Annotated in this window: 211 protein-coding genes and 1 tRNA gene (2 of these 212 running past the window's edge); 118 read left to right on the plus strand and 94 right to left on the minus strand. The window is 69.3% G+C overall.

The window, feature by feature from the left end; genetic code table 11:
- On the plus strand, positions 1-269 hold the end of the coding sequence (gene dnaQ, locus LGR54_RS01880; RefSeq protein WP_230360278.1) for a DNA polymerase III subunit epsilon. The gene continues 451 nt to the left of window position 1, outside the view; only the last 269 of its 720 coding nucleotides appear in the window; its start codon lies off the left edge, out of view; its stop codon occupies positions 267-269.
- 34 nt (positions 270-303) lie between these two features.
- Here the strand turns inward: dnaQ and secB are convergent, their stop codons facing one another.
- On the minus strand, positions 304-768 hold the full coding sequence (secB, locus tag LGR54_RS01885) for a protein-export chaperone SecB (RefSeq protein WP_214007922.1): 465 nt from the start codon (positions 766-768) through the stop codon (positions 304-306).
- A gap of 396 nt (positions 769-1,164) precedes the next feature.
- Here secB and LGR54_RS01890 point away from each other — a divergent pair, with 396 nt between their 5' ends.
- Genes LGR54_RS01890 through LGR54_RS01905 form a run of 4 tightly spaced genes read left to right on the plus strand, consistent with a single transcriptional unit; the run spans position 1,165 to position 4,150 of the window.
- Positions 1,165-1,902 carry a Tim44/TimA family putative adaptor protein gene (locus LGR54_RS01890; protein WP_230360279.1) on the plus strand — a complete coding sequence of 246 codons (738 nt, stop codon included), beginning with the start codon at positions 1,165-1,167 and terminating at the stop codon, positions 1,900-1,902.
- Positions 1,903-1,914: 12 nt separating this feature from the next.
- On the plus strand, positions 1,915-3,174 hold the full coding sequence (locus LGR54_RS01895) for an MltA domain-containing protein (protein WP_230360280.1): 1,260 nt from the start codon (positions 1,915-1,917) through the stop codon (positions 3,172-3,174).
- Positions 3,171-3,788, plus strand: a complete 618-nt coding sequence (locus tag LGR54_RS01900; protein ID WP_230360281.1) for a Smr/MutS family protein — start codon at positions 3,171-3,173, stop codon at positions 3,786-3,788. The genes LGR54_RS01895 and LGR54_RS01900 overlap by 4 nt, the downstream gene beginning before the upstream one ends.
- The gene (locus LGR54_RS01905) at positions 3,785-4,150 is read left to right on the plus strand and encodes a helix-turn-helix domain-containing protein (RefSeq protein ID WP_230360282.1); all 366 of its coding nucleotides are present in this window, start codon (positions 3,785-3,787) and stop codon (positions 4,148-4,150) included. The genes LGR54_RS01900 and LGR54_RS01905 overlap by 4 nt, the downstream gene beginning before the upstream one ends.
- Before the next feature lie 29 nt (positions 4,151-4,179).
- Here LGR54_RS01905 and hslU read toward each other — a convergent pair whose 3' ends face one another.
- The 3 genes from hslU to LGR54_RS01920 form a co-directional block, all read right to left on the minus strand.
- On the minus strand, positions 4,180-5,490 hold the full coding sequence (hslU, locus tag LGR54_RS01910; RefSeq protein WP_230360283.1) for an ATP-dependent protease ATPase subunit HslU: 1,311 nt from the start codon (positions 5,488-5,490) through the stop codon (positions 4,180-4,182).
- Between the two features lie 96 nt (positions 5,491-5,586).
- On the minus strand, positions 5,587-6,159 hold the full coding sequence (gene hslV / locus LGR54_RS01915; RefSeq protein WP_230360284.1) for an ATP-dependent protease subunit HslV: 573 nt from the start codon (positions 6,157-6,159) through the stop codon (positions 5,587-5,589).
- Between the two features lie 60 nt (positions 6,160-6,219).
- Positions 6,220-7,419, minus strand: a complete 1,200-nt coding sequence (locus LGR54_RS01920; RefSeq protein WP_230360285.1) for an MFS transporter — start codon at positions 7,417-7,419, stop codon at positions 6,220-6,222.
- A gap of 206 nt (positions 7,420-7,625) precedes the next feature.
- On the opposite strand from LGR54_RS01920, the gene hisB reads away from it, so the two are divergent.
- The 9 genes from hisB to LGR54_RS01965 all read left to right on the plus strand — a co-directional run bounded on the left by hisB (position 7,626) and on the right by LGR54_RS01965 (position 13,915).
- Positions 7,626-8,219 (plus strand): imidazoleglycerol-phosphate dehydratase HisB, encoded by a 594-nt coding sequence (gene hisB, locus LGR54_RS01925; protein WP_230360286.1) that lies wholly within the window; start codon positions 7,626-7,628, stop codon positions 8,217-8,219.
- Between the two features lie 17 nt (positions 8,220-8,236).
- Positions 8,237-8,671, plus strand: coding sequence for a DUF2628 domain-containing protein (locus tag LGR54_RS01930; protein WP_230360287.1), 435 nt, complete (start codon positions 8,237-8,239; stop codon positions 8,669-8,671).
- A complete protein-coding gene (gene hisH, locus LGR54_RS01935) occupies positions 8,668-9,324 on the plus strand; it encodes an imidazole glycerol phosphate synthase subunit HisH (protein ID WP_230360288.1) in 657 nt (218 codons plus the stop codon). The genes LGR54_RS01930 and hisH overlap by 4 nt, the downstream gene beginning before the upstream one ends.
- Positions 9,321-10,055, plus strand: coding sequence for a 1-(5-phosphoribosyl)-5-[(5-phosphoribosylamino)methylideneamino]imidazole-4-carboxamide isomerase (gene hisA / locus LGR54_RS01940; RefSeq protein ID WP_230360289.1), 735 nt, complete (start codon positions 9,321-9,323; stop codon positions 10,053-10,055). The genes hisH and hisA overlap by 4 nt, the downstream gene beginning before the upstream one ends.
- Before the next feature lie 11 nt (positions 10,056-10,066).
- Positions 10,067-10,840 (plus strand): imidazole glycerol phosphate synthase subunit HisF, encoded by a 774-nt coding sequence (hisF, locus tag LGR54_RS01945; protein ID WP_230360774.1) that lies wholly within the window; start codon positions 10,067-10,069, stop codon positions 10,838-10,840.
- A 10-nt stretch (positions 10,841-10,850) separates the two neighbouring features.
- Positions 10,851-11,180 (plus strand): phosphoribosyl-ATP diphosphatase, encoded by a 330-nt coding sequence (locus tag LGR54_RS01950; RefSeq protein ID WP_230360290.1) that lies wholly within the window; start codon positions 10,851-10,853, stop codon positions 11,178-11,180.
- Between the two features lie 126 nt (positions 11,181-11,306).
- Positions 11,307-12,266 carry a type I pantothenate kinase gene (coaA, locus tag LGR54_RS01955; RefSeq protein WP_230360291.1) on the plus strand — a complete coding sequence of 320 codons (960 nt, stop codon included), beginning with the start codon at positions 11,307-11,309 and terminating at the stop codon, positions 12,264-12,266.
- Between the two features lie 7 nt (positions 12,267-12,273).
- Complete coding sequence (locus LGR54_RS01960; protein ID WP_230360292.1) at positions 12,274-12,933, plus strand: alpha-ketoglutarate-dependent dioxygenase AlkB; 660 nt, start codon at positions 12,274-12,276, stop codon at positions 12,931-12,933.
- Between the two features lie 40 nt (positions 12,934-12,973).
- Complete coding sequence (locus LGR54_RS01965) at positions 12,974-13,915, plus strand: hypothetical protein (protein WP_230360293.1); 942 nt, start codon at positions 12,974-12,976, stop codon at positions 13,913-13,915.
- 43 nt (positions 13,916-13,958) lie between these two features.
- Here the strand turns inward: LGR54_RS01965 and grpE are convergent, their stop codons facing one another.
- The gene (grpE, locus tag LGR54_RS01970) at positions 13,959-14,573 is read right to left on the minus strand and encodes a nucleotide exchange factor GrpE (RefSeq protein WP_230360294.1); all 615 of its coding nucleotides are present in this window, start codon (positions 14,571-14,573) and stop codon (positions 13,959-13,961) included.
- 80 nt (positions 14,574-14,653) lie between these two features.
- On the minus strand, positions 14,654-15,754 hold the full coding sequence (gene hrcA / locus LGR54_RS01975) for a heat-inducible transcriptional repressor HrcA (RefSeq protein ID WP_230360775.1): 1,101 nt from the start codon (positions 15,752-15,754) through the stop codon (positions 14,654-14,656).
- Between the two features lie 282 nt (positions 15,755-16,036).
- Between hrcA and rph the strand changes: the two genes are divergently transcribed.
- The 3 genes from rph to hemW are packed head-to-tail and all read left to right on the plus strand — an operon-like array spanning position 16,037 to position 18,584.
- Positions 16,037-16,750, plus strand: coding sequence for a ribonuclease PH (gene rph, locus LGR54_RS01980; protein WP_230360295.1), 714 nt, complete (start codon positions 16,037-16,039; stop codon positions 16,748-16,750).
- A 3-nt stretch (positions 16,751-16,753) separates the two neighbouring features.
- A complete protein-coding gene (gene rdgB / locus LGR54_RS01985; protein ID WP_230360296.1) occupies positions 16,754-17,413 on the plus strand; it encodes an RdgB/HAM1 family non-canonical purine NTP pyrophosphatase in 660 nt (219 codons plus the stop codon).
- A complete protein-coding gene (gene hemW / locus LGR54_RS01990) occupies positions 17,406-18,584 on the plus strand; it encodes a radical SAM family heme chaperone HemW (protein WP_230360297.1) in 1,179 nt (392 codons plus the stop codon). Before rdgB ends, hemW begins: the two co-directional genes overlap by 8 nt.
- 4 nt (positions 18,585-18,588) lie before the next feature.
- Here hemW and LGR54_RS01995 read toward each other — a convergent pair whose 3' ends face one another.
- Positions 18,589-19,809, minus strand: a complete 1,221-nt coding sequence (locus tag LGR54_RS01995) for a penicillin-binding protein activator (RefSeq protein ID WP_230360298.1) — start codon at positions 19,807-19,809, stop codon at positions 18,589-18,591.
- 167 nt (positions 19,810-19,976) lie between these two features.
- On the opposite strand from LGR54_RS01995, the gene rsmI reads away from it, so the two are divergent.
- The 3 genes from rsmI to gshB all read left to right on the plus strand — a co-directional run bounded on the left by rsmI (position 19,977) and on the right by gshB (position 22,296).
- Positions 19,977-20,882 (plus strand): 16S rRNA (cytidine(1402)-2'-O)-methyltransferase, encoded by a 906-nt coding sequence (gene rsmI, locus LGR54_RS02000; RefSeq protein ID WP_230360299.1) that lies wholly within the window; start codon positions 19,977-19,979, stop codon positions 20,880-20,882.
- On the plus strand, positions 20,879-21,241 hold the full coding sequence (locus LGR54_RS02005) for a YraN family protein (RefSeq protein WP_230360300.1): 363 nt from the start codon (positions 20,879-20,881) through the stop codon (positions 21,239-21,241). The genes rsmI and LGR54_RS02005 overlap by 4 nt, the downstream gene beginning before the upstream one ends.
- Before the next feature lie 113 nt (positions 21,242-21,354).
- Positions 21,355-22,296, plus strand: a complete 942-nt coding sequence (gene gshB / locus LGR54_RS02010; protein ID WP_230360301.1) for a glutathione synthase — start codon at positions 21,355-21,357, stop codon at positions 22,294-22,296.
- Positions 22,297-22,366: 70 nt separating this feature from the next.
- On the opposite strand, the gene LGR54_RS02015 is transcribed toward gshB, so the two are convergent.
- The 10 genes from LGR54_RS02015 to LGR54_RS02060 form a co-directional block, all read right to left on the minus strand.
- Positions 22,367-22,648 carry a DUF1150 domain-containing protein gene (locus tag LGR54_RS02015; RefSeq protein ID WP_230360302.1) on the minus strand — a complete coding sequence of 94 codons (282 nt, stop codon included), beginning with the start codon at positions 22,646-22,648 and terminating at the stop codon, positions 22,367-22,369.
- A gap of 45 nt (positions 22,649-22,693) precedes the next feature.
- Entirely contained in the window at positions 22,694-23,116 is a 423-nt protein-coding gene (locus LGR54_RS02020) for an Hsp20 family protein (protein WP_230360303.1), read from the minus strand.
- A 159-nt stretch (positions 23,117-23,275) separates the two neighbouring features.
- Complete coding sequence (locus tag LGR54_RS02025; protein ID WP_370638108.1) at positions 23,276-24,295, minus strand: GNAT family N-acetyltransferase; 1,020 nt, start codon at positions 24,293-24,295, stop codon at positions 23,276-23,278.
- Between the two features lie 182 nt (positions 24,296-24,477).
- Positions 24,478-25,197 carry an ABC transporter ATP-binding protein gene (locus tag LGR54_RS02030; protein WP_230360304.1) on the minus strand — a complete coding sequence of 240 codons (720 nt, stop codon included), beginning with the start codon at positions 25,195-25,197 and terminating at the stop codon, positions 24,478-24,480.
- The gene (locus tag LGR54_RS02035; protein ID WP_230360305.1) at positions 25,198-25,953 is read right to left on the minus strand and encodes an ABC transporter ATP-binding protein; all 756 of its coding nucleotides are present in this window, start codon (positions 25,951-25,953) and stop codon (positions 25,198-25,200) included.
- Positions 25,950-26,885, minus strand: a complete 936-nt coding sequence (locus LGR54_RS02040; protein WP_230360306.1) for a branched-chain amino acid ABC transporter permease — start codon at positions 26,883-26,885, stop codon at positions 25,950-25,952. Before LGR54_RS02040 ends, LGR54_RS02035 begins: the two co-directional genes overlap by 4 nt.
- Complete coding sequence (locus tag LGR54_RS02045) at positions 26,882-27,805, minus strand: branched-chain amino acid ABC transporter permease (RefSeq protein WP_230360307.1); 924 nt, start codon at positions 27,803-27,805, stop codon at positions 26,882-26,884. Before LGR54_RS02045 ends, LGR54_RS02040 begins: the two co-directional genes overlap by 4 nt.
- A 67-nt stretch (positions 27,806-27,872) precedes the next feature.
- Positions 27,873-29,039 (minus strand): ABC transporter substrate-binding protein, encoded by a 1,167-nt coding sequence (locus tag LGR54_RS02050; protein WP_370638109.1) that lies wholly within the window; start codon positions 29,037-29,039, stop codon positions 27,873-27,875.
- Positions 29,040-29,145: 106 nt separating this feature from the next.
- Positions 29,146-29,997 carry an alpha/beta hydrolase gene (locus LGR54_RS02055; protein WP_230360308.1) on the minus strand — a complete coding sequence of 284 codons (852 nt, stop codon included), beginning with the start codon at positions 29,995-29,997 and terminating at the stop codon, positions 29,146-29,148.
- 278 nt (positions 29,998-30,275) lie between these two features.
- Complete coding sequence (locus LGR54_RS02060; protein WP_230360309.1) at positions 30,276-31,808, minus strand: YifB family Mg chelatase-like AAA ATPase; 1,533 nt, start codon at positions 31,806-31,808, stop codon at positions 30,276-30,278.
- A gap of 246 nt (positions 31,809-32,054) precedes the next feature.
- Between LGR54_RS02060 and LGR54_RS02065 the strand changes: the two genes are divergently transcribed.
- The 6 genes from LGR54_RS02065 to LGR54_RS02090 all read left to right on the plus strand — a co-directional run bounded on the left by LGR54_RS02065 (position 32,055) and on the right by LGR54_RS02090 (position 40,173).
- The gene (locus LGR54_RS02065) at positions 32,055-32,528 is read left to right on the plus strand and encodes a formate dehydrogenase subunit gamma (protein ID WP_230360310.1); all 474 of its coding nucleotides are present in this window, start codon (positions 32,055-32,057) and stop codon (positions 32,526-32,528) included.
- The gene (locus LGR54_RS02070; protein WP_230360311.1) at positions 32,525-34,084 is read left to right on the plus strand and encodes an NADH-quinone oxidoreductase subunit NuoF; all 1,560 of its coding nucleotides are present in this window, start codon (positions 32,525-32,527) and stop codon (positions 34,082-34,084) included. Before LGR54_RS02065 ends, LGR54_RS02070 begins: the two co-directional genes overlap by 4 nt.
- 11 nt (positions 34,085-34,095) lie before the next feature.
- The gene (fdhF, locus tag LGR54_RS02075; protein ID WP_230360312.1) at positions 34,096-36,954 is read left to right on the plus strand and encodes a formate dehydrogenase subunit alpha; all 2,859 of its coding nucleotides are present in this window, start codon (positions 34,096-34,098) and stop codon (positions 36,952-36,954) included.
- A gap of 12 nt (positions 36,955-36,966) precedes the next feature.
- Positions 36,967-37,815, plus strand: coding sequence for a formate dehydrogenase accessory sulfurtransferase FdhD (fdhD, locus tag LGR54_RS02080; RefSeq protein ID WP_230360313.1), 849 nt, complete (start codon positions 36,967-36,969; stop codon positions 37,813-37,815).
- The gene (locus LGR54_RS02085; protein ID WP_230360314.1) at positions 37,805-38,089 is read left to right on the plus strand and encodes a formate dehydrogenase subunit delta; all 285 of its coding nucleotides are present in this window, start codon (positions 37,805-37,807) and stop codon (positions 38,087-38,089) included. Before fdhD ends, LGR54_RS02085 begins: the two co-directional genes overlap by 11 nt.
- Positions 38,090-38,334: 245 nt before the next feature.
- Positions 38,335-40,173: a monovalent cation:proton antiporter-2 (CPA2) family protein gene (locus LGR54_RS02090; protein ID WP_230360315.1), complete on the plus strand. Its 1,839-nt coding sequence runs from the start codon at positions 38,335-38,337 to the stop codon at positions 40,171-40,173.
- 66 nt (positions 40,174-40,239) lie between these two features.
- Here LGR54_RS02090 and LGR54_RS02095 read toward each other — a convergent pair whose 3' ends face one another.
- From LGR54_RS02095 to LGR54_RS02115, 5 genes are all read right to left on the minus strand, one after another.
- Positions 40,240-42,525, minus strand: a complete 2,286-nt coding sequence (locus LGR54_RS02095; protein ID WP_230360316.1) for a mechanosensitive ion channel family protein — start codon at positions 42,523-42,525, stop codon at positions 40,240-40,242.
- A gap of 256 nt (positions 42,526-42,781) precedes the next feature.
- Positions 42,782-44,944, minus strand: a complete 2,163-nt coding sequence (locus LGR54_RS02100; RefSeq protein ID WP_230360317.1) for a malate synthase G — start codon at positions 44,942-44,944, stop codon at positions 42,782-42,784.
- A 208-nt stretch (positions 44,945-45,152) separates the two neighbouring features.
- The gene (locus tag LGR54_RS02105; protein WP_230360318.1) at positions 45,153-47,105 is read right to left on the minus strand and encodes a MacB family efflux pump subunit; all 1,953 of its coding nucleotides are present in this window, start codon (positions 47,103-47,105) and stop codon (positions 45,153-45,155) included.
- Positions 47,106-47,107: 2 nt separating this feature from the next.
- Entirely contained in the window at positions 47,108-48,328 is a 1,221-nt protein-coding gene (locus LGR54_RS02110) for an efflux RND transporter periplasmic adaptor subunit (RefSeq protein ID WP_370638110.1), read from the minus strand.
- Positions 48,329-48,389: 61 nt separating this feature from the next.
- Positions 48,390-49,904 (minus strand): efflux transporter outer membrane subunit, encoded by a 1,515-nt coding sequence (locus tag LGR54_RS02115; protein WP_230360319.1) that lies wholly within the window; start codon positions 49,902-49,904, stop codon positions 48,390-48,392.
- Positions 49,905-50,145: 241 nt separating this feature from the next.
- Between LGR54_RS02115 and LGR54_RS02120 the strand changes: the two genes are divergently transcribed.
- On the plus strand, positions 50,146-50,787 hold the full coding sequence (locus LGR54_RS02120; protein ID WP_230360320.1) for a TetR/AcrR family transcriptional regulator: 642 nt from the start codon (positions 50,146-50,148) through the stop codon (positions 50,785-50,787).
- 36 nt (positions 50,788-50,823) lie between these two features.
- On the opposite strand, the gene LGR54_RS02125 is transcribed toward LGR54_RS02120, so the two are convergent.
- Positions 50,824-51,561 carry a GntR family transcriptional regulator gene (locus tag LGR54_RS02125; RefSeq protein ID WP_230360321.1) on the minus strand — a complete coding sequence of 246 codons (738 nt, stop codon included), beginning with the start codon at positions 51,559-51,561 and terminating at the stop codon, positions 50,824-50,826.
- A gap of 226 nt (positions 51,562-51,787) precedes the next feature.
- Here LGR54_RS02125 and LGR54_RS02130 point away from each other — a divergent pair, with 226 nt between their 5' ends.
- The gene (locus LGR54_RS02130; protein ID WP_230360322.1) at positions 51,788-53,038 is read left to right on the plus strand and encodes a D-amino acid dehydrogenase; all 1,251 of its coding nucleotides are present in this window, start codon (positions 51,788-51,790) and stop codon (positions 53,036-53,038) included.
- A 28-nt stretch (positions 53,039-53,066) separates the two neighbouring features.
- A complete protein-coding gene (locus tag LGR54_RS02135; protein ID WP_230360323.1) occupies positions 53,067-53,891 on the plus strand; it encodes an Asp/Glu racemase in 825 nt (274 codons plus the stop codon).
- Between the two features lie 124 nt (positions 53,892-54,015).
- Here LGR54_RS02135 and LGR54_RS02140 read toward each other — a convergent pair whose 3' ends face one another.
- The 15 genes from LGR54_RS02140 to LGR54_RS02210 form a co-directional block, all read right to left on the minus strand.
- A complete protein-coding gene (locus tag LGR54_RS02140) occupies positions 54,016-55,656 on the minus strand; it encodes an arylsulfatase (RefSeq protein ID WP_230360324.1) in 1,641 nt (546 codons plus the stop codon).
- Positions 55,657-55,732: 76 nt separating this feature from the next.
- Entirely contained in the window at positions 55,733-57,004 is a 1,272-nt protein-coding gene (locus LGR54_RS02145; protein WP_230360325.1) for a hypothetical protein, read from the minus strand.
- Positions 57,001-57,654 carry a tetratricopeptide repeat protein gene (locus LGR54_RS02150; protein ID WP_230360326.1) on the minus strand — a complete coding sequence of 218 codons (654 nt, stop codon included), beginning with the start codon at positions 57,652-57,654 and terminating at the stop codon, positions 57,001-57,003. Before LGR54_RS02150 ends, LGR54_RS02145 begins: the two co-directional genes overlap by 4 nt.
- Positions 57,651-58,559 (minus strand): VWA domain-containing protein, encoded by a 909-nt coding sequence (locus LGR54_RS02155; protein ID WP_230360327.1) that lies wholly within the window; start codon positions 58,557-58,559, stop codon positions 57,651-57,653. Before LGR54_RS02155 ends, LGR54_RS02150 begins: the two co-directional genes overlap by 4 nt.
- Positions 58,556-59,560, minus strand: coding sequence for a VWA domain-containing protein (locus tag LGR54_RS02160; protein ID WP_230360328.1), 1,005 nt, complete (start codon positions 59,558-59,560; stop codon positions 58,556-58,558). Before LGR54_RS02160 ends, LGR54_RS02155 begins: the two co-directional genes overlap by 4 nt.
- 2 nt (positions 59,561-59,562) lie before the next feature.
- A complete protein-coding gene (locus LGR54_RS02165) occupies positions 59,563-60,021 on the minus strand; it encodes a DUF4381 domain-containing protein (protein ID WP_230360329.1) in 459 nt (152 codons plus the stop codon).
- On the minus strand, positions 60,018-61,040 hold the full coding sequence (locus LGR54_RS02170; RefSeq protein WP_230360330.1) for a DUF58 domain-containing protein: 1,023 nt from the start codon (positions 61,038-61,040) through the stop codon (positions 60,018-60,020). Before LGR54_RS02170 ends, LGR54_RS02165 begins: the two co-directional genes overlap by 4 nt.
- Positions 61,041-61,050: 10 nt before the next feature.
- Positions 61,051-62,022, minus strand: coding sequence for a MoxR family ATPase (locus LGR54_RS02175; RefSeq protein WP_230360331.1), 972 nt, complete (start codon positions 62,020-62,022; stop codon positions 61,051-61,053).
- Position 62,023: 1 nt separating this feature from the next.
- A complete protein-coding gene (locus tag LGR54_RS02180; protein WP_230360779.1) occupies positions 62,024-63,046 on the minus strand; it encodes an HAD family phosphatase in 1,023 nt (340 codons plus the stop codon).
- A gap of 8 nt (positions 63,047-63,054) precedes the next feature.
- The gene (locus tag LGR54_RS02185) at positions 63,055-64,038 is read right to left on the minus strand and encodes a formylglycine-generating enzyme family protein (protein ID WP_230360332.1); all 984 of its coding nucleotides are present in this window, start codon (positions 64,036-64,038) and stop codon (positions 63,055-63,057) included.
- A 171-nt stretch (positions 64,039-64,209) separates the two neighbouring features.
- The gene (locus LGR54_RS02190) at positions 64,210-65,151 is read right to left on the minus strand and encodes an efflux RND transporter periplasmic adaptor subunit (protein WP_230360333.1); all 942 of its coding nucleotides are present in this window, start codon (positions 65,149-65,151) and stop codon (positions 64,210-64,212) included.
- Positions 65,148-65,399, minus strand: a complete 252-nt coding sequence (locus LGR54_RS02195; RefSeq protein ID WP_230360334.1) for a DUF3302 domain-containing protein — start codon at positions 65,397-65,399, stop codon at positions 65,148-65,150. Before LGR54_RS02195 ends, LGR54_RS02190 begins: the two co-directional genes overlap by 4 nt.
- Positions 65,400-65,762: 363 nt before the next feature.
- Positions 65,763-66,272, minus strand: a complete 510-nt coding sequence (locus LGR54_RS02200) for a DUF2380 domain-containing protein (RefSeq protein ID WP_230360335.1) — start codon at positions 66,270-66,272, stop codon at positions 65,763-65,765.
- 340 nt (positions 66,273-66,612) lie between these two features.
- Positions 66,613-66,688, minus strand: a tRNA-Ala gene (locus LGR54_RS02205).
- Between the two features lie 152 nt (positions 66,689-66,840).
- Entirely contained in the window at positions 66,841-67,242 is a 402-nt protein-coding gene (locus tag LGR54_RS02210; protein ID WP_230360780.1) for a TIGR02300 family protein, read from the minus strand.
- Between the two features lie 158 nt (positions 67,243-67,400).
- Here LGR54_RS02210 and aroA point away from each other — a divergent pair, with 158 nt between their 5' ends.
- From aroA to LGR54_RS02235, 5 genes are all read left to right on the plus strand, one after another.
- Complete coding sequence (aroA, locus tag LGR54_RS02215; protein ID WP_230360336.1) at positions 67,401-68,771, plus strand: 3-phosphoshikimate 1-carboxyvinyltransferase; 1,371 nt, start codon at positions 67,401-67,403, stop codon at positions 68,769-68,771.
- On the plus strand, positions 68,768-69,397 hold the full coding sequence (gene cmk, locus LGR54_RS02220) for a (d)CMP kinase (protein WP_230360337.1): 630 nt from the start codon (positions 68,768-68,770) through the stop codon (positions 69,395-69,397). The genes aroA and cmk overlap by 4 nt, the downstream gene beginning before the upstream one ends.
- Before the next feature lie 51 nt (positions 69,398-69,448).
- Positions 69,449-69,862, plus strand: coding sequence for a carboxymuconolactone decarboxylase family protein (locus tag LGR54_RS02225; RefSeq protein ID WP_230360338.1), 414 nt, complete (start codon positions 69,449-69,451; stop codon positions 69,860-69,862).
- Positions 69,859-70,650, plus strand: coding sequence for a precorrin-6A synthase (deacetylating) (cobF, locus tag LGR54_RS02230; RefSeq protein WP_230360339.1), 792 nt, complete (start codon positions 69,859-69,861; stop codon positions 70,648-70,650). The genes LGR54_RS02225 and cobF overlap by 4 nt, the downstream gene beginning before the upstream one ends.
- Before the next feature lie 235 nt (positions 70,651-70,885).
- Positions 70,886-71,104, plus strand: coding sequence for a hypothetical protein (locus LGR54_RS02235; protein ID WP_230360340.1), 219 nt, complete (start codon positions 70,886-70,888; stop codon positions 71,102-71,104).
- A 60-nt stretch (positions 71,105-71,164) separates the two neighbouring features.
- Here the strand turns inward: LGR54_RS02235 and LGR54_RS02240 are convergent, their stop codons facing one another.
- From LGR54_RS02240 to LGR54_RS02250, 3 genes are read right to left on the minus strand one after another with little or no spacing between them, the layout of a single operon-like run.
- On the minus strand, positions 71,165-71,779 hold the full coding sequence (locus LGR54_RS02240; RefSeq protein ID WP_230360341.1) for an MAE_28990/MAE_18760 family HEPN-like nuclease: 615 nt from the start codon (positions 71,777-71,779) through the stop codon (positions 71,165-71,167).
- Entirely contained in the window at positions 71,779-72,102 is a 324-nt protein-coding gene (locus LGR54_RS02245; protein WP_230360342.1) for a hypothetical protein, read from the minus strand. The genes LGR54_RS02240 and LGR54_RS02245 overlap by 1 nt, the downstream gene beginning before the upstream one ends.
- Positions 72,071-72,880 carry a DUF262 domain-containing protein gene (locus LGR54_RS02250; protein WP_230360343.1) on the minus strand — a complete coding sequence of 270 codons (810 nt, stop codon included), beginning with the start codon at positions 72,878-72,880 and terminating at the stop codon, positions 72,071-72,073. Before LGR54_RS02250 ends, LGR54_RS02245 begins: the two co-directional genes overlap by 32 nt.
- 433 nt (positions 72,881-73,313) lie before the next feature.
- On the opposite strand from LGR54_RS02250, the gene rpsA reads away from it, so the two are divergent.
- Positions 73,314-75,020 carry a 30S ribosomal protein S1 gene (rpsA, locus tag LGR54_RS02255; protein ID WP_230360344.1) on the plus strand — a complete coding sequence of 569 codons (1,707 nt, stop codon included), beginning with the start codon at positions 73,314-73,316 and terminating at the stop codon, positions 75,018-75,020.
- Between the two features lie 87 nt (positions 75,021-75,107).
- Here rpsA and LGR54_RS02260 read toward each other — a convergent pair whose 3' ends face one another.
- Together LGR54_RS02260 and LGR54_RS02265 are read right to left on the minus strand one after the other, a co-directional pair.
- Positions 75,108-75,380 carry a hypothetical protein gene (locus tag LGR54_RS02260; protein ID WP_230360345.1) on the minus strand — a complete coding sequence of 91 codons (273 nt, stop codon included), beginning with the start codon at positions 75,378-75,380 and terminating at the stop codon, positions 75,108-75,110.
- A gap of 65 nt (positions 75,381-75,445) precedes the next feature.
- Complete coding sequence (locus tag LGR54_RS02265) at positions 75,446-76,414, minus strand: DMT family transporter (RefSeq protein WP_230360346.1); 969 nt, start codon at positions 76,412-76,414, stop codon at positions 75,446-75,448.
- Between the two features lie 814 nt (positions 76,415-77,228).
- Between LGR54_RS02265 and LGR54_RS02270 the strand changes: the two genes are divergently transcribed.
- Positions 77,229-77,960, plus strand: coding sequence for a helix-turn-helix transcriptional regulator (locus tag LGR54_RS02270; RefSeq protein WP_230360347.1), 732 nt, complete (start codon positions 77,229-77,231; stop codon positions 77,958-77,960).
- A gap of 98 nt (positions 77,961-78,058) precedes the next feature.
- Here the strand turns inward: LGR54_RS02270 and LGR54_RS02275 are convergent, their stop codons facing one another.
- Both LGR54_RS02275 and LGR54_RS02280 read right to left on the minus strand, forming a co-directional pair.
- Positions 78,059-78,610 (minus strand): sugar O-acetyltransferase, encoded by a 552-nt coding sequence (locus LGR54_RS02275; protein WP_230360781.1) that lies wholly within the window; start codon positions 78,608-78,610, stop codon positions 78,059-78,061.
- A 188-nt stretch (positions 78,611-78,798) separates the two neighbouring features.
- Positions 78,799-79,443, minus strand: a complete 645-nt coding sequence (locus LGR54_RS02280; protein WP_230360348.1) for a glutathione S-transferase — start codon at positions 79,441-79,443, stop codon at positions 78,799-78,801.
- A gap of 453 nt (positions 79,444-79,896) precedes the next feature.
- On the opposite strand from LGR54_RS02280, the gene LGR54_RS02285 reads away from it, so the two are divergent.
- On the plus strand, positions 79,897-81,168 hold the full coding sequence (locus LGR54_RS02285) for a polyhydroxyalkanoate depolymerase (protein WP_230360349.1): 1,272 nt from the start codon (positions 79,897-79,899) through the stop codon (positions 81,166-81,168).
- A gap of 79 nt (positions 81,169-81,247) precedes the next feature.
- Positions 81,248-82,315 carry a bifunctional transcriptional activator/DNA repair enzyme AdaA gene (locus tag LGR54_RS02290; RefSeq protein WP_230360350.1) on the plus strand — a complete coding sequence of 356 codons (1,068 nt, stop codon included), beginning with the start codon at positions 81,248-81,250 and terminating at the stop codon, positions 82,313-82,315.
- Positions 82,316-82,734: 419 nt separating this feature from the next.
- On the opposite strand, the gene hemH is transcribed toward LGR54_RS02290, so the two are convergent.
- The 5 genes from hemH to LGR54_RS02315 form a co-directional block, all read right to left on the minus strand.
- A complete protein-coding gene (gene hemH, locus LGR54_RS02295) occupies positions 82,735-83,778 on the minus strand; it encodes a ferrochelatase (protein ID WP_230360351.1) in 1,044 nt (347 codons plus the stop codon).
- A 127-nt stretch (positions 83,779-83,905) separates the two neighbouring features.
- Positions 83,906-84,610 (minus strand): glutathione S-transferase N-terminal domain-containing protein, encoded by a 705-nt coding sequence (locus LGR54_RS02300; RefSeq protein WP_230360352.1) that lies wholly within the window; start codon positions 84,608-84,610, stop codon positions 83,906-83,908.
- 146 nt (positions 84,611-84,756) lie between these two features.
- Positions 84,757-86,184 carry a homospermidine synthase gene (locus LGR54_RS02305; RefSeq protein WP_230360353.1) on the minus strand — a complete coding sequence of 476 codons (1,428 nt, stop codon included), beginning with the start codon at positions 86,182-86,184 and terminating at the stop codon, positions 84,757-84,759.
- A gap of 337 nt (positions 86,185-86,521) precedes the next feature.
- Entirely contained in the window at positions 86,522-87,163 is a 642-nt protein-coding gene (locus LGR54_RS02310) for a GNAT family N-acetyltransferase (RefSeq protein WP_230360354.1), read from the minus strand.
- A gap of 225 nt (positions 87,164-87,388) precedes the next feature.
- Positions 87,389-88,519, minus strand: coding sequence for a type III PLP-dependent enzyme (locus LGR54_RS02315; protein ID WP_230360355.1), 1,131 nt, complete (start codon positions 88,517-88,519; stop codon positions 87,389-87,391).
- A gap of 636 nt (positions 88,520-89,155) precedes the next feature.
- Here LGR54_RS02315 and LGR54_RS02320 point away from each other — a divergent pair.
- Positions 89,156-89,566: an SRPBCC family protein gene (locus tag LGR54_RS02320; protein WP_230360356.1), complete on the plus strand. Its 411-nt coding sequence runs from the start codon at positions 89,156-89,158 to the stop codon at positions 89,564-89,566.
- Positions 89,567-89,607: 41 nt separating this feature from the next.
- Here the strand turns inward: LGR54_RS02320 and LGR54_RS02325 are convergent, their stop codons facing one another.
- Positions 89,608-89,847, minus strand: a complete 240-nt coding sequence (locus LGR54_RS02325) for a hypothetical protein (RefSeq protein ID WP_230360357.1) — start codon at positions 89,845-89,847, stop codon at positions 89,608-89,610.
- A gap of 121 nt (positions 89,848-89,968) precedes the next feature.
- Between LGR54_RS02325 and LGR54_RS02330 the strand changes: the two genes are divergently transcribed.
- From LGR54_RS02330 to LGR54_RS02360, 7 genes are all read left to right on the plus strand, one after another.
- A complete protein-coding gene (locus tag LGR54_RS02330; protein WP_230360358.1) occupies positions 89,969-91,591 on the plus strand; it encodes a gamma-glutamyltransferase family protein in 1,623 nt (540 codons plus the stop codon).
- Positions 91,592-91,710: 119 nt separating this feature from the next.
- Entirely contained in the window at positions 91,711-92,850 is a 1,140-nt protein-coding gene (locus tag LGR54_RS02335) for an alpha-D-ribose 1-methylphosphonate 5-triphosphate diphosphatase (protein WP_230360359.1), read from the plus strand.
- 43 nt (positions 92,851-92,893) lie between these two features.
- The gene (locus tag LGR54_RS02340; protein ID WP_230360360.1) at positions 92,894-93,697 is read left to right on the plus strand and encodes a DUF1045 domain-containing protein; all 804 of its coding nucleotides are present in this window, start codon (positions 92,894-92,896) and stop codon (positions 93,695-93,697) included.
- Between the two features lie 3 nt (positions 93,698-93,700).
- Complete coding sequence (locus tag LGR54_RS02345; protein ID WP_230360361.1) at positions 93,701-94,315, plus strand: DapH/DapD/GlmU-related protein; 615 nt, start codon at positions 93,701-93,703, stop codon at positions 94,313-94,315.
- Between the two features lie 98 nt (positions 94,316-94,413).
- Positions 94,414-95,391, plus strand: a complete 978-nt coding sequence (gene sppA / locus LGR54_RS02350) for a signal peptide peptidase SppA (protein WP_230360362.1) — start codon at positions 94,414-94,416, stop codon at positions 95,389-95,391.
- Positions 95,392-95,475: 84 nt separating this feature from the next.
- Entirely contained in the window at positions 95,476-95,769 is a 294-nt protein-coding gene (gene ihfB / locus LGR54_RS02355) for an integration host factor subunit beta (RefSeq protein WP_213353364.1), read from the plus strand.
- Between the two features lie 27 nt (positions 95,770-95,796).
- Positions 95,797-96,186, plus strand: a complete 390-nt coding sequence (locus LGR54_RS02360; RefSeq protein ID WP_230360363.1) for a LapA family protein — start codon at positions 95,797-95,799, stop codon at positions 96,184-96,186.
- Positions 96,187-96,698: 512 nt separating this feature from the next.
- On the opposite strand, the gene LGR54_RS02365 is transcribed toward LGR54_RS02360, so the two are convergent.
- Positions 96,699-97,115 (minus strand): Ohr family peroxiredoxin, encoded by a 417-nt coding sequence (locus tag LGR54_RS02365; RefSeq protein ID WP_230360364.1) that lies wholly within the window; start codon positions 97,113-97,115, stop codon positions 96,699-96,701.
- Between the two features lie 303 nt (positions 97,116-97,418).
- Here LGR54_RS02365 and LGR54_RS02370 point away from each other — a divergent pair, with 303 nt between their 5' ends.
- The 8 genes from LGR54_RS02370 to LGR54_RS02405 all read left to right on the plus strand — a co-directional run bounded on the left by LGR54_RS02370 (position 97,419) and on the right by LGR54_RS02405 (position 108,436).
- Positions 97,419-98,327: a TIGR01459 family HAD-type hydrolase gene (locus LGR54_RS02370; RefSeq protein ID WP_255607150.1), complete on the plus strand. Its 909-nt coding sequence runs from the start codon at positions 97,419-97,421 to the stop codon at positions 98,325-98,327.
- Between the two features lie 222 nt (positions 98,328-98,549).
- On the plus strand, positions 98,550-99,503 hold the full coding sequence (locus tag LGR54_RS02375; protein ID WP_230360366.1) for a bifunctional riboflavin kinase/FAD synthetase: 954 nt from the start codon (positions 98,550-98,552) through the stop codon (positions 99,501-99,503).
- Positions 99,504-99,602: 99 nt separating this feature from the next.
- Entirely contained in the window at positions 99,603-102,665 is a 3,063-nt protein-coding gene (ileS, locus tag LGR54_RS02380) for an isoleucine--tRNA ligase (protein ID WP_230360367.1), read from the plus strand.
- Positions 102,662-103,159, plus strand: a complete 498-nt coding sequence (lspA, locus tag LGR54_RS02385) for a signal peptidase II (protein WP_230360368.1) — start codon at positions 102,662-102,664, stop codon at positions 103,157-103,159. The genes ileS and lspA overlap by 4 nt, the downstream gene beginning before the upstream one ends.
- Positions 103,160-103,229: 70 nt before the next feature.
- The gene (locus LGR54_RS02390) at positions 103,230-103,934 is read left to right on the plus strand and encodes a hypothetical protein (protein ID WP_230360369.1); all 705 of its coding nucleotides are present in this window, start codon (positions 103,230-103,232) and stop codon (positions 103,932-103,934) included.
- A 339-nt stretch (positions 103,935-104,273) separates the two neighbouring features.
- The gene (locus tag LGR54_RS02395) at positions 104,274-105,638 is read left to right on the plus strand and encodes a pitrilysin family protein (protein ID WP_230360370.1); all 1,365 of its coding nucleotides are present in this window, start codon (positions 104,274-104,276) and stop codon (positions 105,636-105,638) included.
- Positions 105,639-105,742: 104 nt separating this feature from the next.
- On the plus strand, positions 105,743-107,089 hold the full coding sequence (locus LGR54_RS02400) for a pitrilysin family protein (RefSeq protein ID WP_230360782.1): 1,347 nt from the start codon (positions 105,743-105,745) through the stop codon (positions 107,087-107,089).
- A gap of 276 nt (positions 107,090-107,365) precedes the next feature.
- Positions 107,366-108,436: a hypothetical protein gene (locus tag LGR54_RS02405; protein ID WP_230360371.1), complete on the plus strand. Its 1,071-nt coding sequence runs from the start codon at positions 107,366-107,368 to the stop codon at positions 108,434-108,436.
- 102 nt (positions 108,437-108,538) lie between these two features.
- Here the strand turns inward: LGR54_RS02405 and LGR54_RS02410 are convergent, their stop codons facing one another.
- Positions 108,539-109,921 (minus strand): DUF3422 family protein, encoded by a 1,383-nt coding sequence (locus LGR54_RS02410; RefSeq protein ID WP_230360372.1) that lies wholly within the window; start codon positions 109,919-109,921, stop codon positions 108,539-108,541.
- Between the two features lie 251 nt (positions 109,922-110,172).
- Here LGR54_RS02410 and LGR54_RS02415 point away from each other — a divergent pair, with 251 nt between their 5' ends.
- Positions 110,173-110,928: a hypothetical protein gene (locus tag LGR54_RS02415; protein WP_230360373.1), complete on the plus strand. Its 756-nt coding sequence runs from the start codon at positions 110,173-110,175 to the stop codon at positions 110,926-110,928.
- Here the strand turns inward: LGR54_RS02415 and LGR54_RS02420 are convergent.
- Positions 110,921-111,328, minus strand: coding sequence for a hypothetical protein (locus LGR54_RS02420; RefSeq protein WP_230360374.1), 408 nt, complete (start codon positions 111,326-111,328; stop codon positions 110,921-110,923). The genes LGR54_RS02415 and LGR54_RS02420 overlap by 8 nt on opposite strands.
- A 215-nt stretch (positions 111,329-111,543) precedes the next feature.
- Between LGR54_RS02420 and LGR54_RS02425 the strand changes: the two genes are divergently transcribed.
- The 6 genes from LGR54_RS02425 (at position 111,544) to LGR54_RS02450 (ending at position 118,795) form a co-directional block, all read left to right on the plus strand.
- Positions 111,544-113,088 (plus strand): FAD-linked oxidase C-terminal domain-containing protein, encoded by a 1,545-nt coding sequence (locus LGR54_RS02425; protein ID WP_230360375.1) that lies wholly within the window; start codon positions 111,544-111,546, stop codon positions 113,086-113,088.
- A 15-nt stretch (positions 113,089-113,103) separates the two neighbouring features.
- Positions 113,104-114,519 (plus strand): 8-oxoguanine deaminase, encoded by a 1,416-nt coding sequence (locus tag LGR54_RS02430; RefSeq protein ID WP_230360376.1) that lies wholly within the window; start codon positions 113,104-113,106, stop codon positions 114,517-114,519.
- A 24-nt stretch (positions 114,520-114,543) separates the two neighbouring features.
- Positions 114,544-115,785 carry an FAD-binding protein gene (locus LGR54_RS02435; RefSeq protein ID WP_230360377.1) on the plus strand — a complete coding sequence of 414 codons (1,242 nt, stop codon included), beginning with the start codon at positions 114,544-114,546 and terminating at the stop codon, positions 115,783-115,785.
- A 5-nt stretch (positions 115,786-115,790) separates the two neighbouring features.
- Entirely contained in the window at positions 115,791-117,110 is a 1,320-nt protein-coding gene (gene glcF / locus LGR54_RS02440; protein ID WP_230360378.1) for a glycolate oxidase subunit GlcF, read from the plus strand.
- Positions 117,111-117,134: 24 nt separating this feature from the next.
- On the plus strand, positions 117,135-117,503 hold the full coding sequence (locus LGR54_RS02445; protein ID WP_230360379.1) for an antibiotic biosynthesis monooxygenase: 369 nt from the start codon (positions 117,135-117,137) through the stop codon (positions 117,501-117,503).
- 275 nt (positions 117,504-117,778) lie between these two features.
- A complete protein-coding gene (locus tag LGR54_RS02450; protein ID WP_230360380.1) occupies positions 117,779-118,795 on the plus strand; it encodes an asparaginase in 1,017 nt (338 codons plus the stop codon).
- Here the strand turns inward: LGR54_RS02450 and LGR54_RS02455 are convergent.
- The 9 genes from LGR54_RS02455 to rimP form a co-directional block, all read right to left on the minus strand.
- Entirely contained in the window at positions 118,722-119,288 is a 567-nt protein-coding gene (locus tag LGR54_RS02455) for a hypothetical protein (protein ID WP_230360381.1), read from the minus strand. The genes LGR54_RS02450 and LGR54_RS02455 overlap by 74 nt on opposite strands.
- A 128-nt stretch (positions 119,289-119,416) precedes the next feature.
- Entirely contained in the window at positions 119,417-121,570 is a 2,154-nt protein-coding gene (gene pnp / locus LGR54_RS02460; protein WP_230360382.1) for a polyribonucleotide nucleotidyltransferase, read from the minus strand.
- 330 nt (positions 121,571-121,900) lie between these two features.
- Complete coding sequence (gene rpsO, locus LGR54_RS02465) at positions 121,901-122,170, minus strand: 30S ribosomal protein S15 (RefSeq protein WP_214007837.1); 270 nt, start codon at positions 122,168-122,170, stop codon at positions 121,901-121,903.
- A 238-nt stretch (positions 122,171-122,408) separates the two neighbouring features.
- A complete protein-coding gene (gene truB, locus LGR54_RS02470) occupies positions 122,409-123,473 on the minus strand; it encodes a tRNA pseudouridine(55) synthase TruB (protein WP_230360383.1) in 1,065 nt (354 codons plus the stop codon).
- Positions 123,470-123,907, minus strand: coding sequence for a 30S ribosome-binding factor RbfA (gene rbfA / locus LGR54_RS02475; RefSeq protein ID WP_230360384.1), 438 nt, complete (start codon positions 123,905-123,907; stop codon positions 123,470-123,472). Before rbfA ends, truB begins: the two co-directional genes overlap by 4 nt.
- Before the next feature lie 151 nt (positions 123,908-124,058).
- On the minus strand, positions 124,059-126,929 hold the full coding sequence (infB, locus tag LGR54_RS02480; RefSeq protein ID WP_230360385.1) for a translation initiation factor IF-2: 2,871 nt from the start codon (positions 126,927-126,929) through the stop codon (positions 124,059-124,061).
- 65 nt (positions 126,930-126,994) lie between these two features.
- On the minus strand, positions 126,995-127,681 hold the full coding sequence (locus tag LGR54_RS02485) for an RNA-binding protein (protein WP_230360386.1): 687 nt from the start codon (positions 127,679-127,681) through the stop codon (positions 126,995-126,997).
- Between the two features lie 82 nt (positions 127,682-127,763).
- Positions 127,764-129,380, minus strand: a complete 1,617-nt coding sequence (gene nusA, locus LGR54_RS02490; RefSeq protein ID WP_230360387.1) for a transcription termination factor NusA — start codon at positions 129,378-129,380, stop codon at positions 127,764-127,766.
- Positions 129,380-130,225, minus strand: coding sequence for a ribosome maturation factor RimP (rimP, locus tag LGR54_RS02495; protein ID WP_230360388.1), 846 nt, complete (start codon positions 130,223-130,225; stop codon positions 129,380-129,382). The genes nusA and rimP overlap by 1 nt, the downstream gene beginning before the upstream one ends.
- A 234-nt stretch (positions 130,226-130,459) precedes the next feature.
- Here rimP and LGR54_RS02500 point away from each other — a divergent pair, with 234 nt between their 5' ends.
- Positions 130,460-131,365 carry a 4-(cytidine 5'-diphospho)-2-C-methyl-D-erythritol kinase gene (locus LGR54_RS02500; RefSeq protein ID WP_230360389.1) on the plus strand — a complete coding sequence of 302 codons (906 nt, stop codon included), beginning with the start codon at positions 130,460-130,462 and terminating at the stop codon, positions 131,363-131,365.
- A 24-nt stretch (positions 131,366-131,389) separates the two neighbouring features.
- On the plus strand, positions 131,390-131,713 hold the full coding sequence (locus tag LGR54_RS02505) for a YnfA family protein (RefSeq protein ID WP_230360390.1): 324 nt from the start codon (positions 131,390-131,392) through the stop codon (positions 131,711-131,713).
- A gap of 29 nt (positions 131,714-131,742) precedes the next feature.
- On the opposite strand, the gene LGR54_RS02510 is transcribed toward LGR54_RS02505, so the two are convergent.
- On the minus strand, positions 131,743-132,753 hold the full coding sequence (locus LGR54_RS02510; protein ID WP_230360391.1) for a polyprenyl synthetase family protein: 1,011 nt from the start codon (positions 132,751-132,753) through the stop codon (positions 131,743-131,745).
- Between the two features lie 162 nt (positions 132,754-132,915).
- On the opposite strand from LGR54_RS02510, the gene LGR54_RS02515 reads away from it, so the two are divergent.
- From LGR54_RS02515 to LGR54_RS02550, 8 genes are all read left to right on the plus strand, one after another.
- Positions 132,916-133,140, plus strand: coding sequence for a DUF2007 domain-containing protein (locus tag LGR54_RS02515; RefSeq protein ID WP_214008168.1), 225 nt, complete (start codon positions 132,916-132,918; stop codon positions 133,138-133,140).
- The gene (locus tag LGR54_RS02520) at positions 133,137-133,916 is read left to right on the plus strand and encodes a tRNA1(Val) (adenine(37)-N6)-methyltransferase (RefSeq protein ID WP_230360392.1); all 780 of its coding nucleotides are present in this window, start codon (positions 133,137-133,139) and stop codon (positions 133,914-133,916) included. Before LGR54_RS02515 ends, LGR54_RS02520 begins: the two co-directional genes overlap by 4 nt.
- 91 nt (positions 133,917-134,007) lie before the next feature.
- Positions 134,008-134,898 carry a S49 family peptidase gene (locus tag LGR54_RS02525; protein WP_230360393.1) on the plus strand — a complete coding sequence of 297 codons (891 nt, stop codon included), beginning with the start codon at positions 134,008-134,010 and terminating at the stop codon, positions 134,896-134,898.
- 16 nt (positions 134,899-134,914) lie between these two features.
- Entirely contained in the window at positions 134,915-135,106 is a 192-nt protein-coding gene (locus LGR54_RS02530) for a hypothetical protein (protein WP_230360394.1), read from the plus strand.
- 117 nt (positions 135,107-135,223) lie between these two features.
- Positions 135,224-136,426, plus strand: coding sequence for an efflux RND transporter periplasmic adaptor subunit (locus tag LGR54_RS02535; RefSeq protein ID WP_230360395.1), 1,203 nt, complete (start codon positions 135,224-135,226; stop codon positions 136,424-136,426).
- A 10-nt stretch (positions 136,427-136,436) separates the two neighbouring features.
- Positions 136,437-138,452, plus strand: a complete 2,016-nt coding sequence (locus tag LGR54_RS02540; protein ID WP_230360396.1) for a MacB family efflux pump subunit — start codon at positions 136,437-136,439, stop codon at positions 138,450-138,452.
- A gap of 161 nt (positions 138,453-138,613) precedes the next feature.
- Positions 138,614-139,879 (plus strand): phosphoribosylamine--glycine ligase, encoded by a 1,266-nt coding sequence (purD, locus tag LGR54_RS02545; protein ID WP_230360397.1) that lies wholly within the window; start codon positions 138,614-138,616, stop codon positions 139,877-139,879.
- 83 nt (positions 139,880-139,962) lie between these two features.
- Positions 139,963-140,868: a patatin-like phospholipase family protein gene (locus LGR54_RS02550; RefSeq protein WP_230360398.1), complete on the plus strand. Its 906-nt coding sequence runs from the start codon at positions 139,963-139,965 to the stop codon at positions 140,866-140,868.
- A gap of 15 nt (positions 140,869-140,883) precedes the next feature.
- Here LGR54_RS02550 and LGR54_RS02555 read toward each other — a convergent pair whose 3' ends face one another.
- Positions 140,884-141,312, minus strand: coding sequence for a nucleoside deaminase (locus tag LGR54_RS02555; protein ID WP_230360783.1), 429 nt, complete (start codon positions 141,310-141,312; stop codon positions 140,884-140,886).
- Positions 141,313-141,440: 128 nt separating this feature from the next.
- On the opposite strand from LGR54_RS02555, the gene LGR54_RS02560 reads away from it, so the two are divergent.
- Positions 141,441-143,816 (plus strand): pseudouridine synthase, encoded by a 2,376-nt coding sequence (locus tag LGR54_RS02560; protein WP_230360784.1) that lies wholly within the window; start codon positions 141,441-141,443, stop codon positions 143,814-143,816.
- Positions 143,817-143,833: 17 nt separating this feature from the next.
- On the plus strand, positions 143,834-144,403 hold the full coding sequence (gene rsmD, locus LGR54_RS02565; protein WP_230360399.1) for a 16S rRNA (guanine(966)-N(2))-methyltransferase RsmD: 570 nt from the start codon (positions 143,834-143,836) through the stop codon (positions 144,401-144,403).
- A gap of 12 nt (positions 144,404-144,415) precedes the next feature.
- Here rsmD and LGR54_RS02570 read toward each other — a convergent pair whose 3' ends face one another.
- The gene (locus tag LGR54_RS02570) at positions 144,416-145,198 is read right to left on the minus strand and encodes a carboxylesterase (RefSeq protein ID WP_230360400.1); all 783 of its coding nucleotides are present in this window, start codon (positions 145,196-145,198) and stop codon (positions 144,416-144,418) included.
- 303 nt (positions 145,199-145,501) lie between these two features.
- Between LGR54_RS02570 and infC the strand changes: the two genes are divergently transcribed.
- A complete protein-coding gene (gene infC / locus LGR54_RS02575) occupies positions 145,502-146,026 on the plus strand; it encodes a translation initiation factor IF-3 (protein WP_230360401.1) in 525 nt (174 codons plus the stop codon).
- A gap of 146 nt (positions 146,027-146,172) precedes the next feature.
- On the opposite strand, the gene LGR54_RS02580 is transcribed toward infC, so the two are convergent.
- The 5 genes from LGR54_RS02580 to LGR54_RS02600 form a co-directional block, all read right to left on the minus strand.
- Positions 146,173-147,525 carry a folylpolyglutamate synthase/dihydrofolate synthase family protein gene (locus LGR54_RS02580; RefSeq protein WP_230360402.1) on the minus strand — a complete coding sequence of 451 codons (1,353 nt, stop codon included), beginning with the start codon at positions 147,523-147,525 and terminating at the stop codon, positions 146,173-146,175.
- A gap of 16 nt (positions 147,526-147,541) precedes the next feature.
- Positions 147,542-148,477, minus strand: coding sequence for an acetyl-CoA carboxylase, carboxyltransferase subunit beta (accD, locus tag LGR54_RS02585; protein ID WP_230360403.1), 936 nt, complete (start codon positions 148,475-148,477; stop codon positions 147,542-147,544).
- Positions 148,478-148,610: 133 nt separating this feature from the next.
- Positions 148,611-149,450, minus strand: a complete 840-nt coding sequence (trpA, locus tag LGR54_RS02590; protein ID WP_230360404.1) for a tryptophan synthase subunit alpha — start codon at positions 149,448-149,450, stop codon at positions 148,611-148,613.
- A complete protein-coding gene (trpB, locus tag LGR54_RS02595; RefSeq protein WP_230360785.1) occupies positions 149,447-150,625 on the minus strand; it encodes a tryptophan synthase subunit beta in 1,179 nt (392 codons plus the stop codon). Before trpB ends, trpA begins: the two co-directional genes overlap by 4 nt.
- Before the next feature lie 50 nt (positions 150,626-150,675).
- A complete protein-coding gene (locus tag LGR54_RS02600) occupies positions 150,676-151,458 on the minus strand; it encodes a phosphoribosylanthranilate isomerase (protein WP_230360405.1) in 783 nt (260 codons plus the stop codon).
- A 225-nt stretch (positions 151,459-151,683) separates the two neighbouring features.
- Here LGR54_RS02600 and cysP point away from each other — a divergent pair, with 225 nt between their 5' ends.
- The 3 genes from cysP to cysW all read left to right on the plus strand — a co-directional run bounded on the left by cysP (position 151,684) and on the right by cysW (position 154,616).
- A complete protein-coding gene (cysP, locus tag LGR54_RS02605) occupies positions 151,684-152,703 on the plus strand; it encodes a thiosulfate ABC transporter substrate-binding protein CysP (protein ID WP_230360406.1) in 1,020 nt (339 codons plus the stop codon).
- 210 nt (positions 152,704-152,913) lie between these two features.
- Complete coding sequence (cysT, locus tag LGR54_RS02610; RefSeq protein WP_230360407.1) at positions 152,914-153,735, plus strand: sulfate ABC transporter permease subunit CysT; 822 nt, start codon at positions 152,914-152,916, stop codon at positions 153,733-153,735.
- A 2-nt stretch (positions 153,736-153,737) separates the two neighbouring features.
- A complete protein-coding gene (cysW, locus tag LGR54_RS02615) occupies positions 153,738-154,616 on the plus strand; it encodes a sulfate ABC transporter permease subunit CysW (protein WP_230360408.1) in 879 nt (292 codons plus the stop codon).
- A 167-nt stretch (positions 154,617-154,783) separates the two neighbouring features.
- Here the strand turns inward: cysW and polA are convergent, their stop codons facing one another.
- Positions 154,784-157,732 (minus strand): DNA polymerase I, encoded by a 2,949-nt coding sequence (gene polA / locus LGR54_RS02620; RefSeq protein ID WP_230360409.1) that lies wholly within the window; start codon positions 157,730-157,732, stop codon positions 154,784-154,786.
- Between the two features lie 103 nt (positions 157,733-157,835).
- Here polA and truA point away from each other — a divergent pair, with 103 nt between their 5' ends.
- Entirely contained in the window at positions 157,836-158,585 is a 750-nt protein-coding gene (truA, locus tag LGR54_RS02625; RefSeq protein ID WP_230360410.1) for a tRNA pseudouridine(38-40) synthase TruA, read from the plus strand.
- 19 nt (positions 158,586-158,604) lie between these two features.
- On the opposite strand, the gene LGR54_RS02630 is transcribed toward truA, so the two are convergent.
- Entirely contained in the window at positions 158,605-159,939 is a 1,335-nt protein-coding gene (locus LGR54_RS02630; protein WP_230360411.1) for a dihydroorotase, read from the minus strand.
- Positions 159,940-160,065: 126 nt separating this feature from the next.
- Complete coding sequence (locus tag LGR54_RS02635) at positions 160,066-161,118, minus strand: sensor histidine kinase (RefSeq protein ID WP_230360412.1); 1,053 nt, start codon at positions 161,116-161,118, stop codon at positions 160,066-160,068.
- A gap of 265 nt (positions 161,119-161,383) precedes the next feature.
- Here LGR54_RS02635 and LGR54_RS02640 point away from each other — a divergent pair, with 265 nt between their 5' ends.
- The 6 genes from LGR54_RS02640 to LGR54_RS02665 all read left to right on the plus strand — a co-directional run bounded on the left by LGR54_RS02640 (position 161,384) and on the right by LGR54_RS02665 (position 165,379).
- Positions 161,384-162,172, plus strand: coding sequence for a Crp/Fnr family transcriptional regulator (locus tag LGR54_RS02640; protein ID WP_230360413.1), 789 nt, complete (start codon positions 161,384-161,386; stop codon positions 162,170-162,172).
- A gap of 117 nt (positions 162,173-162,289) precedes the next feature.
- Positions 162,290-163,135: a folate-binding protein YgfZ gene (locus LGR54_RS02645; protein WP_230360414.1), complete on the plus strand. Its 846-nt coding sequence runs from the start codon at positions 162,290-162,292 to the stop codon at positions 163,133-163,135.
- Positions 163,135-163,770, plus strand: a complete 636-nt coding sequence (locus tag LGR54_RS02650) for a DNA-3-methyladenine glycosylase I (RefSeq protein ID WP_230360415.1) — start codon at positions 163,135-163,137, stop codon at positions 163,768-163,770. The genes LGR54_RS02645 and LGR54_RS02650 overlap by 1 nt, the downstream gene beginning before the upstream one ends.
- A 32-nt stretch (positions 163,771-163,802) precedes the next feature.
- Positions 163,803-164,393 (plus strand): YfbR-like 5'-deoxynucleotidase, encoded by a 591-nt coding sequence (locus tag LGR54_RS02655; RefSeq protein ID WP_230360786.1) that lies wholly within the window; start codon positions 163,803-163,805, stop codon positions 164,391-164,393.
- Position 164,394: 1 nt separating this feature from the next.
- A complete protein-coding gene (locus tag LGR54_RS02660) occupies positions 164,395-164,898 on the plus strand; it encodes a tyrosine phosphatase family protein (RefSeq protein WP_230360416.1) in 504 nt (167 codons plus the stop codon).
- A gap of 208 nt (positions 164,899-165,106) precedes the next feature.
- Positions 165,107-165,379: a hypothetical protein gene (locus tag LGR54_RS02665; RefSeq protein WP_213366745.1), complete on the plus strand. Its 273-nt coding sequence runs from the start codon at positions 165,107-165,109 to the stop codon at positions 165,377-165,379.
- Between the two features lie 6 nt (positions 165,380-165,385).
- Here LGR54_RS02665 and LGR54_RS02670 read toward each other — a convergent pair whose 3' ends face one another.
- The 10 genes from LGR54_RS02670 to LGR54_RS02720 all read right to left on the minus strand — a co-directional run bounded on the left by LGR54_RS02670 (position 165,386) and on the right by LGR54_RS02720 (position 174,466).
- Positions 165,386-165,895 (minus strand): GNAT family N-acetyltransferase, encoded by a 510-nt coding sequence (locus LGR54_RS02670; RefSeq protein WP_230360417.1) that lies wholly within the window; start codon positions 165,893-165,895, stop codon positions 165,386-165,388.
- A gap of 168 nt (positions 165,896-166,063) precedes the next feature.
- On the minus strand, positions 166,064-166,303 hold the full coding sequence (rpsU, locus tag LGR54_RS02675; RefSeq protein WP_230360418.1) for a 30S ribosomal protein S21: 240 nt from the start codon (positions 166,301-166,303) through the stop codon (positions 166,064-166,066).
- A 200-nt stretch (positions 166,304-166,503) separates the two neighbouring features.
- Positions 166,504-167,127 (minus strand): DUF1330 domain-containing protein, encoded by a 624-nt coding sequence (locus LGR54_RS25935; protein ID WP_370638111.1) that lies wholly within the window; start codon positions 167,125-167,127, stop codon positions 166,504-166,506.
- A gap of 37 nt (positions 167,128-167,164) precedes the next feature.
- Positions 167,165-167,887 (minus strand): orotidine-5'-phosphate decarboxylase, encoded by a 723-nt coding sequence (pyrF, locus tag LGR54_RS02690; RefSeq protein WP_230360419.1) that lies wholly within the window; start codon positions 167,885-167,887, stop codon positions 167,165-167,167.
- A 68-nt stretch (positions 167,888-167,955) separates the two neighbouring features.
- A complete protein-coding gene (locus tag LGR54_RS02695) occupies positions 167,956-168,552 on the minus strand; it encodes an NADPH-dependent FMN reductase (RefSeq protein ID WP_230360420.1) in 597 nt (198 codons plus the stop codon).
- A gap of 114 nt (positions 168,553-168,666) precedes the next feature.
- Entirely contained in the window at positions 168,667-169,266 is a 600-nt protein-coding gene (locus LGR54_RS02700; RefSeq protein WP_214007799.1) for a class I SAM-dependent methyltransferase, read from the minus strand.
- A 165-nt stretch (positions 169,267-169,431) separates the two neighbouring features.
- Positions 169,432-170,574 carry a molecular chaperone DnaJ gene (gene dnaJ / locus LGR54_RS02705; RefSeq protein ID WP_230360421.1) on the minus strand — a complete coding sequence of 381 codons (1,143 nt, stop codon included), beginning with the start codon at positions 170,572-170,574 and terminating at the stop codon, positions 169,432-169,434.
- 242 nt (positions 170,575-170,816) lie between these two features.
- Positions 170,817-172,715, minus strand: coding sequence for a molecular chaperone DnaK (gene dnaK / locus LGR54_RS02710; RefSeq protein WP_230360422.1), 1,899 nt, complete (start codon positions 172,713-172,715; stop codon positions 170,817-170,819).
- A 291-nt stretch (positions 172,716-173,006) separates the two neighbouring features.
- On the minus strand, positions 173,007-173,936 hold the full coding sequence (locus tag LGR54_RS02715) for a sugar phosphate isomerase/epimerase (protein ID WP_230360423.1): 930 nt from the start codon (positions 173,934-173,936) through the stop codon (positions 173,007-173,009).
- A gap of 146 nt (positions 173,937-174,082) precedes the next feature.
- The gene (locus tag LGR54_RS02720) at positions 174,083-174,466 is read right to left on the minus strand and encodes a VOC family protein (protein ID WP_230360424.1); all 384 of its coding nucleotides are present in this window, start codon (positions 174,464-174,466) and stop codon (positions 174,083-174,085) included.
- A 218-nt stretch (positions 174,467-174,684) separates the two neighbouring features.
- Here LGR54_RS02720 and LGR54_RS02725 point away from each other — a divergent pair, with 218 nt between their 5' ends.
- Genes LGR54_RS02725 through LGR54_RS02735 form a run of 3 tightly spaced genes read left to right on the plus strand, consistent with a single transcriptional unit; the run spans position 174,685 to position 177,409 of the window.
- Positions 174,685-175,374 carry a glutathione S-transferase family protein gene (locus tag LGR54_RS02725; protein ID WP_230360425.1) on the plus strand — a complete coding sequence of 230 codons (690 nt, stop codon included), beginning with the start codon at positions 174,685-174,687 and terminating at the stop codon, positions 175,372-175,374.
- The gene (gene queG, locus LGR54_RS02730; protein WP_370638134.1) at positions 175,350-176,552 is read left to right on the plus strand and encodes a tRNA epoxyqueuosine(34) reductase QueG; all 1,203 of its coding nucleotides are present in this window, start codon (positions 175,350-175,352) and stop codon (positions 176,550-176,552) included. The genes LGR54_RS02725 and queG overlap by 25 nt, the downstream gene beginning before the upstream one ends.
- Positions 176,549-177,409, plus strand: a complete 861-nt coding sequence (locus LGR54_RS02735) for an NAD-dependent epimerase/dehydratase family protein (protein ID WP_230360426.1) — start codon at positions 176,549-176,551, stop codon at positions 177,407-177,409. Before queG ends, LGR54_RS02735 begins: the two co-directional genes overlap by 4 nt.
- 3 nt (positions 177,410-177,412) lie before the next feature.
- On the opposite strand, the gene LGR54_RS02740 is transcribed toward LGR54_RS02735, so the two are convergent.
- Entirely contained in the window at positions 177,413-178,051 is a 639-nt protein-coding gene (locus tag LGR54_RS02740) for a TetR/AcrR family transcriptional regulator (protein ID WP_230360427.1), read from the minus strand.
- A 625-nt stretch (positions 178,052-178,676) separates the two neighbouring features.
- On the opposite strand from LGR54_RS02740, the gene LGR54_RS02745 reads away from it, so the two are divergent.
- Positions 178,677-180,530, plus strand: coding sequence for a KUP/HAK/KT family potassium transporter (locus LGR54_RS02745; protein ID WP_230360428.1), 1,854 nt, complete (start codon positions 178,677-178,679; stop codon positions 180,528-180,530).
- Positions 180,531-180,749: 219 nt separating this feature from the next.
- Complete coding sequence (locus tag LGR54_RS02750; RefSeq protein ID WP_230360429.1) at positions 180,750-181,883, plus strand: UPF0104 family protein; 1,134 nt, start codon at positions 180,750-180,752, stop codon at positions 181,881-181,883.
- A gap of 54 nt (positions 181,884-181,937) precedes the next feature.
- Here the strand turns inward: LGR54_RS02750 and LGR54_RS02755 are convergent, their stop codons facing one another.
- Both LGR54_RS02755 and ppk2 read right to left on the minus strand, forming a co-directional pair.
- Positions 181,938-182,588, minus strand: a complete 651-nt coding sequence (locus LGR54_RS02755; protein ID WP_230360430.1) for a hypothetical protein — start codon at positions 182,586-182,588, stop codon at positions 181,938-181,940.
- A gap of 332 nt (positions 182,589-182,920) precedes the next feature.
- The gene (gene ppk2, locus LGR54_RS02760; RefSeq protein ID WP_230360431.1) at positions 182,921-184,024 is read right to left on the minus strand and encodes a polyphosphate kinase 2; all 1,104 of its coding nucleotides are present in this window, start codon (positions 184,022-184,024) and stop codon (positions 182,921-182,923) included.
- Positions 184,025-184,169: 145 nt separating this feature from the next.
- Between ppk2 and LGR54_RS02765 the strand changes: the two genes are divergently transcribed.
- From LGR54_RS02765 to phoB, 7 genes are all read left to right on the plus strand, one after another.
- Positions 184,170-185,495: an ATP-binding protein gene (locus LGR54_RS02765; RefSeq protein ID WP_230360432.1), complete on the plus strand. Its 1,326-nt coding sequence runs from the start codon at positions 184,170-184,172 to the stop codon at positions 185,493-185,495.
- A gap of 144 nt (positions 185,496-185,639) precedes the next feature.
- Positions 185,640-186,683, plus strand: coding sequence for a phosphate ABC transporter substrate-binding protein PstS (gene pstS, locus LGR54_RS02770; protein ID WP_230360433.1), 1,044 nt, complete (start codon positions 185,640-185,642; stop codon positions 186,681-186,683).
- 204 nt (positions 186,684-186,887) lie between these two features.
- On the plus strand, positions 186,888-187,865 hold the full coding sequence (pstC, locus tag LGR54_RS02775) for a phosphate ABC transporter permease subunit PstC (RefSeq protein WP_230360434.1): 978 nt from the start codon (positions 186,888-186,890) through the stop codon (positions 187,863-187,865).
- 14 nt (positions 187,866-187,879) lie between these two features.
- Positions 187,880-188,713 (plus strand): phosphate ABC transporter permease PstA, encoded by an 834-nt coding sequence (gene pstA, locus LGR54_RS02780; RefSeq protein ID WP_230360435.1) that lies wholly within the window; start codon positions 187,880-187,882, stop codon positions 188,711-188,713.
- Positions 188,714-188,720: 7 nt separating this feature from the next.
- Positions 188,721-189,542 carry a phosphate ABC transporter ATP-binding protein PstB gene (gene pstB / locus LGR54_RS02785; protein ID WP_214007784.1) on the plus strand — a complete coding sequence of 274 codons (822 nt, stop codon included), beginning with the start codon at positions 188,721-188,723 and terminating at the stop codon, positions 189,540-189,542.
- 26 nt (positions 189,543-189,568) lie between these two features.
- Positions 189,569-190,285, plus strand: coding sequence for a phosphate signaling complex protein PhoU (phoU, locus tag LGR54_RS02790; RefSeq protein WP_230360436.1), 717 nt, complete (start codon positions 189,569-189,571; stop codon positions 190,283-190,285).
- A gap of 32 nt (positions 190,286-190,317) precedes the next feature.
- On the plus strand, positions 190,318-191,019 hold the full coding sequence (gene phoB, locus LGR54_RS02795; RefSeq protein WP_214007782.1) for a phosphate regulon transcriptional regulator PhoB: 702 nt from the start codon (positions 190,318-190,320) through the stop codon (positions 191,017-191,019).
- A 73-nt stretch (positions 191,020-191,092) separates the two neighbouring features.
- Here phoB and LGR54_RS02800 read toward each other — a convergent pair whose 3' ends face one another.
- Entirely contained in the window at positions 191,093-192,217 is a 1,125-nt protein-coding gene (locus tag LGR54_RS02800; protein ID WP_370638112.1) for a linear amide C-N hydrolase, read from the minus strand.
- Positions 192,218-192,496: 279 nt separating this feature from the next.
- On the opposite strand from LGR54_RS02800, the gene nthA reads away from it, so the two are divergent.
- From nthA to LGR54_RS02815, 4 genes are read left to right on the plus strand one after another with little or no spacing between them, the layout of a single operon-like run.
- On the plus strand, positions 192,497-193,210 hold the full coding sequence (gene nthA, locus LGR54_RS02805) for a nitrile hydratase subunit alpha (RefSeq protein ID WP_230360437.1): 714 nt from the start codon (positions 192,497-192,499) through the stop codon (positions 193,208-193,210).
- Positions 193,210-193,548 carry an SH3-like domain-containing protein gene (locus tag LGR54_RS25670; protein ID WP_255607163.1) on the plus strand — a complete coding sequence of 113 codons (339 nt, stop codon included), beginning with the start codon at positions 193,210-193,212 and terminating at the stop codon, positions 193,546-193,548. The genes nthA and LGR54_RS25670 overlap by 1 nt, the downstream gene beginning before the upstream one ends.
- Complete coding sequence (locus LGR54_RS25675; protein WP_255607164.1) at positions 193,548-193,913, plus strand: SH3-like domain-containing protein; 366 nt, start codon at positions 193,548-193,550, stop codon at positions 193,911-193,913. Before LGR54_RS25670 ends, LGR54_RS25675 begins: the two co-directional genes overlap by 1 nt.
- Positions 193,910-194,248: a nitrile hydratase accessory protein gene (locus LGR54_RS02815; protein ID WP_230360438.1), complete on the plus strand. Its 339-nt coding sequence runs from the start codon at positions 193,910-193,912 to the stop codon at positions 194,246-194,248. Before LGR54_RS25675 ends, LGR54_RS02815 begins: the two co-directional genes overlap by 4 nt.
- A gap of 273 nt (positions 194,249-194,521) precedes the next feature.
- On the opposite strand, the gene LGR54_RS02820 is transcribed toward LGR54_RS02815, so the two are convergent.
- A complete protein-coding gene (locus LGR54_RS02820) occupies positions 194,522-195,286 on the minus strand; it encodes an SDR family oxidoreductase (RefSeq protein ID WP_230360439.1) in 765 nt (254 codons plus the stop codon).
- Positions 195,287-195,424: 138 nt separating this feature from the next.
- Here LGR54_RS02820 and LGR54_RS02825 point away from each other — a divergent pair, with 138 nt between their 5' ends.
- The 3 genes from LGR54_RS02825 (at position 195,425) to LGR54_RS02835 (ending at position 198,053) form a co-directional block, all read left to right on the plus strand.
- Positions 195,425-196,321, plus strand: coding sequence for a LysR family transcriptional regulator (locus LGR54_RS02825; RefSeq protein ID WP_230360440.1), 897 nt, complete (start codon positions 195,425-195,427; stop codon positions 196,319-196,321).
- A gap of 120 nt (positions 196,322-196,441) precedes the next feature.
- Complete coding sequence (locus LGR54_RS02830; protein ID WP_230360441.1) at positions 196,442-197,395, plus strand: helix-turn-helix domain-containing protein; 954 nt, start codon at positions 196,442-196,444, stop codon at positions 197,393-197,395.
- Between the two features lie 124 nt (positions 197,396-197,519).
- Positions 197,520-198,053, plus strand: coding sequence for a hypothetical protein (locus tag LGR54_RS02835; protein WP_230360442.1), 534 nt, complete (start codon positions 197,520-197,522; stop codon positions 198,051-198,053).
- 413 nt (positions 198,054-198,466) lie between these two features.
- Here LGR54_RS02835 and LGR54_RS02840 read toward each other — a convergent pair whose 3' ends face one another.
- On the minus strand, positions 198,467-199,846 hold the full coding sequence (locus tag LGR54_RS02840) for a polyhydroxyalkanoate depolymerase (RefSeq protein WP_370638113.1): 1,380 nt from the start codon (positions 199,844-199,846) through the stop codon (positions 198,467-198,469).
- Between the two features lie 251 nt (positions 199,847-200,097).
- On the opposite strand from LGR54_RS02840, the gene LGR54_RS02845 reads away from it, so the two are divergent.
- Positions 200,098-201,459 (plus strand): ActS/PrrB/RegB family redox-sensitive histidine kinase, encoded by a 1,362-nt coding sequence (locus LGR54_RS02845; RefSeq protein ID WP_230360443.1) that lies wholly within the window; start codon positions 200,098-200,100, stop codon positions 201,457-201,459.
- A 129-nt stretch (positions 201,460-201,588) separates the two neighbouring features.
- A complete protein-coding gene (locus LGR54_RS02850; RefSeq protein ID WP_214007770.1) occupies positions 201,589-202,137 on the plus strand; it encodes an ActR/PrrA/RegA family redox response regulator transcription factor in 549 nt (182 codons plus the stop codon).
- A gap of 115 nt (positions 202,138-202,252) precedes the next feature.
- Here the strand turns inward: LGR54_RS02850 and LGR54_RS02855 are convergent, their stop codons facing one another.
- From LGR54_RS02855 to LGR54_RS02865, 3 genes are all read right to left on the minus strand, one after another.
- Positions 202,253-203,002 (minus strand): bifunctional 2-polyprenyl-6-hydroxyphenol methylase/3-demethylubiquinol 3-O-methyltransferase UbiG, encoded by a 750-nt coding sequence (locus tag LGR54_RS02855; protein WP_230360444.1) that lies wholly within the window; start codon positions 203,000-203,002, stop codon positions 202,253-202,255.
- A gap of 348 nt (positions 203,003-203,350) precedes the next feature.
- The gene (locus LGR54_RS02860; RefSeq protein WP_230360445.1) at positions 203,351-204,172 is read right to left on the minus strand and encodes a class I SAM-dependent methyltransferase; all 822 of its coding nucleotides are present in this window, start codon (positions 204,170-204,172) and stop codon (positions 203,351-203,353) included.
- Positions 204,173-204,279: 107 nt separating this feature from the next.
- Positions 204,280-205,281 carry an adenosine kinase gene (locus LGR54_RS02865; protein WP_230360446.1) on the minus strand — a complete coding sequence of 334 codons (1,002 nt, stop codon included), beginning with the start codon at positions 205,279-205,281 and terminating at the stop codon, positions 204,280-204,282.
- A 595-nt stretch (positions 205,282-205,876) separates the two neighbouring features.
- Between LGR54_RS02865 and murJ the strand changes: the two genes are divergently transcribed.
- On the plus strand, positions 205,877-207,508 hold the full coding sequence (murJ, locus tag LGR54_RS02870) for a murein biosynthesis integral membrane protein MurJ (RefSeq protein ID WP_230360447.1): 1,632 nt from the start codon (positions 205,877-205,879) through the stop codon (positions 207,506-207,508).
- Between the two features lie 160 nt (positions 207,509-207,668).
- Positions 207,669-208,724: a tryptophan--tRNA ligase gene (gene trpS, locus LGR54_RS02875; RefSeq protein ID WP_230360448.1), complete on the plus strand. Its 1,056-nt coding sequence runs from the start codon at positions 207,669-207,671 to the stop codon at positions 208,722-208,724.
- Positions 208,725-208,834: 110 nt separating this feature from the next.
- Here the strand turns inward: trpS and LGR54_RS02880 are convergent, their stop codons facing one another.
- Positions 208,835-209,437, minus strand: a complete 603-nt coding sequence (locus LGR54_RS02880; RefSeq protein ID WP_230360449.1) for a GNAT family N-acetyltransferase — start codon at positions 209,435-209,437, stop codon at positions 208,835-208,837.
- Between the two features lie 145 nt (positions 209,438-209,582).
- Here LGR54_RS02880 and ytfQ point away from each other — a divergent pair, with 145 nt between their 5' ends.
- From ytfQ to LGR54_RS02935, 11 genes are all read left to right on the plus strand, one after another.
- Positions 209,583-210,560: a galactofuranose ABC transporter, galactofuranose-binding protein YtfQ gene (ytfQ, locus tag LGR54_RS02885; protein WP_214007764.1), complete on the plus strand. Its 978-nt coding sequence runs from the start codon at positions 209,583-209,585 to the stop codon at positions 210,558-210,560.
- Between the two features lie 615 nt (positions 210,561-211,175).
- Positions 211,176-212,747, plus strand: coding sequence for a sugar ABC transporter ATP-binding protein (locus LGR54_RS02890; RefSeq protein ID WP_230360450.1), 1,572 nt, complete (start codon positions 211,176-211,178; stop codon positions 212,745-212,747).
- A gap of 11 nt (positions 212,748-212,758) precedes the next feature.
- The gene (locus tag LGR54_RS02895) at positions 212,759-213,742 is read left to right on the plus strand and encodes an ABC transporter permease (RefSeq protein ID WP_230360451.1); all 984 of its coding nucleotides are present in this window, start codon (positions 212,759-212,761) and stop codon (positions 213,740-213,742) included.
- On the plus strand, positions 213,739-214,731 hold the full coding sequence (gene yjfF / locus LGR54_RS02900; protein ID WP_230360452.1) for a galactofuranose ABC transporter, permease protein YjfF: 993 nt from the start codon (positions 213,739-213,741) through the stop codon (positions 214,729-214,731). Before LGR54_RS02895 ends, yjfF begins: the two co-directional genes overlap by 4 nt.
- Positions 214,728-215,450 (plus strand): FadR/GntR family transcriptional regulator, encoded by a 723-nt coding sequence (locus LGR54_RS02905; protein WP_230360453.1) that lies wholly within the window; start codon positions 214,728-214,730, stop codon positions 215,448-215,450. Before yjfF ends, LGR54_RS02905 begins: the two co-directional genes overlap by 4 nt.
- 12 nt (positions 215,451-215,462) lie before the next feature.
- Entirely contained in the window at positions 215,463-217,202 is a 1,740-nt protein-coding gene (locus LGR54_RS02910) for an IlvD/Edd family dehydratase (protein WP_230360454.1), read from the plus strand.
- Positions 217,203-217,249: 47 nt separating this feature from the next.
- Positions 217,250-218,182 (plus strand): dihydrodipicolinate synthase family protein, encoded by a 933-nt coding sequence (locus LGR54_RS02915; protein ID WP_230360455.1) that lies wholly within the window; start codon positions 217,250-217,252, stop codon positions 218,180-218,182.
- 2 nt (positions 218,183-218,184) lie between these two features.
- Positions 218,185-219,792: an aldehyde dehydrogenase (NADP(+)) gene (locus LGR54_RS02920; RefSeq protein WP_230360456.1), complete on the plus strand. Its 1,608-nt coding sequence runs from the start codon at positions 218,185-218,187 to the stop codon at positions 219,790-219,792.
- 82 nt (positions 219,793-219,874) lie between these two features.
- Entirely contained in the window at positions 219,875-220,795 is a 921-nt protein-coding gene (locus LGR54_RS02925; RefSeq protein WP_230360457.1) for a Gfo/Idh/MocA family protein, read from the plus strand.
- A gap of 10 nt (positions 220,796-220,805) precedes the next feature.
- The gene (locus LGR54_RS02930) at positions 220,806-222,611 is read left to right on the plus strand and encodes an IlvD/Edd family dehydratase (protein WP_230360458.1); all 1,806 of its coding nucleotides are present in this window, start codon (positions 220,806-220,808) and stop codon (positions 222,609-222,611) included.
- A protein-coding gene (locus LGR54_RS02935) for an SMP-30/gluconolactonase/LRE family protein (RefSeq protein ID WP_230360459.1) crosses the window boundary here: on the plus strand, positions 222,598-223,286 show its 5' portion. It continues 235 nt past the right edge of the window; 689 of the gene's 924 nt are visible here — the first part of the coding sequence; the start codon lies at positions 222,598-222,600; the stop codon falls past the right edge of the window. The genes LGR54_RS02930 and LGR54_RS02935 overlap by 14 nt, the downstream gene beginning before the upstream one ends.

Here is a 223,286-nt window from a genome sequence, read left to right on the forward strand (position 1 = left end):
GCGCGCTGCTCGATTCCGAGTTGCTGGCGGATGTCTATGCCGAGCTGGCCGGCGGGCGCCAGACGGCGCTGGGCCTCACCGTGGCCGAGACGAACACGGAAACGACGGCGGAAGGGCTGGAACCCGCCGTGCTCTCCCGGCCGGCGCCCCTGGCACCGCGCCTGTCGGAGGCGGAAATCGCCGCCCATGCGGCATTCGTGCGCACGCTTGGCGATGCAGCGATCTGGACCGACTACGTTGCCGCGCCGCAAGCGGACCAGCCGGGCTGATCCGCTGCCGCAAGGCGGCGACGCGACGGGTTCGTCAGGAGGCGAGCACGTTGCTCGGCGGGGTCTTGGCCATGCGCTGACGATAGAGCGTCACGAAGTCGACCGGATCGATCATCAGCGGCGGGAAGCCGCCATTGCGCACGGTGTCGGCGACGATCTGGCGCGCGAACGGGAACAGCATGCGCGGGCATTCGATCATGACGAAGGGATGCACGGTCTCCTGCGCCACGTTCTGGGCGCGGAACACGCCGGCATAGAGCAGCTCCAGCGCGAACAGCGTCTTGTTCTGGATCTCGGCCTTCACCTCGATCTTCAGCTCGACCTCGTACTCGCCCTCGCGGACGGGACGGGCGTTCACGCCGATCTGAATGCCGATCTGCGGCTGGCCCTGCGGCGCCAGCGATTCGGGCGCGCCGGGATTCTCGAAGGAGAGATCCTTGATGTACTGGGTCAGCACATGCAGCGTCGGCATGGCGGGGGTCGCGTCGTTCTCGGCCATTATAATCTCCGTGCGCCACCGTCCGGCGGCGCCTCGCGTCGGCGGGATGCGCTGCGGCGTCGGCATTCTGGCCGGCGGCAGGGCTTGAAAGGCGAGAGTGGCTAACACGGTTGCCCCCCGCTCACAAGGCGGGTCCGCGAAGCGGCCCGGAGCCCGCCGCCGCCGGCGCGGCTTTGCCGCATGGAACGGTCGTGCTCTACTCATTCATCGAATTGTCGGATAAGGACGAACCGGCAAGACGGTGTCGTTGGGTCAACCCGTGATGCGGGGAGACTGGCGAAATCGCCAGAACGACGTAAATAGCATGGAAGGCGTCTTCCCGGATTGGACCGGGCGGCGGCGTGACACACCCCTCGCTTCCGGCCGCCGGAGGCGACGACAACGGCGAAAAGCGAAGTGTTCGATATTTATACGATCATATTCCTGGCGCTGGCCGTGTTCATTTTCATCCGGCTGCGCAGCGTGCTCGGTCAGCGGACCGGCCGCGAGCGCCCTCCTTATGATCCCTATTCGCGGCGCGACGCCGCCAAGGCGCCGGCCGGCAATGAATCTGGCGCCGACAAGATCATCAATTTTCCGGATCGCAATGGCGAGCAGGCCGCCCCTCCCGCTCCGGTAGAGCCTGTCGACGAAACCGAGCCGGCGCCGCAGCGCTGGGCGGGGGTCGCCGAGATCGGCTCGGCGGTGGCCAACGGCCTCGATGCCATCGCCGCCCAGGATCGCGGCTTCGACGCCAAGCACTTCGTCACCGGTGCCCGCACCGCCTATGAGATGATCGTCGTCGCCTTCGCCGAGGGCGACCGCGCCTCGCTGAAGGACCTGCTGGCCCGCGACGTGTTCGAGGGCTTCGCCGCCGCCATCGCCGAGCGCGAGACGCGCGGCGAGAAGATGGAAACCCGCTTCGTCGGCATCGAGAAGGCGGATGTCACCGAAGCGTCGGTGAAGGGACGCACGGCGCAGATCACCGTGCGCTTCCTGTCGCAGCTGATCTCGGTGACGCGCGACCGCAACGGCCAGGTGGTCGACGGCGATCCGGAACTGGTGGCTGACGTCACCGATGTGTGGACCTTCTCCCGCGATCTCGGCGCCCGCGATCCCAACTGGAAGCTCGTCGCGACCGAGGCGGCTTCCTGATACGCTAGCCGGGTGCTAGCGCTCGCCCCCTTCCTGCGGTCCCTGCTCGCGGCCGGACTGGTTCTCGTTTCGCCGGTGGTGCAGGCCAGGACCGCGCCGCCTCCGGCGCCGCCGCTCTTTGCCGATGCGGCGGTCGAGCCGCTGGCATTTGCCGATCTGCCCGGCTGGAAGCAGGACGATCCGCGCGCGGCGCTCGCCGCCTTCCGCCGCAGCTGCGGCAAGATCCGCGCCGGCTCCGACCTCGTCGATCCCCCGCGCCCGGTCTTTACCGCGCTGAAACATACCTGCCGACAGGCGGCGCGCCTGCCGGCGCGGCCGAGCGAGGCGAGGGCACGCGCCTTCTTCGAGCGGGAGTTCCGGCCGCTGCGCGTCACCCCGCTTACCAGCGATCGGGGTTTCCTCACCGGCTATTACGAACCGGAGGTCGCCGGCTCGCGAACCCGCACCGACGACTATGCGACGCCGCTCTACCGCCGTCCGCCCGACCTCATTCTGGAAATTCCCTCGCAGGACGGCGTGCCAGCCAATCGCGGCAAGGCGTTTCGCGAGGAGAACGGCGTTCGCGTGCCCTATTACGACCGCGCGGCCATCGAGGACGGCGCGCTGGCCGGCAAGGGGCTGGAGGTCGCCTTCATCCGCGATCCCGCCGATGCCTTCTTCGCCGCGATCCAGGGCTCGGTACGGGTCCGGCTGCCGGACGGACGGCTGCTGCGGCTGAACTATGACGGCCATAACGGCCAGCCCTACACGCCGGTCGGCCGCATTCTGGTGGAGAAAGGCATCGTCCCGCGGGAAAAGATGTCGATGGACGTTATTCGCGCCTATATCGCCGCGCATCCCGAGGAGGGAAAGGCGCTGATGCGCGAGAACCATTCCTATGTCTTCTTCCGCATCGCCGACCAATTGTCGGACAGCGACGGCGCCGTCGGCGCGCAGGGGCTGCCGCTGGTGGCGGAGCGCTCCATCGCCGTCGACAAGCGCATCCATGTCTACGGGACGCCGATCTTCCTCGATGCCGAGCTGCCGCTGGGCGCGGACGGCGCGTCGCAGCCGTTCCGCCGGCTGACCATCGCGCAGGACACCGGCTCGGCGATCGTCGGGCCGGCGCGCGCCGACATCTTCTTCGGCGCCGGCACGGATGTCGGTTCGATCGCCGGTCGCATCAAGGATCCCGGCAACTTCGCCGTGCTGGTTCCCCGCGCGGTCGATCCGTTCCGACCGCATCCGGCGCCGCGCCCGCCCCGCCGCCCGCCGGGGATCGCCGGGCAATGAGCGGCAAGGACGACCAGCCTCCCCGCCCCTCCCGCCGTCGGCGGGGATTGGCGGCCGAGGACCGGGCACTGTGGGAGCACGTCACCCGCTCGGTGAAGCGGCTGCGCCCGGAGCCGCCGGCGATGCCGCGACCCGAGCCGGGCTTCGCCGAGCTGATCGCCGAAGAGACGGTGCCGAAGGAAAAACCTGTCGCGACGGCGCCGCCTAAGCCCGTATCGCCACCGCGCCCGCCGGCTCCCCCGCCGCTGGCGCCGCTGGAGCCGAAGCTGCGGCGGCGGCTGACGCGCGGCGCCGAGGTGGATGCCCGCCTCGACCTGCACGGCCTGACGCAGGCGGCGGCGCATCACCGGCTCGGCGCCTTTCTGCGCTCGGCGCAGGGACAGGGCCTTGCGGTGGTGCTGGTGATCACCGGCAAGGGAGGTGGCCCGGCCGGCGGCAGGGTGTCGCTGTTCGGCGAAGGCGAGCGCGGCGTGCTGCGCCGGCTGGTGCCGCAATGGCTGGCCGAGCCGGCGTTGCGCCATATCGTCATCGGCTTCGAGACCGCCAGTCGCGGCCATGGCGGCGAGGGCGCGCTCTATGTGCGCCTGCGGCGGGTGCGGGAGGTGCCGCGATGACCCCTTTCGGCCGGCGCATGCGCGAGATGCGGGCGGAGCGCGGCGTGACGCTCAGCCAGATGGCGGAGCAGATCGGCGTTTCCGCCGCCTATCTCTCGGCGCTGGAACACGGCAAGCGCGGCCAGCCGACCTGGCTGATGCTCCAGCGCATCATGGCCTATTTCAACGTCATCTGGGACGAGGCGGAAGCGCTGCGCATGCTGGCCGACATGTCGGATCCGCGGGTGGTGGTCGACACCGCCGGCCTGTCGCCGGAGGCGACCGAGCTCGCCAATGTGCTGGCGCGAGAGATCGCCACCCTGCCGCAGGAGGCGGTCGCCGAGCTGCTCGGCCGGCTCAAGATCCTGAGCCGGCCGGGCTAAGTCTTCACGGATTCACGTGAAACAGCGGCCTACAGGATGAACCGGCTGAGATCGGTGTTGCTGGCGAGGTCGGCGACGCGCTCGCGCACATAGCCGCCATCGACCGTCACGGTTTCGCCCGCCCGGTCCGGCGCGGTGAAGGACAGATCGTCCAGCACCCGCTCGATCACCGTCTGCAGGCGGCGGGCGCCGATATTCTCCACCGTGGCGTTCACCTCCACCGCGAGGTCGGCAATGGCTTCCACCGCGTCTTCGGTGATGTCCAGCGTCACCCCTTCGGTGCCCATCAGCGCCACCGACTGCTTGACGAGGCTGGCCTCGGTCTCGGTGAGGATGCGCTTGAAGTCCTCGCGCGACAGCGGCTCCAGCTCGACGCGGATCGGCAGGCGGCCCTGCAACTCCGGCAAGAGGTCGGAGGGCTTGGAGACGTGGAACGCGCCCGAGGCGATGAACAGGATGTGGTCGGTCTTCAGCGGCCCGTGCTTGGTCGAGACGGTGGTGCCCTCGATCAGCGGCAGCAGGTCGCGCTGCACGCCCTCGCGCGAGACGTCGGCGCCGCCGCGCCGCTCGGAACCGGCGATCTTGTCGATTTCGTCGAGGAAGACGATGCCGTTTTCCTCCACCGAGCGGATCGCTTCCTGCACGATGGCATCCTGGTCGATCAGCTTGTCCGCCTCTTCCGACAGCAGCAGCGGATGCGCGTCCTTCACGGTGACGCGGCGGGGCTTGGAGCGGCCGCCAAATGCCTTGCCCAGCATGTCGCCGATCGAGATGGCGCCCATCTGCGCGCCCGGCATGCCGGGGATCTCGAACATCGGCATGCCCTGCCCGCCGCCGGACGCCACCTCGACCTCGATCTCCTTGTCGTCGAGCAGCCCGTCGCGCAGCTTCTTGCGGAAGCTCTCGCGGGTGCCGGGCGAGGCGGTCGACCCGACCAGCGCGTCGAGCACCCGCTCCTCGGCGGCGAGATGCGCCTTGGCCTCGACTTCCTTGCGCTTGGCGTCGCGCACCAGGCCGATGCCGATCTCCAGGAGGTCGCGGGCGATCTGCTCGACATCCCGGCCGACATAGCCGACCTCGGTGAACTTGGTCGCCTCGACCTTGAGGAACGGCGCCCCGGCCAGCTTGGCGAGGCGGCGGGAGATCTCGGTCTTGCCGACGCCGGTCGGGCCGATCATCAGGATGTTCTTCGGCAGGACCTCCTCGCGCAACTGGCCCTGCAGCTGCTGGCGCCGCCAGCGGTTGCGCAGCGCGATGGCGACCGCCCGCTTGGCCTTGTGCTGGCCGACGATGTAGCGGTCGAGTTCCGAGACGATTTCGCGGGGCGAGAAATTGTTCATCAGTTCAAGGTCCTCTCGGCGGTCCGTCTCGTCGCGAGCGCGTCGCCGAACGGTGTTGGGCGGATGTCGATGGCGCAGGCTCCGGCCGGGCCGGGCTCACGCGACATCCAGCGTCTCGATGGTGAGGTTGCCGTTGGTGTAGATGCAGATGTCGGCGGCGATCTCCAGGCTCTTGCGCACGATCGCTTCCGGGGCCTGGCCGCTGTCGGCCAGCGCGCGGGCGGCCGCCAGGGCATAGTTGCCGCCCGAACCGATGGCGGCGATGCCGTGCTGCGGCTCCAGCACGTCGCCGGTGCCGGTCAGCACCAGGGTGATCTTGGCGTCGGCGACGATCATCATCGCCTCCAGCCGGCGCAGATAGCGGTCGGTGCGCCAGTCCTTGGCGAGCTCGACGGCGGCGCGCTGCAACTGCCCGGGATATTGCTCGAGCTTGGCCTCGAGCCGCTCGAACAGGGTGAAGGCGTCGGCGGTGGCGCCGGCGAAGCCGCCGATCACGTCGCCCTTGCCGAGCCGGCGCACCTTGCGGGCGTTCGACTTCATCACCGTCGCCCCAAGCGTCACCTGCCCGTCACCGCCGATGGCGACGCGCGTGCCGTCGCGCACCGAGACGATGGTGGTGCCGTAGATGGTGTCGGGGGCGTGCTGGGTGGGAAAACCGCTGCTGTGCATGAAGAACTCCGGGACAGAGCCCTTACTTAGTCGCCCGGTGCTGTTCCGCAACATCCGGATTCAGCCGACGGCGCGCATGCGCCAGGCCGGGACAAGGCCGCCAAGCACGATCAGCCCGCCGAGCAGCAGGAAGACATCGCTGGAGAACAGGGTGAGCAGGCTGGTGAGCAGGCCGGCGACGAACACCGACAGCGCCACCCCGGCATTGGCGACGCCGAGCGCCCAGCCGCGCTCGCTCTCGTCCACCGAGGAGGAGATGGCGGCCAGCAGCGTGATGAAGGCGAAGATGTTGCTGAAGGTCGACAGGAAGGCGAGCGCCACCTGCCCGGCGGCCGGGATCGGCAAGGCGCTCGCGGCGACGAACAGGCCGCACAAGGCGAGGCCGATCAGCGTCACCGGCTTGTCGCTGGCAAAGCGGGCGCGCAGCGCCTTGAAGCCCCAGGCGGAGGAAATGGCGCAGCCGATGCCCATCACCATGGAGAACAGGCCCAGCCCGGCGGTCGAGAAGCCGTAGGAGGTCTGCATCTCCACCAGAATGAAGGTGTAGTAGATCAGGAAGCCGAGCTGGAACAGCAGGAAGGACGCACCGGGCAGCAGGATCGCCGGGCGGTCGCGGATGCGGGCCAGCAGAAGGAAGGGCTGCTTCCAGTCCAGTTTCAAGTCGCGCCGTGCGGCGTCGCTGGCGAAATGCGCCCGGCGCAACATCGCCAGCGTGACGAGGCAGAGCACGAGCGCCAGGCCGAGCGGCAGCCGGAAGTCCCAATGGCCGAGCACACCGCCGATCGCCGGACCGGCGACCATGCCGAGCGTGTTGACCAGTACCACCTGCGCCATGGCGGCGCTGCGCTGGTCTTCCGGCGCCGCATCGACCACCGAGGCCTGGGCGATCGGCGCGGTGCCGGCCATCAGGCCGCAGGCCAGCCGGCCGAGGAAGAACAGCCAGAGATGCCCGATCTCCAGCGCCGCCCACATCAGCGCGTAGCCGCCCGCGAGCCCGCCCATGCAGAGCATCAGCGTGCGCCGGCGGCCGAGCGCGTCGGATAGGTCGCCGAGCAGCGAGGCGCCGAAGAACATGCCGATCGGAAACAACGCGAAGGCGAGCGATAGCAGGGCGTCGCGGGTCGCCGGCGCATAGGCTTGCGCCACCCAGCCGCTGCCGAACAGCGCGACGATCAGCGGGTACATCAACCCGAAGGAGAAGATGTCGATGAAGACGGCGAGGAACAGCGGGGCGCGGGCCCGCAGCGCGGCGAGGTCCATGGGAGGGGTCCGTTCGGTCGGTCCGGTGGCGGCTGGGAGATGATGGCGGCAAAGCGCGAGGCTGCCCAGCGTCGCCCGCAGGAAGTCTCATGCCGGAGATCTCTGCCGGAAACCTCCCGTCCCGTCCCTCGACGGTAGCGGGCGGCTTTGTGTGGCGCCCGGCTGGCAATGCTGCTAAGACGCCGGCTCTTTCGGGGAGCCCGATCATGCGTACGGCGTCCATCACCCGCGCCACCAAGGAAACCGATATCCGCCTCGCCGTGAACCTCGACGGGACCGGCAAGGCGACGATTGCGACCGGCGTGGGCTTTTTCGACCACATGCTGGACCTGCTCGCCCGCCATTCGCGGATCGACATGGACATCGCGGCGAAGGGCGATCTGCATATCGACTTCCACCACACGGTCGAGGATGTCGGCATCGCGCTCGGCCAGGCGGTGCGCCAGGCGCTGGGCGACATGCGCGGCATCACCCGCTATGCCAGCCTGCATTTGCCGATGGACGAGACGCTGACCCGCGTCGCGCTCGACATTTCCGGCCGGCCGTTCCTGGTGTTCCGTACCGACTTCGCGGTGGCGAAGATCGGCGAGTTCGACACCGAGCTGGTGCGCGAGTTCTTCCAGGCCTTCGCCATCAATGCCGGCGTTACCCTGCATGTGGAGACGCTGTACGGCACCAATGCGCACCACATCGCCGAGAGCTGCTTCAAGGGGCTGGCGCGGGCGCTGGGGGCGGCGGTGGCCATCGATCCGGCGGCGGCGGGCGAGGTTCCGTCCACCAAGGGCAGCCTCGGCGGCTGAGCCCGGGAGGACCGACAATGGCGGTATGGACGGTGTTCGAGCCCGAAGACGGGCTTCCCGGTGAGGAAGGCTGGAGCGAGCAGGTCGTGCTGGTGCGCGAGGCCTTCGCCTGGCGGGCGTTGTTCTTCGCCCCTTTGGTGCTGCTGGCGAACCGCCTGTGGCTGGCTTTCGCCGTTTATACGGCGGTCGAGGCCGCGTTGGTGGCGGCCTATGTCAATGTCGAGCTCGGCGACAGCTTTCTCCTGGTGCTGCTGGTGCCGAACCTGTTCGTGGCGCTGGAATTGCCGACGCTGCGCCGCCGCAAGCTCGCTTGGCTCGGTTATGAGGAAGCCGGCGTGGTGAGCGCCGATTTTGCCGAGGCTGCCGAGCGGCGCTTCTTCGAGGCGCGGCTCGGCAGCGGCGCCGTGCCGGGCCCGGTGCTCGGCCTGTTTCCGGAGGCGGGGACCCGATGAACGAGACGGTTGTGCTGATCGATTATGGGTCCGGCAATCTGCATTCGGCCGGCAAGGCGCTGGAGCGCGCCGCCCGCGAGGGTGGCTCCGGTGCGCGGGTGGTGGTGACCAGCGATCCCGAGACGGTGCGCCGGGCCGACCGCATCGTGCTGCCCGGCGTCGGTGCCTATGCCGATTGTCGTCGCGGTCTCGATGCCGTGGACGGCATGGTGGACGCGCTGAACGAGGCGGTGATCGAGAAGGGCCGGCCCTTCCTCGGCATCTGCGTCGGCCTGCAGCTGATGGCCGAGCGCGGCCTGGAGCATGGCGAGACGGCCGGCCTCGGCTGGATCGCCGGCGATGTGGTGAAGATCGCCCCGGACGATCCGTCGCTGAAGATCCCGCATATGGGCTGGAATTCGCTGAACATCCGGCGCCCGCATCCGCTGCTCGCCGGCATCCCCACCGGCGCGGATGGGCTCGACGCCTATTTCGTGCATTCCTATCACCTCGCCGCCGCGCGGGACGAGCAATTGGTGGCGACCGCCGATTATGGCGGCAAGGTCACCGCCGTCGTTGCCCGCGACAACCTCGCCGGCACCCAGTTCCATCCCGAGAAGAGCCAGCGCCTTGGCCTCGCCCTTCTCGCCAATTTCCTGACGTGGACGCCGTGATCCTTTTTCCCGCCATCGATCTCAAGGAAGGCAAGTGCGTGCGCCTGCAACAGGGCGACATGGCACGCGCCACCGTGTTCAACCACGATCCGGCCCAGCAGGCGGCCGAGTTCGAGGCGCAGGGCTTCCGCTATCTGCACATCGTCGATCTCGACGGTGCCTTCGCCGGCAAGCCGGTAAATGCCGGCGCGGTGGAGCGCATCCTCGAGGCCGTCACCATGCCGGTGCAACTCGGCGGGGGCATTCGCGACCTCGCCGGCGTCGAGGCGTGGCTGGAGAAGGGCGTTACCCGCGTCATCCTCGGCACTGCGGCGGTGCGCGACCCGGCCTTTGTGAAGGACGCGGCCCGCCGCTTCCCCAGCCGCGTCGCCGTCGGGCTCGACGCCAAGGACGGCCGCGTGGCGGTGGAGGGCTGGGCGGAGACCTCCGATCTCGGCGCGCTGGAACTGGCTGAGCGTTTCGAGGATGCCGGCGTCGCCGCCATCATCTACACCGACATTGCCCGCGACGGCCTGCTGAAGGGCCTCAACCTCGACGCCACCATCGCGCTGGCCGACGCCATCGCCATCCCGGTGATCGCCTCCGGCGGCCTTGCCTCCATCGACGACGTGAAGGCGCTGCTGGAGCCGCGGGCGAAAAAGCTTGAAGGCGCCATCACCGGCCGGGCGCTCTATGACGGAAGGCTGGATCCGCGCGCGGCGCTGGCGCTGGTCGCGGGGGTATCGGCATGAGCGAGGATTCGATGCTCAAGGTTCGCGTCATCCCCTGCCTCGACGTCAAGGACGGGCGCGTGGTCAAGGGCGTGAAGTTCGTCGACCTGCGCGATGCCGGCGATCCGGTGGAGGCGGCCAAGGCCTATGACGCCGCCGGCGCCGACGAGCTGTGTTTCCTCGACATCACCGCCAGCGTCGAGGCGCGCAGCACGCTGATCGACGTGGTCAGCCGCACCGCCGAGCAGTGCTTCATGCCGCTTACCGTCGGCGGCGGGGTGCGCACGGTAGAGGATATCCGCGCGCTGCTGAATGCCGGCGCCGACAAGGTGTCGATCAACACCGCGGCGGTGAACCGGCGGGAATTCGTGCGCGAGGCGGCGGAGAAGTTCGGCGAGCAGTGCATCGTCGTCGCCATCGACGCCAAGAAGGTGTCGCAGCCCGGTGAAGCCGACCGCTGGGAGATCTTCACCCATGGCGGGCGCAACCGCACCGGCATCGATGCGGTGGAGTATGCCCGCGAGGTGGTGGCACTGGGGGCCGGCGAGATCCTGCTCACCTCGATGGACCGCGACGGCACCGGCGAAGGCTTCGACCTCGCCCTCACCCGCGCCATTTCCGATGCCGTTTCGGTGCCGGTGATCGCCTCCGGCGGTGTCGGCACGCTCGATCACCTGGTGGACGGCATCCGCGACGGCCGGGCGAGCGCGGTGCTGGCCGCCTCGATCTTCCATTTCGGCACCTTTACCATCGGTGCCGCCAAGGATCGGCTGGCGCAGGCCGGCCTGCCGGTGCGGCGCGGCTGAGGAGGCCGGTATGAGCGACACACGCGTGACACTCGACGATCTCGCCGGCATTGTCGCCGAGCGGGCGGCCGGCGGCGGCCCGCCGTCCTATACGCGCTCGCTGATCGAGAAGGGCGTCGCCAAATGCGCCCAGAAGCTCGGCGAGGAAGCGGTCGAGACCGCTCTCGCGGCGGTATCGGCTGATACCAAAGCCGTCGTTTCGGAGAGTGCGGACCTTCTCTACCATCTCATGGTGCTGCTCCACGCGCGGGGCATTGCCCTCGAGGACATCTATGCGGAGCTTGGTCGTCGTACCGCCCGTTCGGGCATCGAGGAAAAGGCGTCGCGTCCCGCCGGTTGAGCGCTCCCGCCAGTCGGGAGGTCGCCCATATCGGGTGCGGCGTGAATGTGGTATACGGTCGACCAACGCCCGGCGCAGCCAAGTCCGGGCGATGACGGCGTATGCCGCTCCGAGGAAGCCCAGCCGATGGACATGAAGCTCGACAGCAAGGGGCTTTCGCCCTTCCGCAATTTCTCGCGTGCCGAATGGGCCGCGCTGCGTGCCGACACGCCGCAGCCGCTGACGCCCGAGGAGATCGCCCGGTTGCAGGGCCTCAACGACCGGCTGTCGCTGGCCGAGATCGAGGAGATCTACCTGCCGCTGTCGCGGCTCCTGTCCATCTATGTCGGGGCGACGCAGAAGCTGTTCCGCTCCATGCAGAAGTTCCTCGGCCCCGAAGAGGCGGGGAAGATGCCCTACATCATCGGCGTCGCCGGCTCGGTGGCGGTGGGCAAGTCGACCACCTCGCGCGTGCTGCAGGCGCTGCTCGGCCGCTGGGCAAACACGCCCAAGGTGGCGCTGGTGACCACCGATGGCTTCCTCCTGCCCAATGCGGTGCTGGAGCGGGAAGGGCTGATGCAGAAGAAGGGCTTTCCGGAAAGCTACGACCTGCCGGCGCTGCTGCACTTCCTCACCGATATCAAGGCGGGCCGGCACCCGGTGGTGGCGCCGATCTACAGCCACTTCAATTATGACGTGACGCCGAATGAGCGCGTCGAGGTCGACCAGCCGGACATCCTCATCGTCGAGGGACTGAACGTGCTGCAGACCAGCCGCCCGCCCAAGGACGGCAAGGGCATCCCCTTTGTCTCCGATTTCTTCGACTTCAAGATCTATATCGACGCCGACGAGGCCATTCTCGAGCGCTGGTATGTCGAGCGCTTCATGCGGCTGCGGGAGACCGCCTTCCGCGACCCCGCCGCCTATTTCCACCGCTATGCCGGCATTTCCGGCAGCGAGGCCGACCAGACCGCCCGGGCCATCTGGCGCTCGATCAATCAGGTGAACCTGCAGGAGAACATCCTGCCCACGCGCCAGCGCGCCGACCTCATCCTGCGCAAGGGCGGCGACCACGAGGTGGAGGCGGTGGCGCTGCGCAAGCTGTGAGCGTGCCATGACCCTCGCATCGATCCCCGCCCCGCTCGAACTCGCGCCCGGCTGCCTGTGGTGGCAGGGCTATCTCGACCGGCCCGCGCAGGAGGCACTGGTCGCCGACATCCGCGAGGTGCTGGCCACGGCGCCGCTGTTTACCCCGCGCATGCCGCGCACCGGCAAACCCTTCTCTGTGCGGATGTCGAATTGCGGGCCGCTCGGCTGGGTGTCGGACGAGAACGGCTATCGCTACCAGCCGCAGCATCCGGTAACGGGCGCCCCCTGGCCGCCCTTCCCCGCCGCGCTGCGCCGAGCCTGGGACGAGCTGGGCGGCACCGACCTCGCCCCCGAGGCCTGCCTGATCAACTGGTACGGACCGGAGGCCCGCATGGGCCTGCATCAGGACCGGGACGAGCAGGAATTCGCCGCGCCGGTGCTCTCGCTGTCGCTCGGCGATACCGCGATCTTCCGCGTCGGCGGCACCGAGCGGCGCGGCGGCACCCGCTCCATCCGTCTCGCTTCCGGTGACGCCCTGCTGCTTTCCGGGCCGAGCCGGCTGGCCTTTCACGGCATAGATCGTATTCTGGCCGGCACGTCGACGCTGCTCAGCCAGCCCGGCCGCATCAATCTGACGTTACGCCGCGTGCATCCCGCTCGCAGGGAGCCGGATACGGCGTTATGAGCGGAAACAACCGAATCGCTTTCCCATGGAAGGACATGCCATGCGCCGCCTCGTCCGCGCCGCCGTTCTGATTGCCGCGCTGGCCGGCTCGACCCTCGCGGCAGCGGCGGAGCCGGTGTTCCCGAATGGGGGCTCTGTCGGCCTGGAGCCGCCGGACGGCATGACGCCGATTGCCGGCGTCGCCGGTTTCGAGGACCGCGCCGCCAAGGCGGCCATCGTGGTGGTGGAAGTGCCGCATGGCGACTTCGATTCCATCGTGAAGACCTTCAACCGCGAGACGCTGCAGAAGCAGGGCGTGACCATCGAGACGCAACGCGAGATCGCGCTTCCCGATGGCGGGCGCGGGCTGATGCTTTACGGCTACCAGAGCGTCGGCGCCGTGGCGGTGAAGAAATGGATCATGCTGGCCGGCGGCAAGGACCAGACCGCCCTGGTGACGGCACAGCTGCCCGAGGAATCGGCCAGCCGCTATCCCGACACGGCCATCGAGGCGGCGCTGGCCACCGTGGTATTCCGTGCGCCGCCGACCCAGGAAGAGATGCTGGCGCGCCTGCCCTTCACCTTCCAGTCGCTGGAAGGCTACAGGGTATTGCGGGTGCTCGGCACCTCGGCGGTACTGCTGGTGAAGGGCGAGGCGGCGGCTCCCGAAGAAGGCCGGCCGATCTTCATCGCCGGCATGGTGCCGGGCGAAATCGGGGAAAACGAACGCGAAAGCCTCGCCAAGCGGGCCATTGCGTCGGTGCCGGGCGTGCGCGACCTGCGCGTCGAGCGCGGCGGCCCGCTGCGCATTGGCGGCCAGCAGGGCATCGAGATCGTTGCCAATGCGGTGGACCAGCAGACCGGCAAGCCGATGAAGGTGGTGCAGTGGCTGCGTTTCGGCCGCGCCAACTACATCCGCATGGTCGGCGTGCTGCCGGCCGACGATTTCACCCGTGATTTCGACAACCTGCGGGCGCTGCGCGACGGGCTGGAGCCGCGCTGAGGCGCGGCCCCGCAACCCGGCCTCATGGCCGGGTCATGCTGGATCAGCTCTGGCTGCTCTGGGTTTCGGCCGGCGCCGCCTTGGGGCCGCCCTTGGAGACGCCCACCAGCGCCGGGCGCAGCACGCGACCGCCGATCGTGTAGCCGGGCTGGATCACCTGCACCACGGTGCCCGACGGCACCTCGGCATTCGGGACCTCGAACATCGCCTGATGCAGATTGGGGTCGAACTTCGCCCCCTCTGCCTCGATGCGGGCGACACCATGCTTGGACAGCGTCTGGTTGAGGCTGCGCGCGGTCAGTTCGATACCGTCCAGTACCGTCTTCAGCGTGCCTTCGGCGGTGGCGCGGGCGTCGTCGTCGATGACGCCGAGCGCGCGCTCGAAATCGTCGGACAGCGACAGCACGTCGCGGGCGAAGCCGGTGATCCCATAGACCTTGGCATCGGCGACCTCGCGCTCGGCGCGGCGGCGCACATTGTCCGCCTCGGCGAAGGCGCGCAGGAACTTGTCCTTCAGCGCGGCGATCTCCGCCTCGTAGCGCTCGCGCTCGGCGGCGAAGCCGTCCTCGCCATTTTCAGTCGCGCCGACGGTCTCTTCGCTCGGCGTACCGGCGACCTCGTCGGAAGCGTCCGCCGGCTTGCGGTTATCTTCGGTCATGACTGCCTCGTCGGGGGAAAAGGATAGCGGGCGCTGCACGCCCGATTTGACCCGCCATATCGGGTCGTGGCCTGAAAAAATCAAGCCGCATCGAAGCCGGGCCGCCCCAGGACCCGGCTGACGACCCCGGCGGTGAAGTCCACCATCGGCACGATGCGGGCATAATTCAGCCGCGTCGGCCCGATGACGCCGAGCACCCCCACCACCCGGCCCTGCCCGTCGCGATAGGGCGCGACGATGGTGGAGGAGCCCGACAGCGAGAACAGCTTGTTCTCCGAGCCGATGAAGATGCGCAGCCCCTGCGCGTCCTCGGCCCGCCCCAGAAGGTCGACCACTTCCTGCTTGGCTTCGAGATCGTCGAACAGCAGGCGCACCCGTTCGAGATCCTCGATGGCCTTGAGGTCCTGCAACAGCTTGGTCTGGCCGCGCACGATCAGCCGCCGCTCGGCCTTGTCGCCGCCCGACCAGGAGGCGAGGCCGGCGGCGACGATACGCGCCGTCACCTCGTCGAGTTCGGCGCGGCGGGCGGCCAGCGTGCGCTCGACCTCGGTGCGCAGCTCCAGGAGCGTGCGCCCGCGGGTGCGGGCGTTGAGGAAGTTGGTGGCCTCGACCAAAGCGGAGGCGGGCAGGCCGGCCGGCAGCGGCACCAACCGGTTCTCCACCTCGCCATCTTCCGAGACCAGGATCAGCAGCGCCCGCGCCGGGTCGAGCGGCACGAACTCCATGTGCTTCAGCCGGGCGTCGCTTTTGGTGGTGGTGACGACACCGGCGCCGCGCGACAGGCCGGAGAGCAGGTTGGAGGCTTCCGCCAGCACGCCCTCGACGGTCTGGGCCCGCGCGGCTGCCTTCACCTGTGCCTCGATGGAGTTGCGTTCATCCTCGGAGACGTCGCCGATCTCCAGCATGGAATCGACGAAGAAGCGCAGCCCGCGCTCGGTCGGCAGCCGGCCGGCGCTGGTGTGCGGAGCGAAGATGAGGCCGGCGGCCTCGAGATCGGCCATCACGTTGCGCACCGAGGCCGGCGACAGCGTCATGGGAATGAGCCGGGAAATATTGCGCGACCCGGCCGGCTCGCCGGTGGCGAGATAGGTCTCGACGATCTGGCGGAAAATCTCGCGCGAGCGCTCGTCGAGCTTGGCGAGGGAGGGGGAGGTGGAGGCCAGGATCGGATCGAGAGGCATGGCTGCGCCGGAATCGCCATCGGAACGTTTCATGTGAAACATATAATCGGCATTCGCGGGGGCGCCTTCAAGCATTGCTTGCCGGCATCGTCTTCCCGGCGCCAGTCGCGTCGCGGCGTTATGCGCTTGCGGTCGCACGGGACTGCCCCTTACAAGGAGCGCCCGAAAGCCGTTGCCATTCCGCCTGTCGAGGGATGCGAACGGGATCGGCAATGATCACTCGCTTTTCTTCGCCCGCGCCGGTGTCGCCTCGCCCGGCAACCGCCTCATGGAGACTTCAGCATGCGTCCCTCACGCCGCGCCCCCGACGAGATGCGGGCCGTCAGCTTCGAGCGCGGCGTGCTGCGCCACGCCGAAGGCTCCTGCCTGGTGAAGTTCGGCGAGACCCATGTGCTGGTGGCGGCGACGCTGGAAGAGCGGCTGCCGCCGTGGCTGAAGGGACAGGGCCGCGGCTGGGTCACCGCCGAATACGGCATGCTGCCGCGCGCCACCCATGAGCGCACCCGCCGCGAGGTAACGGCCGGCAAGCCCACGGGCCGCACCATGGAGATCCAGCGGCTGATCGGGCGCTCGCTGCGCACTATTGTGGATCTCGAAAAGCTCGGCGAGCGGCAGATCACTGTCGATTGCGACGTGATCCAGGCCGATGGCGGCACCCGCACCGCCTCGATCACCGGCGCCTGGATCGCGCTGCATGACTGCCTGAGCTGGATGAAGACGCGCGGCATGCTTTCGACCATCCCGCTGCGGGATCACGTTGCTGCGGTGTCCTGCGGTATCATCGACGGCGAGCCGCGCCTCGATCTCGACTATGCCGAGGATTCCGACGCCGGCACCGACTGCAATTTCGTGATGACCGGCTCCGGCGGCTTCGTCGAGATCCAGGGCACGGCGGAGAAGACGCCGTTCACCGAGGACGAGTTCAACGCCATGCTCGGCCTCGCCCGCAAGGGTGTTTCCCGGCTGGTCGACCTGCAGAAGCTGGCGGTGGCCTGAGCCATGGACGAGGATCGCCACGAACATCGCCGCCTCGTCGGCCGGGTGGTGATCGCCACCCACAACCCCGGCAAGCTCATCGAGATGCGCGGGCTGATGGAACCTTACGGCGTCGAGCTGGTCTCGGCCGGCGATCTCGGCCTGCCCGAGCCGGAGGAGACCGGGCTGACCTTCGAGGAGAACGCCCGGATCAAGGCGCGTGCCGCCTGCGAGGCGACCGGCCTGCCGGCATTTGCCGACGATTCCGGCCTGTGCGTCGAGGCGCTGGGCGGAGCGCCGGGCCTCTATACCGCCCGCTGGGCCGGCCCCGGCCGTGACTGGGGGCACGCCATGGCCAGGGTGGAGGAGGAACTGCGCAAGGTCGACGCGATCGACCCGGCCCAGCGCCGTGCCTATTTCATCTCGGCGCTGTGCGTTGCCTGGCCGGATGGCCATGTCGAGGATTTCGAGGGCGTGGTCTCCGGCGAGATGATCTGGCCGCCGCGCGGCGACAGCGGACACGGCTACGATCCGATGTTCCTGCCGGACGGTTCCGCCCGCACCTTCGGCGAGATGAACGGCGAGGAAAAGCACGCCATGCCGCCGCTCGGCCGCGGCGGGTCGCACCGCGCCCGCGCCTTCATCAAGCTGGCGGAAGCCTGCTTCGGAGCCCGGTTTGACTGACCGGGCCGATAGGGCGCCGCCGCCGGTGGATCCCGGATTCGGCGTCTACGTGCATTGGCCGTTCTGCAAGGCCAAATGCCCCTATTGCGACTTCAACTCGCATGTGCGCCATGCGCCGCCGGACGAGGCGCGCTTCCTCGCTGCCTTTCGCGCCGAGATCGCCCATATGCGCGCGCGCACCGGCCAGCGGCGGACGCAGAGCGTGTTTTTCGGCGGCGGCACACCGTCGCTGATGGCGCCGGCGACGGTGGAAGGCATCCTGAACGCCATTGACGACGCCTGGCCGCTCGATGCCCGGGCCGAGGTGACGCTGGAGGCCAACCCGACCAGCGTCGAGGCCGAACGGTTTCGCGGCTACCGCGCCGCCGGCATCAACCGCGTCTCGCTCGGCGTGCAGGCGCTGGACGACGCCTCGCTGCGGGCGCTCGGGCGCATGCACAGCGCCGCCGAGGCGCTGGCGGCGGTGGCCATCGCCCGCTCGGCCTTCGAGCGCTCCTCCTTCGATCTCATCTATGCCCGGCCGGACCAGCGGCCGGAGGACTGGGCACGCGAATTGAAGCGCGCCATCGCCGAGGGCTGCGAGCACCTCTCGCTCTATCAGCTCACCATCGAGGACGGCACGCCGTTCGCGGCGCTTTATCGCGCCGGCAAGCTGAAGACGCCGGATCCGGAGGTCGCGCGCGCGCTGTGGGACGTGACGCAGGAGACCACATCGGCCGCCGGTCTGCCGGCCTATGAGATTTCCAACCACGCCCGTCCCGGCGCCGAGAGCCGGCACAACCTGCTCTATTGGCGCTATGGCGAATATGCCGGCATCGGTCCCGGCGCGCATGGCCGGCTCGACACGCCGGAGGGCCGGCGCGCCACCTCCACCGAGCGCGGGCCGGAGGCGTGGCTGAGCCGGGTCGAGGCGGACGGGCACGGTCTGGTGGTCGATGATGGCCTGAGCCGCCCGGAGCAGGCCGACGAATATCTCATCATGGGGCTGCGCCTTGCCGAGGGTATCGACCGTCACCGCTTCGTCGCGTTGTCCGGCCGCGATTTCGATGCGGGGCGGGTAGCGGCGCTGATCGGCGAGGGCATGCTCGAAGAGCACGCCGATGGTCGGCTGCGGGTGACGCCACAGGGTTTCCCGGTGCTCGACGCCATCGTCGCCGATCTGGCGGCCTAGGCGATCAGATACCCTGTTCGGCAAAGCTGCGCGGCGCCGGGCTGGCGATCTGGGTGCCGCCGCTGGCGATGCGCATGACCGCGAGGCCGCGCTGGTTGGTACCGTCGGCGCGGAATCGGAACACGCCGTCAATGCCGCTGAAGCCCGACGGGTTCTGGATCGCGGTGTCGTTCAGCCCCACCTCGCCGCCGGTATTGACCAGCGCCGCCATCAGCGAGACCGCGTCATGCGCCAACGTGGCGGTGCGCACCGGCTTCTGGCCGAAACGGGCTTCGTATCGCTGTGCGAAGGTGCGGAAGCCGGCCGGATCCGGGGCGGCGAAGATGCCGCCCTGCAACTGTGGCACGTTGAACAGGGCCGAATTGTCCCACAGGCCGGTGCCGATCAGCTGCTTGCCGGCCAGATTGACGCCCGCGCCGGACAGCCCCTGCAGGAGCTGTGGCACGGCGTCGCCGGAATCCGGCAGGAACAGCGCATCCGCCTGCATGGCGGAGGGTGCGAGACGACGGATGGCTTCGGCAGACTGGCCGGGTGCGTAACGTTCGAGCCCCACCACCCGGCCGCCGGCCGCCGGCACCGCCTCGCGGAAGGCGGCCTCGACCACCGAGCCATAGGCGTTGTCCGGCAGCAGCGCCGCATAGGCGCGCCGGCCGCTCGTCGAGGCGTAGCGCACCGCCCGCACCACGTCGGTCTGCGGCAGGAAGGAGAGGAGATAGACGCCGCGCGTCGCCACATTGGTGTCGGTGGAAAAGCCGACCAGCGGGACATTGCGGGTGCGGGTCACCTGCCCGGCGGAAGCGACGGTATGGGCGAAAAGCGGCCCGATGACCGCCCTCGCCCCCTCGTCGAGCGCCTGCTGCGCCGCCGTCTGCGCGCCGGGGCCGGTGCCGCCGTCATCCTTGACGACGAGCTGGATGTTGGCGCCGGTGAACTCGGCGATCGCCATGTCGGCGGCGTTCTTCAAAGATTGGGCGGCGATGCCGGCATTGCCGCTCGCGCCGAGCGGCAGGATGAGGCCGATGCGCACCGAGCCGGCGCCGAGCGTGTTGGCCGGCTGTGCGGGAACGGCGGGAGCCGGCGGCAGGGCAGCCTGCGGCGGCGGCGAGTCCGGCATCGAGCCGCAGGCAGCGAGCGTCGCGCCGCCGGCCATGAGCAGGAAGCCGCGACGGCTGTGGCGGAGGGCGGCGCGGGCGCCGGTCTGCACCTTCGTATCTGGCTCGGTCATTGCCTCGTCGGGTGGCTGAGCGGGCATATGTAACTCTTGTAGGATGCCGGGCGGCCGCCTGTCACGCCGCGTGGGCCGAGAAACGGCGCAAAAAGCCCGACATATCCCCTCTCGTGAAGCCCTGCGGGCATGACGGCACCGCTCTCGCCTTCTAGAATGGCGACACGATGACCCAGCCGCCCGCCGATGCCCCCCGATCCTTCCGCCTGGTCGGCCAGAACGTGCCGGCGCCCCGCCTCGAAGCGGGGCTGCATGTGGTGGCCACCCCGATAGGCAATCTCGGCGACGTCACCGTGCGGGCGCTGGAGACGCTGGCCGGCGCCGATCTCGTTGCCTGCGAGGACACGCGGGTGACGCGACGCCTGCTTGATCGTTACGGCATCGAAACGCCGCTGGTCGCCTATCACGATCACAATGCCGCCAGCATGCGGCCGCGCCTGCTGGCGCGGCTGGAAGCGGGGGCGGCGGTGGCACTGGTGTCGGATGCCGGCACGCCGCTGGTCTCCGATCCCGGCTACAAGCTGGTGGAAGCGGCGATCGAGGCGGGGTTCCGCATCATCCCGCTACCGGGTGCCTCGGCCAGCCTCGCGGCGCTGGTGGCGGCAGGCCTGCCGACCGATCGCTTCCTGTTCGACGGCTTCCTGCCGCAGAAGGGCGGAGCCCGCCGCACGCGCATCGCCGAGCTGTCGGTGATCCCCGCGACGCTGGTGCTGTATGAGAGCGGGCCGCGCCTGCCGGAGAGCCTCGCCGATCTCGCCGCCGGGCTGGGGGAGCGGCGGGCCGCGGTGTGTCGCGAGCTCACCAAGACCTTCGAGGAGGTGCGGCGCGGCTCCCTCCCGGAGCTGGCCGCGCATTATGCCGAGGCCGGTCCGCCGCGTGGCGAGATCGTGCTGGTGATCGGTCCGCCGGGGGCGAGCGAGGCGAGCGACGCCGATATCGATGTCGCGCTGCGCCGGGCGCTGGCCAGCCTCTCGCTGAAGGACGCCGCCGCCACGGTGGCCGCGGCCACCGGTCGCCCACGCCGCGACGTCTATGCGCGGGCACTGGCGCTGCAGGCGGAAGCGGACGAATGACCGCGCCGAAGCCGACGGCGTTCTCGCGCGGCCTTGCTGCCGAGGAGACCGCCGCCCGGCTGCTGGAGAAGCAGGGCTTCGCCATTCTGGCGCGGCGCGCGCGCACGCCGCGTGGCGAGATCGACCTGATCGCCCGCCGCGAGGATCTGCTGCTGTTCGTGGAAGTGAAGGCGCGTTCGGGCCTGCGGGCGGCCGCCGAATCGGTGCTGCTCCGCCAGCGCCGGCGCATCGCCGCGGCGGCGGAAATCTGGCTCGCCGCGCATCCCGAGCTGGCCGGCCTCGACATGCGGCTCGACGTGGTGCTGCTGGCGCCGGGGCGTGCGCCGGTGCATCTGCCGGGCGCCTTCGAGGCGGAGTGAACCTCCTGCGCCAGGCCTGGCGTTACGGATGCGTGGCGCCGGCCGGCGCGAGGCGGTAAACAGGGGGCGAATGCCGCTTGTGCGGCCCCTCCTCCCTTGGGACGTCAGCATCCATGAGCCTCAACGTCGCCGTCCAGATGGACCCGATCGACCGCATCAACATTGCCGGCGATTCGACCTTCGCCCTCATGCTCGAAGCCCAGGCGCGCGGGCACTCCCTGAGCTATTACACGCCCGATACCCTCGCCATGCGCGACGGCGAGGTGTTCGCCACCGTGCAGCCGGTCGAGGTGCGCGACGTCAAGGGCGACCATTTCACCCTCGGCGACAAGCAGCGGCTGCGGGTCGATAGCTTCGACGCCATCCTGATGCGCCAGGATCCGCCCTTCGACATGCACTACGTCACCGCCACCCACCTGCTTGAGCGGGTGCATCCGAAGACGCTGGTGGTGAACGATCCCGCCCATGTGCGCAATGCGCCGGAGAAGATCTTCGTCACCGAGTTCCCCGAGCTGATGCCGCCGACGCTGATCACCCGCGACATCGAGGAGATCAAGGCGTTCCGCGACGAGTTCGGCGACATCGTGGTGAAGCCGCTCTACGGCAATGGCGGCGCGGCGGTGTTCCGCCTCACCCGCGACGACCTGAATTTCGGCTCGCTCTACGATCTGTTCGCCACCACCTTCCGCGAGCCCTGGGTGGTGCAGCGCTTCATTCCCGAGGTCACGCAGGGCGACAAGCGCATCATCCTGGTGGATGGCGTGTTCGCTGGCGCGGTCAACCGTGTGCCAAGCGCCGGCGACCTGCGCTCCAACATGGTGCGCGGCGGCGCGGCGAAGGAAACCGACCTCACGCCGCGCGAAAGGGAGATCTGCGAGGCGCTCGGCCCGTCGCTGAAGGCGAGGGGACTGCTGTTCACCGGCATCGACGTGATCGACGGCAATCTCACCGAGATCAACGTCACCTCGCCGACCGGCATCCGCGCCATCCGCCGGCTGGGCGGCCCGGATATCGCGGCGCTGATCTGGGACGCGATCGAGGCGAAGCGGAGCTGACAAGCAAAAGGCGCCGTCCGGCCCGGACGGCGCCCTGCGCATTCAGTGGCCTCGAAATGGCCTTGCCGGCTCAGTGCACGCTGACCGTGACCAGCTCGTTCTCCATCGCCGAGGCGATAGCCGCCTCGCGGCTGTCGGTGAGCATCATCGGCGTGCCGTCGGCGGCATGCAGCGTGAACAGCTTGAGCCCCGGCTCCAGCCGCGCCTGCGGGAACATGCGGGCAGCGTCCGCCGAATCGATCGGGCGCACATAGGCGATATGGCCGCCACCGAGACTGGCGAAGGCTTCCGGCGTCAGGGCGTCGGGCGCGCCGCCGGTGGCGGCGGTATCGAGGGTGAATTCATTGGTCATGGTCCGCGACTCCTTGTCCTAGCTGTCGAGACCGGCTCTGGGCACTCACTCGTCGGCTGATATAGCGATACGCCTGACCACCCGTTCCGGTTCCGGCCGGATGAGATCAACCGACAAAAGACCGTTCTTCAGTTCGGCGCCGATGACATGCATGCCCTCGGCCAGCACGAAGGTGCGCTGGAACTGGCGGGCAGCGATGCCCCGGTGAAGAAAGGTCCGCTGCGGCTCCTCGGCCTGACGGCCGCGGATGACGAGCTCTTTCTCCTCGAGCGTCACATCCAGCTGGTCGCGGGGGAAGCCGGCGACCGCCAGCGTGATGCGCAGCCGTTCCGGTTGGCCGGGTACGGCGATGCGTTCGACATTGTAGGGCGGGTAGCCGTCCGAGCCCTTTGCGACCCGATCCAGCGCCCGCTCCACCTCATCGAACCCGAGCAGGAAGGGGCTCGACAGCGTGGGAATGCGCGACATGCTCCCAAAGTCCTTGTCCGAAGCGACTTTGCAGTGTGGGACCCCCGAGGGGCATCCCGTTGCATCGAGATATGGGCAGGAGCGTACCGGCGCGCAAGATGCCGCCCGGCCGGGATGTTGGCCGGCATCGCGATGGAGGAGTGAGGGCGCTCGGCAGGCTTAGGCGGCGTGGCGCTCGCCATTCATGCCGAAATGGCAGAGATAGCGCGGATCGATGCGCTCGATCGGCAGCACGATCAGCACGTCGGTGGTGCCGAACTGATGGTCGATCACCGCGTCCTGGCCGATCTGGGCGCCGAGGCGCAGATAGCCCTTGATCAGCGGCGGCAGCTCGTTGAGCGCCCTCTTGGCGTCAAGAGCGTCCTTGGCCACGCCGTCCATGCCGGCGGCGCGGCCGGGCAGGGCGCGGGCGCGCCATTCCGGATCGGACGGGGCGAAATGATGCAGGAAGGCCAGCGGGCGCTCCAGCGCCAGCGGGTCGGTGCCCTCCAGGCTGGCGCAGCCGAACATCACGTCGATGCCGTGCTGGCGCACATAGGCCCAGATGCCGTGCCAGAGCAGCTCGACCGTGCGCTTGGTGCGGTAGGAGCTGAGCACGCAGGAACGACCGAGCTCCAGGAAGCGGTGGTGCGGATGGCGGGCGAGCAGGGGAGCGATGTCGAACTCGCCGGCGGTGTAGAAGCCGCCATGGCGGTTGGCGATCTCCTGCCGCAGCAGGCGGTAGGTGCCGACCACCGCCGGCACCCGGCGGCCGCGCACCAGCCGGCAGGCGTCATGGTCGAGCACCAGCAAATGGTCGCAAATGGCGTCGAAGCCGTCGAAGTCCCGCCGCGCCAGCCGGGCGGCGGCGCTGGGCAGCGCCGACATCTCCTCGTAGAACACCTGGTAGCGCAGCCGTTGCGCCCGGCGGACGTCGGCGGCGGTACGGGCGAGGCGCACCTCCAGCGAGCCGATGCGGCCGAGGCTCTCCGGCCCCGGGGCGGGGCGGGTCTCGCGGTGGCGCAGGCCGGAATAGGAGCGCAGCGCCGGCATCAGCCGTGAGGGCGCCAGCGGGCCGGCCAGGCGGCGCATCGGTTCGGCGATGTGGGGAGCCAGCGAGGAAGGCAAGACCAGACGCAGCGCCGAAGCGAAGGGATTCGGCGTCGTAACGGCCGCATCGTCGGCAAAGTAACGCGTCATGGCGTGCCCCTGAAACTGTCGCGCATCATAGTTTCAAGCGACGACAGAATCACGTTTTTCCAACGGCGATGTGACAGATAAGGCAGTGGCATGCATCGCTGGCTTCGACACATGCGATGAATGCTCCGCCGCCCGGCGGCTACCGTCGTTCCCGCAAGTAACCCTGCCGATGATTAGCCGGCTCATACATGCAGGAACCGATCCTTGAGGCCGGGGTCGGCGCGAAAGGCGGCGGTGTCGCCGCTCCAGGCGACGCGGCCCTTCTCCAGTATGACGTGCCGGTCGGCGATCCGTGCCAGCGCGTCGGCATGCTTGTCGATGACCAGAATGGCGAGGCCGGCCTGCTTGAGCCGTTCGAGGCAGGCCCAGATCTCGGTGCGAATCAGCGGGGCCAGCCCCTCGGTCGCCTCGTCGAGGATCACCAGCCGGGGATTGGTCATCAGCGCCCGGCCGATGGCGAGCATCTGCTGCTCGCCACCGGAGAGCTGGCTGCCGAGGTGGCGCTGGCGTTCGGCGAGGCGGGGCAGCAATTCATAGATCGCAGCCAGCGTCCATTCCGGTGCCTTCGGCCGGCCGTCGCGTCCCGTCGCGGCAGGGCGGGCGGTGGCGATCAGGTTTTCGCGCACGCTCAAGGTCGGAAAGACACGCCGGCCTTCCGGCACCAGGCCGATGCCGGCATTGGCGATCCGGTAGGGTGGCAGGCCGAGGATCGGGCGCCCGGCGAAGGAGATGGCGCCGCCACTGGCCGGCAGCAGGCCCATGACGGTCTTCACCGTCGTGCTCTTGCCCATGCCGTTGCGCCCCATCAGCGCCACCGCCTCGCCGGCGCCGACGCTGAGCGAGACGCCGAACAGCACCTGGTTGCCACCATAGCCGGCCGTGACGTCGGAGAGCTCGAGCATCTACACCTCCTCGCCGAGATAGGCGGCGCGTACGGCGGCGTCGGCGCGGATGGCATCCGGCGGGCCGGAGGCGATGATCCGGCCTTCGACCAGCACGCTGATGCGGTCGGCGAGCGCGAAGACGGCATGCATGTCGTGCTCGACTAGCAGGATCGCCGCCTGCCCGGCGAGCCGGCGCAGCACCGCGATCATCGCCTGCGTCTCCGCCTTGCCAAGCCCGGCCATCGGCTCGTCCAGCACCATCAACTTCGGGCGCGCGACCAGCGCCATGGCGAGCTCCAGCTGGCGCTTCTCGCCATGGCTGAGCCGGCCGGCGGGAATATCGGCCCGCTCCGCCAGGCCGGTTTCCGCGAGTGCGGCGATGGCGGCGGCGTTCAGGCCCGCGTCGCGGCTGGCGGGGGCGAGGAAGCGGAAGCTCGACCCCTCCAGCGCCTGGGCGCATAGCGCGACATTCTCCAGCGCGCTGAAGCCGCCGATCAGCCGGGTGATCTGGAACGAGCGGGCGAGGCCGCGATGCACGCGCCGGTGCGGCCTCTCCACGGTGACGTCGGCGCCGTCGAGGAGGATGCGGCCGGAATCGCTCGGGATCTCGCCGGCGATCTGGCCGATCAGCGTGGTCTTGCCGGCGCCGTTGGGCCCGATCAGCGCGTGGGTTTCGCCCGGCGCGACATCGAGCCAGACATCGTCGCTCACCCTGAGCCGGCCATAGTGCTTCACCAGCCCCTGGAGCTGCAGGATCGGGCGCGGGGCGGTCATCGCGTTCCCCTGCCGAGCAGGCGGGCGAGTCCGTCGCGTCCCGCCAGTGCCGCCAGCACCAGCAGCGGGCCGAAGATCAGCCGCCAGTGCTCGGTGAACTCCGCCAGCCATTCCTCGAGCAGCACCACGCCGGCGGCGCCGAGCACCGCGCCGTGCAGCGAGCCGGTGCCGCCCAGCACCACCATGACGATGAACTCGCCCGAGCGCTGCCACGACAGATAGGCCGGGCTGACGAACTCGGTGAACTCGGCATAGAGCCCGCCGGCGAGCCCGGCTATGCCACCGGCGATGACGAAGGCGACCAGCCGGTAGGCTGTGATCGGGAAGCCGGCGGCGATCACCCGCCGCTCGTCCTCGCCGCCGGCCCGCAGCACCCGGCCGAAGCGCGAGGCGACGATGGCGCGGCCACCGAGATAGACGAGCGCCAGCAGCGCCAGCACCACATAATGGAAGCTCAGCGGCGATCCGAACGGATCGGTGCCGAGGAAGGTGGCGCGCGCCGGCAGGCTCAGCCCGTCGTCGCCGCCATAGGCCGAGAGGCTGGTGGCGGTGAAGAACAGCATCTGTCCGAAGGCCAGCGTGATCATGATGAAATACACGCCGCGGGTGCGCAGCGAGACCGCGCCGATCGGCAGCGCCAGCGCCGCACCGGCGAGGATGGCGGCGCCGATCAGCAGCGGCGCGCTGGTAAAGCCGTGCGTCGACAGGATCCCGACCGCATAGGCGCCGGCGCCGAAGAAGGCGGCATGGCCGAAGCTGACCAGCCGTCCATAGCCGAGGATCAGGTCGAGCCCGATCGCCGCGATGGCGAGGCACATGATGCGGATGGCGAGGTTCACCGTATAGACGTCGCCGCCGGTGACGACCGGCACCAGGGCGAAGCCGGCGCCGAGGAGCAGCGGAAGCAGGGAGCGCCGGGCGGATATGCTCATCCCGCGCTCGCCGGGAACAGGCCGCGCGGGCGCACCGCCAGCACCAGCGCCATCAGCACATAGACCAGCATGGAGGCGAGCGCCGGGCCGGCCTGGGCGGCAGCGGAGGAATCCATCACCAGCCGCATCAGGCTGGTGGAGAAGGAGCGCCCGAGCGTGTCCACCAGCCCGACCAGCAGCGCTGCGACGAAGGCGCCGCGCACCGAGCCGATGCCGCCGATCACCACCACCACGAAGGCGAGGATGAGGATGTTGTCGCCCATGCCTGGCTCCACCGAGAGGATCGGCGCCGCCAGCGCGCCGGCAAAGCCGGCCAGCATGGCGCCGAAGCCGAACACCAGGGTGAACAGCCGGCCGACATTCACCCCGAGCGCCGACACCATCGCCGCGTCGCTCGCCCCGGCGCGCACGCGCATGCCGATGCGGGTGTGGGTGACCAGCACATAGAGCAGCAGCGCCACCCCGAGCCCGGCACCGATCAGCACCAGCCGGTAGAGCGGGTAGAGCAGGCCGGGCATCAGCCGCACCGCGCCGGACAACGCCTCGGGAATGTCGACATGCAGCGGCGCCGAGCCCCACAGGGCGCGCACCGCCTCGTTGAGGAACAGGATGATGCCGAAGGTCGCCAGCACCTGGTCGAGATGGTCGCGCCCATAGAGATGGCGCAGCACCAGCCGCTCCAGCACCACGCCGCACAGCAGAGCGGCGGCGAGCGTCAGCGCCAGCCCGAGCGCGAAGCTGCCGGTGGCGGCGGCGAAGGCGGCGAGGAAATAGGCGCCCAGCATGTACTGCACGCCATGGGCGAGGTTGATGAAGTCCATCACCCCGAACACCAGTGTCAGCCCGGCGGCGATCAGGAACAGCAGCACGCCGAGCTGCAGCCCGTTCAGCGTCTGGATGAGGAGGAGCGTGGTGCTCATGTCCGTGCCCGGCCTTGCCCCTGGCTTCCGCGCGCGCCGCCTATCGGCGCGCCCGATCGGACCCGCATCACTTCATCGGGCACTTGGCGGCGTAGACGTCGCCATATTGCTTGAACACCGTCTCGGCGATCTCGGTCTCGAACTTGCCGTCCGGCCGCTTGGCGACCTTGACGAGATAGAAGTCCTGGATCGGGAACTGGTTGGTGTTGAAGGAAAAGGCGCCGCGCACCGACTTGAAGTCCGCCTTCTTCAGCGCCGCTCGCACCGCGTCCTTGTCGTCGAGCTTGCCGCCGAGGCTCTTCACCGCCGCGTCGATCATCAGCGCCGCGTCATAGGCCTGCGCCGCGTAGAGCGCCGGCACATAGCCATATTCCTTCTCGAAGGCGGCGACGAAGGCCTTGTTCTCCGGCGTGTCGAGATTGGGAGCCCAGGCGGCGCCGGAATACAGGCCGAGCGCGGCGTCCTGCGTCGCCGGCAGCGTCGTCTCGTCGACGGTGAAGGCGGAGAGGAAGGGCACGGTATCGGCGAGGCCGGCCTGCCGGTACTGCTTGACGAGGTTCACGCCCATGCCGCCCGGCATGAAGGTGAACACCGCGTCCGGTTCGGCGGCGGCGATGCGGGCGAGCTCGGCGGAAAAGTCGAGCTGGCCGAGCTGGGTGTAGATCTCCTCGGCGACCTCGCCCTTGTAGTGGCGCTTGAACCCGGCGAGCGAATCCTTGCCCGCCTGATAGTTCGGCGCCATCAGCACCACCTTCTTGTAGCCCTTGTCCTGGGCGTATTTGCCGAGAACCTCGTGGTTCTGGTCGTTCTGGTAGGAGGCGGAGAACACATACGGGCTGCACCCCTCGCCGGCGAGGGTGGACGGGCCGGCATTGGCGCTGATCAGGAAGGTCTTGGATTCCGCCAGCGGCTTGGCGACGGCGTTCATCACATTGGAGAACACCACGCCGACCACGAAGTCGACCTTGTCGCGGTCCACCAGCGCCTTGGCCTTGGTGACGGCGACGTCCGGCTTCAGCTCGTCGTCGACCACGATCACCTCGGCGGTCTCGCCGCCGAGCTTGCCGCCGCGCTGCTTCACCGCCAGCAGGAAGCCGTCGCGCAGATGCTGGCCGAGGGCGGCCGAGGGGCCGGAGAGGGTGGAGATCAGCCCGATCTTCAGCTCATCGGCGGCGGCAAGGCCCGGCAGGGCCAGAATGGTGGCGAGCGCCGCAGCGCCGATCGTCCGCTTCACGTCGAAGTCTCCCCGGTTCACCCAAAGTCATCCCGCCTGCTTTCTGGCATGGGGAAGGCCGGCGCAACAATACCCCGCGAGGCCGCCGAACTCCGTCATGCCCCCATCATGCCGGCCCGGCGTCGAGAAGTGCGCGTGCGGCCTCGTGCAGCGCCATGCCCGGTGTGGCAAGAGCGTCGAGAATGTCGAAATGGTTGGCGTCGGGCACGGTGATCAGGACAGGGTCCAGCGCGCGCCAGCCTTCCGCCATCGCCGCGCTCTGCTGCCGGAACCCCTCGGTTTCCGCCCCACCCACCGCCAGCGCGATCTGGGCCGGGAAACGCGCCGGCGTCCGGTGCAGGCTGAGCCGCGCCGCCTCTTCCGGGGTGAGCTGCAGATCGGCGTTGATGCTGGTGGCGAGCAGCGGGACGAGGTCGAACACGCCGGAAACCGGCAGCACCCCGTGGAAGGGAGCGGCCGGCAGGCCCTGTGCGGTCCAGTCGACACCCAGAAGGTCGGCGGCGAGATAGCCGCCGGCCGAATGGCCGGAGACGACGATGCGCGCCCGCTCGGCAGGTGAAAGCAGCGCACGGTAAAGATGCGTGAAGGCCGCGCGGATGGCGGGGGCGATGGCGGCAAAAGGTGTCTGCGGGCACAGCGGGTAGCTGGGCAGCGCTACCGAATAGCCGGCGTCGAGGAAGGGCTCGGCGATCCAGGAGAACTCGTCCTTCGAGCGCGCCCGCCAGAAACCGCCGTGGATGAAGAGAAAGGTCCCGCGTGGGGCGGTGGCCCGGAACAGATCGAGCCGGGCGCGCGGGTGCGTGCCATAGGCGAGGTCGGCAAGCGGCGGATGCCGCCGCCGGGCCGCCTCCGCCCGCGATGGCCAGGCGCCGGTGGTGATCGGCATGCCCGGCACGGTGAGCGCCAGATTGTACTGGAGCTCCTGGGTCTCATCGAGGGCCGCAGCCGGCGGGTTCATGCATGCGTCCTTCAGGTCGTGGGGCCGCACGTCCCGGGCCGTGGCCGGAACATGCGAAGGCCGGTTATGGACGAAGCCATGGGCCGCCGCGCTTGGTGCAAGTGGATGTGACCTTATAGACGGGTGCTTCGCTGGATAAAGCGCCGGGCGCTGCCAGCCCGAGGGGTTCTCGCGTGTTCATCGGCGGGCTCGCGCGGGCGTGCGAATCCCGACCCCTACCATCGTGCCGATGATGGACGCCGCCACGCGTCCGTGATGGGGCGATCATTCGCTGTCGATCACGCCGCCGCCGTCGTCCGGTCGGCGCCGACCCGGTAGGCCAGTGCTTCAGCGATATGGGCGCGGGAAACCGTTTCGGCACCGGAAAGGTCGGCGAGGGTGCGCGCCACCCGCAGCACCCGGTGATAGCCGCGCGCCGACAGCCGCATGATGCGGGCGGCATCCGCCAACAGCGCCGCGCCGCCGGCATCGGGGGAGGCGATTTCTTCCAGGATCGGGCCGGCCGCCTGCGCGTTGGTGGTGAGGTCCGGCCGGCCGAGGGCGGCGAAGCGCTCGGCCTGCAGGTCGCGGGCCGCCGCCACCCGCCGGGCGACGCTGGCGCTGGATTCCGCCGGTGCCGGCCGCACCAGGTCGACGGCGGAAAGCGCGGGCACGTCGAGATGCAGGTCGATGCGGTCGAGGAACGGGCCGGAAAGCCGCGCCTGGTAGTCGGCGGCGCAGCGCGGCCCACGCCGGCAGCTGAAGCCCGGCTCGCCGGCCCGGCCGCAGCGGCAGGGGTTCATTGCCGCCACCAATTGGAACCGGGCGGGATAGGTGACGCGGTGATTGGCGCGGGCGATGAAGGCGTCGCCGGTCTCCAGTGGCTGGCGCAGCGCGTCGAGCACCGAGGGCTGGAATTCCGGCAACTCGTCGAGGAACAGCACGCCATTATGGGCGAGCGACACCTCGCCGGGCCGGGCGCGGTTGCCGCCGCCCACCATCGCCGCCATGGAGGCGGAATGGTGCGGGGCACGGAACGGCCGGCGGTCGGTCAGCGCCCCCGATTGCAGCGTGCCGGCCACCGAGGCGATCATCGAGACTTCCAGCAGTTCCGCTGGCGCCAGCGGCGGCAGGATCGAGGGCAGCCGCTGCGCCAGCATCGACTTGCCGGCGCCGGGCGGCCCGCAGAACAGCAGATTGTGACTGCCGGCAGCGGCGACCTCCAGAGCCCGGCGGGCGGTTTCCTGCCCGCGCACTTCGCGCAGGTCCGGCAGGGCCGCATGGGCGGTGTCGAGCCGCGGCTCGGGGCGAGCAAGCCGTTGCCGGCCGGTGAGATGGCTGACCAGCTGAATGAGGGAAGCGGGGGCCAGTACCGGCATGTCGGGGCTCGCCCAGGCCGCTTCCTGGCCGCATTCGGCCGGGCAGATCAGCCCGTGGTCGCGGGCATTGGCGCCGATCGCCGCCGGCAGCACCCCGGCCACCGCGGCGATGCGCCCGTCCAGCGCCAGCTCGCCGACCACGGTGAAGCCTTCCAGCGCTTCGGCGGGCACCGCGCCGATCGCCGCCATCAGGCCGAGCGCGATCGGCAGGTCGTAATGGCTGCCTTCCTTCGGCAGGTCGGCGGGGGCGAGGTTGACGGTGATGCGCTTGGGCGGCAGGGCGAGGCCGGAGGCGATCAGCGCCGCGCGCACCCGCTCCTTTGCCTCGGTCACCGCCTTGTCGGCGAGGCCGACGAGGTTGAAGGCCGGCAGGCCTGGGCTCACCTGAACTTGTACGTCGACGGGGCGCGCCTCGATGCCCTCGAACGCCACCGTCGCCACCCGCTGGACCATGCCGCCCCCGATCGCGTCCCCGCGCGGTGCCGGCGTCCGGCCGGCTCCTGATACCTCACTGTAGGGTACGCAGAGACAGCGTCAAGAACATTTAGGGAACGCTCAGGCAGAGCCGGCGGCTTCCTCTGCGGCTCGACGCTCGTTCGATAGAACCTTTCTATCAAGGGACGAAACACTGGAATTGATTTCGGTCAAGTCCGGCACCATGTTCTCCATTGGAAAACTTTAAAAGAAGGTCCGGGAGAAATGCCGCACTACGAGCCCTGGAGCGAGGAGCGGGCGCACGCCATCATCGGCGAGTTCGTTCATCTCGAAGGCCCGCTGATGCCGATGCTCCACGCGGTGCAGGAAACCTTCGGCCATGTGCCGGACGCCGTCGTGCCGATGCTCGCCGAGAAGCTGAACGTGTCGCGCGCGGAAATACATGGCGTCGTGACCTTCTATCACGATTTCCGGCACGAGCCCGCCGGCCAGCACGTTCTGAAGCTGTGCCGCGCCGAGGCCTGCCAGGCCGCCGGCGGCGACGCGCTCGCCGCCCATGCCGAGCACAAGCTCGGCTGCAAGCTCGGCGAGACCACGGCCGACGGCCGGGTGACGGTCGAGCCGATCTATTGCCTCGGCCTGTGCGCCACCGCGCCCTCGGCCATGCTCGACGGCCGCATCGTCGCCCGTCTCAACGAGCGTCGCCTCGACGCGCTGATCTCGGAGGCGCAGTCGTGAGCATCCGCATCTACGTTCCCAAGGACGCCTGCGCCATCGCCTGCGGCGCCGACGAGGTGGTCGGGGCCATCCAGGCCGCGGCGCTGGCCCGCAAGCAGACGGTGGAGATCGTCCGCACCGGCTCGCGCGGCATGCTGTGGCTGGAGCCGCTGGTCGAGGTCGCGACGCCGGAAGGCCGCATCGCCTACGGCCCGGTGGAAGAGACCGACGTCGAGGGCCTGTTCGAGGCCGGCTTCCTCACCGGTGCCGCGCATGCGCTGCGCATCGGCAAGCCGGAAGAACACCCCTTCATGGCCAAGCAGACGCGGCTGACCTTCGCCCGCTGCGGCATCATCGATCCCGCCTCCTACACGGACTATGTCGCGCATGGCGGCTATCGCGGCCTTGAGCGTGCGCTGGCGCTCGGCCCGGCGGAAATCATCGAGGAAGTCAAGAAGTCCGGCCTGCGCGGCCGCGGCGGCGCCGGCTTCCCCACCGCCATCAAGTGGAAGACCGTGGCGGATGCCAAGGCCGACCGCAAATACATCGTCTGCAATGCCGACGAGGGCGATTCGGGCACCTTCGCCGATCGCATGATCATGGAAGGCGACCCCTTCCAGCTGATCGAGGGCATGACCATCGCCGGCCTGGCGGTGGGCGCCACCAAGGGCTTCGTCTACACCCGCTCGGAATATCCGCACGCCATCTGGGCGATGGAGAAGGCGATCGAGGCGGCGCGTGCGCATGGCATGCTCGGCGTCAACATCGCCGGCTCGCAGCACAGCTTCGACATGGAAGTGCGCATGGGCGCCGGCGCCTATGTCTGCGGCGAGGAAACCGCGCTGCTCGACAGCCTCGAGGGCGGTCGCGGCACGGTGCGCGCCAAGCCGCCGCTGCCGGCCCATAAGGGCCTGTTCCAGAAGCCGACGGTGATCAACAACGTTCTGTCGCTGGTGGCGGTGCCGCACATCCTCGCCGACGGCGCGCAGAAATACATGGATTTCGGCATGGGTCGCTCGCGCGGCACCATGCCGATCCAGATCGCCGGCAATGTGAAGTTCGGCGGCCTGTTCGAGACCGCCTTCGGCATCACGCTGGGCGAGCTCATCAACGACATCGGCGGCGGCACCGCCTCCGGGCGCCCGGTCAAGGCGGCGCAGGTCGGCGGCCCGCTCGGCGCCTATGTGCCGACCTGGCAGTTCGACCTGCCCTTCGACTATGAGGCCTTCGCGGCCAAGGACGCGCTGATCGGCCATGGCGGCATCGTCGTGTTCGACGAGGCGGCCGACATGGTGAAGATGGCGCGCTTCGCCATGGAGTTCTGCTCTGTGGAGAGCTGCGGCAAGTGCACGCCCTGCCGCATCGGCTCCACCCGCGGCGTCGAGGTGATCGACCGCATCGTCGCCGGCGAGCGCGTCGAGAAAAATCTCGAGGTGCTGAAGGACCTCTGCCAGACCATGAAGCTCGGCTCGCTCTGCGCGCTCGGTGGCTTCACGCCCTATCCGGTGCTTAGCGCCCTCACCCATTTCCCCGAAGAATTTGGCGACACGCCCCGTCGCCTCGAAGCCGCCGAGTGAGGAGGACACGCATGTCTCTCGTCCATGAGATCGACTACGGTACCCCCGCCCCCAAGACCGACAAGATGGTGACGCTCACCATCGACGGCGTCGAGGTCACGGTCGCGGAAGGCACGTCCATCATGCGCGCGGCGATGGAGATGGGGACGCAGATCCCCAAGCTCTGCGCCACCGACATGCTGGACGCCTTCGGCTCCTGCCGCCTTTGCCTGATCGAGATCGAGGGCCGCAACGGCACCCCGGCCTCCTGCACCACGCCGGTGGCGCCGGGCATCAAGGTGCACACCCAGACGCCCCGCCTCGCGCAGCTGCGCAAGGGCGTGATGGAGCTCTACATCTCCGACCATCCGCTGGACTGCCTCACCTGCGCCGCCAATGGCGATTGCGAGCTGCAGGACATGGCCGGCGCGGTCGGCCTGCGCGAGGTGCGCTACGGCATGGAGGGCGCGAACCACTTCGCCCCCACTTCCGAGCTCGTCATGCCCAAGGACGAGTCGAACCCCTATTTCACCTATGACCCGGCCAAGTGCATCGTCTGCAATCGCTGCGTGCGCGCCTGCGAAGAGGTGCAGGGCACCTTCGCGCTGACGATTTCCGGCCGCGGCTTCGACTCGCGCGTCTCGCCCGGCCAGTCGGAAGCCTTCCTCACCTCGGAATGCGTGTCCTGCGGCGCCTGCGTGCAGGCGTGCCCGACCGCCACACTCTCCGAGAAGCGGCTGATCGAGATCGGCACCCCCGAGCATTCGGTGGTCACCACCTGCGCCTATTGCGGCGTCGGCTGCACCTTCAAGGCCGAGATGCGCGGCCAGGAAGTGGTGCGCATGGTGCCGTGGAAGGAAGGCAAGGCCAATCGCGGCCATAGCTGCGTCAAGGGCCGCTTCGCCTGGGGCTACGCGATGCACAAGGATCGCGTGCTCAACCCGATGATCCGCGCCAAGGTCACCGACCCGTGGCGGGAAGTGTCGTGGGAAGAGGCGATCACCCATACCGCCAATGAGCTGAAGCGCATCCAGGAGACTTATGGTCGCCGTTCGGTGGGTGGGATCACCTCCTCGCGCTGCACCAACGAGGAAGCCTACCTCGTCCAGAAGATCATCCGCGCCGGCTTCGGCACCAACAATGTCGATACCTGCGCCCGCGTCTGCCATTCGCCGACCGGCTACGGCCTCAACCAGGCCTTCGGTACCTCGGCGGGCACGCAGGACTTCGATTCGGTCGAGGACAGCGACGTCATCCTGGTGATCGGCGCCAACCCGACCGACGGCCACCCGGTGTTCGGCTCGCGCATGAAGAAGCGCCTGCGCGATGGCGCCAAGCTGATCGTCGTCGATCCCCGCCGCATCGACCTGGTGCGTTCGCCGCACATCAAGGCGGACTTCCACCTGCCGCTGCAGCCCGGCACCAATGTCGCCATCGTCACCTCGCTGGCGCACGTCATCGTCACCGAGGGCCTGATCGACGAGCCCTTCGTGCGCGAGCGTTGCGACTGGGACGAGTTCCAGGACTGGGCGGAGTTCGTCTCCGACGAGCGCCACTCGCCGGAAGCGGTGTCGAAGCTCACCGGCGTGCCGGCCGAGTTGATCCGCGGCGCCGCCCGCCTCTATGCCACCGGCGGCAATGCGGCGATCTATTACGGCCTCGGCGTCACCGAGCACTCGCAGGGCTCGACCACGGTGATGGCGATCGCCAACCTCGCCATGGCGACCGGCAATATCGGCCGTCGCGGCGTCGGCGTGAACCCGCTGCGCGGCCAGAACAACGTGCAGGGCTCCTGCGACATGGGCTCGTTCCCGCACGAGCTGCCCGGCTACCGCCATATCTCCGACGACGCCACCCGCGCGACGTTCGAAGCCATGTGGGGCCGTCCGCTCGACGCCGAGCCCGGCCTGCGCATCCCCAACATGCTGGACGCCGCCGTCGAGGGCACCTTCAAGGCGATCTACATCCAGGGCGAGGACATCCTGCAGTCCGATCCCGACACCAAGCATGTCGCCGCCGGCCTTGCGGCGATGGAGCTGGTGGTGGTGCAGGACCTGTTCCTGAACGAGACCGCCAACTACGCCCATGTCTTCCTGCCGGGCTGCACCTTCCTCGAGAAGGACGGCACCTTCACCAATGCCGAGCGCCGCATCCAGCTGGTGCGCAAGGTGATGGCGCCGAAGAACGGCTATGGCGACTGGGAAGTGACGCAGATGCTGGCCCGTGCCATTGGCATGGACTGGAACTACACCCACCCCTCGCAGATCATGGACGAGATCGCCGCGCTCACCCCGACCTTCGCCGGCGTGTCGTTCAAGCGCCTCGACGAGCTCGGTTCGGTGCAGTGGCCCTGCAACGACGCCAATCCCGAAGGTGTGCCGATCATGCACATCGAGACCTTCGCGCGCGGCAAGGGCAAGTTCGTCGTCACCGAATACGTGCCGACCGACGAGCGCTCCGGCGCCCGTTTCCCGCTGCTGCTCACCACCGGCCGTATCCTCAGCCACTACAATGTCGGCGCGCAGACCCGCCGCACCGACAATGTCGCCTGGCACCCGGAGGACCTGTTGGAGATCCATCCCCACGACGCCGAGCAGCGCGGCGTGCGCGACGGCGACTGGGTGCGCATCGACAGCCGCGCCGGCTCCACCACGCTGCGCGCGGAGATCACCGACCGCGTGGCGCCGGGCGTCGTCTACACCACCTTCCACCACCCGACGACCCAGGCCAACGTCGTCACCACCGACTTCTCGGACTGGGCGACCAACTGCCCCGAGTTCAAGGTGACGGCGGTGCAGGTCGCGCGCTCCAACGGGCCGTCGCAGTGGCAGGAAGACTATGACGCCTTCGCCCGCCAGAGCCGCCGTATCGCCGTTGAAGCGGCGGAGTGATAGCATCGGGCGATGATCGAGCCGGTTGTCCGCGTTTCCCGTCTGGCCTGCACGCCCCAGGGCGTGCGGGAAGGCGAGCGCGCGATCCCCGAGGAGACGCCGGTCGCCATCGTCCATAACGGCTCCACCTATGCCGTGATGATGGCGACGCCGGCCGATCTCGAGGATTTCGGCATCGGCTTCAGCCTCACCGAGGGCGTGATCGGCGCCCGTTCGGACATCGAGGATCTGGAGCTTCTCGAGTTCGACGAGGGCGTCGAGATCCGCTTGTGGATCAATGCCGAGCGCGCCGGCCAAATGGTGGCGCGCCGGCGGCAGATCGCCGGGCCGACCGGCTGCGGCCTGTGCGGGGTGGAGAGCCTCGAACTGGCGGTGAAGCCGGCACGGTCGGTCGGCGAGGGGCGGGTGTTCTCCCCCGCCGACATCGCCCGCGCCATAGCCTCACTCGCCCCGGCGCAGCATCTCAACCACGCAACCCGCGCGGTGCATGCCGCCGGCTTCTGGGAGCCGGAGGCCGGGCTGGTGGCGGTGCGCGAGGATGTCGGACGCCACAACGCGCTCGACAAGCTGGTCGGTCATCTGGTGCGGCAGGACCGGCAGGCGACCGGTAATTCTGCGGCCGATGGCATCGTGCTGCTGACCAGCCGGGTGTCGATCGAGATGGTCCAGAAGACCGCCATGCTCGGCGCCTCGGTGCTGGTGGCGGTCTCCGCGCCCACGGCCTTGGCGGTTCGTACCGCCGAGGCGGCGGGCATCACCCTCGCGGCGATCGCGCGGGACGATGGATTTGAAGTCTTTACCCATCCGCAGCGCATCGCGACCGGCGGACCCAACACGGAGACCGTTCCCCATGTCGCATGATTCGCACGACAGCCTGCCGCGGCTGATCTACATGGCGAACCAGATCGGTGCCTTCTTCGCCACCCAGAAGCACGACCGGGCGGTGGTCGGCATCGCCAAGCACGTCAAGGATTTCTGGGAGCCGCGCATGCGGGCCAAGATCGAGGACCACATCGCCGAAGGCGGCGAGGGGCTGACGCCGCTGGTCGTCGAATCGCTGAAGACGCTGCCGCCGGTCAAGCGCACCGATATTCCGGTGGCCCGTGCCGCCGATGGCCTGCCCGCCCATCACTGAGGCCGTCGCCGCGTCATTGCCGAGAGCCTGCCCGCGCCCGCATGGTACGCTCATGCGGGCGTTTCCGTGTCGTTTTTCCGGGCGATTCGGCTAGACGTCTTCTGTCCCACCGCGAAAGGTGATCCGATGGCGGCGGCGCCTTTCGGCCGCGTCGCGACCATCGTTCCGCCATGGCCGAAGAGCATCGGAACAGCGGGGGCACGAGACCGGGCGCAGCGGCCGGTGGCGTAGGGGAGAGAGCGGGAATGCACGGGGACGGGTACGGGCTGCTGATCTCGGCGCTGGTCTTCCTGGTGGCGCTGGTGGTGGCGGTCCCCCTTGCCCGACGGCTCGGCCTCTCGCCCATCGTCGGCTATCTGGTCGCCGGCATCGCCATCGGGCCTTCCGGGCTCGGCGCCATCCGCGACCCCGAGCGCATCATTACCGTCGCCGAGATCGGCGTGGTGCTGCTGCTGTTCGTCATCGGGCTGGAGCTCAAGCTGTCGCGGCTGCTGGCGCTGCGGCGGGCGATCTTCGGCATCGGCGCGGCGCAGCTGCTGTTCACCGGCGGCTGCGTCGCCGTGCTGGCGCATTATGCCGGCAAGGATTTCGACTGGCGCGCCAGTGCCATCGCCGGCCTGGCCCTCGCCCTCTCCGCCACCTCCATCGCCCTGCAATTGCTGGAGGAGAAGAACGGCCTCGCCCAGCCCTATGGCCAGCGCGCCTTCGCGGTGCTGTTGTTCCAGGACATGGCGGTCGTGCCGCTGCTCGCCTTCATGCCGCTGATGGTGCCGGGCACGCATGAGGGCCAGTCGATCCTCGATTCACTGCGCGATGTCGGCATCGTGCTGGGGGCGGTGGCGGTGGTGATCGGCACCGGGCGCTATCTGCTGCCGCATCTGTTCGAGGTGCTCGCCCGCAGCAATGCCCGCGAGGTGATGACCGGCGCGGCGCTGCTGGTGGTGCTCGGCGCCGGCGCGCTGATGGCGGCGGTCGGCATGTCGATGGCGATGGGCGCCTTCCTCGCCGGGGTCATGCTGTCGGAATCGAGCTTCCGCCATGAGCTGGAGGCCAATGTCGACGCGTTTCGCGGCCTGCTGATCGCGCTGTTCTTCATGAGCATCGGCATGTCGATGAATCTCGACATGGTGCTGGCCAATGCGCCGCTGCTGATCCTGGGCACGCTGCTGGTCACGCTGGTGAAGGCGGTGTCGGTCTGGGCGGTGTTCCATCTGTCCGAGGGGTCGGAGGCGGATTCGGTGCGTGCCGCCTCGGTGCTCACATCGGCGGGCGAGTTCTCCTTCGTGCTGTTCCCGCTCGGCCTCAGCCTCGGCCTGCTCACCTCGGTGCAGGCGGATCTTCTCTCGGCCTGCGCGGCGATGACCATGATGCTCGGCCCCCCGGTGGCGATGGTCGGCGAGCGCATCGCCCGCCGGCTGGAGAGCCGCGACACCACCGTGCCGAAGCCGGACGATTTCTCCGACGCCCACGGCTCGGTACTGGTGGTCGGCTTCGGCCGCTTCGGGCAGATCGTCTCACAGTGCCTGCTGACCCAGGGGCTGGAGGTGACGATCATCGACAACGATGTCGAGATGATCCAGAGCGCCGGCCGCTTCGGCTTCCGCATCTACTACGGCGACGGCACCCGGCTGGACGTGCTGCGCGCGGCGGGTGCGGAGCGGGTGCGGGTGGTGGCGGTGTGCGTCGATCGGCGCGAGACCGCCGACCGCATCGTCGAGATACTCAAGGCCAATGTGCCGCATGTCCGGCTGCATGTGCGGGCCTATGACCGCACCCACAGCCTCTCGCTGCAGGCGAAGGGGGTCGATTACGAGATCCGCGAGACCTTCGAATCGGCGCTGACCTTCGGCAATGCGACGCTGCGGGCGAACGGCGTGGCCGTCGACGCCGCCCGCAACATCATCTCCGAGGTGCGCGAACTCGACCGCCAGCGTCTCCAGCGCCAGATGGAGGAGGGCGTCGATTACGGGCCCGGCCGCATGGCCGCCGAGCCGGAGCCGCTGGTGCCGCCGGAGCGCGAGGCGCATCCGCTCAACCCCGAGGCGGAAGACGCGCTGCGCCACGAGACGGAGTTCTCCGGCTAGGGCGGGCTGGCAGCGTCCCGGCGGGATCGACCGGCGCACGGCGCGGCATAGGCTGGCGGGATCGCCTCAGCCGGTGGCGACTTCGGCCGCTATTTTCTCCGCGAGATCGTTGGCCACCTTGCGGCTCGCCGCGGCGCCGGCCGCCGGATCGCCGCTGGTCATGGACTGCACCGAAACGGTGTTGTTGGCGAATTCGATGCCCTGCTGCGGCAGGATGCGGATCATCCGCTTCACCGCCTCGCGCTGGATCACCGTCGGGCGGGTCGGCTTCACGGTGAATTTGAACCGCACGATCAGCGCATTGTCGGCGATATCGGCGACGCCCTGCATCTTCAGCGGCATCAGGAAGTCCTCCTTGTATTCGGGGTCTTCCAGCAGCTCGATGCCGATCTTCTTCACCGTCTTGCGCAGCTTCTCGATATCGGTGTCGCGGGTGAAGCGCAGGTTGAACTTCAGCGTCGACCAGTCGCGGCTGAAATTGGTGATCTGGCCGAGCTGGCCGAAGGGGATGGTGTGCACCATGCCGTTCTGGTGGCGCAGCTTCAGTGAGCGCAGGGTGAAGCCCTCGACCGTTCCCTTGGCCTTGCCGCAATCGATGTACTCGCCGACCCGGAAGGCGTCGTCGACGAGGTAGAACACGCCGGAGACGATGTCCTTCACCAGCGTCTGGCTGCCGAAGGAGATGGCGAGGCCGACGATGGAGGCGCCGGCGATCAGCGGCGTGATGTTGATGCCGAGCTGCGACAGCACGGTCAGCGCGGCCATGACGACGATGGCGAGCAGCAGGGTGACCCGCAGGAGCGGCATCAGCGTGCTCATGCGCGAGGCGGTGGTCGGCGCGACGGCGTCCTCGGAATCCTGGTGGCCGGGCATCCCTGAGGCGGCGGGGGCGGCATGGAGCTTGGTGAAGTATTCCACCACCTGCCAGGCACAATAGGCGCCGAGCAGGATGGCGCCGGCCGGCAGGGCGGCGGCCGCCAATGCATTGTAGCCGCTCATGTCCATCATGCCGACGCCGTGCACCGCCCAGATGCGGAACAGCAGCGACAGCGCCGCCAGCAGGATCGCCACCCGCACGCAGCGCATCAGCGCCTCGATCGCCCGTTCCCGCTTCGGGTGGTTGTGCGCCTGGGCCTCCTCGCGCTGCATCAGGCGGCAGACCTTGTCCATGAAGGATTCCAGCACCAAAAGGCCGATCAGCACGTTCATCGTCATCCCGATCGCCTCCTGCACACCGATGGCGGTGGTGAGGGCGCCGTAGACGCGGGCCATGCCGAGCACCAGGAAGAACGGGATGGCGATGATCAGCCAGAAGCGGGCGATGCTGGCGACCAACGGTCCCGGCTTGCCGCCCTGGCTGAGGCCGTGGAACCACTTGCCCATCGGCTCGCGGATCGCGACCGAGCCGGCGATGAGCAGGCTGGTGAGTATGAGGGTATTGATCAGCATGGCGCAGGCGACCACCAGCGTCGGTGCCTGTATGCCCTCGAGGACGCGGCGGAAATCGGCGAGGGCGATCGCCACCAGGATCAGCACCGCGGTCCAGCGATAGATCTTCAGCGCCCCGGCATCGTCGACCTCGGCGAGCCGCGCCTGCGGCAGGTTCGGCCGCAGGGCGATGCGGAACACCACCAGATAGAGCCGCCAGTAGAACAGGCTGGTGAGCACGAGATAGCCGAGCCGGGCCTGCGGTACCCCGTTCTCGAAGAAGCCGACGATCATCGCATGCGTCGCCAGCCATAGGCCGGCGAGGATCAGCACGTCGATGCTGATCAGTGCCGTGAGCGCCCACAGCGAGGCGACGCCGCTCACCCGGTTGGCGAGGCGTTTCCGCAGCGGCCGCAGCGCGAAGCGCAGCAGCTTCTCGATGCCGAGCGCCGCGACGACGCAGGCGGCGAGCAGCAGCAGGAAGCGGCCAGGTTCGCGGCCATTATTCAGCTCGGCGCCGAAAATGTGCGGCAGGCGGCTGCCCTGCTCGATCAGCGCCGGCAGTTCCGCCAGCACGTCGTCGCTGCGGTCGAGCACCTCGATGAGCTTCTCGCTCATCGGTTCCTCGCCCGCCATGCTCATCATGGGCGCCGGGGCCGGCTCGGAGGCCGGCACGGCACCGGCGGCTTCTCCCGGAGGCGTTGCGACGGATGGGCCGGCAGCGGACGGGCTTGCGGCCGGCGGGGTCGCGGCTGGCGTGGCGGCGCCGTTCTTCAGCCGCTCCGCCACCGCCTTGCTGAGCGAATCCACCAATTGGTCGAATTGCTGCTGGCTGAGCGGCGCGGGAGCGGGGGTCTGGGCGGAGACCGGGGCTGCGGACAGCAGCAGGAGAAGGGCGAGAACGACGCGACGCAGACGGTTCATGGAGCCTTGGCCGGACAATCGACCGCCGGTCCAGACGCTGGGGCCGGATGGCGGCCCGGGCGGAGTGCCACGGGCAGTGCCCCGAATTCAGCGGGTCGCTTCGAGGCGGTCATAATCGGCGCGACCCTTGCACTATCGGTCGCGCCGCTCCGGCTGTCCATTGGGAAATCAGTGCCGCCACCGCTCTCTGGCGGTGGGGAAGCCACCCGCCGGGGGCGGGTGGCGTCGTCAGGCTCCGGTCATCAGGCAGCGATCATCAGGCAGCCTTGGCCTCGCGGCGGCGGCGGTGGAGGATGAACTCGGTATAGCCGTTGGGCTGGGTGCGGCCTTCGAGGACCAGCTCGCGCGCGGCCTTGAAGGCGAAGCCGTCATAGGACGGCGCCATCGGCACATAGGCCGGGTCGCCTTCGTTCTGCGCGTCCACCACCTTGGCCATGCGCTTGAGCGTCTCTTCCACCTGCTCGGGGGTGCAGACGCCGTGCAGCAGCCAGTTGGCGACGTGCTGCGAGGAGATGCGCAGGGTGGCGCGGTCTTCCATCAGCCCGACATCGTGGATATCCGGCACCTTGGAGCAGCCCACCCCCTGGTCGACCCAGCGCACGACATAGCCGAGGATGCCCTGGATGTTGTTGTCCAGCTCCTCCTGCACCGCCGCCGGCTCCCAATTGCCGCGATCGACCACCGGGATCGTCAGGATGTCGCGCCGCGCCGCCGGCTTGCGGTGGCGCAGCTCGGCCTGCCGGGCGAAGACGTCGACCTTGTGGTAGTGCAAGGCGTGCAGCGTCGCCGCCGTCGGGGAGGGCACCCAGGCGGTGTTGGCGCCGGCGAGCGGATGGGCGATCTTCTGCACCAGCATGTCGGCCATGCGGTCCGGCATCGCCCACATGCCCTTGCCGATCTGGCCCTTGCCGTCGAGATGCGCCTTCAGGCCCACATCGACATTGTTGTCCTCATAGGCCTTGATCCAGACCTGCGACTTCATCTCGTTCTTGCGGACCATCGGGCCGGCCTCGATCGAGGTGTGGATCTCGTCGCCGGTGCGGTCGAGGAAGCCGGTATTGATGAACACCACCCGCTCGCGCGCCTCGTGGATGGCGGCGGCGAGATTGGCGCTGGTGCGGCGCTCCTCGTCCATGATGCCGATCTTCAGCGTGGTCGGCGTCATGCCGAGCAGCGCCTCGACGCGGGCGAACAGCTCGACGGCGAAGGCGACCTCCTCCGGCCCGTGCATCTTCGGTTTGACGATGTAGACCGAGCCGGTGCGGCTGTTGCGCAGCGCGCCCGAGCCCTTGAGGTCGTGCAGGGCGATTAGCGAGGTGACGGCGGCGTCGAGGATCGTCTCGGGAATTTCCGCGCCATCGGTGCCGCGCACGGCGTCGGTCATCATGTGATGGCCGACATTGCGCACCAGCATCAGGCTGCGGCCGTGCAGCACCTTCTCGTTGCCGTCCGGCGCGGTGTAGATGCGGTCGGTGGCGAGGTGGCGCTCCACCGTCGAGCCGCCCTTGTCGAAATGGGCGCTGAGCGTGCCCTTCATCAGGCCGAGCCAGTTGCGGTAGACGAGGATCTTGTCGGCGGCGTCCACCGCCGCGACGCTGTCCTCGCAGTCGATGATGGTGGTGACGGCGGCCTCGACGATCACGTCGGCGATGCCGGCGGCATCGGTCGCGCCGATGCGGCTCGTACGGTCGATCTTCAGTTCGACATGCAGGCCGTGATTGGCGAGCAGCACCGCGGTCGGCGCGGCGCCGGTGCCGGTGAAGCCGGCGAACTGGGCGGCGTTGGCGAGGCCGGCGACGTCACCGGAGGCCAGCGTCACCTTGAGCGCGCCGGTCTCGACGACATAGCCGGTGGCGTCGCGGTGCGAGCCCTCGGTCAGCGGGAAGGCCTCGTCGAGGAAGTCGCGCACCTTGGCGACCACCAGCGCGGCGCGCACCGGGTTGAAGCCGCCCGAGCGGCCGGCAGTGCCCTCTTCCGGCAGCGCGTCGGTGCCGTAGAGCGCGTCGTACAGGCTGTTCCAGCGCGCATTGGCGGCGTTCAGCGCGTAGCGGGCATTGGTGATCGGCACCACCAGCTGCGGGCCCGGAATGCGCGCGAGCTCGTCGTCGACATTGTCGGTCGTCACCGTCACCGCGTCGGGCTCGGGGAGCAGGTAGCCGATGTCGCTGAGGAAGGTCTCGTATTCCGCCGGGTCGATGGTCCGGCCCTTATGGCTGCGGTGCCAGTCGTCGAGCACCGTCTGCAGCGCGTCGCGCTTGGCGAGCAGCGTGCCGTTGCGCGGCGAGAACTCGCCGACGATCTCGGCGAAGCCCTTCCAGAAGGCGGCGGGGTCGATCCCGGTGCCGGGAATGGCCTCGTCGTTCACGAAGGCATAGAGGGCGGCATCGATGCGCAGGCCGGCGATGTCAACGGTGCTCATGATTTGGCGTACTCCGAGCATTTGGCCGGCGCCCACGCCGGCAGAGGCTGTCCATTTTTTGCTATGCAGCGATAAAGGAGTGCAATGCAATATCGCATATAGTCGGGTATGGACCGGCCGCCAGGTCGCCGGGACGGGCTGCGTTTTCCGCTAAAGTCCTGGAATCGCGGGAAGTTCCATTCTTCCTCTGCGTAAGCGACTCGCCAGGTCAGTCGCGCGCCAGCGCCGCCACCGGATCGAGCCGCGAGGCATTCCGTGCCGGTAGGAAGCCGAAGGCGATGCCGATGAAGCTAGAGCACAGCACCGCCGCGACGATGGAGGCGGTCGAGTAGATGAAACTGAAGCCGGAGCCGAATGCGCCGGCGAGCGCGCCCAGCCCGAGCGCCGCGCCGATGCCGAGCACGCCGCCGATGAGGCACACCAGCACCGCCTCGATGAGGAACTGCTGCAGGATGTCGGCGCGCCGCGCCCCCACCGCCATGCGCACGCCGATCTCGCCGACCCGCTCGGACACCGACACCAGCATGATGTTCATCACCCCGATGCCGCCGACCACCAGCGAGATCACCGCGATGGCGGCGATCAGCAAGGCGAGCGTCTGGGTGGTGGCGGTGATGGTCTTGCGGATGTCGTCGGTGTTGAGGATGAAGAAGTCCTTGGTGCCGTGGCGCTGGGTGAGCAGCCGGGTGACCGCCTGCTCGGCGAGGTCGGTCGGCACGTCGTCGGCCACCCGCACGGTGATCGAGCGCAGCGAGCTGGAGCCGATCACCCGCGCCTGCACGGTGGTGTAGGGCAGGTAGAGCGACAGGTTCTGGCTGGAGCCGAAGCCGCCCTGCTGCGGGGCGGTGACGCCGATCACCCGCGCCGGCACCTTGCCGATGAACACCACCTCGCCGATCGGGCTGCCGGCGAGGTCGCCGAACAGCGTCTTGCGGGTGTTCTCGTCGATGACGACGTCCTGGGCGAGGGTGTGCACGCTGGTGGCGTCGAACAGCCGCCCCTCGGCGAGGCGGGTGCCCTTGGCGGCGAAATATTGCGCGCCGACGCCGTTCACCAGCGCATTGGCTTCCTTGGAGCCGTAGCGCACCGTGGAGGAGGTCGACACGGTGGGCGTCACCGCCGCCACATAGGGCTGGCCGGCCAGAGCGTTGGCATCGGCCACCACCAGCGTCGTCACCCGGCCGGAGCGGGTGTCGCCGAAATCCTTGCCGGCGAAGATCTCCAGCGTGTTGGTGCCGAGGCTGGAGATGTTGGCGAGCACGCGCTGCTGCGAGCCCTGGCCGAGCGCCACCACGCTCACCACCGAGGCGATGCCGATGATGATGCCGAGCATGGTGAGGAAGGTGCGCAGCCCATGCGCCCGCATCGCCAGCAGCGCCATGAAGAAGGCTTCGCGGAAGCGGTCGGCGAAGGCCCCGAGCCTGCCGCGCACCGGCGATGCCGACGTCTCGGCGGCCGGTGCCTCCGGCTGCGGCGTCAGGCGGCGGTCCGAGAGGATCTCGCCGTCGCTGATCTCGATGATGCGGTTGGTGCGGTTCGCCACCTGCATGTCGTGGGTGACGATGACGATGGTGCGGCCCTCGGCGTTGAGCTCGGCGAGGATGCGCAGCACCTCCTCGCCGCTGTGCTTGTCGAGCGCGCCGGTCGGCTCGTCGGCGAGGATCACGTTGGCGTTGTTCATCAGCGCGCGGGCGATGGAGACGCGCTGCTGCTGGCCGCCGGAGAGCTGGCCGGGCCGGTGGCCGGTGCGATCGCCCATGCCGAGACGGCCGAGCAGCGCGGCGGCGCGGGTACGGCGTGCCCCGGGCGTCTGGCCGGCATAGATGGCGGGAATCTCGACATTGCCGAGCGCGGTCAATTCGGCCAGCAGGTGGTAGCGCTGGAAGATGAAGCCGAAATGCTCGCGCCGCAGCGCCGCCAGCTCGTCGGCGTCGAGCGCGGCGACATCGCGGCCGGCGACGCGGTAGGTGCCGGACGTCGCGCGGTCGAGGCAGCCGAGAATGTTCATCAGCGTCGACTTGCCGGAGCCGGAGGCGCCGACGATCGCCACCATCTCGCCCGCCTCGATGGTGAGGTCGACGCCCTTCAGTACCGTGATGCTGCGCTCGCCGGAGGGGAACTCGCGGCGGAGGTCGCGGATCTCGATGAGCGGCTGGCCCATCCTCACAGCCCCATCGGCGGGCCGGGCGGACGCGAGGACGCGGTCGCGGTCTGGCCGGTCGCCTGGTCGATGACCACGCGTTCGCCCTCTTCGAGGCCGGACAGCACCTGGGCGGTGATCTTGTTGTTAAGGCCGATCTCGACCGGGCGCGTCGACACGCTGCCATTGGCGTTGGCGATCCGCACCTGGTAACGGCCCTCGCCGTCGCGCGCGCCCAGCGCCGCGGCGGGAATGGTGAGGGTGCTCTTGGCGCTGCCGAGCACGATGCGCACCTCGGCGGTCATGTAGGTGCGCAGGCGCCCCTCCGGGTTCGGCACGTCGAACACGCCATTGTAGTAGATCGCCTCCGACGAGGAGGACGAGGAGCTGCTGCTCGAACTGGTGGTGGTCGAGGTGGAGAAGCTGGAATCGCTGCGGATCGATTCCGGCGCCGGCTCGATGAAGCCGAGCGTGGCGTCGTAGCGCCGGTCCGGTTCGCCCAGCACGGTGAAGTAGAGCGGCTGGCCCGGCTTCACCCGCACGATGTCGGCCTCGGAGATCTCGGTGCGCACCGTCATGGTGTCGAGATTGCCGAGGATGACGATGGTGGGCGCCGATTGCACGGCGTTCACCGTCTGGCCCTGCTGGCTGACGATGGACAGCACGGTGCCGTCGGTCGGCGCGGTGATGCGGGTATAGCCGAGATTGGCGCGGGCGGTGTCGACCGCCACCTGCGCCTCGATGATCTGTGCCGACAGCGCGTCGATCTGCGCGAGGGTGATGTCGACATTGGCTTCGGCCGTGTCGAAATCGGCGCGCGACACTGCGTTCTGGTCGACCATGCGCTTCTGGCGGGCCAGCGTCGTTTCGTTCAGCCGCAGCGTCGCCTGCTTCTCGGCTCGCTGGGCGGTGACATTGGCGAGCGAGGCCTCGGCGGTGCGCAGGTCATTTTGTTGCGTCACCGAATCGATCTCGGCGAGCAGGTCGCCGGCATGCACGGTGTCGCCCAGCTTGACGTTCACCGCGGTGATGCGGCCGGAGGCCTGGGCGCCGACGGCCACCAGCTTCACCGGCTTCAGCGTACCGGTGGCGAGCACGGTCTCCTCGATGTCGCCGCGCGTCACCGGCGCGGTGATCAGCGTCGGCGTCGCGGCGTCGGTGCGGCGCTGCCAGACATAGCCGCCGCCGGCGGCGAGCACGGCCAGCAGCAGGCCGGCGCCGAGAACGCGGGTGCCCTTGCTCACCGGCCATACTCCAGGGGCTCCGCCGGACGCGGGCGGCCGGGCCGGCTCATGACATGGCAGCTCATGGGGCGTTGGGCGACGGCTGGCGCGGCGAGGGGGCGGTGGCGAAGTGCGGGCCGGTATTGCGGTCCACTACCTCCGGCTTCGAGCTGTTGACCGTGCCGTCCCAGCCGCCGCCCAGCGCCTTGTTGAGGGCGATGTAGTCGGTGGCGATGGCGGCGCGGCTCTCGATCAGCGAATCCTCCGCCGAATACAGCGAGCGTTCGGAATCCAGCACGTCGAGGAAGCTCGATGAGCCCGACTGGTACAGCGCCCGCGACAGCCGCGTCGCCTCGCGATAATGCTGCACCGAGGTCGAGAGCGTGCCCTGGCGGATCCGCTCCTGGCCCAGCGAGACGATGGCGTTCTCCACATCCTCCAGCGCGGTCAGCACCGAGGCGCGGTAGGCGATGAAGGACTGGTCGCGTTGCGCCTCGGTCACGTCGACCGCGGCGCGCAGCTGGCCGCCATTGAAGATAGGCACCGTCAGCGACGGGCCGATCGACCAGCTGATCGACGAGCTCTTGGCGAGGTCGCCGAGCTTGGTGCCGGTGGAGCTGACCGAGCCGGTGAGGCTGATGCTCGGATAGAGCGCCGCTTCCGCCTCGCCGATCAGCGCGGTAGACTGGGCGTATTGCCGTTCGGCGACGCGTACGTCCGGCCGTGCCAGCAGGATGTCGGCGGGGATGCCGGTGGGCATCGGCAGGCGCGGGGTTGGGATCGGCCGGCCCGCCTTCATCCGTGTCGTCAACGCGGAGGGCGGCTGGCCGGTGAGCACGGAAAGCCGGTGCACGGCCTCGGCAAAGGCCGCCTCGTAGGTCGGGATGTTGGCCTCGGTGCTCGCCGCCTGGCCGGAGGCGTTGGCGACGTCGACTCCGGAGGCCGACCCGGCATTGTACTGCGTGCGGGTGAGCGCGGCCGTCTCGCGCTGCGAGGCGGCGGTGCGGCGGGCGAGATCGGCGCGGGCCTGCGCCGAGCGCGCCTGGACGTAATAATTGGCGACGTCGCCGACCAGGGTCAGCAGCGTGGCGCGCAGGTCTTCCTCGGCGGCGTCGAGCCCGTAGCGGGCCGCCTCGACGGCGCGCCGGTTGGCGCCGAACAGGTCGACCTCCCAGCTGGCGTCGAGGCCGGCCTGGTACTGGGTGAACGGGCCGGCGACGGTGACGTCGCCGCCGCTGGACACGTTGGAGCCGTTGTCGCTACGAGTAAGCGAGGCCGAGCCGTCGACCCCCGGCAGCAGCGTGCCGACCGCCTGGCGGTAGGAGGCACGGGCCTCGCGGATCTTCGCCTTGGCGGTGGCGACGTCGAGATTGCCGGCGACCGCCTCGTCGATGAGGCCGTCGAGCACCGGGTCGCGCAGCCGCTTCCACCACTGCGCCAGTTCGGGCGGACGCGGCGTGGCCTTTGGTTTCTTGGAGCCCCAATGCGCGGGCATGTCGAGCTGCGGCGTCTTGTAGTCGGGGCCGACGGCGCAGCCGGCCAGCAGGAGGGAGACGAACAGCAATGTGGCCGGACGGCCGAAAGCGAGCGGCGGCACGATGGATCAGCTCCGCGTTGTCATCGCACCGGCCCGAGGCGCCAGAGCGAATGCGGACAGGCTGATCATGCGGCAGGAAAAGGGAAGCGACACCCAGTCGATCCTTATTTACAAAACTTTAGCGTTTCTATAATTGATCGATTTGCTACATGTCAATTCACGCAACGGCGATTCCGGCCCACCGGTGCTGCGACGCAACAGGTCGATGACGATGTTGGAGACGATATCGAAGAGCGGATCGATGGAAGCGGATGCGAGCCTGCCGAAACGCGGACGCGGGCGGCCCAAGGCGCGTTCCGACGCCGAGCAGGCGGCGGAGATCGTGACGCAGGCGCGCGCCCTGTTCGTGGCCGGCGGCTATGGCCGCACCACCATGGACGAGATCGCCGCCGAGTGCCGGATTTCCAAGCGTACGCTCTACCGGTTGTTCCCCGCCAAGATCGATCTGTTCGCGGCGATCATCGAGCAGCACCGCTTCGCGATGCTGGCGCTGCCCGGCGATTACGACCATCTGTCGCTCGTCGACGCCATCGCCGCCATCTTCCGGGTCGACATCGACGACGCGGAGCATCAGGAGCGCATGGCCATGGTCAGCATGGTGCTGGCGGAGCTGCGGCACTTTCCCGAGCTCGGCAATGTCGTGCGCGTCCACGGTGCCGATCCCTCGCGGGCCGAGCTCACCGCCTGGCTGGCGCGTGAGGCGGCGCGCGGCCGCATCCGCATCGGCAGCCCGGAATATACCGCGCGCATGCTGATGGACCTGATCTTCGGCGCGGTGCCGCTGAAGCTGCCGGAACTGCCGGACTGGCCGGAGGAGGCGGACCGCCGCACCTATCTGCGCGAGGCGATCCGGCTGATGGTCGAGGGCATGGTGCCGCGCTGACGCCATCGTGCCGAGGGCGGCGGGCCGGTCGGCCCGTCAGGCGGCGCTGCCGAAGAAGATGCGGGCGAGGCCGCGCGTCGCCACTTCCATCGCATGCGCCGAGCTCAGGGTGATGTGCTGCTCGATCAGCGCCGCGCCGGCCGCCGCGTCGCGCCGGCGCAGCGCGTCGATGATGGCGGCGTGTTCCTGATAGGTCTTGGCGCGCTGCGGCAGCGCCTCCAGCGCGATGCGGCGGAAGAAGCGCAGCCGCGAGGCCACCGATTCCAGTGCCAGCGCCAGCTGCTCGTTCTGCGACAATCGCGTCAGCGCCATGTGGAAGGCTTCGTCCGCCAGCGCGATCTTCGCCCACGAGCCTTCCTCGGCGAGGCTGTTATGGCGCTCCCAGGCGGCGATGGTCGCTTCCATGTCGCGCTCGGAGGCGCGCTGGCAGGCCAGCACGAAGGCGGCGCGCTCGACGGCGGCGCGCAGCTCGTAGAGGTCGCGCAGGGCGTCCGGCGTGATCTCGCGGGCATGGAAGCCCTTATTGGGCACCGTCAGCACGAAGCCGTCGCGCTCCAGCCGGTTCAGCGCCGCCCGCACCGGGGTGCGGCTGACTGACAGCTGGGCGGCCAGCTCGGCCTCGTTGATCTTCTGCCCCGGGCGAAACCGGTACTCGATCGCCAGTTCCTTGATGATCGCATAGACGCGCTCGACGCTGTCGGCGGCCCGTCCCCGGCGCTCGGCTGCGGCGTCGCCGGGCGCGTGGCCGGCCTGCTCGGTCTTGCTGCGTGCCATGCGGGTCGCGCCCTCCTGTCCTGCTTATAGGGATTTCGGCCCGGATCGGAAACGGGTCGCGGCGCGGCGGATCCGCTGCGCGATGCCCAGCGATTGGGCGCCGCGTGCCCAACATTTGGAATTGTGCATTCATAACTGAATTCTAAAGTGTATTCACTTATGAATTTGACCATCCGCAGGGTGGCCGGGCGTCGTCCCGCGCGCCGTGCCGGCCATCGGGGACGCTATGAGGATCATCGTGCTGGGCGGCGGGGTTGTCGGCGTCACCACGGCCTATCAGCTGCAGCGGGACGGCCACGACGTCGTGCTGATCGAGCGCAACGCCGAGGTCGCCGACGAGACCAGCTGGGGCAATGCCGGCATGGTCGCGCCCGGCCATTCCTTCGTCTGGTCGTCGCCGAAGGCGCCGATGACGCTGCTGAAATCGCTGGTGCTGAAGGACCAGGCGCTGCGTTTCCGGCTGTCCGCCGATCCGCGGCTCTATGCCTGGTCATGGCAGTTCCTCATGGAATGCACCGCCGCCAAGGCGCGGCGCAACACCCTGCTCAAGCACCGGCTGGCCGCCTATTCGCAGCAGGTGCTGCACGAGGTGATCGGCGGCGAGGAACTCGCCTACGACCGCAACGACCGCGGCATCCTGTATTTCCACCGCAGCCAGCAGGCGCTGGAGGCCGGCATCGCCAATATGCGGCTGTTGGAATCCGACGGGCAGCAGATCCGGGTGCTGAACCGCGAGCAGGTGGTCGGTCTCGACCCGGCACTTGGCCATGTCGGCGACAGGATCGCCGGGGCCATCTGGTGCCCGACCGACGAGACCGGCGATCCCGCCAAGTTCACCCGTGCGCTCGCCGCGCTGGTGGCCCGGCGCGGCGGCGAGATCCGCACCGGCACCACCATCACCGGCTTCGAGACGGCCGGCGACCGGCTGGCCGGCGTCGCCACCGACCGCGGCACGGTGACGGGCGACGCCTATGTGCTGGCGACCGGCACCGCCAGCGCCGCCCTCGGCCGCCGTCTCGGCCTGTCGCTGCCCATCTACCCGATCAAGGGCTATTCGCTGACCATTCCAATCGGCAACCGGCCGAAGCCGCCGGCGCTGGCGGCGGTCGACGAGCACAACCTCGTCGCCATCTCCCGTTTTGGCGACCGCCTCCGCGTCACCGCCACCGCCGAGTTCGCCGGATACGACAAGAGCCACAGGCCGTCCGACTTCGCCTTCATGAAGCGGGTGACGCAGGAGCTCTACCCCGAGGGAGCCGATTACGACCGCGCCGAAATGTGGGCCGGACTGCGGCCGATGACCCCGACCAACCTGCCGTTCTTCGGCCGCCGGCACCTGCGCAACCTCTACCTGAACACCGGGCATGGCCATATCGGCTGGACCATGTCGCACGGCTCGGCGCGCATCACCGCCGATCTCATCGCCGGCCGTACCCCGGCCATCCCGCTCGACGGGCTGGTCGCCGGATCAGCCTGACATCGGACCTCTCGCCCCGGATGCCCCCATGGTGAATCCCATGCCGCTGTCCCCCGCCATTTCCCCGACCCCGCCGGCCACCGCCCCGGCGGATCTGGGAATCCTGCCTTCCGACCTCGCGCCGCGTCTCGGCGAGCGGGCGAATATCGGGCTGGTGGTGCTGGCGACCGACCAGACCATCGAATACGAGTTCCGCCACCTGCTTGCTGCTCCGGGGGTGGGGCTCTACCAGGCGCGCGTCGCCAGCGACGTCGACATCACTCCGGAAACCCTGCGCGCCATCGGCCCCCGCATCGCCCCCACCACCGACCTCATCCTGCCGGGGCTGTCGCTCGACGTGGTCGCCTTCGGCTGCACCTCGGCGACCATGGTGATGGGCGAGGAGCAGGTGTTCGGAGAAATTCGCAAGGCACGCCAAGGTGTTGCCTGCACCACCCCGGTCACTGCCGCATTGGCGGCGTTCAGGGCGCTCGGCGCCGCGCGTATCGCCATGCTCACGCCCTACACGCCAGGGATCACCGCCGGAATGGCCGACTACTTCGCCGGGCGCGGCGTCGATGTGGCGGCCTATGCTACCTTCAACCGGCAGGACGACCGCGAGGCGGCGCGCATTTCCGTCGCCTCCATCGAGGCGGCGGCGGAGCGGCTGGCGGAGCGGACGCCGGGCGTCGAGGCGATCTTCGTCTCCTGCACCAGCCTGCGCGTCGCCGAGGCGGTGGCGCGCATCGAGGCGCGCACCGGCCTGCCGGTGACCTCGTCCAACCACGCCATGGCCTGGCATGCGCTGCGGCTCGCCGGCATCGACGATGCCGTGCCGGGCGCCGGCCGCCTGTTCACCTGCGGCCTCGCCTGAAGCAGGTCGTTCACAGTCGAAGGATTGCCGCGAGCCGGGTCCGCGTAGGAGCCCGGCGGCGGTGCGATCCGGCGCGGCACGGGAGCCGATCCCCCGTGCCGCCTCGTTGCGGTCCAGCCGCCGCCTAGCGCGGCGCCAGCTGCTCCAGCTCCTGCAGCCGCTTCATCGCCGCCTGCTGGCGCAGCAGCCCGTAATTGATGCCGCTGGCGTTCAGCGTGCTGCCTTCCTGGTAGGGGAAGTCATTGAAGTCGGCGAAGAACGCCTTGATCTTCCCCTGGATCGGTACCAGCAGCCACATGTTGCGGGCGAGGAACTCGATGGCTCCGCCGCCTTCCTTCATGCCGCGCTCATAGGGGTCCATCCGGAGATTGGCGATCACCGCCCAGCTGGGCGTTTCGCGCAGCGCGGTGGCGATGTTGCCCTCGCTGGCGACGGCGAAGCTCAGCTTCCAGTCGTTCCAGCGTATGGCGTTCAGGTTGCCGCCCTGGTCGAAATAGTACATCGCGTCGCGCGGCGGCGTCTTGGCGGTGCCCTTCAAGAGCTCCGTCAGGTCGTAGCCGTCGAGATGCACCTTGAAGGTCTTGGATCCCGCCTGGAAGCCGGTCTTCATCTTCTCCTTCAGGTCCGGCAGCCCCGCCGCGGCGGCGAAGGTGGGCATCCAGTCCATCAGCGTGACGATGTCGGTGATCTGCGAGCCCGGCTTCACCACGCCCGGCCAGCGCACCATCATCGGGATGCGCATGCCGCCTTCCCAGGTGGTGCCCTTCTCGCCGTGGAACGGGGTCATCGCGCCGTCCGGCCACAGCGCGAGCTCGGCGCCGTTGTCGGTGGTGTAGAGCACGATGGTGTCGTCGGCGATGCCGAGATCGTCGAGCTGCTTCAGCAGCTGGCCGACATGCCCGTCATGCTCGACCATGCCGTCGGCATGGATGCCCTTGCCGGTCTTGCCGTTGCTGTCCGGCTTCAGGTGGGTGAAGATGTGCATGCGGGTCGAGTTGAACCAGACGAAGAACGGCTTGTCCGCCTTGTGCTGGCGGTCGATGAAGTCCTTGGCCGCGCCGAGGAACTCCTCGTCGACCGTCTCCATGCGCTTGGTGTTGAGCGGGCCGGTGTCCTCGATGCGCCCGTCGGCATAGGAGTGGATCACCCCGCGCGGGCCGAACTTCTTCCGGAATTCCGGGTCCTTCGGGTAGAAATAGCCCTCCGGCTCCTCCTCAGCATTGAGGTGGTAGAGGTTGCCGAAGAATTCGTCGAAGCCATGCGCGGTCGGCAGGTGCTGGTCCTGGTCGCCGAGATGGTTCTTGCCGAACTGGCCGGTGGCGTAGCCGCGGGTCTTCATCACGTCGGCGATGGTCGGCATCCAGTCGGTGATGCCGTGCGGGTCGCCGGGCATGCCGATGGTGAGCAGCCCGGTGCGGAACGGCTCCTGCCCGAGAATGAAGGAGGCGCGGCCGGCGGTGCAGCTCTGCTGGCCGTAGGAATCGGTGAAGATCGCGCCTTCCTTGGCGATGCGGTCGATATTGGGCGTGCGGTAGCCCATCAGCCCCATCGTGTAGGCGCTGATCTGGGACTGTCCGATGTCGTCGCCGAAGATGACCAGGATGTTTGGCGGCTTGCCGGAGCCGGCGGCGGGCTGGGTCTGCGCGCCGGCCTGCGAGGCGGAGCCGATCGCCGCAGCGGCCGCGACCAGCGCGGTCGAACCCGCCAGCAGCGAGCGACGGCTCATCGTGCCGTTCGCGGGCGAGCCAGTGCTATCCGTAGACATTGGTTTCTCTCCTTCGTGTTCTACGTGATCTGCGACAATTTCTTGTTCTTGAAGGCACGTGCCTTCCGCCCGGTCCCTAGGGAGCCGGTGCGGCGGGATTGAGCGGCGGCAGCGCCGCCGGCGCGCCGGCCGGCCGATGTCGGCGGCGCAACGCATCGAGACCGGCGAGCAGCCGGCGCGAATCGTCCGGGGTCCATGATTCCGGGCCGGCGGCGAACAGCGCCGCCTGCAGCGTAGCCGCTTCCCGGACTACCACCGCGTGTTGCTGCGGCGGCAGTTGCCTCATCCAGGCGGACAGGCAGCGATACACCTCGCGGGCATCGCTGCCGGCACAGGCGCGCCGCAGCGCGGCGAAGGCGGCGCGCTCGGGATCGGCGTGCCGTGCCCGCAATCGACGTTCCGCCTGCCATGCCAGCAGGGACAGTCCGACCAACACGGCGAGGCCGCCGGCCGGCCAGGCGAGATCGTGTGGCGTCCAGTGTCTCAGGCCGCCGGCCGCCGGCGCGGCGCCGGCTTCCACCGCCACCGCCACCGTCACCGCCGGCGCCGTGGCGTTGTTCAGCCGCCGCGCGCCGAGGTCCCACCAGGGCTGCGTCACAGCCGGCAGGGTGAAGGACCCGCCGCGCTCGAACACATAGGTGACGCGGTCGGTGCGCCGGCCGGTGACGACGCCGCGATTGCTGTGGTCCTGGATGTCCGGCGGATCGGCATAGACCCGCACGCCCTCGGGCGCGGGAAAGGCGAGGTCGCGCATGGCGAGGCCCGGCACGTCCTCGGCGCTGCGGGTGAGGGTGCGCACTACCGCGTCGCCCGCCTTGAAGCGCCCGGTCGGCACCGGGTCCCATTGCTCGCCCAGCGTCAGCCGGTGGGTGGCGACCACCGGCTGCGAGACGTCGACGCCCGGCGGCACCGTCACCTCGAGGCGGACCGCCTGCCCCTGCGCGCTTCCCGTGTCACCGCCCGCGCGGTCGAGCAGGGTCACCGCGGCCGGCGGAACCTCGAACGCGCCGCCGCGCCGCGCATAGAGCGCGAATTCGAAGCGCTGGCCGGCATAGGCCGCGCCGTCGATGGTCTCGCTCATGGTCAAGCCCTGCGTCTCGAAGCGAAAGATCTGCAGGCCGGGCACGTCGGGCACGCTCACGCGTGGCGGATGCGGCATCGCGCCGGGGAACAGCACGTCGACATAGACGGCGACATGCTGGCCGACCACCGCTCCGCTGGCGGGATCGACACTCTGGCGTACCACGATGGCCGGAGTGGCGGGAGACGCGGCCGGCGGGGCGCTCTCCTGCGCGGCGAGCGGCACGCCGAGGCCGACAAGAACGAGCAGCGCCGCGACCCACCTCATGGCTGTGCCCCCTCGGAGGGTGCCGCCCCCGCCGACGCCTGCTGCGCCTGCAGCTGCCAGGCGAAGCGCGCGCGCAAAAAGTCCGCCGGCTCGGTGCGTACCCGCTTCAGCCAGAGGGCGCGCACCGCCTCGTCGTCCATCGGCGCGCCGGCGGTCTGGGTCTCCTGGCCTTCCGGGTTCTTGGCGTCCTTGTCGTAGACGATCTGGTCGGCGCCCTCGCGCTGGTCGCCGGCATCGGCGCCGGGCGCCTTCAGCCTCTCGGCACGCACTCGCGCGATCTCGCGATTGGCCTGCGCCTGCGGCCAGCCCGGCCGCTTTTCCAGCGCGTGGTCGTAGCGCTTCACCGCCTCGTCATATTTGCCGAGCATCACCAGTGCGTTGGCCTGGTTGTAGGCACCCTCGGCGGTGTCGATGCCGGCGAAGGAGACCTCCGCCGCCTTGAAGTCGCCGCCGCGCATCTGCGCCACGCCGCGCCACATCGGGTCGCGGAAGGCGCTCGCGGCATCCGCCCAGCGTTCGTGCTCGAACAGATAGCGCCCGCGCTGGTCGGGGCTCGCCCAGAGCTGCCGCCAGCCGACCACCCAGCTGCCGGCGGCGAGGCCGGCCGCCAGCGCGAGACCGATAAGGGCGAAGCCGCGTCCCGTCCTCATGCCAGCACCCATCCGCGACGGAACCAGAGCAGCGCGAACAAAGCGAGCAGCGGCGTCAGCCAGTATCCCGCCTCCTCCCAGCGCACGCCCTCCCCCGGTGCCGGCGGCGGCGGCCCGGCGGTGGCGAGGATATGCGCGAGATCCCCGACATCCGCGTCATCCAGCGTCAGATCGACGACATGGGCATGCAGCACGGCCGCCGCCGCCGCGATCGACGGGTCGGCCGCGCGCGACGGCGGATTGAGGGCGTACAGCGTCACCGGCGCTCCCACCGTGGCCTCGTCCAGTGCCGGCGCCGCATCGGCGAAGACCAGCACGGAGCCGCCCTGCCCTCCGCGCCGCAGCGCGTCGGCAGCGAGCGTCACCGCGTCGGCGAGCGCATCGCCCTGGCGCGGCATGAGCTCCGGCGCCAGCGCCCCGGCCATGGTGGTCAGCGCTGCGGCGTCCGGCGTCGGCGGCAGCACCAGATGCGCCGAGCCAGCATAGGCGATCAGCCCGGTCGGTGCGCCCTCGCGCAGCTTGAGCAGGTCGGCCATCTTCTGCCGGGCACGGTCGAGGCGGGTCGGGGCGAGGTCGCGCTCCAGCATGGAGGGCGTCACCTTGACGACGAACATCGCCGGCCGCGCCGCCTGCGCGAAGGGCGAGGGCAATTGCCGCCAGGTCGGCCCGGCCACGGCGAGGAGGCCGAGGGCCCACAGCACCAGCAGCAGGTTCTCCGGGCCGAGCCAGCGGCGCCGGTCGCCGCCTATGGTGAGATGGCGCAGCAGCACGGGGTCGATCACCCGGCGCCAGCGCGCCGTGGTGTCGGCCTCGCGCCGCTGCAACCACCACAGGCCGAGCGCCGGCAGCGCCAGCACCAGCCACCACGGGCGCAGGAAATGGAACTGCGCGAGTTCCCCCATCATCGCGCCGCCTCCGAAGGCGACACCGCCCGCCGGCGCGGCCAGCGCAGCAGCCGCAGCGCCTGCGCCAGCATGGAGAGCAGCGTGAGCCCGGCCAGCGGCAGCCAGAACAGCTCGACCTTGGGCTGGAACGAGACGGTGTCGACCTTGCGCGCCTCGATCTGGTCCAGCCGCGTATAGATCTGCGCCAGCTGGTCGCGGTCGAGCGCGCGGTAGAAGCCGCCGCCGGTCGCCTCGGCCACCTGCTTCAACGCGGCTTCGTCGAGCTTCTCCTCGCCCGCCGCCGCCGGGTCGCCCACCGCCACGGTGTGGATGACGATGCCCTTGTCATGCGCCACCCGCGCCGCCTCGGCCGGCGGCACCTGGCTCGCCGTGTCGTTGCCGTCGGTCAGCGCGATGATGGTCTTGGCCGGCACGGTGGAAGCGGCGAACAGGTTGATGCCTAGACCGATGGCGTCGCCGAAGGCGGTGCGCGGCCCGGCCATGCCCACCTGCATCTCGCCCGTCAGCTGCCGGGCGAGGTCGAGATCGGGAGTGAACGGTACCAGAGCGAAGGGCGCGTTGCCGAACACCGCGACGCCGACGCGGTCGCCCTGCCGGCGGGCGAGGAAATCGTCCAGCACCTGCTTCACCGCCACGAGTCGGCTTACCTTGTTGCCGGCCGCGTCGGTGAAGTCCGGCGTGTCCATCGACGCCGACAGGTCGACCAGCAGCAAAAGGTCGCGCGCCGGCTTGTCCTGATGGATCGGCGGCAGCACCCATTGCGGGCGCGCCAGCGCGGCGAGCACCAGCAGCCAGCACAGCACCAGCGCGATGAGCCGCCACAGGCCGCGCCGGCTGATGCTCGCCCCCTCGCGCGGCTCCGCCCCGGTCAGCTGCGCCAGCGCGGCGAAGAACGGCACCCGCACCGCCGGGCGCCGGGTCTCGTGCGCCGGCAGCAGCCAGTAGACCAGCAGCGGCGCCGGCAGCAGCACGGCAATCCAGGGATAGGCGAAGGACAGCATGGCTAGCCCTCCACCCGATGATGCGTCACCCAGCGCCGCGCCGCCGCCAGCAGCGCCGTGCCGTCGCCGGCGGGGGCGCCGGATGTCGCCCCCGCGAGACCCCCGCCGCGGGTGAATGCATCGGTGCCGGAGGTCCGGTCGAGGAAGGAGAGCCACGCCCGGCCGGTCAGCGAGGCCACTTGCTCACGCGGATAGGCGGCGAGCGCGGTGCGCTTCAGCACCGCCGAGACCGCCGCGATGCCCGCCGCGTCGGAGGCCGGGCCGAGCCGGTCGAGCGCCGCCAGTGCCTCCCGCCGATAGGCGTCGCGCCGCCAGCGCCGTACCGTCGCGACGAGCAGGATGGCGAGACCGGCGAGGAGGGCGGCGAGCAGCATCCACCAGCCGGGCGCCGGCGGCCACCACGCCACCGGCGGCGGCACCACGATATCGGCCAGACGCGACAGATCGGCCTGATCGGTCATCTCACTGCACTCATCGGACGCCCCGGCGTCGCCGTGCGGGCCAGCCGTCGGCCGAGCAATTCGCGGAACTGGTCGGCGGTGTCGCGCCCGGTCGAGAGCGGCAGCACCGGAATGGCGCGGCGGCGGGAAAACCCCTCGATCGCCTCCCGCCGCTCGGCGAAGCTGGCGGCGAAGCCCCGTCGCAAACCGCTGGCGGAACTGTCGATTTCGATCTGCCGCCCGGCATCGGCGACGACAGTGCGACCGATATCCGGCAGCTCGGCCTCCAGTGGGTCGAAGACGAAGACGGTCAGCACGTCGTTATGCGCGGTGATCTCCGTCACCAGCCGCACCGTCTCGGCATCGGCGCCGGCGGCGTCGGTGATCAGGGTGAGCAGCCCGTCATGCGGCAGCAGACGCGGCACGCGGGCGAGCGCGGCGTTGAGCAGCGACGGGTCGGAGGGGCGCGGATCCTCGGCCCGAAGCTCGCCATTGCGGCGGATGATGGCCTCGAATAGCGGCCCGATGGCGGCTTGCCGCGCGTGCGGGCGCACCTCGTCCATGCCGTTCTCGGAGAACACCAGCCCGCCGATGCGGTCGCCGAGCGAGGTCACCCGCCACGCCGCCAGCGCCGCCGCCTCGGCCGCGACCACCGATTTCATCGCGCCCCGGCTGCCGAAGAACATCGACAGCCGCTGGTCGACGAGCAGCAGCACCGGCCGGTCGCGTTCCTCGGTGTAGACCCGCAATTGCGGCTCGCCGAGCCGGGCGGTGGCGCGCCAGTCGATGGCGCGCACGTCGTCGCCCTCGTAATAGTGACGCAGTTCCTCGAATTCGAGCCCGCGCCCGCGCAGCCGCGAGGCATGCCGCCCGGCCAGCAGCGAATGCACCGGCTGCTTCGGCAGGAAGCTGAAGCCCTTGGCGCGGTGGTTCAGCCGCAACAGATCATCGAGCGTGACGTAGGCCCGCGCTTCGTTGGCGCGCGCCCCCTGGTCGCGGGCTGCGGGGTCACGGGCCTTTGGCTGGAGGATCCGTGCCATCGCCGCCCCCTCACACCGCGACCGCAACCTGGCGGATCAGCTCGTCAATCACGTCATCGGCGTGCTTGCCGTCGGCGCTCGCCTCATAGGTGAGCGAGACGCGGTGGCGCAGGCAGTCATGCGCCACGCTTTGCACGTCCTCGGGCGTCACATAGTCCCGCCCCTGCAGCCAGGCATGGGCGCGCGAGGCGCGGTCGAGCGCCAGCGTGCCGCGCGGGCTGGCGCCGATGCCGATCCACTCCTTCAGCTGGTCGCCGAACTCGGCCGGGCGGCGGGTGGCGGCGATGAGCGACACGATGTAGCTCTCCACCGCCTCGACCATCTTCACCGCGTCGATCTCCTTGCGGGCGTCGAAGACGGTGCTCTGGGCGATCTTCGGCGGTGGCGCCTCGGCGGTGCCGGCCTGCTCGGCGCGCACCAGCCGCAGCACCTTCGCCTCGTCGGCGTCGCTGGGGTAGCCGATGGTGACGTGCATCAGGAAGCGGTCCATCTGCGCCTCGGGCAGCGGATAGGTGCCCTCCTGTTCGATGGGGTTCTGCGTCGCCAGCACCATGAACAGGTCCGGCATCGCGTAGCGCGTGCCGGAGACCGTCACCTGCCGTTCCTCCATCGCCTCCAAGAGCGCCGACTGCACCTTGGCCGGAGCGCGGTTGATCTCGTCCGCCAGCACGAGATTGCCGAAGATCGGCCCCTTGCGGAACTCGAAGCTGCCCGTCCCCTGCGCGTCGGTGCGGTAGATCTCGCCGCCGGTGACGTCGGAGGGCAAGAGGTCGGGGGTGAACTGGATGCGGCTGAACTCGCTCTCCAGCGCCTCCGACAGGCTCTTGATGGCACGGGTCTTGGCGAGGCCCGGCAGGCCCTCCAGCAGGATATTGCCATTGGCGAGCAGGGCGATGACCAGCCGCTCCACCACCCGTTCCTGTCCGATGACGGCACGGTTCACACGGGACTGGATCTCGAGGACGGATTCGCGCGCGCTCATGTCACTTCTTCTCGAACGGGTAGATGACGTTCCAGTCGTTCTTCATGTCGACGACCAGCCAGCCGCGCGCCGGCGCCTCGTCGAGCGCCTTGTCGAGCCTGCCGACCGGCGAGTTCCGGTCATAGGCCCATTCCCGCACCGCATCCGTGTGGTGCACGATCAGGCCGAAGCGCGCGCCGGTGTTCATCGTGGTCCATTGCAGCATCTGCTCGTCGCCGTCGGAATTGCCGGCGGCGAACAACGGACGGCGGCCGATGAAGCGGTTGATGCCGACCGGCTTGCCGGGGCCGTCGTCGATGAACTCGACCTCCGGCAGCTTGCGCAGCACCGGTGTGTCGCCGTCGAGCGCGAACTCGGTCTTGCCGGAGGAGCCGACCACCTGCTCGGGCGGGATGCCGTACACCGGCTCCGTGAAGGCCCGCATGAACTCGACGCCGCCGCCCGACACGATGAAGGTCTTGAAGTCGTTGGCCCGGAGATAGGCGAGCAGCTCCAGCATCGGCTGGAAGACGAGCTCGGTATAGGGCCGGTCGAAGCGCGGATGCCTTGCGGTCTTCAGCCAGTCGCGCACCAACGCGTTGAACTCCGTGACGGTAATCCCCGAATGGGTGAGCGCCACGATCTGCAACAGCCCCTTCTCGCCGAGCGCGGCGAGCGCCTTCGGGTCGCCCGACAGCGCCGATTTGTAGGGCTCCTGCCCGGCAAGCGCCGGATTGGCCTTCGCCAGCTCCTTCAGCCGGTCGAGGGCGAACATGAACTGGAAATAGACCGGCTTCTCCGACCATAGCGTGCCGTCATTGTCGAACACCGCGACGCGCTCGGCGACCGGCACGAAATCGGGCGCCCCCTCGCGCGTGACCCGTTCCACGAAGGCGCGAATCTGCTGCTTGGCCGCGCCCTCGTTCCAGGACGGCAGCGGGTCGGCCGCCTGGGCGAACAGCGCCGTCGGGGCGGAAAGCGCGACCAGGGCCAGCAGCGCCGCAGCGAGGACGCCGCGCCGCGTGGCGCCCACGCCGGTCTTCATCAAGGACGTCACGATGGGTCTCCTGCCTTGGGCCGCCGCACGCAGCGAAAGCCGATATGGCTCATCGAGCTGTCGACCGGCTCGGCGTGGCGGGCCGCCGGCCGGTAGCGCCGGCAATAGCTCGGCGCGCACAGATGCGAGCCGCCCTTCACCACCCGGCGCGGGATGCGGATCGTCGGCTGGCCGGGATCGTAGCTGGCCTCCTCCGGCCCGCCGCGCGGGTTCTGCGGGACGCAGCAGGCCTTCGCCGCCTCCTCGGGGTGGCGGGTGGTCCAGAAATCGGCGGTCCATTCCCAGACATTGCCGATCATGTCATGGAGGCCGTAGCCGTTCGGCGGGTAGGACTTCACCGGCGAGGTACGCTCGAAGCCGTCGAGGGCGAGATTCTGGAACGGGAACTCGCCCTGCCAGGTATTGGCCATCTGCCGACCGTCCGGGGTGAACTCCTCGCCCCAGGCATATTCAGCGCCGTCGAGCCCGCCGCGCGCGGCGAATTCCCATTCCGCTTCGCTTGGCAATTCCTTGCCGGCCCACTGCGCATAGGCCAGCGCGTCGGCATAGGCGACGTGAACGACGGGATGGTCGTCCAGCCCCTTCAGCGAGGAGCCCGGCCCATAGGGCTTGCGCCAGCTGGCGCGGAAGCGGAACGCCCACCATTGCTGCCAGTTGCGCAGATCGACCGGATGCGGCGGCGGGGTGAACACCAGCGAGCCGGCCTTGAGCATCTCCGGCCGGGCGCCGGGATAGTCCTTCGGGTCGGGGGCGATCTCCGCCACGGTGACATGGCCGGTCGCCTCGACGAAGGCGCGGAACTGCGCGTTGGTCACCGGCGTCGCATCGATGAAGAAGCCGGCGACGCTCACGCGATGGGCCGGCTTTTCTTCCGGGTAGTGGTGGTCCGAGCCCATGCGGAACGTGCCACCCTCGATCCACACCATCTCGTCCGCGAGCGGCATTGTCTGCGGGGAGCGCTGGCGATGATGTCGGTTCATGGCGTCCTCGTCACTCGATGATGGACAAGGGAAAGACCAGGGTAGGGTATCCGGCCCTGCTCTCCAACCGGTCTGACGTCTCGACCGGGAGACGAGGCTGCGGCCGGGGCGATGCCGGCACCGCCCGGCTGGCGGTGCGCCCGCTTCGGCCTCGGGTCGAGCGCCGGCATATCAGAAGGGTACCACATAGTTCACGATCGCCTGCTGCCGCAGCACCACCTGCCGGATGATATGGCTGGCGGCAACGTGGTCGGTGTAGATGGCGGCGGTGCCGGTGCTGCCGGCCGGCAGGCGCTCGCCGAGCCGCGCATCGTCGAGCGTCACCCGCACGACGAACGGCGCCGTTGCGATCGTCTCCGGCGCCACGGCCATGCCCGAAGGCGTTGCCTGTCCGGTGTCGACGGCCTGAAGTACGGCGGCCACCCGGCCGGTGAACACCTCACCGGGCAGAAATTTGAAGGTGAGTTCCACTTTCTGGCCGGGCGCGATGTAGCGGGCATAGATCTGCGCTACCTGGACGACCGTCAGCGTTTCGGAGGTGTCGATAAAGGCCATCACCGGAGCGAGGGACAGGTTGGACACCCGTGCGCCCTTGCGCAGCGCGAGATTGGTGACATAGCCGTCGGCCGGCGCGCGCACGGTGGTCTTGTCGAGATTCCAGCGGGCGCCGTCGACCTGCGCGCGGAGCTGGTCGACCTCCGCCTGGCGCTGCTCGACGTTGAACTCCGGCGAGGCCTGCTTCCGCGCCAGCTCGGTCATCTGGGCGAGCCGGGTTTCGGCCAGGCCGAGCTGGGCCTGGAGTGTGCGCAATTGCGCCTCGTAGGGGGTCGGATCGATCCGAAACAGCACGTCTCCGGCCTTGAGCGGCGTATTCGGCTGGACCGGAACCTCGATCACCTCGCCGGCCACATCCGGCACGATCTGCACCGACTGCCGCCCGATGATGGCGGCGCCGGCCGGCGCTCCCCAACCCATCGGGATGAACAGCCCGACCAGCAGCAGCAATAGCGCCAGCAGGGGCGACAGCTTCCAGAACAGATTGGCGGGAACCACCTTGAGCCAGATCAGCGCCACCAGGATCGCGATATAGGCGTTGAGCAGGAAGACGATCACGCCTCTGTCTCCCGCTTCTCGGCCGGGCGGGCGGGGATGTCGACATAGGCCCAGACGAAAGCGAGGGGCCAGAGCACGAAACCGAAGATCAGCGTCACCCAGCCGGCGACGGCGACGGCTTGCGCCCAGGGGTGACCGCGCTTGCGAGCGACATGGCCGGGAGCCGCCCCGATGATGAGCAGCACGCCGATGGCGGAAGCAACCGCCACCACGAGCACAATGGCTGAGAAAACATCGATGAAAGCCACGGCCTGCTCCTCGGAGCCGGCAATGTAGATGAAGCGGGCAGGAAATAAACAGAAATGAATGTCAGGATTTATGAAGCATAAATCATTCCATTTTTTCAGCTATTTCGCAAAGCTTCGCGTCAATGCCCTAGGGGAATGTGGCGCGGACGCCGCAGGACGAGGATGTAGAAGGCCGGGGCGACCGGTTCTGTTCTCCACCCGATCCGGGCATGTGGGCTGCCCGGCCGCTACGACCATGGAGGACGGCAGCGGCTGCCTTCCGGCATCGACGGCGGTGCGTGCAGGGCGCGCATGGGGCGGGACGCATGGGCCGGGCTGGGCGGAGGTTCCCGGCGGCGATCACCGGCGTCGCGCCGAGGTCGGCTAGTTGCCGTCGCCGCGCGGATACAGGGACACGATCTGCCCGGCGATGAAGCCCTCGGCGTTCCGCCACGCCTCGTCACTGTCACCGCGGAACGTATAGAGGCGTTCAAGCACCTTCTTGTCCGTCTTGAGGTCGATCAGGGCAACCTTGGCCCACTGCACCAGCGTGCTCATCTTCTGGATGCCGCCCACCAGCAGGAGATCGGCGCCCGCCTGCCGTGCCGCTTCGGTCAGTTCCGGCGCGTTGGCATCGGTCAGGGCGCAGGGCTGGCAGGCGAGCGCGACGACGCGGAACTGGTCGCTGGCGGCGACCTCCTGTCGCAAGCCGCTCATGAACCTCTTCAGGCGGGCCTGATGATCGGCCGTCTGGTCGCGAACCTCTCCCGAGGTGTCGAGGTACTGAAAATCCATGATCGCCACGGCGGCGGGCGGGACGGGCTCGGCGGCCCCCATTCCGGTGAGCGACAGCACGAGGCCGGTGGCCAGGAAGGCGAGGGAGAGCAGGCGCATGCCGATCCGCTCCTGTGGGTCGTGTGTGGTGGCGCTACGATCGGCGGCGGTGGACGGATCTCCGGTGGCCAATCCGCGAGCGCGACCAGTGTGCGCCTGATTCTGGGGTCGATTGGTGCGTTCGCGCAAGATGGGGCGTCCTGTCGGACGTGCGGCAGGTTGTTGCTTTTGGGCCGCGAGGCGGGGGGCCGATGACCGCGTCATAGGTCGAGCCGCGCAAAGTCATGCAGGGTTTTGAAGAGCGCACATGCCCTGCGGCATGATGCAGCCGTCGAAAATCTGGGGAATGGTAGGAAGTTCCGATACCGGGAAATTAGCGTCTCGACCGGGAGCGGAAAATTGGTGGAGCCAGGCGGAATCGAACCGCCGACCTCTTGAATGCCATTCAAGCGCTCTCCCAACTGAGCTATGGCCCCACCGGGGGCGTCGGGCGTGCGAGCATCACGAATGCGGCTCGCTTGGGGATCACCCGACTTGTCGCGGCGGCGTCAACCGCTGCGGTGCGCTCGTAAAGCACAGGGCGAAGGAGACTGCAAGTCTCGATTTCTCCGCCCTGTGGATTTCGTCGTCAACCTTCCTCGTCGTCTTCGATGCCGTCGCCGATCAGATCGGTGACGTCGTCGCCGTCGTCCTCGTCTTCCTCGAGGAAGGTGTCGTCATCGTCGTTATCGGCATCGACCTCGTCGTCGATCTCGATATCGTCGTCGGACGTCGCCGCCTTCGCCGGAGCCGCGGCCTCGTCGTCGGCGTCCTCCAGCGAGACGAGTTCGACTTCCTCGGCCTCCTCGGTCTCGGTTTCCGTCTCGGTCTCGGCCGCGCGGCTGGGCTCAGGGCGGCCGCGGGAGATTGGAACGGTGATCGGCACAATCTGCCCGGTATACGGGGAGACCACCGGATCCTTGTTCAGATCATAAAATTTGCGCCCGGTGACAGGGCAGACACGCTTGGTGCCAAGTTCAGGTTTCACCACGGTTCGGACCTCGGAAGGTGGTGGGTGAAAAAGGGTCGCTCCCATTGGACGGTGCTTCTTGCGCTGTCAAGCCGCAATTGCGCGAGGCCGTGACGACGCCCGCGCCGCCGTGTAAGGAGTGTTCGCGCCCTATTTATGCTTCCCTCGAGGTGCCTGCAATGAGTGCCGTTGCCCCTTCGTCCGGCGGACATGCCGCCGCGCCATCCCCCGCCACCGCCTCGGCTTCCGGCCCGCTTTCCGGCGCCGTGCAGGTGCCGGGCGACAAGTCGGTGTCGCACCGGGCGCTGATTTTCGGGGCGCTCGCCATTGGCGAAACACGGATCACCGGCCTTCTGGAAGGCGAGGACGTGCTCAACACCGCCAAGGCGTGCGCCGCGCTCGGTGCCCGGGTTCAGCGCCTTGGCGCCGGCGAATGGCGCGTCGAGGGTGTCGGCATCGGTGGTCTGCGTGCCCCCGCGGAGCCGCTCGATTTCGGCAATTCCGGCACCGGCGCCCGGCTCATGATGGGCATGGTGGCCGGCAGCCCGATCGAGGCCACCTTCGACGGCGATGCCAGCCTGCGGCGCCGGCCGATGCGGCGTATCCTCGATCCGCTTGAAAAGATGGGGGTTGCCGTCGAGGAGGCCGCCGAGGGCGGGCGCCTGCCGATCCGCCTCAAGGGGCCGCGCGACCTCATCCCGCTTACCTATGAGAGCCCTGTGGCGTCGGCGCAGATCAAATCGGCGGTGCTGCTCGCCGGCCTCGGCGCGCCCGGCGAGACGACGCTGATCGAGAAGGAGGCCAGCCGCGACCACACCGAGCGCATGCTGACGCATTTCGGTGCCCAGGTGCGGGTCGAGCCCTATGGCGAGCATGGCCGCAAGGTGACGCTGAAGGGGCGGCCGGAGCTGAAGCCGGCCCCCATCGCCGTGCCGGCGGATCCCTCCTCCGCGGCCTTCCCGCTGGTGGCGGCGCTGATCGTGCCGGGCTCCGACATCACCATAACCGGCGTGATGACCAACCCGCTCCGCACCGGATTGTTCAAGACACTCAAGGAGATGGGCGCCTCGATCGAGCTGGTCGGCGAGCGCGTCGAAGGCGGCGAGAGCGTCGCGGACCTGCGGGTGCGCCATTCGAACCTCACCGGCGTCGACGTGCCGGCCGAGCGGGCGCCCTCGATGATCGACGAATATCCGATCCTCGCGGTGGCGGCGTCGTTCGCGCGCGGCACCACGCGGATGCGCGGGCTTTCCGAGCTGCGGGTGAAGGAATCCGATCGGCTGGCGGCGGTGGCGGCGGGGCTGGCCCAGGCGGGCGTCGTGCTGTCCATCGAGGGCGACGACCTGATCGTCGAGGGCGCCGGCCAGGTTCCCGGCGGCGGCACGGTGGCCACCCATATGGACCACCGCATCGCCATGAGCTTCCTGGTGATGGGGCTCGCCTCCGGCAAGCCTATGAAAATCGACGATATTTCCTTCGTGGCCACCAGCTTCCCGGCATTCGTGCCGCTGATGACGCACCTCGGCGCGACCATCGAGGTCGCGGCATGATCATCGCCATAGACGGCCCGGCGGCTTCCGGTAAGGGCACGGTGGCGCGGGCGCTGGCGGCGCATTTCCGGCTGCCGCATCTCGACACCGGCCTGCTCTATCGTGCTGTCGGCGCTGAGGTCTTGGCCCGCGGGCTGGATTTTTCCGATGTGCCGGCGGTGGCCCGCCTCGCGGCCTCCCTCGAGGTCGCCGGTCTCGATGCCGAGGCGCTGCGCACTGGACCTGTGGGGGAGGCAGCCTCGCGCGTGGCGGCGATTCCCGAGGTTCGACAGGCACTTATCGAGCTCCAGCGCAGCTTCGCCGGCCAGCCCGGTGGGGCGGTGCTGGACGGGCGGGACATCGGTACCGTCATCGCGCCGGAGGCGGAGGTGAAGATTTTCGTCACCGCCACCCCCGAGGCTCGCGCCGCCCGCCGCTACGCCGAATTGTCCGCCCGCGGCGAGGATGTGACGCCGCAATCGGTGCTGGACGATATTATCAAGCGAGATCAACGTGATAGCAGTCGTTCCGCCGCGCCGTTGATCCAGGCGGCGGACGCGGTGCTGATCGACAACACCGCCCTCGACAAAGCGGCGAGCATCGCGCGGGCGCTGGAGATCGTCGCCCGGCGCACCGGCGCCGTTTGAGGGAGGCCGCGGTATGGTGAGGTGTACGATCCGGCCGAAAGGCGCGCGGCAATGACCGATGCGACCGATGGGGATCGCCTGTCGCGCGGACGGGCGCGGCTCGCCGAGATCACCGGCCGTTCCGGGCAGGACGTGATGGCGGCGCTCGCCGACATCGCCCCCGATTTCGCCCGCTATATTTTCGAGTTCGGCTATGGCGACATCTATTCCCGCCCCGGACTCGATCTGCGCACCCGCATGCTGGCCACCGTCGCCGGGCTGGTCGCCCTCGGCCATGCCGAGCGGGAGCTGGAGGTGCATATCGGCTCGGCGCTGAACTGCGGCGCCTCCCGCGACGAGGTGGTGGAGACCATCATGCAGATGGCGCTCTATGCCGGCTTCCCTGCCGCGCTCGACGCGCTGTTCGTGGCCAAGCGGGTGTTCGCGTCGCGGGGGGATATCGCGCCCGCCCCGGCGCCGGAATGAGCCGGCGCGTCCTCGTCATCGGCATCGGCATGGGCGATCCGGCGTCGCTGACGCTGAAGGCCGTCGCGGCGATCAACCGGGCCGATATCTTCTTCCTGCTCGACAAGGGGGAGGCATCGGCCGAGCTGATCCATCTGCGCGAGGCGATCCTCGAGACCCATCGGGCCGCGCCGTGGCGTACCGCGACGGTGCCGAGCCCGCCGCGGGGGCAGGAAGGGCGCGAGACCCCGGGCGGCTACCGCGCCGGCGTCCAGGCCTGGCACGCCGGGCGGGCCGAACGGCTGGCGCGGGCGATCGCGGCGGAACTGCCGGAGGGCGGCACCGGGGCACTGCTCGTCTGGGGCGACCCGATGCTCTACGATTCCACCCTGCGGGTGCTGGAACGTGCCGCCGGCATGGGCGTGCCCTTCGACATCGAGGTGGTGCCCGGCATCTCCGCCATCCAGGCGCTGTGCGCGGCGCACCGCATCCCGCTCAACGGCATCGGCGAGAAGGTGGAGGTGACCACCGGCCGGCTGGTGGCGCAGGCGACGCCCGACGCGCCGGCCTTCGTGGCGCTGCTCGACGACGGCTCCGGCCTCGCGGCGCTGATGGCGCGCGGCTTCGACGGCCAGCTGTGGTGGGGCGCCTATCTCGGCACCCCCGACGAGATGCTGGTGGCGGGGCGGCTCACAGAGGTGGGCGAGGAGATATTGCGCCTTCGTGCCGAGGCGCGGGCGCGAAAAGGCTGGGTCATGGATGTGTGGCTCGCCCGGGGCGCCGGGGCGGCCGGCGGCCGGACGCCCTAGGACGCCGCGCCCGGACGGGCGACGCCGGGCGGTGGCATGTGCCGGGGGATGTGCCGGGTCACGGAGACGGTGCCGCACTTCCGTACCGGCAGATATTGCCGCATGATCGGCCGAGGCGGGCACGCCCCGGCGTGTCGACCGCTTGCCGCCCGGCATCGCTGCTGCCTGCCGGTGGCATCTGTCGTCCGTGCCGCTTTCCGTCCGTGCCGTCGCCTGTCCTCCCCGGAGACCGATCATGGCCGACAACCTTCCCGCCACGCGTTCCGACATCGAGGCCAGCTACGTGCCGGCCCACCCGGAAGAGATCCACGGCGCCTACGACCTCAGGATCGGCAACCTGTTCCGGCTGCAGGGCACCGGACGCGTCACCCCGGCCGGGCTGATCTGCGGCTGCCTCGGCGCCGCCGCCGTGCTGCTGGCCACGGCGGTGGTGGTGCGGGCGGTGCGGAGGTAATTGATAGCTTGATGCGGTTGGCACCGGACAAATAATGATTCAGCGAAGGTTAGTCAGTTTTTATATTGCATGAGATGAGGCAAAATCTAGAGTTTTATCGCTTATTTCATCTATGAGCTCAATTGATTTTTCGTGCCAGGCTAGGCAATCGGAAATATAATCTACAGTTATATTTTCTCCATGGGCGATTTGATCTCGCTTTGTCTTTAATGAGTGGTAAAATAATTTATATTTTACATGATCTAGGTCAATCTGGAGAACCCATTCAGACATGAAACGTAGTCTGCCGTATTTAAAATTTCCTCCATCAATAACCTCCTTATGAGAAAGTTCTTTAATACGAGTCGATTTTGATGCTTCGGAGGCATCTTTGCACAACAGATATCTTTTATCTGAATTGTGTTGAACGGATTCTTTTCCATAAAAAGCAAACCATGCCATCTGATAGTCGTAATTTTGTCGTGGATTTGATGATAAATAAAGTAAATAATTTTTAGATAGTTCTTTAATTAATTGATCGCAATGAGCATATATGATCATCGTCCAGGCACGGCAAAGATATGCCTCTTCAGAGCGGCCAGAATAGTTTTCAGCCAAACTGCGAGCGCTAGACAGTTCTAGCTTTCTCCACGCTCTTGACTGATCGAGCGAGCTCTGAAATTCGAGGAGATCCATCACTTGGGCTCGAATAGTTGCTTTCCGAGTTTGACGAGCTCTGGAATACGACGACTTGCATTCTTGCCACTGCCAGAGGCAGCACGAAAGCGTGCATTCCTACCAATTCCATCTATTATTTTCTTTATTTCCTTGTCTGTCGGCAAGGATTGTATATTTTGTGCTATGCCCAACGCCACAGTTTCAAAAAATGAAACTGAAAATTTACCAGTACCTGGGCTGGTTTTAAATTTCAAAGCATTGTCACCCCAGCATCTAAAAATCGTATCAAATGTTTTTTTGAATAAATCTTCAATAGTACTTGTATTTAAAATTATTGTCATCAAGTATTTCGCGGAGCGCGCCGGTCAAAAATACGTCGACAGATTTGGCATTTTGGAGGGTAGATATTTTGGGGGAAAGAAAAACAATAAACCTCAAAACAAGTTCGACATCCATCCGTACAGATTTGTCGCGATCCGCAAGTCCACATACCTTTGAGAAATTTTCGTATACAGAAATAGATTCAAACCACTTAAGTACTTTTGGATCTTTTCCTGCAATGATTGCGTTGCGCAACTCTTGACCAGAAATTGAGGTGCCACCAGAATTCAGGCGCTGAAACAGCTCAAATTTGGCATCTGGGCCCGTTTCGCGTAATAGTATTGTAAGTTGAATTTTTGTTCGCCGAAAATCAAGTTGAATTCGGCGAGTCAGTTGATTCCAAGCTTTTCCTTGGAATTTTTCAATATAAAATAAATCGTCTGACAGTTCATTGAATGGTTGATAATAAGGATTCGCCTTTGACTCTTCCGAAAGGACTCCCATATAGTCAAATATCGTAGAAACTCGTTGCATTCCATCAACTACCTCCCAGTTTCCGTCCTCGTCTTGTGCGACAAAAACAGATGGAAGAGGTAGGCCAATAAGTATTGATTCAATCAATTTTGTCTTTTGATCGTCAGTCCATCTAAAATATCTTTGATACTCAGGGCGTAATATTATTTCGCCCTTTTCATACATACCGGCAAGCTCTCCAATTGACATTGGGTAAGAGTCGGTTTTGACAATTTTCCGAGCACTGTCTAGGGCTGCTTCAAGGATTTCGTCATCGCGCGACATTGTTGACCTGATATTTTAGCTAAGGAATCCCATTCTTTAGACTCGCACCGGCAGGTGAGGTGCGTCAATGGGGATGGGCAGTTAACATTGCGTTGCATCGCTTTGACGGCTCTCTAGCATCCCCCAACACCCCCCTCGCCTTTCTCCCCCTCTTGCACTATATAGCCCCCGCCGGACGGCTCCGCCCCGGACCTCCCCGCGCCCACGCGCGTGAGTGAGGCCCGTGCGAGGCTACCGGCCATGGCCGTGCGGTTCCGGGTTCTGCCCGCGGGCCGGCGCGGCCTTTAGGCGTATCTACGCCCACTCCGCCACGGCCAGAGCGCCGGGCCCCCGGCTCACCCCGGAGGCCGCATCGGGATCGCCAGACCCGGTGCCCGTGACGGGAAGGGCGCCCAAAACCCCGTCCGGCGCAATCCCCTGGCTAGGAGCTTCTATGTCCGCTACTCAAACCGCACTGGCGTCCCGCGACGATTTCGCCGCGATGCTCGAAGAGAGCTTCTCCGTCGCCGAACCCGCCGAAGGCTCGGTGGTCAAGGGCGTCGTCGTCGCCATCGAGAAGGACCTTGCCATCATCGACATCGGTCTGAAGACCGAAGGCCGCGTGGCGCTGCGTGAATTTGCCGGCCCCGGCCGCGACCAGCAGATCAAGGTCGGCGACGAGGTCGAAGTCTATCTGGAGCGCGTCGAGAACGCGCTCGGCGAAGCCGTCCTGTCGCGCGACAAGGCCCGCCGCGAAGAGAGCTGGGTCCGCCTCGAAAAGGCGTTCAACGACCAGCTGAAGGTCACCGGCGTGATCTTCAACCAGGTGAAGGGCGGCTTCACCGTCGATCTCGACGGCGCCGTGGCCTTCCTGCCGCGCTCGCAGGTCGACATCCGTCCGATCCGCGACGTCGGCCCGCTGATGCACAACCCGCAGCCGTTCCAGATCCTCAAGATGGATCGTCGCCGCGGCAACATCGTGGTCTCGCGCCGCACGGTTCTCGAAGAGACCCGCGCCGAGCAGCGTCACGAGCTGGTGCAGAACCTCGAAGAGGGTCAGGTCATCGACGGCGTGGTCAAGAACATCACCGATTACGGTGCGTTCGTCGACCTCGGCGGCATTGACGGCCTGCTGCACGTCACCGACATCGCCTGGCGCCGCGTGAATCACCCGACCGAGGTGCTGAACATCGGCCAGACGGTCAAGGTGAAGATCATCAAGATCAACCACGAGACCCACCGCATCTCGCTCGGCATGAAGCAGCTGCTCGGCGATCCGTGGGAGGGCATCGAGGCCAAGTACCCGGTCGAGGCCCGCTTCAAGGGTCGCGTCACCAACATCACCGACTACGGCGCGTTCGTCGAGCTGGAGCCGGGGATCGAGGGCCTCATCCACGTCTCCGAGATGAGCTGGACCAAGAAGAACGTCCACCCCGGCAAGATCGTCTCCACTTCGCAGGAAGTGGAAGTGGCGATCCTCGAGGTGGATCCGGTCAAGCGCCGCATCTCGCTCGGCCTCAAGCAGACCCTGCAGAACCCCTGGGACGCCTTCGCCGACAAGTATCCGGCCGGCGCCGTGGTGGAAGGCGAGGTCAAGAACAAGACCGAGTTCGGCCTCTTCCTCGGCCTCGACGGCGACGTCGACGGCATGGTGCATCTGTCGGACCTGGACTGGAACCGTCCGGGCGAGCAGGTCATCGACGAGTTCAAGAAGGGCGACGTGATCAAGGCGGTCGTTCTCGACGTCGACGTCGACAAGGAGCGCATCTCGCTCGGCGTGAAGCAGCTGGCCGGCGACCCCTTCGCCGATGCCGGCGAGCTGAAGAAGGGCGCGATCATCACCTGCGAAGTCACCGACGTGAAGGACGGCGGCGTCGAGGTGAAGATCGTCGGCACGGACATGTCGACCTTCGTGAAGCGCTCGGAACTGGCCCGCGACCGCGGCGACCAGCGTCCGGACCGCTTCGCGGTCGGCGAGAAGTTCGATGCCCGCGTCACCCTGTTCGACCGCAAGGCGCGCAAGGTGCAGGTCTCGATCAAGGCGCTGGAAATCGCCGAGGAGAAGGAAGCCGTGGCCCAGTTCGGCTCGCAGGATTCCGGCGCCTCGCTGGGCGACATCCTCGGCGCCGCGCTGAAGAAGGCCAACGAGAAGGCCGACTGATCGGCCTCGCCTCGTTCGCCTGACCGGCGGAAAAGAATGACGGCCGGCGCCTTCGGGTGCCGGCCGTTTTCTTTTGGGCCGTCCGGTTCAAATGATCGGCGGCTCGGCCGGCGGCGGCAGGCTGTCGGGTGGTAGTTCCGGCGGCACGTTGCCGGGCCTTATGTCCGGTTCGCCGCGTCCCGGCGGGGGAATGTCCGGGCCGGGATCGGGCAGGTCGGGATCCTCCACCGGCGAGGCCGGGCTATCCGGGCTCTCGGCCGGGGCGGGGATGTCCGGCCCGCCGGGCGAAGGCGGACGCGGCGGCTCCGGCAGGTCCGGGGCCGGCGGTGTCGGAAGGTCGGGGATGTGCGGGTCCGCCATGCGCGTGTCCTCCTCGGCTGTCGAGGAGAACGGGGCGGGCGCCGCCGTGGTTCCGCCGCCGCCTCTCACCTTCGCGACGGCAGCGTCATCGCCACCACGCCGGCCAGCACGCCGGCGAGGCCGAGCCAGGCGGTCGGCGCCAGGCTCTCGCCGAGGAAGACCATGCCGATGGCGACGCCGATCGGCACCCGCAGATAGGCCTGCGCGGTGGCGCCGACCGAGCCGAGCGTCTGCATCAATCGGAAGAACAGCACCAGTGCCAGCGCGGTGGAGAACAGGCTGAGCGCCAGCAGCGCCGCCAGCGAGGCGGCCGAGGGCGTGAGCGTCCACGGCCGGTCGACGACGAGGCTTGCCGGCACCAGCAGCGCCGCGCCGCAGATGAGCGAACCGGCAGCCGGCAGCATCGGGTCGAGCCCCTTGAAGCGGGCGCCGAAGATGGCGGCGCCGGCATAGCACAGCGTCGCCGCCAGCACCGCCAGCTGCGGCAGCAGCGCATCGCCGAGGCCGTGCAGCGCGCCGACGCCGACGATGAGGCAGACGCCGACCAGCCCGCTCGCCACCCCGAACAGCTTGCGCGCCGACACCGCCTCGTGGCGCACCAGCAGCGCGGTGAGCAGGAAGGCGAAGATCGGGGTCATCGAATTGAGGATCGCCGCCAGCCCCGCCTCGATGTGGGTTTCCGCCCAGGCGATGAGGGTGAAGGGCAGCGCACTGTTGAGGCAGGCCTGGACGAGGAAGCCGCGCCAGAGCGCCGGATCGCGCGGCAGGGGGATGCCTCGGATCCGCAGCACTGCCAGCAGCACGCTGCCGGCGATGAGGGTGCGCGCGGCGATGAAGGTGACCGGCGGAATGGTGTCGACGCCGATCTTGATGAAGCTGTACGAGGCCCCCCACAGGGTGGCGAGAAGCAGCAGCAGAGCGAGTTCGCCGGCGAGCGGGCGCGCCGCTGGGTGCGGTGTCGGGCGGGTGCCGGCAGCGCCGGAGGAGGTCGTCCCGGTGGGGGCGGTCCCGGTAGGTGAAACCTCGGCGGACATGATCTCGGCAGTCCTCGTCTCGGCAGGCATGGCGGTGGCGTCCCTGAAGCGGCGGGCGAAGGCTGGTCCATCGGCGCGCGAGCCGCGACGCGTCGGCGAGCGCCATGGCCGTTCTAAGGCACGGCGCCGGCCTGACGCTTCGGCCACGGCCGAAAGGTTGGCGACTGACACGGTGCCGGGCCGGCTGGTAGATTTGCCGTCCCGGCCATTGGCGGGCGGGTGCCGCCAGAAGAGTCCACCGAGGGAACCCGTGAGGGGAACCTGCCAAGGAGCCGGCCAAGAGGGTACGGCGCCGGCCTGACGCTTCGGCTACGGCCGAAAGGTCGGCGGCTGACACGGTGGCGAACTGGCTGGTAGATTTGCCGTCCCGGCCATTGGCGGGCGGGTGCCGGCGCGGGCGCCGCCAGAAGAGACCACCGAGGGAACCCGCGAAGGGAACCTGCCAAGGAGCCGGCCAAGAGGGCACGGCGCCGGCCTGACGCTTCGGCTACGGCCGAAAGGTCGGCGGCTGACACGGTGGCGGACTGGCTGGTAGATTTGCCGTCCCGGCTATTGGCGGGCGGGTGCCGCCAGAAGAGTCCACCGAGGGAACCCGTGAGGGGAACCTGCCAAAGGAACCCGCCAAGAGGGCACGGCACCGGCCTGACGCTTCGGCTACGGCCGAAAGGTCGGCGGCTGACACGGTGGCGGGCCGGCTGGTAGATTTGCCGTCCCGGCCATCGGCGGGCGGGTGCCGGGCGGCCGCCGCCAGAAGAGACCACCGAGGGAACCCGCGAAGGGAGCCCGCCAGACGAACCCGCCGGAGGAGCCCGTCATGTCCGATGCCGTCTCGGGAAGCGACCTTGCCCGCCTTGCCGCGCTGATCGGCGACCCGGCGCGGGCCAACATGCTGCTGGCGCTGATGGGCGGCCGGGCGCTGACTGCCGGCGAACTCGCCGCGCAGGCCGGCGTCGCTGCCCCGACCGCCAGTGGCCACCTCGCCCGCCTCGCCGAGGGCAGGCTGGTCGCCGTCGAGCGGCAGGGCCGGCACCGCTATTACCGGCTGGCCGGGCCGGAGGTCGCCGAGCTGGTGCACCAGTTGATGGGCGCCGCCGCGCTGGGGCCGCGCCGCTACCGCCCGCCCGGGCCGCGCGACGCGGCGCTCCGGCTGGCGCGCTCGTGCTACGACCATCTCGCCGGCCGGCTGGCGCTGGCGCTCGTCGATGCGCTGGTGGCGCAGGACCGGCTTGCCATGAGCGCCGGAAACTTCACGCTTACCGGGACCGGACGGGCTTTTTTCGAGACTCTGGGCGTCGCTCTCGACGCGGCGCCGGGCACGAGACGGCCGCTGTGCCGCGCCTGCCTCGACTGGAGCGAGCGTCGGCCGCATCTCGCCGGCCGACTGGGCACGGCGCTGCACCACCGCCTGATCGCGCAGCGATGGCTGGAGCCGGTGCCGGGCAGCCGCGCGCTCAGGATCACCCACGTCGGCGAGACCGGTCTCGTCGCGGCATTCGGCCTGCCGCGTGACTGGCGCTGCGAGGAGGCGCGCCCTGACGCCGCCTGAGGCGGGTACGGGGTCTCGTCACGGGCTTCAGGGGGGACACCCTGGGCGGAGCGTGTGGGCGGTTGTGTCGCCGCTTCGGCAGCGGCGCCGCCCGAACGCTACTCCCGCACCCGCGCCGGGTTGCCGAGTGCCTTGGCGCCGGCCGGCACGTCCTTGGTCACCACGGCGCCGGCGCCGATCAGCGCGTCGTCGCCGATGGTGATGCCGGGCAGGATGATCGCGCCGGCGCCGATCCAGACATGGCGGCCGATGGTTACCGGCCGGCCGAATTCGAGGCCGCCGCGCCGCTCGGCCGCATCGCGCGGATGGTCGGCGGTGAGGATCTGCACCCCTGGGCCGATCTGGGTGCCGTCGCCGATGCGCACCTCGACGACGTCGAGGATGACGCAGTTGAAGTTCAGGAACACCCCGGCGCCGAGCCGGATGTTGAAGCCGTAGTCGCAATGGAAGGGCGGGCGCACCACCGTGCCGGCGCCGACCTTGCCGAGCCGCTGGCGGAGCAATTCGCCGCGCGCCGCCTCGGACAGGCCGAGCGAGGCGTTGTAGCGCGCCATCCACGCGAAGGCGGCGGCGGCGCAGGCCTGGATTTCCGGATCTGCGGCGCTGTAGAGCTCGCCGGCCAGCATCTTCTCGAATTCGCTCGGGGGCATGGTGTCGTCGTAAAGCTTGAACGCGGGTTGCGCCATCGGGGGTCGTCCATCGTGAGGAGGCCCGATTAGCGAAGATCTGACCCGCCCGGAAGCGCCGCCGCCATCACGTTTGGCGGCGCTCTGAATCGTGGGGATGACGGGGATTGCCGGCGGATTTTCTCACCTCCGCCGCGATCGGGGCGGCGGGGTCAGAATTCGACGTCGAGCTCTTCCATCTCGTCGGGCTCCTCGCGCGCCGCCGCGCTCCATTCCTGCATGGCGGGAAAGGCCAGCATGGTGGCGCAGTAGCCGGCGCTGAGCGGATCGAGCGGCACGTCATAGGTGGTGAAGCGCGAGCACACCGGGGCGTACATCGCGTCCGCCATCGTCGGGGCGGCGCCGAACAGATACGGCCCGCCATAGGCCTTCAGGCACTCGTTCCAGATGGCGACGATGCGGGCGATGTCGGCCTGCGCCCCGGTCCACACCTTGAAGCCGGGATGGTGCGCCTTGATGTTCATCGGCAGCGCCGAGCGCAGATTGGCGAAGCCGGAATGCATCTCGCCGCTGATCGAGCGGCAATGCGCGCGGGCGGCCCGATCCTTGGGCAGTAGGCCGGCTTCTGGCGCGATTTCGTGCAGGTATTCGCCGATGCCGAGGGTGTCCCAGATGCGCAGCCCGTCATGGTCGAGCCGGGGCACCAGGAAGGAGGAGGATTGCAGCAGCAGCTCGGCGCGGATCGAGGGGTCGTCGGCGGAAACCCGCGCCTCGGCGAAATCCAGCCCGGCCATGCGGCACAGCAGGAAGCCGCGCAGCGACCATGAGGAATAGTTCTTGCTACTGATGGTGAGCAAGGTCTTCGGGCGGCGGGTGGAGCGTTTGGTGGATTCGAGGCTGGACGGGGCCGATGTGCCGGCGGGCGACGCGCTTTCCGGGGTCTTTCCGGCGGACGCCTTTTCGGAGGGCGCCTTGCTCGCAGGCTTCCTGCCGGTCGGTGCTTTCGACGGCCGCTCGGCGCCTGCCGGCTCGGAGGCGGTCGGAGGCGCGGCGCGGCGTTTCGGGGCAGGCATGGCGGATGGTCCTGTGATGAAGCCGGAGGGCTTGGGCCAAAGAAGCTTGGGCGATCCGGATGTAATCATAACTCGTGCCATCGCGAATGACGTGCGCGATCTGCCGCACGGTCAACGCCGTTCGTCGTATCGTGCCCGGCGTCGCTTTGCTCTAGCGTGGCCTTTGGACCGGGTTGCGGCATCTCGCCTTGCGACGTCTCCGGCCGCTCCGACGTGCCGTCCGGGAGCCCGCCGCGCATGATCTACGCCGCCTACCAGGCCCAGGCCGATCTGCTCGATCCGCTGCGCACCATGGCGCGGCTGTCGCGCCGGATGATCGAGACCTCCATGGGCGGGGCCGCGCTGCCCGGCCTGTCGCTGTCAGGATTGGCGGCGCCGGGATTCGCGGGATTCGGCGCCGGGGCGATGATGCGCAACATGATCGCGGCGCTGGAGATGTTCGAGCGCTTCAGCCTCAGCCACCAGCGCCCGGCCTTCGGCATCGACACGGTGAGCGTCGGCAATCGTGAGGTCGAGGTGACTGAGGAGGTGGTCGCCCGCCTGCCCTTCGGCTCGCTGCTGCATTTCAAGAAGGACACCGACCAGCCGCAGCCGCGCATCCTGGTGGTGGCGCCGCTCTCCGGCCATTTCGCCACCCTGCTGCACGGCACGGTGAAGACGCTGCTGCCGGAGAACGACGTCTACATCACCGACTGGCACAATGCCCGCGACGTGCCGCTGGAGGCCGGGCGGTTCGGCTTCGACGACTATGTCGAGCACGTCATCCGCTTCCTGGAGATCGTCGGCCCCGGCGCGCACGCGCTCGCCGTGTGCCAGCCCTGCGTGCAGGTGCTGGTGGCCGCCGCGGTGATGGGGCGCGACGCCAACCCGGCGACGCCGCATTCCATCACCCTGATGGCCGGGCCGGTCGACACCCGCATCAGCCCGACCAAGGTGAACGAGCTCGCCATATCGAAGCCGCTCGACTGGTTCGAGAGCAATCTGATCGCCACCGTGCCGCCGGGCTTCGCCGGCTCGGGCCGCAAGGTCTATCCCGGCTTCGTGCAGGTCGGCGCCTTCATGGCGATGAACATGGACCGGCATGTGAAGGCGCATGTCGAGCTGTTCGAGAACCTCGCCATGGGCGAGCACGAAAAGGCGACGACCGCCAAGACCTTCTATGACGAGTATTTCGCCGTGCTCGACCTCGCCGCCGAGTTCTACCTGGAGACCATCCGCATCGTGTTCCAGGAGCACGAGCTGCCGCGCGGCGTGCTGACCTATCGCGGCGAGCCGGTCGATCTGCGCGCCATCCGACGCACCGCGCTGCTCACCGTGGAGGGCGAGCGCGACGACATCTGCGCCGTCGGCCAGACCGTGGCGGCGCAGGATCTGTGCACCAGCCTGCGCCCGCACCAGCGGCGCCACCACATGCAGGCCGGCGTCGGCCATTACGGCGTGTTCTCCGGCCGGCGCTGGCAGAGCCAGGTCTACCCGCTGGTGCGCGGCCACATATTGGCGGCGGACTGACGCGGAGGCTGGCGGCGGCACTCGAAATAGACGCCCGATTTGCGGCGGCGGCGCCGGCGCGGGCTGCTAGACTGATCGCATGCTGTTCGATCTGCCCGATCATCCCACGCTCTACCGCGCGCTTCTCGACCGCGACGACCGCTATGAGGGTCGCGCCTTCGTCTGCGTCGCCACCACCGGCGTGTTCTGCCGGCTGACCTGCCCGGCCCGCAAGCCGCTCAGTGAGAATTGCAGCTTCCACGCCACCATCGGCGAATGCATCGAGGCCGGCTTCCGCCCGTGCAAGCGCTGCCATCCGCTGCAGCCGGCCGCCGAGGCCGATCCGATCATCGCCGCGCTCCTGAAGGCGCTGGACGAACGGCCGGAGCGGCGCTGGAGCGAGGGCGACGTCGCGCGCATGGGCTTCGACCTCTCCACCGTGCGGCGCAGCTTCAAGCGGCATTTCGGCATGACATTCATCGAGATGGCGCGCCAGCGCCGGCTGCGCGAGGGCTTCGAGACGCTGGCGCTGGGTGGCTCGGTGATCGCCGCGCAGCAGGAGGCCGGCTTCTCCTCGCCGAGCGCCTTCCGCGCCGCCTTCGCCCGGCTGATCGGCCGGGCGCCGGGCGAGCTCACCGGGCGCGGCCTCTTGCTCGCCGACTGGATTGCCACCCCGATCGGCGACATGATCGCACTGGCGAGCGCCTCGCAGCTGCATCTTCTCGAATTCGTCGACCGCAAGGCGCTGCCGACCGAACTCAGCAAGCTTTCCGCGCTCGCCAAGGGCGAGATCGGCATCGGCACTTACGCGCCGACCGAGCAGATCCGCGCCGAGCTCGGGCGATTCTTTGCCGGCGAATCAGCGGCGTTTTCCACCCCGCTCGCCCAGCACGGTAGCGCCTTCACCCGCGCGGTGTGGGCCGAGCTGCGGCAGATCCCGCCGGGCGAGACGCGCTCTTATGGCGAGATCGCCCGCCATATCGGCCAGCCGGCGGCGGTGCGCGCGGTGGCGCGGGCGAACGGCGCCAACCAGCTCGCTTTGATCATCCCCTGCCACCGGGTGATCGGCGCCGACGGCTCGCTCACCGGCTATGGCGGCGGGCTGTGGCGCAAGCAGAAGCTCTTGGAGATCGAGCGGCAATATGCCCGCGCCGCGCCGGCGGCGTGAGAGCCGGATAGTCGGCCTTGCTCTCTCTTCCCGCATCGAACTCGACTGTTGCCCAATTCCATGCGGCTGCCGAGTTCGAGGGATGGGGCCGGGGTGAGGGGCGTTCGACGCCTCCCGATGGTGTCTCCCCTCACCGACTTGTCGCGCGGGCCACCTCTCCGTCGAAACCGGATGCATCCGGTTTCGACCTTGCCGGAATCGGACCCGGCAAGGTCGGCTCCGGGCGGGGAGAGGGGGAAGGAAAGCAAGTTGTCCGGCGCGCCGACGATGTCCCTCGAACGACCGGAGGCCTGCTCGTCATTCCGGACGACCGAAGGACGATCCGGGATCGACCGGCGTTGCAAGGACGATCCCGCCCCTTCGCTACGCCCCGGCCGGGCTGATGTCGCTCGGGGAGGTTCGGCCGCCGGAATGCGGCCTCAGCCCAGATCCACCCAGCCGGCGAGCTCGCGGCGGATCACCGTCTCCAGCACGTCGAGGCCGGGCTCCGAGTCGTTCAGGCACGGGATGAAGTGGAACTGCTCGCCGCCATTGTGGTGGAAGATCTCGGCATTCTCGCCAGCGATCTCCTCCAGCGTCTCCAGGCAATCGGCGACGAAGCCGGGGGTGATCACCGCGAGCCGCTTCACGCCGGACTTCGCTAGCGCTTCCACCGTCTTGTCGGTGTAGGGCTGCAGCCATTCCGCCTTGCCGAAGCGCGACTGGAAGGTGAGCTTCAGCTTCGCCTCCGGCCAGCCGAGCCGGGCGCGCAGCGCCCGCACGGTCTTCTCGCATTCGCCGGGATAGGGGTCTCCCTTGTCGGCATAGTCCTTCGGGATGCCGTGGAAGGAGGCGAGCACCAGCTCCGGCTCGAAATCCAGCCCGGCGAGCGAGGTCTCGATCGAAGAGGCGATCGCCTCGATATAGGCCGGCTCCTCCGGCCAGGGCGGGGCGACGCGCAGCACCGGCTGGAAGCGCAGCTTCTTCAGCGCGTCGAAGGCGGCGTCGCAGACGGTGGCGGAGGTCGCCGCGGCATATTGCGGATAGAGCGGCACCAGGAGGATGCGGTCGCAGCCCCGGTCCTTCAGCGCCTCGATGCGGGAGGCGATGGACGGATTGCCGTAGCGCATCGCCCAGTCGAAGACGAGGCGCGCGTCCCGGCCGCCAAGCCGGGCCGCCAGCTTGTCCGACTGGGCGCGGGTGATGGTGCGCAGCGGGCCCTCGTTGCGCTCCTTGTTCCAGACCGTCTCGTAATCCTTGCCCTTGGCCTGCGGGCGCTTGGACAGGATGATCACGTTGAGCAGGAACCACCACCAGACGCGGTTCACCTCGATGACGCGCGGATCGGAGAGGAACTCGCCGAGATAGCGCCGCATCGACCAGTAATCGGTACCGTCCGGCGTGCCGAGATTGACGATGAGCACGCCGATCTTGCCGGATGTCACCGACGAATGGGGCTTGGGCGGCGTCACGGTCTGGTTCATCGAGGGTCCTTGCGGGTCCTTGTCGCTCCCGCCCGCTTATAGGCGAAATGAGCGGGGCTGCCACCACGCCGGGGCCGGCGTGGCGGCGTGTCACATCCGAGCGCGGGGCGTCGGATCGGCGGCGGGATCACGGGCGCGGCGGGATCTCCAGCCCGCGCTGCACCGCCGGGCGGGCGAGCCCGCGCTCCAGCCAGGCCGGCACGTTCTTCAGTTCGTCATAGGCGACCAGCTCGGCGGCGCCGTAGAAGCCGATGAGGTTGCGCACCCAGCCGAGCGAGGCGATGTCGGCGATGGTGTAGTCGTCGCCCATGATCCAGTCGCGGCCCTCGAGCCGGGTCTCCAGCACGCGGATGAGCCGGGCGCTCTCCTTAGCGTAGCGGTCGCGCGGGCGCTTGTCCTCATACTCGCGGCCGGCGAATTTATGGAAGAAGCCGAGCTGGCCGAACATCGGCCCGAGCCCGCCCATCTGCCACATCACCCACTGCACGGTCTCGTAGCGGCCGGCGGCATCGGTGGGCAGGAGCTTGCCGGTCTTCTCGGCGAGATAGAGGAGGATGGCGCCGGATTCGAACAGCGCCAGCGGCTGGCCGCCGGGACCGTTCGGATCGAGGATCGCCGGGATCTTGCCATTGGGGTTCAGCGACAGGAATTCCGGCGTCCAGCTCTCGTCCTTGCCGATATTGATGGTGTGCGCCTCATAGGGCAGGCCGATTTCCTCCAGCATGATCGACACCTTCACCCCGTTGGGGGTGGGCAGCGAATAGAGCTGGAGGCGGTCGGGATGCTCAGCGGGCCAGCGGGCGGTGATCGGGAAGGCCGAGAGATCGGTCACATGAGGCTCCGATTTGGGACGGGATGTCGGAGCCTTACTTATGCACGCGGCGGGCGGATGCCAGCCGGGCGCGGTCGTCGTGCTAAATGAAAATGGCCGGGCCGCGGCCCAGCCATCTCCTCATTCCTCGCCCGTGCGGAAAACCCTCACCGCACCAGGATGTTGCGGAACTGCCAGGGGTCGCTGGTGTCGATGTCCTCGGGGAACAGGCCGGGGCGGCCGTCGAGCGGCGTCCAGTCGGTGTAGTAGCCCTTCAAGGTGCCGAGATAAGGCCGCTGGATCTCCAGGCAGCGCTTGTAGTCCATCTCGTCGGTCTCGACGATGCCGGCCTCCGGGTTCTCCAGCGCCCACACCATGCCGGCGAGCACGGCGGAGGTCACCTGCAGGCCGGTGGCGGTCTGGTAGGGCGCGAGGTCGCGGGCTTCCTCGATGGTGAGCTGCGAGCCGTACCAGTAGGCGTTCTTTGCGTGGCCGAACAGCAGCACGCCGAGCTCGTCGCGGCCGTCGACGATCTCGTGCTCGCTGAGGATGGTCCACTCGTCCTGGAACTTGCCCTCATTGCCGAGCATCTCGTGCCACGACAGCACCGCGTCGTTGCAGGGATGATAGGCGTAGTGGCAGGTCGGGCGGTAGGCGACGCCGGCGCCCTCGCGCACCGTGAGATAGTCGGCGATCGAGATCGACTCGTTATGCGTCACCAGGAAGCCGTGCTGGGCGCCGAGCGAGGGGCACCAGGTGCGCACCTTGGTGGCGGCGCCGGCCTGCATCAGGTAGATCGCCGCGCCGGAGCCCTGATTGTGCGAGCGGGCGGTCTCCGGCTGCCACTTCTCATGCGTGCCCCAGCCGAGCTCGGCCGGCTGCAGGCCCTCGGAGACGAAGCCCTCTACCGACCAGGTGTTGATGAAATGGCCGAACGGGCGCGGCGCGCTCGCGCGCTGGGTGTCGCGCTCGGCGATGTGGATGCCCTTGACGCCGAGCGTCTGGGCGAGCGCCGCCCAGCCCTCGCGCGAAGTGGGCTCCTTGAAGGCGGTGCCGGTGTCGGTGGCGATGTCGACCAGCGCCTGCTTGACGAACCACGACACCATGCCGGGATTGGCGCCGCAGCAGGAGACCGCGGTCGGCCCGCCCGGATTGGCGCGCTTGGCCTTCAGCATGCTCTCGCGCAGCGCGTAGTTGGAGCGGCTGGCCGGGGTGGCGTCCTTGTCGAAGTAGAAGCCGAGCCAAGGCTCCACCACCGTGTCGATGTAGAGCGCGCCGCATTCGCGGGCGAGCGCCATCATGTCGACCGAGCCGGTGTCGACCGACAGGTTGATGACGAAGCCGCGCCCGCCGGTGCTGAGCAGCGGCACGAGGATGTCGCGGTAGTTCTCCCGGGTGATCGCCTGCTGGACGAAGGTGATGCCGCGCTCGTCGAGCAGATGGCGGTTGTCGTCCTTGGGATCGATGACGGTGAGACGGTCCTTGTCGAAGTCGAAGTGCCGCTCCAGCAGCGGCAAGGTACCACGCCCGATCGAGCCGAAGCCGATCATCACGATGGGACCGTCGATTTTTCCATAGACCGGCCAGACCGACATTCTCAGGGGAACTCCTTTGGTTGCCTCAATACTTTAAGGTGCGGGGCACCATGGTGGGGCGGGGAGGCGGCGTCAATAGCGGCGCCGCACGGGACAAGCGAGCCTGCCGCGCCTTTGACGACGCGCGCATGACATCGCGACGAGGGGGAAGGCGGGCGCCGCCCCGGGGGACCGCAGGCGAGCGGCCTCCACATCGGGGCGGCGCCGGAACATGTCCCGCACGGGACCGGCCGCGTGGCAACACCACAGGGCCGACCGGCGGGACATGCTTAACCCGTCGAACCGAAACGCCTCCCTGCCGGCCGGGACCTTAGCCCGAGGGGAAGGCGCTCGTGCCTCAGGCCGAGCGTTTCATGTCGGCGGGCACGGATTCGCGGGCAATCAGCTCGCTGAGGCTGGGGGCGGCGAGGAGATCGCCGGTCGGGCTGACCAGGCCACGCGCGCCCTTCAGCGCGCCGGACTTCAGCTCGAGGCCGAGGAAGCGCGAGCGCTCGAAGGCGCCGGGCAGCCACAGGCCCTCGGTGAGCGCCACCTCGAAACCGAAGCGGGCGTAATAGGGCGCGTCGCCGACCAAGAGGATGGCGCCATGGCCGAGGCGGGTCGCCTCGCAGATCGCGGTGACCATCATCGCCTTGCCGAGGCCGCGATCGCGGAACCACGGATGCACCGCCAGCGGGCCGAGCAGCAGCGCCGGGCGCGACGGGCCGGCCGTGACGTGCCACAGGCGCAGCGTGCCGACCACCCGGCCATCAGCGCCATGGGCGGCGAAGGCGAGGCCGTCCGCCGGCTTGCGGCCCTCGCGCAGGCGCTCCGACGTCTTGCCGAAGCGGGCGGCGCGGCCGAAGGCGAGGTCGAGCAGCGCCTCGCGCTGGGCGATATCGGCCGGGCGCTCCAGCGAGATCGCGGGCGCGGGACCGGTGAAGTCGGCGGGAGCCGGAATCGCGGCGACGGCGGTGAACTCGGTGACGGCACGTTCCATTGACGGCCTCCAACACCCGGTTCTCCCGGGCAAAGAGGTGAAAAGGAATTGTGAAAGTCCGGTGCGGCGGGGTGGTTCCGCTGCGGCGGCTTGATTCCGCCCGACACGAGGCCCGGATGGGTATCCGGGACGCTCCCGTCGCCGCGACCGATTGCGGCCGGCGCGGCAGACGTCGCGACCGGACGAGCCGGCCGCGGGAGCCTTGGTAAGCCGGCTTTTGCCGGCTCAGATCACGTAGGAGCGCAGCGGATCGAAGCCGTTGAACGCCACCGCCGAATAGGTGGTGGTGTAGGCGCCGGTGGCCTCGATCAGCACCTTGTCGCCGATGGCGAGCGAGATCGGCAGCTCGATCGGGGTCTTCTCGTAGAGCACGTCGGCCGAATCGCAGGTCGGGCCGGCCAGCACGCAGGGCTCGGTCGCGTCGCCGTCCCGCTCGGTGCGGATCGGGTAGCGGATCGCCTCGTCCATCGTCTCGGCGAGGCCGCCGAACTTGCCGATGTCGAGATAGACCCAGCGCATGGTGTCGGTCTCGGACTTCTTCGAGATCAGCACCACCTCGGCCTCGATCAGGCCGGCGGCGCCGACCATGCCGCGACCCGGCTCGATGATGGTCTGCGGGATGGCGTTGCCGAAGTGACGCGACAGGGCGCAGAAGATCGCCTCGCCATAGGCCTCGGCGGCCGGGACGTCCTGCAGGTACTTAGTCGGGAAACCACCGCCGAGATTGACCAGCGACAGGGTGAAGCCGCGCTCGGCGCACTCGGCGAAGATCGACGAGGCGGAGGCGAGAGCGGCGTCCCACGCTTCGACGTTCTTCTGCTGCGAGCCGACATGGAAGGAGACGCCGTGCGCCTCCAGCCCGAGGCGATGGGCGTGCTCGAGCACGTCGACGGCCATTTCCGGCTCGCAGCCGAACTTGCGCGACAGCGGCCATTCGGCGCCGGCGCCGTCGCACAGGATGCGGCAGAACACCTTGGAGCCGGCGGCGACGCGGGCGACCTTCTCCACCTCGACCTGGCAGTCGACCGAGAACAGGCGCACGCCCAGCTCGAAGGCGCGGGCGATGTCGCGCTCCTTCTTGATGGTGTTGCCATAGGAGACGCGGTCCGGCGTGGCACCGGCGGCGAGCGCCATCTCGATCTCGGCGACCGAGGCGCAATCGAACGAGGAGCCGAGCTCGGCGAGCAAGCTGAGCACTTCCGGCGCCGGGTTGGCCTTCACCGCGTAGAAGACGCGGGTGTCCGGCAGCGCACGGGCGAAGGCGCCATAGTTGGCGCGCACGACGTCGAGATCGACGACGACGCAGGGACCTTCCTCACGTCGGTTGCGGAGGAACTCGCGAATACGGTCGGTCATGGCGCTCTCCCAGTGACCCGAAGCTTCGACCCATGGAGACGTTCCCTCGCCCGCGCGGCGTCAATGAGCCGCGTCGGTGGCGAGAATGCGCCTCCGTTCGCCGGCCGCACGGTTTTTGCCGCAAGGCCGGATGAAATGGAGCCGTGGCACGGACACGTTCGCGAGCGCATGTGGAGAGCGCTCTCGTTCGGCCGATGCCTTCGCTTGGTACGGGAAACCCGACCGCACGCCCGGCAAGAAGTAGTGCCTCTTCAGTTTCCCGACCTTTGGAGGGCCGACAGAGACCAAAAAAGCCCGCTACGTCGTTGCTTCAAGTCACGTTCCCAGCTGAGAGCTGAGTGCGCCGGTTTCGCCTCCGGCTACCGATCTGACTGGCGACTTTCCGGCCTCTTGTCCGGACTTCCGCCGATCGGCACGCGACCACAGGCACGTGCGAATATTGGGCGAGGCGTGATGTAGGGATATTCACCGTCACATGCAAGCGGGTTTTCTGCGATTTTTGCGCGAGGCGGACGGCGGCGCGAAAGGCGGGCGCGGCATGCCCGCCTGGGACGTCGGCACGGGGTGCTCCGCCCTTGCCAAGCGGGGAGCGATGCCGTTCCGTTCCGCTCGGGCCAAACCGACCTGGAGATCGCAATGCCGCTTCAGCCCGCCCTGCATATCGGCATCGGCATCGCGCGCCGCTATGAGGAGGTGCGCGGCTTCCTTTCCGAGCCGGCGAACTTCGCGCTGTGGGCGGAAGGGCTCGGCGCGGGGATGGTGCCGCTGGGCGGCGCCGACTGGCGGGTGGAGACGCCGCTCGGGCCGATGCGCGTGCGCTTCACGCCGCCGAACGAATACGGCGTGCTCGACCACACGCTGATTCCCGAGCAGGGCGCGCCGATGCGCAACCCGATGCGGGTCGTCGCCAACGGCGACGGCTGCGAGGTGATCTTCACGCTGTTCCGGCGGGAGGAGATGAGCGAGGCGGCCTTTGCCGCCGACGCCGACTGGGTACGGCGCGACCTCGACCGGCTCAAGGCGCTGATGGAGGCCCGGCCGGCGTGAGCGGCACGCGATTCGTCGGCGCCCGGCGGTGTCGACGGGTCTCAGCCCTCGACGAAGGGCTCGACGCTCTTGGCCTTCACGATGAAGCGGTAGATGCCGTAGATGGCGAGCAGGCCGAAGGCGCCCTCGAAGATCAGCTCCGTCACCCAGCCGGCATTGAACAGGGCGGCGACCGCCCAGCCGGCGGCGAGGCCGGCGCCGATCAATTCCGCGCCCAGCAGAATGGCGGCGCTTACCACCGTGCTGACATGGTCCCAGCGGATGCGACGGCCCGTGCTCATCAGTCTTCCCAGTGCTGTCTTCCTGCCTTAATCGGCGGCGCGCAACCTGCTATGCCCGGCCGCGCCGGTCAAGTCGCCCCACGGGAGCGTGATTCGCGGCGTGGATTCGGGAGGGCAGGAGATGGACCGCTTCACCGCACATGAGAGCCGCCACGGCGGGCGCGGGGTGATCGCGGCGCCGCATCGCCTCGCCGCGCTGGCCGGCCGTGCCGTGCTGGAGGAGGGCGGCAACGCGGTGGAGGCGATGCTGGCCGCCGCCGCCACCATCGCCGTGGTCTATCCGCACATGAACCAATTGGGCGGCGACGGCTTTTGGCTGATCCGCGGCCCGTCCGGCCGGGTCGCCTATATCGAGGCGGCCGGCTATGCGGGTGCCGGGGCGACGCGCGCCTTCTACCGCGATGCCGGCTACGATGCCGTGCCCGCGCGGGGCCCCTTGGCGGCGCTCACCGTGCCCGGCCAGATCGGCGGCTGGATGCTGGCCATGGAGATGGCGAAGGGGCTGGGCGGCCGCATGCCGCTGAAGCGGCTGCTGGAGGACGCCATCCATCAGGCCCGCGCCGGCTATCCGGTCTCGGCCTCGCAGGCGCGGCTGACCGCCGAGAAGCTCGCCGAGCTGAAGGACGTGCCGGGATTCGCGAGCGCCTATCTCGCGGATGGAGGCAAGGATGGTGGCAAGCCGCCGGCCGAGGGCACGACGCAGCGTGCGGCGCGGATCGCCGACACGCTGGAGCAGCTCGCCGGCGCCGGGCTCGCCGATTACTATCGCGGCGATGTCGGGCGCGAGCTCGCCGCCGATCTGGAGCGCGCCGGCTCGCCGGTGACGCGGGCCGACCTCGAATCCTACAGGGCGATGGAGCGCAAGCCGCTCGCCGCGACGCTGCGCGGCATGAAGCTGTGGAGCTCGCCGCCGCCGACGCAGGGGCTGGCCAGCCTGATGATCCTCGGCGTGTTCGACCAGCTCGGCGTCGCCGAGCCGGAAGGCTTCGCCCATATTCACGGCCTCGTCGAGGCGACCAAGCGCGCCTTCCTGGTGCGCGACCGCGTGGTGACCGACCATGACCGGCTGACCGCCGACCCGGCGTCCTTCCTCACGCCGGCGGCGTTGGAGCGCGAGGCGGCGGCGATCGAGAAGCGCCGCGCCGCGCCCTGGCCGCAAAAGGCGGCGCGCGGCGACACGGTGTGGCTGGGAGCGACCGACAAGAGTGGCATCTCGGTGTCCTATATCCAGTCGATCTACTGGGAGTTCGGCTCGGGGCTGGTGTCGCCCTCGACCGGCATCCTGATGCAGAATCGCGGCGCTTCCTTCTCGCTCGATCCCAGGGCGACGAACCCGCTGGAGCCGGGTCGGCGGCCGTTCCACACGCTGAACCCCTGCATGGCCGAGCTGGCGGATGGGCGATTCGTCGCCTTCGGCTCGATGGGCGGCGAAGGCCAGCCGCAGACCAACGCGGCGGTGATGAGCCGCTACGGCATGTTCGGCGTGCCGCTCGGCCAGGCGGTGGCGCGGCCACGCTGGCTGCTCGGGCGCACCTGGGGCGACGACACCATCGGGCTGCGGGTCGAGGGCGCCTTCGATTCGCGCGTCGCCGACGACCTGCTGCGCGCCGGCCACGAGCTGAGCGCGCTGCCGGAGGATTACAGCGACGTGATGGGTCATGCCGGGGCGGTGGTGCTGCACCCGAAGGGGCAGGTCGAGGGCACGCATGACCCGCGCTCCGACGGCGACGCCGAGGCGGTGTGAGCCGCGCCGGGCGGGCGAGCGGGAGCGGGCGGCGTAGTGCGGAGTGCGGAGTGCTTGCGCGAAAAGGGTTTCGCGCGGGTTCATCGAATGGTCACGGCAACATGCGAGACGCGCGGCCCATGGAAACGATTCTCACCAATGCCCGACTCGTTCTCGACGATGCCGTCGTCGAGGGCACGCTGGTCGTCGAGGGCGGCGACATCCGCGCCGTCGACGAGGGCCGCTCGCACCTGCCGCAGGCGGTGGATCTCGCCGGCGCCTATCTGGCACCCGGCCTGATCGACCTGCACACCGACGCGCTGGAAGGCCATTTCGTGCCGCGCCCGAAGGTGATCTGGCCGGACGCCCGCGCCGCCGCGCTGGCGCATGACGCGCAGATGGCCGGCTCCGGCGTCACCACCGTGTTCGACGCCATCTGCGCCGGCGGCTTCGACCAGTCCAAGGCCGACCGCCGGGCGCTGTACACAGTGATGCTCGACGCGGTCGACGAGGGGATGGCGCGCGGCATGTTCCGCGTCGAGCACCGGCTGCATCTGCGCTGCGAGCTTACCGACCCGACGCTGGAGGCGCTGGTGGCGCAGGCCGAGGGGCGGCCGAGCCTGTCGCTGGCCTCGCTCATGGACCACACGCCCGGCGCGCGGCAATGGCGCAATGTCGAGCACCTGAAGACCTATCTCTCCGGCATCGGCAAGACCGCCGAGGAGATGGACCGCGAACTGGGCGAGCGCGCCGCGCGCGGCCGGGCGGCGGTGCCGGGCAATTTCGCCCGCATGGTCGACCTGTTCGCCGGCTCCGGCATCGTGCTGGCCAGCCATGACGACACCACGCCGGAGCATGTCGCCGACGCCAAGGCGGCCGGCTGCACCATCTCCGAATTCCCCACCACGCCGGAAGCGGCCAGCGCCGCCCGCGCGGCCGGGCTCGCCACCATCGGCGGCGCGCCGAACGCGGTGCGCGGCGGCTCGCATTCCGGCGGCGTGTCGATGCGGGCGCTGGCGGCCGAGGGGCTGATCGACGCGCTCGCCTCCGACTACGTGCCGGCGAGCCTGCTGCAGGCCGCGCTGGCGCTGACCCGCGACCCCGGCCTGACGCTGCCGGCGGCGCTGGCGCTCGTCTCCTCGCGGCCGGCGGCGCTGGCCGGCCTCGCCGACCGTGGCCGGCTGGCGCCGGGCCTACGGGCCGACCTGATGATCTTCGACGTGATCGACGACACGCCGGTGGTGAGGGAAGTGTTCCTCGCCGGCCGGCGCATCTTCTGAACGACGGGACTTCGCGCAGGCGAAGCTGTTCTCGGGAGGACGCATGACGACGATACTGAACGATGTCCGGCCGACCGATGCCGGCCGCATCGACACACTGGCCATCGAGCCGGCGGAGCCCCGTCGGTCGGAGACCCGGCCGAGCGACCCGCGCTACGCCATCTATTTCGCCCCGCCGGCCAAGAGCCCGCTCTGGCGCTTCGGCTCCTCGGTGATCGGCTACGACGCCGAGACCGGGCGGGAGGCGCCGCTGCCGGCGCTGTCGCGCTTCACGCCGGAGCGCTGGCGCGACCTCACCGCCGAGCCGCGCCGCTATGGTTTCCATGGCACGCTGAAGGCGCCGTTCCGCCTCGCGCCCGGCAAGGACGAGGCGGACTTGCGCGCGGTGTGCGCCCGCTTCGCCGCCGACCGGGCGAGCTTCGCCTGCGCCGGGGTGATGCTGGCCTCGATCGGCCGCTTCTTCGCGCTGAAGACGGTGTCGACCTGCTCGGCGCTGAACCGGCTCGCCGCCGGCGCGGTGGCGGCCTTCGACGATTTCCGCGCCCCGATGACCGAGGCGGAGCGCGAGCGCCGGTTGCGCGCGCCGCTGACCGAGCGGCAGAAGGACTATCTCGGGCGCTGGGGCTATCCCTATGTGCTCGACGATTTCCGCTTCCACATGACGCTGACCGGCCCGCTCGACGACGCCGACCGCGCCGCCGCCGAGGAAGAACTGGCGCAGCTCTTCGCACAGAGCGGCGCCGACGGGCCGCTGATCGTCGGCGGCATCGCGCTGTACCGCCAGGACGGGCGGGCGGATGGCGGCGAGCGCTTCCGGCTGATCGAACGCTATGCCTTCGGGAGCTGAGGCGTGACCAAGCTGGGCCCGGCGCCCCTCGTCGACGCTACCGCCGAGCTGCACGCCTCGCGGCTCGGCCGCTACACGGAGGTCGGCGAGCGCACCCGGCTCGTCGAGGTCGAGCTCGGCGACTATTCCTATGTGGTGAACGACAGCGACATCGCCTACGCCACCATCGGCAAGTTCACCTCCATCGCCGCGATGACCCGCATCAATCCCGGCAACCACCCGATGGAGCGGGCCAGCCAGTCGCATTTCACCTATCGCGCCGGCGACTATTTCGACGGCGAGGCGAATGAGAAAGGCTTCTTCGACCGCCGCCGGGCGCAATGGGTGACCATCGGCCACGATGTGTGGATCGGCCACGGCGCCATCGTGCTGCCCGGCCGAAGCATCGGCGACGGCGCGGTGGTGGCGGCCGGCGCGGTGGTCACAAAGGATGTGCCGCCCTACACCATCGTCGGCGGCAATCCGGCGCGGCCGATCCGCGCCCGTTTTCCCGCCGGGATCGGCGAGCGGCTGCAGGCGCTCGGCTGGTGGCACTGGGACCACACGCGGCTGCATGCCGCGCTTCAGGATTTCCGTGCCCTGCCGGTCGAGGCGTTCCTGGAGAAGCACGGCGGCTGAACGCAGCCTCCTGTCGCGTTTCCGGTTGCTGCCTTGCGTCCGCCGAACTTGCGCCCTACGTCAGAGGCGCATTTTTCAAGACGGAGCGGCCGCAACCGATGCTCGGCACTGCGATGGACGTCGATTCCCTGATCGAGCGCCGGCGGCTGCGTCGCAAGCTCACCTTCTGGCGGGTGGCGGTGCTGCTGGTGCTCGCCGCCGGCGCCGCTCTGGCGGCGCTGTGGTGGAGCGATGGCGGGTTCACCCCGCGCGCGGCGCCGCATGTGGCGCGGGTGAGCATTGGCGGCATCATCCGCAACGACCGCGAGCGGCTGGAGATGTTCGACGACATCGCCCGCTCCGGCGCCCGCGCGGTGATCATCGCCATCGACAGCCCCGGCGGCACGGTGGTCGGCTCGCAGCAGCTCTATGACGGGCTGCGCCGCCTCGCCGGCAAGCTGCCGGTGGTGGCGGTGGTCGACGGCATGGCCGCCTCCGGCGCCTATATCGCCGCCATGGGGGCGGACCATATCGTGGCGCCGCGCAACGCCATGGTCGGCTCGATCGGGGTGATCTTCCAGTACCCGAACTTCACCGACCTGATGAAGACGGTGGGCGTCGCCTACGAGACCATCAAGTCGAGCCCGCTCAAGGCGGTGCCGAACGGCTTCGAGCCGACCAGCCCGGAGGCGCGGGCGGCGGTGATGTCGCTGGTCACCGACAGCTATGACTGGTTCCGCGGCCTGGTCGCCGAGCGGCGGGCGCTCTCCGGCGAGAAGCTGAACCTCGTCGCCGACGGCCGGGTGTTCACCGCGCATCAGGGCCTGCCGCTCAACCTGGTCGACGAGCTCGGCGACGAGCGCACCGCCCGCGCATATCTGGCGCGCGAGCGCAACGTGGCCGAGAATCTGCCGGTGCGGGTCTGGCGCACCGGGCGTTCCGGCGAGGAATTCGGCTGGCTGCGCGCGGCCAGCGCGCGGCTGATGGGGCTGCTTGGGCTCGATGACGTCGCGGACCTGGTGATCGGCCCGGCTTTCGACGCCGCGGCGCAGTCTCGCCTTGACGGTCTCTTGGCCCTCTGGCACCCTCGCGATTAGGCTTTGGGGGGAGCCAACAGTTTCGAGAATAAAGTGTTTTCGGATTTACGACGAGCCGAAGACGAAAAAGGGGCCGGGGCGTCGATGATCAAGTCGGAACTAGTCCAGCGTATCGCGGAAGCCAATCCGCATCTCTATCAGCGCGACGTCGAGAACATCGTGAATGCGATCCTCGACGAGATCGTCGGCGCGCTCGCCCGGGGGGACCGGGTGGAATTGCGCGGCTTCGGTGCCTTCTCGGTAAAGGCGCGCCCGGCGCGCACCGGGCGCAACCCGCGCACCGGCGCGCATGTGGCGGTCGACGGCAAGGCCGTGCCCTATTTCAAGACCGGCAAGGAGATGCGCGAGCGCCTGAACGGCGGCGTGGATCTCGAATAGCTGGCCTGAGCAAGCGGGAGTGAAGGCGTGCTGTTGCGTCGCATCCTAACCATCGTGCTGATCCTGCCGGTCTCCATCGGCCTCATCATGCTGGCGGTGGCAAACCGCCATCCGGTGACGCTGGTGCTGGATCCCTTTGCCGGCGCCTTGTCGGCGGAGCTGCCGCTCTTCGTGGTGGTGCTGGCGAGCCTCGTCATCGGCGTGGTGCTGGGCGGGGTCGCGGTGTGGCTGCGGCAGGGCCGCTATCGCCGGGCGGCGCGCAGCGCCGGCCGCGAGGCGCGCCGGGCCAATGCGCAGGTGGACAGCCTGCGCGCGGCGATGTCGGAGCGCGCCCCCCGTGTTCCGCTGGCGCCGGGCGGTGCCATGGGCCCGATCGGCCCGGCGGCGCTGCCGGACCATCGGCGCAACGCGGCCTAGGCGGCCTTCGGCGGCGCGCGTCGAACTGCGCCGACCCGCCGGGTGCGGCAGGGCGGTCGACCCGACTGTTTGCCCGGAACCGGCGCTGGCCGCGATGTCGCCTGCGGTCGCTTATGCACGTGCTCGCAGCGACCGGCGTGGGTCGACTCCGGCCGACGACGATGCCTGCCGGAAGGCCCGTGGGCGATCATGTCGTGAACGGCCCTGGGTGCTTGCCGGCCGGCGACGGAGACGTGCCTTCGGGCCGCCTTTCCCGTGAAAGCCTTTTGCTCGCGGCGTTGCCGGGGCGTGCGACGGGCGCGCCTGCCGATGGAGCAACGCGTCCTGCCCTGAGCGGTGGATCGTCGCGCGGGGCGTTCGTCTGTCATTCCGCGTCTGCGGTTCGCGTCCCCGGACTCGCGCCTTCCGACCCGGGCTCCCGGGAACGGCGACGCCGATAGGGCGGGGGGATCGGCCGGGACGGGCGGGTGCCGGCCCGGCGTGAAACCGGGCCGAGCCGTCCCGCTACGGCGTCACTCCACCGCCAGCTCGACCGGGATGTTGCCGCGCGTCGCCTTGGAATAGGGGCACATCTGGTGCGCCGCCTCGATCACCTCCTGCGCCTGCTCCCTGGTCAGCGCCGGCGCCTTGAGGGTGAGCTTCACCGCCAGGCTGAAGCCGGTATCGCTCTTCTGCAGCGAGGCGGCCACCGTCACCGAGGCGTCGGACACGTCGAGCTTCTTCTGCCCGCCGACCGCTTCCACCGCCGAGCCGAAGCAGGCGGCGTAGCCGGTGGCGAACAGGTGCTCCGGCGTGGTTTTGCCCGGTTCCAGCACGCCGTTCTTCGGCATGCCCAAATCGACGGACACCGAGCCGTCGCTGGTGGCGGAATGGCCGTGGCGGCCGCCCTTGGCGGTGGCTGTGCCGGTGAACAGCGTGGTCGCGGTCATCAGGTACTCCTTGGCTTGCGGATATCGGGCTTGCGGATGTCGGGCTTGCGGATGTCGCCGATCATCGACGGGCGCGATGAAGATAGGGCGACGGTGCCGGCCGGCAACGCCGTCCAGCGCTGTCGCGCGTGCGAAGCGGCAAGCCGGGCCGTGTTGTGAACAGGGTTGGCCCGGCGCGGCACTGCCAGTGCGGGAGGCAGCCATACCGCCGGCGGCCTTGTGCCGGGGCGGCCGGCATGGCACTTGCTGGCTCAACTTCGTCGCTCTTCCCATTCCGATCCGCCCGCCGAGGTCGCCCTGCCCATGTCGTCTGCGTCGTCTTCGTCTGTGCCGTCTGCGTCCATCTCCGCCGCGATCCCGGTGCTGCCCTTCGCCGAGCTGGCGCCGCGCTACGACGTGATCCTGTGCGACGTCTGGGGCGTGCTGCACAACGGCGCCAACGCCTTCGCCGCCGCTTCGGACGCGTTGATCCGGGCCCGCGCCGCCGGCGGCACGGTGATCCTCGTCTCCAACGCGCCACGGCCGAACGCCGATGTCGGCGTGATCCTCGACCGGTTCGGGGTCCCCCGCACCGCCTATGACGCCATCGTCACCTCTGGCGACGTCACCACCGGACTGCTGCGCGCGCGTGGCGCCGGCAAGGTGTGGCATCTCGGGCCGGAGCGCGACCTCGGTATCTACCAGGGCGCCGGCGTCGGGCTGGTGGAGATGGAGGCCTCCGAGCTGGTGGTCTGCACCGGGCTGTTCGACGACACCACCGAGACCCCCGAGACCTATCGCGACACGCTGGCGGCGATGAAGGCGCGCGACCTCACCATGATCTGCGCCAATCCCGACATCGTGGTGGAGCGCGGCGGCGAGCTGATCTGGTGCGCCGGCGCGCTCGCCGAGGCCTATCAGGCGATCGGTGGCGAGGCGATCTGGTGCGGCAAGCCGCACCGGCCGATCTACGAGGCCGCCTTCGCCAAGGCCGCCGAGCTGCGTGGTGCGCCGGCGGAGCCGGGTCGCTTCCTCGCCATCGGCGACGCGCTGCGCACCGACCTCGCCGGCGCGCTCGGGGTGGGCATCGACTGCCTGTTCATCGCCGGCGGCATCCATGCCGGCGAATTGGGACTGGAGCGCTCCGGCACCATCGACCCGAAGGCGCTCGCCCGGCTGATCGAGGACGGGCCCGGCCGGCCGGTCGCCGCCGCGCCGCAGCTGGTCTGGTAGCCGCGCGCCGGCCGGGCCTTGTCGACCCGATCGAGCGGACCCGTACCCGCCGACCTGATTTGACCGACCCTAGGCGCAGCCTGTCGAGGCGATAGCTTATTCGTATCGGCGCGCCGGTTTCGCGGGGCGCGGAAAGCGGCTAGGGGTGTGCCGTTGACGTGCCGGCCGCGCCTCTCCAGTTTGCGCGCGATCCGTGACGCAGGTTCCGACGGTGTTGCCCCGATGAGCGCTTCCCCCGCCCCCCATCCCTTCATCGTGCTACGCGGCGGCGACGCCGTGCCGGCCACCCTCGCCCATCCGGTGGTGGCGATCGGCAATTTCGACGGCGTGCATCGCGGCCATCGCGCGGTGATCGGCGAGGCGGTGCGCCGCGCGCATGCCGCCGGCAAGCCGGCAGTGGCGCTGACCTTCGAGCCGCATCCGCGCGCCTATTTCCGTCCCAACGAGCCGATGTTCCGCCTGACGCCGGAACCGATGAAGCTCGCCCTGCTCGCCTCGACCGGGCTCGACGGCGCGGCGGTGCTCGCCTTCGACGCGCTGCTGGCGGCCAAGGATGCCGAGAGCTTCGTCACTGAGATCCTCGTCGACTGGCTCGGCGTCGACTGCGTGGTGGCTGGCTTCGACTTCCATTTCGGCCGCGCGCGCGGCGGCTCGCCGGCCTTCCTGCGCGAGGCGGGCGCGCGCCACGGCTTTTCGGTGGAGATCGTGCCGCCGTTGCTCGACGACGGCGCGCAGATCTCCTCCAGCGCCATCCGCGCCGCCCTCGCGCAGGGCCGCGTCGAGCAGGCCGCGCACATGCTGGGCGCGCCCTTCGCCGTCGAGGCGGAGGTGATCCATGGCGACAAGCGCGGCCGCGAGCTCGGCTACCCCACCGCCAATATGCGGCTCGACCCGACCATCGAGCTCGCGCACGGCATCTATGCGGTGACGGTGGAGATCGACGGGGTGGCGCGGCCGGCGGTGGCGAGCTTCGGCCGCCGCCCGACCTTCGACGACGGCGCGCCGCGGCTGGAGACCTTCGTGTTCGATTGGTCCGGCGACCTCTATGGCCGCAAACTGAAGGTAGCGTTCCACGCTTATCTGCGCCCGGAGCTGAAATTCGACGGCATCGAGCCGCTGATCGTCCAGATGGACGAGGACAGCCGCCGGGCGCGTGCCATCCTCGGCGCCGGCTGAGGCGCCACCTCGCAGGGAGGCCTCTAAGGGCGGTTGCAAACCCTTGCACCGCCTCGCCGCTGCGCTTACACCGTGCCCGACAGCGTGAGGAGCCGGTCCATGACGAACCGAAACAGCGAAGGCCGCGAGCCGAAGACGCCCGACACCGAGGGCGGCGAGGCGCACGACTACTCGTCGACGCTGTTCCTGCCGCAGACCGATTTCCCGATGCGCGCCGGGTTGCCGCAGCGCGAGCCGGAATTCCTCGCCCGCTGGGAGGCGATCGATCTCTATCGCCGCCAGCGCGAGGCGGGTGCCGGCAAGCCGCGCTTCGTGCTGCATGACGGCCCGCCCTATGCCAATGGCAACATCCATATCGGCCACGCGCTGAACAAGATCCTCAAGGACGTGGTGGTGCGCTCGCAGGGCGCGCTCGGCCATGATTCCAACTACGTGCCGGGCTGGGACTGTCACGGCCTGCCGATCGAGTGGAAGATCGAGGAGCAGTACCGCGCCAAGGGCCGCAACAAGGACGAGGTGCCGGTCGTCGAGTTCCGCCAGGAATGCCGCGTGTTCGCGCAGGGCTGGATCGACGTGCAGCGCGCCGAGTTCAAGCGGCTCGGCGTCGGCGGCGACTGGGACCATCCCTACGTCACCATGAGCTACGACGCCGAGGCGCAGATCGCCCGCGAGATCATGAAGTTCGCCGCCAACGGCCTGCTCTATCGCGGCTCCAAGCCGGTGATGTGGTCGGTGGTGGAGCGCACCGCGCTCGCCGAGGCGGAGGTCGAGTATCACGACCACACCTCGACGACGATCTATGTGAAGTTCCCGGTCACCGGCTATCGCAAGAGCGCGGCGACCGCCGGCGGCCTGCCCAAGGGGCTCGACCCGGCCGACAAGGCTGCCGACATCCACCTGTTCCCCTCCTATGAGGGCGCCTCGGTGGTGATCTGGACCACCACGCCCTGGACCATCCCCGGCAACCGCGCCATCTCGTTCTCGAAGAACGTCACCTACGCCGTCTATGAGGTGACGGAGGCGGCGGCGGATAACTGGGCCAAGGTCGGCGAGCATTTCATCCTCGCCGACAAGCTGGCGGCCGAGGTGTTCAAGGCCGCGCGCGTCACCGGCTATGAGCGCCACAAGGAGGTCGATCCGACCCATCTCGTCTGTGCGCATCCGCTGCGCGGCGTCGAGGGCACCAACGGCTACTTCGACTTCGGCGTGCCCGTGGTGGCCGGCGACTATGTCACCGACGAAGCCGGTACCGGCTTCGTGCACATCGCTCCGGGCCACGGTGCCGACGACTTCAATCTCTACATCGCCGAAAAGCTCGGCGAGGTGCCGCACACGGTCGGGCCGGACGGCTATTATTACGAGCATGTGCCGCTGTTCGCCGGCCATCGGGTGATGGACGACAAGGGCAAGGACGGCGACGCCAACGATTTCGTCATCAAGACGCTGGTCGCCGCCGACAAGCTGATGGCGCGCGGGCGCATCAAGCACAGCTATCCGCATAGCTGGCGCTCCAAGGCGCCGATCATCTTCCGCAACACGCCGCAATGGTTCATCGCGATGGACAAGGACATCGCGGCGGCGGATGGCTCCTCGACCGTCGGCGACACGCTGCGGGCGCGGGCGCTCGGCGGCATCGCCGGCGTCGACTGGGTGCCGGCCTCCGGCGAGAACCGCATCAACGGCATGATCGAGAACCGCCCGGACTGGGTGGTGTCGCGCCAGCGCGCCTGGGGCGTGCCGATCGCCGTCTTCGTCAAGGACAAGGGCGACGGCACCGTCGAGATCCTGCGCGACGACCAGGTGAATGCGCGCATCGCTGCCGCCTTCGCCGCCGAGGGCGCCGACGCCTGGTACAAGGACGGCGCCACGCAGCGCTTCCTCGGCACCGACTACAGCGCCAATGAATGGCACAAGGTCGACGACATCCTCGACGTCTGGTTCGACAGTGGCTCGACACACGCCTTCACGCTGGAGGTGCGCGACGACCTCAAGGTCGACCGCGCCTTCAATGGCGGGCCGGACCGGGTGATGTATCTCGAGGGCTCGGACCAGCATCGCGGCTGGTTCCATTCCTCGCTGCTGGAGAGCTGTGGCACCCGCGCGCGGCCGCCCTATGACGTGGTGCTGACCCATGGCTTCGTGCTCGACGAGCAGGGCCGCAAGATGTCGAAGTCGATCGGCAACGTGGTCGCCCCGCAGGAGGTGATCAAGGCCTCCGGCGCCGACATCCTCCGCCTGTGGGTGTGCGCCTCCGACTATTCCGACGATCTGCGCATCGGCGCGGAGATCCTCAAGACCACGGTCGAGACCTATCGCAAGCTGCGCAACACGCTGCGCTGGCTGCTCGGCTCGCTACACCATTACCGCGAAAGCGAGCGCGTCGCCTATTCCGACATGCCGGCGCTGGAGCGCATGGTGCTGCACCGTCTGCACGAACTCGACAAGGTGGTGCGCGAATCCTATGCCGGCTTCGATTTCAAGCGGGTGAACGCGGCGCTGACGCAGTTCATGACCGCCGAGCTGTCGGCCTTCTATTTTGACGTGCGCAAGGACGCGCTCTATTGCGACCCGATCTCCTCGGTGACGCGCCGCGCCTGCCTGACCGTGCTCGACGAGGTGTTCCGCCGGCTGGTGATCTGGCTGGCGCCGATCCTGCCCTTCACCGCGGAGGAGACCTGGCTCGCCCGGTTCCCGTCGGTGGACGGCTCGGTGCATCTGGAGACCTTCCCCGACACGCCGGCCAAGTGGCGCGACGAGACGCTGGCCGACGAGTGGCGCAAGATCCGCCTGGTGCGCCGCGTGGTGCTCGGCGCGCTGGAGGTGGAGCGCGCCGCCAAGCGGATCGGCTCCTCGCTGGAGGCGGCGCCGGTGATCCATGTCGCGGATGCCAACCTGTTCGCGGCGGTGAGCGCGGTCGACCTCGCCGAGGTGTGCATCACCTCCGACGCGCATCTGATGCCGGATGAGGGGCCGAAGGACGCCTTCCGCCTTGACGACGTGCCGGGTGTCGCGGTGGTGCCGGCCAAGGCGGAGGGGCACAAATGCGCCCGCTCCTGGAAGATCTCGCCGCTGGTCGGCACCGATCCGGACTATCCGGACGTCACCCCGCGCGACGCGCAGGCGCTGCGCGAGCGCGCCGCCGGCCGGCGGGCCGCCGAATGAGGCTGCGCCTGACCGGCCCGCTCACCCGGACCGGCGCGCTCTACGCGCTGCTGGCGCTGGTCGTCGACCAGGCGTCGAAGCTGGCGGTGCTGCACGGCGTCGATTTCGGCGACGACGGCAAGGTGACGGTGCTGCCGTTCCTCGATTTCGTGCGGGCGTGGAACACCGGCATCAGCTACGGCATGTTCGCCGGCGGCTCCGATGGCTGGTGGCTGCTGGGCGGGCTGAAGATCGCCGCCGCGGTGCTGTTCTGGTTCTGGCTGGCGCGCACCGAGCGGCGCGTCGAGGCGGTGGCGCTCGGGCTTCTGATCGGCGGCGCCCTCGGCAACGCCATCGACCGGGTGGCCTATGGCGCGGTGTTCGACTTCGTGTCGCTGCACGCCTTCGGCTTCTACTGGTACGTGTTCAATCTGTCGGACGTCGCCATTGTTGCCGGCGTGGCGCTGCTTTTGTATGACTCTTTCTTCGGCGGCGCCCAAAAAACGCCGTCCTGAGGTGAAAACTGCGTTCGAGCCCTGCGCGCCGACCTTCTGTGTCGGCCGGGGGTCGGCAGGAGACGACCGGATGACGATAACGACCTTTGCGCCGCGCCAGCTTCTCGCGCGGAGCCTGGCAGGCAGTCTTGCCATCGCCGCCGCCTTCTCGTCGGGGCTGGTGGCGCTGACGCTGTTCGGCGTCGCGCCTGCCGCCGCCCAGGAAGACAATTTCACCGAGCAGATGCTCACCACCCTCGGCCTGGTGGCGCCGCCGGGGCCGGATATCGATTATCGCGAGCGCGGGCCCCTGGTCGTGCCGCCGACGGGCGACACGCTGCCCGCGCCGCGCGATGCCGCCGCGATCACGCAGAATCCGGCCTGGCCGAAGGACTATGACGACGAGCGCAAGAAGAAAGAGCAGGCGGCGTCGAAGAAGGTGAAGAACCACGTCAACGACAACGCGCAGACCCGCGCGCTCACCCCGGCCGAGATGGCCAGCACCCGCACCGGCGTCGCGTCCAACAACAAGGCGAAGGGCGAGAACGCGGCGGCGCGCGAGGACTGGTTGAAGCCGAGCGGCATGGATTTCCTCGGCTGGGGCGCCAAGAAGGAAGAGAAGCCGCTGGTGTTCGCCGGCGAGCCGGATCGCGAATCGCTCACCCAGCCGCCGACGGGTTTCCAGACCCCCGCCCCCGGCGCCGCCTATGGGGTGGTCGCCGACCGCCCCGAGGACAAGGCCTGGAACCCGCTCAGCTGGTTCGACCAGGTCCAGCGCAACAAGGAGCGCAACTGAGCGCCTCCTCCCGCAAGGCCGGCTCCAGAGCCGGCCTTTTGCATTTTTGGTCCGGCGCGCTCGGCGACCGCGACCGATGCTCGTGATGGGCGATCGCGATGGGCGATCACGGGGGATTGACCCTCGCCGGGGCTGAACCCTTGCGGTTCCGTGCCACCCTTACGGCGATTTAACCAGCGCAAGCATGTTCTTGTCGCCCCACTCGTGCGACGCTTGTGGAACATGTTGCGGGCACGCCCGACGCGCATTCGCCGGCTTTCCTCTCCGAACGGGGATGCGCCGGCAGCGCGGCATGCCCATATGACCCAACCGGATGCCGTTATGTCGACTGGAAAGCTGATGTCCGCTCTGTTGCTTGCCGCCGCCGCCGGCGCGGCCACCCTGGCCGCCCCCCGTCCTTCCGAGGCCGCCGAGGTGGCGCAATACACGCTCGACAATGGCATGCAGGTGGTGGTGGTGCCCGATCATCGCGCCCCGGTGGTCACCCATATGGTGTGGTACCGCGTCGGCTCGGCCGACGAGCAGCCCGGCAAGTCCGGCATCGCGCATTTCCTCGAGCACCTGATGTTCAAGGGTACCGCGACGCACCCCGCCGGCGAGTTCTCGCAGGTGGTGTCCAAGCTCGGCGGGCAGGAGAACGCCTTCACCTCCACCGACTACACCGCCTATTTCCAGCGCGTCGCCAAGGAGCACCTCAAGACGGTGATGGGCTTCGAGGCCGACCGCATGACCGGGCTGGTGCTGACCGACGAGGTGGTGCTGCCCGAGCGCGACGTGGTGCTGGAAGAGCGCCGCATGCGCACCGACAACGACCCCGGCGCGCAGCTCTCCGAGGCCGCGCAGGCGGCGATGTACACCAACCATCCCTATGGCCACCCGATCATCGGCTGGGAAGACGAGATCAAGCAGCTCAACCGCGAGGACGCGCTGGCTTTCTACAAGCGCTTCTACACCCCGAACAACGCCATCCTGGTGGTGGCCGGCGACGTCGAGCCGGAGGCGGTGAAGGCGCTCGCCGAGGAGACCTACGGCAAGGTCGCCCGCCGCGCCGAGACCGCCGAGCGGGTGCGCCCGAAGGAGCCGGTGCCGCGCGCCGAGCGCCGCCTCACCCTCGCCGATGCCCGCGTCGGCCAGCCCAGCCTGTCGCGTGCCTATCTGGTGCCGGCCTATCGCAACGAGCCCAAGGACAGCGTGGCGCTCGACGTGCTCGCGCAGATCCTCGGCGGCGGCTCGACCGGCCGGCTCTATCGCGAGCTGGTCGTGGAGCAGGGCCTCGCCGCCGGCGCCGGCGCCTGGTACCAGTCGACGGCGCTCGACGACACCCGCTTCGGCGTCTCCGCCACGCCGCGCCCGGATGTCGACATGGCCAAGCTGGAAGCCGCGATGGATGCGGTGATCGCCAAGCTGGCCGCCGACGGGCCGGAGGCCGCCGAGCTGGAGCGGGCCAAGACCCGCCTCGTCGCCGAATCGATCTACGCCCAGGACAACCAGGCGACGCTGGCGCGCATCTATGGTGCCGCGCTCGCCACCGGCACCACCGTCGACGACGTCAAGAACTGGCCGGACGAGGTGAAGCAGGTGACTGCCGACGAGGTGAAGGAGGTGGCGCGGCGCTATCTCGTTCCCGCGCGGGCGGTGACCAGCCAGCTGCTGCCCGCCCGCGACGCGGCCGCCGCGCCGGCCAGCCCGGAGAAGCGCTCGTGAGCGCCGCCGTCCACGCGCCGCGCGGCTTCGCCGCCCTGCTTTCGACCGGCGGCCTCGCCGCCGCGCTTCCGTCCGCCCGCAACCTCGCCGCAGGCCTCATTGCCATGACCGCCCTCGTTTCCCTCGCCCCGCCCGCCTCCGCCCAGTCCGAGACCACCCGCATCCAGCGCGTGGTGAGTCCCGGCGGCATCGAGGCCTGGCTGGTGCACGACACCACGCTGCCGCTGGTGGCGATGGAGATCGCCTTCGTCGGCGGCGGCGCGCAGGATCCCGCCGATAAGCCCGGCGTCGCCAGCCTTGCCGCCTCGCTGCTCGACGAGGGCGCCGGTGACCTCGACGCCCGCGCCTTCCAGGACAGGATGGCGGAGAAGGCGATCGAGCTGCGCTTCGATGCCTCGCGCGACATGGTGGGTGGTTCGCTGCGCACCCTGTCGGAGAATGTCGGGCCGGCCTTCGAGCTGATGAAGCTCGCAGTGACGACGCCGCGCTTCGATGACGAGGCGGTGGAACGCATCCGCCAGGGCCAGCTCGCCGGCCTGCGCCGCCGCGCCAACGACCCCTCGACGCAGGCGAGCCTCGCCTGGTCGGCGAAGGCGTTCCCCAACCATCCCTATGGTCGGCCGCTGTCCGGCACGCTGGAGAGCGTGCCCGCCATCACCCGCGGTGACCTCGCCGGCTTCGCCAAGCGCACGCTGGCCCGCGACAATCTCAAGATCGCCGTGGTCGGCGACATCTCCCCCGAGCAGCTCGCCCCGGCGCTCGACCAGATGTTCGGCGGGCTGCCGGCCAAGGCCGAGCTGACGCCGGTGCCGGACGTGGTGCCGCAGGGCCTCGGCGCGGTGGAGGTGAAGGCCCTCGACGTGCCGCAGACCTCGATGGTGTTCGGCGGCATCGGGCTGAAGCGCAACGACCCCGACTTCATCCCCGCCTTCGTGCTCAACCACATGCTGGGCGGCTCGGCCTTCTCCTCGCGGCTGTTCAAGGAAGTGCGCGAGAAGCGCGGCCTGGCCTATTCGGTGTATAGCCACCTCGCGCCGCTCGACCATGCCGGCCTGATCCTCGGCGGTACCGCCACCAAGAACGAGCGGGCCGGCGAGACGGTGGAGCTGATCCGCGCCGAATATCTGAAGCTGCTGACCGACGGGCCGAGCGAGGAAGAGCTCGCCGACGCCAAGAGCTACCTCATCGGCTCCTTCGCGCTGCGCTTCGACAGTTCCGCCAAGGTGGCCTCGCAGCTGCTGCAGATCCAGATCGACGACCTCGGCATCGACTATATCGACCGGCGTAACGAGCTGGTGGCGGCGGTGACGCTCGACGACATCAAGCGTGTCGCCGGCCGGTTCCGTGAGAATCCGGCGCTGCTGTTCAGCCTGGTCGGCAAGCCGGAAGGGCTCGCGGCCGCCGGCATCGTGCCGGCCAAGGACGCGCCGAATGGCGGTTCGGGCGGCTGAACGGTCATCCCTGGTTCCCCCGCGCGGCGTTGCTTTGCTATAAGAGCGGCCGCACTGGAGCTTCCATCGGGCGGGCCTCGCGGCCCGATCGGTGGAAAACGCTCTGGATTCAACGAACTGGAGCATGTTCTCGCCGCAAAGGCCGTTCAGCTTTCGCGGTGGATGCTCTTTTGGGATCGGCGGATGACGCGAAAAAAGCGCGGTATGGCGGCCATGGCGGCGGCGCCTCCTGCGTTGCGGGCGGGCGTCACGCCGGGAGGACAGGGGAACGTGCCTATGCGTGAAGGCGTTTTCGGCATCTCGGGGATGACGGGTTCTGCGCGCCGCCTCATCATCGTGCCGGCTCTCGGACTGTTGCTGGCGGGTTGCGCCGGCGGCATCGGGGGCGGCGGCAATGAGGGGCCGATGGGCGGCGGCAATGCCGACGGCCAGGGCGGCTTCGGCTCGACCATGGAAACCACCAGCGTCGCCCCGACGTCCGGCTCGTCCTCCGGGCCGACCGCCGTCGGGCGCGCCGCGCCGGCCGCGCCGGCGCTGCCGGCCCCGGTGACCGCCGCGCGCGGGACCGGCTCGACCCAGACTGTGGTGGCCGGCAATGGCAGTGGCGGCGCCAATTCCGCGGCTGGCATCGATCCCGACGACTATAGCTGCCCCGGCGTGCAGGTGCGCGGCGGCGCCGCCAGCTGGCAGGTCACCGACGGTGCCGAGGGCGGTATCCGCTATCAGGCGAATCTCGGGGCCTTCTCGCGCGAGTGCCATTTCGCCCGCCCCGACATGAACATGCGCGTCGGCATCCAGGGTCGGGTGCTGCTCGGTGCCAAGGGGACCCCCGGCAAGGTGACGGTGCCGCTGCGCCTCGCCGTGGTCGAGGAGGGCCCGACGCCGAAGCCGGTATGGACCAAGCTCTATACGGTGCCGGTGGAGATCGGCCAGGGCGTGGCGCAGGTCGATTTCGGCCTCGTCGCCGACGACGTCACCTTCCCGCTGCCGACGCCGGCGGCGCTGGAGCGCTACGTCGTCTATGTCGGCTTCGATTCGCAGGCCGGCGCGGCCGAGGCGCGGCGCACCACCCGCCCGCGGCCGGCCGCCCAGGCCCGGCCGGCCCAGCAGCCGGCGCAGCCGCGCCCGGCTCAGGCCAGCCCGGCCGCGACGCCGGCAGCCGCCACCGCGGCTCCCGTGCGCTCGACCCCGGCGCCGGCGGCGGCTTCGTCGTCGTCGCCGATGATCGGCACGCCGCAGACCAGCACCGCCCCGGCGGCCGCGTCGTCCTCCTCCGCATCCTCGTCCAATAGCGGGACGCAGTGGATCGGCGCGCCGGCGCCCTCGACCGGCGGCTTCTCGCAATAGGCGAAGCCGTTCCGCCCTGCCGGCCGAAAGCCTTTGTCGCCGAAGCCCGCCCCGTTGGCGGTGGCGGGCTTCGTTGTTTCCAGCCGCTCGGCGCCGGCCGCATCAGCCCTCGTCGAAATGTCCGCGCCGGATACGCCGCACCACCATCCAGATCGCCAGCACCACGAAGGGGACGGCCAGCGCGGTGGCGATGCCGACATCGTAATGCAGGCCGGCATGCTCGGCGGCGGTGTGCAGCCCCTCCAGCACATGGTGCAGCAGGCTGACCACATAATAGGAGATCGCCGCCACCGACAGGCCTTCCACGGTCTGCTGCAGGCGCAGCTGCATGCGGGCGCGCTTGTTCATCGAGGACAGTAGGTCGCGATTCTGCTGCTCGAGCTCGACGTCGACGCGGGTGCGCAGCAGGTTGGCGGCGCTGGTGAGCTTGAGCGACAGGTTGGCCTGCCGCTGCTCGGTGGTCTCGCAGGTGCGCATCGCCGGCTGTAGCCGGCGGGCGAGGAATTGCTGCCAGGTCGGGAAGCCGGCGATCGGCCGCTCGCCGATGGTGCGCAGGCGCAGGCCGACGATCTCGTCATAGGCGCGGCTGGCGCCGAAGCGGAACAGCGAGGCCGCTGCATCCGCTTCCACCTCGGCGGCGAGCGAGGTGAGCTCGTCGAGCAGCTTGTGATTGGCGGCGAGACCCTCGGTGTTCTTCATCTCGGTGGTGACCGCGCGCAGCCGTTCCTCGACGCGGGCGATGGCGGGCGCGAGGCGCATCGCCTCCGGCAGGCCGAGCAAAGCGAGGGTGCGGTAGGTCTCGATCTCCAGCACCCGCTGCACGAGGGCGCCGGCGGCGTCCGGCGTCATGCCGCGGTCGCGCACCAGGATGCGCACGAAGCCGGCGACGTCGGGCTGGAAGTCGGTGGCGATCTCGGCAAAGCCGTCCTCGACGTCCGAGCGCGCGAGGCTGGCGCGGTCGAACAGCCGCTCGAGGCTGAGCGAATCGGCGGTGTCGGTGGTCAGATGCAGGTCGACCGCCACCAGCAGCGGGCCCGGCTGCGGCAATTGCGCCAGCGACGCCATCAGGCTCGCCGAGGACGGGTGGAAGGGCAGGCCACCGGCGACGATGTCCTCCGCCGGCAATTCCCAGGTGTAGGTGGTGAATTCGGCGTGGCGCTCCCAGCGCACATGCACGCCGCCAAAGGCGGCGCGGTGCTGCTTGGCCTGCTTCGAAGGCGCCGGCTGGCCGCGCGCGGCACACAGCGCGGCGAAGGCGTCGCGGTCGGCGCGGGCTTCGTCGCGGTTCACCAGGAAGGCGAGGTGCAGCAGCCGCGCCGGCGTCGCCGCGGGCACGAAGGGGCGCGCATGCAGCTCCGCCAGCACCCCGGCGCGCAGCGGATGATCGCGGAACGGCGACAGTCCGGAGGCCGGCGTCGCGGGTGATGTGCCGGATGGCGGGCTTGCCGGGGCATCGGATGCGCCGGACACGGTGACATCGGCCATGACGAACCTCCCTGAAGCGCCGCGGGCGACGCCGCGCGGAACTTTACCCCGGCCGCAGCGGTTGCACGGAGGCGATGGCAAGGCAAGGCCGCTTCGTCCCGTCAGGGTGCGAAACCGGGTCGCGGGACGGGCTTCTGTGACACGGATGCATTAACGGCCGGGCAATGCCGATCGCGCTAGGAATTTTCGATTGCATTGCCAAATGTGGCGGATGCATGAAAGTTGTGCTGGGTCGGCTTGGGAATCGAAACATGACATTGCTTGCGCGTATGTGGGGTCTGTGCGTCGTCCTCGTTCTCGCCCTCGCAATGTCGTCACCCGCCGGTGCGCAGACCGCTGCCCGGACGGATGCCAAGCCGCGCGTCTATTTGCTGCGCGGGCTCGCCAACATCTTCTCGCTCGGCATGGACGATCTCGCCAAGAAGCTGAACGCGCGCGGCATCAAGGCCACCGTGCATTCCTATGCCGACTGGCAGGCGGTGTCGGCCGCCGCGGTCGCCGAGGCCAAGGCCGGCAAGCGCCGCCCCTCGCCGGTGGTGATCGTCGGCCATTCGCTCGGCGCCGACGCGGCGGTCTATATGGGCAACAAGGTGAGCGGCGAGGGCGTGCCGGTGCCGCTGGTCGTCACCTTTGATCCGGTGACGCCGACCACCGCCTCGGCCTCCATCGGCAAGGTGGTGAACTATTACGTCGCCTCGGGCTCCGGCAAGCCGGTCGCCGGCCCCAAGGTGCAGAACATCAATATGGGCGGCAACGACAAGATCGGCCATTTCAACATCGACAAGTTGGCGGAGCTGCACGCGCAGGTCATCGGCATGATTGACCGCCCGGCCCCGCGCCCGCGCCGGCCCCGCCCGGTGACGCCGGCCGCGCCGGTCGCCACCACGCCGCCGGCATCGGTGCCCGCCGTGGCGACGCCGGCCGCGACGACCAGCAGCGCCGCGCCAGTGGCCGCGCCGGCCACCGAGACCGCCGCGGTCCCGGCCGCCGTCCGCGCGCCTAATTGAGCTCGACCGACACCACCTTGAAGGTGTGCATCTCGCCGTCCTCGTCGCGCAGCGAGACATATTCGCCCGGCGCGAAGGCGTGGTCGCCAAAGCGGTAGCCCGCCTCGTCATCCTCCGCCGCGCCCTGGTCGTAGTCGAACACCCAGGTCGCGCCATTGGCGCCGCCGGCGCGATGGATCAACCGCCCTTCCTCCGGCCGCTCATTGCCCCAGAACCGGCGCACCGTGCATTCCTGGCGGACGAGGCGCCAGGCGGCGAGGTCGATATGGCCGGTCTCGTCGAGCGGGGCGACGAATTCATAGCCGTACCGTGCGCTGCCCTCCGGAAACTCCTTCGAGCGGGCGAGATGGAGGCGGATGCGCTTCAGGGTGGCGGCGTCGGCGGACGAGTGGGCGGTCATCGGACGTTTCTCCTCTCACGCGGCATGCATGGGCATGCTCCTTCTTCTCTCCATGAGGTGATCCTCGCCTTGATCCGGCGCAAGGCGTGCCATGCCATGGCGCGGCGAATTGATCGGGCTCGACCAACAGATGAGGGGCTGTGGTCTAGATTTTTTACCAGAGGCGGTGCATTGGTTCTCTAGAACGGGTCGAATGACCGTACGGGAGGATCGCCATGTCCCAGCCAGAGGGATCGGCCGCGCATGCGGCGGGTGATGTCGAGTATCACGCGCTGGTCATGCCCGAGCCCAAGCGCGACGTGCTGGCGCGGCGGGCGGCGATCATCGCCGATCTGCGCGCTATCGTGCCGGGCGAAGGGGTGATCGACACCGAGATCGAGATGCGCCCCTATGAGAGCGACGGTCTCACCGCCTACAAGCAGCTGCCGCTTGCCGTGGTGCTGCCTTCCAATACCACGCAGGTGTCGAAGGTGCTGGCCTATTGCCACGCCAACGGCGTGCGGGTGGTGCCGCGCGGGGCGGGCACCTCGCTGTCGGGCGGCGCGCTGCCGCTGGAGGACGCGATCCTGCTCGGCATGGGCAAGTTCAACGCCATCCTCGACATCGACTTCGACAACCGCACCGTGACCGCCCAGCCGGGCGTGACCAATCTCGGCATCACCAATGCGGTTGTTCATAACGGCTTCTACTACGCGCCCGACCCCTCCTCGCAGATCGCCTGCACCATTGGCGGCAATGTCGCGGAGAATTCCGGCGGCGTGCACTGCCTGAAATACGGCCTCACCACCAACAACGTCATGGGCGTCGAGATGGTACTGATCACCGGCGAGGTGATCCGGCTGGGCGGCCAGTACCTCGATTCCGGTGGGCTCGACTTGCTCGGGCTGATCGTCGGCTCGGAGGGGTTGCTCGGCGTCGTCACCGAAGTGACGGTGCGCATCCTCAAGAAGCCGGAGACCGCCCGGGCGGTGCTGGTCGGCTTTCCCTCCTCGGAAGCGGCCGGCGAATGCGTCGCCTCCATCATTGCCGCCGGCATCATCCCCGGCGGCATGGAGATGATGGACAAGCTCGCCATCGAGGCGGCCGAGGCCTTCGTGAAGGTCGGCTACCCGCTCGACGTCGAGGCGCTGCTGATCGTCGAGCTGGACGGGCCGGAAGCCGAGGTGAACCACCTGATCGGCCGGGTGTCCGAGATCGCCTCCGGGCTCGGCTGCATGACGCTGCGCGCCTCCACCAGCGAGGAGGAGCGCATGGCGTTCTGGGCCGGCCGCAAGGCGGCCTTCCCCGCGGTGGGGCGCATCTCGCCGGATTATTACTGCATGGACGGCACCATCCCGAGGAAGGCGCTGCCGCGCGTGCTGTCCGGCATGATCGACATGTCGGCGAAATACGGGCTGGCCTGCGCCAACGTGTTCCATGCCGGCGACGGCAATCTGCACCCGCTGATCCTCTACGACGCCAACAAGCCGGGCGAGTTGGAGCGCGCCGAGGCGTTCGGCCGCGACATCCTGCTGCTCTGCGTCGAGGTGGGCGGCGTGCTCACCGGCGAGCACGGCGTCGGCGTCGAGAAGCGCGACCTGATGCCGTCGATGTTCGACGAGACCGACCTCGCGCACCAGCAGCGGCTGAAATGCGCCTTCGACGCCGACGGGCTGCTCAACCCCGGCAAGATGTTCCCGCAGCTGCACCGCTGCGCCGAGTTGGGGCGCATGCATATCAGCCGGGGGCAGGTGCCGTTCCCCGACATCCCGCGGTTCTGAGCGAGGACCGGGAACGTGGCGACGCTGCTCGCGAGGAATGCCGACATCCTCGTCACCATGGACGGGGCGCGCCGGGAGATTCCCGGCGGCGGCGTTTTCGCGCGCGACGGCATGATCGAGGCGGTGGGGCCGTCCGAGACCCTGCCGGCCACCGCCGACCGGGTGATCGACCTTTCCGGCCATGTGGTGCTGCCCGGGCTGGTCAATTGCCACCACCATCTCGACCAGACGCTGACCCGCAACCTGCCGGCGGCGCAGAACACCAATCTGTTCCGCTGGCTGAAGGCGCATTACCGCATCTGGGGCGCCCGCACGCCGGAGGCCTCGCGCACCGCGACGTTGGTCGGTCTCGCCGAGCTCGCTCTGTCCGGCTGCACCACCGCCTTCGACCACGCCTATGTGTTCCGCAATGGCTGCCGGGTCGACGACCAGATCTTTGCGGCCCGCGAGATCGGCCTGCGCTTCATGGTCTCGCGCGGCTCGATGTCGCTCGGCGAGAGCCGTGGCGGCCTGCCGCCCGACAGCTGCGTCGAGCGCGAGGACGACATCCTCGCCGATAGCGAGCGGGTGATCGGCGCCTATCACGACGCCACGCCGGGTTCGATGCTGCAGATCGCGCTGGCCCCCTGCTCGCCCTTCTCGGTGTCGCCGGAGTTGATGCGCGACAGCGCGGCGCTGGCCCGCCGCCACGGCGTGCGCCTGCACACTCACCTCGCCGAGACCATTGACGAGGAGCGCTACACGCTGGAGCGCTTCGGCAAGCGGCCGGTCGCCTATATGGAGGAGCTCGGCTGGCTGGGGCCGGATGTCTGGTTCGCCCATGCGGTGCATGTGAACGACCACGAGATCGGCTGCTTCGCCGGCGCCGGGGTCGGGGTGTGCCACTGCCCCTCCTCCAATATGCGGCTCGCCTCCGGCATCGCGCCGGCGATGGCCTATGGCCGCGCCGGGGTGAAGGTCGGCCTCGGCGTCGACGGCTCGGCCTCCAACGATTCCAACCACATGCTCGGCGAGGCGCGCCAGGCGATGCTGCTGGCGCGGCTGCAGATCAGCCTGCGCCCGCCGGAAGGGCCGGACACCACACTGTCCACCTCCGATCCCTCGCGCGACCAGGAGTGGATGACCGCCCGGCGGGCGCTGGAGCTGGCGACGCTCGGTGGTGCCGCCGTGCTGGGGCGCGACGACATCGGCGCGCTGGCGCCCGGCAAATGCGCCGATTTCACCGCCTTCCGCCTCGACGACCTCGCCTTTGCCGGCGGGCTGTCCGATCCCGTCGCCGCCTGCCTGTTCACCGGCCCGCACCGCGCCAGCTGGACGGTCGTGCAGGGTAGGCCGGTGGTGGAGCGTGGCGCGGTCGTCACCATCGACCTGCCGGCAGTGATCGCCGAGCACAACCGACATGCGGCGCGCCTTGCCGCCCTCCCGTTCTGAAGACCGCCCGCGAGTGAGCCGACCATGACCCCGCCGACCACCGCCGACCGCCTCCGAGCCCGCGATGAAGCCGACGTCGTCGAGACCGTCCGCTGGGCTGTTTCCGAAGGCCGAACCCTCGATGTCGCCGGCTCGGGCTCCAAGCAGGCGCTCGGCCGCCACATTCAGACCGACGCCACGCTCGATCTCTCCGCGCTCACCGGGGTGAGCCTCTACGAGCCGGCCGAGCTGGTTCTGAGCGCCAAGGCCGGCACCCGGGTGGCCGAGATCGAGGCGTTGCTGGTGGCCTCCAACCAGATGATGGCGTTCGAGCCGATGGATTACGGCCCGCTGCTCGGCCGTCCGCGCGGCGAGGGCACGCTGGGCGGGCTGATGGCGACCAATCTCGCCGGCCCCCGCCGCCCCAGCGCCGGCGCCGCCCGCGACCACGCGCTCGGCCTGCGCGCGGTGTCGGGGCGCGGCGAAGCGTTCAAGGCCGGCGGCCGGGTGGTGAAGAACGTCACCGGCTACGATCTGCCGCGCGGCCTGTCTGGCTCCTATGGCACGCTCGCCGCCTTCACCGAGCTGACCATCAAGGTGCTGCCGCGCCCGGAGACGCTGGAGACGCTGCTGATCTACGGCCTCGACGACGCCACGGCGGCGAAGGCGATGAGTGCGGCGGTCGGCTCCTATTACGACGTCTCCGGCGCCGCGCATGTGCCGTTCGGCGTCACCGGGCACATTCCCGCCCTGGCGCTCGCCGGCAGCTCGGTGACGGCGCTGCGGCTGGAGGGCGTGCCGCCCTCGATCCGCCATCGCCGCGAGAAACTCGAAGCGCTGCTCGCCGGCTTCGGCACGCTGGGGCGGCTGGAGGCCGAGAGTTCCGCCAAGCTGTGGCAGGCGCTGCGCGACGTCGAGCCGTTCGCCGGCGACCATGCGCGGGCGGTCTGGCGGGTCTCGACCGCCCCGATGAAGGCCTCCGCCATCGGCGCCGCCGTCGCCGAGGCGGGCGGCGCCTGCTTCTACGACTGGGCCGGCGGGCTGATCTGGATCGAGATGCCCGACGCCGATCCGCGCGCCGAGCTGGTGCGCGGCGTGCTCGCCGCTGTCGGCGGGCCGCAATCGGGCGGGCATGCGACGCTGATCCGCGCCGATGCCGCCACCCGCGCGGCACTGGAGGTGTTCCAGCCGCTCGACCCCGTCACCGGCGCGCTGGTGAAGCGGATGAAGGACGGTTTCGATCCGAGCCGGGTGCTGAGCCCCGGCCGCATGTATGCGGGAGTGTGAGGACCATGCAGACCCATTTCTCGCTCGCCCAGCTCGCCGATCCGCAGGTCGCACGCTCCGAACAGATCCTGCGCGCGTGCGTGCATTGCGGCTTCTGCACCGCCACCTGCCCGACCTACGCGCTGCTCGGCGACGAGCTCGATTCACCGCGCGGGCGCATCTACCTGATCAAGGACATGCTGGAGAACGACCGGCCGGCCACCGCCGAGGTCGCCAAGCACGTCGATCGTTGCCTGTCCTGCCTGTCCTGCATGACCACCTGCCCGTCCGGGGTGCACTACATGCACCTCGTCGACCATGCGCGCGACCATATCGAGAAGACCTATAAGCGCCCCTTCCTCGACCGCACGCTGCGCGCGGTGCTGGCCAAGGTGCTGCCGAGCCGCTCGCTGTTCCGCCTGTCGCTCGCCGGCGCCATGCTGGCGCGGCCCTTCGCCGGGATGATCGGCCAGGTGCCCGGCCTCGCCCCGGTGGCCGCCATGCTGAAGCTGGCGCCGGCCCGCCCGTCGACCCGCTCGGCCAGCGAGAATGTGCGCCAGTTCCCGGCGCTGGGCGCCCGCCGCGCCCGCGTCGCGCTGCTCGATGGCTGCGCCCAGCCGGTGCTGCGGCCGGAGATCGACGAGGCGGCGATCCGCCTGCTCACCCGCATGGGGGTGGAAGTGGTGCGGCCGAAGGGCGGTGGCTGCTGCGGCTCGCTCACCCATCACATGGGCAAGGAGGAGCCGGCGCTCGCCAATGCCCGCGCCAATGTCGACGCCTGGTGGCGGGAGATCAGCGGCGAGGGGCTCGACGCCATCATCATCACGACGTCCGGCTGCGGCACGACGATCAAGGATTACGGCCACATGCTGCGCCTCGAGCCGGCCTATGCCGAGAAGGCGGCCAAGGTCTCGGCACTGGCGAAGGATGTCAGCGAGTTCCTCGTCGAGCGCGAGCTGCCGGTGCCGGTTATCGAGGCGGGGATGCGCGTCGCCTACCATTCCGCCTGCTCGCTGCAGCACGGGCAGAAGGTGAAGACGGCGCCGAAGGAATTGCTGGCCCGCGCCGGTTTCACCGTGCTGGAGCCGGCGGAAGGGCATCTGTGCTGCGGCTCGGCCGGCACCTACAACATCCTCCAGCCGGAGATCGCCGGCAAGCTGCGCGACCGCAAGGTGGCGAATATCGAGCGCACCCAGCCGCAGGTGATTGCCGCCGGCAATATTGGCTGCCTGACCCAGATCGGCGGCGGCACCGCCATTCCGACCGTGCACACGGTCGAGCTGCTCGACTGGGCGACCGGCGGGCCCAATCCGTTGCCGGAGCCGTTCGCCGTAGCAGCGGAATGAGCCGGCGGCTCCAGGGAGACCGACATGATCGCCGTTATTTTCGAGGTCTGGCCGGCGGAAGGTGAGCGCGAGCACTATCTCGAACTCGCCGCCGCGCTGAAGGCCGATCTTCAAGGCCGCGACGGCTTCGTCTCGGTGGAGCGCTTCGAGAGCCTCACCGAGCCCGGTAAGCTGCTGTCGCTGTCGATCTGGCGCGACGAGGAGGCGGTGCGCGCCTGGCGCTGCCTGCCCTCGCATCGCGTCGCGCAGGGTAAGGGCCGCGGCAAGGAGGGGCGCGGCGGCGTGTTCCGCGACTACCGGCTGCGGGTGGCCGCCATCCTGCGCGACTATGGCATGGAGGCGCGGGACGAGGCGCCGGACGACAGCCGCGCCGTGCATCCGCCGGCCTTGTAGGCCGGCCCGGTAGTCCCTGTTCCCGCCCGAACTCGGCGACTGCCGCGTTCGGTTCCGTAAGTTCCGGCCGAGGGCGAAGCCGGAAACATCCGGCTTCGCCGGGAGGTGGCCGCGAGGCGAGGCGGGGCAAGGTGATCGCGGAGCGTCGGGGACCCCTCATTCCATCCCCCTTCCCATCGGGGAGCGGAGGCCCGGCCGGCGATCCGGGACGCGGATCAAGCGACAAGGTTGCGGGTAGCGACTATAGAGAAGCGTCCCCTGCCGCCGGATCGACCATGCCCGAGACCTCCCGCCGTCCCCACCTGCTCGCCCTGTCTCTGGGCGGCACCATCACCATGACCGCCTCCGCCGCCGGCGGCATCGCGCCGACGCTGGGCGCCGCCGATCTGGTGGCGGCGGTGCCGGCGCTGGCCGAGATCGCCGAGATCGAGGCGCGCTCGCCGTTCCGGGTCGGCAGTTCCTCGCTGACGCTGGCCAACATTGCCGAGGTCGCCGCCGAGATCCGTGCCGCCTTCGCCGATGGTGTCGACGGCGCGCTGGTGATCCAGGGTACCGACACCATCGAGGAGACCGCCTTCGCGCTCGACCTCATGGTGCGCGACGACCGGCCGGTGGTGGTGATCGGCGCCATGCGCGGGCCGCAGCAGCCCGGCGCCGACGGGCCGGCCAATCTGCTGGCCGGCGCCATCGTCGCCGCGAGCCCGGAGGCGCGCGGCCTCGGCACGCTGGTGGTGCTGAACGACGAGATCCATGCCGCCCGCTATGTCCGCAAGGGGCACAGCGCGCTCACCTCCGCCTTCGTCTCCGACAATGGCGGTCCGCTCGGGCTGGTGGTGGAGGGGCGGGCGCGGCTCTTCTCCCGCGTCGGGCCGCTGGACCTCCCCGATCTACTGCCGGCGAGAGGTGCCACAGCCGATATCGACCTGCCGCCGGTGGCTCTGGTCAAGATCGGTATGGGCGATGACGGGCGGCTGCTGCCGGCCCTGCCCGGCCTCGGCTATCGCGGCGCGGTGATCGAGGGTGCCGGCGCCGGCCATGTCCCCGGCGTGATGGCCGAGGCGGTCGGCGCGCTGGCGGGGGAGATGCCGGTGGTGCTGGCGAGCCGGACGCTCGGTGGTCCGGTGTTCGAGTGCACCTATGGCTATCCCGGCTCGGAGATCGACCTCATCGCGCGGGGCGTTCTTCCAGCGGGGCTGCTCTCGGCGCTGAAGGCGCGGCTCACGCTGGTGCTGGCGCTGAAGGCGGGGTTCCCGCGCGAGGCGGTCGCAGGGGTTTTCGCGGCGTTCCGATAGGTGGCGTCAGGCCGGGTGCTTCCATGGCTTGTAGAAGGGGCCATAGCTGAAGAGCAGGGGGGCCGAGCTTCAGAGCGCGCTGCTCGCCGAGATACAGCATCAATGGGCGCCGGCTCGGTGGGTCGTAGGTCAACCGGCATAGGCTGCCGGTGGGATCGAGCTTGGTGTCCGCCCACATCAGTTCGATGTCGAGCTGGCCGGGTTCGTGTTCGATCTTATAGCCGCCGATGCGCCAGCGCCGGTCGGTACCGATCTCGACGGATTTCTCTTCCTTCTCCTTTATCGAACTCTGGCCGACGCCGGCGGCATAGCCGCTTTGGGTGGTGCTGCCGTTCCAGGCGCTCTTGAACTGGAATGGCGAGGATTTCAGCGTGATCGGCACCCGCGCGATCAGTTCGGCGGCCGTGGCGGTGTCGAAGCTGTCGCCGTCCTCGACGAGGCCGTCGAGAAGGGCATGAATCACCCGCGGGTCGTCGACGTCGATTCTGGCCATCGGCAATCTCCCGCGTGCCAACAGTCTGTCTTCGCGTCAGGGTTGTCAACGGGTGCGGCGGTCCTGCTCAAACGAAACGGGGCGCCCGAAGGCGCCCCGCTCATAAACTCCAAGGCGTGCGGCCGAGATCACTCGGCGGCGCCGGCCTCGCTGTCGTCGGCCTTCTTGGCCTCGAGGTCCTCGCCGGTGGCCTGGTCGACGACCTTCATCGACAGGCGGGTCTTGCCGCGCTCGTCGAAGCCGAGCAGCTTCACCTTCACCTTGTCGCCTTCCTTGACGACGTCGGAGGGCTTCGCCACCCGCTCCTTGGCGAGCTGCGAGACGTGCACCAGGCCGTCCTTGGCGCCGAAGAAGTTCACGAAGGCGCCGAAATCGACCACCTTCACCACGGTGCCTTCGTAGATCTGGCCGATCTCCGGCTCGGAGGCGATCGACTTGATCCAGTTCAGCGCCGCCTTGATCGACTCGCCGGACGCCGAGGCGACCTTCACGGTGCCGTCGTCCTCGATGTTGATCTTGGCGCCGGTCTTCTCGACGATCTCGCGGATCACCTTGCCGCCCGAGCCGATCACTTCACGGATCTTGTCGACCGGGATCTGGATCACCTCGATGCGCGGGGCATGCTCGCCGAGCTCGGCGCGGGCGCCGGTCAGCGCCTTGGCCATCTCGCCGAGAATGTGCGCACGGCCACCCTTCGCCTGCTCGAGGGCGACCTTCATGATCTCCTCGGTGATGCCGGCGATCTTGATGTCCATCTGCAGGGCGGTGACGCCCTTGTCGGTGCCGGCCACCTTGAAGTCCATGTCGCCGAGGTGATCCTCGTCGCCGAGGATGTCGGAGAGCACGGCGAACTTCTCACCCTCGAGGATGAGGCCCATGGCGATGCCCGCCACCGGACGGCGCAGCGGCACGCCGGCGTCCATCAGGGCCAGCGAGGTGCCGCAGACGGTCGCCATCGAGGACGAGCCGTTGGATTCGAGGATCTCGGACACCGCGCGCAGCGTGTAGGGGAACTCGTGCGCGGGCGGCAGGATCGGGCGAATGGCGCGCCAGGCGAGCTTGCCATGGCCGATTTCGCGACGGCCGGGCGAACCCATGCGGCCGGTCTCGCCGACCGAGAAGGGGGGGAAGTTGTAGTGCAGCAGGAAGCGCTCCTTGTAGGTGCCTTCCAGGCTGTCGATGAACTGCTCGTCCTCGCCGGTGCCCAGCGTCGCAACGACCAGCGCCTGCGTCTCGCCGCGGGTGAACAGCGCCGAGCCGTGGGTGCGCGGCAGGACGCCGACTTCGGAGACGATCTGACGGACGGTCTTGGTGTCGCGGCCGTCGATGCGCACGCCTTCGTCGAGGATGGTCCAGCGGACGATCTTCGCCTCGAGCTCCTTCAGCACTTCGCCGAGGGTCTGGGCGTCCGGCACGTCCTTGCCTTCGGCGGCGAGGGCGGCATAGTGCGCCTTGGCCTTGGCCTTGGCAGCGCCGACCGCGTCATAGCGGTCCTGCTTGCGGGCGATCTTGTAGGCGTCGCGCAGATCGGCCTCGATCAGGCCGCGCAGCTCGGCTTCCAGCGCCGAATGGTCGGGAGCGGCGAAGTCGCGCGGCTCCTTGGCGGCCTTCTCGGCGAGGCGGATGATCGCGTCGATCACCGGCTGGAAGTGGCGGTGACCGAACATCACCGAGCCGAGCATGACCTCTTCGGACAGCTCCTTGGCTTCGGATTCGACCATCAGCACGGCGTCGGCGGTGCCGGCGACCACGAGGTCGAGCGCCGAATCCTTCAGCTCGTCGACCGAGGGGTTCAGCACATATTCATTGTCGATGAAGCCGACGCGGGCGGCACCGACCGGGCCCATGAAGGGCACGCCGGAGAGGGTGAGCGCGGCGGAGGCGGCGACCAGCGACACGATGTCGGGATCGTTCTCGAGATCGTGCGACAGCACGGTGATCACGATCTGGGTGTCGTTCTTGTACCCGTCGGGGAACAGCGGGCGGATCGGGCGGTCGATCAGGCGGGAGACCAGAGTCTCCTTCTCGCTCGGACGGCCTTCGCGCTTGAAGTAGCCACCGGGAATACGACCGGCCGCATAGGCCTTTTCCTGGTAGTTGACGGTGAGCGGGAAGAAGTCCTGGCCGGGCTTGGGCGCCTTGGCGGAGACCACGGTGGCGAGCACGGTGGTGTCGCCGTATTTCGCGAGCACGGCGCCGTCGGCCTGACGCGCCATCTTGCCGGTCTCGAGGGAGAGCGTGCGCCCGCCCCAGTCGAGTTCCTCGCGGTGAATGTCGAACATGTCTGTCTCTGGCTTTCCGAAGAGGGGCCATGGGCAAGACGGCGGGAGGCTGCGTGGGTGCCGGGACCCGTTCCTGTCGGGGAAGTCGCAGGACTTCCGCGGAACCGGGCTCCGGCCACCGGGCGGGGCCCGGCCGTATCAGCCTCCGGCGATCCTGCCATGGCCGCCGCTTCTGTCGGACGCGGCGAGCCCCATGCCCGCCGCTTTTGCGTTCTCCGGAACCTGTTCCTCAGGCTCCAGTCTTTGTGAGGCGGCGCTGCGGATCATCCGCAGGCACCACCCTGATAGCGCACGAGGCCCGCACCGCATGGTGCGAGCCTCGGCGAAACATCAGCGGCGGATGCCGAGCCGCTGGATCAGCGACTTGTAGCGGGCTTCCTCGGTCTTCTTCAGATAGTCGAGGAGGCCACGGCGCGCGGACACCATCTTGAGCAGGCCGCGACGGGAATGATTGTCCTTCGCGTGGCCCTTGAAGTGGCCGGTGAGGTTGGTGATGCGCTCGGTGAGGATCGCAACCTGCACTTCCGCCGAACCGGTATCACCCGGCTTGGTGGCATATTCAGCGATGAGCGCCTGCTTGCGCTCCGGCGTGATCGACATCGGGTATCCTTTCCGGTTTTCGGTAATCGATGAGGCGGACCGCTTGCTGCGGGGCCGCCGTCTTCGCGGATCGGCCGGGCCGGGATGTCGTCCAGCGCGGTCGAAAAGCGAAAGGTTCGCGCGGACCGCTAGGTCCGCAACGCGGGCGCACCATACACGAAAACGCCCGTGTGGCTAGTGCCCGGTCCGAGCGGACCAAGCGGCCGGGGACCGGCATCCTCGGAAGGACGCCGGTCGTTCAGTTGCCGCCGCCGGGGTGGAAGATGCGCCGGGGGAAGATCTCCGCGCCCTCGGCGTCGCCGAGCGCCACCAGCCGGCCGCCGGCGGTGATGGCGACCGGGCCTTCGAGGATCGGTGCGTCGCGGCCGCGTAGGATGATCGACTGGCCGCGCGCGAGGCGCGCCGCATCCGCCGGGCTCACCCGCAGCGAGGGCAGGCTGTCGAGGCCGATCTCCACCGGGCGCAGCGCGGCGAAGGGCGGGGTCTCGCCATTATCCGCATGCATGGCGCGCAAGGCGTCGAGCGGGATCAGCTCCTCCTCGGCGAAGGTGCCGACCACGCTGCGGCGCAGGGCGGTGATGTGGCCGTGCGTGCCGAGCCGACGGCCGAAATCGCGGGCGAGCGAGCGCACATAGGTGCCCTTGCCGCATTCCGCCTCGAACACCGCGTGATCGGCATCCGGCATGTCGACGAGGTCGAGCCGGTGGATGATCACGGTGCGGGCGGCGAGCTCGACGGCGATGCCATCGCGCGCCAGGTCATAGGCGCGCTCGCCATTGATCTTCAGCGCCGAGAAGGCGGGCGGCACCTGCTCGATTTCGCCGCGGAACGCCGGCAGGATGGCGAGGATGGCGTCGCGGTCCGGGCGGACCTCCGACTGCGCGACGGCCTGGCCCTCGCTGTCGTCGGTGTCGGTCTCGATGCCCCAGCGCACCGTGAAGCGGTAGATCTTGCGACTGTCCATCACGAAGGGCACGGTCTTGGTCGCCTCGCCGAGCGCGATCGGCAGGCAGCCGGAGGCGAGCGGGTCGAGCGTGCCGGCATGGCCGGCCTTCTTGGCCTGGAACAGCCATTTCACCGCGCCGACCGCCTGGGTGGAGGTCATGCCGACCGGCTTGTCCAGCAGCACCCAGCCGTCGATGTCGCGCTTCGGCCGCCGGGCCGGACGCTCGCGGCGGTCGCCTTTCGGCCCGCGCGGGCGGGCGTCGGCGGGGGCCGCGGCCGGGGCGGCGTTGGTCTCGTCGATGATGGCGTCGTCGATGAGGGCCTCGGCGGTGGCGGCCTCGATCATGGGGGCGGTCATGCCTGATCGTCCTTGTTGTTCTCGTTGTCGTCCTGGTCGTCGTGATGGTCGAGATCGCGCGCCACGTCGGGCGAGCGCAGCAGCGCGTCGATGCGCGAGCCTTCCTCAAAGGAGGTGTCGATGCGGAAGCGCAGCTCCGGCACGTATTTCAGCTCCACCCGGCGGGCGATCTCGCCACGCAACGGCTTGGCATTGGTCGCCAGCGCGTCGATGGCCGCCTTGGTGTCCTTGCCGCCGAGCGGCATGACGAAGCAGGTGGCGATCTTCAGGTCCGGGCTCATCCGCACCTCGGGCACGGTGATCAGCACCTTCGACAAGGCCGGATCGGGCAGGTCACCGCGCGACAGAATGTCGGACAGGGCATGGCGCACCAGTTCGCCGACGCGCAGCTGGCGCTGGCTCGGGCCGGTGCCCGAGCTCGCTTTGGTCTTCATGGCGTTCAACATTCCTCAACGCCCGCACCGGTGACGCCGGAAAGCGGGACGGCTTCGACCGGAGCCGACGGATTCGGACCGTCCGGCTCCCGCGGTAATTCTCAGGCGGCCGGGCGGCGAACCGTCCGGCCGTCGTGCCCTGCGGCAGGGGTCACAGCGTGCGCTGGACCACCTCGACGCGGTAGCATTCGATGACGTCGCCGGCGCGCATGTCCTGGTAGTTCTCGAAGGACATGCCGCATTCCTGGCCGGACTGCACCACGTTGACCGCATCCTTGTAGCGGTTGAGCGTGGCGAGCTTGCCTTCGTGGATGACGACGCTGTCGCGGATGAGGCGGACATGCTGGCCGCGCTCGACGATGCCGTCGGTGACCAGGCAGCCGGCGACCTTGCCCACCTTGGAGACCGCGAAGATCTCCTTGATGAGGGCGTTGCCGAGCATGGTCTCGCGGTTGATCGGGGCGAGCAGGCCGCCCATCGCCGCCTTCACGTCATCCACCAGGTCGTAGATGATGTTGTACTGGCGGATCTCGATGCCAGCACGGTCGGCCGCCTCGCGGGCTTCCTTGTTGGCGCGCACGTTGAAGGCGATGATCACCGCATTGGCGGTCTCGGCCAGCGTCACGTCGCTCTCGTTCACGCCGCCGGCGCCGGAGTGGATGATGCGGGCCTGCACCTCGTCGGTGCCGAGCTTCTCCAGCGAGGTGACGATCGCTTCCACCGAACCCGAGACGTCGCCCTTGATGATCAGCGGGAATTCCTTGCGGCCCGCCGTCTTCGCCTGGCTCATCATCTGTTCCAGCGAGCCGCGGACGGTAGCGGAACGCGCCGCCGCCTTCTCGCGCTTCTGGTTCTTGCGGTAGTCGGTGATCTCGCGGGCGCGGGCTTCGCTCTCGACCACCGCGAGGCGGTCGCCCGCCTCCGGGGTACCGTTGAAGCCGAGCACCTCGACCGGCATGGACGGACCGGCCTCGCCGAGCTGTGCGCCCTTGTCGGAGATCAGCGCGCGCACGCGGCCCATCTCGGCGCCGGCGACGACGATGTCGCCGACATGCAGGGTGCCGCGCTGCACCAGCACGGTGGCGACCGGGCCGCGACCACGGTCGAGCTTCGCCTCGATGACGGTGCCTTCGGCCTCACGGTCGGGGTTCGCCTTGAGGTCGAGCACTTCCGCCTGCAGGCTGATCAGCTCGAGCAGCTTGTCGAGATTGGTGTGGGCCTTGGCCGACACTTCCACTTCGAGCGTCTCGCCGCCCAGGCTTTCCACCTGGATCTCGTATTGCAGCAACTCGCTGCGCACGCGCTCCGGCTTGGCGTCCGGCTTGTCGATCTTGTTGATCGCCACGATCAGCGGCACGCCGGCGGCGCGCGCGTGACTGATGGCTTCCACCGTCTGCGGCATGACGCCGTCATCGGCCGCCACCACCAGCACCACGATGTCCGTCACCTTGGCGCCGCGGGCACGCATGGCGGTGAACGCCGCGTGGCCGGGCGTGTCGATGAAGGTGATCTTGCCGCCGAGCGGCGAGGTCACCTGATAGGCGCCGATGTGCTGGGTGATGCCGCCGGCCTCGCCGGACACGACATTGGCCGAGCGCAGGGCGTCGAGCAGCGAGGTCTTGCCGTGGTCGACATGGCCCATGATGGTGACGACCGGCGGACGCGGCAGCAGGTTCTCCGGCGCGTCCGGCGTGTCGAACAGTCCTTCCTCGACGTCCGACTCCGCGACGCGGCGCACGGTGTGGCCGAGTTCCTCGGCGATCAGCTGGGCGGTGTCGGCGTCGATCACATCGGTGATCTTCACCATCTGGCCCTGCTTCATCAGCAGCCGGATGACGTCGACCGCGCGCTCGGCCATGCGGTTGGCGAGTTCCTGGATGGAAATCGTCTCCGGGACCGTGACCTCGCGGGAGATCTTTTCCTTGGTCTCGACATGCCGGTGGCCGCTCATGCGCTGGGTGCGGCGACGGAAGGCCGCGACCGAACGCTGGCGCTCCTCGTCGCCGGACTGCGCCGTCACCAGGGTGAGGCGGCCGCGGTTCTTCTCGGCACCGGCGGCGGGACGCGCCGGCTTGGCGGGAACGACGGGACGCGCCGGGGCGCCGCCGGGACCACGACGGACGGGACGACGCTCGTCGTCTTCGGAATCCATCGCCGCATTGTTGCGCGGCGTGGCGACGCGCGGGGCGCCGGGAACGGCGGCCGGCGCCGAAGGTGCGGCAGCGGCGGGCGCGGCCGGGCGCGGCGCCGAGGCAGCGGCGGCCGGGGCCGCCTGGCTGGAGGCCTCCTCGCCGAAGCGCTTGCGCGCCTCCTGCTCGGACTTGCGCTTGGCCTCTTCCTCGAAGGCGCGACGCGCCTCTTCCTCGCGCTTGCGGGCCTCGGCGGCCTCGCGCTCGATCTTTTCGCGCGCCTCGCGCTCGGCGCGGCGGCGGGCTTCTTCCTCGGCGCGCTTGCGATCCTCGACCTCGCGCAGGCGCGCGTCCTGGAGGGCGGCGGCGCGGGCGCGGGCCTCCTCCTCGGTCAGCGAACGCAGCACCACGCCACCGGGGCGGCTGCCGGTGGGAGCCGGACGCGGTCCGGAATAGTTGGAGCCGGGCGAGGGCTGGGTACGGCCCTGCATGGGCGGGCGCTGCGGCTGCTGCGACGTGCCGGCGGGACGGGCGCCCTGCTGCGGCGCCGATGCCGGGCGCGCAGCCTGAGGAGCCGGTGCGGGACGCGCGGCCTGGGGCGCCGGTGCGGGGCGCGGTGCCGACGGCGCGGGAGCGGCCGGAGCGGTCGTGACGGCGGGAGCCGCGGCAACGGGAGCGGCGGCGGCGGCCGGAGCGGAAGGCGCGGACGGAGCCTCGGGCTTCTCGCCCGGACCGATCACGCGCCGCTTCACCTTCTCGACCACCACGGACTTGGAGCGCCCATGGCTGAAGCTCTGGCGAACGACGCCCTGCTCGACAGGCCTCTTGAGCGTCAGGGTCTTGCCCTGGCCAACGCCCATCGTCTTCTCGCCGGGGTTCTTCGTATCGGTCATTCGGTATCCGTTCCTGAGCATCACCGCCCCTTGCGGGATGCCTCAAATCTGTGCGCCAGCTTCGCTTATCCAGCGCGCCAGCTCTCGAGCCTTCTTACCCGCGCAAGAAACCCTGCGCTTGTCGGATGGGCGAGCAGCGCAGCATGTACCACATTTGCCCTGCCCAACGCCAAGTCCAATTGCACGCCTGACAAAGAGTTAACGAAGGCTATTTTCTTACCTTCGGCCTCGCCGACGCGCCGGGCGAGAGCATCGAGTTTCGCGACCCCGTCGCGCGCCGCGTCACTGGCGTGGACGAGAATGGCGGCGCCGCCCTGGAGCGCCTCCGCCACCTTGGTCGTGCCCGTCACCAGCCGCCCCGCCTTGTTGGCGAAGCTGAGGGCGCTGAACACATCCTTCTCCAGCAGGGCGTCGACCAGGTCGGCAAGACCCGGATCGACGCGGCCCTTGCCGCGAAAGGCGCGGCCGAAGGCCTTCTTCTTCACCGCCAGCGCCAGCTCGGAGCGGGTGGCCCCGACCCAGGCGCCGCGCCCGGGAAGCTTGGCGGCGAGGTCGGGCACCACCTGCCCGTCCGGCGCCACCACGAAACGCAGCATCTCGTCGACCGGCCGCACGGTGCGGCTGGCCAGGCAGAGGCGCGACAGCTCCCGGCGGGCGGCGGCGGGACCGGCATCGGTCTCCTCCGCTCCGCCGACGGGCAGATCGTCGGTGGGGAGATCGTGCCTCCCGTCCTGGTCGCCCGCCTGCTGCATCGCTACGCGACACTCCACTCGCCGCCGGACCGGTATGAGGCCAGAGCCGTTGCCGTCACCGGGACGCCGACGGCTCCAGGTCTCACGCCGCGTCGCCGGCGTCCTCCTCGGTCACCTCTTCGGCCGCCTCGCTCGCACCGGCGAGCTCCTCGGCCGAAATCCAGCCCGCCTTCACGCGGGCCTGCATGATCAGCGCCTCGGCGTCCTCGCGGGAGATCTGGAAGCCTTCCAGCGCGCCGGCGATGCGAATGGTCTCGCCGTCCTTGCGCTCGGTCCAGCCCACGAGATCGTCGGTGGCGCAGCCGGCAAGATCCTCGACGGACTTGATGTCGTTCTCGCCGAACGCCACCAGCATCGGCGAGGTCACGCCCGGCACCTCGCGCAGATCGTCCTCGACACCGAGCGCACGGCGGCGCTCGTCGAAGGCGGCTTCCACCTCGGCGAGGTGGCCCTGCGCGCGGTTCTGCAGCTCCTGCGCGGTGTCTTCGTCGAAGCCCTCGATGCTCGCGAGCTCGGCGATCGGCACATAGGCAAGCTCTTCCACGGAGGCGAAGCCTTCCGAGGCCAGCAGCTGGCCCATCATCTCGTCGAGGTCGAGCGCCTCGGCGAAGATCTTCGAACGCTCGGCGAATTCCTTCTGGCGCCGCTCGCTCTCTTCCGCCTCGGTCATGATGTCGATGTCCCAGCCGGTCAGCTGGGAGGCAAGGCGGACATTCTGGCCGCGGCGGCCAATGGCCAGGCTTAGTTGGGCATCTGGGACCACGACTTCAATACGTTCGCGGTCTTCGTCGAGCACGACCTTGACCACTTCCGCCGGCGCCAGCGCGTTGACGATGAAGGTGGCAACGTCGTTCGACCACGGGATGATGTCGATCTTCTCGCCCTGCAGCTCGTTGACCACGGCCTGCACGCGCGAGCCGCGCATGCCAACGCAGGCGCCGACGGGGTCGACCGAGGAATCGCGCGAGGTGACGGCGATCTTGGCGCGCGAGCCGGGGTCGCGGGCGACCGCCTTGATCTCGACGATGCTGTCATAGATCTCCGGCACTTCCTGCGCGAACAGCTTCGCCATGAACTGCGGATGGGTGCGGGACAGGAAGATCTGCGGGCCGCGCGGTTCGCGGCGCACGTCGTAGACATAGGCGCGGATGCGGTCGCCGACCTTGAAGATTTCGCGCGGCAGCAGCTCGTCGCGGCGCAGCGAGGCTTCGCCGCGGCCGAGATCGACGACGACATTGCCGTACTCGACGCGCTTGACCGCGCCGTTGACGATCTCGCCGATACGGTCCTTGAACTCTTCATACTGACGGTCGCGCTCGGCCTCGCGCACCTTCTGCACGATCACCTGCTTGGCCGACTGCGCGGCAATCCGGCCGAAATCGAAGGGCGGCAGCGTGTCGGCGATGGAATCGCCCACCTGCGCCGCCGGATTGAGGCGGCGGGCGCCGACGAGGTCGATCTCGACGGCGGAATTCTCAACCTGATCCACCACGAGCAGGTGACGGGCGAGGCGCAGTTCGCCCGTGCGGGGGTTGATTTCCGCGTGGATGTCGGTCTCCGCGCCGTAGCGGGAGCGCGCCGCCTTGGCGATGGCGTCTTCCATGGCGGCGATGACGATGTGCCGGTCGATCGACTTCTCGCGTGCGACCGCATCGGCGATCTGCAGAAGCTCGAGGCGGTTGGCGCTGACGACAGCCATCAGTGCGTCTCCTTCGCGGGGGATTTGCGTTTTGCGTTGGATTTCTTGGCGGGTTTGGCGGCGCCCTTCGGCTTGTAGGCCGGCTTGGCCTTCGGCGTGGCGCGCACCGGCATCTTCTTGGCCGGAAGAATGCGGGCGATGGCCTCGCCGCCTTCCGCCTCGCCGTCTTCCACCTCGTCGGCATCGTCCTCGAACGAAGCGTCGCCGAGATCGGCGGTATCGATATCGTCCTCGTCGATCCCCGCGCCCTCGCGCAGCGCCTTGTCGCGGCGCAAGGCGTCGCGGATCAGCGCGTCGGTCATGACGAGGCGCGCCTCGCCGATATCGGCGATGAGCAGCTCATAGGTGTCGGGCGCGCCGGCCGGGGCGTCGGGCAGGCGGATGACCACCGCCCCGTTCTTCTGGCCCAGCAGCAGGCCGCGGAACCGCTTGCGGCCGTCGAACGGCACGGCGAGCTCCACCTTGGCCTCGTGGCCGGCCCAGCGGTCGAAGTCGCTGGCGCGCACCAACGGCCGGTCGATGCCGGGCGAGGACATTTCGAGATTGTAGGCGCCGGAGATCGGATCCTCGACGTCGAGCACCGGCGAGATCGCGCGGCTCGCCGCCTCGCATTCCTCGATGCCGAACGAGCCGTCCGGCCGCTCGGCCATGATTTGCAGCGTCATCGCGTCGCCGCCGGAGATCTTGACCCGCACCAGCCGGAAGCCGAGGCCTTCCAGCACCGGCGCGACGATCCCTGCCACCCGCGCGGCGGGGCCGGTCTCGGTGACGAGGCGCGGCTCATCCAGCCGGGTTTCGAAAACCGGCGCGGCAACCTTGTCGGACTTGATGTCGTTCTCGCTCATCGTCCTCGCCGGACCCGTGATGGTCCGCAATGCAAAAAGAGCGGGTCCCGGCGGTGGAACCCACTCTCAACCGACCGTCAGGCCATCTGAGATAAGTGAATGGCCGTCATATACAGCTAAAACCACCTGCGGCGCAAGCCGCCGCCTCGGCGGAGCGATTTGCGGCCGATGTCGCGCCGCCGCTTGCCGGCCGTCGCGCCGCCGCTCATAAGCAAGGCTATGCCCGATCCGAATATGCCGACCGCAGCCATCGCGCGGCTTCCTTCCTCGCCGTTCCGCCACCGGCTGAGCGAGCGGGCGCCGGCGAAGATCAACCTGTCGCTCGCGGTGCTCGGCCGCCGGGCCGACGGTTATCACGAATTGTCGAGCCTGGTCGCCTTTGCCGGCGCAGGCGACCGGCTGACCTACGAGCCCGAGGGCGCACCCGGCCTCGATCTCGTCGGTCCGGGTGCGACGACGCTCGCGGTCGAGCCCGATAATCTGGTGCTGAAGGCCGCGCGGGAGCTGGCCACGCGAGTCACGGGACTGAGGATCGGCCGCTTCGCGCTCGACAAGCGGCTGCCGGTCGCCTCCGGCATTGGCGGCGGCTCGGCGGATGCGGCGGCGGCGCTGCGGCTGCTTGCCCGCGCGAACGGGTTGACGCCGGACGATCCTCGCCTCTACGCGGCGGCGCTCGCCACCGGTTCCGACGTGCCGGTCTGCCTCTCCGGCCGCTCCAGCTGGATGGGCGGGCGTGGCGAGACGCTCTCCCCCGTCGCCCTGCCGCGTTTCGGCCTGGTGCTGGTCAATCCGCGCCTTCCGGTGGCGACGGCGGCGGTGTTTCGCGCCCTCGGCCTTGCGCCGGGAGAGATGCGCCAGCCGCCGCAGCAGCCCCAGGACTTTTCGACGCGCGCGGAGGCGCTCGCTTTCCTCGCCGACGCGCCGAACGATCTCGAGCCGCCGGCCCGCGCGCTCGAACCCTCGCTCGGCGAGGTGGCCGAGGTGCTCGCGGGGACGCCGGAGGTGCGCCTCGTGCGCATGTCCGGCTCGGGAGCGACGTTTTTCGGGCTCTATGACGATTGCCGCGCCGCCGCGCGGGCGGCGAAGGCCGTCATCGCCGCGCGGCCGGACTGGTGGGTGAAGTCGACGGTGCTCGGCTGAGGATGTCGAGCTGACGGGGGCGGAATGACGACGGCCTTGATCTACGCGCTGGCAGCGCTCGCCGAAATCGCCGGCTGCTTCGCCTTCTGGGCGGTGGTGCGCTCGGGCGCCCATCCGCTGTGGCTGGCGCCGGGCGTGCTGAGCCTGATCGCCTTCGGGGCGCTGCTGACCAAGGTCGACGCGGAGCACGCCGGGCGTGCCTTCGCCGCCTATGGCGGCGTCTACATCGTCGCGTCGCTGGCCTGGCTATGGGCGGTCGAAGGCTTTCGTCCCGACCGCTGGGACGTGGTCGGCGGCACGGTCTGCCTCGCCGGCGCGGCGATCATCCTTTACGCGCCGCGTGGCTGAAGGCCGGATCGCCTTTCAGTGAGCCCCCGTTAGCGAGCTCTGGCGACGCAGAACTCCACCACGTCGATCAGCGCCTGCTTGGCCGGGCCGTCGCGGAACAGGCCGAGCGCATCCTTGGCGATGGCGCCGTAGTGGCGGGCGCGCTCCACCGTGTCGGCGAGCGCATTGTGGCGGGACAGCAGCTCGATCGCCCGTTCGAGGTCGCCCTCGCCGATCTCGCCATCCTGCAGGCAGCGGGTCCAGAACGCCCGCTCCTCCTCGTTGCCGCGTCGGAAGGCGAGCACGATGGGCAGGGTGATCTTGCCCTCGCGGAAATCGTCGCCGACATTCTTGCCGAGCTTGGCGCGCTGCCCGCCATAGTCGAGCGCGTCGTCGATCAGCTGGAAGGCGATGCCGAGATTCATGCCGTAGCTGCGGCACGCGGCCTGCTCGGCCTTGGAGAGCTTGCCGAGCACCGGGCCGACCTCGCAGGCGGCGGCGAACAGCTCCGCCGTCTTGCCGCGGATGACGCCGAGATACTCGTCCTCGCTGGTGGCGGTGTTCTTGGCGGCGGCGAGCTGCGCCACCTCGCCTTCGGCGATCAGCACTGCGGCGGTGGAGAGAATGTCGAGGCAGCGTAGGTCGCCAACCTCGATCATCATGCGGAAGGCCTGGCCGAGCAGGAAGTCGCCGACCAGCACGCTCGCCTCATTGCCCCACAGCATGCGGGCCGCGAGCTTGCCGCGGCGCATCTCGCTGTCATCGACTACGTCGTCATGCAGCAGCGTCGCGGTGTGCATGAACTCGACCGAGGCGGCGAGCTTCACATGCCCGTCGCCCTGATAGCCGGCAAGCGCGGCGGTGGCCACGGTGAGCATCGGCCGCAGCCGCTTGCCACCGGAGGAGATGAGATGCGTCGCCACTTCCGGGATCATGGTGACGTCGGAACCGGTGCGCGACAGGATCAGCGTATTCACGCGCTCCATATCGTCGCGGACGAGAGAGATGATGGTCTCGAGCGACGGTTCGGCAACGGGATCGAAGGGAACGACGACAGCCACAGTCATTTTCCGACAGGATGAAAAAACCGGCGCCACAATAAGGACAGGCCCCCCGATCGGGCAAGCCGTCCGCGGCAATGGCGGTTTTGCCCCGCTGCCGGCGGCAGTCACCGGATGCTGTGCCCCTCCCCAGCCGGGGGACGTCGTGCCATGATGGTGCCCATGCGGGAAATCATGCGTACCAACGATCCGGTCCTCATCTCCGCCGTCGAGGCGCTGCTGGCGGCGGAAGGCATCGGCCATCTGGTGCTCGACCGGCACATGAGCATTCTCGAAGGCTCGCTCGGGGTCATTCCCCGCCGCCTGCTGGTGGAGGACGACGCGGCGAATCGCGCCCGCCGCCTTTTGGTCGCCGCCGGACTCGGGCGCGAGCTGGTGCCGGAATGAGCGGGGACGCGCCGGCCCCCGAGGTGTTGCCGCTCACCGACGACGCGCTGCTCGGCGGGCGACTGCAACTGCTCCAGCCCGCGCGCGGTCATCGCGCGGGCCATGACGCGCTGCTGCTCGCCGCCAGCGTGCCGGCCACCGCCCATCATGTGGTGGATCTCGGCGCCGGCGTCGGCGCGGCGGGCCTTGCCGTCGCGCTGCGGCTGCCCGGTGCGCGGCTGCATCTCATCGAACTCGACCCGGCGACTGCCGAGCTGGCCCGCCGCAATGCCGAGCGCCAGCAACCCGACGTCTCGGCGCGTGTGTCGGTGGTGGAAGCCGACATCGCGGCGCTCGCCCGACCGGGCGGGCCGGCTACACCAGGTCCTCGTGCCGCCGATGCGGTGCTGATGAACCCGCCCTTCAACGATCCGGCCCGCCACCGGATCTCGCCGAGCGACCGGCGGGCGCTGGCTCATATGGCGCCCGACCGAGCTCTGGACGACTGGGTGAGGGCGGCGGAGCGGCTGCTGGTCCCAGGCGGCCGTCTCGTCCTCATCCACCGGCCGGAAGCGCTCGACACCATCCTCGCGACGCTGTCCGGCCGTTTCGGTGCCGTGACGATCCGCCCGGTGCATGGGCGGCCGGAAGCGCCGGCGATCCGGGTGCTGGTCGGGGCGGTAAAGGGGCGCCGCACCCCGCCGGCGCTGCTGCCCGGGCTGCTGCTCGCCGATGAGGAGGGCCGGCCGACGCCGCAGGCCGAGGCGGTGCTGCGGGACGGAGCGGGTCTCGCCTGAGGTGGCCGGCTCGAACCGGCTCGCCGGAGCGTTATCGCCCGCGCCGGCATAGCCGCTTGAGCCTTTTGGCGCCTGGCCCTATGTCTTGCGCATGGCAAACGCGTCCCTGTTCACTTCGTTGCGCCGGCACATGGCGCCCATCCTGCCGGCTTCGCTGCGCGACGACGCGGCCATCGTGCCGGTGGTTCGCCTGACCGGCACCATCGGCGTCGGCTCGCCGCTGCGCCCCGCCCTCACCCTCGCCGGGGTGGCGAAGAGCCTCGACAAGGCCTTTGCCGTGAAGGGCGCCAAGGCGGTGGCGCTGGTCATCAATTCGCCGGGCGGCGCGCCGGCGCAGTCGCACCTCATCTACAAGCGCATCCGTGACCTCGCCTCGGAAAAGCAGCTGCCGGTCATCGCTTTCGTCGAGGATGTGGCGGCCTCGGGCGGCTATATGCTGGCCTGCGCCGCCGACGAGATCGTCGCCGATCCGTTCTCGATCCTCGGCTCGATCGGGGTGGTGAGCGCCGGATTCGGCTTCGACAAGGCGCTGGAGAAGCTCGGCATCGACCGCCGCGTCTACACGGCCGGCGAGCGCAAGGTGATGCTCGACCCCTTCCAGCCGGAGAAGGAGGAGGATGTCGAGCGGCTCAAGGGCCTGCAGAAGGAAATCCACGCCGTGTTCGCCGGCCTGGTGCGGGCGCGGCGCGGCGATGTGCTGGCGGCCGACGAGGCGACGCTGTTCTCCGGCGAGTTCTGGTCGGCGGAACAGGCACAGGAATTCGGCCTCGTCGATTCGATCGGTGACCTCCGCTCGTTTCTGCGCGCCCGTTACGGCGACAAGGTCGCCACGCCGCTCATCCAGTCCGGCGGCGGGCTGTTCAGCCGGCGCATCCCCGGGGTCGGCGCGACGGCTCCGGCTTCCGCGATCGGTGCCGGCTTCGCCGACGAAATGGTCCATGCCGCTGAGGCAAGGGCGCTGTGGGGCCGCTTCGGCCTGTAACCGAGGGAACCCGTTCATGCCCCCCTTCCTGATCGTCGCCCTGGGCGCCCTCGGCGCCGCTGCCCTGGTGAAGAAGCTGGCGCAGGAGTCGCGCCGGGTGAATGCCGAGCTCGACGAGGCCCGTCGCGACGAGGTGGCGGCGCGCTCGCCGGCCGCTAAGCTGAAGAGGGATCCCGATACCGGCGAGTATCGGCCGCAGGACCGCTGACGGCGCCGGCGCGACCCAAGGGAAGCAAACGGCTTCGACATTACCGCGAATTCATTTTGCGGGTTCCGGCTTCCGGTCTATCCCCTTGGGAAGGCAGGGGAAGAGACGGGACCGACGATGCTTCAGCGCTCCGGTACGGAAGTGGGTGAGACGCGCGCCGTGCCGCGTCGCCGGCGGCGTTGGCCATGGCTGGCGCTGGTGGTCGTGCTCGCCGCCGGTGGTGCGGGCTATGCCTATTTCGTGCGCGAGCGCGCCGTCGAGGCGCCGGCCTATCAGACCAGTCGGGTCGAACTCGGCGACATCGAGACCGTGGTCACCGCTATCGCCAAGCTGCAGCCGAAAAACTATGTCGATGTTGGCACCCAGGTGTCCGGCCAGCTGCGCACCATCCATCCCGATGTCGGCGCGCTGGTGAAGAAGGGCGACCTGCTCGCCGAGATCGATCCCACCGTCTACCAGACCCGCGTCGCCGGCGACCGCGCCAGCCTCGACAATCTGCGCGCCCAGCTCGCCCAGGCCGAGGCGCAGCTCACCCTCGACCGGCTGCGTGACGAGCGGGCGCGGCAATTGCTCGCCAACCAGTCCGGCAGCAAGGATGCCGCCGACGCGGCGCAGGCGACGGCGCGGATCAGCGAGGCCAAGATCGACGCGCTCAAGGCGCAGATCGCCCAGACCCAGGCGACGCTCGAGGGCGACCTTGCCAATCTCGGCTACACCAAGATCTACGCGCCGATGGACGGCACGGTGGTGTCGATCACCGCCCGCGAGGGCTCGACGCTGAACGCCAATCAGAGCGCGCCCATCGTGCTGCGCATCGCCGACCTCCAGACCATGACGGTGACGGCGCAGGTCGCCGAGGGCGACATTCCGCGCATCCAGATCGGCACGGCGGCCTATTTCTCCACCCTCGGCCTGCCGGACCGGCGCTGGGAGGGCACGGTGCGGCAGGTGGAGCCGACCCCGACCATCGTCAACGACGTCGTGCTCTACAACGTTCTGATCGACGTGCCCAATGACGACCTGATGCTGATGACCGACATGACGGCGCAGGTGTTCTTCCGCCTCGGCGAGGCCAAGGGCGTGCCGCTGGTGCCGACGGCGGCTATCCGGGCCGGCCGCGACGGCGAGAAGACCGTGCGCGTGCTCGCACGCGGCGGCGGCGTGGAAGAACGCAAGGTGACGACGGGGCTGTCGAACCGCTCGATGACGCAGATCCTCGACGGCCTGTCGGTCGGCGAGCGGGTGATCACCGGCAACCGCGCGCCGGGCGCTACCCCGGGGCAGGGCCGTCCGCCGGCGATGCCGCCGCGGCTCGGCTGAGGTGGCGGCGATGAGCGCGGACATCACCAGCGACACCGAGATCCGGGCGCTCGAGGCGGCCGCCGGGTCGCCACCGGGCGTGCCGATCGTCGAGCTCGTCGAGGTGAGCCGGCTCTATCCGAATGGCGAGACGGTGGTGCGGGCGCTCGACCGGGTGTCGCTGTCGATCTTGCCCGGCGAGTTCATCGCCATCATGGGGCAGTCCGGTTCGGGCAAGTCGACGCTGATGAACATCGTCGGCTGCCTCGACCGGCCGAGCAATGGCCGCTACCGCGTCGCCGGGGTCGATGTCGCCGGGCTCGATCCCGACGCGCTGGCGCATCTGCGCTGTGCCACCTTCGGTTTCGTGTTCCAGCGCTACAATCTGCTGCCGAGCCTGACGGCGGCGGAGAATGTCGAGATTCCCGCCATCTATGCCGGCTTGCCCAAGGAGCGACGGGTGTCGCGTGCCCATGCCCTGCTCGCCCGGCTCGGCCTCGCCGAGCGCGCCGAGCACCGGCCGAGCCAGCTCTCCGGCGGCCAGCAGCAGCGCGTCTCCATCGCCCGCGCGCTGATGAACGCCGCGCCGGTGATCCTCGCCGACGAGCCGACCGGCGCGCTGGACAGCCGCTCCGGCGAGGAGGTGCTGGCGCTGCTCACCGAGCTGAACGCCGAGGGCCACACCGTCATCCTCATCACCCACGACGCCGAGGTGGCGGCGCATGCAAGGCGCATCGTGCGCTTCCAGGACGGGCATATCGTCTCCGACGAGCCGACGCCCCGCGCGGCGCTGCCTCCGCCCTCCGCCCCGCCGAAGCCGGCCGGCCATCTGGAAGAGCGTGGCGGTCTCGCCCGCTTCGTGCCGGATCTCGCCGAGGCGGTGCGCATGGCCTTCGCCTCCATGTACGCCAACCTGTTCCGCACCGTGCTGACGTTGCTCGGCATTGTCATCGGCGTCGCCTCGGTGATCACCATGCTGGCGGTGGGCGATGGCGGCAAGAAGCAGGTGCTGGAGCGCATCGCCCAGATCGGCACCAACCTTTTGATCGTCCGGCCGGGAGCGGTGGGCATCCGCACCTCCGGCGACAATGCCACGCTGCTGCCGGAGGACGCCGATGCGCTGCGCGTCATCCCCGGCCTCGGCGCGGTGGCGCCGGAGCGCACCGGCCGCTACACCATGCGCTTCGGCTCCGAGGATTATTTCACCCAGATCACCGGCACCACGGCCGACTATCTCGCTGCGCGCGACTGGCCGATGGAGCGCGGGGTGATGTTCTCCGCCGACGACGTGAAAGCCTATGCGCCGGTGCTGGTGTTAGGACAGACCGTCGCCCGCAACCTGTTCGGCGAGGACGACCCGATCGGCCGCTACGTGCTGGTCAAGAACGTGCCGTACCAGGTGATCGGCATTCTCGGCGCGCGCGGTGCCAACGCCTTCGGCCAGGACCAGGACGACGTGGCGCTGGTACCGCTCTCCACCGGCTTCGTGCGGGTGTTCGGCCGCCGCTTCGTCAATTCGGTGACGCTGAAGGTGGACGACGCCGCCAACATCCCCGCCGTCGAGCGCGAGGTGACGCGCATCCTCAGCGAGCGCCACCAGGCCGAGGACTTCCAGGTCCGCAACACCGCGCAGTTCCTCGAAACCGCGGTGGCGACGCAGGAGACGCTGACGCTGGTGCTGGGCTGCGTCGCGGCGATCTCGCTGATCGTCGCCGGCATCGGGGTGATGAACATTATGCTGGTGAGCGTCACCGAGCGCACCCGCGAGATCGGTATCCGCATGGCGACCGGCGCGCGCATGAGCAACATCATGCTGCAGTTCAACACCGAGGCGCTGGTGGTGTGCGGCGTCGGCGGCGCCGTCGGCGTGGTGCTGGGCCTCGGCGCGGCGGTGGTGCTGGGGATGCTGGGCGTCAACATCGTGCTGTCACTGCTGCCGCCGCTGCTCGCCTTCGGCTGCGCCTTCCTCACCGGGCTGATCTTCGGCTATCTGCCGGCGCGCAAGGCGGCGGGGATGGATCCCGTGGTGGCGCTCGCCTACGAATAGGCGGGTTTCCGGTCCGCTGGTCCTCTTATGTCGCCCTCCGTTCGAGGCGCCCTGTTGGAGGCGCCCGATTCGCAGCGCCCTCTTGCCCCGAGGGGCGTGGTCGTCTAGGCGAAGCGCGGATCGGATGACGCGCAGCCGGGTGGCGCAAAGGGAGACGAGGCATGAAGGTTCTGCTGCTGGGTTCGGGCGGCCGCGAGCATGCACTCGCCTGGAAGCTGGCGCAGAGCCCGTCGCTCACCGCGCTGATCGCCATTCCCGGCAATCCGGGCATCGCCGAGCATGCCCGCTGCATTGAGACCATCCCGCTCACCGACCATGACGCCATCGTCTCGGTCTGCGCCGCCGAGAAGATCGACCTGGTGGTGGTCGGCCCCGAGGCGCCGCTGGTCGATGGCATTACCGACCGGCTGACCGCCGAGGGCATCAACGTGTTCGGCCCGCGCCGGGTGGCCGCGCAGCTGGAAGGCTCCAAGCTGTTCACCAAGGAGCTGTGCCGCCAGCACGACATCCCGACCGCCGCCTTCGGTCGCTTCTCGCAGGCGGAGGCCGCGCGCGACTTCGTGCGCCGGCGCGGCGCGCCGATCGTGCTGAAGGCGGACGGGCTGATGGCCGGCAAGGGCGTCGTCGTCGCCATGACGCTGGAGGAGGCGCTCGCCGCCGTCGACGAGGTGTTCGCCATGGGCACCCCCGGCACCGAGATCCTCATCGAGGAATTCCTCGAAGGCGAGGAAGTGAGCTTCTTCTGCCTGGTCGACGGCGAGACGGTGCTGCCCTTCGGCTCGGCGCAGGACCACAAGCGCGCCTTCGACGGCGACCAGGGGCCGAACACCGGCGGCATGGGCGCCTATTCGCCGGCGCCGGTGTTCACCGCCGAGATGGAGCGCCGCACGCTCGCCGAGATCGTCAAGCCGACCGCCCGCGCGCTGGCCGACGGCGACAGCCCCTATCGCGGCGTGCTGTTCGCCGGGCTGATGATCACCATCGATGGGCCCAAGCTCATTGAATACAATGTCCGCTTCGGCGACCCGGAGTGCCAGGTGCTGATGCTGCGGCTGGAGGGCGACCTGCTGGAGCTGCTTTACGCCACCGCCACCGGCGCGCTGGCCGATGAGCGGGTGTCGATGGCGCCGGACGCCGCCATCACCGTGGTCATGGCCGCGCGCGGCTATCCCGGCTCCTATGAGAAGGGCACGCCGATCAACGGCGTCGAGGTCGCCGGCGCGACGCCGGGCGTGCATGTCTTCCACGCCGGCACGCGGCGCGAGGGCACGCAGCTACTGGCCAATGGCGGGCGTGTGCTCAACGTCACCGCCATCGGCGCCAATGTCGCCGAGGCGCGCGAGCGTGCCTATGACGCGGTGGCGCGCATCGACTGGCCGGAAGGCTTCTGCCGCTCCGACATTGCCTGGCGGGCGCTGGCGGAATAGGCGCCGGGCGTATCGGCCGGCGTGTCATGGAAACTACCGCGGCCGTTCAAACAAATGCCGCGGAATCGTGCGAGACAGCCGCCATGGACGATCCTCACGCCGCGCGCGGACGTCACGCGCCGCCTCACGAACCGGTTCTTTCCTCGCATGGCGTTCCCGTCGCCGGGCGCGAGCCTTCGCTCGCCGTGGCGCTGGGCTCGGGCGGCGCGCGCGGGCTATCGCACATTCTGGTGCTGGAGGCGCTGGACGAGCTCGGTATCCGCCCGGTCGCCATTGCCGGTGCCTCGATCGGCGCGCTGATCGGCGCCGCCTATGCCTCCGGCATCCCGGCGCTGGAGCTCCGCCACATGGTGTCGGGCCTGATGAAGGATCGCGGCGAGGTGATGCGGCGTCTGCTCGCCGCGCGGGTCGGGCGCATCGCCGATTTGTTCGGCGGGCTGGGCAATCCGGTGTTGCTCGATGCCGAGAAGTTCCTCGAAGGGTTCTTGCCCGCTTCGGTGCCGGAGCGTTTCGACGAGCTGGCGATCCCCCTGCATGTAGTTGCCACCAATTACTGGGCCCGGCGCGAGCAGGTGATGCACTCCGGCGATATCCGCCCGGCGGTGGCGGCCTCGCTGGCGATCCCCGGGCTGATCCGCCCGGTGGTGCATGGTGGCCATACGCTGGTTGATGGTGGCGCGGTCAACCCGCTGCCCTTCGACCTGTTGCGGCTGCGCGCCGACAAGGTGCTGGCGGTGGACATCACCGGCGGTCCGGGCGGCGAGGTGCGCGGCGTGCCCCGTCCCTTCGACGCCATGTTCGCGGCGCTGCAGATCATGGCCGGCTCGATCGTCGCCGAGAAGCTGAAATCCGGCGCGCCGGACATACTGATCCGGCCCAATGTCGACAATTTCCGCGTGCTGGACTTCTTCCGCGCCGCCGCGATCTTCAAGGCGGCCGAGCCGGTGAAGGACGAGGTGAAGCGCCGCGTCGAGGCGGTGCTGGCGTAGTCGCCTCCCTTTAGGCTAGCGTCGCGCGGAAAAGAACGATTTCAGCAGCGTCGCAGCCTCGGTTGCCCCGATCCCGTCATAGATCTCCGGCACATGGTGGCAGGTGGGCGCCGAGAAGAAGCGCACGCCGGATTCGACTGCCCCGCCCTTGGGGTCGGCGGCGCCGTAATATAGCCGGCGCAGCCGGGCCCAGGCGATGACGCCGGTGCACATGGTGCAGGGCTCCAGCGTCACATAGAGATCGCAGTCGGAGAGCCGGTCGGTGCCTAGACGCGCCGCCGCCTGACGGATCGCCAGCATCTCGGCATGCGCCGAGGGATCGGCGAGTTCACGGGTGCGGTTGCCGTCCGCTGCCACGATGTCGCCTTCGCGTACCACCACCGCGCCGACCGGCACCTCGCCGCGCTCGGCGGCCTTTCTCGCTTCCTGAAGCGCCCGATCCATGAAATCGGGCCGTGCCGGGTGGCTCTTCTCGTCGTCGTTCAACCGTTCGTGTCCCAAATGCTCGCGTCCGCGCCAAGGACGTGATAGCACCGCCGACCAAAGTTTCGGATATTTCCCAAATGGCCAAAATGCCCCCGCGCAATCCGCCGCGTCCGCCCGCCGCGCCCCGCAAGGAACAAAACCGCGTGCCGCGCGCACCGCGCAACCTTGCCCCCGCCGAGCCGAAGGAGGCGGAGCGCGTCGCCAAGGTGATCGCCCGAGCCGGCCTTGGCTCGCGCCGCGAGATCGAGGAGTGGATCGGCGAGGGCCGGGTGGCGGTGAATGGCGAGGTGCTCGACACCCCCGCCCGCACCGTGACGGCGGAGGACGCGATCACCGTCGACGGCCGCCCGCTGCCGGCCAAGGAGCGCACGCGGCTATTCCTCTACCATAAGCCCAAGGGCGTGGTGACCACCAATTTCGATCCCGAGGGGCGCCCGACCCTGTTCGAGATCCTGCCCGAGGGCCTGCCGCGCCTGGTCTCGGTTGGCCGGCTCGACCTCAATACCGAAGGCCTGATCCTGCTCACCAATGATGGCGGCCTGTCGCGGGTGCTGGAGCTGCCGGAGACCGGCTGGCTGCGCCGCTACCGCGTGCGCGCCAAGGGTGAGATCACCCAGGACAAGCTCGACGCGCTGATCGGCGGCATCACCGTCGACGGCGTGCATTACGGTCCGATCGAGGCGGTGCTGGACCGGGTGCAGGGCGCCAATTCCTGGCTGACGCTGGCGCTGCGCGAGGGCAAGAACCGCGAAGTGCGTAATGTCCTCGGTTCGCTCGGCCTCGAGGTGAACCGGCTGATCCGCCTGTCCTACGGCCCGTTCCAGCTCGGCGAGATCGCGCAGGGCGCCGTCGATGAAGTGCGCACCCGTGTGCTCGCCGACCAGCTCGGCCCCGAACTGTCCGCCGCTGCCGCCGCCGATTTCGACGGCCCGCTTTTCGTCTATGACGGCTCGGACGAGGAGGCGCCGCGTCCGCCGGCGCGTGGCAAGGCGGCGCGCTATGCCAAGCCGGAAGGCGCTGAGGACCGGCATCGCCGCAAGCCGATCGACACCGAGGCAAGCGCCGAGCGCCAGGTGACCGCCGGGATCGTCGCCGACCGCAAGGGCCGCAAGGTGCTGGTGCAGCGGGTGAAGAGCAACGCGCCGGAGCCGGAGCCCGAGCGGGCGCCGCCGCGCGGCCGCCGCGCCGAGGGCGAGCGTCCGTTCCGCAAGCGTGAGGATGGCGACCGGCCGTTCCGCAAGCGCGACGGCGAGGAGCCTCCCGCCCGTGGTCCGCGCCGCGAGGAGGGGGGCGAGCGCACCTTCCGCCCGCGTCCGCCGCGCGAGGAGGGCGAGCGCGCCGAGCGCCCGTTCCGTCCGCGCGACGAGCGTCCGGATGGCGAGCGTCCGTCCCGCGCCCGCAGCGAGCGTCCGCGCCGCGAGGATGGCGAGCGTCCGTTCCGCAGCCGCGACGGCGAGGAGCGTCCCGCCCGTGGACCGCGTCGCGAGGAGGGCGGTGAGCGCAGCTTCCGTCCGCGTCCGCCACGTGAGGAGGGCGAGCGCGCCGAGCGTCCGTTCCGTCCGCGCGCCGAACGCCCGGAGGGTGAGCGCTCGTTCCGTGCCCGTAGCGAGCGTCCGCGCCGCGACGAGGAAGGCGGCGAGCGCAGCTTCCGTCCGCGTCGCGAGGATGGCGAGCGTCCGTTCCGCAGCCGCGACGGCGAGGAGCGTCCCGCCCGTGCCCCGCGTCGCGAGGAAGGCGAGCGCACCGAGCGCGCTTTCCGTCCGCGCACGCCGCGCGAGGAAGCCGCGGCCGCCCGGCCCTTCCGCTCGCGTTCCGACGAGGGCGGTTTCCGCTCGCGCGAGCAGGGTGAGCGTCCGTCTCGCTCCCGTCCGCCCCGTGAGGAGGGGGAACGCGGCGAACGTCCCTTCCGTCCGCGTGGCGAGCGTGTGGAGGGTGAACGTCCCTTCCGTCCCCGTGCTGACCGGCCGGAGGGCGACCGTCCCTTCCGCAAGCGGGAAGAGGGCGAGCGTCCGTTCCGTTCCCGCGATGGCGAGGAGCGGCCGGCGCGTGCGCCGCGTCGCGAGCAGGGCGAGCGCCCGTTCCGCGAGCGCTCCTTCCGCGGCGAGGGCAGCGACCGGCCCTATAGCGGCCGGGTGAAGTCGGAGGAGACCGGGCGCGGCCGTCCGTTCCGCTCCGGCGAAGACGGCGAGCGTCGCGAGGGCCGCCCCGGTGCCGGTGGCAAGAGTGCCGGCGGCAAGACCTATGGTGCGAAGAACTTCGCCGGCGACAAGCCGCGCGGTGAGCGCGCCTTTGGCGACAAGCCCGGCGGGCGCCCCGCCGGCAAGTTCGCCGGCAAGCCGGGCGGCGGCAAAGGTTTCGGCGGAAAGGGCTCCGGCGGCAAGCCCGGCGGTGGCAAGCCGCGCGGGGACCGGCCGTCTGGCGGCCCGTCGAAGCCACGCGGCCCGCGTACGCCGCGTAGCTGACCGCGGGAAGGCGGGCGATGCGCATCGTCGGCGGCCGTTTTGGCGGCCGGCCCCTGCGGGGGCCGAGCTCCAGCGCGACCCGTCCCACCACCGACCGGCTGCGCGAGGCGTTGTTCAACGTCCTCGCGCATGCCTATGACGACGCGGCCGACGGCGCGCGAGTGCTGGATCTGTTCGCCGGCACCGGCGCGCTTGGCCTCGAGGCCTTGTCGCGCGGGGCGAAATTTGTGGTGTTCGTCGAGGAGGCGTCCGAACCGCGCGGGCTGATCCGGGCCAATATCGAGGCGCTCGGGCTCGGCGGCATCACCCGCATCTTCCGTCGGGACGCGACCAAGCTTGGCACCGCCTTCGCCAGCGACGCCTTCGACCTCGTCTTCTGCGACCCGCCCTATGGCCACGGCCTCGCCGAGAAGGCGCTGGAGGGCGCGCGTGACGGTGGCTGGCTGGCACCGGGCGCGCTCGTTCTCGTCGAGGAAGCCGTGCAGTCCGGCTTCACGCCGCCGGACGGCTTCACCGAGCTTGAGCGCCGGCGCTACGACACCACCGAGGTGGTCTTCCTGCGCGCCCCGGGCGGCGCGGCCGATTAGCGGCCGGGCGTCCTAGAGCGAGGCCACGGCGGCGAGCAGGCGCTCGATGTCCTCCGGACGCGACAGCCGATGGTCGCCGTCCTTGACCAGCGTCGCCACCACGTCGTCCTCGGCGAGGCAGGTGACCAGCTTCATCGCGTGGCGCCACGGCACCACGTCGTCGGCGACACCCTGAAGGATCCGCACCGGGCAGCCGACCGCGAAGGGTTCGCCGAGCACCATGTGCCGTCGCCCGTCCTCGATCAGCTTCAGGGTGATCGGGCTGCTTCCATGCTCGGATTCGCGGTACCAGACGCCTTTCTCGACCAGTTCGGTGCGAATTTCCGGCGTCATCGCCTTCCACATCAGCTCTTCGGTGAAGTCCGGCGCCGGGGCGATCAGCACAAGGCCGGCGAGCCGTTTGTCGCCCCGCGCGGCAAGCGCCCGCGCCAGCAGCAGTGAGATCCAGCCGCCCATCGAGGAGCCGACGACGATCTGCGGCCCTTGGGTGCAGCGGTCGAACACCGCGACCGCATCCTCGGCCCAGTCGGAGATCGTGCCGTCGATGAAGTCGCCGCCGGATTCGCCATGGCCGGAATAGTCGAACCGCACCACCTGGCGGCCCTGGGCGGCGCCCCATTTCGCCAGTTCCTCGGCCTTGGTGCCGCGCATGTCCGAGAGATAGCCGCCGCACCACAACAGGCCGGGGGCGCCCTCCTCGCTGCGCCCCGGCGTCGTGCGCACCGCGATGCGTCGCGCCGGCTGGCCGACATCGATGAAGCGCGCCTCGGTGAGATCCGGCGTGTCGTCGGCCATTCGCGTCCTCGCTGCCCCGTGTCCATGAGTGTGCCGACCCGGCGGAATCGGCCGGCCAGCGACGCACTCAAGGCGTCGCGGATGCCGAAAAGCAACATCAAAAGGCAGGGTTGCGGAGGAAATTGCTCATTATCGCGGCTTTCCGGCCTTCTTACCTAAGGTAAGACCGTTGACTTCCGCCGGGTTTGTACCGATGTTCTGCGACCGTTTTACACGCGCGTGAGCGAGCCGGCCGGCCTGTCCCGAGACGCGCGGTGAGATGTATCCGGAACGTCAGAGGAGAAGACCCCCATTCGTCGCCCCATGAGAGCCGCCGTGCCTGAGAAGGAAGGCCCGCGCGTCAACGAAGACATCCGTATCCGTGAAGTCCAGCTCATCGACCAGGACGGGCAGAATCGCGGCGTCGTGCCGACGCGCGATGCCATTGCCCTGGCGCAGGAAGCTGGCCTCGATCTCGTCGAGATCGCGCCGAACTCGGTACCGCCTGTCTGCAAGATCCTCGATTACGGCCGCTTCAAGTACCAGAACCAGAAGAAGGCCAGCGAGGCGCGCAAAAAGCAGCACGTCGTCGAGATCAAGGAAATCAAGCTGCGTCCCGGCATCGACACCCATGACTACGAGGTGAAGATGAAGGCGATCCACCGCTTTTTCGAGGAAGGCGACAAGGTGAAGGTCACCCTGCGCTTCCGCGGTCGCGAGATGGCGCACCAGGAGCTCGGCTACAAGCTGCTCAACAAGGTCAAGGAAGAGCTGGCCCCGATCGCCAAGGTCGAGTCCGAGCCGCTGCTGGAAGGCCGGCAGATGATCATGGTGCTGGCGCCGCGCTGAGCGCGGCCGCCCGTCGCCGATCCCTGTTTCACGCGACAGCAACCGGGCCCTGGCGGGCGCCGGTGCTTTCGCACGTCCGCAGGATGGGCTCGTGCGGCGGCTCCATCGGTGTCCCCGCCATCCGGCGTAGGGGAGACCGGTAGAACCTATTCCGGCAGGTTGCCGTTTTCCCCCAGCACCGCGCCGGCGAGATAGAGCGAGCCGGCGATCAGCACCCGTGGCGCCGGCGCCACCGGGAAGGCGGCGAGCCCGTCGAGAGCGGCAACCACGCTCGGCGCCGTCGAGGACGAGATGCCGTGCGCCGCGCCGGCGGCCGCGACCTCCTCCGGCGTGCGGCCCTTGTGGTCGCCCGGCACCGGCACGGCGATGAGCTCGCGCGCCAGCCCGGCGAAGGGGGCGAGGAAGGCACCCGAATCCTTGGTGCCGAGCATGCCGACGATCAGCACCAGCGGGCGTGGCACCCGGTCCTCGATATCGGCCAGCGCCGCGGCGAGCGCCTGTCCACCGGCGGCGTTGTGGCCGCCGTCGAGCCAGACGTCGACGCCTTCCGGCGCATGGGCGGTGAGCGGACCGGGGCCAAGCCGCTGCAGCCGCGCCGGCCATTCAGCCGCGCGCACGCCTTCCTCGAAGGCGAGGGGCGGCAGCGCCAGCGACGGCACGGCAAGCCCGGCGACCCGCAGCGCCTCGACGGCGAGGCCGGCATTCTCGATCTGGTGCGGGCCGACCAGGCGCGGGCGCGGCAGGTCGAACAGCCCGTGCTCGTCCGCGACGATCAGTCGGCCGCCCTCGTCATGCGCCTGGAACTGCTCGCCCATGATGGTGAGCGGCGCGCGCATCCGCGCGGCCTGCCGCTCGATGACCCGCAGCGCCGCCTCGTTCTGCCGGCCGATCACCGCCGGCACGCCGGGCTTCAGGATGCCGGCCTTCTCGCCGGCAATGGCGGCGACCGTCTCGCCGAGGAAGTCGACATGGTCGATGGACACCGGCGTGATGACGCTGACCAGCGCGCTCTCCACCACATTGGTCGCGTCGAGCCGGCCGCCGAGGCCGACTTCCAGCAGCAGTACGTCGGCTTCCACTTCGGCGAACAGCAGGAAGGCCGCCGCGGTGGTGATCTCGAAGAAGGTGATCGGCTCGCCGCCATTGGCCTTCTCCGCCCGGTCGAGCGCGTCGACCAGCCGGGCATCCTCGACGAGGCGGCCGGCGAGGCGGATACGCTCGTTGAAGCGCACCAGATGCGGCGAGGTGTAGACGTGCACCCGCTTGCCGGCGGCTTCCAGTATCGCCCGCATGAAGGCGACGGTGGAGCCCTTGCCATTGGTGCCGGCGACATGGATCAGCGGCGGCAGCCGGCGCTCGGGATGGCCGAGCCGCGCCATCAACCGCTCCATGCGGTCGAGCGACAGGTCGATCAGCTTGGGATGCAGCGCCAGCAGCCGCTCGAAGATGGCGTCGATGGGCGGGCTGGCGCCGTCGCCGGCGGCCGGGAGGGCAGGCACGGCAGTCACCCTCGCGTCAGGAAGCCGCCGGAGCGGCGGGAACGGCGACAGCGTCCGGCGTCGCGGCCGGTTCCTCGGCACGCGCCGGCGCCGCCTCGACGGCGGGCGCGCGCATCAGCAGCCGGCACAGCCGGGCGAGGGTAGCGCGCATGTCGTGCCGGTGCACCACCATGTCGACCATGCCGTGCTGGCGCAGGAATTCCGAGCGCTGGAAGCCGTCGGGCAGCTTCTCGCGGATAGTCTGCTCGATGACGCGCGGGCCGGCAAAGCCGATCAGCGCGCCCGGCTCGGCGAGATGCACGTCGCCCAGCATGGCGTAGGAGGCGGTAACGCCGCCGGTGGTCGGGTTGGTGAGCACGACGATATAGGGCAGCCGCGCCTCGCGCAGTTCCTGCACCGCGCAGGTGGTGCGCGGCATCTGCATCAGCGAGAGGATGCCCTCCTGCATGCGGGCACCGCCGGAGGAGGCGAAGATGATGAAGGGGGTGCCCCGGGCCGCGGCGGTCTCCAGCCCGGTGACGATGGCCTCGCCCGCCGCCATGCCGAGCGAGCCGCCCATGAAGCCGAAATCCTGCACGGCGACGGTCACCGGCAGGCCTTCGAGCTTGCCATAGCCGACCTTCAGCGCGTCCTGCGCCCCGGTCTTGGTGCGGGCGTCCTTCAGCCGGTCGGTGTAGCGCTTCTCGTCGCGGAACTTCAGCGGGTCGGCGACGACCGACGGCAGGGCGATGTCGTACCATTTGCCGCCGTCGAAGGTGGCGCGCAGCCGGGCCGTCGGTTCCATGCGCATGTGATAGCCCGAGCCTGGGATCACGTGCAGATTGGCCTCGAGATCCTTGTGGAACACCATCTGCCCGGTCTCGGGGCACTTCACCCACAGGTTCTCCGGCACTTCCCGGCGATTGAGGAAGCTGTTGAGCTTGGGGCGGACGACGTTCGAGATCCAGTTCAAGGGCTCGGCTCCGAGGTGGTCGAGGCGGCGCGCGGCGGCACCGGCCTGCATCTGGTCACGCTGCAAGTGATTACGCAGCGAGTGGTTACGCAGCAAGTAATCATGCAGCAAGGCGAGGAAAAGGCGGTCCCCGCTATTCGGCGGCCGCCGGCCGCGCCGTGCGCACCGCTTCCGCCAGCGCCGAGACGAGGCGGGTGACGGCCGGGATGGTGGCGGGCGTCGCCTTCTCCTCGGCGTCGAGCGTACCGCGCAGCGCGTCGATCAGCGCCGAGCCCACCACCACGCCGTCGGCATTGGCGGCGATGGCGGCGGCCTGCGCCGGCGTCTTGACGCCGAAGCCGACCGCCACCGGGAGCGGCGTGTGCGCCTTGATCCGCGTCACCGCCTGCGCGACGGCACCGGCATCCGCCGAGCCCGCGCCGGTGATGCCGGCGATCGAGACGTAGTAGACGAAGCCCGCCGTGTTCTTCAGCACCGCCGGCAGGCGCTTATCGTCGGTGGTCGGGGTGGCCAGGCGGATGAAGGCGAGGCCGGCGGCGAGCGCCGGCAGGCACAGCTCGTTGTCCTCTTCCGGCGGCAGGTCGACCACCACCAGCCCGTCGACACCGGCCGCCTTGGCGTCCACCAGGAAGCGCTCGACGCCGTAAATATAGACCGGGTTGTAGTAGCCCATCAGCACCACCGGCGTGGTGGTGTCGGTCTCGCGGAAGGCGCGCACCATGGCGAGCGTCTTGACCAGCGTCTGGCCGTTCTTCAGCGCGCGCAGGCCGGCGGCCTGGATCGCCGGGCCGTCGGCCATCGGATCGGTGAACGGCACGCCGAATTCGATGACGTCGGAGCCGGCGGCCGGCAGCGCCTTCAAGAGCGCCAGCGAGGTGTCGTGGTCCGGGTCGCCGGCGGTGACGAAGGTGACGAGCGCAGCGCGGCCCTCGCGGGCGCAGGCCTCGAAGCGTTGGGTGAGGCGCGAGCTCATATGCGGGTTCCCAGAATGTCCGCCACCTGCGGGATGTCCTTGTCGCCGCGGCCGGAAAGGTTGACCACCATCAGGTGGTCCTTCGGCAGTGTCGGCGCGAGGTCGATGACCTTGGCGAGCGCATGCGCCGGCTCCAGCGCCGGAATGATGCCCTCGAGGCGCGACACCAGCTGGAAGGCGGCCAGCGCCTCCTCGTCGGTCGCCGAGATGTAGTTGGCGCGTCCGGTGTCGTGCAGCCAGGAATGCTCCGGGCCGATGCCGGGATAGTCGAGGCCGGCGGAGATGGAATGCGCCTCGGCGATCTGGCCGTCGTCGTCCATCAGGAGATAGGTGCGGTTGCCGTGCAGCACGCCCGGCCGTCCGCCGGTGAGCGAGGCGGCATGCTGGCCGCTCGGAATGCCGTGGCCGGCGGCCTCGACGCCCCAGATCTTGACGTGCGGATCGTCGAGGAAGGGGTGGAACAGGCCCATGGCGTTGGAGCCACCGCCGATGCAGGCGATCAGGCTGTCCGGCAGCCGGCCCTCCTGTTCGAGCATCTGGGCGCGGGTCTCGTGACCGATGATCGACTGGAAGTCGCGCACCATCGCCGGATAGGGGTGCGGGCCCGCCACCGTGCCGATGCAGTAGAAGGTGTCGTGCACGTTGGTCACCCAGTCGCGCAGCGCCTCGTTCATGGCGTCCTTCAGCGTCTTGGCGCCGGCCTGCACCGGCACCACCTCGGCGCCGAGCATCTTCATGCGGAACACGTTGGGCGCCTGCCGGGAGACGTCGAGCGCGCCCATATAGACGACGCACTTCAAGCCGTAGCGGGCGCACAGCGTCGCGGTGGCCACACCGTGCTGGCCGGCGCCGGTCTCGGCGATGATGCGCGGCTTGCCCATGCGGCGGGCGAGCAGGATCTGGCCGAGCACGTTGTTCACCTTGTGCGAACCCGTGTGGTTCAGTTCCTCGCGCTTGAAATAGATCTTGGCGCCCAGACCCTCGCCGGCACCGGCGCGCAGGTGCTCGGTCAGCCGCTCGGCGAAATAGAGCGGGCTAGGACGGCCGACATAGTGCTTCAGCCCGGCATCCATCTCCGCCTTGTAGGCGGGGTCCGCCTTGGCGTCCTGATAGGCCTTTTCCAGATCGAGGATCAGCGGCATCAGGGTCTCGGCGACGAAACGGCCGCCGAACATGCCGAAATGCCCGCTCTCGTCGGGGCCGGTACGGAAGGAGTTGGGTGCGTTCACGACGTGGAGCTCGTTAGGTTGGCGGGGCTCGTCTGCTCTGCCGGCAGCGGTGTTGCCGGCAGGGGTTCCGCCGGCGAGCCGGCGACGGGTTCGAAGTGGCGCGCGGCTTCCCGCGCGTGACGGATGAAGGCGGCGATCCGCGCCGGATCCTTGATGCCGGGCGCGCTCTCCACGCCGGACGAGACGTCGACCGCCCGCGCCTGGGTAATGGCCAGCGCCTGCCCGACATTTTCAGGCGTCAGCCCCCCTGACAGCATGAAGGGCTTTGCGAGGTCAAGGCCGCGCAGCAGATTCCAGTCGAACGGCACGCCATTGCCGCCGGGCAGCGCCGCGCCCCTGGGCGGTTTGGCATCCAGCAGCAGCCGGTCGGCGACGTCCTCATAGGCGGGCAGGCCGGCGAGATCCTCCGCTCCGGCGATGCCGACGGCCTTCCAGATCTCGAGCCCGAAACGGTTCCTGATCGCGCGGACGCGTTCCGGGGTTTCGTGACCGTGCAGCTGGAGGATGTTGGGGCGCACGGCGGCGACGATTGCGTCGAGCTCGGCGTCGCCGCCGTCGACGGTCAGGGCCGCCACGCGAACGCGGCTGCGGGCCTGCCCGTGCATGGGAGCGGCCGCCCGGCCCCGCGCGCGTTCGGCCAGCGCGGCGGCATCGGCGAGGGCGACATGGCGCGGGCTCTTCGGAAAAAAGACGAGGCCGACCATGTCGGCACCGGCGGCAAGCGCCGCGTCCAGCGCCTCCGGCGTCTTCAGCCCGCAGATCTTGATCTCGATGGCCACGCGCATCACTCCTCGGCGCTGCCACTAGCACGGAACCAGCCGTCGGCGCGAGTTTTTGCAGGTTGTTGCCGGCCCGGCCGGATGGAAGGCCGGATGGAAGGATCGCCGGGGAACGCGGATTCACCCTTCCGTCACGACAATCGCCATGCTAAATCAATTTCGACTGTGGAATTGTTATTTCCACAAATTTTAATCGATAAATCATCGCCGTCTGGAGACTACGCCATGCGCCTGTCGCGCCGCCTCGTCCTCGCCGCCGCCCTGGCGCCCCTCGTGCTCTCGGCGGCCGTGCCGCCCGCGCGGGCCGCCGAGCCGACCTCGATCCTCAACGCCTCCTACGACATCGCCCGCGAGCTGTTCGAGGCGATCAACGCCAAGTTCGAGCCGAGCTACAAGGCGAAGACCGGCAAGGAGATCAAGGTCAACCAGAGCCATGCCGGCACCTCCAAGCAGGCGCGCTCGATCGTCGAGGGCCTGGAGGCGGACGTCGTCACCTTCAACCAGATCACCGACATCCAGTTCCTGGTCGACAAGGGCTTCGTCGCCAAGGACTGGCAGACCCGGCTGCCCAACGCTGCGTCGCCCTGGTATTCCTTCCCCGCCTTCCTGGTGCGCGCCGGCAATCCCAAGAATGTGAAGAACTGGGACGACCTCGTCCGCGACGACGTCAAGCTGGTGTTCCCCAACCCGAAGACCTCGGGCAATGGCCGCTACACCTACATCGCCGCCTATGCCTTCGCGCTGGAGAAGTTCAACGGCGACGAGGCCAAGGCCGACGCGTTCGCCAAGAAACTGCTCTCCAACGTCGTCGTCTTCGACACTGGCGGGCGCGGTGCCACCACCTCCTTCGTCGAGCGCGAGCAGGGCGACGTGCTGATCACCTTCGAGGCGGAGGTCATCAGCGCCAAGGAGGCCTACAAGGAAAAGAACTTCCAGGTCGTGGTGCCGCCGGTGAGCCTGCTCGCCGAGTTCCCGGTCGCGGTGGTCGACAAGGTGGTCGACAAGCGCGGCTCGCGGCAGGTGGCGACCGACTACCTGACCTGGCTCTATTCCACCGAAGGCCAGACCATCGCCGCGCAGGCCAATAACCGCGTCGTCGACAAGGAGGTGGCCGAGCAGTTCAAGGACAAGTTCGCCCCGGTGCGCCTCGTCAAGGTCGAGGACGTGTTCGGCGGCTGGGACAAGCTGCAGAAGGCCCACTTCGTCTCCGACGGCAAGCTCGACCAGCTCTTCGTCGGCAAGTGAGGCGGACTTCCTCTCCCGCCTGGGGCCACGCGGCGCCGGGCGGGGAGCGAAGCGCAGATCGGGAATGGCCGGATCACATCCGGCCATTTTCCGTTCCGTCGTCGTGAAAATCGGTCTCGCACTGGACATTGGCGGATAAGTGCGGCATGGCCGGTCCTGCACCGGCCATCGGCCGAGAAGTGGCCGTCGCCGGGGGAAGGAGCCGAGCCGTTGAACCGCGTCATACCGGGCTTCGGACTGTCGCTCGGCATCACCCTGCTCTATCTCAGCCTCATCGTGCTGCTGCCGCTGGGCGCGCTGGTCTGGCAGGCGCTGGACGTCGGCTGGGAGCGCTATCTCGCCATCCTTTCCGGCCCGCGCACCGCCACCGCCTTCCGCATCACCTTCGCCACCGCCGCGCTCGCCACCGCCTTCAACTGCGTCTACGGCCTTGCGCTGGCCTGGGTGCTGGCGCGCTATGAGTTTCCCGGCAAGCGGCTGCTCGACGCGCTGGTCGACGTGCCCTTCGCCCTGCCGACCGCGGTGGCCGGCCTCGCGCTGTCGGCGCTGTTCGTCAAGAATGGCTGGTTCGGCGGTCCGCTGGCCGCGCTCGGCATCGACGTCGCCTACACGCCGCTCGGCATCGCCATCGCCATGGCCTTCACCTCGATCCCCTTCGTGGTGCGCACCGTGCAGCCGGTGCTGGAGGACCTGCATGCCGATGTCGAGGAGGCCGCCGCCACGCTGGGCGCCTCGGACCGGCGCATCTTCGCCACGGTGATCTTCCCGGCGATCTTCCCCGCCTTTCTCACCGGGGCGTCGCTGTCCTTCGCGCGCTCGCTCGGCGAGTTCGGGGCGATCATCTTCATCGCCGGCAACCTGCCGATGAAGACCGAGGTGGTGTCGCTGCTCACCTTCATCCGCATCGAGGAATATGACTACCCGGCCGCCGCCGCCATCGCCGCGACGCTGCTCGCCACGGCCTTCGTGATGCTGTTCCTCGTCAACATGATCCAGCTGTGGCAGCAGCGGCGGATCGGATCGGCGGACTGAAGATGGCCGCACCTCCCACCATTCCCCGCCCGCGCAAGGACGGTCTCGGCGCCCGCGTGCGCGTCGGCAGCGGCGCGGCGACCCGCCGGGTGCTGATCGGCGCGGTGCTGCTGGTCACCGCGCTCATCCTGGTGGCACCGCTCGCCGCCATCTTCGCCGAGGCGCTGAAGCATGGTTGGGGCGCCTATGCCGCGTCCTTCGCGGCGCCCGACACACAATACGCCATCTGGCTGACACTGATCACCGCGCTGGTGGTGGTGCCGATCAATATCGGCTTCGGCATCGCCGCCGCCTGGTGCATCGCCAAGTTCTCCTTCCCCGGTCGCAACCTCCTGGTGGCGCTGGTGGAGCTGCCGTTCTCGATCTCGCCGATCATCGCCGGCGTCGCCTATCTGTTCGTCTATGGCGCGCAGGGGCTGCTCGGGCCGACGCTGGAGGCCTGGGACATCAAGATCATGTTCGCGGTGCCCGGCATCATGCTGGCGAGCCTGTTCGTCACCGCGCCCTTCGTCGCCCGCGAGCTGATCCCGCTGATGATCGCCCAAGGCTCCGAGGAAGAGGAGGCGGCGGTGACGCTCGGCGCCGGCGGCTGGCGCATATTGCGGCTGGTGACGCTGCCCAATGTCCGCTTCGCCCTGCTCTACGGCGCGGCCCTGTGCAATGCGCGGGTGATGGGCGAGTTCGGCGCGGTGTCCATCGTCTCCGGCAACATTCGCGGCCAGACCAACACCCTGCCGCTGCAAATCGAGCTGCTCTACCAAGATAACAACGCGGTGGCGGCGTTCGCGGTGGCGACGCTGCTCACCGCCGTGGCGCTGGTGACGCTGGTCGCCAAGGCGATCATCGAGCGGCTGGATCGCGCGCGGGAAGCCGCGCACTGAGGCCTTCCCTACCCTCTCCCCATTGGGGAGAGGTGGCCCGCGTAGCGGGTCGGTGAGGGGAGACGACATCGGGAAGCCAGGAAGGCCCCTCACCCCGGCCCTCTCCACTGCACTCGGGTACATCCGAGTGCAGTGGAGAGGGCGCGGGGAGAGGGAGCAACCCCGCTTCAATGCGCCTCGTCCCAATTGGCGGCGGCGCGGGCGTCCACCTTCAGCGGCACGTTGAGCGACACCGCCGGCATCGGCGCCTCCTCCATCACCCGCGTGATCACCGGGATGGTGGCCTCGATCTCGGCATCCGGTACCTCGAAGATCAGTTCGTCATGCACCTGCAGCAGCATGCGGGCTTCCAGCTTGGCCGCCGCCAGCGCCGCGTCCATGCGCGCCATGGCGCGGCGGATGATGTCGGCCGCCGAGCCTTGCAGCCGGGCATTGATCGCCGCGCGCTCGTTGAAGGCGCGGATCGACGGGTTCTTGGCTGAAATGTCCGGGTAGTGGCAGCGCCGGCCGAACAGCGTCTCCACATAGCCGTGCTCGCGGGCGAAGTTGCGCGTCTCATCCATATAGGCGCGGATGCCGGGGAAGCGCTCGAAATAGCGCTTGATGTAGGCGCCGGCCTCCTCGCGCGGGATCGACAGCTGGTTGGCGAGGCCGAACGCCGAGATGCCGTAGATGATGCCGAAATTGATCGCCTTGGCCCGCCGGCGCACCTCGCTCGGCATGCCGGCGATCGGCACGCCGAACATTTCCGAGGCGGTCATGGCGTGGATGTCGAGCCCGTCCTGGAACGCCTGGCGCAGCGAAGGGGTGTCGGCGATCTCGGCGAGCAGCCGCAGTTCGATCTGCGAATAGTCGGCCGAGACCAGCTTGTGGCCGGGCGCGGCGACGAAGGCCTTGCGGATCTTGCGGCCTTCCTCGCTGCGCACCGGGATGTTCTGCAAGTTCGGCTCGGAGGAGGAGAGGCGGCCCGTGGTGGTCGCCGCCAGCGCGAAGGAGGTGTGCACCCGGCCGGAATGCGGGTTCACATAGGTCGGCAGCGCGTCGGCATAGGTGGATTTCAGCTTCTGCAGCTGCCGCCAGTCGAGGATGCGGCGCGGCAGCTCGTGGCCCTGCTCGGCGAGCTCCTCCAGCACGTCGGCGCCGGTCGACCAGGCGCCGGTCGGGGTCTTGCGCCCGCCGGGGATCTGCATCTTGCCGAACAGGATGTCGCCGAGCTGCTTGGGCGAGCCGGGATTGAAACTCTCCCCCGCCATCCCGGAGATTTCCGCCTCCAGCCGCGCCATGCCCTGCGCGAAATCGCCGGACAGCCGCGAGAGCATCTGCCGGTCGATGAGGATGCCCCGCCGCTCCATATTGGCGAGCACGGTGACCAGCGGCCGCTCCAGCGTCTCGTAGACGGTGCTCTTGCGCTCGGCGACGAGGCGGGCCTTCAGCACCTCCCACAGCCGCAGCGTGACGTCGGCATCCTCGGCCGCATACTCCACCGCCTTCTCGATGGCGACCTTGTCGAAGGTGACGGCGCCTTTACCCTTGCCGGCGACTTCCTCGTACTTGATCGGCGTGTGGTTGAGCCAGCGCATGGAGAGCGGGTCCATGCCGTGCGGCGAGGCACCGGCGTCGAGCACGTAGGAGAGCAGCATCGTGTCGTCATAGGGAGCGATCTCGATGCCGTAGCGGGCGAGGATCAGCCAGTCATATTTGAGGTTCTGGCCGATCTTCAGCACGCCCGCGTCCTCAAGCAGCGGCTTGATGGTCGCGATCGCTTCGGCGAGCGGGATCTGGCCGGGGATCATGCCCTCGCTGAACAGCCCGTCACCGGCGCCGACATGCTGGAGCGGCACGTAGCAGGCCTCGTTGGGCGCCAAGGCGAGCGAGAAGCCGATCAGCTCGGCCTGCATGGCATCGAGCGAATTGGTCTCGGTGTCGATGGCGACGAAGCCGGCTTCGAACGCCTTGCCCACCCAGGCCCGCAGCCGGGCGATGTCCATCACCGTCTCGTAGCGGGATCGATCCACCGGCGTCTTGGCGGCGGCCTCGACGCGCGCCACCGCCCGAGCGCTCGGCGACGCCAGGCCATCCGTCGCGGCGCCGGCCGGCGCCGCTGTCCCGGCCTCCGTCGCTTCCGGCTCCACCAGCCCCGCCGCCTCGGCGAAGGCGAGCGAGGCCGGCGCGCCGGCCATCAGCTTCGGATCCGGCTCGATGGCGGCGGCCTCGATCTCATAGGCCTCGGCGACACGGCGGGTCAGGGTGGTGAATTCCATCGCCTTGAGGAAGGCGACCAGCCGCTTGCCCTCCGCTTCCACCACGGCGATCTCGTCGAGCGGTACCTCGACCGGTACGTCGCGCTTCAGCGTCACCAGCTCGCGCGACAGCCGCGCCTGATCGGCGAACTCGATCAGGTTCTCGCGGCGCTTGGTCTGTTTGATCTCGCTCGCGCGGGCGAGGAGCGTATCGAGGTCGCCATAGTCAGCGAGCAGCTGCGCGGCGGTCTTGATGCCGATGCCCGGCACGCCCGGCACGTTGTCCACCGAATCGCCGGCCAGCGACTGCACGTCGATCACCTTGTCCGGGGTGACGCCAAACTTCTCGAACACCTCGTCGACGCCGATCGACTTGTCCTTCATCGGGTCGTACATGCGGACATTGTCGTCGACCAGCTGCATCAGGTCCTTGTCGGAGGAGATGATGGTGACCCGGGCGCCGCGCTTCTTCGCCTGCTCGGCATAGGTGGCCATGATGTCGTCGGCCTCGAAGCCGGCCTGCTCGACGCAGGCGAGGTCGAAGGCGCGGGTGGCCTCACGGATCAGCGGGAATTGCGGGATCAGGTCTTCCGGCAGGTCCGGGCGCTGCGCCTTGTAGAGCGGGTAGATGTCCTTGCGGAAGGTCTGCTCCGACTTGTCGAACACCACCGCGAGATGGGTCGGGGCGGGGGAGAAGCCCTGCGCCCGCACCAGCTTCCACAGCATGTTGCAGAAGCCGGCCACCGCGCCCACGGGGAGCTTGTCGGACGAGCGGGTGAGCGGCGGCAGCGCGTGATAGGCACGGAAGATGTAGGCCGAGCCGTCGATCAGCACGACATGGTCGTTCGGGTCTACGATGTCGGTGCGGTCGGTCATGTCAGGCTCCTGTCGGGCGCGCACGATGCCCCAAGCGCCTTGGCCGGAGCAAGGGCGGGAGGTGAGATAGTGACGGGACGGCGCGGCGGCGCTAGACAGCCCCATGCCCCGCTACAAGCTCACCATCGAATATGACGGCACGCCCTTCGTCGGCTGGCAGCTTCAGGCTGTCGGCGCCACGGTGCAGGGTGCGCTCACCGACGCGGTGGAACGCTTCGCCGGCGAGCGCGTGCATGTGCAGGGTGCCGGGCGCACCGATGCCGGCGTGCACGCCACCGGGCAGGTCGCCCATATCGAGCTGGCGAAGCATTGGCGCCCCGACACGGTGCGCGATGCGATGAACGCGCATCTGCGCCCGCTGCCGGTGGCAGTGCTGGCGGCGGAAGTGGCGGCGGACGATTTCCATGCCCGCTTCTCGGCGATCGGCCGGCGCTATCTCTACCGCATCATCGTGCGCCGTCCCGATCTGGTGCTCGACCGCGACCGGGCGTGGCGGGTGCTGCGCCCGCTCGACGCGCAGGCGATGGCGGAGGGCGCGCGGCAGCTGGTCGGCCGGCACGACTTCACCACCTTCCGGGCCATTGGCTGCCAGGCCAATTCGCCGGTGAAGACGCTGGACCGGCTGGAGGTGGAGACGGCGCCGCTCGACTTCGGCACAGAGATCCGTGTGCACGCGGCGGCGCGGTCCTTCCTGCACCATCAGGTGCGCTCGATGGTCGGCACGCTGGTGAAGGTCGGCGAGGGTGCCTGGACGCCCGGCGACGTCAAGGCGGCGCTGGAGGCGCGGGACCGCACGCGCTGCGGCCCGATGGCGCCGTCGGCGGGGCTGTATCTGGCGGAAGTGACGTATTGAGTGACCTGCTGGCGCCGCCTCACAGCGGCTTCAGCGCGTCCATGAAGCGCACCGGCGCGCCGGAGGACGGCGTGGTCAACTCGCCTTCCCACATCACCTTGGAGCCGCGCAGGAAGGTGCCGACCGGCCAGCCGGTGACCTCGACGCCGTCATAGGGCGTCCAGCCCGGCCGGGAGGCGATCCAGCCATTGGTGATTGTCTCGCGCCGCTTCAGGTCGACCACGGTGAAGTCGGCATCGTAGCCGACCGCGATCCGCCCCTTAGTGGCGATGTTGAACAGCCGCGCCGGCCCGGCGCTCGACAGGTCGACGAAGCGCTCCAGCGTCAGCCGGCCGGCATTCACATGGTCGAGCATCATCGGCACCAGCGTCTGCACGCCGGTCATGCCGGAGGGGCTGTCGGGATAGGGCTTGGCCTTCTCCTCCAGCGTGTGCGGCGCGTGGTCGGAGCCGAGCACGTCGACCACACCGGCGGCCAGCGCCGCCCACAGCGCCTCCCGGTGGCGGGCGTCGCGGACCGGCGGGTTCATCTGCACCAGCGAGCCGAGGCGCTGATACCAGCTCGAATCCATGGTGAGGTGGTGCGGCGTCACCTCGACGCTGGCGACGTCCTTGTTGGCGGCGAGGAACAGCATTTCCTCGGCCGAGGTGACGTGCAGCACATGCACGCGCTTGCCGACCTCGCGGGCGAGGTTGACGAGGCGGGTGGTGGCGGTGAGCGCGGCGATCTCGTCGCGCCACACCGGGTGCGAGGAGGCGTCGCCGGGCACGCGCAATCCCTTGCGCTCGGCGAGGCGCGGCTCGTCCTCGCAGTGGAAGGAGGCGCGGCGGCGGATCACCTTCAGGATCTCGCGCACGCCGGGGTCGTCGGCGACCAGCAGCGAGCCGGTCGAGGAGCCGATGAACACCTTGATGCCGGCGGCGCCGGGCAGCATTTCGAGCTCCGGCAGGTCCTTCACATTGTCATGCGTGCCGCCGACGAAGAAGGCGAAGTCGCAATGCATGCGCCCGGTGGCGCGGGCGATCTTGTCCTCCAGCGCGCTGGCCGAGGTGGTGAGCGGATTGGTGTTCGGCATCTCGAACACCGCCGTCACACCGCCCATCACCGCTGCGCGGGAGCCGGTCTCCAGGTCTTCCTTGTGCTCCATGCCGGGCTCGCGGAAATGCACCTGGGTGTCGATGATGCCCGGCAGCACGTGCAGGCCGGCGCAGTCGACGGTCTCGCCGGCCTGGGCGGTGTCGAAGGAGCCGATGCCGGCGATGCGCCCGCCGGTCACGCCGACGTCCCGCACCGCGACGCCGTCCTGATTCACCACCGTGCCGCCCTTGAGGAGAAGGTCGAAGGTCTGGGTCATGGTGGGGTCCCCGCTGGTGGAAGCCGATGCGTGAAAGCGCTGCGCGCTCTTAGCCCAGTTCCGGCTGCAAGGCCACGGCGGAAGGCCGGTCTGCGGCGTGGCCTTGGCCGGGCGAAGGCAGGGCGCTCAGGCGAGAGCGATCTCGACCCGCACCACTGTCCCGCTACCCTCGGGGGCCGCGGCATATAGGGCCTCGCCGCCGAGCTGGCTGGCGAGGCCCTGGATGATCCGCCAGCCAAGGCCCCTGCTCTGGCTGAGATCGGTGCCCTCCGGCAGGCCGCGGCCGTCATCGGCGATGGCGATCTCGTAGCGCCGCTCGTCGCGTGGCGTCACTGTGAGCCGCAGCGTGCCAGCCGTGCCGGGGGCATAGGCGTGCTTGAGCGAATTGGTGACGATCTCCGCCACCAGCATGGACAGCGTGGTGAGTTGCGCCACGTTCAGCGGCAGGTCCGGCGAGACGACCTCGCAGGCAATGCCCTCGATGCCGGCGGCGGCGGCGATCTCGCCGCACAGCTCGCGCAGATACTGGCCGGTCGGCATGTCGAGCCGCTCAGGCGCGTAGAGATGGCGGTGGATGCGGGCGATGGTGTCGAGCCGCGTGCGCGCCTCGTCGAGCGCGCCGAGCGCCTGCGCCGGGTCGCCGGCGGCCCGCCGCCTGTGCAGGTTCAGCAGCGCCGCCACGAACTGCATGTTGTTGGCGACGCGGTGCTGCAGCTCCTGGAACATGATGCGCTGGCTCTCATAGAGCCGGGCGGTGGTGATCTGCTCCTCGCGCAATTGCTCGGCCGCGCCGAAGGTGAAGTGGATCAGCGCGATGTCGATGGAGGCGATGACGACGAAGAAGGCCAGCGCCAGCAGCGCCTGGCCGTCGGCGATGTTCATCCCGCTTGCCGGGCCGATGAAGAACGCCCATGCGGCGACGGTGGACAGCGCCGCGCAGGTCAGCCCCGGCCTCAGCCCGCAGAAGAAGGTGGTGAGGATGACCGCCGGGAAGAAGGTGAGGAAGGGGAAGCCCGGCGGCAGCACCTCGTCGACGGCGTAGCGCAGCGCCACCGCCGCCGCCAGCATGGCGAGGCCGACCGCGTCGCCCAGCCAGGGGTGACGGCGCAGCGGCCGCGCCGCCGTCACCAGCCTCCAGAACGGCGAGAGCCGTGCGGGCCGGACCGAGGGCTCACTCATGCGGATGGCGCGCCGCTTTCCCGGCGTGGCCGTTTGAGCGATTGCGGCGATCATCGCGCCGTCCCGTCGTCCGTTGAACGGCCATCCGCCCGCCTTCTTCCCGCCTGACGCACGAGGCCTCAGGGCGAACATGCCCCTGCATGCCTAGCTCGCTACCTCCCTTGTAGGGCCTGCGCGCGCCGCGTTCTGCGCACTGGTGAACATTTCTTCCCCTACCGCGTTGCCAGTCTACCCAATGCGAACGGAGGGCGGCGGAGTGGCGAGCGTGGCCAATGTCGGGATCGGTGGTGCGGCGACCGGCAACAATTTGCTGGCGGCGGTGCGCGACGTGGATTTCGCGCTGCTGCGTAGTCATCTGATGCGGCTGGAGCGGCCCGCCGGCACGGTATTGTACGAGCCGGGCGACGATGTGCGCACGGTCTATTTCCCCTGCGGGCCGACCCTCATCTCCTTCATGGTGATGCTGGAGGACGGCCGCCCCGCCGAGGTCGGCATGGTCGGGCGCGAGGGCGCGGTTGGCGGCATCGTCAGCCAGGGCCGGCTACCGGCCTATTGCCGGGCGCAGGTGCAGATCGGCGGGCCGCTGCTGCGGCTCGACAGCGCCGATCTCGAGCGTGCCAAGGACCAGTCGGGGATGCTGCGCCACCTGTTCGCCCGTTATGCCGATTGCCTGCTGGCGCAGATCTTCCAGTCGGTGGCGTGCAACGCCGCCCATTCCATCGAGCAACGCACCGCCAAATGGCTGATCGGTGCCATGGAGCGGTCCGGCGACGCGAATGTCCGCCTCACCCAGGAGCAGCTCGCCGCCATGCTGGCGGTCGGGCGGTCCTATGTCGGCCGGGTGCTGCATGTGCTGCGCGCGGCGGGCGCCGTCGATACGCGGCGCGGCCGGTTGGTGGTGAAGGACGCGGTTCGCCTGCGGCAGGCGAGCTGCGACTGCTCCGAGGCGGTGCGCCGCCATTTCGACGAGGTGCTCAGCGGCGTCTATCCCAGCGTCGACTTCGCCGGCCACGGCGCCGATATCGGCGCCCCCGCCGCGCCGCGCCGGACATAAGGGGCAGCCCCTCTCGCTCTTGCCCGCGCCGCCCGCTCGCCTTACCTGTGCGAAACGGCCGGTCCGCCGGTCGAGTCGGTGTCGATGCCGGCGCCCATCGTGCCGGGAGGCGGCTGTATGCCCATCGCTCTTCTCGAACAGCGTGCTCTCGCCCGGGTCGGCGGCGCCGATGCGGTGCATTTCCTCGACAATCTGCTTACCGCCCGCACGCCGGCGCCGGGTGCGGCGCGCTATGCCGCGCTGCTTACCCCGCAGGGCAAGATCATCGCCGACATGTTCGTGCTCGGCGGCGAGGACGGCTTCCACCTCGACCTGCCGGCCGACCGGCTCGCCGAGCTGCTGAAGCGCCTCACGCTCTACCGCCTGCGCGCCAAGGTGGAGATCGCGGCGCTGGAGGGCTGGCGCGTCGGCATCGCTTGGGGCGGCAGCGAGCCGCCCGCCGGCGCACTCGCCTTCGCCGATCCGCGCCTGCCGGCGCTCGGCACTCGCTTCCTGCTGGCGCCCGGCGCCGCTATCGCGCCGGATGCCGACGAGGCCGCCTGGCAGGCGCACCGCGTGGCGCTCGGCGTGCCGGAGGGCGGGCGCGACTTCGCCTATGCCGACGCGTTCCCGCATGAGGCGGACATGGACCAGCTGGGCGGCATCGACTTCGACAAGGGCTGCTATGTCGGCCAGGAGATCGTCAGCCGCATGCAGCACCGCGGCACCGCGCGCACCCGCATCGTGCCGTTCGCGGTATGCGGTACCCCGCCGGCTCCCGGCACGCCGATCCTCGCCGGCGGCAAGACGCTCGGCACGGTCGGCTCCGGCGTCGAGGGGCGGCTTCTGGCGACGGTGCGCCTCGACCGCCTCGCCGAGGCGCGCGAATCCGGGTTGGCCGTCGAGGCGGATGGCGCGACGCTGGTGCCCGAACGGCTCAACTGGGCCAGCTTCGTCATTCCGGGCACCGGGAGCGCCGCCTGATGCAGGCCCAAATGCATGTCCACGCCGACGGTCGCCACCGCTGCAAATGGTGCGGCACCGATCCGCTCTACGTCACCTATCACGACACCGAATGGGGCGTGCCGGAGCTGGACGACCGCGCGCTGTTCGAAAAGCTGATCCTCGACGGCTTCCAGGCCGGGCTCGCCTGGATCACCATCCTGCGCAAGCGCGACGGCTTCCGCCACGCCTTCGACGGCTTCCGGCCGGAGATCGTCGCCGGCTACGGGCCGGACAAGATCGAGGCGCTGATGCAGGATGTCGGCATCGTGCGCAACCGCGCCAAGATCGAGGCGACCATCCGCTCCGCCCGCGTCTGGCTCGACATCATGGAGAAGGGGCCGGGGTTCTCGGCGCTGCTGTGGGGCATCAACGGCCCGACGCTGGACAATCGCCGCGAGGTGGGCGACGCGCCCATCGTCACCTCGCCGGTGGCGTTGGCGATGTCGAAGGAGCTGAAGGGCCGCGGCTTCAACTTCGTCGGCCCGACCATCGTCTATGCCTTCATGCAGGCGGTCGGCATGGTCGACGACCATGACGTCACCTGCCATCGCCACGGCGCGCGGGAATTCGGGCCTGGAAAGTTAGAGGCCGCCAAGTCCGAGGTTAGCCGTTGAGCGCCGCCCGTGCCGCCCGCGCGTGGCAGCGCATGCTGTCCGGCCGGCGGCTGGACCTGCTCGATCCCTCACCGCTGGACGTCGAGATCGAGGACATCGCCCATGGCCTCGCTCGCGTCGCCCGCTGGAACGGCCAGACCAGCGGCGAGCACATCTTCTCCGTCGCGCAGCATTCGGTGCTGGTGGAACTGATCGCCCGCCGGCAGGCGGAGGCCGCCGGCGTCGATCTCGACCGCCGCTGGCGCCTCGCCACCCTGCTGCACGACGCGCCGGAATATGTGGTCGGTGATATGATCAGCCCGTTCAAGGCGGTGATCGGCGGCGACTATAAGAGTGTCGAGGCGCGCCTGCTGACGGCGATCAGCCTGCGCTTCGGTCTGCCGGCGCAATGGCCGGCGGCGCTGGTCGGCAAGGTGAAGGCGGCCGACCGCGCCAGCGCCTTCCTGGAGGCCACCCGCCTGGCCGGCTTCGAGGTCGGCGAAGCCAAGCGCTTCTTCGGCGCGCCGTTTCCGCTCGATGCCGCCACCGAGCGCGAACATCTCACCCCGTGGAGCGCCGGCGAGGCCAAGGCGCGCTTCCTCGCCCGCTTCACCGAACTCGTCGACCCGGCGCCCGGAGCCTGAAATGATCCACGTCTGCCCGCTCTCGCGCCTCGAGGAGACGGTGACCCGCACCGGCGCCTCGCATGTGCTGACTGTCATCAATGTCGGCACGCCGGTGCTGCGCCCGGCCGCCATCCGCGCCGAGGACCATCTCTTCGTCGGCTTCAACGATATCGTGGCGCCGCAGGACGGGCTGATCCACCCGGCCGGGGAGCATGTGGCGGAGATCCTCGCTTTCGCCCGTCGCTGGCCGCGCCAGGCACCGCTGGTGGTGCACTGCTTCGCCGGCATCAGCCGGTCCACCGCCTCGGCCTTCATCGCCGCCTGCGCGCTTTCACCGGACCGCGACGAGCGGGAGATCGCGGGCGCCCTGCGCACCGCCTCGCCTAGCGCCACCCCCAACGCGCTGCTGGTGTCGCTCGCCGACGCCGCGCTCGGCCGGCAGGGGCGCATGAGCGCGGCCATCGCCGCCATCGGCCGCGGCAGCGAGGCGATGCAGGGCGAGCCGTTCGAGCTCGCCTACTGATCCCGCTACGTGCTAGGTCGGGCTGGCTTGACCTCCGGGGACCATGCTCTGGCCGTATTCTGCGGCTATTGCGCAACAGTCGCGACCGAAATGACACAGCGCGACGGTTTCCCGATGGCCGTTAACCCTTGTTCAAAACATGAGGGGACCATCGGGATCGTCGTGCTATGGTGAGTCGGTCGCGCTTGATGCGCGCGGAGGTGCCAGCTTGTCCGAGATTACCGATCCGACCGCCATCGATCCCGCTGCCGAGCGGGCGCAGGAAGACGAGCGCCATGCCGCGCTTGCCTATCTCGACGAGGCGTGGAACGAGGCGGTCTATGACGGCCTCGACGAGGACTGTCTCGCGCAGGCGGCGCTGTTCACCGCGATCCGTTCGATGGTCGCCACCTATGGCGAGGACGCCGCCGCCGATTTCGCGGCGCGCCTTGCCGAGCGCATCCGCGCCGGCGAATACACCGTGCCGATGAACCGCCAGTGAGGCGCGTCAGCCGGGCGGGTCTGCCCGGCTGAGAATATCCAGCCCATCGACGTCGGTCTCGCAGGTCTCCCAGCCGCGCCGGCGATAGAAACCCGCCTTCTCCGGCCGCGCGGCGAGATAGATCCGCGCATGGCCGAGGCGGAAGGCGAGACGGCTCGCCGCCTCCGTCAGCGCCGCGCCGATGCCGGCCCGCCGATACGCCGGCTCCACCCACAACGCCGCCACCCAGGGCGCCAGCGCCGGCCGCTCCTCCATGTCGCTTGCGATCAGCGAGGCGGTGCCGAGGAATACGGTGCCGCGCAGCGCGACCAGCGTGGTCGGTATCGGTCCCGGACCCAGGCTTTCCTGCAGCCGCGTGCGCACCGCATCTTCCGGCACGCCGGCCTCCAGCCACCAGGCCCGCCAGATACGGTCGGCCACCACCGGGGTGAAAGCGGGAGCGTGGCGCAAATCGTCGATCGCCACCCCATCGGGCGTTGTCGGCGCGCCGGCCGGGAAGGGTGTGTCGGCCTTCATGCTCGGCTCTTCCGCTCCAGTCCGTCAGGCAGGCCGGGGCCCCAAGACGGCGGCAATCGGTGGCAATCGACCGGCCGGCGATCATTGGATCGATAAACGCGAAAAGCGCGGCGACCATGTCGCCGCGCTCATCGAATTCATCAAACGAAAGCCCCGTAGGCGGTTCGCTCAGCGGCCGCCGGCGACGACCTTCGGCTTGGACGGCAGCAGGCCTTCGCGCTGGGCGCGCTTGCGGGCCAGCTTGCGAGCGCGGCGGATGGCCTCGGCCTCCTCGCGAGCGCGCTTCTCGGAAGGCTTCTCGTAGTGACCGCGCAGCTTCATCTCGCGGAAAATGCCTTCGCGCTGCATCTTCTTCTTGAGGGCCTTCAGGGCCTGATCGACATTGTTGTCCCGAACAAGAACCTGCACGTGTCTTCCTCTTCGTGCCTTCGCTATCGCGATACGTTGAATCTCGGAGATCGGGGGAACGGCGTCCCGAAAACCACTCGGGACGGCACTCGGCCAATCAAGGTGTGCGCACATAGCAGAACCGTTTCTGCTTGTCCACAGCCCGCGCCGGAGCGCTCCGGCGAATCCTGCCGGTAGGGCCAATTTCGCGTGAAAACCGCCTATTCCGTGCCGTGGACGATGATCACCTCGGCCTCGGCCGCCGCCTTGCGGAACACCAGCGCCGCCTGGTAGGCGGCCGAGTGATAGGCCGCGCGGGCGGTTTCGTAATCCTTGAAGGCGAGCACCACATTGCGCGAGCGGGCCGAGCCGTGCACCGCCGCATGCCGGCCGCCGCGCACCAGGAACCAGCCCTTGGAGGCTTCGACGGCGGTGGCGTCGGCGGCGATATAGGGCTTGTAGCCCTCGGGGTCGTGCACGTCGATGCGCATCACCCAATAGGCGGTGCCGGGTCCGCTGGCGGGTCCGTCGATCCCGCCCGCCGCCGGCTGGTTGCCCTCATACTGCTCGACGACCAGATGCTCGCCGTCGGAAGAGGCGAGGCGGTGCTGGTAGGCGGCCTGGTATTCCGGAGACTGGAAGCAGGCGAGCGCGGTGTCGTAGTCCTTGAACTCCACCACGACATTGCGCGAGCGCGCCACGCCCTCGGGGGCCTCGAACGCGCCGCCGCGCACCAGGAAGCGGCCGCCGAAAGCGGCGATCGCGGCGTCCGCACCGGCGACATAGGGCTTGTAGGCCTCGGTGTCGCGCACGTCGATGCGGCTGATCCAGTAACCCTTGGTCATGGTGATGAACCTTTCCCTGTTCGGAAGACCCGGTCGCTCAGGCGAGCGCGGCGGCGATCTCGGCCTGCACCGCGCGGGCGGCGGCGGCGGGGTCCGGCGCGCCGACGATCGGCCGGCCGACCACGAGATGGTCGGCGCCGGCGCGAATGGCGTCGCCCGGCGTGGCGATGCGCTTCTGGTCGCCGGCGGCAGCGCCGGTCGGGCGCACACCGGGGGTGACGATGGCGCGCTTCGGTCCCAGCACCTCGCGCACCATCGCGGCGTCGGTCGGGGCGCAGACGATGCCGTCTATACCGGTCTCGCGCGCCTGCTCGACCCGGCGGCGCACCGTGGCGTCGACGCCGGCGGCGTAGCCGGCCTCAGAGAGGTCGGCCTCGTCATAGGAGGTCAGCACGGTCACGGCGAGAATGCGCAGCGGGCTGGCGCCCTTGCCTTCCATCGCCGCGCGCATGGTCTGGGGGTAGGCGTGCACGGTGAGGAAGCTGGCGCCCATATGGGCGACGCTCGCCACGCCCTTCGCCACCGTGTTGCCAATGTCGTGCAGCTTGAAGTCGATGAAGACCTTCTTGCCCTCGCCGATCAGCTCGCGGGCGAAGCCGAGGCCGCCGGCGAAGCCGAGCTCATAGCCGATCTTGTAGAAGCTCACCGTGTCGCCGAGCCGGGAGACCACGTCTTCCGCCGCCCGGAGCGAGGGCAGGTCGAGGGCGACGATCAGCCGATCGCGCGGATCGGGAACGGCAAGGCGCGCGGCGGGGCTCATCGGCAGTCTCCGGTCGGCGGGCTCTCGGAGGATCCGGCCGCATCTCGGCGCGGTGGCCCGCAAGGACGCTAGGCGCGCAGGCCCGCGCGCAGCGCCGACTGGTCGATAAGCGTGCGCAGCGTTCCGCGCAAGCGTTCCAGCTGCCGTTCGTCCTTGAAATCGCCGGCGTCGGTGAACGCCTGGTGCGCGGCGGGCACCATCGCCTGCTCGGCGAGCACTAGCGCGCTGAGGCCGAGCGCCAGCACCTGGCGCAGCATCATCGCCGCGCGATAGCCGCCGAGCGCCCCCGGCGAGGTCGAGCCGATGGCGAAGACCGGTCCCTTGAACGGGTCGTGGCCGCCGCCACCCGGCGCGCCCTTGGCGCGGCTGGCCCAGTCGATGGCGTTTTTCAGGAGCGGCGGCACGGCGGCGTTGTATTCCGGCGTGGCGATGAACACGCCATCGGCCAGCGCCAGCTGGCTGCGCAGCTGCTCGGCCGCTTGCGGCACGCCCTCCTCGGCCTCGAGGTCGGCATCGTAGATCGGCAGCGGATAGTCCTCGAGCGAGATCAGCACCGGCTCGGCGCCGAGCAAGGCGAGCTCCTTGGCGGCGATCGCCGCAAGCGTCGCGGAATAGGAACCGGTGCGGATTGAGCCGGAGAAGGTGAGGATCTTGGTCGGGCGCATGAGAATCTCCGCACGGAAGGAAACGCTGCGAACCGGAACCATTGGGAACCGGAACGCCGGATGCCGGCACGGCGGAGCGGCACCGCCGGCCGCGCCGCCCGTCGAGGGCCGGTGTCAGGCGGTGCGGGAACGATACACCCAGACGCGCGCCGGCGGCAGGTTAGCCCAGACGCGCGGGCTGCGATGGGCGTCGAAGCGCTCGGCCTGCAGCGGCACCGGCGAGACCACGGCATAGGTGAACTGGATGAACGGCGCCTGCGGCCGCGACAGCTCGAAGGACTGGTCGAGCAGGCTGTAGCGCTCCGCCACCGGGCGGGTGAACAGCGGCAGCGAGGACACTACCGCCGCCGCCGGCTTGTCCAGCATGCCGTCCAGCGTCTTGCTGATGCCATAGGCGTCGCCGCGGATCACGTTCACGCCGGGAAAGCGCGCCTGCAGCAGCTTGCAGAATTCCGGGTTGTATTCGATCAGCACCAGCCGCTCGGGTGCGACGCCGCGGGCGAGCAGCGCCGCCGTCACCGGGCCGGTGCCGGGGCCTAGCTCGATGATGGGGCCGTCCGAATCGGGGTCGACATAGCCGGCCATGGTGCGCGCCAGCGCCCGGCCGGAGGGCGACACCGCTCCGGTGCGCAGCGGATCCTGAAGCCAGGACTGGAGAAAACGGACTTCGTCGGGACGTGACTTCGGGCTGTCGGAGCAGGAGCGATGCAGCATGCCACTTGGATTCCAGAGCGCCGAAACGACCGGCCGTGAATGAAGGGAACGAAAGGCAATCCGCGAAGACTATGCGCGCTATCGGGCAATGTTAAGTCACGGCGATGACGCAGCCGTTACACCCCAATGACGTTCCGGTTGCTACCGATACGTCAGTCGCAGGCATCATTCCGCATCCCCGGCGAAGAAATCCTTCACCTTGGCGAAAAAGCCGTGCGCCTCGGGGTGATTTTCCTTGGAGGATTCCGTCTCGAACTCGGCGAGCAGCTCGCGCTGGCGGCGGGTGAGGTTCTGCGGCGTTTCCACCACCACCTGCACATACATGTCGCCGCGATTGCGGGTGCGCAGCACCGGCATGCCCTTGCCGGCGAGCCGGAAGCGCTTGTTGGACTGGGTGCCCTCGGGGATCTTCACCTTGGAGGTGTCGCCGTCGATGGTCGGCACCTCGAAGGAGCCGCCCAGCGCCGCCGTCACCATGGAGATCGGCGCACGGCAGAACAGGTCGGCGCCGTCGCGCTGGAAGAAGTCGTGCGGGCCGATGGAGAGGAAGATGTAGAGGTCGCCCGCCGGGCCGCCGCGCGCGCCGGCTTCGCCCTCGCCGCCGAGGCGGATGCGGGTGCCGTCCTCGACGCCGGCGGGGATGCCGACCTGCAGCGTGCGCTCCTTGGTGACGCGTCCGGCGCCGGCGCAGGCCGGGCAGGGGTCCTCGATCACCTGGCCGCGACCCTGGCAGCTCGGGCAGGTGCGCTCCAGCGTGAAGAAACCCTGCGCCTGGCGCACGCGGCCGGCGCCGCCGCAGGTGCGGCAGGAGGTCGGCTGGGTGCCGGGCTTGGCGCCGGTGCCGGTGCAGGCCTCGCAGGTGATGGAGGTCGGCAGGTGGATGGTGGCATCCTTGCCGCCGAACGCTTCCTCCAGCGTGATTTCCATGTTGTAGCGCAGGTCGGCGCCGCGCTCGCGGCCGGTGCCTCGCGCTCCGCCGCCGCCGCCGCGCCGGCCGCCGCCCATGCCGAACAGGTCGTCGAAAATGTCGGAGAAGGTGGAGGCGAAGTCGTTGCCGAAGCCCGGCCCGCCACCGCCGCCATTCTCGAAGGCGGCATGGCCGAAGCGGTCATAGGCGGCGCGCTTCTGCGGGTCCTTCAGCACGTCATAGGCTTCGCTGATCTGCTTGAAGCGGTCCTCCGCCCCGGTATCGCCGGGGTTCTTGTCGGGGTGCCACTTCATGGCGAGCTTGCGATAGCTCGACTTCAGCTCCCCGTCCGAGCAGGTGCGGGTCACTTCGAGCAGTTCGTAATAGTCGATCTTGGCCATTGGTCGCCGTGCCACCGAATTGTTTCGTCCACCGGCCAGCCGCTCCGCGCGGATCCCCGGTCAAATCCCAGGGAAGGCGCGCGGCTGGCGGGACATTCGGGCCCGTTACATGCAGGAAACTTGCCGCCGGCCGCCCGGTCCGCCGGAAAACCGGACGGAAGCTGGACGGCGGTCTGCCCGCATCGTCATTACAAAGCCGCCCCGGAAGCGGACTCCCGGGGCGGGGATTGCGAAAAAGCCGATCAGGCCGACTTCTTCTTGTCGTCGTCGACCTCGGTGAACTCGGCGTCCACCACGTCGTCCTTCGGCGCGCCGGCCTCGGCCTCGCCGCCGCCCTGCTGCGCGGCGTACATCGCCTCGCCCAGCTTGAGGGAGGCCTGGGCGAGAGCGTTGGTCTTGGCGGCGATCGCCTCGGCGTCGTCACCCTCCAGCGCGGTGCGCAGCTCGGCGAGGCCGGCCTCGATCGCACCCTTCTCTACCTCGCCGACCTTGTCGCCATGCTCGGCGAGGGCCTTCTCGGTCGAGTGGATCAGCGCTTCGCCGTGGTTCTTGGCTTCCACCACCGCACGGCGCTTCTTGTCCTCGGCGGCGTGGCTCTCGGCGTCCTTCACCATCTTGTCGATGTCGGCGTCCGACAGGCCGCCCGAGGCCTGGATGCGGATCTGCTGCTCCTTGCCGGTGCCCTTGTCCTTGGCCGACACGTTCACCAGGCCGTTGGCGTCGATGTCGAAGGCGACCTCGATCTGCGGCACGCCGCGAGGCGAGGGAGGAATGCCGACGAGGTCGAACTGGCCGAGGATCTTGTTGTCCGCCGCCATTTCGCGCTCGCCCTGGAACACGCGGATGGTCACCGCGGTCTGGCCATCTTCCGCCGTGGAGAACACCTGGCTCTTCTTGGTCGGGATGGTGGTGTTGCGGTCGATCAGGCGGGTGAACACGCCGCCCAGCGTCTCGATGCCGAGCGAGAGCGGGGTGACGTCGAGCAGCAGCACGTCCTTTACGTCGCCCTGCAGCACGCCGGCCTGGATGGCGGCGCCGATGGCGACCACTTCATCCGGGTTGACGCCCTTGTGGGGCTCCTTGCCGAAGAACTGCTTCACGATCTCCTGCACCTTCGGCATGCGGGTCATGCCGCCGACCAGCACCACTTCGTCGATCTGCCCGGCGGACAGGCCGGCGTCCTTGAGCGCCTTGCGGCAGGGCTCGACGGTGCGCTGGATCAGGTCGTCCACCAGCGCCTCGAACTTGGCGCGGGTGAGCTTCATGGTCAGGTGCTTCGGCCCGGAGGCGTCGGCGGTGATGAAGGGCAGGTTGATCTCGGTCTGCTGCGCGCTCGACAGCTCGATCTTCGCCTTCTCGGCGGCTTCCTTCAGCCGCTGGAGGGCCAGCTTGTCGTTGCGCAGGTCGATGCCCTGCTCCTTCTTGAACTCGTCGGCGAGATAGTTGACGAGCCGCATGTCGAAGTCTTCGCCGCCGAGGAAGGTGTCGCCATTGGTCGACTTCACCTCGAACACGCCGTCGCCGATCTCGAGGATCGACACGTCGAAGGTGCCGCCGCCGAGGTCGTACACGGCGATGGTGCCGGCCGACTTCTTGTCGAGGCCGTAGGCGAGCGCAGCCGCCGTCGGCTCGTTGATGATGCGCAGCACTTCGAGGCCGGCGATGCGGCCGGCGTCCTTGGTGGCCTGGCGCTGGGCGTCGTTGAAATAGGCCGGGACGGTGATGACCGCCTTGTCGACCTTGGCGCCGAGATAGGCCTCCGCGGTCTCCTTCATCTTCTGCAGCGTAAAGGCGGAGATCTGCGAGGGCGAATACTTCTTGCCATCCGACTCGAGCCAGGCGTCGCCATTGTCACCCTTCACGATGGAATAGGGGACCAGCTTCTTGTCCTTCTCGATGATCGGATCGTCGTAGCGGCGGCCGATCAGGCGCTTTACCGCGAAGAAGGTGCGCTCGGGATTGGTGACCGCCTGGCGCTTGGCCGGCTGGCCGACGAGGCGCTCGCCGTCCTCGGTGAAGGCGACGATGGAGGGCGTCGTGCGGGCGCCCTCGGCGTTCTCGATCACCTTGGGCGAGGTGCCTTCCATGACGGCGACGCAGCTATTGGTCGTACCGAGGTCGATGCCGATGACTTTAGACATGTACATTCTCCTTCTGGCAGGCCGGCCGGACCTCATTGAGCACCCGGAGAGGATGGCATCGGCGCGTTGCGCTGCACCGTCCCCCGGACCGGCCCCCGATAGATTGGGTACGGCGCTTTGCATCGCGCCGTTCGCCGCCGATATAGGGGCGGCGTTACGCACCTGCAAGAAGCCTTCTGGGCAAGAAACCGTCCGGGCAGGAAACCGTCCGGGTTGAATCGGAACGGCGGCGGATGTCCGCCCGGCTTCTCCGCGCCGGGGGCGCGCCGCGGGCAAGCCTTGCCGGCAGCCTCAGGCCGCAACCGCGGTGTCGAGGCCGCGGAACCGCGCCGCCAGCGTCCGGAGCGCCGGCACCTGCGGACCGATTTCCCGCCAGTGGCGCGGATTGAGCTCGAGGATCGCCGTCACGCCGGGGTTCAGCGTCACCGTCTCCACCACCGCCTGCCAGTCGATGCCGCCCCAGCCGATCGGCAGGTGCAGGTCGCCATCGCCGAAAGCGGCTGCCTCGGCGGAGGACCGGGTCCACAATTCGCTCGGCCGGCCAAAGCTGTCGTGCAGGTGCAGATGCGCGACATACGGCACCAGCTCGGCGATTTCCGCCAGCGGGTCGAGGCGTGTCTCAGCGCAGCGGATGAACGCGTGGCTGACGTCGAGCGTCGCCTTCACCGCCGCGTGGTCGATGGCGGCGAGCTGGCCGGCGAGCTTCAGCGGGCTGGCGGTCTCGCGGGCGCCGCCGGTGCGGAAGACATTCTCCACGCACAGGGTGATGCCTGCGGCGGCCGCCTTGTCGCCGGCACGGGCGAGTGCATCGCGCTGGCGGGCATAGGCGAGCTCGATGTCGTCGCCGTGCTCGCGCACGATGCCGCTATGGATGACGAGCGTGTCGCTGCCGATGGCGCCGGTGATCTCGATCGAGGCCTCCAGCACCGCCTCGTGGCGGGCCAGCCGCTCGGGCACGTCCATCAGGTTGATGGCCAGCGGCCCGTGCACGGTGTAGCCGAGCTTGCGGCCGGACAGCGCACGGGTGAGATCGGCCAGCCGGTCGGTGAGCACGCGGCCGCCGACGATGAGGTGCCAGCCATGCACCGGCAGCTCCACCACATCGACGCCCAGCGCCTCCGCTTCGTCGAGAGAAAGGCCGAGGTCGTCGAACTCGGGACTGCCTTCACGCAGGGAATAGCCACAGGCACGTATGGGGGAAGCCGGGAGGGGCATCTGCATCGTTCGGATTTTCCTTCACTTCGCAGGAGAATGGGCATCGCTGCGCCGCTCGCACGACGCAACTGCGCCCGCAACATGACACGCGAATGTCGGAATCGCCTAATGCCCCAGGGGCATCCGGAGGGTCATCAGGGCCTTGTGCCGCCTCACATTTTCGGCGAAATCCAGCCCATCACCGCGCCCTCGGCGTCCTTCACCACGGCGATGCGGCCAACGCCCGGCACGTCGAAGGGGCCCTTAAGGACCTCGCCGCCGGCCGCCTTGGCCTCCTTGGTGCTGGCGTCGACATCGTCGACCGCGGCATAGGTCATCCAGTGCGGCGGTATGCGGTCGAATTCCGGGCCACTCATCGGAAACACGCCGCCAATGTCGGCGCCTCCCTTCCGGATGATCCAGTAGGTGTCGTCGCCCATCGGCATCGGCGCGAAGTCCCATCCCATCAGCCGCCCGTAGAAACCCTTGGCGGCTTCGACATCATGGCTGTTGAGTTCGTTCCAGACGACGGTACCGTGTTGTGGGGTGTGGGGCATGGGTGTCCTCCCTTGTTTGTTCTCGGCGCGGGCGAGCCCGGCCGGCCGCGTTAACGGCTCGGATACGATACGTTGAAAAAAGCGCGCCGGGTGGTATCGGCAAGCTCGATCCCTGCTGCCATCTTGATGCCGTCATCGCTTGCGATGTCGCCGGAACCCCTCTAGACCGATCAGCGGACGGCGCTCTTCTCAGGCGGCCGCGCGGCGCTCCCCGGACAATGCAGCTCTATCATCATCCCTTCTGCCAGTTCTCGCGTTTGATCCGTCTCGCCCTCGGCGAGATGGGAATGGGTCCCGAACTCATCGAGGAGCGGGTGTGGGAACGGCGACCGGGCTTTCTCACGCTCGATCCTGCCGGCCAGACGCCGGTGCTGGTGGAGGCGGACGGGCTGGTGGTGCCCGGCGGCACCGTCATCGCCGAATATCTCGACGAGACCTACGGCCATGCGATGGGCGATCGTCGCTTGCTGCCCGGCGGCCGCGAGGAACGCATCGAGGTGCGCCGGCTGATGGCGTGGTTCAATGAGAAGTTCTACTTCGAGGTGTCCGAGCCGCTGGTGCGCGAGAAGGTCTACAAGCGCTTCATGCCGCGCGAGGCGGGCGGCGGTCCGCCGGACATGCCGGCCATCCGTGCCGCGCGCGCCAATATCCGCTATCATCTCCACTATATTGGCTGGCTTCTGAAGACGCGGAACTGGCTTGGTGGTGATCGGCTCTCCTATGCCGACCTTGCCGCTGCCGCGCATATTTCCTGCGTCGATTATCTGGGCGACGTGCCGTGGCACGAGGACGAGACGGCGAAGATCTGGTACGCGCGCATCAAGTCGCGCCCGGCCTTCCGGCCGCTGCTCGCCCTGACCATGGCGGGCATGCCGCCGGCCGCCTGCTACGCGGATCTGGATTTCTGAGCCCCGGCGCGGCCCGATCCCCACAGCCTGCCCGCTCCGCGCAGGAGGCGAGGGCCCTTCTCATCGATCTCGGGCGCGAGGAAGGCTTCGACGCCATCGGCATCTGCGCCGCTGACGCCATTCCGCAGGCGGCGCCGCGCCTCGCGCAATGGCTCGCCTCCGGCGCCCAGGGCGACATGGAGTGGCTGGAGGAGACGGCGGAACGCCGCTCCTCCCCTCGCGCCCTGTGGCCGGAGGTGCGCTCCGTCATCATGCTCGGCCTGAATTACGGCCCGGACGAGGACCCCCGCGCCGCCCTGGCCGACCGTCTGCGCGGTGCCATCTCGGTCTATGCCCGCGGCGACGATTATCACGAGCTGGTCAAGGGCAAGCTGAAGCGGATCTGCTCGCGCTTCGTGCCACGCGTCGGCGGTCCGGACCAGGTTGAAGTGAAGGTGTTCGTCGACACCGCGCCGCTGATGGAGAAGCCGCTCGCCGCGAGCGCGGGGCTCGGCTGGCAGGGCAAGCACACCAATCTGGTCTCGCGCGAAAAGGGTTCCTGGCTGCTGCTCGGCGCCATCGCCACCACGCTGGAGCTGCCGCCGGACGCGCCGGAGCGCGACCATTGCGGCTCGTGCCGCTCTTGCCTCGACGCCTGCCCGACCGGCGCCTTTCCCGCCCCCTACCAGCTCGATGCCCGCCGCTGCGTCTCCTATCTCACCATCGAGCATCGCGGCCCGATACCGCGCGAGCTGCGCCCGCTGATCGGCAACCGCATCTATGGCTGCGACGACTGCCTCGCCGCCTGCCCGTGGAACAAGTTCGCCAGCCTCGGCCGCGAGGCGCGGCTCGCCGCCCGCGACGAGAACCGCAATCCGGAGCTCGCCGAGCTCGCCCGGCTGGATGACGGCGCGTTTCGTGCCCGCTTCGCCAAGAGCCCGATCAAGCGGACCGGGCGGGTGCGCTTCCTGCGCAACGTGCTCACCGCGATCGGCAATTCCGGCGAGGTCGGTCTCGCCGGCGAGGCCGAGCGCCTCATCACCGATCCGGCGCCGCTGATCCGGGGTGCGGCGGTGTGGGCGCTCGCGCGCCTGCTGCCGCCGGCCGACTTCGCCCGGCTGGCCGCCCGCCACGCGCCGGCCGAGGCCGATGCCGCGGTGCGGGCCGAATGGGACCCCTTGCTGGAGAGTGCCGCGTGACGACGCTGATCTGCCTCGGCTATGGCTTCTGTGCCCGTGGGTATGCCGCGCGGTTCGGCGCGCGGTTCGCGCGGCGCCTCGGCACCTCGCGCCAGGGCGAGCGCGAGGAGGGCGGCGTGCGGTTGCTGGCACCGGAGTCGCCGGGCTTTGCCGAGGCGGTGGCCGGCGCGGCGGCCATCCTCGTCAGCGCGGCTCCGGGCGAGGTGGGCGACCCCTTCCTGCCCGTGCTCGCCGACGCGTTGGGGAGCGGCACCGGCCCGATCGTCTATCTCTCCACCATCGGCGTCTATGGCGACAGCGCCGGCGCCTGGATCGACGAGAGCGCGCCGCTCGCCGCCGGCAAGCCCCGCGCCGCCCGGCGGATCGCCGCGGAGGCTGCCTGGCAAGCGCTGGGCGTCCGCGCCGGCCGGCCGGTGGCGGTGCTGCGGCTCGGCGGCATCTACGGTCCAGGCCGCAACGCGCTGATCGACGTTGCCGATGGCAGCGCCCGCTGCATCGAGCGGGACGGCCAGGTGTTCAACCGCATCCATGTCGACGACATCGCCGCCGCCGTCGACGCCGCCTTCCGCCTCGGCTTTGAAGGCGCGGTGAACGTGGTCGACGACGAGCCCTCCCCGGCCTGCGCGCCGGTGCGCCATGCCGCCCGCCTGCTCGGCCGGCCGGGTCCGGTCGCTGAACCTTTCGAAGAGGCTTCCGCCACCATGTCGGCGATGGCGCTGTCCTTCTGGGCCGACAACCGCCGGGTGCGCAACGAGCGGCTCAAGCGAGAGCTGGGCGTCGATCTGGCCTTTCCGAGCTACCGCGAGGGGCTCGACGCGCTGTTCGCCGCCGGCGAGGGAGCCGCGAGCGCCGATTGAGGCTCAGGGCCGGGGCGCGAAGGCGCGCAGGAAGGCGTCGACGGTGAAGCGGATCGCCCGGGCGACCGCTTCGGGCGCCGGCCGCCTCAGGTCGCCGAACAGCACCGGGGTGACGGTCTGAGCATAGCAGCTGCAGATGAACTGCCGCGCCGCCAGTTCCGGCTCCTCGACGGCGAGCTCGCCATCGGCGGATTTGCCGGCCAGCCAGCGGCTCAGCAGCGCCACGGTGGTCTCGATGCCCGCCTCGTGATAGGCGGCGCCGACGGCCGGGAATTTCTCGGCGGCGCTGATCACCACCCGCAGCGTGGCGATGTAGTCGGGTTCCGCCATCGCCGCGATGTAGCGCCGGGCGACGGCGGTGAGTTCGGCGCCCACATCGCCCTGCGGGTCGAGCTGGAAGCAGCGCTCGGCGATATCCGAGCATTTCTCGCGCAGCAGGGCGCGGAACAGCTCCTCCTTCGAGACGAAGTAGGTGTAGAGCGTGCCCTTGGACACGCCGGCCGCCCGCGCGATCTCGCCCATGCTGGCGCCGTCGAAGCCGCTCGCCAGGAAGACGCCGGCGGCGCCGTCGAGGATCTGCCGGCGCTTGCCGCCCGCGGCGGGAAAGGTCCAGTCGTTCGGGATGGTGAGGGCGGTGGCCATTGGGGATCATCGCTGCGCGGGGATTCGCCCCGAAATCTAGTACGTTTTCGAATTGTGGTGATCACGTTGCCGCTATTGCGGTTGAAGATTTCTCGACCCCGCTGACAAAGCCGGCTCACGGGCCTATATAGCCTCTTGTCGGCTGACCGAACGGTTCAGACGATAAATTGGATCCAATGTTCCGGCCGCATGACTCTTCGGAGTTCCGGCCGGGCCGGTTGCCGCCGCCGTGAGTCCGAATGGCTCCCGCAAGCCTGAGGGTCGCTCCGACGGATGGTTGAGGGAGGGGAGCTTCCGCCCCCCACGCTCCTCTCCCTCAAATCTTCCCGGCTTACCGCCTCTGCCTGCCCCCACCGGCATCGATCCGATGTCTCCGGGACCCGGGTTCCCCAGCGCCGGCCGATGCTTGGCGGACTTTTGGGGAAACACCGCTTGGCGTCGGCGGCGCGCCGCGCTATTGCTGCGGTGCGCGACTTCCTCCTCATCGTCGGCGTCGATCATGCCAAGGGCCAGTTTGGTGAAATGCGTCCGCAGCCGTCGGGGCGGCCGGTGCCCACTGTGCCGTCCGTCAGGGGCATAACGAGGCATTATGGCCCGAACCTCTTCTTCGACCAGCGCGAAACGCGTGATTCCCTTTACCGCCGAACTTGCGGCGCTTGGCGTGGTGTTCGGCGATATCGGCACCAGTCCGCTCTACGCCTTCAAGCAGGGATTGCTGGCGGTAGGGGGAGTCTCGGTCACCCATGACGAGGTGCTGGGCCTGCTGTCGCTCGTCACCTGGGCGATCATCCTGTCGGTGACCATCAAATACGTGCTGCTGGTGCTGCGGGCGGATAATGACGGCGAAGGCGGCATCCTGGCGCTGGTGACGTTGCTCGACCTGCATCGTAGCGCCAATGGCGGGCGCCTGTGGCTGCTCGTCGCCGGTCTGGTCGGTGCGGCGATGCTGATCGGCGATGGCGTGCTCACCCCGGCCATGTCGGTACTCTCGGCCATCGAGGGCCTGGAGGTGGTGGCGCCGGCGCTGGACCACTGGATCGTCGCCGTCACCGTGGTGGTGATCGTGGCGGTCTTCGTGTCGCAGCGGGCCGGCACCGATCGCATCGGCGCCTTCTACGGGCCGATCATGCTGCTCTGGTTCGTCACGCTCGGCGCCTTCGGCCTTTACGGCATCCTCCAGCAGCCCGGCGTGCTGGTCGCGGTCGATCCGCGCTACGGCATCGCCCTCATCGCCGATCACATCTGGCTGGCGGGCGCGGTGCTCGGCGCCACCTTCCTCGCCATCACCGGCGGCGAGGCGCTCTATGCCGATCTCGGCCATTTCGGCAGGCCGGTGATCACCCGCGCCTGGCTGTTCGTCGCCATGCCCGCTCTGCTGCTGAACTATTACGGCCAGGGCGCCACCGTGCTGGTCAATCCGGCGGCGGTGCGCAATCCGTTCTACGACCTGTCGCCGGACATTTTCGACGTGCCGCTGCTGTTCCTGGCGGCGGCGGCGACGGTCATCGCTTCGCAGGCGATCATCACCGGCGTGTTCTCGCTGGCCAAGCAGGCGATCGAGCTCGGCTACCTGCCGCCGATGCGCATCCGCTACACCAGCGAGCACAACGACCAGCACATCTATATCGGCCGGCTCAACTGGCTGCTGCTGCTGGCCTGCACCGCGGTGGTGGTCTCGTTCGGCTCGTCGGACCGGCTCGCCTCCGCCTATGGCATCGCGGTGGCGATGGCGATGATCTCCACCACCATCCTGTTCGTCGCCTATGTGAAGCGGCTCGGCCGGTTGCCGGTGCTGGCGCTGGTCGGCCTCGCCGCCGGGCTGCTGGTGGTCGACGTCTCCTTCGCCGCCGCCAACCTGACCAAGCTGCACGATGGCGGCTGGCTGCCGGTCGCCATCGCCTCGCTGGTGCTGGTGGTGATGGTGAGCTGGCGGCGCGGGCTCGAAGGGCTGGGCATCCAGCAGAAGCGTTTCGCCGAGCCGCTGGAGGAGTTCGTTGCCCGCGGCAAGCCGGCGGGCTGCGCGACCTCGCCACGCACCGCCATCTTCCTGTCGCGCGGCGGCGCGCTCACCCCGGTGGCGCTCGGCCGGCTGTCCGACCTGTTCAACGTGCAGTTTTCGAAATCGGTCATCGCCTCGGTGTGGATCGCCTCGCGCCCGCGCGTGCCGGTGGACGAGCGGGTGCGCGTCACGGTGCTGGACGCCGGCCATGTGCGGGTCGATGTGCGCTTCGGCTACATGCAGCAGATCGACGTGCCCTCGGTGCTCGGCCCGGCGCTGTATTCGCTCGGCATCGATCCGGACGAGGCGGTCTACGTCATCGGCCACGAGCGCATCATGCCGCCGGAGGAGATCCTCGGCATCCGCGACGCGCTCGCCCATGTCTTCGCGTTCCTGGCCCGCAACGCCGAGCGCTCGGTGGACCGCTTCGGCCTGCCGCGCCCGCGCACCATCGAAATCGGCTATCCGGTGCGGCTGTGAGCGCCGTTCACACAAACGCGACCGTCATCCGCCCGTCACGGCGTTGCCGCGTTCTGGGCCGACAAGCGCGCCCTTCCATGGCGGGGCGCCGCGGCCTATTCCCCAAGGGAAGTATGCCGTGCGGTGTCGCCGCAGTGACGGGCGGTTCCGCCGGAGGCCAAGCTCTGCTACGGCTGGGCCGGGAACGCGCATGACGACATACAGGACGACGGGGACGCCATGAGCAGCACGCTGAGCGCGATAGCGAAGTTCTTACGCGAGCGTGTCGGCTGGCATGGCGTGGGGCTGGTGGCGAGCCTGGCCATCATCGGCGTCGCCGTGATCGTGCTCTACGAGATGTTGCGCAACATCCACCCCGGCGAGGTGCTGGACGCGCTTACCGATACCCCGCCCTGGCGGGTGGCGCTCGCCGCCCTGTTCGTCGCCTGCGCCTATTTCACCCTGACCTTCTACGACTGGTTCGCCCTGCGCACCATCGGCAAGAGCCATGTGCCCTACCGCACGGCGGCGCTGGCCTCCTTCACCTCCTATGCCATCGGCCACAATATCGGCTTCTCCGCCTTCACCGGCGGCACGGTGCGCTACCGTATCTATTCCGCGCACGGGCTCGGGGCGGTGGACGTCGCCAAGCTGTGCTTCATCACCGGCCTCACCTTCTGGCTGGGCAACATGGCGATCCTCGGCCTCGGCATCAGCATCGAGCCGTGGGCGGCGAGCGCGGTCGACCAGCTGCCGCCCTGGATCAACCGGCTGATCGGCCTCGGCCTTCTGGCGGCGCTGGCCGCCTATGTGGTGTGGGTCGGGCTGAAGCCGCGGCGCATCGGCATCGGCAAGGGCCACTGGCAGGTGACGCTGCCGGGCTGGAAGCTGACGCTGCTGCAGATGGTGATCGGCATGGTCGATCTCTCCTTCTGCGCGGCGGCGATGTATGTGCTGATGCCGCAGACGCCGTTCATCGACCCGATCGCGCTCGGCGTGGTGTTCATCTCCGCGACGCTGCTCGGCTTCGCCAGCCATGCGCCCGGCGGGCTCGGCGTGTTCGACGCCGCCATGCTGGTCGCGCTGTCGCAGTTCGAGAAGGAGCCGCTGCTCGGCGCGCTGCTGCTGCTGCGCCTGCTCTATTATGTGACGCCCTTCGCCATCGCCCTCGTCACCATGGGCATTCGCGAGCTTCTGCTCAGCCGCCGGCGGCGGTCGAGCGGCGCGATGTCGCTGGATACCGCACTGGCCGCCGCGGCGGTGCCGGCATTGCTCGAGGATGTGCAGCCGCTGGCCGCCGGGCCGGCCGCCGCAGCTTCCGAAGCGTCGGTGGAAGCCGACGACGCCGAGGCGCCGCGCCGGGCGGTCGGCTGACCCTGGGTGGTCGGCGGCCCTTGCCCCGTCCCCTCGTCCCGTCCGGCCCGGTCCTCAGCGCGTCAGGCTCGGCACCATGCCCTGGATGGCGCTCGGCAGCCGCTTGACCTTCACTCCCTTGGGCAGCGCCACCGCCTCGGGAGAGAGCGCGGCACGCGAGATGTCCGTCGCCTGGAACATCACCTTCTTGCCGGCATCGGTATAGGTCAGCGAGCGCAGCGGTAGCCCGTCGAGGGTGATGCAGGCCTCCACCGGCGCCGAGGTGGTGCGGTCGGTGCCGCGCCAGATGTCGCAGGGCTCGCCGGCTACCGTATCGGTGCCCCAGTACTGGCTGTCGGCCGGCATGTCGATCGCCGCATATTCCGGCGGCAGTGTCATCTCCACCGCCACCCGGCCGAGCCCGGGCAGGTTGGACAGCACCGCGAGCTTGCGCGCTTTCAAGTCGATGAAGCCGGTCAGCGTCGTCGCCACCGTGGCGACGGCGACATCGACGCGGATGCGGCCCTGGCGATGCACGATGTGCACGTCGCCGCCGTCCGGCAGGGTTCGCCCGCGCAGGGTGAAGTCGACGGCCGGCCGCGGCGGCATCGGCCCCGGCGCCGGCGGCCCGAAGGGGGCGGGTGCGAAGGGCGGCGGGCCGAACACCCCTGCCGGCGGCCCGAAGGGCGGCGCCTCGAAGCCGGGCGGCCCGAAGGCGGGCGGCATGCCGGGCGGCGGCCCGGGCGGCGAAGGTTCGGCAGCGGCAGCCGCGCCTGCGCACAGGCCGCAGAGGCCCGTGGTCAGCAAGCGCCGGATCGGCCGGAGAAAGATCATGTCGCGGTCACGGTCCCGGGTCGGACGAAATGGGATCGGGCGGAAGGATGATGCGGTCGGCGCCCGCCTCGTTCCAGGTAGGAACGGCACGACGCAACACCCCGAGGCATCCGGCATCCGCCGGACGACCTGGCGCCTGTTGCGCACCCGCCCCCCTGTGACCGACGCAGAGTCATGCTCTTATGCCGAGGAGGTCTGGCAGGCAATCTGGGCGCCAGCAGGGCTCAACCATCGGCTCGGTGCAGAAAATTGCGCCCGTCGAGCACGATCTGCGGGTCGGGGACGCCGACCACCCGGTCGTCGCGCTCGGCATAGGGCAGGCGCGCCAGCACCTGGCGGATGACGCCGAGCCGCGCGCGCATCTTGTCGTTGGCGAGCACGGCGGTCCACGGCGCTCCCGGCTGGTCGGTGGCGGCGATCATCGCGTCGCGCGCCGCCGAGATCGCCTCCCAGCGGGACGGCGCGGCGAGGTCGACCGGCGACAGCTTCCAGTGCTTCAGCGGGTCTTTCTTGCGGGCGAACAGCCGCTTCAGCTGCATCTCGCGGCCGATGTCGAGCCAGACCTTGAACAGGCGGATGCCGTCCTCGGCGAGCATCTTCTCGAAGGTCGGCGCCTGTTCAAGGAAATGCGCCGTCTCCTGCGGCGAGCAGAAGCCCATCACCGGCTCGACCACCGCGCGATTGTACCAGGAGCGGTCGAACAGCACGATCTCGCCCTTGCGCGGCAGATGCGCGATGTAGCGTTGGAAATACCACTGGCCGGCCTCGGCCTCGGTGGGCTTGCTCAGCGCCACCACCCGCACGAAGCGCGGGTTGAGATGCTGCACGAAGCGGTGGATGGCGCCGCCCTTGCCGGCCGCGTCGCGGCCCTCGAACACGATGACGATGCGCTCGCCGGTCTCGCTGACCCAGCGCTGCAGTTTGAGAAGCTCGATCTGCAGTCCGAGCAGCTCCTTTTCATAGTGCTTGCGCTTGGGCCGGTCGGCATAGGGATAGTTGCCGCTGCGATAGGCCCGCTCGTCGATGATCGCCGGCAGCGCCGGCAGGTCGAGCGAGAAGCTGCCGAGCGCCGAGGCGAGCTTGCCGGCATCGGCGTCCTTCGACGCACCGTTCTTGCCCGCCGCGCCTTTGCCGGCCGCGCCCTTGGTCGACGAGTTCTTGCCAGCCACGCTCTTGTCCTGCGCCTTCTTGCGGCGGGCGCCGTCGGCAGCCGGCGGCGCCGTGCCATCCTGCGTGTCGGGGAGGGCGTCCTGCGCCGTGACGGCATCGGTGGCGGAGGATTTCGCGGCGGCGGGCTTGACCGCTGCGCGGTTCGCCTTCTTCGTCATATGGAAGCCTCTCGATGAGACCATAAGAAGAAATGGTTGAGTCGCTCCCTCGCCCGCTGGAAGGATTTTCCGGCGAATCCATCCGGCAGGCGAACACAACATAACGTAAAGAATGAAATTTGGGCATCCCGAGGAGGTGAACGCCATGAGCATCGAGGAATCCGGCCCGTTCGCGCGTGAGACGCTCGGCGAGCGTCTCCTCGCGGCGCGCTGGATTCTGCTCGCCGGCGGCCTCGGCCTGCTCGTCGCCGTGGGGCAGGAGGTGCTCGCCGCCGGTCCGGCACTGCTGCTCGGCGGGGTGCTGTTGCTTGCCGCTTGCCTGCCGGCGGGGCGCTGGCGCTTCCGCCAGCCGGTCGCCGCCGCCCTCTCGCGCTTCCGTGAGCCGCCGGCGCCGCCGCCGGACCGGCTCGCCGCGCTGGTGGTGGCGCTGCCCGAGGCGGCGTTGCTGCTCGATCATCGCGGCACGGTGCGCGCCGCCAATACGCGGGCGTCCGGCATGCTGGCGGCGGTGCGCGTCGGCGATCCCGTCTCCTTCGCGGTGCGGGTGCCGGAAGTGCTGGAGGCGATCCGCGCCGCCAGCGCCGACGGCAAGGCCCGCCGCGTCGAGTTCAGCCAGCGGGTGCCGGTCGACCGCTGGCTGCGCGCCGACATCGTGCCGGTCACCGGACCGGGCGCCGGCGGGGGCCGTGCGGAGAAGGCTGAGGCGCTGCTGCTCAGCTTCACCGATCTCACCCCGCAGCGGCGCGTCGAGCAGATGCGGGTCGATTTCATCGCCAATGCCAGTCACGAGCTGCGCACCCCGCTCGCCTCGCTTTCCGGCTTCATCGAGACGCTGCAGGGCCCGGCCCGTAACGACGCCACCGCCCGCGAGCGCTTCCTCAAGATCATGGCCGAGCAGGCCCGGCGCATGTCGCGCCTGATCGACGACCTGCTGTCGCTGTCGCGCATCGAGCTCAACGCCCATATGCGCCCGCAGTCGCGGGTGGACCTGGGCGCGGCGGTCGGTCATGTGCGCGAGGCGCTGGCCCCGCTCGGCGCCGAGCGGGGCGTGGAGATCGTCTTCGAGCAACCGGCGGTGCCGGTGCTGGTTCAGGGCGATCGCGACGAGCTGATCCGCGTCTTCGAGAACCTGGTCGAGAACGCGCTGAAATACGGCGCCTCCGGCGGGCGGGTGGAGATCACCCTTTCGCGCGAGGCGGACGACGCGCTGGTCGCGATCCGCGACTACGGGCCAGGCATCGCCCCCGAGCACGTGCCCCGCCTCACCGAGCGCTTCTACCGCGTCGACACCGCCCATTCGCGCGAGCAGGGCGGCACCGGGCTCGGCCTCGCCATCGTCAAGCACATCGTCGCCCGTCATCGCGGCCGGCTCGGCATAGACAGCATTCCGGGCGAGGGCTCGACATTCTCGGTGCGGCTGGCGGCACTGCCGGCGGAAGCGACGAAAAACGATGTCAAGACAATGGCTTGATCTGTCATTTAAGTGTCATTGCAAAGTCATAGAACGGTGGCGTCCGGTCGTTAAGAGTCCCGTGTGACCCCTCACCGCCTACGGGCAACACCTCCGGCCCGGCTCGTGCGCCGCGCGAGCCGCTGAAGCACTGGGAGAAGACCTTTGAAATTCAACCGCCTCCTCGGCGTCGCCGTGGTCTCGTTCGCCGCCCTGACCGGCAACGCCTTCGCTGCCGACATCAACGGCGCGGGAGCCTCGTTCCCGGCCCCGGTCTACCAGGCCTGGGCTGCGGCTTATAAGGCGAAGTCCGGCACCGGCCTCAACTATCAGTCGATCGGCTCGGGCGGTGGTCAGAACCAGATCGTCAACCGCACCGTCGATTTCGGCGCCTCCGACGCGCCGATGAAGGACGACAAGCTCGAGCAGGCCAGCCTGCTGCAGTTCCCGACCGTGATCGGCTCGGTGGTCGCCATCGTCAACATTGACGGCGTCGCCGACGGCCAGCTCACCCTCGACGGCGCCACCCTCGCCGACATCTACCAGGGCAAGATCACCAAGTGGAACGACCCGAAGATCGCCGCGCTCAACAAGGGCGTGACGCTGCCGGATCTGGCCATCGTCCCGGTCTACCGCTCGGATTCGTCGGGCACCTCCTTCGTGTTCACCTCCTACCTCGCTTCGGTCAGCGCGGACTGGAAGTCCAACATCGGCGCCGCGACCTCGGTGCAGTGGCCGGCCGGCGCCGGCGCCAAGGGCAATGAAGGCATTGCCGGCACCGTGAAGAACACCAAGGGCGCGGTCGGCTATGTCGAGTTCGTCTATGCCGCGGCCAACTCGCTGACCTCGACCAACCTCGTCAACAAGGCCGGCAAGGTCGTGAAGCCGACCACCGACGCCTTCATGGACGCCGCCGCCGCCGCCGACTGGAAGGGCGCGAAGAACTTCGCCGCCTCGATGATCGACACCGCCGGCGAGAAGGCCTGGCCGATCACCAGCGCCACCTACATCCTGCTGCCGAAGAACCCCGCCAACGGCGCGCAGTCGGCCGAGGCGATCAAGTTCTTCGACTGGGCGTATGGCGCCGAGGGCGACGCCATCGCCGAGAAGCTGCACTATATCGCGCTGCCGGACTCGGTGGTCAGCGCCATCCGCGACGCCTGGAAGGCCGAAGTGAAGGCCGACGGCAAGGCGGTCTGGACCAACTGAGCCCTCAGGCTCTGAGATCGGGCGAGGGGGTGTCGCCGTCCTGACGGCCGTCCCCTCGCCTTTCGCTCGCCGATATCCGTGCCGTGCCTTCCGCGTCTTGCCCGCCCCGGGCATGCGAGCGTCCATCGTGGCGCCCGTCATGCCGGAGAGCAGGCAATCCCGTTTCAAGCGCATCAGCGGCGACAGCGCTCAAGGACATTCGACATGGCTGCCTCCATCAGCGGAACCGAGGCCGACACGGCCCTGATCGCCGCGCACAAGCCGACCGGGCGCGTCAGCGATCCCATCTTCGTCGGCCTGCTCTGGGCCAGCGGCATTTTCGTGCTGGTTCTGCTCGGCCTCATCATCGCCATGCTCTTCGAGGGCGGGTTGCCCGCGCTGCGCGAGTTCGGCATTTCCTTCCTCTGGTCCACCACCTGGAACCCGGTCACCGAGCGCTTCGGCGCCGGCGTCATGGTGTTCGGTACGGTGGCGAGCGCGGTGATCGCCGTCATCGTGGCGCTGCCGCTCTCCTTCGGCATCGCCTTCTTCCTCACCGAGATCGCCCCCGGCCCGTTCCGCCGGCCGATCGGCGTCGCCATCCAGCTGCTCGCGGCCGTCCCGTCGATCATCTACGGCATGTGGGGCTTCTTCATCGTGGTGCCGCTGATCGCCGCCTATGTGCAGCCGCCGCTGATCGAGTGGCTCGGGCCGATCCCGCTGCTCGGTGCGCTGTTCCAGGGGCCGCCGCTCGGCGCCGGCATGCTCACCGCCGGACTGATCCTGGCGCTGATGATCCTGCCCTTCATCACCGCGATGTTCGTCGAGGTGCTGGAATCGGTGCCGCCGATGCTGAAGGAATCCGCCTACGGCGTCGGCGCCACCAGCTACGAGGTCTATCGCAACGTCTCGGTGCCCTATGGCCGCACGGCCATGGTCGGCGCGGTGATGCTCGGCCTCGGCCGCGCGCTCGGCGAGACCATGGCGGTCACCTTCGTCATCGGCAACGCGACCCGCATGTCGGCCTCGCTGTTCGCGCCGGGCGCCACCATCGCCTCGACCATCGCCAACGAGTTCCCCGAGGCGTCGATCGGCTCGCTCAAGCTGCAGTCGCTGCTGCAGCTCGGCTTCATCCTGTTCGTCATCTCCTTCATCGTTCTCGCTCTTTCGCGCCTGCTGGTGCGCTCGAAGCTCAAGGGCTGAGGGGAGAGGAAATCATGGCATCGCTCGCCCGCCGTCGCACCACCGACTATGTCGTCAAGGCCATCTCCACCGGCTTCGCCGCGCTTTCGCTGGTGCTGCTCGCCTGGATCCTGTGGACGTTGCTGTCCCGCGGCCTGCCGGCCCTCGGCCCGCACGTCTTCACCAAGATCACCGCGCCCCCCGGCGCCGGTGGCGGCCTGCTCAACGCCATCGTCGGCTCGCTGATCCAGATCGGCGTCGCGCTGATCGTCGGCACGCCCATCGGCCTGATGTGCGGCACCTTCCTCGCCGAGAACGGTCGCGGCACCCAGGTCGCCAACGTCGTGCGCTTCGTCAACGACGTGCTGCTGTCGGCGCCGTCCATCCTGATCGGTCTGTTCGTCTACCAGCTGCTGGTGGTGCCGTTCGGCGGCTTCTCCGGCTGGGCCGGCTCGGCGGCGCTCGCCATCCTGGTCATCCCGGTGGTGGTGCGCACCACCGAGGACATGCTCAACCTGGTGCCGATCGGCCTGCGCGAGGCGGCCTTCGCGCTCGGCGCGCCGCAGTGGAAGGTGGTCACCTTCATCACCTGGCGCGCGGCCCGCGCCGGCATCGTCACCGGCATCCTCTTGGCGCTGGCCCGCGCCGCCGGCGAGACCGCGCCGCTGCTGTTCACCTCGCTCGGCAATAATGGCTGGTCGCTGAACATGTCGGCGCCCATGGCGTCGCTGCCGATCGCGATCTATCAATACGCCGCCAGCCCCTTCGAGGACTGGGTCGCCCTCGCTTGGGCCGGCGCCCTGATCATCACCGTCGGGGTGCTGACCCTGAACGTCCTGTCCCGCCTGGCTCTGGCGAAGATGAAGTGAGACGGCCATGAATTTTGCACCCGATACCTCGATCGACATCGCTTCCGCCGTCAATCGCGCCACCGCGCCGTCCGCCGAGCCCAAGCTCAAGGTGGAGAAGCTGAATTTCTACTACGGCGACAACCACGCGCTGAAGAACATCAACTTCACCATTCCCGAGAAGCGCGTCACCGCGATGATCGGGCCGTCGGGCTGCGGCAAGTCCACGCTGCTGCGCGTGTTCAACCGCATGTACCAGCTCTATCCGGGCCAGCGCGCGGAAGGGAAGATCCATTTCGACGGCGGCGACCTCCTGTCGAAGAACCTGGACTCGACCGTAATCCGCTCGCGCATCGGCATGGTCTTCCAGAAGCCGACGCCGTTCCCGATGTCGATCTACGACAACATCGCCTTCGGCGTGAAGCTGCACGAGAGCCTCTCCAAGTCGCAGATGGACGAGCGGGTGGAATGGTGTCTGCGCAAGGCCGCCATCTGGGAGGAGACCAAGGACCGCCTGCACACCTCGGCGCTCGGTATGTCCGGCGGCCAGCAGCAGCGCCTGTGCATCGCCCGCACCATCGCGGTGCGGCCGGAAGTGATCCTGCTCGACGAGCCGACTTCGGCGCTCGACCCGATCTCGACCTCGAAGATCGAGGACCTGATCGACGAGCTGAAGCAGGAATTCACCATCGTCATCGTGACGCACAACATGCAGCAGGCCGCCCGCTGCGCCGACATCACCTCGTTCTTCTATCTCGGCGAGCTGATCGAGGTCGGACCGTCGAACGAGATCTTCACCAATCCGCGCGAGGCGCGCACCCGCGACTACATCACCGGCCGCTTCGGCTGAGTGGCGACGGGAAAAAGGATCGTCCGATGCCCTCCGAACACATCGTCTCCTCGTTCGACACCGATCTCAAGGAGATCAGCCGCCACGTGGTGGAGATGGGTGGCCAGGCCGAACAGCTGGTCGCCGATTCCGTGCAGGCGCTGATCAAGCGCGACGCCGAGCTCGCCCAGAAGGTGATCGTGCTCGACGGCCCGATCGACCTCCTGCAGCGCGAGATCGAGGAAAAGGCGATCCTCACAATCGCCCGCCGCCAGCCGCTGGCCGGCGACCTGCGCGAGATCGTCGCCGCGATGCGCATCGCCAACGACCTCGAGCGCATCGGCGACCTCGCCAAGAACACCGCCAAGCGCGTGCTCGCCCTCACCGGCGAGTTCCACCCGCAGAAGCTGGTGCGCGGCGTCGAGCACATGTCCAGCATGGTGCTCGAGCAGCTGAAGGAAGTGCTCGACGCCTATGCCGCCCGCGACGACGCCCGCGCCATCGAGGTGTGGAAGCGCGACGGCGAGATCGACGTGCTCTACACCTCGCTGTTCCGCGAGCTCCTCACCTACATGATGGAAGACCCGCGCAACATCTCGCTGTGCACGCACCTGCTGTTCTGCGCCAAGAATATCGAGCGCATCGGCGACCACGCCACCAACGTCGCCGAGACGGTGCACTACCTGGCCACCGGCCAGCTGCTGACCGACGAGCGGCCGAAGCAGGACACCACCAGCCTTACCTCGGTTCCGTTCCCGTCCTGAGGCGGGGAGGGATCTTTCTCACGGGATAAGCGATGCCGACCAACATTCTCATCGTCGAGGACGAGGAGCCGCTCACCCTGCTGCTGCGCTACAATCTCGAGGCCGAGGGTTATTCGGTCGAGAGCGTGGCGCGCGGCGACGAGGCCGAGACGCGGCTGCGCGAGAAGGTGCCGGATCTGGTCCTGCTGGACTGGATGCTGCCGGGCCTGTCCGGCATCGAGCTGTGCCGGCGCCTGCGCGCCCGGCCGGAAACCGAGCGCATGCCGATCCTCATGCTCACCGCCCGCGGTGAGGAGACCGAGCGCGTGCGCGGCCTCGCCACCGGCGCCGACGACTATGTGGTGAAGCCGTTCTCGGTGCCGGAGCTGGTGGCGCGGGTACGGGCGCTGCTGCGCCGGGCCAAGCCCGACCACATCTCGACGCTGCTGCGCGCCGGCGACATCGAACTCGACCGCGAGACCAAGCGGGTGCACCGCTCCGGCCGCGAGCTGCATCTCGGCCCCACCGAGTTCCGGCTGCTGGAGTTCCTCATGCAGTCGCCGGGCCGGGTCTATTCGCGCGAGCAACTGCTCGACGGCGTCTGGGGCCAGGACGTCTATATCGACGAGCGCACCGTCGACGTGCATGTCGGCCGGTTGCGCAAGGCGCTGAACCGCCCGCGCCAGCCCGACCCGATCCGCACCGTGCGCGGCTCGGGCTATTCCTTCAACGAGATGTTCGCCCGCGCCCATTGAGGCGCGGTGCCGATGCGGCGAGCGGTGCCGCCGGCCCACGGGTCGGCGGAAGACTGCCCGGCGGAGCGTCGCCTCACGGCTTGGGGAAGGCCAGCGGCAGCGGGGTCGGCATCGGCTTCAGCGGCGCGACGGCCAGCGCCTTGGCGTCGAGGTCGAAGCTCGTCAGGTCGATAGCGCGCAGCACCTGATCGTCATAGGTCTTCACATAATAGCGCCGGTTCTTCAGGTCGGCGACCGACGACCACTGGGTGTATTCCAGATCGGCGGTGCTGCCGCCGCCGGGCTGGATGAAGCCGACCGGGATGTCGAAATTGTTGAGGATGTGCTCGGCGAGGCGCACGCTCGGCTCGCCGCTGGGCAGCTTCTGCGCCGACATCGCATAGCCGAGCGCACGGACGAAGCGCGAGGGCGGCGTCGGGTCGCCGGGAATGCCGAGCAGGCCGGAGCCCTGGCCGAATGAGGAAATGGTCTGGCCGGCCACCTTGATGTCTGGCGCGTTGACCGGCGAGATCTTCACATAGTTCTTGAGATTGGTCAGGTGCCAGCTGAATTCGGGCGCGTTGGTCATCACCCCCAGCGGGTTGTCGTAGACCTTCAGCTCGCCACCCACCGGCTCGATCACCAGCGAGGCGCCGCCGGCGTCGTGCAGCGCGTAGTGGAAGGGCGGGGTGATGCCCATTTGCGGCTGGGCGACGTCAACGATGGCGATGCCGGCGAGCGCCGCCTTCACCTCGGCCACGGTGGCGAAATTGGTCAGCGCCCAGGTCAGGAAGTCCCACGGCGCCATGGCGCTCTTGGGGTCCGCCTTGGCCGGGTCGGCATAGCCAGCATAGTCGGGGAAATACAGGATTCCGCCGGCGAGGCCCTTCTCGTTCATGCCGTCGGTCAGCACCGGCAGGCCGAAGGCGTTCATGCCGACGGCGGCATAGGTCGAGGTCCAGGCGAGGCCGGGCTTGCCGCCGGGGCCGGTGCCGGCCAGCGCGAAGTGGCGGGGTATCACCATCACGTCGGAGGCGAGCTTGAAGCCGAATTCCATGGTGCGGCCATAGACATAGGCGCCGTCGGAAGTGCCCAGCAGGAAGCTGGTGCAGGCCTGCGCCGGCGCGCCGAGGGCGAGGCTCAGCGCCATGGCGAGGGAGACGCCGAGGCGGGCGCCGCGTCCCGCAAGCGTCCGGCGTTTCGATTTTGCCTCGAACATGGTGCGAATCCCTCTCTATTTCGAAGGGCACAGCGTAAGGCAGATCCGGCTGGCGGCAAGGGTACCCAGGGTGGCAACGGGATACCCAGGGCGGCAAGGCGCCGGGGACCGTCAATCGGGACGCTGCACGCGCCGCTGCGCCCGCTCGTCCGCCTGCTTTTTCACCATGCCGTTTTTCTACTCCTGCGTCGTCGACACGCGCCGGGCGTGTCCGCATAATGCAGACTTCCCGGCGATTTCAGGCTGGCGATTTCAGGCTCTTGGGCGGACCGCATCGGCATGGCAGGGCAGCACGACGACCACGATCATGGCGATCATTCGCATAACGATCACGCGCATGACGGTCATGATCACGATCATTTCCACCGCATCCACTCGCAGGAAGCCGATGCGCTGCTGATGTCGATCGCCGACATCGAGATCAGCGCCCGCGTCAAGGCGCTGGAGGAGCTGCTCACCCAGAAGGGGCTGATCGATCCGTCGGCGCTCGACGCGGTGGTGGATCTCTACGAGAACCAGATCGGCCCGAAGAACGGCGCCAGGGTGATCGCCCGCGCCTGGGCCGATCCCGCCTACAAGGCGTGGTTGCTCGCCGATCCCAACGCCGCCATCGCCGATCTCGGCTTCGCCGGCGCGCAGGGCGAGAACATGGTGGCATTGGAAAACACGGCGGATGTGCACAACGTCGTCGTCTGCACCCTGTGCTCCTGCTACCCGTGGCCGGTGCTCGGCCTGCCGCCGGTCTGGTACAAGAGCATGCCCTACCGCACCCGCATCGTGCGCGACCCGCGCTCAGTGCTGGCGGAATTCGGCACCGTGCTGCCGGCCACCACCGAGATCCGCGTCTGGGACAGCAATTCCGAGGTCCGCTACCTCGTCGTGCCGCGCCGCCCGGAGGGCACCGAGGGTCTCGACGAGGCGGCGCTCGCCGCCCTCGTTTCCCGCGACAGCATGATCGGCGTCACCGAAGCCCTGAGCCCGGAGCCGGCCTGATGAACTCGGTTCATGATTGCGGCGGCTTCGACGGCTTCGGCCGGGTGGTACCGGAGGGCTATGACGGAAGCGAGCCGGTGTTCAAGCACGAGTGGGAGCGGCGCATGTGCGCGCTGTTCATGGTCACCATCGGCGCGCATTACTCCGACGACGAGTTCCGCCAGTCGCGCGAGCGGCTGGAACCGGTGACGTACCTCACCCGCCCCTATTACGAGCAATGGTGGTTCGCGGTGGCGCGGCTGATGATGGAGAAGGGGCTGATGACCCCCGAGGAATTCGGCCGCCATCTCGCCGCCGGGCCTACGCCGTCCGCCGACATTCTCGCCGGAGACGCCTGATGCTCAGCGCCGCCGACATTCTCGACATTCTCGCCACCGGCGCCACCACCCGGATCGAGGATCCCGCCCGCGCCCCGGCCTTCGCGCCCGGCGATGAGGTCGTCACCCGCACCCTCAGCCCGCTCACCCATACGCGGCTGCCGCGCTACTGCCGCGGCAAGCGCGGCGTGGTGGTGAAGGTGCACGGCCTCTACGCGCTGCCGGATGTGCGCGCCATCGGCGATGAGGAAACGCGCGAATATTGCTACGCCGTGCGCTTCGACATGCGCGAGCTCTGGGGCCCGCAGGGCGCGGCGACCGACAGCCTCACCATCGACCTGTGGGACAGCTATCTGCTGCCCGCCCCGGCGGAGGCGACGCCGTGACCGGCCCGCTGCTGCCCGATCTCGACCGGCCGAAGGCCTTCGCCGCGCCGTGGGAGGCGCAGGCCTTCGCGCTGGTGGTGAAGCTGCACGAGCGCGGCCTGTTCGAATGGCCGGAATTCGCCGCCCGGCTCAGCGCCGAGATCCACGCCCATCCGGACCAGCCCTATTATGTCTGCTGGCACGAGGCGGCAGTGGAATTGCTGGTCGACAAGGGGCTGGTGGAAGCCGGCGCCTTTCTCGACCAGGCGCGGGCGGTGGTGCGGTTCCGCGCCTCCGACCATCACCATGTCGCCCGCCTGACTCCCATCGCCGTCGACCCCGCGCGGGCCGGCTGAACGGGCGTGGAGGATCTGCGGGCGCGCGCCGCCAGCGCACGCCGCTCCCGCTCCCCGCACGAACCCGGCTGCTGCCGAGTTCGTCCCCCAGTAAGGTCACCATCGGAGACATCCGATGGTGACGGAGAGGGTTGGGGTGAGGGGGCCGGCGCTTCCCATCGGGTCACGCCGCCGCACCGCGCGAAGACCTGCGCTGCCTGAACTGGCGCCCCCCCGGCTGCTCCTCGCCGTTCCAACGCCGCGACGGCCGAACGTGCCAGCCCCGTCGCCCCCTCAGGTCCGGGTGATCGACAGCCCGCCATCCACCAGATGCGCGGTGCCGGTGACGAAGGACGCGTCGTCCGAGGCGAGATAGAGCGCGGCGCGCGCCAGCTCCTCCGGCTGGCCGGCCCGCTTCAGCGCGTGCAGGCCGTTGATGAAGCCCTGCGCCTCGGCCGTGTTGTTGGCCTCGCGATACATCTCGGTCTCCACTGCGCCGGGCAGCAGCGCGTTCACCCTTATGCCCTGCGGGCCATATTCCGCCGCCAGCGCCTGGGTGAGGCCGATCAGCCCGGATTTCGAGGCGGCATAGGCCGCCATCTGCGGAAACGCCGTCGTGTAGCCGACGAAGGTCGAGGTGAAGATCACCGAGCCGCTGCCGGTCTTCGCCATTTCGCCGATCTGGTGCTTGGCGCCGAGGAAGGCGCCGGTGAGGTTCACCGCCAGCGCCTGGTTCCAGCCGTCGAGGGACACGCCGGTGCTCGGGCCCTTCTCGCCCAGCGTGCCGGCATTGTTGAAGGCGATGTCGAGCCGGCCGAACCGCTCGACCGCCAGCGCCACCAGCGCGCGGGCATAGTCCTCGGCACTCACGTCGCCGGCCAGCGCCACCGCCTCGCCGCCGGCGGCGGTGATCTCCGCCACCAGCGCGTCGAGCTCGGCCTGCCGGCGGGCGCCCACCACCAGTTTCGCGCCCTCGCGGGCGAACAGCGTCGCCGTCGCCCGGCCGATGCCGGAGCTGGCGCCGGTGATCAGCGCCACCTTGTCCTGAAGACGTCCCATCGAAATTCTCCTGAGGTTGCGAGCCGCCGCCGCGCGGCCGGCCCGCCGGTTGTCATCGTGTCGGCAGGGAGTATGGCGATGCCGGTGCGTTCGGATTAGTCTGCGAAAAATGGAATTGATGTCCGGGAAATCCGAACGATGAAGCTCGACGGCATCGCCGCCTTCGTCGCCATCGCCGAGGCGGGCTCGATCAGTGAGGCGGCCCGCCGGCTGAGGCTGTCGAAATCGGTGGTCAGCGACCGGCTGAAGGAGTTGGAGCAGCGGCTCGGCGCCAGCCTGATCCACCGCTCCACCCGCAAGCTGTCGCTCACCGAGGACGGCCTCGCCTTTCTGGAACGTGCCTCGGGGGCGCTGCACGAGCTGGAATCCGCCGCCGCCGCCTTGGCCGAGCGGCGCGGTGCGCTGGCCGGTCCGCTGCGGCTCTCCGCACCGGTCACCTTCAGCCGGCTGCATCTCGGTCCGGCGCTCTACCCCTTCCTCGCCCGGCATCCGCGCATCGAGCTGACCCTCGATCTCGACGATCGCCGTATCGACGCCCATTCGGAAGGCTATGACGGCGTGGTGCGGCACGGGCCGCTGCATGACAGCCGGCTGGTCGCCTGGCGGCTCGCCCGCAGCCGGCGGGTGCTGGTGGCCTCGCCGGATTATCTCGCCCGCCACGGCACGCCGTGCAGCCTCGCCGAGCTGGAGGCACATCGCGGCATCTTCTACACCGGCCGCGGCATCGCCGACTGGCGCTTCCTCACCGAGGACGGAACGGTGCATCTGCGCGCGCCGGCGGCGCTGCGGGTGAACAATGGCGAGTTGATGCGCGACGCCGCGCTTGCCGGGCTCGGCATCGCCTTGCTGCCACTGTTCATCTCCGGGCCGCTGCTGAAAGACGGCACGCTGGTGGCGGTCGAGGTCGGCGCGGTGACCGAGCCGGAATTCATCTATGTCGCCCACCCGGAGGGACGTCACCCCCCGGCCAAGCTGCGGGCGCTGGCCGACTGGCTGCGGCAGGCCTTCGGCGACCCGCCCTATTGGGAGCCGTGAGCCAAGCCTCCACCAAGCCCCCGCTGCGCTTCCGTTACCCCCGGATTGACTTTTCTGCCGTTGCGTCACACCTGTCCGCCCACAACACGGCAAAAACCAAGGCTGTCCGGGGGGAACGCCATGCAACGCCTGTCGACCGAGGACGTGCCGCGGCACGAGCGCCTCGCTTTCATCCATGATGTGGTCGGCCGCCATGCCGCCGGCATGAGCTTCAATCCGGTGGACTCCGAGAGCTTCCGCGCCCGATTCTCCATCCTGCCGCTCGACGGCGTGCTGGTGGGCGACGCCTGCTACGACGCCTTCACCGCGGTGAGGTCGCGCGAGCTGCTCGCCGACGGCCGCGACGACTACCAGCTGCTGGTCAATCCGGTCGGCTACGAGACCGAGATCGACGGCGGCCGCACGCTGGCCCTCGGCGCCGGCGAGTTGCTGGCCTTCGACCAGTCGGCGCGCTTCGTCACGCGGGCGCCGGCGAGCTGCTACGAGGTGCTGGTGCTGCCGCGCCGGGCGCTGGCGGCGCTGGTGCCCGGCCTCGGCGGCCACGCCTTCCGCACGGCGGGACGCGAGACGGCCGGGCTCGGTCTGCTGGTCGGCTATGCCCAGCTGCTGCGCCGCCACCCGCCGGCGACGCCGGAGGCCTCCCGGCTGGCGGCTGATCATCTCGTTCGGCTCGCCGCGCTCACCCTCGCCGCCAGTCCGGCGGAGGGCGCCGAGCAGCACGGCTCGGCGCTGCGCGGCGCCCGGCTGGCGTTGATCCAACGGCACATCCTCGCCCGGCTCGACGATCCCGAGCTCGACATCGCCGCCATTGCCCGCCGCCACGGCATCTCGCCGCGCTATGTGCAGCTGCTGTTCGCGCAGGAGGGCACCAGCTTCTCGGATTTCCTGCGCGAGGCGCGGCTGGAGCGGGCCTTCCACCGGCTCGGCGACCCGTCGAGCCGCGAGAGCATCGCCGGCCTCGCCTTCGACGCCGGCTTCACCGACCTGTCCACCTTCAACCGCGCCTTCCGCCGCCGCTATGGCTGCACGCCGTCCGACGTGCGGGCGCGGGCGGTGCGGGCGAGGAACAATTGAAGACCGAACAACTGAAGACCGGGTAGCCGGCTGCGCGGCATGCCCAGTTGCTGCGCGCCATGCCGAGACCGGACCGTCCGGTCCGTTTAGCAAGACGCTCGCCTTTCACCAGCGAGTGCCAATCATGTCTTACCTGCCCCTACGCCTGCGGACGCGTGCGGCTATCGTCACGCTTGCGCTCGTCCTGCTCGCCGGCCTCGTCGCCCATGCGGTGGCGGGTCCCGCGCCTCTCACCACCGCCGACGCCACCAAGGTGGTCGACCTCGTCGAGAAGCTGTCGCCGGAGCTCGGCCCGCTCGCCTATGACGAGGAGACCGCCGACGAGTGGTTCACCCGCGACGAGGTGCGCGGCGGGTTGATCGCCAAGGCCGGCTTCACCCGCGAGAGCTGGCGCGCCGCCTTCGACGCCACCTTTTGCGGCTATCTCGCCAATCTGCCGGAGGCGCCGCTCGACGCCCGCTTCGCGCAGATGCGCACGCGCCTCGAGCACACGCCGCGCATGACGCCGGAGCAGCGCGCCGCCGCGCTCGCCTTCGTCGACGAGCACGAGCAGCGCCTCGGCCAGCTGCGCGCCGCCGGCCGGCCGGATGCCGCGACGGTGCGCCCGCTGGTATCGCGCCTCGATCGGCTGATGCCGCAGGATGTCGCGAGCGAGTGACGTCGCCCGTGCGTAACGTCGCCGGCGGATAGCCGCTGGCGCGTCACCTCCGCCGGCGCCTCATCGCGGCGGCGGGTCGTCGCCCGCGGCTCGCCGGGGGGCGTACGGCGCCGGCGGAGGACTGGCCCTCGCCGGGCTCTGAGAGGGGGATTTCAGCAGAGGGATGGGTGCGGGCGGCAGGTTCGCGTGGCCGCCGCGCCGGGTTTCGGAAGCATCGGGCTTCCTGGGCATCGGGCTTTTTGGGCGCCGGGCTTGGGGAACGCGGGGCTCACGGGGTTCGGTCCGCCCGTCGGAGCATATTGCCTGGGCGGCGGCTCCCAAATCCCGCCCGGGGACATCGATTGCCACCGACGGCGTGAGCCGGACGGGCGGGGCAGGCCAGGTGGCCAGACCATGGCCGGCCCCGCTATTTTTCAGGCCTCCGGCTCGGCTTTGGCGGGCTCCGCCGGCTGGTTGTGGCCCTTCTTCGGCCAGTTATGGCTCAGCACGAAGTCGGAAATGCGCGGGGCGATCTCGGCGCGGAAGCGCGAGCCGTTGAACACGCCGTAATGGCCGACGGTCGGCTGGAGATAATGCGCCCGCTTGTCCTCCGGCAGATTCACGCACAGCGTGTGCGCCGCCCGGGTCTGGCCGACGCCGGAAATGTCGTCGTTCTCGCCCTCGACGGTGAGCAGCGCCACATTGCGGATGGCGCCGGGATCGACGATCTCGCCGCGATGGGTGAAGCTGCCCTTGGGCAGTGCGTGGTCGATGAACACCGCCTGCAGCGTCTGCAGGTAGTATTCCGCCGGCAGGTCCATCACCGAGAGATATTCGTCGTAGAACTCGCGGTGCCTAGCGGCGCTGTCGCCGTCGCCCTTCACCAGATGGCGGAACATGTCGGCATGCGCCTGCAGGTGCCGCTCCAGATTCATGCTCATGAAGCCGTGCAGCTGCAGGAAGCCGGGATAGACCTGCCGCATCACGCCGGGATGCGGCCACGGCACGGTGGTGACGACGTTGCGGCGGAACCAGTCGAGCCCGCGCGCCTCCGCGAAGTCGTTCACCGCGGTGGGGCTCTCGCGGGTGTCGATCGGCCCGCCCATCAGCACCATGGAGGCGGGCACGTCGGGGTCGCCCTTGGCTTCCATCACCGACACGGCGGCCAGCACCGGCACCGCCGGCTGGCACACGGCGAGCGCGTGCACGCCGCCGCCGAGGAAGTGGAAGATCTCGATCAGGTAGTCGATGTAGTCGTCGAGGTCGAAGCGCCCGGCGCTAAGCGGCACCTCGCGCGCATCGGTCCAGTCGGTGATGTAGATGTCGTGGTTGGGCAGCAGCGTCTCCACCGTGCCGCGCAGCAGCGTCGCATAGTGGCCGGACAGCGGGGCGACGATCAGCATGCGCGGCTGCGGCCGGCGCGGCGGCCGCGTGAACGCCCGCTCGAAATGGATGAGCCGGCAGAACGGCTTTTCCCACACCGTCTCGATGCGCACCGGCACCTTGGTGCCGCCCACCGTGGTGTGGTCGATCCGCCAGTCCGGCTTGCCGTAGCGCCGCGTGGTGCGCTCGAACATCTCGAAGCCGGCGAGCAGCGTGCGGCCGAAATCGGTATGGGCGAGCGGGTTGGCCGGGTTGCGGTAATAGAGCCGCCCGGCATCCGCCAGCATGCGCAGCGGGTCGAGCGCCGCCTGGCCCATCTCGAACATCCAGTAGAGCGGCTTGGAGAAGACCGAGGCCGCCTCCAGCATTTCCGTCGGCGTCCCTGCGACTGCTTCCGCGTCGGGCAACGTCCCGAATACACCGATCGCCATACGCGCCTCCGATGTGTGAATGGGGTTCTGCAACGCACCTGTACCGGTAGAACCGCCCGCATCCGGCCAGCGTAGCCTCGTCGGTAGGTCGGCAATTCCCGAGGTCCCGCCCGGGTTCCCGCGACAGCGAAGAAACCGGCGGAATTGTTGTGCAGCGCAACACATAGTCGCTTTCGGCCGCACGTCAACGAATCAGCGCATTCCCGCCGCGCCTCGCTTGCCTGTATAGAGGGCGCGCAAGGGGGAACAAAATGCCACTTTCGCTGGATCATCCGATCGGCGAGCGCTTTTTCGGCCTCAGGCTGGACACGCTCATCCGCCTGCGCTGGCTGGCGATTTCCGGCCAGACCGCCGCCATCGTCGTGGTGCAGTGGCTGCTCGGCTTCACCGTGCCGATCGGCGCCTGCCTCGCGGTGGTGGCGCTTTCCGCATGGCTGAACCTCGCTCTGCGCCTGCGCTCGCCCGGCGCGCGGCGGCTGTCCAATACCGAGGCGACCTGGCTGCTGGCCTATGACATCCTGCAGGTGGCGGCGCTGCTGTTCCTCACCGGTGGCCTCGCCAATCCCTTCGCGGTGCTGTTCCTCGCCCCGGTGCTGATCTCGGCCACCGCGCTGTCGCCGCGCTCCACCTTGCTGCTCGGGCTGCTCGCCGGGTTCCTCGCGGCGCTGGTCGGGCTGTGGCAGATGCCGCTGCCCTGGCGGCACAGCGACGCGGTCGGCGGCGGGCCGCTGCTGCCGCCGCTCTATCTCGCCGCCATCTGGTGCGCGCTGGCAGTGTCCATCGCCTTCATCGGCACCCATGCCTGGCGGGTGGCCGAGGAGACGCGCGAACTGTCCGAGGCGCTCGCCGCCACCGAGCTGGTGCTGGCGCGCGAGCAGCATCTCTCGGCGCTGGACGGCCTCGCCGCCGCCGCCGCCCATGAGCTCGGCACCCCGCTGGCCACCATCACCGTGGTCGCCAAGGAACTGGCGCGCGGCCTGCCGGCCGACAGCCCGCTCGCCGATGACATCCGCCTGCTCGGCGAGCAGTCCGACCGATGCCGCGCCATATTGCGCCGCCTCACCACGCTCGATGCCGGCGAGGCGCCGTTCGACCGCATGAAGGTCACTCATCTGCTGGAGGACGTCGCCTCGCCGCACCGCGATTTCGGCATCGCCGTCGAGGTCTCCGCCACCACCCGCATCGGCGAGCCGGTGATCGCCCGCAATCCCGGCCTGATCTACGGGCTCGGCAACATCGTGGAGAACGCCGTCGACTTCGCCGCGCGCCGGGTGGAGATCGCCGCCGACTGGAACGACCGCGACCTCGTCGTCACCGTCACCGATGACGGGCCGGGCTTCCCGGCCGAGCTCATCGACAGCATCGGCGCGCCCTATCTCACCAGCCGCGGCCGCCATCGCTGGCGGCGCGAGGAGAATGGCGAGGGCGAGGATGGCGAGCACGGGCTCGGGCTCGGCCTGTTCATCGCCAAGACGCTGCTGGAGCGCTCCGGCGCCGAACTGGCCTATGTGAACCTGCCGGCGCCGCGCCACGGCGCCCGCGTCACCGTGCGCTGGCCACGCCGGCAGGTCGATATTTCCGAGCGCGAGACCGTCGTCGCCGAGGCGAAATGACAAGCGTTGACGCTGCGCTATAATGCCACGGCGCTGTGCATTGCCGCCCCTGCGGTGTAGCCTCGCATAAAACACAGAGGCCGCCGCAATGCATGGCGGCCGCTAGGGAGCCCTCGCCAGGGAAACGCCATGCTCGATACCACCGCCGATAACATCGAACGCTCGCTGCTGATCGTCGATGACGACCGGCCGTTCCTCCAGCGTCTGGCCCGCGCCATGGAAATGCGCGGCTTCGCGGTGACCACGGCGGAAACCGTCGCCGACGGCCTCGCCCGCGTTGAGGGCGGCCCGCCGGCCTATGCCGTGGTCGACATGCGGCTCGGCGACGGCAACGGCCTCGACGTCATCTCGGCGCTGAAGCGCCGCCGCCCGGAAGCGCGCGGCATCATCCTCACCGGCTATGGCAACATCGCCACCGCGGTGAACGCGGTGAAGATGGGCGCGGTCGACTATCTGGCCAAGCCCGCCGACGCCGACGACATCTGCGCCGCGCTCAACGCCCAGGCCGATTACAAGCCGCAGCTGCCGGAAAACCCGATGTCGGCCGACCGGGTGCGCTGGGAGCACATCCAGCGGGTCTACGAGCTGTGCGGGCGTAACGTGTCGGAGACGGCGCGCCGCCTCTCCATGCATCGCCGCACGTTGCAGCGCATCCTCGCCAAGCGGGCGCCGCGATAAGGCGCCGCGCGCGCCGCGCTAGAGTTTCGCTCGCGCGCCACGCTGAAATCCCGGGCGCCGAGCCCCCGGCCCGGCCCGGCCCGGCGCGCTGTGGGCCGTGCGGCAATCCTCGCCGCTAGATGCGGCGCTGGACGATGTCGAGGAACTTGCTCATCGCCCGCGAGGGAAGCTGGTTCAGCAGCGGGCGGAACGCGATGCGTTCATAGGAGGCGAGGGCGAGATAGAGCTCGGGACAGACCATGTCCACCGGGAGCGGGGCGATCGCGTTGCGCTTGAGGTGGTCCTCCACCTGGGCGATCAGGTCCGGCCGGCGCTCGCTGACATAGACCAGCGCGTTCTGCCGGTACCAGAAATGCACGTCGTCGGCGTTCCACACCTGCGGCCGGATCAGGTCGAAATGCCGGAACGACCGGGTTTCGAACCGTTCCACCCAGTAGGACTGCCATTGCTCGTTGATGTGCCGGAACCCGCCCTGGAAGGGGATGGCGGCGCCGAACAGGATCAGGTCGCTGTGGGCCGTCAGGCTGTGGACCAGTTCCTCGCCGCCCTGCCGGCTCACATGCTCGGCCACTTCCAGACAGATGGCGAGGTCGAAGCGCTGGCCGAGATCGAAGGGCTTTTCGAGGTCGACGATGCGCACCGCGTCCGCCGCGATGCGGAGCTTCGCCACGTCCGTCCAGGGACCGTCCACGCCGAGGATGGTCTCGATTCCGAACCCCTGCGCCGCCTGGAGCCAGATGCCGTCGCCGCAGCCGACATCGAGCACGCTGCCGAAGGGGAGAGCGGAGCGCAGGGCCGAGAGGATGCGGTCGGCCGCGGCCGCGGTCTTGGTCTGGTGCCGGCGATGCCAGTCGACGTCGTACATCGGTTCGCCCTCTTCAGGGAAAAGGAACGGATGGAACGCACGCGCGCCGTGAAACGGCGAATGGCGGCCTGATCGTGCCGCGACCGGAATGCGACGATTCATGGAATGCGAAGATTCATGCGCGGAAGCGGGCGGCTGGTGGCTCGCGATCCGGCATCCCGCACGAGGCCGGATGTGGCATGCTACCGGCAGGGGTGCCGGGCATGAAGAGACGACAAGGGATAAGGCGAGCGATCTCTCGCGCCCCGACCCCGGGACCGCTTGTCCGAAAGGATAGGGGGCTCGTCCCGGCGTGCCCCGCGCCGGCCGTCTGCGCGGCCTTCCCCGAACACGGTGTCGCGGCCAGCCTCAGCCCGGCTCCTTTCGGAAGGCCAGCACCGCGCTCACCTCGATGACGTCGTGGAAGCGCCCGTCCGGGGCGAGCCGTTCGAGTTCGTCGCGCAGCTCGCGCTCGAAGGCCGGCTGGGCATCGCCGAGCGCCGCCGGCGAGGTGAGCGAGCGCGAATAGGCGAGGCCGATCACATCCTCGATGCCGCGCTCGCGCGGCAGGATGCGGCCGATCCGTTCGACATGGGCGAAGGGCGAGGCGAGCAGCACCGCCTCATGCGGCACCCAGCCCGGCTGCTGGCGCGCCCGCCGGTCGGCATAGCGCTGCGGCGCGTGCCGCTCGGCCAGCCGGTCGAGCACCGCATGCCAGTCCGGGGTGGCGTGCAGCCGCCGGTCGCCCATCAGCACCACGCCGCCGCCCGGCTCGATCAGCGTGTCGAGCGCGCGCAGCGTCGCCGGCCGGTCCATCCAGTGGAAGGCGCGGCCCATCACCGCCGCGCCGAACCGGCCGAGTGCCGGCGAGAGGTCGTAGGACGAGCCGCGGATCAGTTCGAGCCGCACCCCGGCCGCCGCCGCATCGGCCTTGGCCGCCGCCAGCATGGAAGGCTCGGGATCCATGCCGGTGACGTCGTAGCCGAGCCGCGCGAACAGGATCGCCAGCGGCCCCGGCCCGCAGCCGACGTCGAGCAGCCGGTCGCCGGCCTCCAGCCCGACGCGATCCGCCACGGCGGCGATCAGCTCGGGCGGATAGGGCTGGCGGTAGCGGCCGTAATAGTCCGCCGTCGAGCGGAAGCGGGCGGCGTCGTAGGGGATAGGCGGGGTCTGGAGCTGGACGACGCTCATCTGGCGAACCTCTGCGACGGACCCCGCAACGCGGTACCCGCAAAGCTTCGCCGGCAATCGTGACGAAGTTGCGTCCGATGCTCCCCGCCCATTCCGTTGCGGAATGTCTAGACCCGCAGCCCGTTCTCCTGCGCCAGCTCCTTCAGCCGCCGCTCGGCGCGCGCGCCCATATGGCCGATCACCTCGGCGGCGCAGAGCGCGCCGAGCCGCAGCGATTCCTCCGGGGCGAAGCCGCGCGCGAAGCCGTGCAGGAAACCGGCGGCGAACAAATCGCCGGCGCCGGTGGTGTCGACCACCTCCTCGACCGGGTGGGCGGGCACCGCGACGCGCTCATTGCCGGACACCCACAGCGCGCCCTGCTCGGAGCGGGTCACCACCGCCCGGCGCACATCGGCGGAGAGCTGGGCGAGGGCGGTGTCGAAATCGGCGGTCTCGTACAGCGCCTTCAGCTCGCCTTCATTGGCGAAGACCAGGTCGACGGTGCCCTCGCGCATCAGCTTGAGGAACTCGGCGCGGTAGCGGTCGACGCAGAAGGCGTCGGACAGCGTCAGCGCCACGTGCCGCCCGGCGTCGTGGGCGATGGCGGCGGCCTTGAGGAAGGCCTGCTTGGCCGGCGGCGGATCCCACAGATAGCCTTCGAGATAGGTCACGGTGGCGCTCGCCACCGTCGCGGCGACGACGTCGTCCGGGGTGAGGTCCTGCGCCGCGCCGAGATAGGTGTTCATGGTGCGCTCGCCGTCCGGCGTCACCAGGATCAGACAGCGGGCGGTGGCGGCACCGGCCTGCGCCGCCGGGGTGCGATAGGCGACGCCGGCCGCCTCGATGTCGTGGGCGAAGATGGCGCCAAGCGCATCGTCCTTCACCTTGCCGACGAAGCCGGCGCGCCCGCCCAGTTCGGCGATGCCGGCCATGGTGTTGGCCGCCGAGCCGCCGGAGATCTCGATGCCCGGCCCCATGGCGGCATAGACCGTCTCGGCACGTTCCTCATCGATCAGCGTCATGCCGCCCTTGCGCATGCCGTGGGCGATCAGGAAGTCGTCCTCGGCGCGGGCGAGCACATCGACGATGGCGTTGCCGAAACCGATCACATCGAGGGTTGCCGCGGTCACGTTCGGGCCTTTCGGATGGGGAAGCGATGTCTGGCGGTAGCAGAGCCGGCGCGTGGCGGCAATGCCGGGCGGCCTCGAGGGGAGGCCGGGAGGTCAATCGTCGATCTCTCCCTCGAATCTCGATGGCTGGCGCGGTCAGGGGCCGTTGATGCCTTGATGTCCCGTCGCGGCCTGTCCCATCCTCATCCCGCCGCCGCGACCCTGTGCGTGCGCGGCTTTGTTCCGGCACGGCGGCGGTCGCCCCGTCCGGCCGTGGGGGCGAGGCCGAGACGTCAATCGTCAGCTCGTCCCCGAGCCTCCATGGCTGGCGCGCTCAGGATCATGGGTGCCTTGATGTCCCGCCGCGGCTTATCCCGCCGTCGTCTCGCCAACGCGGCCCCGCGCGTGCCGGGCTTTGCTCCCGGCGCGGCGGTGGCGGGGGCCCCGTCCGGCGTCAGGATGAGGCCGAGGCCCCAGCCCTCGCCCTTCCACGACCGGCCCTTGGGAAGCGCGCCCTTCGCCCCCACGCCTTCCCCCGCATGGTTGCACTGCGGCGCCCTTCCGCCGCGCGTTCCGAGCGTCTATTGCTGGCGAGGTCCCAACCGCCGGCGCCTTGATGTCCCTGCTGCGGCATGCCTCCACCGTCGTCTCGCTGACGCTGCTCTCGCGCGTGCTCGGTTTCGCCCGCGACGCGGCGGTGGCGGCGCTGTTCGGCACCGGCGCGGTGGCCGACGCCTCGGTCGCCGGCCTCGCCATTCCCCAGCTCGCCCGCCGGCTGCTCGGGGAGGGGGCGCTGAACGCCGCCATCCTGCCGCGCCTGCCCGCCGCTTCTTCCCCGCCCGCCCCTTCCGCCGCGACTCATCCCGCCACGCTCGGTACCGTCGCGCCGGAGCCTGCGCCGGCTTCCGCCTCGCTTCCCGCCGTTGCGACCGCCGCCCCGCCCTCCTCCACGCCGCCCTCCCCGCCCTCGGGCGCCTTCGCCGGGGCGCTGCTCCTCGCCTTCACCGTCGCGGCGGGCCTGCTGGCGGCGGGGCTGGCGCTGTTCATGCCGCAGGTGGCGGCGCTGCTGGCGCCGGGCTTCCTCGACGATCCCGCCCGTGCCGGCGGCGCGGTGCTGGCCGGGCGCATCGCCATGTTCGCTTTGCCGCTGGCCGCCTGCGCCGGCGTGCTCGCCGCGTTGGTCAATGCCGCCGGCCGGGTGACGCGCCCGGCCTTCGCCCCCGCCGTCGGCAATCTCGCCGTGCTGGCGGTGATCGGCCTGTTCGCCCTCCTCCATGTCGGCGGTAGCGAGGGGTTCGGCGCCCGCGCGCTGGTGTTCCTCGCCGTGGCGACGCTGGCCGGCGCGCTCGCCCAGCTCCTGGTGATCGGCGCCGCGCTGCCCTATCGGCCGGCCACCCTTGTGCCGAACCGCGCGGCGCTGAAGGCGGCGCTGCCGGTGCTGCTGGCGGCCGGGCCGACGCTGTTCGCCGCCGCGCTGCCGCAGCTGCGCATCCTCGTCGCCAATGCCAGCGCCTCCGGTCTCGACGGCGGCGTCTCGGCGCTGTTCTACGCCACCCGCCTCGTCGAATTGCCGCTCGGCCTGGTCGGGGCGAGCGCCGGGGCGGTGCTGCTGCCGGCGCTGGCGGTGCGCGGTCGGCCGGAGAATCTGACGGGTCACGCGCTCGTCGCGGCGCTGGCGCTCACCGCCCCGGCGGCGATGGGCCTCGCTCTGCTGGCCGAGCCGATCGTGCGGGTGCTGTTCCAGCGCGGCGCCTTCGACGCGCAGGCGACCGCGCTCACCGTCACTGCGCTGGCGATGCTGGCGGCGAGCCTGCCCTTGCAGGCGATGGAGCGCATCCTGTCGACCGCCGCCTTCGCGCAGGGGCTCGGCCGGCTGGTCACCCGCGTCAGCCTCGCCGCGCTGGTCGCCGGCGGGGGGATCGGCTTCGCCGCCGCCGGCCCGCTCGGCCTTGCCGGGCCGGCGCTCGGCGTCGTTGTCTCCAGCGTGGTGGCGCTCATCGGCCTGTGGGGCGGGCTCGCCCGCGCCGGCCTGCTGCGTCTCGACGGCGGCGAATGGCGGCGGCTGGCCGCCTGCCTCGCGGCGACGCTGGTCATGGCGCTGCCGGTCGGGCTGTCGGCGCATTTCCTCGCCGCCCCGCTCGCCGCCGGCGGCCTTTCCGGCGCGCTGGTGCTCGGCGGCGTGGTGCTGGCCGGTGTCGTCGCCTATGGGCTGGCCGCCGGCGGCCTCGGCCTGCTGCCGCGCCGCTGAGACCGTTCCGGCTTCCGGCTTACAGCCCGGGCTTCAGGCTTACGGGCCCTTGCGCCGTCAGGCCGTGCGTGCCATGACGCGGACCCTGGAAAGCCGCGTCCGCGGCGGACCCGGCGGGAGATCCCGTTTCTTCGAGGTTGCCAGCCTTTTCGAGGGTGTAATGAACGTCCAGCAGCGCGTGTTTTCCGGCGTGCAGCCGACCGGCAACCTGCATCTCGGCAATTATCTCGGCGCCATCAAGCGCTTCGCCGAGCTGCAGGACAGCTTCGACTGCATCTATTGCGTGGTGGACATGCACGCCATCACCCCGGACATGCGGGTCTGGGGCGGCCCGTCCGAGCTGTCGCGCAACATCCGCGAAGTCACCGCCGCCTACCTCGCCGCCGGCATCGACCCGACCAGGCACATCGTCTTCAACCAGAGCCAGGTCTCCGGCCATGCCGAGCTCGCCTGGGTGTTCAACTGCGTGTCCCGCCTCGGCTGGCTGAACCGCATGACCCAGTTCAAGGAGAAGGCCGGCAAGGACCGCGAGAACGCCTCGGTCGGCCTCTACGCCTATCCCAACCTGATGGCCGCCGACATCCTGCTCTACCACGCCACCCATGTGCCGGTGGGCGAGGACCAGAAGCAGCATATCGAGCTCACCCGCGACATCGCGCAGAAGTTCAACAACGACTTCGCCGAATCGATCGCCGCCAACGGCCTCGGCCGGGGCGAGGAGGGCGGCTATTTCCCGCTCACCGAGCCGCTGATCGGCGGCCCGGCGGCGCGGGTGATGAGCCTGCGCGACGGTTCGAAGAAGATGTCGAAGTCGGATCCCTCCGACCTGTCGCGCATCAACCTCACCGACGATGCCGACGCCGTCGCCTCGAAGATCCGCAAGGCCAAGACCGATCCGGAGCCGCTGCCCACCGAGCTCGACGGCCTCAAGGGCCGCCCGGAGGCGGAGAACCTCGTCGGCATCTACGCCGCGCTGTCCGGCAGCGGCAAGGAAGAGGTGCTGGCGAATTATGGCGGCGGCCAGTTCTCCACCTTCAAGGGCGCGCTGGTCGAGCTGGCGGTGGAGAAGCTCGGGCCGATCGGCAACGAGATGAAGCGCCTTGTCGCCGATCCCGGCCATATCGACGCGGTGCTGCGCGACGGCGCCGAGCGCGCCCGCGCCATCGCCGACGTCACCATGCGCCAGGTGAAGGACATCGTCGGCTTCGTGCGCTGAGCGCCGGCCGCCGGGGGGCGCGTTCTCGCGCCGCTTCGCCTGCCGCGACGGGCCCTCGCCTTCGTTTTCGCTCGCCCCTGGTTCCGCCGGGTGCGAGGCGCCGCGTGCCGCTATTGCGGCGCCAATTCCATCGCCATGTGCATGGAGCGGACCGCCAGCCCCATCCGCCGATAGAAGTGTTGCGCCGCCTCATTGGCGGCGGACACGTTGAGGCTGAGCGCCTCCACGCCCTCCTCGTCGAGTAGGGCGCGCATTGCCGCGAACAGCGTGGTGCCATGGCCCCGGCGGCGCTGGGCGGCCTCGATGCCGAACGCCATGAGAAACGCCGCCTTCGCACAGGGCGGATCCGGATGTTTGGCGTCGGGGCGCCCGGAAAAATCCAGCACCCGCACGGCGCTCATGCCGATGACGGCGCCGTCCTGCTCCACCACCAGCGTCCGGCACCCTTCGATCACCTCCAGCAGCCGCACTTCGCCGCAGTCCGGGCCGTAATCGGGTTCGTCGGCTTCAGTGGCGATCTGGCGGAGCAGGCGGAGTATCGCGCCTTCGTCGGCCGGCGTCGCGGGGCGGATCAGCATGGCGGCACTCGCTCGAGGGCGGCGGTGATCCGCCGATTTCCGGAACCCAGGCAGCTTCGGCGCCCCGGTCTGATCCGACAAGAGCGGACCGCTGGCGCCCACGCGCCGGCCGGGCCGTTGCGTCAGCTCCGGCATGACGTTTGCGGCCGCGAAGGGCTCGCTGCACTGCGGCTGAAAAGTCAAACAGTATGACTATTCAAGCGTTCCAAACCGTGCCATAAAACGCCAGCTCACAAGCGCCCGGAAGTGGCGCGCAGCTGAACCTCACGGGAGAAACGCCATGTCCTTCAAGGCTTTGATGCTCGCTACCGCCATGTCGGCGGCTCTGTCCGGCGCCCTGTTCGCCACAGGCGCCCGCGCGGGCGACCTTACCGTCGGCTTCTCGCAGATCGGCTCGGAATCGGGCTGGCGCGCGGCGGAGACCACCGTCTCCAAGGCGGAGGCGAAGAAGCGCAACATCACCTTCAAGATCGCCGACGCCCAGCAGAAGCAGGAGAACCAGATCAAGGCGATCCGCTCCTTCATCGCCCAGGGTGTCGACGCCATCTTCCTCGCCCCCGTCGTCTCCACCGGCTGGGACACGGTGCTGAAGGAGGCCAAGGAGGCCAAGATCCCGGTCGTGCTGCTCGACCGCGACATCGATCCCTCCGGCAAGGAACTCTACCTCACCGCCGTCACCTCGGATTCGGTGCATGAGGGCAAGGTCGCCGGCCAGTGGCTGGTGAAGACCGTCGCCGGCAAGCCCTGCAACGTGGTGGAGCTCCAGGGCACGGTCGGCGCCTCGGTCGCCGCCAACCGCAAGAAGGGCTTCGAGGACGGCATCGCCGGCGCCTCCAACGTCAAGATCGTCCGCTCGCAGACCGGCGACTTCACCCGCGCCAAGGGCAAGGAAGTCATGGAAAGCTTCATCAAGGCCGAGGGCGGCGGCAAGAACATCTGCGCCGTCTACGCGCACAACGACGACATGATGGTCGGCGCCATCCAGGCGATGAAGGAAGCCGGGCTGAAGCCGGGTACCGAAGTGCTCACCGTCTCCATCGACGCGGTGCCGGACATCTTCAAGGCGATGGCGGCCGGCGAGGCCAATGCCACCGTCGAGCTGACCCCCAACATGGCGGGCCCGGCCTTCGACGCCATCGTCGCCTACAAGGACAAGGGCACGGTGCCGCCGAAGTGGATCCAGACCGAATCCAAGCTCTACACCCAGGCCGACAACCCGAAGGCGATCTACGATTCCAAAAAGGACCTCGGCTACTGAGGCCGGGCGAGGTCCGGCGCCGCTTGTCTCCGGGCGGCGCCTCTTCCTCCACCGAAGCCCGGTCGTTGCCGGGTTCGCGGAGAGGGAGGCATGGAACCGAGAGGGGCTCCCTCTCCCTGCGTAGAACCCGGCTGCTGCCGAGTTCTGCCGACAGCAGGGTCAAAGTCGGAAATGTCCGACTTTGACCGGAGAGGGATGGGGTGAGGGGTTCTTCCCGATCTCTCCCTCACCGATACGCCTCGCGGCCACCTCTCCGTCGAAGCCGGATACCTCCGGCTTCGACTCCGCCGGAACCCAACCCGGCGATATCGGGTTCGGGCGGCCGGATGCTTCCGGTCTCGACCTTGCCGGAACCGAACCCGGCAATGGCCGTGTCCAGGCGGAGGAGAGGATGAGCGGCGCATCCCCCGAAGCTCCGCCGCGAGGGGAGACCGAGCCGGCCCACCCGGCGCGCTCCGCGCGGCCCCGTCTTCATCGCCCTCTACCCGCCGGAAGGGCTCACGCCTCGATCCTCCGGCGGCGCCGTCCACTTCTTCTCCCTGTGGAGAATGGCGGCTTGTCCACCGATCTGTCCACAGCCTGTCCACCGAGGCCCGCCGCCGGCGAGAGCGTTCCATGACCCCGAGCGACACCCCGACCGATGATCGCCGCGATCCGGCTCCCCTGCTGGAGCTCGCCGGCTTCTCGAAGTCCTTTGCCGGCTTCAAGGCGCTCGACGGCGTCAGACTTACCCTGCGTCATGGCGAGGTTCATGCGCTGCTCGGCGAGAATGGCGCCGGCAAGTCGACGCTGATCAAGTGCATGACCGGCGTCGTCCATCGCGACGCCGGCACGCTGCGGCTCGACGGCGCCCTGATCGCCCCGCGCTCGGCGGCGGAGGCGACGCAGGCGGGCCTCGCCACCGTCTATCAGGAGGTCAATCTCGCCCCCAACCTGTCGGTGGCGCAGAATCTGTTCCTCGGCCGCCAGCCCACCCGCTTCGGCCTGGTGCGCGAGGGCGAGATGCGCCGGCGCGCGGCGGCGGTGCTGGCCGGCTTCGACCTCAACATCGACGTCGCCGCGCCGCTGGAGAGCTATTCGGTCGCCGTGCAGCACATCGTCGCCATCGCCCGCGCGGTGGACCAGTCGGCCCGCGTGCTGATCCTCGACGAGCCCACCGCCAGCCTCGACGCCCATGAGGTGGAGATCCTGTTTGCGGTGATGCGCAAGCTGAAGGCGCGCGGCATCGGCATCGTCTTCGTCACGCACTTCCTCGATCAGGTCTATGCGATCTGCGACCGCATCACCGTGCTGCGCAACGGCCGGCTCGCCGGCAGTGCCACCACCGCCGAGCTGCCCCGGCTCGATCTCGTCAAGATGATGCTCGGCCGCGAGCTGGCGCATGCCACAGCCGAGCGTGCCCTCGCCGCCGCGTCGGGCGAGGCCGCTGGCGGGCGCGAGGCCGCCTTCGCCGCCTTTGAGGGCTATGGCAAGGCGGGCTATGTCGCGCCGTTCGACCTCGCCTTGCGCCCCGGCCATGTGGTCGGCCTTGCCGGCCTGCTCGGCTCCGGCCGCACCGAGACCACCCGCCTCGTCTTCGGCGCCGCGACAGCCGACACCGGCACCGCCATCGTCGACGGCGCCAAGGTAGCGCTGGCCAGCCCGGCCGAGGCGCTGCATCTCGGCTTCGGCTATTGCCCGGAGGAGCGCAAGACCGAGGGCATCGTCGCCGAGCTCACCGTGCGCGAGAACATCGTGCTCGCTTTGCAGGCCAAGCGCGGCGCGCTGAAGCCGCTGTCGCGCCGCGAGCAGGACGAGATCGCCGCCCGATTCATCCGCCTGCTCGACATCCGCCCGCCGGATCCGGAACGGCCGATCGGCCTCCTGTCCGGCGGCAACCAGCAGAAGGCGCTGCTGGCCCGCTGGCTCGCCACGCAGCCGCGCCTCCTGATCCTCGACGAGCCGACGCGCGGCATCGATGTCGGCGCTCACGCCGAGATCATCGCGCTGATCCGCCGGCTGTGCACTGAAGGCATGGCGCTGCTCGTCGTCTCTTCCGAGCTGGAGGAGATCGTCACCTATGCCGATGAGGTGATCGTGCTGCGCGACCGCCACCATGTCGCCCGCCTCACCGGCGAGGCCATCACCGTGCCCGGCATCCTCGCCGCCATCGCCGCCGATGCGCCGGCGGGCGAGCAGGCCGCGTGAGGGAGGGGATCATGTCGCTTCGCCTGCCCCGTATCGGCACCTCGCAAGTGGTGGCGCTGCTCGTCATCCTCGCCATCAACTGGGTGGTGTCGCCGCAATTCTTCGACATCCGCCTGCAGGATGGCCGCCTGTTCGGCAGCCTGATCGACGTGCTGAACCGCGGCGCGCCGGTGGCGATCCTGTCGCTCGGCATGGTGCTGGTCATCGCCATGCGCGGCATCGATCTGTCGGTCGGCGCGGTGATGGCGATCTGCGGCGCCATCGCCGCCAGCCTCGCCGACAGCTACCCGCTGCCCGTGGTGCTCGCCGCCGCGCTCGGTGCCGGCCTCGCCTGCGGGCTGTGGAACGGCTTCCTGGTGGCGGTGCTCGGCATCCAGCCCATCGTCGCCACGCTGATCCTGATGGTGGCGGGGCGCGGCATCGCCCAATTGATCACCGAGGGCCGCATCGTCACCTTCACCTCGCCGGAGCTTGCCTTTCTCGGCGGTGGCTCGGTGCTGGGCCTGCCCACCCCGATCGTCATCACCCTCGCTCTGCTGGCGCTGACGCTGCTCATCGTGCGCGGCACCGCGCTCGGCCTCTTGATCGAGGCGACCGGCGGCAATGCCCGCGCTGCCGCGCTAGCCGGCGTCGGCACGCGGCTGATCACGCTCGCGGTCTATGCCTGGTGCGGGCTGTGCGCCGCCATCGCCGGCATCGTGGCCGCCGCCGACATCCTCGGCGCCGACGCCAACAATGCCGGCCTGTGGCTGGAGCTCGACGCCATCCTGGCGGTGGTGATCGGCGGCACCTCTTTGTTCGGCGGCCGCTTCTCGCTGGTGCTGGCGGTGGTCGGCGCCCTCATCATCCAGGCGATGAACACCGGCATCCTGCTCTCTGGCTTCCCGCCGGAGACCAACCTGGTGGTCAAGGCGGTGGTGGTGCTCGCCGTGCTGCTCGCCCAGTCGCCGCGCCTCGCCGGCCTCGGCTCCAACCTATTCGGGAGGCGCGCATGAACGCCACTAGCCGTCTCCTGCCGGTCGCTGCCACCACGGCGGTGTTCCTGATCGGCTTCCTGATCTGCTCGCTCACCTTCCCCAACTTCGCCTCGCTGCGGGTGGTGATGAACCTGTTCACCGACAATGCCTTTCTCGGCATCGTCGCGGTGGGCATGACCTTCGTCATCATCTCCGGCGGCATCGATCTGTCGGTCGGCTCGGTGATCGGTTTTTCCACCGTGTTCCTCGCCATCGCCATCGAGCGCTGGGGCGTGCCGCCGCTCGCCGCCTTCGCGCTGATCCTGGTGATCTCGGCGCTGTTCGGCGCGGCGATGGGCGCGGCGATCGAATATTTCGAGCTGCCGCCCTTCATCGTCACGCTGGCCGGCATGTTCCTCGCGCGCGGCGCCAGCTTCCTGATGTCGACGGAATCGATCCCGATCACCGCCGATCTCTATTCCCACCTCGCCGAGCAGGCGCTGCGGCTGCCCGGCGGCGCCCGGCTCACCGTGCCGGCGATGGTCATGATCCTCGTCGTCGCGGGCGGCATGGTGCTGCTGCACCTCACCCGGTTCGGCGCCAATGTCTACGCGCTGGGCGGCTCGCGGGTCTCCACCGCGCTGATGGGGGTGAACGTCACCCGCACCACCGTGCTGATCTACACGCTGTCGAGCGCGCTGGCCGGCCTGTCGGGCATCGTGTTCTCGCTCTACACCTCGTCCGGCTACTCGCTGTCGGCGGTGGGGGTGGAGCTCGACGCCATCGCGGCGGTGGTGATCGGCGGCACGCTCTTGTCCGGCGGCTATGGCTTCGTGTTCGGCACCTTCGTCGGCGTGCTGATCCAGGGGCTGATCCAGACCTACATCTCGTTCGACGGCTCGCTGTCGAGCTGGTGGGCGAAGATCGCCACCGGGCTGTTGCTGTTTGCCTTCATCGGCTTCCAGCAGGTTACGCTGGGGCTGGCGCGGCGTTCGCGCCGTCACGCGACCGGAGGCGCCCACGCATGAATTCCCGGATCATCGTCATCCCCGCCCGCCGCGGCCATTCCAATCATGCCGAGGTGGCGCGCACCATCGGCATCGACATCATCGCCGGCCGCTATGGCGAGGGGGCGAAGCTGCCGGGCGACGCCGAGCTGACGCTGCTGTTCGGCGTCTCCCGCCCGGTGCTGCGCGAGAGCGTCAAGACGCTGGTCGCCAAGGGACTTTTGTCCACCAAGGCGCGCGTCGGCACCGTGGTGCGCGAGCGCTCGGCGTGGAACATGTTCGATCCGGACGTGCTCGCCTGGCATCTCGATGCCGGCATCGACCGCCGCTTCCTGCGCGACCTCGCCGAGATCCGGTTGGCGGTCGAGCCCCGCGCGGCCGCGCTCGCCGCCGAGCGCCGCAGCGAGGAGGACCTCGAGCTGATGCGCGTCGCCGTCGCCCGCATGGGCGAGGAGCCCGGCGCCTCCGAGGGTTTCGCCGAGGGCGACCTCGCCTTGCACATCGCCATCGCCAATGCCTCGGGCAACCCGTTCATGCGCTCCATCGGCGCGGTGATCGAGGCGGCGCTGCGGGCTTCCTTCGTGCTCTCCGCCCCGGCGGATGCGCGCGAGCGCGACGTCGCGGTGGTCGCGCATGAGCGCATCGTCGAGGCCATCGCCGACAAGGACGCCGAGGCGGCCGGCGCGGCGATGACGCATGTGATCTTCAATGGCCTGCGCCGCCACGGCGCGGCGGGCTGAACGGGTGCCGAAATGAGCGACGAGACCGACAAGAAGAAAACCCTGCGCAGTCAGGCGTGGTTCGGCCGCCAGGACAAGATGGGCTTCTACTACCGCTCGTTCCTGAAGAACTCCGGCACGCCGCAGGACCAGTTCGACGGCCGCCCGGTGATCGGCATCTGCAATACCTGGTCCGAGCTCACCCCCTGCAACATCCATTTCCGCGACCTCGCCGAGCATGTGCGGCGCGGCGTGCTGGATGCCGGCGGCTACCCGCTGGAATTCCCGGTCTCCTCGCTCGGCGAGGTGACGATGCGTCCCACCGCCATGCTGTTCCGCAACCTCGCCTCGATGGATGTCGAGGAAGCCATCCGCGCCCATCCGCTCGATGGCGTGGTGCTGCTGATGGGCTGCGACAAGACCACCCCGGCCCTCCTGATGGGCGCCGCCTCCGCCGACCTGCCGGCCATCGGCGTCTCCGGCGGCCCGCAATTGCGCGGCGTCTATCGCGGCCAGATCATCGGATCCGGCACCAACATCATCTCGATGAGCGAGCAGCTGCGCGCCGGCGAGGTGACGCTGGAGGAGTTCCACGCGGCGGAAGCCGGCATGAACCGCTCGGCCGGTTCCTGCATGACCATGGGCACCGCCTCGACCATGGCCTCGATGGTGGAAGCGCTCGGCATCGGCCTGCCGGAGAACGCCGCCATCCCCGCCGCCGACGCCCGCCGCGCCTTGCTGGCCCGCATGGCCGGCCGCCGCATCGTCGAGATGGTGCATGAGGACCTGAAGCCCTCCGACATCCTGACCCGCGCCGCCTTCGAGAACGCCATCCGCACGCTGGCCGCCATTGGCGGCTCCACCAATGCGGTGGTGCACCTGCTGGCCATTGCCGGGCGCATCGGCGTCGACCTCAGCCTCGAGGATTTCGACCGCCTCGGCCGCGACATCCACTGCCTGGTCGACCTGATGCCGTCCGGCCGCTTCCTGATGGAGGATTTCTACTATGCCGGCGGCCTGCCCGCCGTGCTGCGCGCGCTCGGCGAGCGCGGCCTCCTGCACAAGGACGCCCGCACCGCCAATGGCCGCACCTTGTGGGAGAACGTCGCGCAGGCGCCGAACTGGAACGCCGAGGTCATTACCCCGTTCGAGGCGCCGTTCAAGGAGGAGGCCGGCATCGCCATCCTCACCGGCAACCTCGCCCCGGACGGCGCCGTCATCAAGCCGTCGGCGGCCTCGCCCGAACTGATGGTCCACACCGGCCGCGCCGTCGTCTTCGAGAGCGTCGAGGAGATGCACCACGCGGTGAACGACGAGGATCTCGACATCGACGCCTCCTGCATCATGGTGCTGAAGCATTGCGGGCCGAAGGGCTATCCCGGCATGGCCGAGGTCGGCAACGTGCCTTTGCCGGCTAAGCTCCTGCGCCAGGGCGTGCGCGACATGATCCGCATCTCCGATGCCCGCATGTCCGGCACCGCCTATGGCACGGTGGTGCTGCACGTCGCTCCGGAGGCCACCGCCGGCGGCCCGCTCGCCTTGGTGAAGAACGGCGACCTCATCACCCTCGACGTACCCGCCCGCTCGCTGCACCTGCATGTGGAGGAGGCCGAACTCGCCGAGCGCCGCGCCGCCTGGGTGGCGCCGCAGCCGCACGCCGCGCGCGGCTACCAGCGCCTCTATATCGACCACGTGCTGCAGGCCGATCGCGGCGCCGATTTCGACTTCCTGGTCGGGCGCTCCGGTTCGCCGGTGCCGCGCGACAACCACTGATCCGTTTGCACCGACCCGTTCGCATTGATCTGTTTTGAGGTTGCCCGATGACCACGACTTCCGCCGCCCGTCCCTATAAAGGCGTCTTCCCGGTCGCCCCGACCGTGTTCGATGCCGAGGGCCGGCTCGACCTCGAGGGCCAGAAGCGCGCCATCGACTGCATGATCGACGGCGGCTCGCATGGCCTGTGCATCCTCGCCAATTTCTCCGAGCAGTTCGTGCTCACCGACGACGAGCGCGACCTCGTCATGCGCACCGTGCTGGAGCATGTCGCCGGCCGGGTGCCGGTGATCGTCACCACCACGCATTTCTCCACCTTCGTCTGCGCCGAGCGCTCGAAGCGGGCGCAGGAGATGGGCGCGGCGATGGTGATGATCATGCCGCCCTATCACGGCGCCACCTTCCGGGTGCCGGAGCCGGCGATCTACGATTTCTATCGCGCCGTGTCGGATGCCATCGATATCCCGATCATGGTGCAGGACGCCCCGGTGGCCGGCACGCCGCTCTCCGTGCCCTTCCTGGCGAAGATGGCGAAGGAGATCGAGCAGCTCGCCTATTTCAAGATCGAGGTGCCCGGCGCGGCGGGCAAGCTGCGGGCGCTGATCGAGGCCGGCGGCGACGCCATCGAGGGGCCGTGGGACGGCGAGGAGGCCATCACCCTGATGGCCGATCTCGACGCCGGCGCCACCGGCGCCATGACCGGCGGCGGCTATCCGGACGGCATCCGCCAGATCATCGATCCCTATGTCGCGGGGGATCGCGCGGCGGCGGTGGCCGCCTATGCCCGCTGGCTACCGCTGATCAATTACGAGAACCGCCAGACCGGCCTCGCGGCGGCTAAGATCCTGATGAAGGAAGGCGGCGTCATCGCCCATGACACGCTGCGCGCGCCGCTGCCGCCGGTGCATCCCGCCACCCGCGCCGGGTTGATCGAGATCGCGCGCACGCTCGATCCCGTCGTGCTGAGCTGGGGGAAGTGACCATGATCTTGCCAACCGGTATCACCGGTGCCCTGCTGATCGGCTCGCGCGAGGTGACGGAAGGCCCGACCTTCCGCGCCGTCGATCCCGCGCTTGGGGTCGAGATCGAGCCGGCCTTCGTCGAGGCCGGCGCGGCCGATGTCGCCGCCGCCGCCGCCCTCGCCGCGAAGGCCTTCCCCGCCTACCGCGCCACCACGCCGGAGCAGCGCGCGGCCTTCCTCGACGCTGTCGCCGCCGAGATCGAGGCCATTGGCGATGCCCTCATCGAGCGGGCGACGCAGGAGACCGGCCTGCCCGCCGCCCGGCTGCAGGGCGAGCGCGCCCGCACTACTGGCCAGTTGCGGCTGTTCGCCTTGTGGATCCGCGCCGGCGGCGCCGACGAGCCGCGCCTCGACAGTCCGCTGCCGGATCGCAAGCCGCTGCCGCGCGCGGACCTGCGGCTGCGCCATATCGGCGTCGGGCCGGTGGCGGTGTTCGGCGCCTCGAATTTCCCGCTCGCCTTCTCGGTGGCCGGCGGCGACACCGCCTCGGCGCTCGCCGCCGGCTGCCCGGTGATCGTCAAGGGCCATCCCGCCCATCCCGGCACCTCTGAGCTGATCGGCCGCGCCATCCGCGCGGCGGTGGCGAAGGCCGGCCTGCCGGAAGGCGTGTTCTCGCTGCTCACCGGCACGTCGCATGAACTCGGCGGCGCGCTGGTGGCCGATCCGCGCATCGCGGCGGTGGGCTTCACCGGTTCCCGCGCCGGCGGCCTCGCCCTCGTGGCGATCGCCGCGAAGCGTCCGGTGCCGATCCCGGTCTATGCCGAGATGAGCAGCATCAACCCGGTATTCCTGCTGCCCGCCGCGCTGGAATCGCGCGCCGAGGCGCTCGGCACCGCCTTTGTCGGCTCGCTGACCATGGGCGCCGGCCAGTTCTGCACCAATCCCGGCCTCGTCATCGCCATCGAGGGCGAGGGGCTCGACCGCTTCCTCGCCAGCGCCGGGGCGGCGGTGAGCGGCGCGCCGGCCGCCACCATGCTCACCCCCGGCATCGCCGGCGCCTATGCCAAGGGCGTGACCGCGCTCGCCGCAGCCGGCGCCACCGAGATCGCCCGCGGCGGTGCCGAGGCCGGCCCGAATGCCTGCCGCCCGGCGCTGTTCGTTGCCGAAGCGGGGGCCTTCCTATCGGAGGCCGCCCTCTCGCACGAGGTGTTCGGCGCCTCCTCCCTGGTGATCCGCTGTCGCGACGCCGCCGAGATGCTCGCCGTCGCCCGCGCGGTGGAGGGCCAGCTCACCGCCACCCTGCATCTGGACGCCGCCGACCACCCGCTGGCGGCCGAGCTCGTCCCGGTGCTGGAGGAGAAGGCCGGCCGCATCCTTGCCAATGGCTGGCCGACCGGTGTCGAGGTCTGCCACGCCATGGTGCATGGCGGCCCCTTCCCGGCGACGAGCGACCCGCGCTCGACCTCGGTCGGCACCCTCGCCATCCGCCGCTTCCTGCGTCCGGTCTGCTACCAGGACCTGCCCGAGGCGCTGCTGCCGCCGGCGGTGCGCGACGGTAATCCGCTGCGCCTGCCGCGCCTCCTCGACGGCACCATCGTGCCGGCGCCCGCGTCGGAGGGCGGAAAATGATCGCATCGGTCATCGCGGTCGGCCGATCGGCCGCATCGTCCACCTCACTGCCCTCGATTTCGCTCTCATCGGACAGCGCGTCATGATCCGTCTCGCCATTGTCGGCCTCGGCAAGATCGCCCGCGACCAGCACCTCCCCGCCATCGCCAAGACGGAGGGGATCGGGCTGGTCGCCATCGCCAGCCGTAACGCCACGCTGGAGGGCGTGCCGCATTTCGCCGGCCTCGACGAATTGCTGGCGAGCGACGTCGCGGTCGATGCGGTGGCGCTCTGTACCCCGCCTCAGGTGCGGCGCGAGCAGGCGGCGCTGGCGCTAAGCCACGGAAAACACGTGCTTCTCGAGAAGCCGCCGGGCGCCACGGTCAGCGAGCTCGCCCCGCTGGTCGCGGCGGCGCAGGCGTCCGGAAAGACGCTGTTCGCCACCTGGCATTCCCGCTTCGCCCCGGCGGTGGAGCCCGCTCGTGCCTTCCTCGCCGAGCACGCGCCCAGCGCGGTCACGGTGGAGTGGAAGGAAGACGTCCGCGTCTGGCATCCCGGTCAGGACTGGATCTTCGAGCCGGGTGGTCTCGGAGTTTTCGATCCTGGAATCAATGCCTTATCGATCCTGACCCGTATCCTGCCGAACCCCTTCTTCCTGACGCAGGCCACCCTCAGCTTCCCGGCCAACCGCGACGCCCCCATCGAGGCGGCGCTGGATTTCGCCGATAGCACGGGGGTGCCGATCCGTGCCGAGCTCGATTTCCTGCAAACCGGCCCGCAGACCTGGGACATCCATGTCGAGACGGCGGCGGGAAAGCTCACCCTGTCGCTCGGCGGCTCCAAACTGTTCCTCGACGGCAAGCCGCTGATCGAGGAGCCGGAAGCCGAATATCCCGGTATTTACAGACACTTCGCCGATCTAGTCGCCCGCGGCGCGGGGGATATCGACCTGTCGCCGCTGCAGCACGTCGCCGATGCATTCCTGCTCGGTCGGCGTATCGTGGTGGAACCGTTCGAAGGTTGAGGAGAGCATCATGCACGGCAACGCCCCCAAATCCGACCGCAAGCTGCGCTCCCGCGCCTGGTTCGACAACCCGCACAATATCGACATGACCGCGCTCTATCTGGAGCGCTATCTCAATTTCGGCCTGTCGCAGGAAGAGCTGCAGAGCGGTCGCCCGATCATCGGCATCGCCCAGACCGGATCCGACCTATCCCCTTGCAATCGCCACCATATCGAGCTGGCCAAGCGCACCCGCGAGGGCATTCGCGAGGCCGGCGGCATCGCCATCGAGTTCCCCGTCCACCCGATCCAGGAGACCGGCAAGCGCCCCACCGCCGGCCTCGACCGCAACCTCGCCTATCTCGGGCTGGTGGAAGTCCTCTACGGCTACCCGCTCGACGGCGTGGTGCTGACCATCGGCTGCGACAAGACCACCCCGGCGCTGCTGATGGCCGCTGCCACCGTCAACATTCCCGCCATCGCGCTGTCGGTCGGGCCGATGCTGAACGGCTGGTACAAGGGCGAGCGCACCGGCTCCGGCACCATCGTGTGGAAGGCGCGCGAGCTGCTGGCGGCCGGCGAGATCGACTATGCCGGATTCGTCAAGCTGGTGGCTTCCTCAGCGCCGTCAACGGGTTACTGCAACACCATGGGCACGGCGACGACGATGAACTCGCTCGCCGAGGCGCTCGGCATGCAGCTGCCCGGCTCCGCCGCCATCCCGGCGCCCTATCGCGACCGGCAGGAGGTTGCCTACCGCACCGGCCTGCGCATCGTCGAGATGGTGCATGAGGATCTCAAGCCCTCCGATATCCTCACCCGCGACGCCTTCCTCAACGCCATCCGGGTGAATTCGGCGATCGGCGGCTCCACCAACGCGCCGATCCACCTCAATGCGCTCGCCCGCCATGTCGGAGTGGAGCTCTCCATCGACGACTGGCAGACCTATGGCGAGGAGGTGCCGCTGCTGGTCAACCTGCAGCCGGCCGGCGAGTATCTCGGTGAGGACTACTACCATGCCGGCGGCGTGCCGGCGGTGGTCAAGCAGCTGATGAATCAAGGGCTTATCGTCGAGGAGACGATGACGGCCAATGGCCGTACCCTCGGCGACAATTGCCGCGAGGCGCGCATCGAGGACGAGAACGTCATCCGTCCCTATGAGACGCCGCTGAAGCAGAGGGCCGGCTTCCGGGTGCTGCGCGGCAATTTGTTCTCCTCGGCGATCATGAAGACCAGCGTGATCTCGCAGGAGTTCCGCGACCGCTACCTCTCCAACCCCGAGGATCCCGAGGCCTTCGAAGGCCGCGCCGTGGTGTTCGACGGGCCGGAGGATTACCACGCCCGCATCGACGATCCCGCGCTCGCCATCGACGAGCACACGGTGCTGTTCATGCGCGGCGCCGGCCCGGTCGGCTATCCCGGCGCGGCGGAAGTGGTGAACATGCGGGCGCCGGATTACCTCATCAAGGCCGGCGTCCACGCGCTGCCCTGCATCGGCGACGGCCGCCAGTCCGGCACCTCCGGTTCGCCCTCCATCCTCAACGCCTCGCCGGAAGCGGCGGTCGGCGGCGGCCTCGCGCTGCTGCGCACCGGCGACCGGGTGCGCATCGACCTGAAGCGCAACAGCGCCAACATGCTGATTTCCGAAGAAGAACTGGAACAGCGCCGGCAGGAGCTGGCGGCGAGCGGCGGCTATCACTACCCGGCGCACCAGACGCCCTGGCAGGAGATCCAGCGCAGTTTCGTCGGCCAGCTGGAGACCGGCGCGGTGCTGGAGCCGGCGGTGCGCTACCAGCGCATCGCTCAGACCATGGGGATGCCGCGTGACAACCACTAGCGCCCCCACCCAAGCCCCAATCCTCGCCCCCGCCGGGGCGGCGACACTGCTCTGCGCCGCGCGCTGCCATCTCGGCGAAGGGCCGAGCTACGACGCGGCCAGCGACACCGCGTGGTGGTTCGACATTCTCGAGAAGCATCTCTACGCCCAGAGCCCCTCCGGCGGCGCGCACCGCGTGCACGAGCTGCCGGTAATGGCGAGCGCGCTGGCCGTGGTCGACGAGCGCCGGCAGCTCATCTCCACCGAGCACGGGCTGATGCTGCGCGACATAGCCAGCGGCCGGCTGGACAAGGTGGCGGACATTGAGGCCGACGACCCGGCGACGCGCTCCAATGATGCACGGGTGCATCCCTCCGGCACCTTCTGGGTGTCGACCATGGGCAAGCGCGCCGAGCAGGGCGCCGGCGCCATTTATGCCTTCCGCGCCGGCGCGTTGCTGCGGCTGTTCTCCGGCATCAGCATCCCCAACGCCATCTGCTTCTCGCCGGATGGCACGGTCGGTTATTTCGCCGACACCCGCGAGAACACGCTGTTCCGGGTGGAGCTCGACCCGCTGACCGGCCTGCCGGAGGGCGAGCCGCAGACGCTGCACCGCCACCCGGAAGCCGGCGGCCTCGACGGCGCGGTGACTGACGCCGAGGGGCTGATCTGGTGCGCGATCTGGGGCGGCGGGCG

The organism is Ancylobacter sp. Lp-2 (assembly GCF_020523795.1).
Taxonomy (GTDB): domain Bacteria; phylum Pseudomonadota; class Alphaproteobacteria; order Rhizobiales; family Xanthobacteraceae; genus Ancylobacter.

Coding starts and splice junctions, on each gene's coding strand:
- secB (WP_214007922.1), bottom strand. CDS start 768: ATGGCCGAGAACGACGCGACCCCCGCCATGCCGACGCTGCATGTGCTG.
- LGR54_RS01900 (WP_230360281.1), top strand. CDS start 3,171: ATGAGCGGCAAGGACGACCAGCCTCCCCGCCCCTCCCGCCGTCGGCGG.
- LGR54_RS01905 (WP_230360282.1), top strand. CDS start 3,785: ATGACCCCTTTCGGCCGGCGCATGCGCGAGATGCGGGCGGAGCGCGGC.
- hslU (WP_230360283.1), bottom strand. CDS start 5,490: ATGAACAATTTCTCGCCCCGCGAAATCGTCTCGGAACTCGACCGCTAC.
- hslV (WP_230360284.1), bottom strand. CDS start 6,159: ATGCACAGCAGCGGTTTTCCCACCCAGCACGCCCCCGACACCATCTAC.
- LGR54_RS01920 (WP_230360285.1), bottom strand. CDS start 7,419: ATGGACCTCGCCGCGCTGCGGGCCCGCGCCCCGCTGTTCCTCGCCGTC.
- hisB (WP_230360286.1), top strand. CDS start 7,626: ATGCGTACGGCGTCCATCACCCGCGCCACCAAGGAAACCGATATCCGC.
- LGR54_RS01930 (WP_230360287.1), top strand. CDS start 8,237: ATGGCGGTATGGACGGTGTTCGAGCCCGAAGACGGGCTTCCCGGTGAG.
- hisH (WP_230360288.1), top strand. CDS start 8,668: ATGAACGAGACGGTTGTGCTGATCGATTATGGGTCCGGCAATCTGCAT.
- hisF (WP_230360774.1), top strand. CDS start 10,067: ATGCTCAAGGTTCGCGTCATCCCCTGCCTCGACGTCAAGGACGGGCGC.
- LGR54_RS01950 (WP_230360290.1), top strand. CDS start 10,851: ATGAGCGACACACGCGTGACACTCGACGATCTCGCCGGCATTGTCGCC.
- coaA (WP_230360291.1), top strand. CDS start 11,307: ATGGACATGAAGCTCGACAGCAAGGGGCTTTCGCCCTTCCGCAATTTC.
- LGR54_RS01960 (WP_230360292.1), top strand. CDS start 12,274: ATGACCCTCGCATCGATCCCCGCCCCGCTCGAACTCGCGCCCGGCTGC.
- LGR54_RS01965 (WP_230360293.1), top strand. CDS start 12,974: ATGCGCCGCCTCGTCCGCGCCGCCGTTCTGATTGCCGCGCTGGCCGGC.
- grpE (WP_230360294.1), bottom strand. CDS start 14,573: ATGACCGAAGATAACCGCAAGCCGGCGGACGCTTCCGACGAGGTCGCC.
- hrcA (WP_230360775.1), bottom strand. CDS start 15,754: ATGCCTCTCGATCCGATCCTGGCCTCCACCTCCCCCTCCCTCGCCAAG.
- rph (WP_230360295.1), top strand. CDS start 16,037: ATGCGTCCCTCACGCCGCGCCCCCGACGAGATGCGGGCCGTCAGCTTC.
- rdgB (WP_230360296.1), top strand. CDS start 16,754: ATGGACGAGGATCGCCACGAACATCGCCGCCTCGTCGGCCGGGTGGTG.
- LGR54_RS01995 (WP_230360298.1), bottom strand. CDS start 19,809: ATGACCGAGCCAGATACGAAGGTGCAGACCGGCGCCCGCGCCGCCCTC.
- rsmI (WP_230360299.1), top strand. CDS start 19,977: ATGACCCAGCCGCCCGCCGATGCCCCCCGATCCTTCCGCCTGGTCGGC.
- LGR54_RS02005 (WP_230360300.1), top strand. CDS start 20,879: ATGACCGCGCCGAAGCCGACGGCGTTCTCGCGCGGCCTTGCTGCCGAG.
- gshB (WP_230360301.1), top strand. CDS start 21,355: ATGAGCCTCAACGTCGCCGTCCAGATGGACCCGATCGACCGCATCAAC.
- LGR54_RS02015 (WP_230360302.1), bottom strand. CDS start 22,648: ATGACCAATGAATTCACCCTCGATACCGCCGCCACCGGCGGCGCGCCC.
- LGR54_RS02020 (WP_230360303.1), bottom strand. CDS start 23,116: ATGTCGCGCATTCCCACGCTGTCGAGCCCCTTCCTGCTCGGGTTCGAT.
- LGR54_RS02025 (WP_370638108.1), bottom strand. CDS start 24,295: ATGACGCGTTACTTTGCCGACGATGCGGCCGTTACGACGCCGAATCCC.
- LGR54_RS02030 (WP_230360304.1), bottom strand. CDS start 25,197: ATGCTCGAGCTCTCCGACGTCACGGCCGGCTATGGTGGCAACCAGGTG.
- LGR54_RS02035 (WP_230360305.1), bottom strand. CDS start 25,953: ATGACCGCCCCGCGCCCGATCCTGCAGCTCCAGGGGCTGGTGAAGCAC.
- LGR54_RS02040 (WP_230360306.1), bottom strand. CDS start 26,885: ATGAGCATATCCGCCCGGCGCTCCCTGCTTCCGCTGCTCCTCGGCGCC.
- LGR54_RS02045 (WP_230360307.1), bottom strand. CDS start 27,805: ATGAGCACCACGCTCCTCCTCATCCAGACGCTGAACGGGCTGCAGCTC.
- LGR54_RS02055 (WP_230360308.1), bottom strand. CDS start 29,997: ATGAACCCGCCGGCTGCGGCCCTCGATGAGACCCAGGAGCTCCAGTAC.
- LGR54_RS02060 (WP_230360309.1), bottom strand. CDS start 31,808: ATGGTCCAGCGGGTGGCGACGGTGGCGTTCGAGGGCATCGAGGCGCGC.
- LGR54_RS02065 (WP_230360310.1), top strand. CDS start 32,055: ATGCCGCACTACGAGCCCTGGAGCGAGGAGCGGGCGCACGCCATCATC.
- fdhF (WP_230360312.1), top strand. CDS start 34,096: ATGTCTCTCGTCCATGAGATCGACTACGGTACCCCCGCCCCCAAGACC.
- fdhD (WP_230360313.1), top strand. CDS start 36,967: ATGATCGAGCCGGTTGTCCGCGTTTCCCGTCTGGCCTGCACGCCCCAG.
- LGR54_RS02085 (WP_230360314.1), top strand. CDS start 37,805: ATGTCGCATGATTCGCACGACAGCCTGCCGCGGCTGATCTACATGGCG.
- LGR54_RS02090 (WP_230360315.1), top strand. CDS start 38,335: ATGCACGGGGACGGGTACGGGCTGCTGATCTCGGCGCTGGTCTTCCTG.
- LGR54_RS02095 (WP_230360316.1), bottom strand. CDS start 42,525: ATGAACCGTCTGCGTCGCGTCGTTCTCGCCCTTCTCCTGCTGCTGTCC.
- LGR54_RS02100 (WP_230360317.1), bottom strand. CDS start 44,944: ATGAGCACCGTTGACATCGCCGGCCTGCGCATCGATGCCGCCCTCTAT.
- LGR54_RS02105 (WP_230360318.1), bottom strand. CDS start 47,105: ATGGGCCAGCCGCTCATCGAGATCCGCGACCTCCGCCGCGAGTTCCCC.
- LGR54_RS02120 (WP_230360320.1), top strand. CDS start 50,146: ATGGAAGCGGATGCGAGCCTGCCGAAACGCGGACGCGGGCGGCCCAAG.
- LGR54_RS02125 (WP_230360321.1), bottom strand. CDS start 51,561: ATGGCACGCAGCAAGACCGAGCAGGCCGGCCACGCGCCCGGCGACGCC.
- LGR54_RS02130 (WP_230360322.1), top strand. CDS start 51,788: ATGAGGATCATCGTGCTGGGCGGCGGGGTTGTCGGCGTCACCACGGCC.
- LGR54_RS02135 (WP_230360323.1), top strand. CDS start 53,067: ATGGTGAATCCCATGCCGCTGTCCCCCGCCATTTCCCCGACCCCGCCG.
- LGR54_RS02140 (WP_230360324.1), bottom strand. CDS start 55,656: ATGTCTACGGATAGCACTGGCTCGCCCGCGAACGGCACGATGAGCCGT.
- LGR54_RS02145 (WP_230360325.1), bottom strand. CDS start 57,004: ATGAGGTGGGTCGCGGCGCTGCTCGTTCTTGTCGGCCTCGGCGTGCCG.
- LGR54_RS02150 (WP_230360326.1), bottom strand. CDS start 57,654: ATGAGGACGGGACGCGGCTTCGCCCTTATCGGTCTCGCGCTGGCGGCC.
- LGR54_RS02155 (WP_230360327.1), bottom strand. CDS start 58,559: ATGATGGGGGAACTCGCGCAGTTCCATTTCCTGCGCCCGTGGTGGCTG.
- LGR54_RS02160 (WP_230360328.1), bottom strand. CDS start 59,560: ATGCTGTCCTTCGCCTATCCCTGGATTGCCGTGCTGCTGCCGGCGCCG.
- LGR54_RS02165 (WP_230360329.1), bottom strand. CDS start 60,021: ATGACCGATCAGGCCGATCTGTCGCGTCTGGCCGATATCGTGGTGCCG.
- LGR54_RS02170 (WP_230360330.1), bottom strand. CDS start 61,040: ATGGCACGGATCCTCCAGCCAAAGGCCCGTGACCCCGCAGCCCGCGAC.
- LGR54_RS02175 (WP_230360331.1), bottom strand. CDS start 62,022: ATGAGCGCGCGCGAATCCGTCCTCGAGATCCAGTCCCGTGTGAACCGT.
- LGR54_RS02180 (WP_230360779.1), bottom strand. CDS start 63,046: ATGAAGACCGGCGTGGGCGCCACGCGGCGCGGCGTCCTCGCTGCGGCG.
- LGR54_RS02185 (WP_230360332.1), bottom strand. CDS start 64,038: ATGAACCGACATCATCGCCAGCGCTCCCCGCAGACAATGCCGCTCGCG.
- LGR54_RS02200 (WP_230360335.1), bottom strand. CDS start 66,272: ATGCGCCTGCTCTCCCTCGCCTTCCTGGCCACCGGCCTCGTGCTGTCG.
- aroA (WP_230360336.1), top strand. CDS start 67,401: ATGAGTGCCGTTGCCCCTTCGTCCGGCGGACATGCCGCCGCGCCATCC.
- cmk (WP_230360337.1), top strand. CDS start 68,768: ATGATCATCGCCATAGACGGCCCGGCGGCTTCCGGTAAGGGCACGGTG.
- LGR54_RS02225 (WP_230360338.1), top strand. CDS start 69,449: ATGACCGATGCGACCGATGGGGATCGCCTGTCGCGCGGACGGGCGCGG.
- cobF (WP_230360339.1), top strand. CDS start 69,859: ATGAGCCGGCGCGTCCTCGTCATCGGCATCGGCATGGGCGATCCGGCG.
- LGR54_RS02235 (WP_230360340.1), top strand. CDS start 70,886: ATGGCCGACAACCTTCCCGCCACGCGTTCCGACATCGAGGCCAGCTAC.
- LGR54_RS02240 (WP_230360341.1), bottom strand. CDS start 71,779: ATGGATCTCCTCGAATTTCAGAGCTCGCTCGATCAGTCAAGAGCGTGG.
- LGR54_RS02245 (WP_230360342.1), bottom strand. CDS start 72,102: ATGACAATAATTTTAAATACAAGTACTATTGAAGATTTATTCAAAAAA.
- LGR54_RS02250 (WP_230360343.1), bottom strand. CDS start 72,880: ATGTCGCGCGATGACGAAATCCTTGAAGCAGCCCTAGACAGTGCTCGG.
- rpsA (WP_230360344.1), top strand. CDS start 73,314: ATGTCCGCTACTCAAACCGCACTGGCGTCCCGCGACGATTTCGCCGCG.
- LGR54_RS02260 (WP_230360345.1), bottom strand. CDS start 75,380: ATGGCGGACCCGCACATCCCCGACCTTCCGACACCGCCGGCCCCGGAC.
- LGR54_RS02265 (WP_230360346.1), bottom strand. CDS start 76,414: ATGTCCGCCGAGGTTTCACCTACCGGGACCGCCCCCACCGGGACGACC.
- LGR54_RS02270 (WP_230360347.1), top strand. CDS start 77,229: ATGTCCGATGCCGTCTCGGGAAGCGACCTTGCCCGCCTTGCCGCGCTG.
- LGR54_RS02275 (WP_230360781.1), bottom strand. CDS start 78,610: ATGCCCCCGAGCGAATTCGAGAAGATGCTGGCCGGCGAGCTCTACAGC.
- LGR54_RS02285 (WP_230360349.1), top strand. CDS start 79,897: ATGATCTACGCCGCCTACCAGGCCCAGGCCGATCTGCTCGATCCGCTG.
- LGR54_RS02290 (WP_230360350.1), top strand. CDS start 81,248: ATGCTGTTCGATCTGCCCGATCATCCCACGCTCTACCGCGCGCTTCTC.
- hemH (WP_230360351.1), bottom strand. CDS start 83,778: ATGAACCAGACCGTGACGCCGCCCAAGCCCCATTCGTCGGTGACATCC.
- LGR54_RS02305 (WP_230360353.1), bottom strand. CDS start 86,184: ATGTCGGTCTGGCCGGTCTATGGAAAAATCGACGGTCCCATCGTGATG.
- LGR54_RS02310 (WP_230360354.1), bottom strand. CDS start 87,163: ATGGAACGTGCCGTCACCGAGTTCACCGCCGTCGCCGCGATTCCGGCT.
- LGR54_RS02315 (WP_230360355.1), bottom strand. CDS start 88,519: ATGACCGACCGTATTCGCGAGTTCCTCCGCAACCGACGTGAGGAAGGT.
- LGR54_RS02320 (WP_230360356.1), top strand. CDS start 89,156: ATGCCGCTTCAGCCCGCCCTGCATATCGGCATCGGCATCGCGCGCCGC.
- LGR54_RS02325 (WP_230360357.1), bottom strand. CDS start 89,847: ATGAGCACGGGCCGTCGCATCCGCTGGGACCATGTCAGCACGGTGGTA.
- LGR54_RS02330 (WP_230360358.1), top strand. CDS start 89,969: ATGGACCGCTTCACCGCACATGAGAGCCGCCACGGCGGGCGCGGGGTG.
- LGR54_RS02335 (WP_230360359.1), top strand. CDS start 91,711: ATGGAAACGATTCTCACCAATGCCCGACTCGTTCTCGACGATGCCGTC.
- LGR54_RS02340 (WP_230360360.1), top strand. CDS start 92,894: ATGACGACGATACTGAACGATGTCCGGCCGACCGATGCCGGCCGCATC.
- sppA (WP_230360362.1), top strand. CDS start 94,414: ATGCTCGGCACTGCGATGGACGTCGATTCCCTGATCGAGCGCCGGCGG.
- ihfB (WP_213353364.1), top strand. CDS start 95,476: ATGATCAAGTCGGAACTAGTCCAGCGTATCGCGGAAGCCAATCCGCAT.
- LGR54_RS02365 (WP_230360364.1), bottom strand. CDS start 97,115: ATGACCGCGACCACGCTGTTCACCGGCACAGCCACCGCCAAGGGCGGC.
- LGR54_RS02370 (WP_255607150.1), top strand. CDS start 97,419: ATGTCGTCTGCGTCGTCTTCGTCTGTGCCGTCTGCGTCCATCTCCGCC.
- LGR54_RS02375 (WP_230360366.1), top strand. CDS start 98,550: ATGAGCGCTTCCCCCGCCCCCCATCCCTTCATCGTGCTACGCGGCGGC.
- ileS (WP_230360367.1), top strand. CDS start 99,603: ATGACGAACCGAAACAGCGAAGGCCGCGAGCCGAAGACGCCCGACACC.
- lspA (WP_230360368.1), top strand. CDS start 102,662: ATGAGGCTGCGCCTGACCGGCCCGCTCACCCGGACCGGCGCGCTCTAC.
- LGR54_RS02390 (WP_230360369.1), top strand. CDS start 103,230: ATGACGATAACGACCTTTGCGCCGCGCCAGCTTCTCGCGCGGAGCCTG.
- LGR54_RS02395 (WP_230360370.1), top strand. CDS start 104,274: ATGTCCGCTCTGTTGCTTGCCGCCGCCGCCGGCGCGGCCACCCTGGCC.
- LGR54_RS02400 (WP_230360782.1), top strand. CDS start 105,743: ATGACCGCCCTCGTTTCCCTCGCCCCGCCCGCCTCCGCCCAGTCCGAG.
- LGR54_RS02405 (WP_230360371.1), top strand. CDS start 107,366: ATGCGTGAAGGCGTTTTCGGCATCTCGGGGATGACGGGTTCTGCGCGC.
- LGR54_RS02410 (WP_230360372.1), bottom strand. CDS start 109,921: ATGGCCGATGTCACCGTGTCCGGCGCATCCGATGCCCCGGCAAGCCCG.
- LGR54_RS02415 (WP_230360373.1), top strand. CDS start 110,173: ATGACATTGCTTGCGCGTATGTGGGGTCTGTGCGTCGTCCTCGTTCTC.
- LGR54_RS02420 (WP_230360374.1), bottom strand. CDS start 111,328: ATGACCGCCCACTCGTCCGCCGACGCCGCCACCCTGAAGCGCATCCGC.
- LGR54_RS02425 (WP_230360375.1), top strand. CDS start 111,544: ATGTCCCAGCCAGAGGGATCGGCCGCGCATGCGGCGGGTGATGTCGAG.
- LGR54_RS02435 (WP_230360377.1), top strand. CDS start 114,544: ATGACCCCGCCGACCACCGCCGACCGCCTCCGAGCCCGCGATGAAGCC.
- glcF (WP_230360378.1), top strand. CDS start 115,791: ATGCAGACCCATTTCTCGCTCGCCCAGCTCGCCGATCCGCAGGTCGCA.
- LGR54_RS02445 (WP_230360379.1), top strand. CDS start 117,135: ATGATCGCCGTTATTTTCGAGGTCTGGCCGGCGGAAGGTGAGCGCGAG.
- LGR54_RS02450 (WP_230360380.1), top strand. CDS start 117,779: ATGCCCGAGACCTCCCGCCGTCCCCACCTGCTCGCCCTGTCTCTGGGC.
- LGR54_RS02455 (WP_230360381.1), bottom strand. CDS start 119,288: ATGGCCAGAATCGACGTCGACGACCCGCGGGTGATTCATGCCCTTCTC.
- pnp (WP_230360382.1), bottom strand. CDS start 121,570: ATGTTCGACATTCACCGCGAGGAACTCGACTGGGGCGGGCGCACGCTC.
- rpsO (WP_214007837.1), bottom strand. CDS start 122,170: ATGTCGATCACGCCGGAGCGCAAGCAGGCGCTCATCGCTGAATATGCC.
- truB (WP_230360383.1), bottom strand. CDS start 123,473: ATGACCGCCCCCATGATCGAGGCCGCCACCGCCGAGGCCCTCATCGAC.
- rbfA (WP_230360384.1), bottom strand. CDS start 123,907: ATGAAGACCAAAGCGAGCTCGGGCACCGGCCCGAGCCAGCGCCAGCTG.
- infB (WP_230360385.1), bottom strand. CDS start 126,929: ATGACCGATACGAAGAACCCCGGCGAGAAGACGATGGGCGTTGGCCAG.
- LGR54_RS02485 (WP_230360386.1), bottom strand. CDS start 127,681: ATGCAGCAGGCGGGCGACCAGGACGGGAGGCACGATCTCCCCACCGAC.
- nusA (WP_230360387.1), bottom strand. CDS start 129,380: ATGGCTGTCGTCAGCGCCAACCGCCTCGAGCTTCTGCAGATCGCCGAT.
- rimP (WP_230360388.1), bottom strand. CDS start 130,225: ATGAGCGAGAACGACATCAAGTCCGACAAGGTTGCCGCGCCGGTTTTC.
- LGR54_RS02500 (WP_230360389.1), top strand. CDS start 130,460: ATGCCGACCGCAGCCATCGCGCGGCTTCCTTCCTCGCCGTTCCGCCAC.
- LGR54_RS02505 (WP_230360390.1), top strand. CDS start 131,390: ATGACGACGGCCTTGATCTACGCGCTGGCAGCGCTCGCCGAAATCGCC.
- LGR54_RS02515 (WP_214008168.1), top strand. CDS start 132,916: ATGCGGGAAATCATGCGTACCAACGATCCGGTCCTCATCTCCGCCGTC.
- LGR54_RS02520 (WP_230360392.1), top strand. CDS start 133,137: ATGAGCGGGGACGCGCCGGCCCCCGAGGTGTTGCCGCTCACCGACGAC.
- LGR54_RS02525 (WP_230360393.1), top strand. CDS start 134,008: ATGGCAAACGCGTCCCTGTTCACTTCGTTGCGCCGGCACATGGCGCCC.
- LGR54_RS02530 (WP_230360394.1), top strand. CDS start 134,915: ATGCCCCCCTTCCTGATCGTCGCCCTGGGCGCCCTCGGCGCCGCTGCC.
- LGR54_RS02535 (WP_230360395.1), top strand. CDS start 135,224: ATGCTTCAGCGCTCCGGTACGGAAGTGGGTGAGACGCGCGCCGTGCCG.
- LGR54_RS02540 (WP_230360396.1), top strand. CDS start 136,437: ATGAGCGCGGACATCACCAGCGACACCGAGATCCGGGCGCTCGAGGCG.
- purD (WP_230360397.1), top strand. CDS start 138,614: ATGAAGGTTCTGCTGCTGGGTTCGGGCGGCCGCGAGCATGCACTCGCC.
- LGR54_RS02550 (WP_230360398.1), top strand. CDS start 139,963: ATGGACGATCCTCACGCCGCGCGCGGACGTCACGCGCCGCCTCACGAA.
- LGR54_RS02555 (WP_230360783.1), bottom strand. CDS start 141,312: ATGGATCGGGCGCTTCAGGAAGCGAGAAAGGCCGCCGAGCGCGGCGAG.
- LGR54_RS02560 (WP_230360784.1), top strand. CDS start 141,441: ATGCCCCCGCGCAATCCGCCGCGTCCGCCCGCCGCGCCCCGCAAGGAA.
- rsmD (WP_230360399.1), top strand. CDS start 143,834: ATGCGCATCGTCGGCGGCCGTTTTGGCGGCCGGCCCCTGCGGGGGCCG.
- LGR54_RS02570 (WP_230360400.1), bottom strand. CDS start 145,198: ATGGCCGACGACACGCCGGATCTCACCGAGGCGCGCTTCATCGATGTC.
- infC (WP_230360401.1), top strand. CDS start 145,502: ATGAGAGCCGCCGTGCCTGAGAAGGAAGGCCCGCGCGTCAACGAAGAC.
- trpA (WP_230360404.1), bottom strand. CDS start 149,450: ATGAGCTCGCGCCTCACCCAACGCTTCGAGGCCTGCGCCCGCGAGGGC.
- trpB (WP_230360785.1), bottom strand. CDS start 150,625: ATGTTCGGCGGCCGTTTCGTCGCCGAGACCCTGATGCCGCTGATCCTC.
- cysP (WP_230360406.1), top strand. CDS start 151,684: ATGCGCCTGTCGCGCCGCCTCGTCCTCGCCGCCGCCCTGGCGCCCCTC.
- cysW (WP_230360408.1), top strand. CDS start 153,738: ATGGCCGCACCTCCCACCATTCCCCGCCCGCGCAAGGACGGTCTCGGC.
- polA (WP_230360409.1), bottom strand. CDS start 157,732: ATGACCGACCGCACCGACATCGTAGACCCGAACGACCATGTCGTGCTG.
- truA (WP_230360410.1), top strand. CDS start 157,836: ATGCCCCGCTACAAGCTCACCATCGAATATGACGGCACGCCCTTCGTC.
- LGR54_RS02630 (WP_230360411.1), bottom strand. CDS start 159,939: ATGACCCAGACCTTCGACCTTCTCCTCAAGGGCGGCACGGTGGTGAAT.
- LGR54_RS02635 (WP_230360412.1), bottom strand. CDS start 161,118: ATGAGTGAGCCCTCGGTCCGGCCCGCACGGCTCTCGCCGTTCTGGAGG.
- LGR54_RS02645 (WP_230360414.1), top strand. CDS start 162,290: ATGCCCATCGCTCTTCTCGAACAGCGTGCTCTCGCCCGGGTCGGCGGC.
- LGR54_RS02650 (WP_230360415.1), top strand. CDS start 163,135: ATGCAGGCCCAAATGCATGTCCACGCCGACGGTCGCCACCGCTGCAAA.
- LGR54_RS02655 (WP_230360786.1), top strand. CDS start 163,803: ATGCTGTCCGGCCGGCGGCTGGACCTGCTCGATCCCTCACCGCTGGAC.
- LGR54_RS02660 (WP_230360416.1), top strand. CDS start 164,395: ATGATCCACGTCTGCCCGCTCTCGCGCCTCGAGGAGACGGTGACCCGC.
- LGR54_RS02670 (WP_230360417.1), bottom strand. CDS start 165,895: ATGAAGGCCGACACACCCTTCCCGGCCGGCGCGCCGACAACGCCCGAT.
- LGR54_RS25935 (WP_370638111.1), bottom strand. CDS start 167,127: ATGACCAAGGGTTACTGGATCAGCCGCATCGACGTGCGCGACACCGAG.
- pyrF (WP_230360419.1), bottom strand. CDS start 167,887: ATGAGCCCCGCCGCGCGCCTTGCCGTTCCCGATCCGCGCGATCGGCTG.
- LGR54_RS02695 (WP_230360420.1), bottom strand. CDS start 168,552: ATGCGCCCGACCAAGATCCTCACCTTCTCCGGCTCAATCCGCACCGGT.
- LGR54_RS02700 (WP_214007799.1), bottom strand. CDS start 169,266: ATGCTGCATCGCTCCTGCTCCGACAGCCCGAAGTCACGTCCCGACGAA.
- dnaJ (WP_230360421.1), bottom strand. CDS start 170,574: ATGGCCAAGATCGACTATTACGAACTGCTCGAAGTGACCCGCACCTGC.
- dnaK (WP_230360422.1), bottom strand. CDS start 172,715: ATGTCTAAAGTCATCGGCATCGACCTCGGTACGACCAATAGCTGCGTC.
- LGR54_RS02715 (WP_230360423.1), bottom strand. CDS start 173,936: ATGCAGATGCCCCTCCCGGCTTCCCCCATACGTGCCTGTGGCTATTCC.
- LGR54_RS02720 (WP_230360424.1), bottom strand. CDS start 174,466: ATGCCCCACACCCCACAACACGGTACCGTCGTCTGGAACGAACTCAAC.
- LGR54_RS02725 (WP_230360425.1), top strand. CDS start 174,685: ATGCAGCTCTATCATCATCCCTTCTGCCAGTTCTCGCGTTTGATCCGT.
- LGR54_RS02740 (WP_230360427.1), bottom strand. CDS start 178,051: ATGGCCACCGCCCTCACCATCCCGAACGACTGGACCTTTCCCGCCGCG.
- LGR54_RS02750 (WP_230360429.1), top strand. CDS start 180,750: ATGAGCAGCACGCTGAGCGCGATAGCGAAGTTCTTACGCGAGCGTGTC.
- LGR54_RS02755 (WP_230360430.1), bottom strand. CDS start 182,588: ATGCCGCCCGCCTTCGGGCCGCCCGGCTTCGAGGCGCCGCCCTTCGGG.
- ppk2 (WP_230360431.1), bottom strand. CDS start 184,024: ATGACGAAGAAGGCGAACCGCGCAGCGGTCAAGCCCGCCGCCGCGAAA.
- LGR54_RS02765 (WP_230360432.1), top strand. CDS start 184,170: ATGAGCATCGAGGAATCCGGCCCGTTCGCGCGTGAGACGCTCGGCGAG.
- pstC (WP_230360434.1), top strand. CDS start 186,888: ATGGCTGCCTCCATCAGCGGAACCGAGGCCGACACGGCCCTGATCGCC.
- pstA (WP_230360435.1), top strand. CDS start 187,880: ATGGCATCGCTCGCCCGCCGTCGCACCACCGACTATGTCGTCAAGGCC.
- pstB (WP_214007784.1), top strand. CDS start 188,721: ATGAATTTTGCACCCGATACCTCGATCGACATCGCTTCCGCCGTCAAT.
- phoU (WP_230360436.1), top strand. CDS start 189,569: ATGCCCTCCGAACACATCGTCTCCTCGTTCGACACCGATCTCAAGGAG.
- phoB (WP_214007782.1), top strand. CDS start 190,318: ATGCCGACCAACATTCTCATCGTCGAGGACGAGGAGCCGCTCACCCTG.
- LGR54_RS02800 (WP_370638112.1), bottom strand. CDS start 192,217: ATGTTCGAGGCAAAATCGAAACGCCGGACGCTTGCGGGACGCGGCGCC.
- nthA (WP_230360437.1), top strand. CDS start 192,497: ATGGCAGGGCAGCACGACGACCACGATCATGGCGATCATTCGCATAAC.
- LGR54_RS25670 (WP_255607163.1), top strand. CDS start 193,210: ATGAACTCGGTTCATGATTGCGGCGGCTTCGACGGCTTCGGCCGGGTG.
- LGR54_RS25675 (WP_255607164.1), top strand. CDS start 193,548: ATGCTCAGCGCCGCCGACATTCTCGACATTCTCGCCACCGGCGCCACC.
- LGR54_RS02820 (WP_230360439.1), bottom strand. CDS start 195,286: ATGGGACGTCTTCAGGACAAGGTGGCGCTGATCACCGGCGCCAGCTCC.
- LGR54_RS02825 (WP_230360440.1), top strand. CDS start 195,425: ATGAAGCTCGACGGCATCGCCGCCTTCGTCGCCATCGCCGAGGCGGGC.
- LGR54_RS02830 (WP_230360441.1), top strand. CDS start 196,442: ATGCAACGCCTGTCGACCGAGGACGTGCCGCGGCACGAGCGCCTCGCT.
- LGR54_RS02835 (WP_230360442.1), top strand. CDS start 197,520: ATGTCTTACCTGCCCCTACGCCTGCGGACGCGTGCGGCTATCGTCACG.
- LGR54_RS02840 (WP_370638113.1), bottom strand. CDS start 199,846: ATGGCGATCGGTGTATTCGGGACGTTGCCCGACGCGGAAGCAGTCGCA.
- LGR54_RS02845 (WP_230360443.1), top strand. CDS start 200,098: ATGCCACTTTCGCTGGATCATCCGATCGGCGAGCGCTTTTTCGGCCTC.
- LGR54_RS02850 (WP_214007770.1), top strand. CDS start 201,589: ATGCTCGATACCACCGCCGATAACATCGAACGCTCGCTGCTGATCGTC.
- LGR54_RS02855 (WP_230360444.1), bottom strand. CDS start 203,002: ATGTACGACGTCGACTGGCATCGCCGGCACCAGACCAAGACCGCGGCC.
- LGR54_RS02860 (WP_230360445.1), bottom strand. CDS start 204,172: ATGAGCGTCGTCCAGCTCCAGACCCCGCCTATCCCCTACGACGCCGCC.
- murJ (WP_230360447.1), top strand. CDS start 205,877: ATGTCCCTGCTGCGGCATGCCTCCACCGTCGTCTCGCTGACGCTGCTC.
- trpS (WP_230360448.1), top strand. CDS start 207,669: ATGAACGTCCAGCAGCGCGTGTTTTCCGGCGTGCAGCCGACCGGCAAC.
- LGR54_RS02880 (WP_230360449.1), bottom strand. CDS start 209,437: ATGCCGGAGCTGACGCAACGGCCCGGCCGGCGCGTGGGCGCCAGCGGT.
- ytfQ (WP_214007764.1), top strand. CDS start 209,583: ATGTCCTTCAAGGCTTTGATGCTCGCTACCGCCATGTCGGCGGCTCTG.
- LGR54_RS02890 (WP_230360450.1), top strand. CDS start 211,176: ATGACCCCGAGCGACACCCCGACCGATGATCGCCGCGATCCGGCTCCC.
- LGR54_RS02895 (WP_230360451.1), top strand. CDS start 212,759: ATGTCGCTTCGCCTGCCCCGTATCGGCACCTCGCAAGTGGTGGCGCTG.
- yjfF (WP_230360452.1), top strand. CDS start 213,739: ATGAACGCCACTAGCCGTCTCCTGCCGGTCGCTGCCACCACGGCGGTG.
- LGR54_RS02905 (WP_230360453.1), top strand. CDS start 214,728: ATGAATTCCCGGATCATCGTCATCCCCGCCCGCCGCGGCCATTCCAAT.
- LGR54_RS02910 (WP_230360454.1), top strand. CDS start 215,463: ATGAGCGACGAGACCGACAAGAAGAAAACCCTGCGCAGTCAGGCGTGG.
- LGR54_RS02915 (WP_230360455.1), top strand. CDS start 217,250: ATGACCACGACTTCCGCCGCCCGTCCCTATAAAGGCGTCTTCCCGGTC.
- LGR54_RS02920 (WP_230360456.1), top strand. CDS start 218,185: ATGATCTTGCCAACCGGTATCACCGGTGCCCTGCTGATCGGCTCGCGC.
- LGR54_RS02925 (WP_230360457.1), top strand. CDS start 219,875: ATGATCCGTCTCGCCATTGTCGGCCTCGGCAAGATCGCCCGCGACCAG.
- LGR54_RS02930 (WP_230360458.1), top strand. CDS start 220,806: ATGCACGGCAACGCCCCCAAATCCGACCGCAAGCTGCGCTCCCGCGCC.